Annotated in this window: 200 protein-coding genes and 4 tRNA genes (1 of these 204 cut by a window edge); 83 read left to right on the plus strand and 121 right to left on the minus strand. The window is 56.8% G+C overall.

Annotated features, from left to right (window positions below; translation table 11 throughout):
* Nucleotides 1-246: 246 nt before the first annotated feature.
* The 4 genes from purT to QPM17_RS03520 are packed head-to-tail and all read right to left on the minus strand — an operon-like array spanning nucleotide 247 to nucleotide 2,774.
* Nucleotides 247-1,452 (minus strand): formate-dependent phosphoribosylglycinamide formyltransferase, encoded by a 1,206-nt coding sequence (purT, locus tag QPM17_RS03505; RefSeq protein WP_285388820.1) that lies wholly within the window; start codon nucleotides 1,450-1,452, stop codon nucleotides 247-249.
* 17 nt (nucleotides 1,453-1,469) lie between these two features.
* On the minus strand, nucleotides 1,470-1,655 hold the full coding sequence (locus QPM17_RS03510) for a DUF1289 domain-containing protein (protein WP_285388823.1): 186 nt from the start codon (nucleotides 1,653-1,655) through the stop codon (nucleotides 1,470-1,472).
* Nucleotides 1,652-2,185: a gamma carbonic anhydrase family protein gene (locus tag QPM17_RS03515; RefSeq protein WP_285388824.1), complete on the minus strand. Its 534-nt coding sequence runs from the start codon at nucleotides 2,183-2,185 to the stop codon at nucleotides 1,652-1,654. The genes QPM17_RS03510 and QPM17_RS03515 overlap by 4 nt, the downstream gene beginning before the upstream one ends.
* Nucleotide 2,186: 1 nt before the next feature.
* The gene (locus QPM17_RS03520; protein WP_285388825.1) at nucleotides 2,187-2,774 is read right to left on the minus strand and encodes an NUDIX hydrolase; all 588 of its coding nucleotides are present in this window, start codon (nucleotides 2,772-2,774) and stop codon (nucleotides 2,187-2,189) included.
* 99 nt (nucleotides 2,775-2,873) lie between these two features.
* Between QPM17_RS03520 and QPM17_RS03525 the strand changes: the two genes are divergently transcribed.
* Entirely contained in the window at nucleotides 2,874-3,425 is a 552-nt protein-coding gene (locus QPM17_RS03525; RefSeq protein ID WP_285388826.1) for an NUDIX hydrolase, read from the plus strand.
* 7 nt (nucleotides 3,426-3,432) lie between these two features.
* On the opposite strand, the gene QPM17_RS03530 is transcribed toward QPM17_RS03525, so the two are convergent.
* Nucleotides 3,433-3,744: a YqfO family protein gene (locus QPM17_RS03530; RefSeq protein ID WP_285388827.1), complete on the minus strand. Its 312-nt coding sequence runs from the start codon at nucleotides 3,742-3,744 to the stop codon at nucleotides 3,433-3,435.
* A 466-nt stretch (nucleotides 3,745-4,210) separates the two neighbouring features.
* On the minus strand, nucleotides 4,211-8,116 hold the full coding sequence (gene purL / locus QPM17_RS03535) for a phosphoribosylformylglycinamidine synthase (protein WP_285388828.1): 3,906 nt from the start codon (nucleotides 8,114-8,116) through the stop codon (nucleotides 4,211-4,213).
* A 249-nt stretch (nucleotides 8,117-8,365) separates the two neighbouring features.
* On the opposite strand from purL, the gene mltF reads away from it, so the two are divergent.
* On the plus strand, nucleotides 8,366-9,883 hold the full coding sequence (gene mltF / locus QPM17_RS03540; protein WP_422732720.1) for a membrane-bound lytic murein transglycosylase MltF: 1,518 nt from the start codon (nucleotides 8,366-8,368) through the stop codon (nucleotides 9,881-9,883).
* On the opposite strand, the gene QPM17_RS03545 is transcribed toward mltF, so the two are convergent.
* Entirely contained in the window at nucleotides 9,878-10,345 is a 468-nt protein-coding gene (locus QPM17_RS03545; protein ID WP_285388831.1) for a regulatory protein RecX, read from the minus strand. The genes mltF and QPM17_RS03545 overlap by 6 nt on opposite strands.
* 196 nt (nucleotides 10,346-10,541) lie before the next feature.
* Here QPM17_RS03545 and QPM17_RS03550 point away from each other — a divergent pair, with 196 nt between their 5' ends.
* Nucleotides 10,542-13,022, plus strand: a complete 2,481-nt coding sequence (locus tag QPM17_RS03550; protein WP_285388833.1) for a DUF349 domain-containing protein — start codon at nucleotides 10,542-10,544, stop codon at nucleotides 13,020-13,022.
* Nucleotides 13,023-13,029: 7 nt separating this feature from the next.
* On the opposite strand, the gene QPM17_RS03555 is transcribed toward QPM17_RS03550, so the two are convergent.
* Complete coding sequence (locus QPM17_RS03555) at nucleotides 13,030-13,293, minus strand: late competence development ComFB family protein (protein ID WP_285388835.1); 264 nt, start codon at nucleotides 13,291-13,293, stop codon at nucleotides 13,030-13,032.
* A gap of 190 nt (nucleotides 13,294-13,483) precedes the next feature.
* On the opposite strand from QPM17_RS03555, the gene QPM17_RS03560 reads away from it, so the two are divergent.
* The 4 genes from QPM17_RS03560 (at nucleotide 13,484) to QPM17_RS03575 (ending at nucleotide 20,069) form a co-directional block, all read left to right on the plus strand.
* Nucleotides 13,484-14,692 carry an acetyl-CoA C-acetyltransferase gene (locus tag QPM17_RS03560; RefSeq protein ID WP_285389747.1) on the plus strand — a complete coding sequence of 403 codons (1,209 nt, stop codon included), beginning with the start codon at nucleotides 13,484-13,486 and terminating at the stop codon, nucleotides 14,690-14,692.
* Between the two features lie 32 nt (nucleotides 14,693-14,724).
* Nucleotides 14,725-16,875: a 3-hydroxyacyl-CoA dehydrogenase NAD-binding domain-containing protein gene (locus QPM17_RS03565; protein ID WP_285388838.1), complete on the plus strand. Its 2,151-nt coding sequence runs from the start codon at nucleotides 14,725-14,727 to the stop codon at nucleotides 16,873-16,875.
* A gap of 259 nt (nucleotides 16,876-17,134) precedes the next feature.
* Nucleotides 17,135-19,309 carry a carboxy terminal-processing peptidase gene (locus QPM17_RS03570; RefSeq protein ID WP_285389749.1) on the plus strand — a complete coding sequence of 725 codons (2,175 nt, stop codon included), beginning with the start codon at nucleotides 17,135-17,137 and terminating at the stop codon, nucleotides 19,307-19,309.
* 34 nt (nucleotides 19,310-19,343) lie between these two features.
* A complete protein-coding gene (locus QPM17_RS03575) occupies nucleotides 19,344-20,069 on the plus strand; it encodes a helix-turn-helix domain-containing protein (RefSeq protein WP_285388840.1) in 726 nt (241 codons plus the stop codon).
* Here the strand turns inward: QPM17_RS03575 and mtnA are convergent.
* On the minus strand, nucleotides 20,058-21,122 hold the full coding sequence (gene mtnA, locus QPM17_RS03580; RefSeq protein WP_285388843.1) for an S-methyl-5-thioribose-1-phosphate isomerase: 1,065 nt from the start codon (nucleotides 21,120-21,122) through the stop codon (nucleotides 20,058-20,060). The two genes, QPM17_RS03575 and mtnA, sit on opposite strands and share 12 nt — an antisense overlap.
* Nucleotides 21,123-21,281: 159 nt before the next feature.
* Between mtnA and QPM17_RS03585 the strand changes: the two genes are divergently transcribed.
* The 8 genes from QPM17_RS03585 (at nucleotide 21,282) to rdgC (ending at nucleotide 27,067) form a co-directional block, all read left to right on the plus strand.
* Nucleotides 21,282-22,622, plus strand: coding sequence for a TRZ/ATZ family hydrolase (locus QPM17_RS03585; RefSeq protein ID WP_285388844.1), 1,341 nt, complete (start codon nucleotides 21,282-21,284; stop codon nucleotides 22,620-22,622).
* A gap of 34 nt (nucleotides 22,623-22,656) precedes the next feature.
* Nucleotides 22,657-23,385, plus strand: a complete 729-nt coding sequence (ubiG, locus tag QPM17_RS03590; RefSeq protein ID WP_285388846.1) for a bifunctional 2-polyprenyl-6-hydroxyphenol methylase/3-demethylubiquinol 3-O-methyltransferase UbiG — start codon at nucleotides 22,657-22,659, stop codon at nucleotides 23,383-23,385.
* Nucleotides 23,382-24,050: a phosphoglycolate phosphatase gene (gene gph / locus QPM17_RS03595; protein WP_285388848.1), complete on the plus strand. Its 669-nt coding sequence runs from the start codon at nucleotides 23,382-23,384 to the stop codon at nucleotides 24,048-24,050. The genes ubiG and gph overlap by 4 nt, the downstream gene beginning before the upstream one ends.
* Before the next feature lie 21 nt (nucleotides 24,051-24,071).
* Complete coding sequence (locus tag QPM17_RS03600) at nucleotides 24,072-24,821, plus strand: YciK family oxidoreductase (protein ID WP_285388850.1); 750 nt, start codon at nucleotides 24,072-24,074, stop codon at nucleotides 24,819-24,821.
* Nucleotides 24,821-25,054: a glutaredoxin family protein gene (locus tag QPM17_RS03605; protein ID WP_285389750.1), complete on the plus strand. Its 234-nt coding sequence runs from the start codon at nucleotides 24,821-24,823 to the stop codon at nucleotides 25,052-25,054. Before QPM17_RS03600 ends, QPM17_RS03605 begins: the two co-directional genes overlap by 1 nt.
* A gap of 12 nt (nucleotides 25,055-25,066) precedes the next feature.
* Nucleotides 25,067-25,837: a peroxide stress protein YaaA gene (gene yaaA, locus QPM17_RS03610; RefSeq protein WP_285388853.1), complete on the plus strand. Its 771-nt coding sequence runs from the start codon at nucleotides 25,067-25,069 to the stop codon at nucleotides 25,835-25,837.
* Nucleotides 25,838-25,863: 26 nt separating this feature from the next.
* Nucleotides 25,864-26,064, plus strand: coding sequence for a DUF2788 domain-containing protein (locus QPM17_RS03615; RefSeq protein ID WP_150993899.1), 201 nt, complete (start codon nucleotides 25,864-25,866; stop codon nucleotides 26,062-26,064).
* Between the two features lie 73 nt (nucleotides 26,065-26,137).
* Complete coding sequence (gene rdgC / locus QPM17_RS03620; RefSeq protein ID WP_285388855.1) at nucleotides 26,138-27,067, plus strand: recombination-associated protein RdgC; 930 nt, start codon at nucleotides 26,138-26,140, stop codon at nucleotides 27,065-27,067.
* Nucleotides 27,068-27,077: 10 nt separating this feature from the next.
* Here the strand turns inward: rdgC and QPM17_RS03625 are convergent, their stop codons facing one another.
* A complete protein-coding gene (locus QPM17_RS03625; RefSeq protein ID WP_285388858.1) occupies nucleotides 27,078-29,822 on the minus strand; it encodes a bifunctional acetate--CoA ligase family protein/GNAT family N-acetyltransferase in 2,745 nt (914 codons plus the stop codon).
* A gap of 172 nt (nucleotides 29,823-29,994) precedes the next feature.
* Between QPM17_RS03625 and QPM17_RS03630 the strand changes: the two genes are divergently transcribed.
* Nucleotides 29,995-30,921, plus strand: coding sequence for a histone deacetylase family protein (locus QPM17_RS03630; protein ID WP_285388860.1), 927 nt, complete (start codon nucleotides 29,995-29,997; stop codon nucleotides 30,919-30,921).
* Nucleotides 30,922-30,935: 14 nt separating this feature from the next.
* On the opposite strand, the gene QPM17_RS03635 is transcribed toward QPM17_RS03630, so the two are convergent.
* Nucleotides 30,936-31,856, minus strand: a complete 921-nt coding sequence (locus tag QPM17_RS03635; RefSeq protein ID WP_285388863.1) for a flagellar protein MotY — start codon at nucleotides 31,854-31,856, stop codon at nucleotides 30,936-30,938.
* Between the two features lie 162 nt (nucleotides 31,857-32,018).
* On the opposite strand from QPM17_RS03635, the gene pyrC reads away from it, so the two are divergent.
* Both pyrC and rnt read left to right on the plus strand, forming a co-directional pair.
* The gene (pyrC, locus tag QPM17_RS03640) at nucleotides 32,019-33,056 is read left to right on the plus strand and encodes a dihydroorotase (RefSeq protein WP_285388865.1); all 1,038 of its coding nucleotides are present in this window, start codon (nucleotides 32,019-32,021) and stop codon (nucleotides 33,054-33,056) included.
* Between the two features lie 57 nt (nucleotides 33,057-33,113).
* Complete coding sequence (rnt, locus tag QPM17_RS03645; RefSeq protein WP_285388867.1) at nucleotides 33,114-33,770, plus strand: ribonuclease T; 657 nt, start codon at nucleotides 33,114-33,116, stop codon at nucleotides 33,768-33,770.
* Between the two features lie 55 nt (nucleotides 33,771-33,825).
* On the opposite strand, the gene QPM17_RS03650 is transcribed toward rnt, so the two are convergent.
* Entirely contained in the window at nucleotides 33,826-35,811 is a 1,986-nt protein-coding gene (locus QPM17_RS03650; protein WP_285388869.1) for an SDR family oxidoreductase, read from the minus strand.
* 379 nt (nucleotides 35,812-36,190) lie between these two features.
* Here QPM17_RS03650 and QPM17_RS03655 point away from each other — a divergent pair, with 379 nt between their 5' ends.
* Nucleotides 36,191-36,490: a hypothetical protein gene (locus tag QPM17_RS03655; RefSeq protein ID WP_285388872.1), complete on the plus strand. Its 300-nt coding sequence runs from the start codon at nucleotides 36,191-36,193 to the stop codon at nucleotides 36,488-36,490.
* Between the two features lie 26 nt (nucleotides 36,491-36,516).
* Entirely contained in the window at nucleotides 36,517-39,369 is a 2,853-nt protein-coding gene (locus QPM17_RS03660; protein ID WP_285388875.1) for an insulinase family protein, read from the plus strand.
* A gap of 7 nt (nucleotides 39,370-39,376) precedes the next feature.
* Here the strand turns inward: QPM17_RS03660 and QPM17_RS03665 are convergent, their stop codons facing one another.
* Both QPM17_RS03665 and QPM17_RS03670 read right to left on the minus strand, forming a co-directional pair.
* Nucleotides 39,377-40,015, minus strand: coding sequence for a TIGR04282 family arsenosugar biosynthesis glycosyltransferase (locus QPM17_RS03665; protein ID WP_285388877.1), 639 nt, complete (start codon nucleotides 40,013-40,015; stop codon nucleotides 39,377-39,379).
* Nucleotides 40,002-40,709 carry a TIGR04283 family arsenosugar biosynthesis glycosyltransferase gene (locus QPM17_RS03670; RefSeq protein WP_285388878.1) on the minus strand — a complete coding sequence of 236 codons (708 nt, stop codon included), beginning with the start codon at nucleotides 40,707-40,709 and terminating at the stop codon, nucleotides 40,002-40,004. The genes QPM17_RS03665 and QPM17_RS03670 overlap by 14 nt, the downstream gene beginning before the upstream one ends.
* A gap of 85 nt (nucleotides 40,710-40,794) precedes the next feature.
* On the opposite strand from QPM17_RS03670, the gene QPM17_RS03675 reads away from it, so the two are divergent.
* The 9 genes from QPM17_RS03675 to QPM17_RS03715 all read left to right on the plus strand — a co-directional run bounded on the left by QPM17_RS03675 (nucleotide 40,795) and on the right by QPM17_RS03715 (nucleotide 45,347).
* Nucleotides 40,795-40,871 (plus strand) — tRNA-Arg (locus tag QPM17_RS03675).
* A 335-nt stretch (nucleotides 40,872-41,206) separates the two neighbouring features.
* Nucleotides 41,207-41,611: a hypothetical protein gene (locus tag QPM17_RS03680; protein ID WP_285388880.1), complete on the plus strand. Its 405-nt coding sequence runs from the start codon at nucleotides 41,207-41,209 to the stop codon at nucleotides 41,609-41,611.
* Nucleotides 41,612-41,841: 230 nt separating this feature from the next.
* Nucleotides 41,842-42,018, plus strand: a complete 177-nt coding sequence (locus QPM17_RS03685; RefSeq protein ID WP_285388882.1) for a hypothetical protein — start codon at nucleotides 41,842-41,844, stop codon at nucleotides 42,016-42,018.
* A gap of 70 nt (nucleotides 42,019-42,088) precedes the next feature.
* Entirely contained in the window at nucleotides 42,089-42,418 is a 330-nt protein-coding gene (locus tag QPM17_RS03690) for a hypothetical protein (protein WP_285388883.1), read from the plus strand.
* Nucleotides 42,411-42,956 carry a hypothetical protein gene (locus tag QPM17_RS03695; RefSeq protein ID WP_285388884.1) on the plus strand — a complete coding sequence of 182 codons (546 nt, stop codon included), beginning with the start codon at nucleotides 42,411-42,413 and terminating at the stop codon, nucleotides 42,954-42,956. The genes QPM17_RS03690 and QPM17_RS03695 overlap by 8 nt, the downstream gene beginning before the upstream one ends.
* On the plus strand, nucleotides 42,949-43,158 hold the full coding sequence (locus QPM17_RS03700) for a hypothetical protein (protein ID WP_285388886.1): 210 nt from the start codon (nucleotides 42,949-42,951) through the stop codon (nucleotides 43,156-43,158). The genes QPM17_RS03695 and QPM17_RS03700 overlap by 8 nt, the downstream gene beginning before the upstream one ends.
* Nucleotides 43,159-43,321: 163 nt before the next feature.
* On the plus strand, nucleotides 43,322-43,834 hold the full coding sequence (locus QPM17_RS03705) for a hypothetical protein (protein WP_285388888.1): 513 nt from the start codon (nucleotides 43,322-43,324) through the stop codon (nucleotides 43,832-43,834).
* Nucleotides 43,835-43,942: 108 nt separating this feature from the next.
* Nucleotides 43,943-44,398, plus strand: a complete 456-nt coding sequence (locus QPM17_RS03710) for a DUF4124 domain-containing protein (protein ID WP_285388890.1) — start codon at nucleotides 43,943-43,945, stop codon at nucleotides 44,396-44,398.
* A 16-nt stretch (nucleotides 44,399-44,414) separates the two neighbouring features.
* Entirely contained in the window at nucleotides 44,415-45,347 is a 933-nt protein-coding gene (locus tag QPM17_RS03715) for a hypothetical protein (RefSeq protein WP_285388891.1), read from the plus strand.
* Nucleotides 45,348-45,412: 65 nt separating this feature from the next.
* Here the strand turns inward: QPM17_RS03715 and QPM17_RS03720 are convergent, their stop codons facing one another.
* The 13 genes from QPM17_RS03720 to QPM17_RS03780 form a co-directional block, all read right to left on the minus strand.
* Nucleotides 45,413-45,673 carry a hypothetical protein gene (locus QPM17_RS03720; protein ID WP_285388892.1) on the minus strand — a complete coding sequence of 87 codons (261 nt, stop codon included), beginning with the start codon at nucleotides 45,671-45,673 and terminating at the stop codon, nucleotides 45,413-45,415.
* A 234-nt stretch (nucleotides 45,674-45,907) separates the two neighbouring features.
* The gene (locus QPM17_RS03725; RefSeq protein WP_285388893.1) at nucleotides 45,908-48,637 is read right to left on the minus strand and encodes a phage tail tape measure protein; all 2,730 of its coding nucleotides are present in this window, start codon (nucleotides 48,635-48,637) and stop codon (nucleotides 45,908-45,910) included.
* Between the two features lie 81 nt (nucleotides 48,638-48,718).
* Nucleotides 48,719-48,907 carry a hypothetical protein gene (locus tag QPM17_RS03730; protein WP_285388894.1) on the minus strand — a complete coding sequence of 63 codons (189 nt, stop codon included), beginning with the start codon at nucleotides 48,905-48,907 and terminating at the stop codon, nucleotides 48,719-48,721.
* Nucleotides 48,908-48,911: 4 nt separating this feature from the next.
* Nucleotides 48,912-49,241, minus strand: coding sequence for a hypothetical protein (locus tag QPM17_RS03735; protein ID WP_285388895.1), 330 nt, complete (start codon nucleotides 49,239-49,241; stop codon nucleotides 48,912-48,914).
* A gap of 33 nt (nucleotides 49,242-49,274) precedes the next feature.
* Nucleotides 49,275-49,559 (minus strand): hypothetical protein, encoded by a 285-nt coding sequence (locus QPM17_RS03740; protein WP_285388896.1) that lies wholly within the window; start codon nucleotides 49,557-49,559, stop codon nucleotides 49,275-49,277.
* 381 nt (nucleotides 49,560-49,940) lie between these two features.
* Nucleotides 49,941-50,168 (minus strand): hypothetical protein, encoded by a 228-nt coding sequence (locus QPM17_RS03745; protein ID WP_285388898.1) that lies wholly within the window; start codon nucleotides 50,166-50,168, stop codon nucleotides 49,941-49,943.
* 131 nt (nucleotides 50,169-50,299) lie between these two features.
* Entirely contained in the window at nucleotides 50,300-51,298 is a 999-nt protein-coding gene (locus QPM17_RS03750) for a coiled-coil domain-containing protein (protein WP_285388899.1), read from the minus strand.
* A 427-nt stretch (nucleotides 51,299-51,725) separates the two neighbouring features.
* The gene (locus QPM17_RS03755; protein WP_285388900.1) at nucleotides 51,726-54,131 is read right to left on the minus strand and encodes a phage/plasmid primase, P4 family; all 2,406 of its coding nucleotides are present in this window, start codon (nucleotides 54,129-54,131) and stop codon (nucleotides 51,726-51,728) included.
* A complete protein-coding gene (locus QPM17_RS03760; RefSeq protein WP_285388901.1) occupies nucleotides 54,124-54,471 on the minus strand; it encodes a helix-turn-helix domain-containing protein in 348 nt (115 codons plus the stop codon). Before QPM17_RS03760 ends, QPM17_RS03755 begins: the two co-directional genes overlap by 8 nt.
* A 238-nt stretch (nucleotides 54,472-54,709) precedes the next feature.
* Complete coding sequence (locus tag QPM17_RS03765; RefSeq protein ID WP_285388902.1) at nucleotides 54,710-54,916, minus strand: helix-turn-helix domain-containing protein; 207 nt, start codon at nucleotides 54,914-54,916, stop codon at nucleotides 54,710-54,712.
* Nucleotides 54,917-54,984: 68 nt separating this feature from the next.
* Nucleotides 54,985-55,722: a hypothetical protein gene (locus tag QPM17_RS03770; RefSeq protein WP_285388904.1), complete on the minus strand. Its 738-nt coding sequence runs from the start codon at nucleotides 55,720-55,722 to the stop codon at nucleotides 54,985-54,987.
* On the minus strand, nucleotides 55,719-55,844 hold the full coding sequence (locus QPM17_RS03775) for a hypothetical protein (protein ID WP_285388906.1): 126 nt from the start codon (nucleotides 55,842-55,844) through the stop codon (nucleotides 55,719-55,721). Before QPM17_RS03775 ends, QPM17_RS03770 begins: the two co-directional genes overlap by 4 nt.
* Nucleotides 55,841-57,115 carry a site-specific integrase gene (locus QPM17_RS03780; protein WP_285388908.1) on the minus strand — a complete coding sequence of 425 codons (1,275 nt, stop codon included), beginning with the start codon at nucleotides 57,113-57,115 and terminating at the stop codon, nucleotides 55,841-55,843. The genes QPM17_RS03775 and QPM17_RS03780 overlap by 4 nt, the downstream gene beginning before the upstream one ends.
* A gap of 335 nt (nucleotides 57,116-57,450) precedes the next feature.
* Here QPM17_RS03780 and QPM17_RS03785 point away from each other — a divergent pair, with 335 nt between their 5' ends.
* The 4 genes from QPM17_RS03785 to ligD all read left to right on the plus strand — a co-directional run bounded on the left by QPM17_RS03785 (nucleotide 57,451) and on the right by ligD (nucleotide 60,772).
* The gene (locus tag QPM17_RS03785; protein ID WP_285388911.1) at nucleotides 57,451-58,347 is read left to right on the plus strand and encodes a cation efflux transmembrane domain-containing protein; all 897 of its coding nucleotides are present in this window, start codon (nucleotides 57,451-57,453) and stop codon (nucleotides 58,345-58,347) included.
* An 85-nt stretch (nucleotides 58,348-58,432) separates the two neighbouring features.
* On the plus strand, nucleotides 58,433-59,311 hold the full coding sequence (locus QPM17_RS03790; RefSeq protein WP_285388913.1) for a patatin-like phospholipase family protein: 879 nt from the start codon (nucleotides 58,433-58,435) through the stop codon (nucleotides 59,309-59,311).
* Between the two features lie 31 nt (nucleotides 59,312-59,342).
* A complete protein-coding gene (locus QPM17_RS03795; RefSeq protein WP_285388914.1) occupies nucleotides 59,343-59,855 on the plus strand; it encodes a DNA polymerase ligase N-terminal domain-containing protein in 513 nt (170 codons plus the stop codon).
* Nucleotides 59,852-60,772, plus strand: coding sequence for a non-homologous end-joining DNA ligase (ligD, locus tag QPM17_RS03800; protein ID WP_285388916.1), 921 nt, complete (start codon nucleotides 59,852-59,854; stop codon nucleotides 60,770-60,772). The genes QPM17_RS03795 and ligD overlap by 4 nt, the downstream gene beginning before the upstream one ends.
* Before the next feature lie 57 nt (nucleotides 60,773-60,829).
* On the opposite strand, the gene QPM17_RS03805 is transcribed toward ligD, so the two are convergent.
* Complete coding sequence (locus tag QPM17_RS03805; RefSeq protein WP_285388917.1) at nucleotides 60,830-61,252, minus strand: CBS domain-containing protein; 423 nt, start codon at nucleotides 61,250-61,252, stop codon at nucleotides 60,830-60,832.
* A gap of 247 nt (nucleotides 61,253-61,499) precedes the next feature.
* Between QPM17_RS03805 and QPM17_RS03810 the strand changes: the two genes are divergently transcribed.
* The gene (locus QPM17_RS03810; protein WP_285388918.1) at nucleotides 61,500-62,078 is read left to right on the plus strand and encodes a Tll0287-like domain-containing protein; all 579 of its coding nucleotides are present in this window, start codon (nucleotides 61,500-61,502) and stop codon (nucleotides 62,076-62,078) included.
* A gap of 5 nt (nucleotides 62,079-62,083) precedes the next feature.
* Here QPM17_RS03810 and QPM17_RS03815 read toward each other — a convergent pair whose 3' ends face one another.
* Nucleotides 62,084-63,700, minus strand: a complete 1,617-nt coding sequence (locus tag QPM17_RS03815; protein ID WP_285388919.1) for a methyl-accepting chemotaxis protein — start codon at nucleotides 63,698-63,700, stop codon at nucleotides 62,084-62,086.
* Nucleotides 63,701-63,860: 160 nt separating this feature from the next.
* On the opposite strand from QPM17_RS03815, the gene QPM17_RS03820 reads away from it, so the two are divergent.
* Nucleotides 63,861-64,514 (plus strand): hypothetical protein, encoded by a 654-nt coding sequence (locus QPM17_RS03820; RefSeq protein WP_285388921.1) that lies wholly within the window; start codon nucleotides 63,861-63,863, stop codon nucleotides 64,512-64,514.
* 5 nt (nucleotides 64,515-64,519) lie between these two features.
* Here the strand turns inward: QPM17_RS03820 and QPM17_RS03825 are convergent, their stop codons facing one another.
* Nucleotides 64,520-65,143: an L-threonylcarbamoyladenylate synthase gene (locus tag QPM17_RS03825; RefSeq protein WP_285388923.1), complete on the minus strand. Its 624-nt coding sequence runs from the start codon at nucleotides 65,141-65,143 to the stop codon at nucleotides 64,520-64,522.
* Entirely contained in the window at nucleotides 65,140-65,484 is a 345-nt protein-coding gene (locus tag QPM17_RS03830; RefSeq protein WP_285388925.1) for a BolA family protein, read from the minus strand. Before QPM17_RS03830 ends, QPM17_RS03825 begins: the two co-directional genes overlap by 4 nt.
* A 123-nt stretch (nucleotides 65,485-65,607) precedes the next feature.
* On the opposite strand from QPM17_RS03830, the gene QPM17_RS03835 reads away from it, so the two are divergent.
* The 4 genes from QPM17_RS03835 (at nucleotide 65,608) to QPM17_RS03850 (ending at nucleotide 72,868) form a co-directional block, all read left to right on the plus strand.
* Nucleotides 65,608-67,773, plus strand: a complete 2,166-nt coding sequence (locus tag QPM17_RS03835; RefSeq protein WP_285388927.1) for a DNA topoisomerase III — start codon at nucleotides 65,608-65,610, stop codon at nucleotides 67,771-67,773.
* A gap of 117 nt (nucleotides 67,774-67,890) precedes the next feature.
* On the plus strand, nucleotides 67,891-68,616 hold the full coding sequence (locus QPM17_RS03840; RefSeq protein ID WP_285388928.1) for a response regulator transcription factor: 726 nt from the start codon (nucleotides 67,891-67,893) through the stop codon (nucleotides 68,614-68,616).
* Nucleotide 68,617: 1 nt separating this feature from the next.
* Nucleotides 68,618-70,255: a FecR domain-containing protein gene (locus QPM17_RS03845; RefSeq protein ID WP_285388929.1), complete on the plus strand. Its 1,638-nt coding sequence runs from the start codon at nucleotides 68,618-68,620 to the stop codon at nucleotides 70,253-70,255.
* A gap of 45 nt (nucleotides 70,256-70,300) precedes the next feature.
* Nucleotides 70,301-72,868, plus strand: coding sequence for a CHASE2 domain-containing protein (locus QPM17_RS03850; protein ID WP_285388930.1), 2,568 nt, complete (start codon nucleotides 70,301-70,303; stop codon nucleotides 72,866-72,868).
* Nucleotides 72,869-72,896: 28 nt separating this feature from the next.
* Here the strand turns inward: QPM17_RS03850 and QPM17_RS03855 are convergent, their stop codons facing one another.
* Nucleotides 72,897-73,277 (minus strand): fibronectin type III domain-containing protein, encoded by a 381-nt coding sequence (locus tag QPM17_RS03855; protein WP_285388931.1) that lies wholly within the window; start codon nucleotides 73,275-73,277, stop codon nucleotides 72,897-72,899.
* A 276-nt stretch (nucleotides 73,278-73,553) separates the two neighbouring features.
* Nucleotides 73,554-74,192 (minus strand): Crp/Fnr family transcriptional regulator, encoded by a 639-nt coding sequence (locus tag QPM17_RS03860; RefSeq protein ID WP_285388933.1) that lies wholly within the window; start codon nucleotides 74,190-74,192, stop codon nucleotides 73,554-73,556.
* A gap of 116 nt (nucleotides 74,193-74,308) precedes the next feature.
* Here QPM17_RS03860 and QPM17_RS03865 point away from each other — a divergent pair, with 116 nt between their 5' ends.
* Entirely contained in the window at nucleotides 74,309-74,497 is a 189-nt protein-coding gene (locus QPM17_RS03865; protein ID WP_285388935.1) for a YgaP family membrane protein, read from the plus strand.
* 67 nt (nucleotides 74,498-74,564) lie between these two features.
* Entirely contained in the window at nucleotides 74,565-75,494 is a 930-nt protein-coding gene (locus QPM17_RS03870) for a TerB family tellurite resistance protein (RefSeq protein ID WP_285388937.1), read from the plus strand.
* A gap of 238 nt (nucleotides 75,495-75,732) precedes the next feature.
* On the opposite strand, the gene QPM17_RS03875 is transcribed toward QPM17_RS03870, so the two are convergent.
* The 5 genes from QPM17_RS03875 to QPM17_RS03895 form a co-directional block, all read right to left on the minus strand.
* Nucleotides 75,733-78,414, minus strand: coding sequence for an AAA family ATPase (locus QPM17_RS03875; protein ID WP_285388938.1), 2,682 nt, complete (start codon nucleotides 78,412-78,414; stop codon nucleotides 75,733-75,735).
* Nucleotides 78,411-79,532: a metallophosphoesterase family protein gene (locus QPM17_RS03880; RefSeq protein ID WP_285388939.1), complete on the minus strand. Its 1,122-nt coding sequence runs from the start codon at nucleotides 79,530-79,532 to the stop codon at nucleotides 78,411-78,413. The genes QPM17_RS03875 and QPM17_RS03880 overlap by 4 nt, the downstream gene beginning before the upstream one ends.
* A gap of 117 nt (nucleotides 79,533-79,649) precedes the next feature.
* Nucleotides 79,650-81,563: a PHA/PHB synthase family protein gene (locus QPM17_RS03885; protein WP_285388940.1), complete on the minus strand. Its 1,914-nt coding sequence runs from the start codon at nucleotides 81,561-81,563 to the stop codon at nucleotides 79,650-79,652.
* A gap of 101 nt (nucleotides 81,564-81,664) precedes the next feature.
* Nucleotides 81,665-82,882: a polyhydroxyalkanoate depolymerase gene (locus QPM17_RS03890; RefSeq protein ID WP_285388941.1), complete on the minus strand. Its 1,218-nt coding sequence runs from the start codon at nucleotides 82,880-82,882 to the stop codon at nucleotides 81,665-81,667.
* 24 nt (nucleotides 82,883-82,906) lie between these two features.
* Nucleotides 82,907-83,701 carry a CLCA_X family protein gene (locus QPM17_RS03895; RefSeq protein WP_285388942.1) on the minus strand — a complete coding sequence of 265 codons (795 nt, stop codon included), beginning with the start codon at nucleotides 83,699-83,701 and terminating at the stop codon, nucleotides 82,907-82,909.
* 192 nt (nucleotides 83,702-83,893) lie between these two features.
* On the opposite strand from QPM17_RS03895, the gene QPM17_RS03900 reads away from it, so the two are divergent.
* From QPM17_RS03900 to QPM17_RS03910, 3 genes are read left to right on the plus strand one after another with little or no spacing between them, the layout of a single operon-like run.
* Complete coding sequence (locus tag QPM17_RS03900) at nucleotides 83,894-84,541, plus strand: phosphoribosyltransferase (RefSeq protein WP_285388943.1); 648 nt, start codon at nucleotides 83,894-83,896, stop codon at nucleotides 84,539-84,541.
* A 9-nt stretch (nucleotides 84,542-84,550) separates the two neighbouring features.
* Nucleotides 84,551-85,213, plus strand: a complete 663-nt coding sequence (locus QPM17_RS03905) for a dienelactone hydrolase family protein (RefSeq protein ID WP_285388944.1) — start codon at nucleotides 84,551-84,553, stop codon at nucleotides 85,211-85,213.
* Complete coding sequence (locus QPM17_RS03910) at nucleotides 85,210-86,193, plus strand: ribose-phosphate diphosphokinase (RefSeq protein WP_285388946.1); 984 nt, start codon at nucleotides 85,210-85,212, stop codon at nucleotides 86,191-86,193. The genes QPM17_RS03905 and QPM17_RS03910 overlap by 4 nt, the downstream gene beginning before the upstream one ends.
* Nucleotides 86,194-86,219: 26 nt before the next feature.
* On the opposite strand, the gene QPM17_RS03915 is transcribed toward QPM17_RS03910, so the two are convergent.
* Nucleotides 86,220-87,239, minus strand: coding sequence for a hypothetical protein (locus QPM17_RS03915; RefSeq protein ID WP_285388948.1), 1,020 nt, complete (start codon nucleotides 87,237-87,239; stop codon nucleotides 86,220-86,222).
* A 306-nt stretch (nucleotides 87,240-87,545) separates the two neighbouring features.
* The gene (locus QPM17_RS03920; protein ID WP_285388950.1) at nucleotides 87,546-90,059 is read right to left on the minus strand and encodes a CoA transferase; all 2,514 of its coding nucleotides are present in this window, start codon (nucleotides 90,057-90,059) and stop codon (nucleotides 87,546-87,548) included.
* A 376-nt stretch (nucleotides 90,060-90,435) separates the two neighbouring features.
* Here QPM17_RS03920 and QPM17_RS03925 point away from each other — a divergent pair, with 376 nt between their 5' ends.
* The 5 genes from QPM17_RS03925 to QPM17_RS03945 all read left to right on the plus strand — a co-directional run bounded on the left by QPM17_RS03925 (nucleotide 90,436) and on the right by QPM17_RS03945 (nucleotide 96,432).
* Nucleotides 90,436-90,888 (plus strand): universal stress protein, encoded by a 453-nt coding sequence (locus QPM17_RS03925; protein ID WP_285388952.1) that lies wholly within the window; start codon nucleotides 90,436-90,438, stop codon nucleotides 90,886-90,888.
* 1 nt (nucleotide 90,889) lies between these two features.
* Nucleotides 90,890-92,539 (plus strand): BCCT family transporter, encoded by a 1,650-nt coding sequence (locus QPM17_RS03930; protein ID WP_285388954.1) that lies wholly within the window; start codon nucleotides 90,890-90,892, stop codon nucleotides 92,537-92,539.
* A gap of 146 nt (nucleotides 92,540-92,685) precedes the next feature.
* Nucleotides 92,686-93,843: an iron-containing alcohol dehydrogenase gene (locus QPM17_RS03935; RefSeq protein WP_285388956.1), complete on the plus strand. Its 1,158-nt coding sequence runs from the start codon at nucleotides 92,686-92,688 to the stop codon at nucleotides 93,841-93,843.
* A 60-nt stretch (nucleotides 93,844-93,903) separates the two neighbouring features.
* Nucleotides 93,904-95,400 carry a CoA-acylating methylmalonate-semialdehyde dehydrogenase gene (locus QPM17_RS03940; RefSeq protein WP_285388957.1) on the plus strand — a complete coding sequence of 499 codons (1,497 nt, stop codon included), beginning with the start codon at nucleotides 93,904-93,906 and terminating at the stop codon, nucleotides 95,398-95,400.
* Between the two features lie 141 nt (nucleotides 95,401-95,541).
* Entirely contained in the window at nucleotides 95,542-96,432 is an 891-nt protein-coding gene (locus QPM17_RS03945; RefSeq protein WP_285388959.1) for a LysR substrate-binding domain-containing protein, read from the plus strand.
* Nucleotides 96,433-96,640: 208 nt separating this feature from the next.
* Here the strand turns inward: QPM17_RS03945 and QPM17_RS03950 are convergent.
* The 16 genes from QPM17_RS03950 to rpsB form a co-directional block, all read right to left on the minus strand.
* Nucleotides 96,641-96,717: transfer RNA gene (locus QPM17_RS03950), tRNA-Met, on the minus strand.
* A gap of 71 nt (nucleotides 96,718-96,788) precedes the next feature.
* The gene (rnhB, locus tag QPM17_RS03955) at nucleotides 96,789-97,466 is read right to left on the minus strand and encodes a ribonuclease HII (protein WP_285388960.1); all 678 of its coding nucleotides are present in this window, start codon (nucleotides 97,464-97,466) and stop codon (nucleotides 96,789-96,791) included.
* Nucleotides 97,463-98,647: a lipid-A-disaccharide synthase gene (lpxB, locus tag QPM17_RS03960; protein WP_285388961.1), complete on the minus strand. Its 1,185-nt coding sequence runs from the start codon at nucleotides 98,645-98,647 to the stop codon at nucleotides 97,463-97,465. The genes rnhB and lpxB overlap by 4 nt, the downstream gene beginning before the upstream one ends.
* A 19-nt stretch (nucleotides 98,648-98,666) precedes the next feature.
* Nucleotides 98,667-99,458, minus strand: coding sequence for an acyl-ACP--UDP-N-acetylglucosamine O-acyltransferase (gene lpxA, locus QPM17_RS03965; RefSeq protein ID WP_285388963.1), 792 nt, complete (start codon nucleotides 99,456-99,458; stop codon nucleotides 98,667-98,669).
* Nucleotides 99,458-99,895 carry a 3-hydroxyacyl-ACP dehydratase FabZ gene (gene fabZ, locus QPM17_RS03970; RefSeq protein ID WP_285389751.1) on the minus strand — a complete coding sequence of 146 codons (438 nt, stop codon included), beginning with the start codon at nucleotides 99,893-99,895 and terminating at the stop codon, nucleotides 99,458-99,460. Before fabZ ends, lpxA begins: the two co-directional genes overlap by 1 nt.
* Nucleotides 99,896-99,909: 14 nt before the next feature.
* Complete coding sequence (gene lpxD, locus QPM17_RS03975; protein ID WP_285388964.1) at nucleotides 99,910-100,935, minus strand: UDP-3-O-(3-hydroxymyristoyl)glucosamine N-acyltransferase; 1,026 nt, start codon at nucleotides 100,933-100,935, stop codon at nucleotides 99,910-99,912.
* A gap of 51 nt (nucleotides 100,936-100,986) precedes the next feature.
* Entirely contained in the window at nucleotides 100,987-101,484 is a 498-nt protein-coding gene (locus QPM17_RS03980; RefSeq protein WP_285388967.1) for an OmpH/Skp family outer membrane protein, read from the minus strand.
* 50 nt (nucleotides 101,485-101,534) lie between these two features.
* Nucleotides 101,535-103,853: an outer membrane protein assembly factor BamA gene (gene bamA / locus QPM17_RS03985; protein ID WP_285388969.1), complete on the minus strand. Its 2,319-nt coding sequence runs from the start codon at nucleotides 103,851-103,853 to the stop codon at nucleotides 101,535-101,537.
* A gap of 43 nt (nucleotides 103,854-103,896) precedes the next feature.
* Entirely contained in the window at nucleotides 103,897-105,246 is a 1,350-nt protein-coding gene (gene rseP, locus QPM17_RS03990; protein ID WP_285388970.1) for an RIP metalloprotease RseP, read from the minus strand.
* Between the two features lie 48 nt (nucleotides 105,247-105,294).
* Nucleotides 105,295-106,488 (minus strand): 1-deoxy-D-xylulose-5-phosphate reductoisomerase, encoded by a 1,194-nt coding sequence (gene ispC, locus QPM17_RS03995; RefSeq protein WP_285388972.1) that lies wholly within the window; start codon nucleotides 106,486-106,488, stop codon nucleotides 105,295-105,297.
* Nucleotides 106,482-107,321, minus strand: a complete 840-nt coding sequence (locus QPM17_RS04000) for a phosphatidate cytidylyltransferase (protein ID WP_285389753.1) — start codon at nucleotides 107,319-107,321, stop codon at nucleotides 106,482-106,484. Before QPM17_RS04000 ends, ispC begins: the two co-directional genes overlap by 7 nt.
* 22 nt (nucleotides 107,322-107,343) lie before the next feature.
* Nucleotides 107,344-108,114, minus strand: coding sequence for a polyprenyl diphosphate synthase (uppS, locus tag QPM17_RS04005; protein ID WP_285388973.1), 771 nt, complete (start codon nucleotides 108,112-108,114; stop codon nucleotides 107,344-107,346).
* Between the two features lie 75 nt (nucleotides 108,115-108,189).
* Complete coding sequence (gene frr, locus QPM17_RS04010; RefSeq protein WP_285389754.1) at nucleotides 108,190-108,747, minus strand: ribosome recycling factor; 558 nt, start codon at nucleotides 108,745-108,747, stop codon at nucleotides 108,190-108,192.
* 42 nt (nucleotides 108,748-108,789) lie between these two features.
* The gene (gene pyrH / locus QPM17_RS04015) at nucleotides 108,790-109,518 is read right to left on the minus strand and encodes a UMP kinase (RefSeq protein WP_285388974.1); all 729 of its coding nucleotides are present in this window, start codon (nucleotides 109,516-109,518) and stop codon (nucleotides 108,790-108,792) included.
* 185 nt (nucleotides 109,519-109,703) lie between these two features.
* A complete protein-coding gene (gene tsf, locus QPM17_RS04020; RefSeq protein ID WP_285388975.1) occupies nucleotides 109,704-110,573 on the minus strand; it encodes a translation elongation factor Ts in 870 nt (289 codons plus the stop codon).
* A 95-nt stretch (nucleotides 110,574-110,668) separates the two neighbouring features.
* A complete protein-coding gene (gene rpsB / locus QPM17_RS04025; protein ID WP_285388976.1) occupies nucleotides 110,669-111,421 on the minus strand; it encodes a 30S ribosomal protein S2 in 753 nt (250 codons plus the stop codon).
* A 285-nt stretch (nucleotides 111,422-111,706) separates the two neighbouring features.
* On the opposite strand from rpsB, the gene map reads away from it, so the two are divergent.
* The 6 genes from map to dapE are packed head-to-tail and all read left to right on the plus strand — an operon-like array spanning nucleotide 111,707 to nucleotide 118,832.
* Complete coding sequence (gene map, locus QPM17_RS04030) at nucleotides 111,707-112,477, plus strand: type I methionyl aminopeptidase (protein ID WP_285388977.1); 771 nt, start codon at nucleotides 111,707-111,709, stop codon at nucleotides 112,475-112,477.
* Nucleotides 112,478-115,123: a [protein-PII] uridylyltransferase gene (locus tag QPM17_RS04035; protein WP_285388978.1), complete on the plus strand. Its 2,646-nt coding sequence runs from the start codon at nucleotides 112,478-112,480 to the stop codon at nucleotides 115,121-115,123.
* Complete coding sequence (gene dapC, locus QPM17_RS04040; RefSeq protein WP_285388979.1) at nucleotides 115,120-116,322, plus strand: succinyldiaminopimelate transaminase; 1,203 nt, start codon at nucleotides 115,120-115,122, stop codon at nucleotides 116,320-116,322. Before QPM17_RS04035 ends, dapC begins: the two co-directional genes overlap by 4 nt.
* The gene (locus tag QPM17_RS04045) at nucleotides 116,319-116,663 is read left to right on the plus strand and encodes an ArsC family reductase (protein ID WP_285388980.1); all 345 of its coding nucleotides are present in this window, start codon (nucleotides 116,319-116,321) and stop codon (nucleotides 116,661-116,663) included. The genes dapC and QPM17_RS04045 overlap by 4 nt, the downstream gene beginning before the upstream one ends.
* A 17-nt stretch (nucleotides 116,664-116,680) precedes the next feature.
* On the plus strand, nucleotides 116,681-117,709 hold the full coding sequence (gene dapD, locus QPM17_RS04050; RefSeq protein WP_285388982.1) for a 2,3,4,5-tetrahydropyridine-2,6-dicarboxylate N-succinyltransferase: 1,029 nt from the start codon (nucleotides 116,681-116,683) through the stop codon (nucleotides 117,707-117,709).
* The gene (gene dapE / locus QPM17_RS04055; protein WP_285388984.1) at nucleotides 117,696-118,832 is read left to right on the plus strand and encodes a succinyl-diaminopimelate desuccinylase; all 1,137 of its coding nucleotides are present in this window, start codon (nucleotides 117,696-117,698) and stop codon (nucleotides 118,830-118,832) included. The genes dapD and dapE overlap by 14 nt, the downstream gene beginning before the upstream one ends.
* Before the next feature lie 15 nt (nucleotides 118,833-118,847).
* On the opposite strand, the gene QPM17_RS04060 is transcribed toward dapE, so the two are convergent.
* Nucleotides 118,848-119,066, minus strand: coding sequence for a SlyX family protein (locus tag QPM17_RS04060; protein WP_285388987.1), 219 nt, complete (start codon nucleotides 119,064-119,066; stop codon nucleotides 118,848-118,850).
* 185 nt (nucleotides 119,067-119,251) lie between these two features.
* On the opposite strand from QPM17_RS04060, the gene QPM17_RS04065 reads away from it, so the two are divergent.
* Complete coding sequence (locus QPM17_RS04065) at nucleotides 119,252-119,833, plus strand: cold-shock protein (protein WP_285388988.1); 582 nt, start codon at nucleotides 119,252-119,254, stop codon at nucleotides 119,831-119,833.
* Nucleotides 119,834-119,891: 58 nt separating this feature from the next.
* Here the strand turns inward: QPM17_RS04065 and QPM17_RS04070 are convergent, their stop codons facing one another.
* From QPM17_RS04070 to QPM17_RS04085, 4 genes are all read right to left on the minus strand, one after another.
* Nucleotides 119,892-120,269, minus strand: a complete 378-nt coding sequence (locus QPM17_RS04070) for a hypothetical protein (protein ID WP_285388990.1) — start codon at nucleotides 120,267-120,269, stop codon at nucleotides 119,892-119,894.
* A complete protein-coding gene (locus QPM17_RS04075; RefSeq protein WP_285388991.1) occupies nucleotides 120,241-121,650 on the minus strand; it encodes a Clp protease N-terminal domain-containing protein in 1,410 nt (469 codons plus the stop codon). The genes QPM17_RS04070 and QPM17_RS04075 overlap by 29 nt, the downstream gene beginning before the upstream one ends.
* A gap of 57 nt (nucleotides 121,651-121,707) precedes the next feature.
* Nucleotides 121,708-123,114 (minus strand): mannose-1-phosphate guanylyltransferase/mannose-6-phosphate isomerase, encoded by a 1,407-nt coding sequence (locus tag QPM17_RS04080; protein WP_285388993.1) that lies wholly within the window; start codon nucleotides 123,112-123,114, stop codon nucleotides 121,708-121,710.
* Nucleotides 123,115-123,222: 108 nt separating this feature from the next.
* On the minus strand, nucleotides 123,223-123,663 hold the full coding sequence (locus QPM17_RS04085; RefSeq protein ID WP_285388995.1) for a VOC family protein: 441 nt from the start codon (nucleotides 123,661-123,663) through the stop codon (nucleotides 123,223-123,225).
* A gap of 31 nt (nucleotides 123,664-123,694) precedes the next feature.
* Here QPM17_RS04085 and QPM17_RS04090 point away from each other — a divergent pair, with 31 nt between their 5' ends.
* A complete protein-coding gene (locus QPM17_RS04090; protein WP_285388997.1) occupies nucleotides 123,695-124,618 on the plus strand; it encodes a DUF1853 family protein in 924 nt (307 codons plus the stop codon).
* Between the two features lie 11 nt (nucleotides 124,619-124,629).
* On the opposite strand, the gene QPM17_RS04095 is transcribed toward QPM17_RS04090, so the two are convergent.
* A complete protein-coding gene (locus tag QPM17_RS04095) occupies nucleotides 124,630-125,691 on the minus strand; it encodes a GGDEF domain-containing protein (RefSeq protein ID WP_285388998.1) in 1,062 nt (353 codons plus the stop codon).
* A 165-nt stretch (nucleotides 125,692-125,856) separates the two neighbouring features.
* Between QPM17_RS04095 and QPM17_RS04100 the strand changes: the two genes are divergently transcribed.
* Complete coding sequence (locus QPM17_RS04100; protein WP_285389002.1) at nucleotides 125,857-127,734, plus strand: MFS transporter; 1,878 nt, start codon at nucleotides 125,857-125,859, stop codon at nucleotides 127,732-127,734.
* A gap of 176 nt (nucleotides 127,735-127,910) precedes the next feature.
* Complete coding sequence (locus QPM17_RS04105) at nucleotides 127,911-128,720, plus strand: substrate-binding periplasmic protein (RefSeq protein WP_285389003.1); 810 nt, start codon at nucleotides 127,911-127,913, stop codon at nucleotides 128,718-128,720.
* Between the two features lie 6 nt (nucleotides 128,721-128,726).
* Here QPM17_RS04105 and QPM17_RS04110 read toward each other — a convergent pair whose 3' ends face one another.
* The 8 genes from QPM17_RS04110 to QPM17_RS04145 form a co-directional block, all read right to left on the minus strand.
* Nucleotides 128,727-129,305, minus strand: coding sequence for a DUF3304 domain-containing protein (locus QPM17_RS04110; protein ID WP_285389004.1), 579 nt, complete (start codon nucleotides 129,303-129,305; stop codon nucleotides 128,727-128,729).
* Between the two features lie 139 nt (nucleotides 129,306-129,444).
* Nucleotides 129,445-130,473, minus strand: coding sequence for a DUF6708 domain-containing protein (locus QPM17_RS04115; RefSeq protein WP_285389005.1), 1,029 nt, complete (start codon nucleotides 130,471-130,473; stop codon nucleotides 129,445-129,447).
* A complete protein-coding gene (locus QPM17_RS04120) occupies nucleotides 130,470-130,598 on the minus strand; it encodes a hypothetical protein (protein WP_285389006.1) in 129 nt (42 codons plus the stop codon). Before QPM17_RS04120 ends, QPM17_RS04115 begins: the two co-directional genes overlap by 4 nt.
* A gap of 59 nt (nucleotides 130,599-130,657) precedes the next feature.
* Nucleotides 130,658-131,785 (minus strand): hypothetical protein, encoded by a 1,128-nt coding sequence (locus QPM17_RS04125; RefSeq protein ID WP_285389007.1) that lies wholly within the window; start codon nucleotides 131,783-131,785, stop codon nucleotides 130,658-130,660.
* A gap of 87 nt (nucleotides 131,786-131,872) precedes the next feature.
* The gene (locus tag QPM17_RS04130) at nucleotides 131,873-133,006 is read right to left on the minus strand and encodes a SoxR reducing system RseC family protein (protein WP_285389009.1); all 1,134 of its coding nucleotides are present in this window, start codon (nucleotides 133,004-133,006) and stop codon (nucleotides 131,873-131,875) included.
* The gene (locus tag QPM17_RS04135) at nucleotides 133,003-136,398 is read right to left on the minus strand and encodes a toxin VasX (protein ID WP_285389010.1); all 3,396 of its coding nucleotides are present in this window, start codon (nucleotides 136,396-136,398) and stop codon (nucleotides 133,003-133,005) included. The genes QPM17_RS04130 and QPM17_RS04135 overlap by 4 nt, the downstream gene beginning before the upstream one ends.
* Nucleotides 136,395-137,228 (minus strand): DUF4123 domain-containing protein, encoded by an 834-nt coding sequence (locus QPM17_RS04140; protein ID WP_285389011.1) that lies wholly within the window; start codon nucleotides 137,226-137,228, stop codon nucleotides 136,395-136,397. Before QPM17_RS04140 ends, QPM17_RS04135 begins: the two co-directional genes overlap by 4 nt.
* Nucleotides 137,225-139,300, minus strand: coding sequence for a type VI secretion system Vgr family protein (locus QPM17_RS04145; protein ID WP_285389013.1), 2,076 nt, complete (start codon nucleotides 139,298-139,300; stop codon nucleotides 137,225-137,227). The genes QPM17_RS04140 and QPM17_RS04145 overlap by 4 nt, the downstream gene beginning before the upstream one ends.
* A 234-nt stretch (nucleotides 139,301-139,534) precedes the next feature.
* Here QPM17_RS04145 and QPM17_RS04150 point away from each other — a divergent pair, with 234 nt between their 5' ends.
* On the plus strand, nucleotides 139,535-140,560 hold the full coding sequence (locus tag QPM17_RS04150) for an NADP-dependent oxidoreductase (protein ID WP_285389014.1): 1,026 nt from the start codon (nucleotides 139,535-139,537) through the stop codon (nucleotides 140,558-140,560).
* 26 nt (nucleotides 140,561-140,586) lie between these two features.
* Here QPM17_RS04150 and QPM17_RS04155 read toward each other — a convergent pair whose 3' ends face one another.
* From QPM17_RS04155 to QPM17_RS04180, 6 genes are read right to left on the minus strand one after another with little or no spacing between them, the layout of a single operon-like run.
* On the minus strand, nucleotides 140,587-141,552 hold the full coding sequence (locus tag QPM17_RS04155) for an NAD(P)H-quinone oxidoreductase (protein WP_422732729.1): 966 nt from the start codon (nucleotides 141,550-141,552) through the stop codon (nucleotides 140,587-140,589).
* A 32-nt stretch (nucleotides 141,553-141,584) separates the two neighbouring features.
* Nucleotides 141,585-142,706 (minus strand): tRNA-queuosine alpha-mannosyltransferase domain-containing protein, encoded by a 1,122-nt coding sequence (locus QPM17_RS04160; RefSeq protein WP_285389017.1) that lies wholly within the window; start codon nucleotides 142,704-142,706, stop codon nucleotides 141,585-141,587.
* A 15-nt stretch (nucleotides 142,707-142,721) separates the two neighbouring features.
* Nucleotides 142,722-144,419, minus strand: a complete 1,698-nt coding sequence (locus tag QPM17_RS04165) for a sugar phosphorylase (protein WP_285389755.1) — start codon at nucleotides 144,417-144,419, stop codon at nucleotides 142,722-142,724.
* 29 nt (nucleotides 144,420-144,448) lie between these two features.
* Nucleotides 144,449-145,672: a glycosyltransferase family protein gene (locus QPM17_RS04170; protein WP_285389018.1), complete on the minus strand. Its 1,224-nt coding sequence runs from the start codon at nucleotides 145,670-145,672 to the stop codon at nucleotides 144,449-144,451.
* 31 nt (nucleotides 145,673-145,703) lie between these two features.
* Entirely contained in the window at nucleotides 145,704-146,519 is an 816-nt protein-coding gene (locus tag QPM17_RS04175; protein ID WP_285389020.1) for an HAD-IIB family hydrolase, read from the minus strand.
* Between the two features lie 11 nt (nucleotides 146,520-146,530).
* Complete coding sequence (locus QPM17_RS04180; RefSeq protein WP_285389023.1) at nucleotides 146,531-147,478, minus strand: hypothetical protein; 948 nt, start codon at nucleotides 147,476-147,478, stop codon at nucleotides 146,531-146,533.
* A 298-nt stretch (nucleotides 147,479-147,776) separates the two neighbouring features.
* Between QPM17_RS04180 and QPM17_RS04185 the strand changes: the two genes are divergently transcribed.
* The 3 genes from QPM17_RS04185 to QPM17_RS04195 all read left to right on the plus strand — a co-directional run bounded on the left by QPM17_RS04185 (nucleotide 147,777) and on the right by QPM17_RS04195 (nucleotide 151,830).
* On the plus strand, nucleotides 147,777-149,231 hold the full coding sequence (locus QPM17_RS04185) for a protein adenylyltransferase SelO (RefSeq protein WP_285389026.1): 1,455 nt from the start codon (nucleotides 147,777-147,779) through the stop codon (nucleotides 149,229-149,231).
* A 303-nt stretch (nucleotides 149,232-149,534) separates the two neighbouring features.
* Nucleotides 149,535-150,491 (plus strand): reverse transcriptase domain-containing protein, encoded by a 957-nt coding sequence (locus QPM17_RS04190; protein WP_285389029.1) that lies wholly within the window; start codon nucleotides 149,535-149,537, stop codon nucleotides 150,489-150,491.
* A 1-nt stretch (nucleotide 150,492) separates the two neighbouring features.
* Nucleotides 150,493-151,830, plus strand: coding sequence for an OLD family protein (locus QPM17_RS04195; RefSeq protein WP_285389031.1), 1,338 nt, complete (start codon nucleotides 150,493-150,495; stop codon nucleotides 151,828-151,830).
* Nucleotides 151,831-151,882: 52 nt separating this feature from the next.
* Here QPM17_RS04195 and QPM17_RS04200 read toward each other — a convergent pair whose 3' ends face one another.
* Nucleotides 151,883-153,397 (minus strand): fumarate hydratase, encoded by a 1,515-nt coding sequence (locus tag QPM17_RS04200; RefSeq protein WP_285389033.1) that lies wholly within the window; start codon nucleotides 153,395-153,397, stop codon nucleotides 151,883-151,885.
* Nucleotides 153,398-153,592: 195 nt separating this feature from the next.
* Between QPM17_RS04200 and QPM17_RS04205 the strand changes: the two genes are divergently transcribed.
* Both QPM17_RS04205 and QPM17_RS04210 read left to right on the plus strand, forming a co-directional pair.
* Nucleotides 153,593-154,366, plus strand: a complete 774-nt coding sequence (locus QPM17_RS04205) for an enoyl-CoA hydratase (RefSeq protein ID WP_199480302.1) — start codon at nucleotides 153,593-153,595, stop codon at nucleotides 154,364-154,366.
* A 295-nt stretch (nucleotides 154,367-154,661) separates the two neighbouring features.
* Nucleotides 154,662-157,406: a hypothetical protein gene (locus QPM17_RS04210; RefSeq protein WP_285389036.1), complete on the plus strand. Its 2,745-nt coding sequence runs from the start codon at nucleotides 154,662-154,664 to the stop codon at nucleotides 157,404-157,406.
* 359 nt (nucleotides 157,407-157,765) lie between these two features.
* On the opposite strand, the gene QPM17_RS04215 is transcribed toward QPM17_RS04210, so the two are convergent.
* Complete coding sequence (locus QPM17_RS04215) at nucleotides 157,766-160,411, minus strand: penicillin acylase family protein (RefSeq protein ID WP_285389038.1); 2,646 nt, start codon at nucleotides 160,409-160,411, stop codon at nucleotides 157,766-157,768.
* A gap of 143 nt (nucleotides 160,412-160,554) precedes the next feature.
* Nucleotides 160,555-161,673, minus strand: coding sequence for a CaiB/BaiF CoA transferase family protein (locus QPM17_RS04220; protein ID WP_285389039.1), 1,119 nt, complete (start codon nucleotides 161,671-161,673; stop codon nucleotides 160,555-160,557).
* Nucleotides 161,674-161,748: 75 nt separating this feature from the next.
* Here QPM17_RS04220 and QPM17_RS04225 point away from each other — a divergent pair, with 75 nt between their 5' ends.
* Complete coding sequence (locus QPM17_RS04225) at nucleotides 161,749-162,768, plus strand: AraC family transcriptional regulator (protein ID WP_285389041.1); 1,020 nt, start codon at nucleotides 161,749-161,751, stop codon at nucleotides 162,766-162,768.
* Here QPM17_RS04225 and QPM17_RS04230 read toward each other — a convergent pair.
* Nucleotides 162,753-163,619, minus strand: a complete 867-nt coding sequence (locus QPM17_RS04230) for a hypothetical protein (protein WP_285389043.1) — start codon at nucleotides 163,617-163,619, stop codon at nucleotides 162,753-162,755. The genes QPM17_RS04225 and QPM17_RS04230 overlap by 16 nt on opposite strands.
* Nucleotides 163,620-163,624: 5 nt before the next feature.
* The gene (locus QPM17_RS04235; RefSeq protein ID WP_422732730.1) at nucleotides 163,625-164,995 is read right to left on the minus strand and encodes a DNA recombination protein RmuC; all 1,371 of its coding nucleotides are present in this window, start codon (nucleotides 164,993-164,995) and stop codon (nucleotides 163,625-163,627) included.
* Nucleotides 164,996-165,307: 312 nt separating this feature from the next.
* Between QPM17_RS04235 and QPM17_RS04240 the strand changes: the two genes are divergently transcribed.
* The 4 genes from QPM17_RS04240 (at nucleotide 165,308) to QPM17_RS04255 (ending at nucleotide 169,111) form a co-directional block, all read left to right on the plus strand.
* Nucleotides 165,308-165,685, plus strand: coding sequence for a hypothetical protein (locus QPM17_RS04240; RefSeq protein WP_285389047.1), 378 nt, complete (start codon nucleotides 165,308-165,310; stop codon nucleotides 165,683-165,685).
* A 173-nt stretch (nucleotides 165,686-165,858) separates the two neighbouring features.
* Nucleotides 165,859-166,647, plus strand: a complete 789-nt coding sequence (locus QPM17_RS04245) for an ATP-dependent zinc protease family protein (RefSeq protein ID WP_285389049.1) — start codon at nucleotides 165,859-165,861, stop codon at nucleotides 166,645-166,647.
* On the plus strand, nucleotides 166,644-168,161 hold the full coding sequence (locus tag QPM17_RS04250) for an inactive transglutaminase family protein (RefSeq protein WP_285389051.1): 1,518 nt from the start codon (nucleotides 166,644-166,646) through the stop codon (nucleotides 168,159-168,161). Before QPM17_RS04245 ends, QPM17_RS04250 begins: the two co-directional genes overlap by 4 nt.
* Nucleotides 168,161-169,111, plus strand: a complete 951-nt coding sequence (locus tag QPM17_RS04255) for an alpha-L-glutamate ligase-like protein (RefSeq protein ID WP_285389053.1) — start codon at nucleotides 168,161-168,163, stop codon at nucleotides 169,109-169,111. Before QPM17_RS04250 ends, QPM17_RS04255 begins: the two co-directional genes overlap by 1 nt.
* Nucleotides 169,112-169,174: 63 nt before the next feature.
* Here QPM17_RS04255 and QPM17_RS04260 read toward each other — a convergent pair whose 3' ends face one another.
* Nucleotides 169,175-170,764 (minus strand): BCCT family transporter, encoded by a 1,590-nt coding sequence (locus QPM17_RS04260; protein ID WP_285389056.1) that lies wholly within the window; start codon nucleotides 170,762-170,764, stop codon nucleotides 169,175-169,177.
* Between the two features lie 290 nt (nucleotides 170,765-171,054).
* On the opposite strand from QPM17_RS04260, the gene QPM17_RS04265 reads away from it, so the two are divergent.
* Nucleotides 171,055-171,131, plus strand: a tRNA-Pro gene (locus QPM17_RS04265).
* 72 nt (nucleotides 171,132-171,203) lie between these two features.
* On the opposite strand, the gene QPM17_RS04270 is transcribed toward QPM17_RS04265, so the two are convergent.
* From QPM17_RS04270 to QPM17_RS04375, 22 genes are all read right to left on the minus strand, one after another.
* Complete coding sequence (locus QPM17_RS04270; protein ID WP_285389057.1) at nucleotides 171,204-171,575, minus strand: VOC family protein; 372 nt, start codon at nucleotides 171,573-171,575, stop codon at nucleotides 171,204-171,206.
* A 158-nt stretch (nucleotides 171,576-171,733) separates the two neighbouring features.
* On the minus strand, nucleotides 171,734-172,099 hold the full coding sequence (locus tag QPM17_RS04275; RefSeq protein WP_285389059.1) for a MerR family transcriptional regulator: 366 nt from the start codon (nucleotides 172,097-172,099) through the stop codon (nucleotides 171,734-171,736).
* Nucleotides 172,080-172,382, minus strand: a complete 303-nt coding sequence (gene ihfA, locus QPM17_RS04280; protein ID WP_007151838.1) for an integration host factor subunit alpha — start codon at nucleotides 172,380-172,382, stop codon at nucleotides 172,080-172,082. The genes QPM17_RS04275 and ihfA overlap by 20 nt, the downstream gene beginning before the upstream one ends.
* A 3-nt stretch (nucleotides 172,383-172,385) precedes the next feature.
* A complete protein-coding gene (pheT, locus tag QPM17_RS04285) occupies nucleotides 172,386-174,758 on the minus strand; it encodes a phenylalanine--tRNA ligase subunit beta (protein ID WP_285389062.1) in 2,373 nt (790 codons plus the stop codon).
* Between the two features lie 59 nt (nucleotides 174,759-174,817).
* Complete coding sequence (gene pheS / locus QPM17_RS04290; protein ID WP_285389063.1) at nucleotides 174,818-175,816, minus strand: phenylalanine--tRNA ligase subunit alpha; 999 nt, start codon at nucleotides 175,814-175,816, stop codon at nucleotides 174,818-174,820.
* A 138-nt stretch (nucleotides 175,817-175,954) separates the two neighbouring features.
* A complete protein-coding gene (rplT, locus tag QPM17_RS04295; RefSeq protein WP_027831417.1) occupies nucleotides 175,955-176,308 on the minus strand; it encodes a 50S ribosomal protein L20 in 354 nt (117 codons plus the stop codon).
* Nucleotides 176,309-176,358: 50 nt separating this feature from the next.
* Nucleotides 176,359-176,550 (minus strand): 50S ribosomal protein L35, encoded by a 192-nt coding sequence (gene rpmI, locus QPM17_RS04300; protein WP_007151842.1) that lies wholly within the window; start codon nucleotides 176,548-176,550, stop codon nucleotides 176,359-176,361.
* Nucleotides 176,551-176,644: 94 nt separating this feature from the next.
* Complete coding sequence (gene infC / locus QPM17_RS04305) at nucleotides 176,645-177,190, minus strand: translation initiation factor IF-3 (protein ID WP_285389756.1); 546 nt, start codon at nucleotides 177,188-177,190, stop codon at nucleotides 176,645-176,647.
* Nucleotides 177,187-179,112: a threonine--tRNA ligase gene (thrS, locus tag QPM17_RS04310; protein ID WP_285389068.1), complete on the minus strand. Its 1,926-nt coding sequence runs from the start codon at nucleotides 179,110-179,112 to the stop codon at nucleotides 177,187-177,189. Before thrS ends, infC begins: the two co-directional genes overlap by 4 nt.
* A 141-nt stretch (nucleotides 179,113-179,253) precedes the next feature.
* On the minus strand, nucleotides 179,254-181,854 hold the full coding sequence (locus QPM17_RS04315) for a TRAP transporter permease (protein ID WP_285389070.1): 2,601 nt from the start codon (nucleotides 181,852-181,854) through the stop codon (nucleotides 179,254-179,256).
* Nucleotides 181,855-181,941: 87 nt separating this feature from the next.
* Entirely contained in the window at nucleotides 181,942-182,925 is a 984-nt protein-coding gene (locus QPM17_RS04320; protein WP_285389072.1) for a TAXI family TRAP transporter solute-binding subunit, read from the minus strand.
* Between the two features lie 186 nt (nucleotides 182,926-183,111).
* Nucleotides 183,112-185,496, minus strand: a complete 2,385-nt coding sequence (locus QPM17_RS04325) for an efflux RND transporter permease subunit (protein ID WP_285389075.1) — start codon at nucleotides 185,494-185,496, stop codon at nucleotides 183,112-183,114.
* A gap of 46 nt (nucleotides 185,497-185,542) precedes the next feature.
* On the minus strand, nucleotides 185,543-186,691 hold the full coding sequence (locus QPM17_RS04330; RefSeq protein WP_285389076.1) for a YCF48-related protein: 1,149 nt from the start codon (nucleotides 186,689-186,691) through the stop codon (nucleotides 185,543-185,545).
* Between the two features lie 154 nt (nucleotides 186,692-186,845).
* Nucleotides 186,846-188,234, minus strand: a complete 1,389-nt coding sequence (locus QPM17_RS04335) for a DUF1329 domain-containing protein (RefSeq protein WP_285389077.1) — start codon at nucleotides 188,232-188,234, stop codon at nucleotides 186,846-186,848.
* 177 nt (nucleotides 188,235-188,411) lie between these two features.
* Nucleotides 188,412-191,060 (minus strand): aminopeptidase N, encoded by a 2,649-nt coding sequence (pepN, locus tag QPM17_RS04340; protein ID WP_285389078.1) that lies wholly within the window; start codon nucleotides 191,058-191,060, stop codon nucleotides 188,412-188,414.
* Between the two features lie 30 nt (nucleotides 191,061-191,090).
* Complete coding sequence (locus tag QPM17_RS04345) at nucleotides 191,091-191,894, minus strand: DUF2797 domain-containing protein (protein ID WP_422732731.1); 804 nt, start codon at nucleotides 191,892-191,894, stop codon at nucleotides 191,091-191,093.
* A 35-nt stretch (nucleotides 191,895-191,929) separates the two neighbouring features.
* Nucleotides 191,930-192,229 (minus strand): YeaC family protein, encoded by a 300-nt coding sequence (locus QPM17_RS04350; RefSeq protein WP_285389080.1) that lies wholly within the window; start codon nucleotides 192,227-192,229, stop codon nucleotides 191,930-191,932.
* A gap of 126 nt (nucleotides 192,230-192,355) precedes the next feature.
* A complete protein-coding gene (locus QPM17_RS04355) occupies nucleotides 192,356-193,231 on the minus strand; it encodes a rhomboid family intramembrane serine protease (protein ID WP_285389081.1) in 876 nt (291 codons plus the stop codon).
* 3 nt (nucleotides 193,232-193,234) lie between these two features.
* Nucleotides 193,235-194,248, minus strand: a complete 1,014-nt coding sequence (locus QPM17_RS04360; RefSeq protein WP_285389084.1) for a metallophosphoesterase — start codon at nucleotides 194,246-194,248, stop codon at nucleotides 193,235-193,237.
* Nucleotides 194,249-194,252: 4 nt separating this feature from the next.
* On the minus strand, nucleotides 194,253-195,137 hold the full coding sequence (locus QPM17_RS04365) for an NAD(+) kinase (protein WP_285389086.1): 885 nt from the start codon (nucleotides 195,135-195,137) through the stop codon (nucleotides 194,253-194,255).
* Between the two features lie 131 nt (nucleotides 195,138-195,268).
* Nucleotides 195,269-196,519 carry a DNA repair protein gene (locus QPM17_RS04370; RefSeq protein WP_285389089.1) on the minus strand — a complete coding sequence of 417 codons (1,251 nt, stop codon included), beginning with the start codon at nucleotides 196,517-196,519 and terminating at the stop codon, nucleotides 195,269-195,271.
* Between the two features lie 224 nt (nucleotides 196,520-196,743).
* On the minus strand, nucleotides 196,744-198,810 hold the full coding sequence (locus tag QPM17_RS04375) for an NADPH-dependent 2,4-dienoyl-CoA reductase (protein ID WP_285389090.1): 2,067 nt from the start codon (nucleotides 198,808-198,810) through the stop codon (nucleotides 196,744-196,746).
* Between the two features lie 132 nt (nucleotides 198,811-198,942).
* On the opposite strand from QPM17_RS04375, the gene QPM17_RS04380 reads away from it, so the two are divergent.
* Nucleotides 198,943-200,016, plus strand: a complete 1,074-nt coding sequence (locus QPM17_RS04380) for an AraC family transcriptional regulator (RefSeq protein WP_285389093.1) — start codon at nucleotides 198,943-198,945, stop codon at nucleotides 200,014-200,016.
* A gap of 189 nt (nucleotides 200,017-200,205) precedes the next feature.
* On the opposite strand, the gene QPM17_RS04385 is transcribed toward QPM17_RS04380, so the two are convergent.
* Both QPM17_RS04385 and QPM17_RS04390 read right to left on the minus strand, forming a co-directional pair.
* Nucleotides 200,206-200,282, minus strand: a tRNA-Asp gene (locus QPM17_RS04385).
* A gap of 126 nt (nucleotides 200,283-200,408) precedes the next feature.
* Nucleotides 200,409-201,440, minus strand: a complete 1,032-nt coding sequence (locus QPM17_RS04390; protein WP_285389094.1) for an AraC family transcriptional regulator — start codon at nucleotides 201,438-201,440, stop codon at nucleotides 200,409-200,411.
* Between the two features lie 169 nt (nucleotides 201,441-201,609).
* On the opposite strand from QPM17_RS04390, the gene QPM17_RS04395 reads away from it, so the two are divergent.
* Nucleotides 201,610-202,485 (plus strand): MaoC family dehydratase, encoded by an 876-nt coding sequence (locus QPM17_RS04395; RefSeq protein ID WP_285389097.1) that lies wholly within the window; start codon nucleotides 201,610-201,612, stop codon nucleotides 202,483-202,485.
* Nucleotides 202,486-202,493: 8 nt separating this feature from the next.
* Here QPM17_RS04395 and QPM17_RS04400 read toward each other — a convergent pair whose 3' ends face one another.
* Genes QPM17_RS04400 through QPM17_RS04410 form a run of 3 tightly spaced genes read right to left on the minus strand, consistent with a single transcriptional unit; the run spans nucleotide 202,494 to nucleotide 207,198 of the window.
* Complete coding sequence (locus QPM17_RS04400; RefSeq protein ID WP_285389100.1) at nucleotides 202,494-204,080, minus strand: ATP-binding response regulator; 1,587 nt, start codon at nucleotides 204,078-204,080, stop codon at nucleotides 202,494-202,496.
* Nucleotides 204,081-204,125: 45 nt separating this feature from the next.
* Nucleotides 204,126-204,752: a response regulator FixJ gene (fixJ, locus tag QPM17_RS04405; protein WP_285389102.1), complete on the minus strand. Its 627-nt coding sequence runs from the start codon at nucleotides 204,750-204,752 to the stop codon at nucleotides 204,126-204,128.
* Between the two features lie 37 nt (nucleotides 204,753-204,789).
* Nucleotides 204,790-207,198, minus strand: coding sequence for a Lon protease family protein (locus QPM17_RS04410; protein WP_285389104.1), 2,409 nt, complete (start codon nucleotides 207,196-207,198; stop codon nucleotides 204,790-204,792).
* A 627-nt stretch (nucleotides 207,199-207,825) separates the two neighbouring features.
* Between QPM17_RS04410 and QPM17_RS04415 the strand changes: the two genes are divergently transcribed.
* Nucleotides 207,826-208,203, plus strand: coding sequence for a PilZ domain-containing protein (locus tag QPM17_RS04415; protein ID WP_285389105.1), 378 nt, complete (start codon nucleotides 207,826-207,828; stop codon nucleotides 208,201-208,203).
* Between the two features lie 24 nt (nucleotides 208,204-208,227).
* On the opposite strand, the gene QPM17_RS04420 is transcribed toward QPM17_RS04415, so the two are convergent.
* The 3 genes from QPM17_RS04420 to QPM17_RS04430 form a co-directional block, all read right to left on the minus strand.
* Complete coding sequence (locus QPM17_RS04420; protein WP_285389107.1) at nucleotides 208,228-208,698, minus strand: flavodoxin family protein; 471 nt, start codon at nucleotides 208,696-208,698, stop codon at nucleotides 208,228-208,230.
* Between the two features lie 35 nt (nucleotides 208,699-208,733).
* Nucleotides 208,734-209,789, minus strand: coding sequence for a recombinase RecA (gene recA / locus QPM17_RS04425; RefSeq protein WP_285389109.1), 1,056 nt, complete (start codon nucleotides 209,787-209,789; stop codon nucleotides 208,734-208,736).
* A 145-nt stretch (nucleotides 209,790-209,934) separates the two neighbouring features.
* On the minus strand, nucleotides 209,935-210,435 hold the full coding sequence (locus QPM17_RS04430) for a CinA family protein (RefSeq protein WP_285389111.1): 501 nt from the start codon (nucleotides 210,433-210,435) through the stop codon (nucleotides 209,935-209,937).
* Nucleotides 210,436-210,517: 82 nt separating this feature from the next.
* On the opposite strand from QPM17_RS04430, the gene mutS reads away from it, so the two are divergent.
* Both mutS and fdxA read left to right on the plus strand, forming a co-directional pair.
* Nucleotides 210,518-213,127 carry a DNA mismatch repair protein MutS gene (gene mutS, locus QPM17_RS04435; protein ID WP_285389114.1) on the plus strand — a complete coding sequence of 870 codons (2,610 nt, stop codon included), beginning with the start codon at nucleotides 210,518-210,520 and terminating at the stop codon, nucleotides 213,125-213,127.
* Between the two features lie 137 nt (nucleotides 213,128-213,264).
* Entirely contained in the window at nucleotides 213,265-213,588 is a 324-nt protein-coding gene (gene fdxA, locus QPM17_RS04440) for a ferredoxin FdxA (RefSeq protein WP_137437739.1), read from the plus strand.
* Between the two features lie 9 nt (nucleotides 213,589-213,597).
* Here fdxA and QPM17_RS04445 read toward each other — a convergent pair whose 3' ends face one another.
* From QPM17_RS04445 to QPM17_RS04470, 6 genes are all read right to left on the minus strand, one after another.
* Nucleotides 213,598-214,251 carry a LysE family translocator gene (locus QPM17_RS04445; RefSeq protein ID WP_285389115.1) on the minus strand — a complete coding sequence of 218 codons (654 nt, stop codon included), beginning with the start codon at nucleotides 214,249-214,251 and terminating at the stop codon, nucleotides 213,598-213,600.
* Nucleotides 214,252-214,282: 31 nt separating this feature from the next.
* Nucleotides 214,283-215,317, minus strand: coding sequence for a hypothetical protein (locus tag QPM17_RS04450; protein WP_285389116.1), 1,035 nt, complete (start codon nucleotides 215,315-215,317; stop codon nucleotides 214,283-214,285).
* A gap of 155 nt (nucleotides 215,318-215,472) precedes the next feature.
* Complete coding sequence (locus QPM17_RS04455; RefSeq protein ID WP_285389117.1) at nucleotides 215,473-216,423, minus strand: DegV family protein; 951 nt, start codon at nucleotides 216,421-216,423, stop codon at nucleotides 215,473-215,475.
* A 110-nt stretch (nucleotides 216,424-216,533) separates the two neighbouring features.
* Complete coding sequence (locus QPM17_RS04460) at nucleotides 216,534-217,367, minus strand: metal-dependent hydrolase (RefSeq protein WP_285389118.1); 834 nt, start codon at nucleotides 217,365-217,367, stop codon at nucleotides 216,534-216,536.
* Nucleotides 217,368-217,573: 206 nt separating this feature from the next.
* On the minus strand, nucleotides 217,574-218,950 hold the full coding sequence (locus QPM17_RS04465) for a solute carrier family 23 protein (protein ID WP_285389122.1): 1,377 nt from the start codon (nucleotides 218,948-218,950) through the stop codon (nucleotides 217,574-217,576).
* A 51-nt stretch (nucleotides 218,951-219,001) separates the two neighbouring features.
* Nucleotides 219,002-220,630, minus strand: a complete 1,629-nt coding sequence (locus tag QPM17_RS04470; protein WP_285389123.1) for an acyl-CoA synthetase — start codon at nucleotides 220,628-220,630, stop codon at nucleotides 219,002-219,004.
* 154 nt (nucleotides 220,631-220,784) lie between these two features.
* Between QPM17_RS04470 and QPM17_RS04475 the strand changes: the two genes are divergently transcribed.
* Complete coding sequence (locus QPM17_RS04475) at nucleotides 220,785-222,281, plus strand: PAS domain-containing sensor histidine kinase (protein WP_285389125.1); 1,497 nt, start codon at nucleotides 220,785-220,787, stop codon at nucleotides 222,279-222,281.
* Nucleotides 222,278-222,922: a response regulator transcription factor gene (locus QPM17_RS04480; protein ID WP_285389126.1), complete on the plus strand. Its 645-nt coding sequence runs from the start codon at nucleotides 222,278-222,280 to the stop codon at nucleotides 222,920-222,922. Before QPM17_RS04475 ends, QPM17_RS04480 begins: the two co-directional genes overlap by 4 nt.
* Before the next feature lie 7 nt (nucleotides 222,923-222,929).
* Here the strand turns inward: QPM17_RS04480 and QPM17_RS04485 are convergent, their stop codons facing one another.
* The gene (locus tag QPM17_RS04485) at nucleotides 222,930-224,342 is read right to left on the minus strand and encodes an aminotransferase-like domain-containing protein (RefSeq protein WP_285389128.1); all 1,413 of its coding nucleotides are present in this window, start codon (nucleotides 224,340-224,342) and stop codon (nucleotides 222,930-222,932) included.
* Between the two features lie 177 nt (nucleotides 224,343-224,519).
* On the opposite strand from QPM17_RS04485, the gene QPM17_RS04490 reads away from it, so the two are divergent.
* The 5 genes from QPM17_RS04490 to QPM17_RS04510 all read left to right on the plus strand — a co-directional run bounded on the left by QPM17_RS04490 (nucleotide 224,520) and on the right by QPM17_RS04510 (nucleotide 228,507).
* Nucleotides 224,520-224,816, plus strand: coding sequence for a hypothetical protein (locus QPM17_RS04490; protein WP_285389129.1), 297 nt, complete (start codon nucleotides 224,520-224,522; stop codon nucleotides 224,814-224,816).
* Nucleotides 224,813-225,622 carry a PhzF family phenazine biosynthesis protein gene (locus tag QPM17_RS04495; protein WP_285389130.1) on the plus strand — a complete coding sequence of 270 codons (810 nt, stop codon included), beginning with the start codon at nucleotides 224,813-224,815 and terminating at the stop codon, nucleotides 225,620-225,622. Before QPM17_RS04490 ends, QPM17_RS04495 begins: the two co-directional genes overlap by 4 nt.
* A 198-nt stretch (nucleotides 225,623-225,820) precedes the next feature.
* Nucleotides 225,821-227,005, plus strand: coding sequence for a BaiN/RdsA family NAD(P)/FAD-dependent oxidoreductase (locus QPM17_RS04500; RefSeq protein WP_285389131.1), 1,185 nt, complete (start codon nucleotides 225,821-225,823; stop codon nucleotides 227,003-227,005).
* A gap of 56 nt (nucleotides 227,006-227,061) precedes the next feature.
* Nucleotides 227,062-227,796, plus strand: coding sequence for a HupE/UreJ family protein (locus tag QPM17_RS04505; protein WP_285389132.1), 735 nt, complete (start codon nucleotides 227,062-227,064; stop codon nucleotides 227,794-227,796).
* 15 nt (nucleotides 227,797-227,811) lie between these two features.
* On the plus strand, nucleotides 227,812-228,507 hold the full coding sequence (locus tag QPM17_RS04510) for a hypothetical protein (protein ID WP_285389133.1): 696 nt from the start codon (nucleotides 227,812-227,814) through the stop codon (nucleotides 228,505-228,507).
* A gap of 92 nt (nucleotides 228,508-228,599) precedes the next feature.
* Here the strand turns inward: QPM17_RS04510 and QPM17_RS04515 are convergent, their stop codons facing one another.
* Both QPM17_RS04515 and QPM17_RS04520 read right to left on the minus strand, forming a co-directional pair.
* Complete coding sequence (locus QPM17_RS04515) at nucleotides 228,600-230,171, minus strand: phospholipase D family protein (RefSeq protein ID WP_285389134.1); 1,572 nt, start codon at nucleotides 230,169-230,171, stop codon at nucleotides 228,600-228,602.
* A protein-coding gene (locus QPM17_RS04520; protein WP_285389135.1) for a universal stress protein crosses the window boundary here: on the minus strand, nucleotides 230,171-230,686 show its 3' portion. Its footprint extends 411 nt past the window's final position; only the last 516 of its 927 coding nucleotides appear in the window; the start codon falls outside the window, past its right edge; its stop codon occupies nucleotides 230,171-230,173. The genes QPM17_RS04515 and QPM17_RS04520 overlap by 1 nt, the downstream gene beginning before the upstream one ends.

A 230,686-nucleotide genomic window follows, 5' to 3' on the forward strand; every position in this document is an offset into this window, starting at 1 on the left:
TCAACTTTTTAAAGAGCGTTCGGGGCTTGCCCGATCAAGGTGGCGTATTCTACATCGAATCACCGCCTTGTCAACCGCTTTCTGAAGAATTTAAAAACTCGAAATCTTCAATTAATTCAAACGGTTGTCTTTCAATTTCTGACCCGCCTCAGTGGCGTGTCCCTCGAAAGAGATGCGTATTCTACAGAGCTCACTTGAGGTGTCAACGGTTCGTTATAACTTTTTCAACAAACCGGCGACTTAACGTCAGAATTCGGTTTTCACCGCAGCCGCTGCCCGGCTGGCTTTTTCTCTTGCCTCACTAATGGAGCCGCCTGTTGCCAATGCAACACCCATTCTGCGACGCCCCTTCAGCTCGGGCTTTCCGAAGAGCCTTAAATAAGTATCCGGCTCCGCCAATGCATTTTCAAGGCCCGTATAGACAACCGAATCCGAATTTCCCTCAGGAAGGATCACCGCAGATGCCGACGGCCCCTGCTGACGTATGGCCGGTATCGGCAACCCCAATATTGCACGGGCATGCAGGGCGAATTCAGACAGATCCTGCGATACCAATGTCACCAAGCCGGTATCGTGGGGGCGCGGTGACACTTCGGAGAACCAGACCTGGTCATCCCGCACAAAAAGTTCGACACCATAGACACCATAACCACCCAGATCCGTAACAACAGCCTCGGCTATCTGCCGGGATCGGCTCAATGCCTTTTCACTCATTGGTTGCGGCTGCCAGGACTCACGATAGTCCCCATCTTCCTGGCGATGCCCAATGGGGTCGCAGAATGTAATGCCGCCCCGGTGCTTTACCGTCAACAGGGTTATTTCATAGTCGAAGTCCACAAACCCCTCGACGATAACACGACCTTTTCCGGCACGGCCTCCCGTCTGGGCGTAATCCCAGGCCGCCTTAACATCTCCAGGCGTCTTTACTGTGCTCTGCCCCTTCCCGGACGAACTCATGACCGGCTTGACCACCAGGGGAAGGCCGATTTCTTCCACTGCGGCAATATAGTCGTCCCTGGATTCGGCGAAGCGGTAAGGCGAGGTGGGAAGTCCAAGCTCCTCCGCCGCCAGACGACGGATGCCCTCACGATTCATGGTCAGGTTCACAGCCCTGGCTGTTGGAATCACCCGATAGCCTTCACTTTCCAGTTTCACCAGTTCCGGGGTAGCGATGGCCTCGATTTCCGGCACGATGAGGTTGGGCCGCTCCTCCTCAATGACGCGACGAAGTGCTGCCCCATCCAGCATATCCACAACGTGGCTACGGTGGGCCACCTGCATGGCTGGCGCGTTGGCGTAACGGTCGACAGCGATAACCTCGACGCCGAACCGCTGAAGCTCGATAACCACTTCCTTGCCCAATTCGCCGGAACCACAGAAAAGCACCCGATAGGCGTTATCCTTGAGCGGGGTTCCTATGTTTACGGATTCAGCTGCAACCGTGTCGGGCATGCTTTCTGGTCCTTTCTTTAATGGATCATTACTTTTTCTTCGCGAAGGGCAACCTTTTCCAGCACCTCCCGACGCTCTTCGTCACTCAGCCGCGGCCACTGCATGATCTCGTCACTGGTTCGCTGGCAACCGACACACACATCGTTTTCATCCAGCGCACAGATACTGACGCACGGCGACGACACCCTGTCCCTGCGACTCACCGTTCTGGCTCGCAGGGCTTCAGAAGCTCAAGATAATTGCCGGCATTCTTTACATAATGCGCGGCGCTCATCTCCAGCATCTTCTTCTGGCCGTCAGTCAGTTCCCGCTTTATCTTGCCCGGAGAACCCACCACCATAGAACCGTCCGGCACTTCCATGCCTTCCGGTATCAGGGTATTGGCGCCAATCAGGCAGTGCTTGCCGATTTTGGCGCCGTTCAGTACAACCGCATTGATGCCAATCAGTGAAAAGTCGCCGATTTCACAGCCATGCAACATCACCTTGTGCCCGACCGTCACCCCTTTGCCAAGGGTAAGCGGGATTCCAGGATCGGTATGCAGAACCGAGCCGTCCTGAACATTGGTTTCCGGGCCGATGGTGATCAGTTCGTTATCACCACGAATAACCACGTTAAACCACACACTGGCCTTATCCATCAGCTTGACGCTGCCAACGATGGTTGAATTGTCAGCGACGAACTGGCCGTCTCCTTCCAGTTCGGGTTTTCGGTCACCAAGCTCATAGAACATGTCAGCCTCCTTGAGGGGGTTCGAGAAGATCAATACCGGCATCGTATACGGCATTCAGAAAATCGACCAGCACAACGGCCGACAGCCCCCAGATCTGATAGCGCTCCCAACGGTAGCAGGGCACGTAAAACGTATTATTGAGAAAATTCAACGGGTCGGTCCGGTGGCGCTTGTCCTCCAGAAAAAACTCAACAGGGACCTTGAATATACTTTCAATTTCCGCGGGATTTGCGGTCAACGGGTGATCGCCGGGTATGACACCAACGTATGGAGTAACCAGTATTTGGTGAAGCGACATCACCTGGCTGAGCGGTGCAATCAACTGAACCTGCTCCGGAGGCAGCCCGATTTCCTCGTGGGTTTCCCTGAGTGCCGTCGCGGCGATTGATTCGTCTTCAGGGTCACGCCGTCCTCCCGGGAAAGATACCTGACCCCGGTGAGTACTCAGGTTTTCAGACCTCAGGGTAAATACGATTTCGGGATTATCATGATCATCGGTCACAGGAACCAGCACACCCGCTTCGGGGTAATCCAGTGTCAATAAGCGGGGAACATAACCTGAAAGGCGTTTGGTAAGAAGATCGCGCAAAACACGGCTCCGTTTTTACATCTGGCTATTGAATGAAACGCCGGCAGCACGGATAGTTACACTTGCTACCAAAAACTTGTCCAGTATACGGTGAAATGAATGAAATACTGCAGCACATGCGGCCATCCTGTCGAACAGCGCGTCCCTGAAGGCGACAATCGTCACCGTTATGTGTGCATAAGCTGCGAGACCATACATTACCAGAACCCCCGCATTGTCGCGGGAACGGTTCCGGTCTGGCAGGGGAAAATTCTGCTGTGCCGCAGAGCCATCGAACCCCGTTACGGTTACTGGACCCTGCCTGCAGGGTTCATGGAAAACTCGGAAACCACCCTTGAAGCGGCCACCCGGGAAACCTGGGAAGAAGCGCTGGCCGAAGTCACCGTCGACAACCTCTACACCATCATTCATGTGCCGCATATTGATCAGGTCCACATGTTCTACCGGGCAACCCTTACCAGCGAAAATTTCGGTGCTGGCGAGGAGTCCCTGGAAACCAGGCTGTTCGCCCTGGAGGATATCCCCTGGGATGAGATTTCTTTTCCAACGGTTCGTCGCACCCTGGAGCTCTACGTGGAAGACGTTCAGAAGGAACACTTCCCGGTGCATGTAGACGATATCCGCTATAGCATGAAGCCTCAGGGACGGTAGTCGGTCGCTAGAGCTCCTCCATGCGAAACACTTCGTAGGCTGGCTCCTCGTAGGGATGTGACCTCTTCAACGCCTGCACGGCAGACCTGATAAGCTCATCCCTGCAAACCAGCTCCACGCGAAACTCCTCTACGTGCTCCACCTCTCCGGTCTGCCCCAGGAATGGCTTGCTGCCATCGAGAGGACGGAACTGCCCCTGCCCCTTACACTGCCATGCGCAACAGTCGTAGTCTCCAATACGGCCCGCGCCAGACTCGAACAGAGCGTCTTTGGTAACTTCGAGGTGGCTCTCCGGAACGAAATAACACATCTTGTACATGACCCATTCCCTCCAATAAATTGCCGTTACTCGGGCTCATTAATGTAAGTTTCGGCACCGCAGTTGCGGATATTTTTTGTACAGATTAAGCAGTTAGCTACTTACCCACAGAATCTGTGGATAACTCTGGGGAAAGTTTTTGGGAACATGCCTCCATCCCCCGTAATTACTGCACTTTCGTTAAATTGGCGACAAATTCACCTACTTAATTAAATTCTTATTTTTCAGTATGTTATGAACATTGCACAAAAAATGAACCTGAACCCAGCGCTTTGTTCACTGAACGCACAACAACGCGATCAGAATGTGCATAAACTATTTTAGTCAAGGGGATTTTCGCACTTATAAACAAAAATTTCCCTTGAAAACCGCCAAAATTTCACGACCCCGAAAACGAAAAAACCGGCTCGGGACCCGTCACCTTTTTTGGTGCGTCCAGAGCCGGCTGATCATTCCTCGGAAAGGCCTAGCCGAACCAGCGCCTTGCATTACGGAACATGCGTATCCAAGGTGCATCCTCCCCCCACTCCCGGGGGTGCCAGGAGTGCTGTGAGGTGCGGAAAACCCGCTCGGGGTGGGGCATCATGATGGTGACACGGCCATCCCTGGTGGTAACACCCGTGATACCCGCTTCAGAACCATTGGGGTTGTAGGGATAGCGGGTGGTGACATCGCCACGGTTATCCACATAGCGCAGAGCAACCAGCTCATTGTCGCTGAGTTGGTCCGCAGACGTGCCGGAGGCAAACTCAACCCGCCCCTCACCGTGCGCAACTGCGATCGGCATCCTGGACCCCGCCATACCATCCATGAACTTGGAAGGAGAGGCGGTTACCTCTGCCATCACCAGCCTCGCTTCAAACTGTTCCGACTGATTGCGAACGAAGCGGGGCCAGCCCTCACTACCGGGAATCAATTCATGCAGGTTCGATAGCATCTGACAACCATTACAAACACCCAGAGCCAGAGTGTCAGGTCGGTTGAAGAACGCGGCAAACTGGTCGCGAACCCGGTCACTGAACAGAATTGACTTGGCCCATCCCTCACCGGCGCCCAGCACATCACCATATGAGAAACCGCCACAGGCCACCAGGCTGTTGAAGCCTTCCAGGGAAACACGGCCTGACAACAGGTCACTCATGTGAACATCCACGGACTCGAAACCGGCACGGTCAAACGCTGCGGCCATTTCAACCTGACCATTGACGCCCTGCTCCCGCAAAACAGCAATCCTTGGCCGCGCGCCCTTGTTGATATAAGGGGCAGTGATATCGTCATTGACATCAAATGTCAGTTTCGCGTGAAGGCCCGGGTCGTCAGCATCAAGGAGGTTGTCGAATTCCTCCTGTGCGCAATCGGCATTGTCACGAAGGGACTGTACCCGGTAGCTGGTTTCCGCCCACAGGCGCTGCAGATCGGTGCGTGGCCGGACAATTACTTCCTCACCCTCGAAGGTGTAGCGAATACAGTCGTCCTGGTTAAGAGTGCCGACAACGGAGGTATGGTCACCAAGACCAGCCGCCGAGAACTGCTGGAGGACAAAGCCTGTGTCCTCACGACGAACCTGGATGACTGCGCCGAGTTCCTCATTGAAAAGCTCCCGGGGAAACTGGGAGGAATCCTCTGCCAGGCCATCCAGCTTGATATCAATGCCACTACGCGCAGCAAAGCTCATCTCCGCCAGGGTCACGAACAGACCGCCATCCGACCGGTCGTGGTATGCCAGCAGCTTGCCATCCGCATTCAGCCCCTGAATCACAGCGAAGAATGCTTTGATATCCTCCGGGTCATCCAGATCTGGAGCAACCGCGCCCATCTGCCGGTAAACCTGCGCCAGCGCAGACCCACCCAGACGGTTCTGCCCTGCCGCCAGATCAATCAGGATCAGGTCTGTCTCACCGGCGTCGACTGCCAGTTGCGGCGTCAGTGTTCTGTCGACATCCGTCACCGGCGCGAAGCCACTGATGATCAACGACAGGGGTGAAGTCACACTCTTCTGCTCCCCTCCATCTTCTTCCCAGACGGTTTTCATGGACATGGAGTCTTTGCCCACCGGAATGGTAATGCCCAGTGCGGGGCACAGTTCCATGCCCACAGCGCGAACCGTTTCGTAGAGGTTCTCATCCTCTCCGGGGTGACCCGCTGCTGCCATCCAGTTAGCGGACAGACGGATGTCGGACAGCCTTGCGATGGGCGCCGCAGCCAGGTTGGTAATGACTTCGCCAACCGCCATGCGACCGGACGCCGGCGCATCAATGACCGCAACAGGAGTTCGCTCTCCCATGGCCATGGCTTCGCCGGTTTTCACATCAAAAGACGTTGAGGTAACCGCCACGTCGCTGACCGGCACCTGCCAGGGACCGGCCATCTGATCCCGGGCCACGAGACCGGTGATGGTCCTGTCGCCAATGGTGATCAGAAAGCTCTTGGAGCCCACTGACGGAAGCCTCAGGACGCGGTTGACGGCATCCTGCAGGTCGATTTTGCTGGAATCAAAAATGGGCTTGGTGAAGGAGGCGCGGGAAACACTCCGGTGCATCCTGGGGGGCTTGCCAAAAAGCACGTCCATCGGAAGATCCACCGGACGGTCATCAAAGTAGGAGTCGCCCAGTTCAAGATGGTGCTCCTCGGTAGCCTCACCGATCACCGCATAGGGACAACGCTCGCGGCGGCAGAGCGCATCGAACCTGTCCAGGTTCTCGGGAGCAACGGCCATCACATAGCGCTCCTGGGATTCGTTGCACCAGATTTCCAGAGGCGACATGCCCGGCTCATCACTGGGGATGTCCCGCAGCTCAAAACGGCCACCACGGCCGCCGTCTTTCACCAGCTCCGGCATGGCATTGGAAAGCCCGCCGGCGCCCACGTCGTGGATGAAGCAGATGGGATTGTCGTCACCCATCTGCCAGCAACGGTCAATCACTTCCTGACAGCGGCGCTCCATTTCCGGGTTGTCACGCTGAACCGAAGCAAAGTCCAGGTTTTCATTACTGGACCCGGAATCCATGGAAGACGCAGCACCACCACCGAGACCAATCAGCATGGAAGGTCCGCCGAGGACAATCAGCTTGGCGCCCACCGGGATGTTACCTTTCTCTACATGGCTGGCGCGGATATTACCCAGACCACCGGCAATCATGATGGGCTTGTGGTAGCCACGGACCTCTTCGCCATCGGCGCCCGGCACCAGCTCTTCAAACGTCCGGAAATAGCCGGTCAGGTTCGGTCGCCCGAATTCGTTATTGAAAGCCGCGCCGCCAATGGGGCCTTCAATCATGATATCCAGTGGTGAGGCAATCCTGTCTGGCTTGCCATATCCCAGCTCCCAGGGCTGCGGATCATCCGGAATGTTCAGGTTGGAAACCGTAAACCCGGTCAGTCCCGCCTTGGGCTTGGAACCTCGGCCGGTGGCCCCTTCGTCCCGGATTTCGCCACCAGAACCGGTCGCGGCACCGGCTGCCGGAGCGATTGCCGTGGGATGGTTATGGGTTTCCACCTTCATCAGAATGTGAATATCTTCTTCGTGATAGCGATACACACCGGATTCCGGTTCCGGAAAGAATCGGCCACCACGGCTGCCGGCAATCACCGACGCGTTGTCCTTGTAGGCGGAGAGGACCCCTTCGCTGTTCATTTCAAAGGTGTTACGGATCATGGCAAACAAGGACTTTTCCTGGCCCTCACCGTCAATATCCCAGGACGCATTGAAAATCTTGTGACGGCAATGCTCCGAGTTGGCCTGGGCGAACATCATCAGCTCAACATCGGTGGGGTCCCGTTCGAGATCGGAGAACGACTTCACCAGGTAATCAATTTCGTCCTCGGCCAGCGCCAGCCCCAGGGAGCGGTTGGCCTCAACCAGTGCTTCGCGCCCGCCTGAAAGCACCGGGACACGATTGAGTGTTCGCGGCTCATCAGTGTGGAACAGCAGCTCCGCACCGCCCATCTCGTGGAAGACTTTCTGGGTCATGCGGTCATGGAGCAGTGCCGCAATCTTCTCTCGCTGCGCCAGCCCCAGCTTGCGGCCTGCCTTTATATAGTAGGCCGTACCGCGCTCGATCCGCCGGATCTGCCGCAATCCACAATTGCGGGCAATGTCCGTGGCCTTGCTGGACCAGGGTGACAGGGTGCCAGGACGAGGAACGACCAGAAAAAGCACACCCTCCGGTTCTTCAGCGGGCACACTGGGCCCATAAGTCAACAGCCGGTCGAGAACCACCTCATCCGATTCCGAAAGCGGGGATTCAAGATCCGTGAAGTGCATGAACTCGGCATACACATGCTCCACCTCCGGAACGATGTCCTGGATGCGGGTGTGCAGCTTGCGGGAGCGGAAGGGCGAGAGCGCAGGAGCGCCGCGAAGTTCAAGCATGATCAAAACCTGTACGCGCGAAACTGGGAGCCGGGGCACGCATCCTGTGTCGCCTGAGGGTCAGGTAACAGGGAAATGCCGGCAGTCTGAAAGGCCGCAATGATACTCGAAACGACGTTCGGGATACAGCGTCAAAAGACCATAACCGACCCCGTCCATTTAACATTGTTTTGCACATTAAATGATCACTTCCATTGACCGGCCAACTCCGACCGGGGATTATTGGGGCTGAGACAGGGAGTTCAGGATTTGCCACAAATTGATCGTCAACCATCGCGTCTAGCTCTTGCGGGGTACACCTGCCTGCTGGCTATTGCCCTGACAAACGCCGGGTGTACCAGGCCAAGCACGCTCCAGGAGATCCGCTCCGAGGGCGTGCTCCATGTCATCACGCGTAACGCCCCTTCTGTTTACTACGAGGGCCGCGATGGCCCCACCGGTTATGATTACGAGCTCGCCCGCCTGTTTGCCGAGGACCTGGGTGTCAAGCTCAAGGTGCGGATTGCAGACGACAATACAGAAGTGCTTTCCGTGGTCGATCAGGACTACGCCCACATAGGGCTTGCCGGACTCTCCGCCCGCCCGGACTTTCCCGGACGGTATCACACGGTCTCCAATGGCATTGAGGCGGAATCGGTGGTGGTATATAACCGGGACACGGAGCGGCCCGAATCCGTAGATGATCTACAGGGCCACACCCTTCATCTTGTTGCCGACAGTAATCACCAGCACCAACTGGAGCAGCTTCAGTCGGAAAACGAAGGCCTGCAATGGAAGGTTCATTCAGGGCTGGATGCCGCCGGCATTCTGGCACGGGTAGAATCCGGCGAGTATCCGTTGGCCATCGTTTCGTCCAACGAACTGGAGCTGAACCATGTGTTTTTCCCGATGGTAAAAAAAGCTTTCAGTATCGGCAATCCGGAAGACCTTTTGTGGCTTTTCCCGGGGGAACAGGACCAGACACTGGCCAGGGCTGCTGAGGATTTTATCGCAGAGTTGAGAGAAAGCGGTGCCCTGGCGCAGATTTCGGAACGCTTCTACGGCCATCTGGACCGCCTGAATTACGTTGGCGCGCGCACGTTTGTGCATCATGTGGAGAACCGCCTTCCGAAATACGAAGACCTGTTCAAGGACTATGCCGCCAGCTACGATCTGGACTGGCGTCTGCTGGCAGCCATCGGCTATCAGGAATCCCACTGGCGCCCCAACGCAGTGTCTCCCACCGGTGTTCGCGGCCTGATGATGTTGACGCGCACAACCGCCAAGCATATCGGCATCAAGAACCGGCTTGACGTGAAGCAGAGTATCCAGGGCGGAGCCAAGTATTTCACCATGGTCCACCGCAAGGTCCCGGAACGCATCCCTGAACCTGACCGCACCTGGTTTGCCCTGGCCTCATACAACGTGGGCTGGGGCCACGTGGAGGATGCCCGCCGGCTGACCGAAGGTGCAGGTAAGGATCCCGACCGCTGGATGGACGTTAAAGAATTTCTGCCACTGTTAACCCAGAAAGAATGGTACTCAAAAACCCGGTTTGGATACGCCCGTGGGCACGAACCGGTTATCTATGTACAGAACATCCGCCGCTATTACGATGTGCTGGCCTGGATGACGGATTCAACGGAAACGGCAGAAGCTCCGCAGAAACCTTGGTTCAAAGACCTTGAGGGCATGGAAAAGATCATCAGGCCCATCGTTACAGCGCCGGAGCGGGAAGCGCGTGCCAGCTTGCCCAGTGAGCTCGGCATGGTTCCTCCAACGCTATAGCCGTCGCTCCAGAGCCGATTCAACCTGGTCAGACGCAAACCCCCTTCGTGCCAGAAACCGTCCCTGGCGCGCCTTTTCATCCCAATCCTCACTGATATCACCAAGGCCAAATCGCTTTTCCCGCAATAGGGCCGCCCGCTCCGTCCACTCCGAATCGGTGATATCGCGGAGGCATTGAGGCGTCGAGTGGATTCCCCGCTGCTGGAGCTCTGCCAGAATCCTGAGCGGCCCATAACCAAGATCCATGCGCTGACGGGCATAAACGTCGGCAAAACGCTCATCGTTCAACCAACCCTCAGCTTCGTAATCGTCCAGAACCCGTTCAATTACGTCCGATTCAATCTTTCTCTGCCTCAGTTTCAGGGACAACTCCAGGCGACTGTGCTCCCTGCGGGCCAGCAGCCGTAACGCAGCAGAGCGGGCCCTGTAATCCTGATCGTCCTGATTTGATGCTTTTCCCATTCTGACTCTTCCCGCAAATGCCGACAAAACGCTAGACTAGTGCCCCGATTGGCTACCCCACTCGATACAGCTGCCGGATAGAACCGGAAGAATCAGCTGACGCACCCGGCATCCGGAACCCCGGATAAGGCCGATGGTCGGTGCAGGCTTACTTTGCCGGCACCGGGAACTGGTTTCAATATCAAAGGATAACCCCATGGCTGCTTTCATCCAGAAACTGTTCAGAACTCGCAAAGCAACGACACCCTCTCCTGCTGCAGTTCAACAGGGACCAACGCCTGAAGATCAGGAAAAGTTGAACAGACAGGATGACAGGCGCGAGCAGCAAGTCAGCATTCTTGAATCCAACCCCTCCGGCGAGCAGCTTGAAGACCTTGCAACCGCTGGCATGACCGCCAACATCCGCATCAAGGCTGCCGAAACACTGGCGGATAAGGCGGCGCTGCAGCGAGTCCAGAAACTCGCGAAGGGCAAGGACAAGGGGGTGTACCAGACTGTTCGCCAGAAGCTCCAGCAGATTCGAGACGAAGAGGAGCAGCAGCAGAAACTGGCGGAAACCATACAGACACTGGTTGGCAATGCCACCGATCAGGCTCGAAGCGAGGATACGAAACTGTTCGAGGCCCGGCTGGAGGCCCTGTTGCAGAAATGGAGCGAGGTTGAGGCGCAAGCCTCCCAGGAACAGACCACCGAATTCCTGCAGGCCGTCCATCAGTGCCGCGAACGCCTCCACGAGATGCAGGCCGAGCAGGAACGGCTCAGACAACAGCAGGAACAATTGAACCAGCGAGCGGAAACCCTGTCGCTGCTGGAAAGCACCCTTGATGAACTGAAACAGCAGGATCCGGATCTGGAACCCTCATTGGCTTCCCTGGACGCACTGCAAAAAACCCAGGAAAACCGCTGGTTGGAAGCCACCCGCGACACTCAGGTGGCCCGGCAGGAACAGAAGGCCTACGAGAACCTGATGCAGTCGCTGCGGGCCTACATATCCGCCGTAAAGCGCCTCGGCCAGCACCGGGAAGAGATCACAGCCTTACAGAACCCGGTCGAAAATGAATCCGACGACCAGGCATCCGCCAGCAAAGCCAAGGAGTTGGTAGAAGCGGTCGACTGGCCGAAAGACTTCCGCCGCCCGTCCATGCTGGACGCCCTGTATCGCTTGGCCGGCAAGCCCCGCCCTGCAAAAGTCGAAAAAGCGGACACGGCCGAACAGAAGCAGCTGGCTGACACGCTGCAGCAGACCCTGAGCAAGCTGGAAGCTGCCCTGGAAGCCAAGCAGCTGAAAGAGTCGCGCCAGCTTTTCAAGGCCGCCCAGCAGCAGCTCAAGGGACTGGACCATCGCCACAGCAAACCACTGCAGCCCCGAATTCACCTGCTCGGCGGCCAGCTCCGCGAACTGACGGACTGGCAGGGGTTTGCCACTCGCCCGAAACAGATTTCCCTGTGTGAACAGATGGAATACCTGGCAGACCAGCCCATAGAGCCGGAAGCCAAAGCTGAACGGATCAAAGAACTGCAGAACGAATGGCGCGAGCTTGGAGGCTCCTCGGACCGCGACTTGTGGTCACGGTTCAAGCAGGCCTCGGACCTGGCCTATGAGCCCTGCAAGGCTTACTTCTCTGCAAAGTCCGGCCTGAAGAAGGCCAACCTGGAGACCCGGAAAACGATCTGCGAACAACTGAGCACCTTCCTTGAGAATGCCGACTGGCAAACCATCGACTGGAAAGCAGCAGAACGCATCCACCAGACCGCCAGAGAAGAATGGAAAGAAGCCTGGCCAGTGGAGTTCCGCGACAACCGGCCGGTACAAAAGCAGTTCGACGATCTGCTCAAGCAGCTTGAGGCTCCCCTGAACGAAGAACGCAAAAAGAATGAAGCGCTCAAACAGGGAATCGTTGAGCGTGCGGAAGCGCTGATCGATTATGAGCCCCTTGGTGAGGCCATGAATCAGGCCAAAGCGCTGCAAAACGAGTGGACCAGCATCGGCATCACCCGCCATCGCGAAGACAGGAAACTCTGGCAGGCATTTCGCAAGGCCTGCGACCAGATTTTTGCACGCCGGGACGCCCATAAAAATGAGCAGGAACAACTCACCCGGGAGGCCGATGAAAAAGCCGGGCCGGTGCTTACTGCCAGCCAATCTGTTGCCATAGATACCGGCGTGGAGCATCTGGAAACTGCCCTGAGAGAACTGAATGCGCTCAAGAGCGAACCTCTCTCAGCCGGGGTACGGGAGCAGGTCAGCAACGAACGCAACCGGCTTTCCGGGCTTATTTCCAACCGCAAGCTGCAGGAGCAGATTGAAACCTGGAAGCGGTGGATCGCAGCCAGGGGTACAAGCGCCCTGGACAGCAACGCATTGCCCGGCCACTGGGCCGAACTGGCCAGGAATGTGGGGCAACCGGATCCTACGGAGCTGGTTATCCGGGCAGAGATACTGGCGGAGGTTCCTTCCCCCGACGAAGACAAGGGACGTCGTATGGAGATTCAGGTACAACGCCTGGCAGAGGGAATGGGCAACGCTGCCGGCGCTAACGACAAGTCACAGCAACTTGAAATGCTGGTTGCAAACTGGTGCGTGGCACAACCGGTGGATGTGGTGAGCGAGCCTCTGGCCCACCGGCTGGGCCAGGCACTCGAGGCTGTGCTGGGTGGAGGGAATCAGCCCCGCTGATGGCCATTTAATCTCGCTGATGGCTCTTCACAAACTCCCTGGCCGTTTTAACAGCGGTCAGGGAGTTTTTTTTCATGGTCTCGAGTTCTCCGTCGGCGAGGTAGAACATCATATCGACGCTGTGCCGGTAATACTTGGCGGGTAGCCGGTTCAGCGCCACGCACATCACATCCTCCAGATAGTCCTGGCTATCACTGGCTTCCCTCGTTTCCTCAATGGCTTCCGCTACCAAGGGCTCATAAAAGTTGTCGATAGCATCTCTCAGGGACATCGGCTTACTCCTGCTAATAATTTGGATACCTGTCTACACCATAGAAGCCGCGACAGGAATTGTCATGACCGGCATGAGCAGTTTCGCCAATGGGATTGGCAGCGCACGTCATTACGCACCAGGGGCGCAAACCGCTATGGTTAGCCACTGGAACACAATTCCCGAGTCAAAGACCAACAGAGGACAGGAAATGACCACCGAAGCCTATATCTTCGATGCCGTACGCACGCCACGGGGTCGCGGCAAGAAAGACGGTTCCCTGCACAGTGTCAAACCCATCACGCTGCTGACCACCGTACTCAAGGCTCTGCAGGAGAGAAACACCCTGGATACCGCCCAGGTTGACGACATCGTTATGGGCTGTGTTACTGCGGTTGGCGACCAGGGAGCCGATATTGCCAAAACGGCCGCCCTGGCCGCGGACTGGGATGAGGTGGTGGCGGGAGTCACCCTCAACCGTTTCTGCGCATCCGGCCTCGAAGCCGTCAACCTGGCGGCCATGAAAGTCCGCTCCGGCTGGGAAGACCTGGTGGTCGCTGGTGGCGTTGAGGCCATGTCCCGCGTACCCATGGGCTCCGATGGTGGTGCCTGGGCCACCGACCCCGCCACCAACCTGCATACCGGCTTCATGCCCCAGGGTATCGGGGCCGACCTGATCGCCACCCTGGAGGGCTTCAGCCGGGAAGACGTGGACGGATTTGCCGTCAGATCCCAGCAGAAGGCGGCCAACGCCTGGGAAAAGGGCTATTTTGCCAGATCCATCGTTCCCATCACCGACCAGAACGGTGTGTTGATCCTGGACCGTGATGAACATGTACGCGGCAACACCACGGTTGAATCGCTGTCTGGCCTCAAACCCTCTTTTCAGATGATGGGCGAAATGGGCTTTGACGGTGTCGCCCGGGAAAAATACCACTACGTGGAGAAGATCAATCACGTACACCACGCCGGCAACTCCTCCGGCATCGTGGACGGCGCAACCGCAATGCTGATTGGCAGCGAAGCGAAGGGCAAGGCCATGGGGCTGACGCCCCGGGCCCGCATCCTCGCAACAGCGGTCACCAGCACCGATCCCACCATCATGTTGACCGGCCCTGCCCCCGCCGCTCGCAAGGCTCTGGAGAAGGCCGGCATGACGGCGGACCAGATAGACCTGTTTGAGGTTAACGAAGCTTTTGCATCCGTGGTGATGCGGTTCCAGAGGGAGCTGTCGGTTCCCGACGAGAAGGTAAACGTCAACGGCGGCGCCATTGCCATGGGCCACCCCCTGGGCGCCACCGGCGCCATGATTCTGGGCACCCTGCTCGACGAACTGGAGCGGAGAGAGCTGCGCTACGGCCTGGCCACCCTGTGTGTGGGTGGCGGCATGGGTATTGCCACCATTATCGAGCGCGTCTGAGCCGACCAATGATTCTGAGAGGAGAACCGAATATGAGCGCCATTCACTACGACCTGGGGTCAGACCAGATCCTGACCCTGACTATCGACATGCCCGGCCAGTCCGCCAATACCATGAACGCTGATTTCCGCGCAGCGATGACTGAGACCGTGGGCAAAGTCAGAAATGACATCGACAACATCCGCGGCATCATCGTTACCTCCGCCAAGAAAACCTTCTTCGCCGGCGGCGATCTGAAAGAGCTTTTCGGAGTGACCCGCGAAGATGCCGGTGCCTTTGAAGACATGGTCAACGGCATGAAGGCCGAAATGCGGGCCCTGGAAACCACCGGAAAGCCCACCGTGGCGGCCATCAACGGCTCGGCACTGGGCGGCGGCCTGGAGATCTGTCTGGCCTGCCATCACCGGGTGGTGATGGACGACGACCGGATCCAGCTCGGACTGCCTGAAGTTACCCTCGGCCTTCTGCCCGGTGGCGGCGGCACCCAGCGCCTGCCCCGGATGATTGGCCTCGAGGCCGCCTTCCCCTACCTGATGGAAGGCAAGAAAGTAAATCCGAAAGCCGCGCTCAAAGCCGGCATTGTGGATGAACTGGCGTCGTCCCCGGACGAGTTGATGGCAAAGGCCCGGGCCTTTATTGATGCCAATCCGAAAAGCCAGCAGCCCTGGGACCGGAAAGGCTTCAAATTCCCTGGTGGCGCGCCCCATCATCCGGCGATGGCGCAAAAGCTCGCCATTGCCCCGGCGATGCTCAAGCAGAAAACCAAGGGCTGTTATCCCGCACCGGAACGCATCCTGTCGGCTGCGGTGGAAGGCGCCCAGGTGGATTTCGACAACGGCAGCCTGATTGAAACCCGCTATTTCACGGAACTGACCACCGGCCAGGTCGCCAAGAACATGACCGGCACCTTCTGGTTCCAGCTCAACGCCGTGAACGCCGGCGAAAGTCGCCCCGCAGGCGTGGAGAAGGAAACCTTCCGCAAGGTGGGGGTTCTTGGCGCCGGCATGATGGGCGCAGGCATCGCCTTTTCCACCGCTACCCGTGGCATCGACGTGGTGCTCAAGGACGTGTCCTCGGAAAATGCCGAGAAAGGCAAAGCCTACTCGGAAAAACTGCTGGCAAAGAAAGTCAGCCGCGGCCGCATGACCGAAGAGCAGAAAACCGAGGTGCTGAACCGCATCAAGGCCACAGGCTCCGCCGACGATCTCGAAGGCTGTGACCTGGTCATCGAAGCCGTCTTCGAAGACAGCGAACTGAAAGCGAAAGTGACCCGGGAAGCGGAAGCCAGGCTGGTGAAAAACGGCATCTTTGCCTCCAACACCTCCACCATTCCCATTACACAACTGGCGGAGGCCTCAAGCGCACCGGACAACTTCATTGGCCTGCATTTCTTCTCGCCGGTGGACAAGATGCAACTGGTGGAAATCATCGTGGGCGCAAAAACGTCCGATGAGACCCTTGCCCGTGCCTTTGACTATGTTCAGCAGATTGGAAAGATTCCCATTGTGGTGAACGACAGTCGTGGGTTCTTCACTTCCCGCGTGTTCGGCACCTTTGTGAACGAAGGCATCGCCATGCTGGGCGAAGGCATTCATCCTTCCAGCATCGAAAATGCCGGTGTTCTGGCCGGTATGCCGGTGGGCCCCCTGGCGATCTCGGATGAAGTCAGCATGACATTGATGCAGCACATCCGTGACCAGAGCAAAAAAGACACCGAAGCCGCGGGCAAAACCTGGAACGCTCATCCTGCCGAGGCGGTTATCGATCAGATGGTTGATAGCCACAATCGCAAAGGCAAAGCCGCCGGCGCCGGATTTTACGAGTACCCGGAATCGGGCAGGAAATACCTGTGGCCGGAACTGGAGAAGCTGTTCGTGGACCAGGAAAAAGCCCGGAGCACTGAGCTTCAGGAGCTGAAAGACCGCATCCTGTTCATCCAGGCCATCGAAACGGTCCGATGCCTGGAAGAAGGCGTGCTACGCACGGTTGAGGATGCCAATATCGGCAGTATTTTCGGTATCGGCTATGCGCCCTGGACGGGCGGCGCCATCCAGTTCATCAACCAGTACGGTGTGAGAGCCTTCGCAGAACGGGCAAAAAGCCTTGCCGAGCGATTTGGTGAGCGGTTCAATCCGCCGGCCATGCTACTGGACAAAGCGGAAGCCAATACACCCTTCAGCTAACCCACTCCATCCTTGCCGGAGACGCGTGTTCTCCGGCAAGGATGACTGCCCCGCCTGAGCGTATCTCTGCTTACGAACCTGACTACTTCATGGACAGATTGTCACGAACCGATACTTTAACGCTATGGCAACCAGACCTGCGCTTGCCTACAATAAAATCATGAGCCAACTCGGCGATATCCGAAAAGTGTATGACCTTTCACCAGCGGTTGCTTCAGCTGAGCCCCGTATCGCCATTCACCGTCAGGTAACCAAGCTTATGAGCATCGCGGAACGATTTATGAACCGTTACAGCAACCCGTGGAAGGGGGGCAAGGCCGGCAGACAGGCAGCCATCCTGACACTGATGCTGGCTCTCGCCCTGCCAGCATCGGCGAAAGTGGAGACAGACAAGGTCTACGATCCGGTCTCCCCGACGGTGGAACAGGCCCGGGCAAACATCCTGATCGCGCGCCAGCTGCAGTTTACCCACTTCCGGGATATGAGCATCAACGACTCCCTGTCCGGAGACGTCTTCGATGCTTACCTGGAATACCTTGATGGCCAGCGTATCTACCTGACCAAAAAAGACATCGAGAATTTCAGTGCCGTTCGCATGGGCCTGGGTTCGGCACTGAAAACCGGGCAGCTGCAACCCGGCTTCGACATCTACAACCTGGTGCAACAGCGGATCATCCAGCGCCTTGAGTTTGCACTGAGCCTGATTGACAAGGGCGTCGGGAACCTCAATTTTGAAGCCGAGGAGAGCATTCTGCTTGATCGCTCCGAGGCGGACTGGGAAGCAGACACCGACGCACTGGACGCACTGTGGGTGAAGCGGCTCAAAAACGCGGTTCTGGCACAGCGCCTCAACGGCACCGATGATGAAGCGATCGAGGAAGCCCTGCGCCGTCGATACGAAGGCCAGCTCAAACGGGTCTACCAGGCCCGCAGCGAAGACGCTTTCCAGGCTTACATGAATGCGTTTGCCGGCATGTGGGACCCACACACATCCTATTTCTCACCGCGAACGTCCGAGAATTTCAACATCAACATGAGCCTTTCCCTGGAAGGCATTGGCGCCGTGTTGCAGTCAGACAATGAATACACAAAGGTCGTGCGCCTGGTGCCCGGCGGTCCAGCCGCCAAACAGGGGCAACTGGAACCAGCGGACCGCATTGTCTCGGTCAAACAGGAAGATGAAGAGAAAGCCGTAAATGTCATCGGCTGGCGTCTTGACGAGGTCGTGGACCTGATCCGTGGCCCCCGTGAATCCACGGTAACCCTGGAAGTCATTCCCGCCGATGCACCGGATGAAACCGTCACCGAAACCATTGCCATCAAACGGGACAATGTGAAGCTGGAAGAGCAGAGCGCCAGCAAGGAAGTGATCAAATTTGACAGGAATAATGAGACATTCCAGATCGGTGTGATCCACATTCCCACCTTCTATGCAGATTTCAAGGCGATGCAGGAAGGGGACCCGAACTACAAGAGCACCACGCGTGACGTCCGCAAGCTGATCGACGAACTCAAGGCGGAAGGCGTTGACGGTGTGGTCATGGACCTTCGCAACAATGGTGGTGGCGCGCTTCACGAAGCCAACGATCTGGTAGGCCTGTTCATCGAGAAGGGCCCGACCGTCCAGATCCGCAACTCCAACAACGATGTGCAGGTGCTTAACGACGAAGACCCCTCAGTTGCCTACGACGGCCCACTGGTGGTTCTGGTCAATCGCATGAGCGCGTCTGCTTCAGAGATCTTCGCTGGCGCCATACAGGACTATGGCAGGGGGCTGGTGGTCGGTTCGCAGACCTTCGGCAAGGGTACCGTGCAGGCTGTGCGCCCGCTGAACCATGGCCAGTTGAAGATCACCCAGAGCAAGTTTTACCGGGTTTCCGGCGGGTCCACGCAGCACAAAGGCGTGATTCCCGACATCGAGATTCCGTCCCGGGTTGATAAGACCCGTATTGGCGAAGACGCACTGGATCACGCCCTCCCCTGGGACCAGATCGAAGCCGTGCCCCATACCCGCTACTTTGACTTCAGCGGCGTCATTGATGAACTGCGCACACGCCACGACAACCGGTTTAAAGACCACCCGGAGTTCCAGTTGCTGAAGAAAGAAATTGAATTCCTCAAACAGCAGCGTGAGCAGACGACTGTCAGTCTCAACCTTGAAGACCGCAAGGAATATCAGTCACAGATTGAGAGCACGCGCCTGAGCATTGCCAATGCCCGCCGGGAAATTCACGGCGGCGAGCCATTTGACACCCTGGATGAACTGGACGAATGGCAGGACCAGCAGGCCGCTGACCTGGACAGCACGGACGAGGAACTGGACTTCATTGTCCATGAGGGCGGTAACATAATGGCGGACATGCTGGAGCTGGATCAACGCATGGCATCCATAATGAATCTCAAACAGATAACCGCTCAGGCCCAGGCGCGCTGAGCGGATCAAATCCATTGATGAACGGGCGTTAGCCATGGCTGACAAGGAAGAAGACCGGAACCGGGCACGCCTGCTTGAAGGCATGTTGATGGATGCCATGCATGCCATGAGATCCATGGAAGAGGTCGAGCAGGTTCAGGGCCCCGAGGAAGGCCGCGGTGAAGCCCGGGAATCCGAGTCCCTCATTAACCGTATTGCGGGGTTTACCGGGTCAGCCCTGCGCTTTGCCGCCAGATCCACAGATACCTCCCTGAAAGTCGGCCGTGCGCTGATGAACTCCCAGGACCAGTTGCGCACCATGCTGGTAGCTGGCAATTCCCTCCGGGATATCCGTGAAGTGGCCGGTCTGACCCTGTCGGAAATGAGCGAAGCCCTGAACCTGAAAGACAAATCGGTCCTGGAAGCCATTGAAAATGGCACCAGCACCCTGTCCTTTGAACTGATCCTGCGCCTGGCCGCCCTGATCGCCCGCAACGACCCTATCCCGTTCATCCTTCGCACCACCCGTAATTACAACCCGGAAGTCTGGCGAGTGCTCAACGACTGGGGTGTCGGCCGGCTGCCGCTTCAGTTCGAGAGGGAACGCCAGTTTATCAATATCTTCCGCAGCCACGATGACGCCCGCACACTCTCCGACGAGGGCTTCCAGAAGGTTCTGGAATTCACTCGCCAGAGTTTTGAAATGTCACTGCACTTTATAGAAGAACAGGAAAAGGAAGTGGCGCAGCTGCGGGCAAAAAAGGACGACTCAGTCGAATAGCGACCTCATCCCGGTGAGGTTGGGTGTGCTGACGATCCCCTTCTCGGTCACGATCACATCGATCAGACTTGCCGGCGTAACATCGAACACCGGGTTGAACACCCTTACCCCCTCCGGGGCAATCGGCATACCCCTGACCTGCCTCAGCTCTGAACCTTCCCGTTCTTCAATCGGGATATCCCTACCGGACTCCAGCGACATATCCACTGTGCTGGAAGGCGCAACAACCATGAACCCAACCTTGTGGTGGCGCGCCAGTACGGCAAGGCTGTAAGTGCCAATCTTGTTGGCCACATCACCATTGGCAGTAATCCGGTCAGCACCGACAACCACCCACCTCACTTTACCCGCAGCCATGATGGCAGCCGCGGCGCCGTCTGCGTTCAGGGTAACAGGGATCCCGTCCCGGGCCAGCTCCCAGGCGGTCAGTCTGCTGCCCTGCAGCCAGGGACGGGTCTCGTCTGCAAACACGTTCCTGAGCAGCTTTTCCTCATGGAGCCGGCGGATCACGCCCAGTGCAGTACCATAACCACCGGTGGCCAGGGCGCCGGTATTGCAATGGGTAAGCACCGAGAAGGGTTTTTTCGCAGCCATGAATTCCAGGGCATTATCGGCCATGGCCAGGTTGGCTGCCAGATCCTCCTCATGAATGCGAACAGCCGTTTTTGCAAGCCGTTCGACAGCTTCGTCCAGGGAATGACACCCGGCGAATTCCCGCTCCATCTCCTGAAGTGCCCAGAACAGATTCACGGCTGTTGGCCTTGAGGCAGCCAGCTCGCGAATGGCCTGTTTGATCTCGGCTTTCCAGTCTCCGCCGCCGGCATGGCGAGCAGCCAGCGCCACCCCATAAGCCGCGCTGATACCAATGGCAGGAGCACCGCGCACCACCATATCCCGAATACACTGGGCAACACCGGCGGCCCCTTCCAGCGTAATCCAGTGCTCCTGATCTGGCAGCAGGCGCTGATCCAGCAGCTCAAGACTGCCCCCGTGCCAGCGGATGGCCACGGTTCCAACGGCACGCTCACTGGATGAATCAGATTTCTTGCTCATTCAGTCACTCCTGGCAGATTACAAAAATGCAGTATACCCGTGATAACGTTCCAAACTAGCCCCCCAGGGTAGTTCTTGGCCCGGGTGGTCGCTATACTTTCGTGCTACATTCTTCGGCTGCACGGATGGTTTCCGCGCGGCCCGGCCAAGGCAGGGTAAATGACGGCAGACACCATTACCGCAGCAGATATTCGCATCAACGCGCGCTGGGTCATTCCCATGGAGCCCACCGACGCGGTACTGGACCACCAGGCGGTACTTGTACAGGGCGACCGGATTGCTGCCGTTGTCTCCCAGGAGGAGGCCGACACCCGTTTCCGGGCCAAGGAAACCATTGATCTTCCCAGCCACGTGGTGCTTCCCGGCCTTATCAACATGCACGGCCATGCAGCCATGTCGCTGTTCCGTGGCATGGCGGACGATCTGCCACTGATGACCTGGCTGAACGACCATATCTGGCCAGCGGAAGGGGCCTTCGTCAGCGAGACCTTCATTGCCGATGGTACCCAGCTTGCCATGGCGGAAATGCTGCGCACCGGCACCACTACCTTTTCCGACATGTATTTTTTCCCGGAAATTGTTGCCCAACTGGCCCGCGACGCTGGCATGAGAGCCCAGGTGTGCTTCCCGTTGCTGGACTTCCCCACCCCCTGGGGCAGCGGGCCGGACGAATATCTGTCCAAGGGCGAAACCTTTATCCGCCAATGGCAGGACGACCCATTCATTACGCCGGCGATCGGCCCGCACGCACCCTACACGGTTTCAGACGAACCACTGCTCAAAGCGGTTGCACTTTCCCGGAGCACAGGAGCTCCCATCCAGATCCACCTGCACGAAACTGCGTTCGAGGTGGCCGACGCTATCGCGCAAACCGGAAAGCGGCCAACCGCACGAATGGCAGACCTGGGTGTACTGGGCCCCCTGACCCAGTGTGTGCACATGACACAGATTGACGACTCGGACATTCAGCTACTCAGGGAGACCGGGGCCCAGGTGGTTCATTGCCCGGAATCCAACCTCAAGCTTGCAAGCGGCCTTAGTCCGATACAGAAGTTCCGTGATGCGGGCATTAACGTGACCATTGGCACCGATGGCGCGGCCAGCAATAATGACCTGGATCTGTTCGGCGAACTCAGCACTGCCGCGATGCTGGCCAAGCTGGTGGCCAATGATGCGTCTGCTCTCTCCGCCCATGAAGCACTGGCAATGGCCACCATCAAGGGCGCAAAGGCCCTGGGGCGGGCCCATGAACTGGGATCGCTGGAGGCCGGCAAACTGGCAGATATCATTGCCGTGGATCTGGGCGACCCGTTTCTACAGCCAGTATATGACCCGGCCTCGCACCTTGTTTACAGCAACCACGGCCGTCAGGTAAGCCATAGCTGGATCAACGGCGTACCTCAGGTACAGGAAGGCAGACTGACCCGTATTGACGTACCAGACCTGATGCTACGCGTCCGGGGCTGGGCGGATCGTATTCGCGAGCAGCAGTCCAGCTGACGCCCGACATTTCAGTTACCAGGCAGAGCCATCTATGAGCAATCAGAACGTAGACCAGAATGAAATCGCCAAATTCGAGGCACTGGCCAGTCGCTGGTGGGATCCCACCAGTGAATTCCGCCCACTGCACGACATCAACCCGCTACGCCTGAACTATATTGACGAACGCGCTCCCCTGGCCGGGAAACGGGTTCTGGATGTCGGCTGTGGCGGCGGCCTGCTATCGGAGGGCATGGCCCAGCGCGGCGCCCATGTAACCGGAATAGACATGGGCGAAGCGCCGCTGGCGGTGGCAAGGCTCCATGGCATGGAAAGTGGCATCAAGGTGGACTACCGCCAGACAACCATTGAGGAACTGGCAAACGACCCCGAGCACGCGGGCCAGTATGATATCGTCACCTGCCTGGAAATGCTGGAGCATGTGCCGGATCCGGCCTCGGTTGTCAAAGCCTGTGCCGCCATGCTGAAGCCCGGCGGGCATCTTTTTGTGTCGACCATCAACCGCAACCCGAAGTCGTTCCTGTTCGCCATTGTGGGCGCCGAATATGTGCTCAGGCTATTGCCCAAGGGCACCCATGAATGGCGCAAGTTCATCCGGCCGTCGGAGATGTCCGACCACCTGCGCCACGCCGGGCTGGAGATCCGGGAACTGACCGGCATGACCTACAACCCGGTTACCAAGGTTTATCGCCTGGGGCGGGACGTGGACGTCAATTACATGATGCATGCCGTGGATAGCCGCGAGGAAACCGATCCGTCGTGACAGCTTCACCCTCAGCCCCCTCAACCGTCCTGTTTGACCTGGACGGTACACTGATCGATACCGCGCCGGACTTTATTCGTTGCCTCAACGAACTCCGGCAGGCCCATGGGCTTCCGCCGCTGCCGGCACCGCATATACGCCGCTCGGTATCCAACGGCGCCCGGGCCATGATCCGCGTAGGCTTTGGCCTGGAGCCGGATCATCCGGACTACCTGGAAAAACACACCGCGTTTCTCGACCTGTATGAAGCCGGTGTAGCGGTTGAAACCACCCTTTTCGAAGGCGTGGACGACATCCTGAAAGATCTGGAAGCCCGCGGCGTTCCCTGGGGCATCGTCACCAACAAGCCGGTTCGCTTCGCTGCGCCGCTGATCGAAGCCCTGGGCCTGGCCGAGCGCTGCTCTATTCTGATCTGCCCGGATCATGTCACCCACCGCAAGCCCCATGCAGAGGCATTGCTCCTGGCATGCCGGGAAGTGGGAGCCGATCCGGCCGCAGGCGTCTACGTTGGCGATCATGAGCGGGATATCGAGGCGGGGCGCAACGCGGGCATGAAAACCATTGCCGTGCGTTACGGTTATATCGAACAGCCAGAGGCCGTTGACCTGTGGCAAGCTGATATCGTGGCTGACACCGTCAGTGACCTGGCAAAACTGTTACAATAGAGTTCCAGACGGAGACACAGAATGCAGGACTATCAAGCACCGGCCGACTTGCTGAAAGATCGCATCATCATGGTAACCGGTGCCGGCAGCGGCATCGGACGGGCAGCGGCAAAAGCCTACGCCGCCCATGGCGCCACCGTGATCCTTGTTGGCCGTACCGTTGCCAAACTTGAATCCGTTTATGACGAGATTGAGGCCGCCGGCCACCCGAAACCGGCCATCGTGCCGCTGAACTTCGAGGGGGCCGCGGTCAAGGAGTACGAAGAGCTGGCGATGACGATTGAAGACAACTTTGATCATCTCGATGGCCTTCTGCACAACGCCGCCATTCTCGGCACCCGAAGCCCCATTGAACTTTACGATCCCGAGGTATGGAACAAGGTGATGCACGTGAATGCCACCGCTCCGTTCCTTCTGAGCCGCGCCATGATCCCGCTGCTGCGCAAGTCGGATGATGCCTCGGTGATTTTCACCTCTTCCGGCGTCGGCCGCAGAGCGAAGCCGTACTGGGGCGCCTACGCGGTTTCCAAGTTCGCCATCGAAGGGCTGAGCCAGATGCTGGCGGAAGAACTGGATGATGACCGCCACAATGTGCGAGTGAACAGCCTCAACCCGGGCGCGACCCGCACCAATATGAGAGCCACGGCGTATCCCGCCGAGAACCCGCAGCAGAATCCCGCACCGGAAGAACTGATGCCGGTTTACCTGTACCTGATGGGACCGGAAAGCAGGGATGTGAATGGCCAACAGATAGACGCTCAGCCCAAGTGATGGAACTGACTTTCTACACCACATCCCAATGCCACCTGTGCGAACTGGCGGAGGCGCTACTGGTGAACACACCCATGCCCTCCCCGATCCCCGTAGACGCTGTGGACATTGCCCAGTCCGAACTGCTGGTAGAGCGCTACGGCACACGCATTCCGGTCCTGCACCGTAACGATACCGGTGAGGAACTGGACTGGCCGTTTACCAGGGACCAGTTACTGAACTTTCTCCGATGAGGATTGCCCGACATGTTGATGGTTATTTCCCCCGCAAAGACGCTGGACTACGAGAGCCCTCTGGCCACGACCAAAGCCACCCAGCCGGACTTTCTGGACGACGCCTGCGAGCTGGTTGACCAGCTCAAGGAACTGGAGCCCCATGACATCAGCAACCTGATGGGAGTCAGCGACAAGCTGGGCCAGCTCAACGCGGAACGGTTCCGTAACTGGCACACGCCATTCACGCTTGAGAACGCACGGCAGGCGGTGCTGGCATTCAAGGGTGACGTCTATACCGGCCTGGACGCAGAAAGCTTCAGCGACAAGGAATTTGAGATCGCCCAGAAGCGACTGCGCATTCTCTCCGGCCTTTACGGCGTGCTCAAACCCCTGGACCTGATGCAGCCCTACCGTCTTGAAATGGGCACGAAGTTCGAAAATAACCGTGGCAAGGACCTTTACGCATTCTGGGGCAGCAAGATCACCGACGAACTGAACCGGTTGCTGAAAACAGACGACGGCGTTCTGGTGAACCTGGCCTCCAATGAATACTTCAAGAGTGTGCGCAAGAAGGAACTGGACGGGCGGCTGATCACCCCCCAGTTCAAAGACTGGAAAAACGGCCAGTACAAGATGATCAGCTTCTACGCCAAGAAGGCCCGGGGGCTGATGTGCCGCTACGCCATCCAGAACAACATCACCCAGGCGGATGACCTCAAAGGCTTTAATCTTGAGGGTTATCGCTTCAGCGAGGAACAATCCAGCGCAGACAACTGGGTATTCCTGCGGGACGAGCAGTAAGCCTTACACCTGATCCGGAGTTATTAATGAACGAAGCTGTATTTGCAGAACTTTCCATGCTGGTCCTGCTGACTGGCCTGATCGTCTGGATGGGCTTTATTGTCTGGGACCTGGCCAAGAAGTCCCAGGCAGGCCGGTTCGGCACCATTGCCCTGTTCACCATCCTCGGTGCCGGCGTGGTGGGATTTATCGTAAAAACCGTTCTTGTCGAAATCATGCAGATTTAAGGTATCATCCCTACCCTTTTTCAGACTCGACATCACCCTCGACTTCACCCTAAAAGCAACAAGGACCCGGACCATGTGGTTTCGTAACGCCCGCGTATTCCGTTTTACCAAGCCATTTGAAATAACCGCCGAAGCCCTGGAAGAAAAGCTTCAGGCTGATGCCTTCAAGCCCTGCGGTCCCCAGGAAACCTCAAGACAGGGCTGGGTTCCGCCCATGGGCAAACACAGCGACCTGCTGGTTCACAGTGCCGGTGGTTACCATCTGATCGCCCTGCGCAAAGAAGAAAAGCTGCTGCCAGCCTCCGTTATCAAGGAACTGGTGGACGAAAAGGCGGAAATGATCGAGGCCGAGCAGCACCGCAAGGTGCGGCGCAAGGAAAAGGACGAGCTGAAAGAAGAAGTGATGCTGGAGATGCTGCCCCGGGCCTTTTCCAAGAACCGCCGCTGCTACGCCTACCTGGCTCCCGCCGACGGCGTTCTGGTGGTCGATGCTGGCTCCGCCAAGCAGGCGGAAGACCTGGCTTCAACCCTGCGCAAGAGTCTGGGTTCGCTACCGGTTCGCCCACCCGCCGTGGAGCAGGCGCCGACGTTCACCTTCACCGGCTGGCTGAATGAATCCATCGACCTGCCCGCGAGCATCGAGCTTGGCACCGAGTGCGAGCTGAAAGATACCTCGGAAGACGGTGGCGTTGTGCGCTGCAAAGGCCTGGATCTTCAGGGAGACGAAATCCGCAGTCACCTGGATGCCGGCATGCAGGTCACCAAGCTGTCCGTGACCTGGGATGACAACCTTTCGTTTGTGCTGGATGAGGAACTGGGGATTCGTCGCCTGAAATTCGGCGATACCCTGCAGGAAAAGCTGGATGACGTAGATGCAGACGATGCCGCCGCCCGCTTCGACGCCGCTTTTTCACTGATGACTCTGGAGCTTGCCAGGCTGATACCCGGCCTGCTGGAAGCCCTGGGCGGAGAGGACCGTTCCGCCATTGTTGAAGAAGGCTGATAACCGGTAATCAGTGGGAGGTCTGCTCCAGACGCTCCCGCTGCCAGTCTTTCTCCGGCTCGTTGAGCACCAGGGTCAGGTCCATGACTTCCTCTTCCGGGTTGTAACGGATCTCAAAGCCCAGGTGTTCTGCCAGCCGCAACATCGGGCGATTATCCGCCAGCACATTACCGACCATTTCCATCGTGCCCTTGGCACGACAGTAATCGATCATTTTCTGCATCAGGGCCACGCCCAGGCCTTCGCCCTTCATCTTGTCGTGCACCATCACCGCAAACTCGGCCCGCAGATTGTCAGCGTCTGTCCAGGTGCGCACAGTGCCCAGGGTTTCTTCGCCTTCACCGTCTTCCTTTGGCGCATTGGCAATGAACACCATTTCCCGGTCATAGTCGATCTGGACCATCTGGGCCACGTCTTCCCGTGAGAAATGCTTACGGTACTGGAAGAAGCGATACCGGATGGATTCAGGAGACTGCAGCTCATGGAAGGCCCGGTGGGCGGGCTCGTCTTCCGCCAGTACCGGTCGGATAATCACACGGCGACCGGACTTGGGCAGCAGTATCCATTCTTCCAGTTCCCTGGGATACGGCTGAATAATCGGGCGCCCCGGCTTGTCCGCCAGGTCAATGGCCACGTTGACAGCAACAGCGCCCTGCTCATTGAACAGCAAGGGGGAAATTTCCAGCCCACGGATCTGCGGATTATCAATGACAATCTGGGACAGGGTCACCAGGGTTTCCGATACCGCGCGAATGTCCTCTTCCGGTTTCAGACTGTGCTCTTTCAACAGCTTGTACATGTAGGTTCGCCGCAACAGTTCCCGCGCCAGCACCATATTCAGTGGCGGCAGGGCGATCTGGCGGTCCGTCATCACATTGATCTGGGCACCGGCAGCACCGCACACCACCAGCGGGCCGAACAATTTGTCCCGGGTGATGCCAACGCTGAACTCGATACCGCCAACATGCTGGTAGGAGCGCTGAACCGCAAACCCGAGGAAACCGCTGTCGGGGTAGTGCTTCTGGTATTCCTCCATCAGGAAGCGACAGGAGTCCATGATGGCACCCTCGCTGTTGAGCTTCTGGACGGTACCCTTGTAACGGCGCTGCCCGGGGCTGAGTGCAATCAAAGGGTGACAGGACTGTTCATGAATCAGAGTGATATCCACCGGCCGACGCTCCACGGCAAAGGCCTCCAGAACCTCCTCCATGTCGTCGCAGTAGATGGTGTCCACCGCGTTGATGCCATAGTCGCGAATCACATCCCGGGCTTCCCGGTTGGAAAGATGGCTGCGCCCCGCGCGTATAGCGTTGACCACGACCCGACGGGTCTGAGTGTGGTCAGCAAGGTGGTCGGTAAAAGACTCCGGCGTTTCCGTCAGCAGCCGCTGCACACGCTGGTGACGCACATGCTGCATGAACGCTACCACCGCCTTCTCCGGGTTGAAAAACGACGGCAGTCCGGCCCGGTAGAACTCGTCACGGGCATCCAGCACCGTGCTCTGCCCCAGCCAGCAGGTAAACACATTCAACCGCGTGCCCTTGGTCGCCTGCACCACCGCATCGGCAATCTGCAGGCTATCCTGGGTCAGGCTTGGTGCGTACATAATAAGAACGTTGGCCACTTCCGGGTCTTTGGCCAGGACCTTGACCGCCTGGGCATACAGCTCCGGCGAGGCGTTATAACCAAGATCGATCGGGTTTTTGCGGGTCCAGTAAGGGGGCAGCAACTCCGCCAGCGAATCAATGGACTTGCCTGACAATTCCGCCAGTTCGCCACCCAGATAGGCCAGCCGGTCCACCGCCAGCACCCCGGGGCCGACACCGTTAGCCATGATCGCCAGGGTTTCACGCCGCAACGGACGCATTCGGGTGAGGGTTTCCAGGGCATCGAACATCTGCCCCAAGCCGTCCACCCGCAACACACCGGCACGCTGTAACATGGCATCATAGATGGGATCACTGCGGGTGATCCCGGCGGGTAATTCGTGGTGGAACCACTCCGATTCCGGCACCCGGCCGCTTTTCACCGCAATCACCGGCTTGGTGCGCGAAGCCACTCGGACGGCGGACATAAAACGGCGCGGATTGGGAATATTCTCGATGTGCAGCAGTATGGCGCGGGTCTGGCTGTCCTGGGCCAGGTAGTCGATCAGGTCATCGTGGTCGATATCCATGCCATCGCCCAGGGTCAGGAAGTAGGAGAAGCCCACTCCCCGGGCAAAGGCCCAGTCAATCACCGAACTGGCGATGGTGCCCGACTGGCCCACGAACGCCACCTTGCCGGGTATCGCGCCCATGTGGGCATAGGTTGCGTTCAGGCTGCGAGCAGGCACCATCAGGCCGATGGTATTCGGCCCAAGCACCCGGATGCCGGTTTCCCGGGCCGCATCGCGAACCGAATACATCAGTGGCTGACCGGTTTTACTGTGGCTGCGGGACATGCCTCCGGTCATTACGATCGCCGTGCGGACACCTTCCTCCCCCAGCCGCCGGATCATTTTCGGTACCGTATCCGGGGGCGTGCAAACGATGGCCAGGTCCGGGCTGAACCCCATGCGGGATACTTTCTTGACGCAGGGAACGCCGTGCACGTTCTCGTAATCGTTCTGATTGACCACCAGCAACTGGCCGGGGTAGCCACCACCCATCAGATTACGCAACACCATGCCACCGAGGTTATCCGCCCTTTCCGAGGCACCGATAACCACTATAGAGGACGGGTTGAAAAGGCTTTCCAGATAACGGGTGCTCAAACGTTGCTCCTTGCTTCGGATCGACCAGGCGGATGTACACTCTATCTTAGGCGCTTGTTTCCCTATGTAAAACGGCTATCAACACCATAAGACCAAAGAAACACGGCAAGGGTGTACTATCCCTGATAATATTGAACAAAATACAAGCACAACGAAAGCGTTCGGGGCCAGCATGACAACGGGTATTTTCTCTCACGACGACTGTATGAAACACACCATGGGGGCAGAGCATCCTGAATCCCCCGAACGGCTTGCTGCGATTATCAGTTACCTGTCGGATACCGGCCTGGCACAGGAGCTGGACTGGGTGAGGCCGGATGAAGCAACACGGGATCAGCTACTGACCGTTCATCCTGAACGTTATCTGCATCAGCTGGACCTGATGCAGCCCACCCGCGGGCGAGTGTATGTCGACCCGGACACGGCCATCATGCCAGACACGCTAAGGGCCGCCCGCCTGGCAGCCGGCGCCAGCATTGAAGCGGTAGACATGGTTCTCAGCAGCCAGTTGACCAACGCCTTCGTGTGCGCCCGGCCACCGGGGCATCACGCCGAGCGCAGCAAATCCATGGGGTTCTGCTTCTATAACAACATTGCCCTGGCAGCCATGCGGGCATTGACGTTCCACCACCTCGAACGGATCGCCATCATTGATTTCGATGTACACCAGGGCAACGGCACGGTGGATATCGTGGGGGGCGACGAGCGTATTCTGATGTGCTCCAGCTTCCAGCATCCGTTCTATCCTCACTCCCATGTGCATCGCCAGGCCGAAAACATCATCAACACGCCTATCCAGGCCGGCGCATCCGCCGACGAGTATCGCAAAACCGTGGAGGCAGCCTGGCTCAAACGGCTGCAGGATTTCCGCCCACAACTGGTGCTGGTTTCCGCTGGTTTTGACGGCCACCGGCTGGACCCGATGGCGGAGCTGAACCTGGAAGTGGAAGACTACCGCTGGCTGACGGAAATGATCACCAGCATTGCCGCTGACTCCGCCAATGACCGGATCATCTCAACCCTGGAAGGGGGCTACCATCTGCGAGCCCTGGCGGAGAGCGTAAACGCACACCTGGACGTACTCAACGCGGTCCGTTGAGCAACGGCTGGCTGTTAGCTGTTCGGGGACGCCGCGTCGTAACCATTGGCCTGCTGCAAATCCGGCCGCTCGCCTTCCCGCTGAAGACGAATGGTGGTTCGCCGGTTGTCTGCGGGGCGGTTTGATGCCGGAAACTGGTCCGCGTGAGCCCTGACAGTGATCAGATCGGAATCGATGCCCTCGTCGATCAGATAATCCGCCACCACTCTGGCACGTTCCTCGGAAAGCGCGCGATTATCAATGCGACTGCCACTGCTGTCGGTATGGCCGTCCACGAAGATCCTTTCCACGGTCGAGTCTGCCTGTACGTACGCCACGATGTTGTCCAGAAGCCGCCTGTCGGCACCTGACAGGCTGGTACTGCCAGCGCTGAAGGGCACACGGGAACGCTTGATCTGGTCATAGTTCACCGGCAGCAGGCCGGATGTGCAGGAGCGGTAGCCGGAGAACTGACCGGAAAAATTGATGTTGGAGACTTTCACACGAACGGGACTGCCGTCGTACCAGGACTGACGGGTAAGCGTCGGGTCCATACCCTCCAGCAGGCCCTGAACCAGAATCATGGCCTGGCGTGAATCCAGAGAAACCGTGCGACGGCCATCCTCCACATTAACCCGACCGAGGGTTCGGGGCGCCGTGCCGGGCCGCCAGGAAGGCGCTTCCACGACCAGCATTCCCCGGCCGGGACGCATTAACGGCGTCTCCGATTCCAGAAAGAAGGAGAGAGACTCTCCGGCCCGATGACGGAACACCGCACGGCCATACCCGGGCACCTGATGCACCAGGGTGCACTCAAATACGGATTCCGACAGATACCACTGGCTGTTCTCGATACCGGCACCATAGGTGGCAGCCTGGGCCACGTTGCCAGCGGCTAGCAAAGCCAATGCACCGGAAACAACTGCACCACGTAGGAAGACTGGAATTCGTGCCATACCATCAGTCCGTCAAAGAAAATTCACAGATTTGTTAACGGCCGGGGGGAAGCATTCTTTAGGACTGAGGCCGGAAACAATCAGCGACGGCTTCTGATATAATTCCGCCAGAATTTTTCAGGGGCAACCGCACCCAGAGCCCCGGCAAGTCGGAAACCGCCAATGACCAATCAGATCACCATTACCCGCCCCGATGACTGGCACCTTCATGTCCGGGACGGTGACATCCTCAAAGACGTGGTGCCTGCCACGGCTCGCTGTTTTGGCCGGGCCATCATCATGCCCAATCTGGTGCCGCCAGTAACCGATGCAGAACAGGCCATGGCCTACCGCGACAGAATTCTGGATGCCGCCAAAGGCTACGGGTTCAATCCATTAATGACACTGTACCTGACGGAGACCACAACACCGGAACAGATCCGTGAGGCGCAGGCCGGAGGCGTGGTGGCGGCAAAGCTCTATCCGGCCGGGGCCACCACCAATTCCGCCTCCGGTGTGACCGATATCCGCAATATTTACCCGGTTCTGGAAGCCATGAGCGACTGCGGCATGCTGTTGTTGGTCCATGGCGAAGTCACCGACACCGAAATCGATATCTTTGACCGGGAGAAGGTTTTCCTGGAGCGGGTACTGGCGCCGACACTGGACGCCTTCCCGGGCCTGCGGGTTGTTCTTGAGCACATCACAACCGCGGACTCGGCGGAGTTTGTCCGCAACCATAATGGCGACAACCTCGGTGCAACCATCACCCCCCAGCACCTGATGTACAACCGCAACCACATGCTGGTTGGCGGCATTCGCCCTCACCTGTACTGCCTGCCGATTCTCAAACGCAATCGGCATCAACAGGCCCTTCGGGACGCCGTCGTCAGCGGCGACCGGCGCTTCTTCCTCGGCACCGATTCGGCTCCACACTCAAAAGACCGGAAGGAAACCGCTTGTGGCTGCGCTGGTTGTTACTCTGCCTACAGCGCCATCTCACTGTACGCAGAGATCTTCGAGGATCTGGGCATTCTGGACAAACTGGAAGCGTTCGCCAGTTTTAACGGAGCTGACTTTTACGGGCTGCCACGAAACACAGACACCATCACCCTGGTGCGGGAAAGCTGGGAAATGCCCTCCGAACTGCCCCTGGCGGATGGCACCATTGTTCCCCTGAGGGCCGGTGAGAGCCTGAGATGGCGCCTTGCCAACGTTTGATTACCAACATTATCCAATCCGGGCCTGTGACCCTGACCAAAAACTCCGGGAGTTTAAGTGACTGACGAAAACAAAGAACCGCATCCCATGTCCCGCCGTTTCCGCGGATTCCTGCCCGTTGTGGTGGATGTGGAAACTGGTGGATTCAATCCCGAACGGGATGCGCTGCTGGAAATTGCCGCAGTCATACTGACCATGGACGAAGACGGCTGGCTAAAGCGTGCGGAAACACACGTGGAGCAGATCGAGCCCTTTGAAGGCGCCAACCTTGAGCAGTCTGCCCTGGACTTTACCGGCATCGACCCCTGGAATCCCGAACGAGAGGCGGTCCCCGAACGGGAGGGTCTGAGCGAGATATTCAGCCCGATTCGCAAGGCGGTAAAAGCCCACGACTGCAAGCGGGCTGTTCTGGTGGGCCATAACGCCACCTTTGACCACAATTTTGTGTTCGCCGCTGCGATGCGCGCGGATATCCGCCGCAACCCGTTCCACCCCTTCTCCACCTTTGATACCGCAACCCTGGCAGGGCTTGCCTACGGCCATACCGTGCTGGCCCAGGCGTGCAAACTGGCGGGTATCCCGTTCAACAACAAGGAAGCGCATTCGGCCGCGTACGATGCGGAGAAAACCGCCGACCTGTTCTGCGGCATCGTTAACCGTTGGCGGGAGATTGGTGGCTTTCCGCCACCGCCGGTCCCGGATATCACCGAGTAACAGCCACAAAAAACCCCGCTCCTGGAAGCGGGGTTTTTCGTTGTTACGGCGACTATTACCAGTAAATACCCCGCATGATCGCGGCGAATGCCACCTGTTCGGAGGAGACCTTCGGCCTCTCGCCCGAGCGGCTGCCAGCCGCCGCCGGAGAATCCGGGAACATGCGGTAACCGGTGTTCATCACGATTTCGCCCATCTTCGGCGCCAGCGCCTGCAGCACCTGAGCGAAGATACCCAGCCGCGTGGCGATACGCTTGGGCCGGTAGACGATAGCGTCAACGACCATATCAGCGGCTTCGTCCGGCGTCAGCGTGGGCACGGAGTCGTAGATCTTGGTGGGCGCGATCATCGGCGTCTTTACCAGCGGCATGTTGATGGTGGTAAAGGTCACATTACGGTCCGACCACTCCGCAGCGGCACAACGGCTGAAAGCATCCAGCGCGGACTTGGAAGCCACATAGGCCGAGAACCTTGGCGCATTGGTCAGGACGCCAATGGAGGAGATGTTCACCACGTGACCACGGTTACGCTCCAGCATGGCCGGTGCGAAGCCCATGATCAGACGGACCGAGCCGAAATAGTTCAGCTGCATGGTGCGCTCGAAGTCGTGGAAACGGTCAAAGGACAATGCCAGTGAGCGGCGAATGGAGCGGCCGGCGTTGTTGACCAGAACATCCACATGGCCGTGGTTATCCAGCACGGTTTTCACGAAACGGTCGCAGTCTTCCATCTCGGCAAAGTCACACTGGTAGGCGTGGACATTACCGCCACGGGCTTCGAGCTGTGCTGCCACTTCCATCAGGCGCTCTTTCTTGCGCGCACCGATAACCAGAATGGCACCGGCGTCCGCCAGCTTCTCCGCAGTCGCCAGACCAATGCCGGAGGTGCCGCCGGTGATCACACAGACCTTGCCTTCAACGGTGCCACGCAGGGTGCGGTCCTTGAACAGGTCGGGGTCCAGGTTACGCTCCCAGTAATCCCAGATCACCGCGGCGTAGCTGTCAAGGCGCGGCACTTCGATGCCGGTGCCCTTGAGAACCCGCTCCGTTTCCCGGGCATCAAACCGTGTGGGGTAGTTGATGAACGACAATACCGAAGGAGGAATCCCCATATCATCCAGCACGGCCGTTGTCAGGCGTTTGACCGGGGGCAGGTTCTTGAGGCTCTGGCGGATAAACGGAGGAATAAATCCGAAAACCCGGGAATCCAGGCGCATGGCCATGCGGGGCGCGTGACCGGCCTCGGAGAAAATGTTGAGGATCTCGCCCACCTTATAGGGATCGGAGTCCACCAGATGGAAGCAGTTGCCGTCCTCGCCTTCCAGATGCGCGATGTGATCCATGGCATTGACGACAAAATCCACCGGAACGATATTCAGGCGTCCGCCTTCAATACCAATGGTTGGCACCCACTGGGGGAGCGCGCGGCGGATTTTCTGAATCATCTTGAAGAAGTAGTAAGGCCCGTCGACCTTGTCCATCTCACCGGTTTTCGAGTGGCCAATGACCATACCCGGGCGGTAGATGCGGAACGGAACCTTGCAGCTCTCCCGGACAACCTTTTCTGACTCGTGCTTGGTCATCAGGTAGGGGTGGTCCAGCTTTTCCGCTTCCTCGAACATATCTTCGCGGAACGTGCCCTTGAACATACCGGCCGCGGCGATGGAGGACACATGATGGAAGCAACCGGCTTCCATGGCAGCTGCAGCGTCCACTGCGCTGTGGGTCCCCTGAATATTGGTAGCCTGCTGGGACTCTTCATCCGCACCCATGTCATAAACCGCGGCAAGGTGGAAGAAATGATCAATGTTACCCTTGAGCGATTTCATGGTCTTGGCGTCAATGCCCAGGTTCGGGCTGGTAAGGTCGCCGATGACTGCTTTCACCCGGGACTCGTCGGCACCCCAGCGTTCACGAAGCTGGTCCAGCTTGTCCTGTGATTGCTCGCGTACCAGTACGTGTACCGTGCCGCCACGAGCCAGCAGCTTTTCAACGAGAAAACGGCCGATAAACCCGGTGCCACCCGTCAGAAAATAATTCATTGATAGTCCACCCTGCTTGTTGCTCAATTGTTGTCTTTTCCCTTGTTGCCGACACAGGCATTAGACCAAAGTCTTATACCTCTATCGGAACGCCGGCATTGTACTTAAATGCAACTCTCATGTATCGAACTTTTTTAGAGCAATTACTCTGTAACCCTTTGTTTTATTTAGAGCCATTACTCTAGTCCCGGCATGAAAGGCACGCCTCAACCTGTTCGTTTGCCAGACATACTGAAATTGAGACTAGCACATGGTGTGCAGCCTGCCCGCAAATCCATACCATTACAGACAGGAAATGAAACCTGTCAGCAGCGGTGACATAATCGGAACCATTCATGACAGCTTCTGTCTCAATACCCCGTTTTCCGGAACTCCGAATATGCAAAAAGACGATCCCAACGCCGAACGTTACATCGCCATCGCCCGCGCCTGTCTCAAGGCTATCAACGACACGGCGGCGGATGCCGGCACCAGAGAAGAGAAAATCCAGGCCGTTTACCAGGCGATTGATCACGCCTTCCAGGCCGAATTCGCGGACTATCGTCAGTCTGTGGCGGTGATGGGCACGGTTCTCGAGCGTATCGCCTCTGGCCAGCTCGACGCAGACGCGGCCGCCAGCCTGGCAAAGAAGACGCTGGACCAGCAACCGGAAAGTACCCGTAACGAACTGATTCACTGAACCACCCATTGGTAGAGAGAGGCACTATGCGTCCAGGCATTCATGGTTTTGCCAGAGGTTTGCTGGGGCTGAAGGAAGGGCTTGCCCTGGTACTCCTTCTGGCCTTCGGTTCGGTTGCACTGGCGAGCCAGTCGCCCGTGAAAAGCCCGAACGACGACAACGAGTACCGTTACATCCAGTTGGATAACGAGCTGAGGGTACTGCTGATTTCGGCGCACGAATCCGACAAGGCGGCGGCCTCCATGAACGTGGCCGTTGGCAGCGGGGATGACCCCGCCGATCGGGAAGGCCTCTCCCACTTCCTGGAGCACATGCTGTTCCTGGGCACCGAAAAGTACCCCGACCCGGGCGAGTACCAGCAATTCATAAAAAGCCATGGTGGCAGCCACAACGCGTTCACGGCCTTCCAGGACACCAATTATTTCTTCGACGTCCAGGCTGATCACCTTGAGGATGCCCTCGACCGATTCGCCGAGCAGTTCTCAGCGCCGCTGTTCACCCCCGAACTGGTGGACCGTGAGCGTCGCGCCGTGCATTCCGAGTTCAGCTCCAAACAGAAAGACGATGGCCGTCGCTTCTACTCCGTCAAAAAGGCCGTCAGCAACCCCGACCATGCCTTCCACCAGTTTGCCGTGGGTAATCTGACGACCCTGGAGAACACCGAAGAGCGACCACTGCGCCCGGACCTGATCGAGTTCTGGAAAACCCACTATTCATCCAACCTGATGACACTGGCGGTCTACGGCCCGCAATCGCTGGATGAACTGGAAACCATGGTGCGTGGTCGTTTTGACCGCATTGAGAACCGTAACCTGTCGGCAAAGGTGCACGACGAGCCACTATTCAGCCCGGGTACCCTGCCCGCCCGTCTCAAGGTCGATGCGCTGAAGGACATCCGCAACCTGACACTGAGCTTCCCCATTCCGTCGCAACAGGATCATTACCAAGACAAACCAGCCAATTACGTTGCCAGCCTGCTTGGCCACGAGGGCCCGGGTAGTCTCTTTGACGTGCTGAAAAAGGCCGGCCTGGTGGAAAGCCTTTCCGCAGGCAGTGGCATGGATACCGGCCAGGAAGCCACCCTGGAACTGAACATGTCGCTGACTCCGGAAGGCCTTGGGGAACAGGAAACCATCCTGGAGCTGACCTTCGCCTACATCGACAAGGTGCGCCAGGAAGGCATTGCCCGGCACCGTTATGAAGAAATGAAACAGCTATCGCAGATCGATTTCCGGTTCCGGGAGAAAAGCCGGCCGGTGCAGGAGGTAATGCACCTGTCGCGGCAGATGCGGCACGTGGCGCCGGAAGATGTCCTCCGGGCCCCCTGGATGATGGAAAATTACGCACCGGACAAATACCGGGACATTCTGGACCGGCTTACGCGGGAAAACGTCCTGGTGTCCGTGCTGGAGCCTGAGCCAGAGCTGGAAGACCCCAACCTTACCCAGTGGTACGATGCTGCCTGGAAAATGCAGCCCCTGGACACCGCCAGCATCCAGGCGCCGGATGATCACCCCATGGTTACCAGACTGTCCCTGCCACTGGAAAACCCCTTTATTCCCGAAGAACTGGGGATGATTTCCGGCCCGACCATGGAACAGCCGGTCTCCATGGGCACGGTCAGCGGCATGGATGTGTGGTATGCCAGGGACGTACGGTTCGATACGCCCAAGGCCAACGTCTACCTGAGCCTCCGCACACCGGCCACCCGCGCCTCCGCCCGCAGCAATGTGCTGTCCACGTTGCTGGTGGATGCCATCAACACCAACGTCAACGCCTGGGCCTATCCTGCCCAGCTGGCCGGGCTGGATTACAGCATCTATTCACACCTTCGTGGCATTACCGTCCGGGTGGGCGGCTACAGCGACAAACTACACACCCTCATGGCCCGCATCCTGACCCAGGTTTCAGACCCGGGGCTGACCGAACAGCGTTTCCGTATCGCCCGCCAGAACCTGATCGACCGGCTCCAGAACAAGGCCAAGGAACGCCCGGTGCAGCAGACCTCTGAATTCATCCAGAGCCTGTTGATTGAAGGCGCCTGGAGTACGGAAGAAAAGCTCAGGGCAGCCAGGGAAGTCACCCTGGACGAGCTCGAGTCCTTTGCTGAAGCGTTTCTCTCAGAAGTGGACCCGGTCTTGCTGGTTCACGGCAACATGACCCAGGCTTCGGCCCTGAACCTCAACAATCGCATTCACGCCATGGTGCTGGATGATAGCCGGCTGACAACGGTGGAGCGCAGCCGCGTGCGGTCACTCCCGGAGGAAGAAACCGTATTGCCGCTGGAAGTGGACCACCCGGACACCGGTTACACCCTCTACGTACAGGGCGATAACACCGGGTTCCAGGAGCGGGCTGCCTTCCGGCTGCTGGGCCAGATTATCAGCAGCCCGTTCTACGAGGAGCTGCGCACCACCCGCCAGCTCGGCTACATCGTCTACGCTACGCCATTCGAGATGCTCGAAACCCCGGCACTGGGCTTTGTGGTGCAGTCCCCCGGCGCCAATGGCGAGGAAATCAACCAGGCCGTAAGGGAGTTTTCCCTCGAATTCAGGGAAACCCTGGCCAACCTCTCGGATGAGGAACTTGAGCGTGAGAAGCAGGCGGTTATCAGCAAGCTGATGGAGCAGGATCGGCGCCTGGGTGAGATTTCGGAACGTTACTGGCGGGAAATAGACCGGGGCGCGACCGACTTCAACTCCCGCGAGAAACTGGCGGATGCGGTCAACAGTGTAAGCAGGGATACGTTGATTGAAACCCTGGAAGAACAGGTGATTGATCGTGAACAGGCACTGCGGGTGTTCACCACTGCCGAGGCAGAGAACAACGCCCGGATCATTGAACAGTTACTGCAGCGCAGTAGCGTTCCAGAGGCCTGACCGAGGCTCAACCTGAAGGCTGGCCGATAAACCGGCGCCAGTCTTCAGGCTCGTCCACATCCCACTTTTGCGGAAGCAGCGCGAACGTCAGACCGGCTTTCGAAAGCCGGTCACAGGTTTGCGCCAGCGCGTTTTGCGTACCCCAAGCAACATCCGCCAGCATCCCCGGCGCCAGCTTGCGGGCTCCGATCAGCACATAACCGCCATCATCCGACGGCCCCAACACCACATCCACCCCGTCCAGCGTGGCAACGGCCAGGCGCACATACTCTGCATCGACCGACGGGCAATCGCTGCCTACCACCATTGCCTTGCCAACCCGTTGCAGGCCAGATTCCAGCGCCAGCGTCATACGCTCTCCGAGCACATCCCCCTGCTGCCAGGACTGGCCGACACCACAGGCCTCAAGCTGTTCAATGATCGGAAAGGCGGCTTCGGGTACCCTATCCACCTGCCTGTCCCACAGAAACCGAACGTCATAACCACTTGCCACCAGGTTCTCAAGCACAGCAAGGCTGAGGGTCACATGGGCGTTCATCGCCCCCTCCGCACCAAGCTCCGGCATCAGGCGGGTCTTGACCCGGCCTGCTTCCGGCCACTTGGCAAACTGCATGACCAGAACCGAATCCGGATCAACTCTCTGCATGTCGTACATCCGCCCGATAGGCTGCCGCCAGCGACTCCGGGGACTCACCCCGCCAATACCGCCAACGCAGCCTCCACATCAGAAAAATGGTGCGCCAGGCACCCCCCTGCTCCCACCGCCGGCTGTCCGTCGTGACCGGGCTGCCAATACAGTAAGGCCTTGAAAGACCGCGAAGCCGCTTGCTGAGCTCCACGTCTTCCATCAGCGGAATCGGGGCAAACCCCTGCAATGCCCGGAACACCGACGTACGAACAAACACCGCCTGGTCACCCGTGGCGATACCCGTCAGCCTGCTGCGCCGGTTCATGAACCATTCAATCACCCGAAAGATGGCCCGCTGCCCACTGAGGCGAACATCAAAACGCCCCCATTGCTCCGGGCTGTTGAAAAAGCGCTCGAGATGGTCAACGGCATCACCCGGTAACAGCGTGTCGGCGTGCAGGAACAACAGCACATTGCCGCGCGCCGCATCGGCCCCCGCATTCATCTGCAGGGCACGGCCTTTGCCACCGACAAGCACCTGATCACACCAGGGCGCTGCCAGATCCGCAGTGCCATCATCGCTGTCCGCATCCACCACAATCACCTCATGCCCCGCTGCGCGAACCGGCTGCAAGGGCTGCAGAAATGACTGGATGGTCGCCGCCTCGCACCACACCGGCACAACAACACTCAGCGAAAGCGATTCAGACAAAACACCCCCCGAAAAAAGACGAATCCCCAACACACCTTGAGCCACAGGCCTCAGGCCGCTATCATACCGCCCTTCTTGCAGAAATGCCCCCGTAGCTCATCTGGATAGAGCGTCCCCCTCCTAAGGGGAAGGTAGCAGGTTCGAGTCCTGCCGGGGGTACCAGTTTCTACTTCAAGAACAAGCAGTTAAGGCCATAGCCAGAATCGATATCAAGCGCACTTAAAGCCGTAAGTGCAATGTAAGTGCGACCAGGCTATCACTTCAACCGCTCGCAAGGATTGCCCAGCGGTCGCGCCACCTGCCCAATGGTGGGACAGTCAGGAGAGACTGACCTCTACCCAGTCCGCCTCTCCTCTTGACACTGCTTTCGCTTTCCTCAACGACCAAGACGCGCTGCTCATGCATCGCCAAACATACTGAGTAGCCAATTAGTCGGATAATTTCTATGCTGGAAGTCGAGGTAAATACTACCTCGCTTTCTGATAGAGGGAATTATCGTGAATCCAAATAAATTGATCCTTGGCGCTCTCCTCACCTTTTTTGCGACATCCGCGCATGCCTATACCCCCCAAGACTACCTTTTTACGATAAAAAAAAGGGACGACGGCAACCCCTTAGCAAAACTCATGATAACCGGCTACCAAGCAGGCATTGCCCAAACTATCCAGGCGATTGTCAGGCTCAACGGTAACAAGATCCAGTTAGGGGAAAACGAACCAATGTGTCTGCCGAGTGCCAGAGCTGTGAACGAGGATTCAATAGAGCAAGCGATTGCACTTATGATTGGCACGCCCTCAAGCCCGCAAAACTTGAACGCCTTTGACAACGCCCCGGTTGCTCTCCTAGCCGTTTATGGGCTATCGAGGGTCTTCCCATGCCCAGATAAGAAAAACCTGAATTAGCGATTAGCTCGATCGCTAAGCATAAACCTGCCCAACAGTGAGACTGCCAGGAGAGATTTAGCCCTCTCTGCTCCACTCTATTTCTGTTATCCAATAGCCCCCGCTCCATTTATTGCGTTCGGCTCCATCGTGCCTGAAATATAGCCAGCCCCCAAAGATTCAAATAAATTCTTGCGCTGCCCTAAAACTCATACTATCGTAATACGGCGTAATACGAAAAAGGGGATGTGATGAGCAAGTACCCAGCACACATAAACGTCAAGTTATCCGCAGATATCCTGGAGGAGGTGGAGCAGTACAGAGCAGAACTCGAGCGTTACATGAAACAACCCGTCAACCGTTCCGTAGCTGTCAGAATGCTGATTGTTTCGGGATTGGAAAACGAGAAGAAAAAGCCGAAAGGCTGAAGAGACGCCCCGGATCTGCGGCAACAGACCCAGGGCAACACATCGGCAACCACTGAAGGAGAACGCCGACATGCAAAACCAGAATAACACAGTCAACGATTACGAATTCGACGCCAACGAAGATCACGCTGTATCTCAAAAACCAAATGGAGGTGCGGCGATGACCGAAAACAGTTTCAACGTGATTTATGGCGCAAGAACAAAACTCTTCGATGCTGATGCACTGCTGATGTTTCTGGACAAAGAGGAAAACCTTCACAGTATTCTGAATCAGGACTCACCGGAGGTAGTCCTCAAGTCCATGATTCACCACGCGGCTAATCTCGTTTCAGAGGCTACCGGTGACACCACGGCTGTTATTGAGGAAGTTCAGAAAGCAGAGAGGGCCCGCCATGAATAAGTTTTCAAACAAACTGACCGATACCCGTGCCCGGCTACTGGATGCTGAAGCAACGCTTCAATTCCTGAACGACCGTGAGAACCTGAACAATGTGCTAGACCAGGGTTGTCCGGATGTAGTTCTGGGCGCACTCATAAGCCAAGTTGACAACTTGGTGAGCCAAGCCTGCGAAGACTGCGAGCTGATGGAAAAGATTCGCAACGATGATTTTCTGGCTGAACTGCGACAGTCTGCGAATGAGGCGCGGGATTACATTGAAAACGGTCCCAAGGGCGGCTCTCCAGTGATAGCGGCTGGCGCTCCAGAGCCCACGCGCCATAGCGAGCATATGGACACGCTCGACGAGATACACGAACAAAGCCTGGCCATGCTCAACATGCTGATGCTGAATCACCGCCATGCCAGCCAGGGTGAAGAATCGTTGGCTGATTCGGTTCTTGAAAGCTACACCTGGCAACTGGTGAACAACATGGAGCGGGCAGTTAAGGCTGCAGCGGCTCTGAGCGAAGGCCTGAAAGAGGGAGTTAGCCATGAATGAGCAAGACATCAATCCATTAGATGCACTCTCAACGCTGCACAGCCAGACAAACGCCATGCTTCTGATGATGCTGGTCTATCTTGAGCAGGCGCGTGAGGGTGGCGAACAAATCAACTCTATCGCCCTGGAGAACTATGTGGGGCAGATGAAAGCAAACATGGAGCAAGCGGAAAAGGAAACCTGGAGGCTGATCGAACGGTAACCTGAGTATGAGCCCCGGCATCTTGTCGTCTGATGCCGGGGCTTCCTGTCTGACAATCACGCTGTTTATTATCGAACCATTTCAGGAAACTCGCCCATCCAGATACCCCCGAAAAATTCATGTGCTACTCTTAAGCCTAATGAGATCGACAGAGGTGCGGGACTTGGATTATTACCAGGTTGAATACACGAAATATGAACTCGCCAAACTAAGCTTTCTTGAATGCCTTGACTACCTTCGCCTCTATGAAAAGGGTGTGGACTTTTTCGCTGACTCTCCACTGGCGTTTGAAAGAGCTTTGTCAAAGGCATTCACGATCACCTACGCACGCCCCTTTACCCACAACGACCCCGTTGGTGGCATGGGCGTTGGCAGTATTTCAACGGGTTGGATTAAGAAGCTTCCATCTAAGCAGCGAGAGCTTCATGAAGAATTGGTGGGTGATGGGCGAAACGCAATGGTCGCGCATCTGGATATCGGCAAGTTACTCCCTTTGATTTTTGTGAAACCAGGGAATCGGAATGATCACATCATCGACTGGCGAATCTGTTCGTTAAATGAAAATTCCATTGATGATCTAAGGGCTTTGGCAACTGCTGCCCATAAATACTGTTTTGAGCATCAAGGAAAGATTGAGCCGAAAATTAAAGACTCGATTATCAGTTACCGGCAGTAACTTCCTCTGCTACCCGAATCACCTTCCCTTACACTTCACTGGTTCAGCTTTCCCCATTACACCCGTGTGCTACGCTGAAACAAATTGTTACAGGGAAGTGCAATCGTCATGCGTTCACTGATACCCCTTTTCCTGATCCTCGCTTTCCCCGTTTCTGCCCAGGTCTACAAGTGGACCGATGAGAACGGCGTTACCCATTTTGGAAACCAGCCGCCCCCAGGGCAGAGCGAAGAGGTGAAGATTCGAGATAGCCAGCCAGGCTCCATGTCTGCGGATAGTGCCGCTGAATCAGATATCATCCGTCAAAGTCGGGAGCTGGAGCGCAGAAAGGCTGAGGAATCGGTCAGGCGAGCAGAACGGCGCTACAGGGAAAGAGTTGCAGAGATCGGGGATGGCCTCGAAGAGCGTCCTGATTACATTTGTCAGGGGGCTGAAAACCGGCTGAAGAGTGCCCGGGATCGATGGGACGGCAAGAAACGACAAGGCTACAGCATCGACGATGAGCAGTATTATGAGCAATTGATAAAGGACCGGCAGAGGCACCGAGACAATGTGTGCCGATGAGAGTGTAATGCGGGCTATGAATGATGTGATGACACGAAGCGAATATTGGCGGCTCTCCTACAGAAGGGATCGTTATCTGGAGTTTCTCTCTCAAGATGAGCTCGAAAAACGTGCCTGTGACATTATGGGCAACATGACGTTCCTTTCTGGCAAAGGCCAGATCGGTCTTAGGGCCTTTTCTGAGGGAGGGGCGTATTGGATGCCTCTGTGGGCTCACGTGTTGGAGGAATTTGCTCTTCGATATGGTCCGTACCCAAATGGCTTCACGAACGGGTTTGTCAAAGGAACGGCCTTGGTTAAGCCCTCTCACCCCGATGAACCGCTTGCGAAAAAGGCTATCGACAGTATCGGTGGAATCCGCCCAGGGCGACTCTACAAGTTTGGCAAGAAAGAACACTTGGAGCCAATGCTGAAGCGTGGTCGCATTCGTATTGCCCCTGCGAGCTATTACAGTGACCCGTCGCTGAACCCCGCCATAAAAGATGAAGAGCTGAGCTTTTCAATAAAAATCAGACCTAGAGATGTTAAAGCAGAGGATATGAATGGCGAAGAGATTCCGACCTTTGGAAATGTAGAGGTCAGCTTTGAAAGTAAAACTAACTATTACGTGAGCTGCTTTGCTGCAAATTACACTTATAGGGAATTTGATGATTTTGAAGCAGATAGTTGTATTGTAATCAATGAGCCCCGGGAGTTTACGAAGCGGCTCCTCTCCAGGGTAAGACGGATTAAGCCGGACTTTCGAGGCTTTGCATCTCACGTAGATTACATTGATCCGCTGAACCATTTTTCAGGGGAAATTAATGTTTTCCTTGCTAAGCATTTCCGATATGCCTATCAGAACGAATACCGTTTTCTCTGGGTGCCAGATAAACCTTTGATGGAGCTGGACCCCTTCTTCGTTGAGATAGGCGATATGAGCCAGTACGCTGAGATTCTGAGCATTTAGCGGGGCACGCGAACTCAAGCAGCAGGAGCAGAGTTTCAGCCCACAGACGTACCCCGCCGAGGTGGCTATTGCTTCGTCTGCGTCCCGGCGCTGCTCGTTTTCTCAATGCGTTTTTTGTTCCGTTGAGCATTGCCCTGAGACGCCCTAATCAGAAATTCGTATTCTTCCTTGGTGATCTCGCCTTGAAACTCCAACAGTAGAAGCATGCCCTTGGCCATGACTGCGGTGTTTTCCAGCTTGAAGACGGTATCGGTAATCTCCATGGCCTGGAAGCAGTGGCCTAAGGGGTGCTTCTGAAATCGTTCTGCAAACTCTTCACTGGTCATATCGTGCCTCTCAGGCTTTGGGGGGAATAGGTGGCAGTTTTTTAAGGATGGTCTGCCAACATCTACCCACCAGAGGAATAAGCGGTAGCTGAATTTTTTGTCGGGTGTTTCAGCCTTCACCAGCCCCCGCGCCGGACGGACTGCAGCCCTTTGCTGCCAGGGGCACATTGTCGAGGCCATGTGCCAGAGCGTATACCTCTGCCTGTCAGGAAGACAAAACAGCAGAGGGTATTCTTACAGGCCCACCAGGAACTCCAGCCCTTCTTCACTTGCGCGAATCTGGGCGCGTTGCAAGACTTCATTAAATATCAGTTCGAGAGCCGGGGTCAGGTTATCGGCCTCAACCTTGATCAAAGCGTCACCTTTGGACAGCCTGTCGGTTTTTTTCTTGATCAGCTCAATCTGAGCGTTGGTGTATCTTTCCTGCAGCTTGAATGATGCGTCCCGGCGCTCATTCTCTTTGCGGATCTGGCTGGCTACCTCGAATTGATCCAGGCGGCTGCCTTCGCCAAGCTGTCCGAAAAGGTCGCTGATTACATCACCGGTACTGGTGACCGAATCGCTGATACCGTCAATGATCGCAATGGCCTTGTTTGCTTCGGCTTCGATCTCGGCAGTATTGATCTTAACGTTGGCGCTGATCTGGGCAATCCGCTCATTGCTGGCGAATTCTTCAAGCTTGAGTTCGTACTCGTCCGTTTTCTCTATGAGATCCTTGGTTTTCTGTGCCGCGTCTTCCATTGATTTGCTGGATTTCACGATCGTGCCAGACCAGCCGTTTACTTTGCCGGTCGCGTCATCGTAGCTCAGCTCGAGATCCTTGTTGTTCTTTGCCAGGTCCCGGGTTGTTTCCCCAACATCAGCAAGTGCGCCTCCACTTTCTGAAACCCGGTTGGTGAGGTCTTCAAGGGCGTTGGTGGTTTCGCGCTGGCTGTCGGCTACGTCCTCGCCTGCATTGGCATTCTTCACCAGTTCAGCGGCACGGCGGTTGAGGGCGTCGATATCGAGCTCTGCGGATTGCTTGGTATTGTCGAGGGAGTCGGCCAAACGGTCGTTGATCTCCCGTAGAGCGGCTGTTTCCTTGGCCGTTTTCGCAGCCTCTCCGGTCAGCTCTCCGAACTGGTCGGCAACGGACTGAATGTCATCCTCGTTCAGCCATTCGTAAATCTTGACGCCAAGGGAGCCACCAAGGGCCTGCTCCAGCTGTTCGTTCAGCCAGGTGCCCAGAGCGTAGCCCCCGGAAAAGCCGATGAGGGCGGTACCGATGATGCCGCCTTTGCCCACATTGCTGACGCTCTTTTTCAGCGTTTCGAGTTGGCCGGTGACAGCCTTGAAACCCTGAGCCCCTGCCAGTGCAGTCAGGCCGGTACCGATAGCCTCCAGGCCACCACCAAGGCTTGCGATGGCCGGCAGAATGGTGTCGATGGTTTTCGCATACCCGAGCAATTCACCAATGTTCTTTTTGGTGGCGCCGTCCAGGTCTTCAAACTTTTCAATCCCGGTGCCGATAGCCTGGAACAGGGGTTCGAGGCCTTGGGCAATGCCGGATGAAATCTGAACCAGGGCGGTAAAGGCATCCACGACACGCTGAAGGGCGCTCTCTAATCCCTCTACTGTAGATAGGTCAATATCCCCGAACAGTCCGGTAAAGAGATCACCGAGCTCGTCGCCAAGGTCGCCGAATGCGTCCAGCAACTGCGTGAGGTCAAGGCCTGAGAGCGCCTCCGGGAAATTCTTTGCAATGGTCTGTAGCTTCTGGTCAATGTCCTGCGCGAGCCCCTCAAGGGCGTTCAGAATTGGCGAGAAAGCGCCGTCATCGAGTTTGATCTCTGTGCCCAGCGAATTGAATATACTGGTCAGGGATTTGACGATGCTTCGGGTTTCGTCGGTGAGGCGTCCACCTACACCAATGAGGGCAGATTCAATGTTGTTGACCAGGGTCTGACCCAGAAGCCCCAGGGTATCTATCAGCTCTTGAGAGGCAGTTTTTGCGGCTCCGGTGTTCTGGGTAAACTTCAACAGATTTTCCGCGAACTTTTCAGCCGCATTACCGCCCAGAGCAAGTACCGGGGCCAGAGCTTCCACACCACCGAATAGAGTCTTGAGCGCCTCGGTATTGCCACCAGTTGCCTCGGTTGCGTCCTTGACGACACCTTCAAAGCCCTTGGCTTTAAGTGCAGCCCCGTTGAACTCAATGCCCAGCTCCGCTGCAAGGTCGGCAGCTTGCTTTGATGGGCCAATGATGGCGCTAATCGCTGCTCGGAGTCCGGTTATTGCTTCGGGGGTGCTGGTGCCAGTCTCTGCGGTGATGGTCGCAATGGCTGCGGCCATCTCCTCAAATGAGAGGCCGGCAGCTGCGGCAATGGGAGAAAGCCGGCCCATTGAGGCAGCCAGCTCCGGAATGGTTGTTTGGCCAAGCTGAACGGCGGTAAAGAAGTTGTCGGCATAATCGCCAGCTTCATCCGCTGATGCACCGAAAGCATTCATGGTGCTGACCAGGGCTCTGGTGGTATCGCCAAGATCGGCACGCCCGGCAATGGAAAGAGTCTCAGCTTCAGCCAGAATTTCGAGCGAATTCTTATAATCAACGCCCGCAGAAATCGCGCTGTATGTGGCGTTGGTGATTTCGTCCAGTGATGCTGTAGAAGTCTCGGAGTAGGACAGGATCTGATCTTGGAAGTCCCGAAGGTTATCCGCCGGTTGTCCGATGAGCGTTGCGATTTCACCGAAAGCGGTGTCGAAGTCGTCTGATATTTTGACCGCGTAACCGGTAACACCGATGGCAGCGGCTGCCAAGGCTGCATCCAGTTTCACGATACTGTCAGTGATGTTTGCCAAGGGGCCGGTCAGGTCGCCTACCCGGTTGGTCAGGCCGTCCAGGTTCTTGCCAACGGAATTGACGGCGCTGCCAGTGCGGTCTACGCCACCAAAGATGATTTCAACGGTTTTGGAGGTGTCAGCCATTGAGTGTTTCCTCTGAAAGGGTGCGAGGTGAGAGCAGCTTGCTCAATTGCCCGCATGGGGTTTTGGTGGCGAGGGCTTGAATCACTGGCAGCCCCTTGTCATTTCAAATTTCTGAGGGCGCGGGCTCTGGCTGGTCAGATGGTCCAGCTCGATCAGCTTTGCAGCTGCGTTTACGTCGCCACTGTTCGCCGCATCTCTCAGGACCTTGTAGTAGTCGAGAATTGCGGATTTGCTTGGTCGGATATTCCGTCCGCCTTTGGGCCTGGCCATGTGATTACCTCCCAATTCCGTTCAGCTGGCTGTAAACCTTGCTCGCGCTCGGGTGAATGAGTCGGCCCCGCTTCAGCCTGCCGCCTTTTACTTCTGGCTTTGTTGGATTTTGCGGTTTCCCTGAAGCATCGTTCTGGCGGATCGAACGGGCCTCGATGCTGGCGATCACGCTCTCTTTCCAGGCTGATGCTTCTGCCAGGGTTGGGAGCTTTGGCTTCGGCAGCTGATTTTTGGCATCGACCATGGACTCGCGCTCTTCCTGATCCGCACCGAACCACCAGCGCCTGAGCTCTTTCGTTCTCCGGGTGAAAATGTCTTCTTGCTGAGTAGACATCCAAAAACCTCTCACTACTGTTTATATACACAGTTATTGAACCATAAATAAGCATATAATGCTATTAATCGGTGTTTTTGTAGCAGTACCTGCTTCAGAATGAATGTTAAGAGCAATTCCAGATTTTCGGGGGAAAGAAAGTGAGTTGCTGGCCTGGCCTGCCATGTTGCCTGCTGTTCGATTGAAGCTGCCCGCAAGGTCATCGAGCTTTTCGTTGCCGCAAATCAACCCGAGCGTTTTATAACCAGAATGATCAGATGTAACTGATTGATTTTTCAGGCCTGATAAAACCCATCTGGTGAGGCGCCATGTACGCACGAAAATTTCTCGAATACCGCGTGGTTGCTCCGGCCCCGCGGGCTGGCCAGATCTCCAGGGGCCCCCCTGATTTCTGCGCATATACACGCGCCACCATATTGCTCTCATCTCGCTGTGCCTCGTCATGATCAAAATGTGTTTACCTCTGTCCGTGAACTCTGAGACTGACTCGAGTGAAAAGCCGTGTGGACGTTCTGAGGGCGCTTCACGCTCATGTTCTGTTGTTCTGCCTGCCCCTCAGTCAGGAAGCGGGCGTCTTGTCCTTGCTTCTCTATCTGGCCAGGGGGTAGTGTCTGAGATTCGTAACGTCCATGTTGCATAGAGTCGCTGGCCCCTGTCTTGGAGAAGTAGACCAGCAACCTGCCGAGCAAATAGCCACGGTCACTGCAGGCTTCTTGCGGAACGCCCACCTGCAGCCTGGCAATCAACATCATCGAAAAGGCTGGCGGCCTCGCTTTCGGTCAGTTGGCCCTGGTATTTCAGCAATTGAATCATCGCTCTGGCCATCAGGAAGAAATCTCTGTTGTCAGCTTTGGTTTTAGAGCCTTTCATCAGGCCATAAGCGTTACTCAGCGGGTGGCCCGGGTGAGTTTCGGTAAACTGGTTCATGTTCATAGTTCTGTCGCTCTCGGTCGTTTGGTGGTGCAGTCAAGATTGGTGATCTGGACACCAAGGCAAGGGACTTATTTTCCGCCTGCCTTGATGGGTAATCCGGTCCTCGTGATTTTCGAGAAATCCGTTTATGCCGCCTGATCCTGAATGCCTTTCACGATCTGTTCGATTCGCTCCCTTACGACGTCTTCATCAGTTTCGATTCTGATCCTCTCGAACTCGTGAATCCCTTCAGCATTGATCGTCAGCTGGACGCGGTAGCTGGCCAGGCTTTCGCCGTCACCTTCTTGAGCGGCAAGGTTCGAGGCAGTGGTGATCTCGGCAATTGCCCGCTCCATCCGTCCGGCGGCTTCCCTGAGCTGATCCAGACCGTCCTGGTAGATGCCCCGGGCATACAGGCTGACCATTACTCGGTAACCGCGTTCTGCCTCTGCGTGCTGATCTCTCAGGCTGTCCAGGTGCCTCTGGTACCCGCGTTGGGTGGATTCCGAGAGACTGGCGGTTTCCTCCAGATCCTCAAGCCGTTTCTTCAGCTTGTTCAGATCCGTGGTCACCTTCTTCAGGTCGGCCGGTGTGGCCTTTCCCATATCCGCATCAGCGGCCATCATGTCGCGGTCAGCTGAGAGCAGATCAATCTTTTCCTTCAGTTCGGAGATCTGGTCTTCCATGGGGCTTTTCGCGGCCCGCTCAGCCGCTTCTTCAAGCTGGCGGATCTGGCCTTCAAGGCCGTCCAGTTCTCGTTTTGCAATGACCAAATCCTGAAGCTCTGCCTTCGGTGGATTGGTGAGCAGCTTGTTGAGCTCTACAGTCATGGCATCCATTTCTTTCTGCAGAGGTGCCACAATCTCTTCAGCCGCTTCCTGCTCTTTACCAATTTCCCGAAGTGCTGCTTCTTTCTCCAGCCTTTCCTGTTTGGTCATCCGGCCATAGCGGGTTTCAAAGCGTGCTCGAGGAGCATCTTCTTTATCGAGCTCGTTCTGGATGCTGGCCATCCGATTCTCGATCAAAGTTAATTTGCCCCTCTCATGGCTGAGTGCTGGGCCCTGCTCTTCAATCAGTCGCTGCAGTTCTTTGATCCGGGCCTGCATGGTTGAGGCTGATTTCAGGTTCATGGTTTTGCTGTTCATCTGGGATTCTCCTGGCGCTGGGTGTGGCGCTCTCGATTCATGGTTTCAGGTTTTTTCGCCCATGCCGGTAAGGGCGTTGGGCGGTGTTCTCCATTTCGACTGCTTCTTTCAGGGCTTCGTCACCTCCGTAGGGTTGTGGGTTGCTTGGGTAATTGGATGGTCATAGCCTCCGGTTGGGGCTAATCCGGTGGTAAAGGGACGGCAGGGACGGAAGGGACGCTTTTTCCCATCGCGTCTACTATGAGAATTTTCCTTTTTTATCCATGAGCAACGTCCCTGAATAACTAACTGACAGTGTTTTTCGTTACACAAGGTATGAATAAATCCGTCCCTTGCGTCCCTTTTACTCTGAACCCCTTGTGTCCCAATGGCTGAGGCAGGGACGGTTAAACGCTGGTCTGTCCCTACTGCGTCCCTGATCTGTCCCTCACTCATAACAGTCACCTCGACGATTGCATTTCAGCCCGACAATGAAGCGCCGGCCATTGGACTTTTTCCGCTCAAATCCCAGTATCACCACACGGTCGATAAAGGATTTCTGCGTTAACCGGTTGTGAATGCCGTTGTCAGCGGCCCAATCCCGATAGGCATTGAACAGACGTTGCGGCTCTATTCGCTCAAGGTGGCTGGCTTCACAGTCCTGTTCGATAAACTGGGCCACCTGATCCGCTTCCAGGCGCCACTGGTCGCGGGCCTGCCTGCAGCTCTCCGGCATGGTGAATCCTTCTTGCAATGCATCTGCGTAGGCATCCAGGGCAAGCGTCAGGATTCCGGGGAGCTCTTCCATCAACCTGTTTTTCAGGTTTGGGTCGCAGTTGCCCATTTCGGGGGTGAACTTGTTGTTAAACTCGATCACCAAGGCACGGCGAAACAGTGCGCCGGAAAAGTCCCGCGTGTGGGGCATGTGGTTGGTACCGAACCAGCACGTTGAGAAAGGCCGCATATCAAACGGGTCTTTGTTCTTGTGCTCTACGGTTGTTGGCTCGCCGGAAGTGATCCCTTTCAGCGCGTCGTCATCAATGACAGCGCCCTGTTTAATCTCGGTAACAATGTTGGCCAGCTTGTTGTGAAGGTGTGCCCGCTGAAACTTGTTATCGAATTGCGAGGGCTGTACCGCTGCCACGTTCTCACGCCCTGCCAGTGCTTCCAGCACGGATAGCAGAACGCTCTTACCGTTGGCACCACTACCCACCAGAATGATGAATCTCTCATGGTTGCAGTGAGCCATGAGCGTATAGCCCATCATCTCCAGCAGAGCCGTTGCCTTGTCTCCTGCGTCGGGATCACCCTTGAACACACTGGCCAGGAACTTAACGAACTGCGGCGCCTGGGCTTTGGGGTCAAACTCAACCGGCACTTGTGTTGTGCGGTAGTGCTCACGGTTATGTGGTAGCAGCTCCCATTGCCCGGAATCGGACAACATCAGTTCACCGTTCGGCGTGTTTACGCATTCAACGGGGCCCATATCAAAGGCATGATTGGACCTGTAGATTTCAGTCCTGAACAGATCCGCAACGCTATCCACGTTGTTTTTCCGCACGGCCTCAACCTTGTCCACGATGTAGGCCTGCACCCACTGTTTGACGCTGCGTTCGTCCTGCTTGCTCCACACTCCAGAAGGCTGCCACCTGTAGACGAATGACTGAGTCGCCAACACGTTCTCGTTGCCGATTTCAGCCACCAAGCCGCACGCCAGTCCAAGATCATCCGGGTCGCGGGCGTCATCGGTTTGTCGCTCCGCCTCCTGAATGGACCTAAAGGGCAGCTTGGTTGTATTGCGTATAGCCTCGTGAACTTTCCGCTTCTGAATGACCGGCAAGGCCGCACACTCAAGAATCAGCGCCTCGATTTCTTCGGGGTCAGTGTCTGGGGTGAATCCCTGAGCCGCTGAGATCAGCTCGTTGTATGTTCGGCGCTTGTTTCCTTGCTGATCGTATTTAAGTGCAATGGCTTTGAGATCCGCCCCCGCATCTGCAGCCATTTTTGCGACCGTTGCGAAAGTAATGCCGCTGCCCTGGCTGAAGCTTCGCCACTTGTATTCGATCTGCTCAAAACCGGGATAGCTGTCACCTGCGCTACTCCACTGGTCGGCAAGCATCAACCCCTGCTCTGATCCCTGGAACTCTTCGTTCAGCGCCATCAATACGCTGAGCCAATCATCGTAATTTACGTTTGGGCTGATATAGCCAAGGATCTCGGCAGCTTGTGTTGATCCCGTTTCGCGCTCCATCTCAGTTCGACGTTTGGGCTCAATCGCCCTGGGCGGCTCCTTGCCGTTATGCCTGGCCACTGCATCAATGAATGCCTGATCGACTTCCGCCAGTTCCAACACATGGCCTGCTTCCAGCAATTCCACTTCCTTGTGGGAACTTGGCGGCAACACGATGATCGAGCGACCCTCTGTGGCGGTTCTGCCAGTGCGAATGTCGATTTTGTGCGGCTCGTCTTTGGTGCTGAAACTCTGCATTACTGCATAAGTGCCGGGAGCCTTTCTGAAATAGTGGTGCTCACCCTTTCGCGTTTTGACGATCAGGTTCGGCTCGAGGTCGAATGCTTTCTCAAGGTTCAACATGGCGGCGCGGGCTTCGGGAGTGTCACCGTCCAGGATGAACAGATCCGCACCGACAATAGCGCCGAGTTGGTGGTCGGGATTCTTCGCCCAATGCTCTGTGATGGACTTATGATTGAGACCATCGAGCCAGTGTTGCCAGTAAACCGCTGTTTTCTTTGTCTCGGGATTTAGCGGTACCACGCCAAACCCAAAATCAAACCACCAGGTTGCGGCTTCTGCGCATGTTTCCGGTAATTCCTGTGCTTCCAGCAGCTCATTCACCGCAACCCCCTGGCATCAGCACATATTCACCCACACGATGCAGACGGCCTTGAGAATCGGCGTCCTCTCTCCGGTTGGTGACGATGTCGTAACCGCGTTTACGCAATTCCATGACGCGGGCGGCGGGGTGCATGACATTAAGGAGGTGCCGGGCTTCCAGCGTTGTCAGTGATCGATGGTTTTGCAGGTAGTCCAGAATCCGGGCGCGTTGTGCCTCTGTCGAAAGGTCGCCAACATCGGGAAAAGTGTTATACTGTAACGGCTTGTCGAAAGCGCTCTGAGTAGTCCCCTCGCCGTTGATCTGCACAATCACGGCGGGGGCTTTAAGTTCATCGCTCATGCTTGAACCCTCCCCGCTTTAAATCTGCAAAGATCAGCCAAGGTCACAGCCTTACAGCCAGATACCTCCTGCACCGGTAAACGTCCATCCGATACAGCCGCTGCAATCTCATGGGCGGGTAGTCCAACGACTTTAGGGGCTCGGCTCAGGGTTATGTACATCAGCCCATTGCCGTGATTGGTGAAAGTGCCGGGAGTGCGATTCTTGCGAATCTTGGCGGTGGTGTAGTTGGGTAGGCTCATACTTTGCCCTCCAGTGCGGCGGCAAAGTCCGCTTCCTGTTGGGCAGTAATGATTCTGCGGCGCCCGATCTTTACACTTTTCAGCTTGCCGGAATTGATGAGGTTATAGGTGGTGTTATTGCCCCATCCCCAACGCTGGGAAAACTCGGCAATACTGAAGGCTCGTTTATCGGTGGTTTGGGGCTTGTCTAGCAGTGCGGTCATGGTCTGACTCCCGTAGGCGTTTATCTGCGTTTACGGGAGTCATGTTGTCGATCTTAAGAAGTTGGCACCTATCGGGCACTGCCAACTTTCTTTGGCGGCTTGGCGGGGCTTATTTTCTTTCTTATCCAATCTTCTGTTTGACTGAGTTCGAGCTCAACTTTTAGCTTCTTTGCAATATCTCCGGGGCTCTGGTAGCTATTTTTTGCCCAATACTCTTTGGCTGCCAGAATCCACTTCTCGTGCTCTCGCTTGGAGATTTCTGTCTTTTGGTGGTTGGCAGAGCCCTCCGGGGTCCCCTTGCTGTGCTCAAGCAGCGCCGTCTTCGACTTATGCCGATCTGCTACATCAGGCTCCCATTTCTCTACAGTTACCCTTGCCGCTGTCGTGCCCAGATCTAGACTGGCGTTTATGATGACAAGCGCCGATGCAGCTGGGACATCCAGGCCTTTCAGGGTGTTGCTGAGCCGCTTGATTCGATATAACACCTCAACTGCGTCTTTTTCGTCGGGGGCTAGAGTCTCCACGCAGCCCCCCGGCGGCATATGTTCGGGCAGCTCCAAACAGATCCGGTGCAACTCATGGACAGCATGATCCGGCAGAGATAAATCAATCCAGTCCGGTGCTTCCAGGTCAATCGCTGTCATCGTTCCTGGATGCCTGCTCAGCTCGGACAGGGCTTTTTCAATCCAGCCTTTAACATTCAAGACCAACTCTTGTCCGATAACCTCGGGCGAATTAAGCCGCTTGAATTCATCGGCGTTTATGGCGTTAGTTCCCCGGTGAAAGAACGAGAATTCCTTGCTCATATTGCCTCCCTTTTTGCTGCTAGACGGGGGCTATTAATCTGTGCGGCCTCTGCTTCAGCAGCTCCGGTTGTCGTAGTTGAAAAAAACTCTAACCCTTCAGATGCTTTTTTGTAATTTTTCACTTCGCACCTCCGAAAGCGCGATCAAGCGCTGCCGATTTATGGTCAGGTGATAGGTGGGCATATACCAGCGTCATCTTAATGTCAGAATGGGTCATCAGCTCCCGAACGGTATTCAGATCCACTCCAGCCATGACCAGCCGAGATGCAAAGGTGTGGCGCAAGTCGTGAAAACGGAAGTCCTTTATCTTGGCCGCTTCGATGATGCTGTTAAACGCGCCTTTCACGTCCGTCAGTTGCCCGCCGGTCTGCGGTGATACAAACACATAGGGCGAGTCTCCACGCTGTTGGTGAAGTTGCTTCAGAACCGTATAGGCGCGGTTTGATAGTGGTAGCTCGGCAGTTTCGGCGGGCTTGCCTGCTTTGCGCCTGGCGTGTGACGTTTTCCCGATAACCTTGCGGATCATCCGCAGATTTAGGTCTACATGCTCCCATTTGAGACTGAACAGATCCCCCCGCCGGAGCCCGGTCAACATGCCAATCAGAATTAGCGGCTTTAGGTGGTCGGCATACTCGTTTTTCTTGATTAGCGGCAAAGGCTCCTGCCCTCTCTCCATTTGCCATTTACGGTAACGCTTGCGGGCCTCTCTCTTTTCCTGCTCCCGGATATCCAGCGCGGCGATCAACCGCTGCTCTTCATCGTCGGTAAGGTACCGGATTTTGGTTTCCGTTTGCTTGTCAGTGAGTGCGCCTCGTAACCGATACTTGGTCAACTGGTGGTCTGGTATCACCTTTGTTGCTACGGCGTGATTAAGCAGGGCTTTCAAGTTGGTCAGCTCTCGCCGGCGCGTTGCCAGAGTCACGTGATTACGTTGCCGGTTCCACTTCGCCAGATCCAGCTCGTTGATCTCCGTCATAGGCTTGTCGAGAACATGGCCAAAAGCATTTTTGATGCTCGATATGAAATAGTTGGAGTTAGAGATATTCGCTTCTGCATGGGCTTTGAAATCGCCTTCAAGGTAGCCGGCCAACGTGGTTTGTTCGAGCTGGCGCTTTTTCTGGCGCTCGGCTTTGAAGTCATGGCCTTGAGCAAACAAGCCAGTTAGGCGCTTGGCTTCCTCTCGGGCAAAGGTCAGCGTTACTTGAGATGCGTCTCCGATACGCTCCCGCTTGCCGCGCGCCATCTCCACATAAAACGTTTTTGATCCGCTTTTCTGGACTCGAACCAACAGCCCTTTCACGGATTGCCGGCCCCCTTTGTCCCGTACCTCGTAAGGGCCAGTTGGCCTAGGCTCCAGGTTCGGGATCGTCTTTTCTGTAAGTGTTGCGGCCATCGCTGACTGACTCCCGTAAGTGCAATGTAAGTGCAGAGAATCATATCATAGGCAAACGTCAGCAATCACCAATAAACTTTAATAACTGTTTTATAAGCAGTTTTTTATGTATGCTACTGAAAACAAAAGGGGTGAATTCGCCCTCCTAAGGGGAAGGTAGCAGGTTCGAGTCCTGCCGGGGGTACCACTCAACCTCCCCGCAAGCCCCAAAGAATTCAGCAGTCCATTCCACCCCTCGCGCTTCCCTGTCAGAATTGAAATTGTGCCTTATTGACCTTATAGCGACTACAGGGTTTTTAATAGCGCCACCCAATTGTGGGAATCGGAGTGTGTGAATGAGCGGTGCATGTAACGGTCAATGCAGCCCTGAAGAATCTGGCACGGATACGACTGCCCATCCACATGGTTCCGTCTCTTCCGGCGATTGGCTCAGTGTTTACAGTGTGCCCAAAATGGACTGCCCCTCGGAAGAGCGGATGATCCGCATGGCGCTTGGCGGGTTCGACACCATAAAGGCACTCTCTTTCGATCTGTCTGGTCGCACACTGGAGGTTCTCCATAACGGAGAGGCCGGGCCCATCACCAACAAACTGGCATCGCTTGGTCTGGGTGCTTCCCTCAGCGAGACCCGGGAAGCAGATCCTGAAGCCCGCAAGGCCGCTGAATCCAGCGCAACCGGACAGGCTGAAGAATCCGGTACCTTGTGGATACTGCTGGCGATCAACGGCCTGATGTTCCTGATTGAGATGACAATGGGCCTGATTGCCCAGTCCGCCGGGTTGATTGCAGACTCGCTGGACATGTTTGCCGATGCAGCGGTTTACGGCCTCGCCCTTTATGCCGTTGGCCATGGCGTAAAAATGCAGGTGCGGGCGGCCCACGTCGCCGGTGTTCTGCAGCTTATTCTCGCACTCGGGGTGCTGGTTGAAGTGGGCAGGCGTTTTCTCTTCGGCAGTGAGCCACAGTCACTGATGATGATGGCCATTGCGCTGCTGGCCCTGATTGCCAATACCGCCTGCCTGCTGCTGATCTACAGGCACCGGGAAGGTGGCGCTCACATGAAAGCCAGCTGGATATTTTCAGCCAATGATGTGGTTATCAATCTGGGTGTGATTCTGGCGGGGGCACTTGTTGCGTGGACTGGCTCCAACTATCCGGACCTGGTTATCGGCGCCATCGTGGGTGGCATTGTGCTTAATGGCGCCAGGCGAATCCTCGCCCTCAAGGGATAAACCGGTGCCCGGCGGTGAACGGGCACGGAAATCACCCACAGACACCAGCCTTTGAATTGGCTTTCTCTGTTACGATACTAGGGCTATGAGCACTCGTGAACCTGCTTCAGAAAAGATTGAAGACTCTCCCCCGATCTCCCGCGCCCTTGTCGTGGAAGGTGGCGCCATGCGCGGCATATTTGCGGCGGGCGTTCTCGATTCATTCCTTGAACACAACTATCAGCCGTTCTGGCGAGCCTATGGCGTTTCGGCGGGTGCCACAAATCTGATTGGTTATCTGGCGGGGGATCACGGGCGCAACCGGAAAATCATTATCGGCCATGCTCTCCAACCAGAATTCATTGACTGGAAGCGGTTTGCCACTGGCGGACATCTGTGCGATGTAAGCTGGCTCTGGCACCAGTCTTTCAACGACGTACCGCTGAGCCTGGACAGATATCTGACCGGGACAACCGAGTTGTGGGTGACGACAACCTCTGCCCGAACCGGCGAGGCGTGCTACTTCCGTATTGATGAACGCAACATACACGATGTGTTCACCGCTTCATGCGCCATACCCATCGCCTACCGGGATTACCCCATGGTAAACGGTGAACCCATGACCGATGGCGGTGTGGCCGATGCCATTCCGGTGATCAGAGCCTACGAGGACGGCGCCCGTGACATTACCGTGGTTCTGTCACGCCCTACCGGGTACCGCAAGAAACCACCAAAGTTCGCGTTTGTGCCAAAACGCCTTTTCCGTGACTACCCGGCGCTGGCTGAGGCGTCGCTTCGCCGTGCCGAGCGGTACAATGCCACCCTTTCATTTATCGAAAATCCGCCCGGGGATTGCACTGTTCGTGTGATTGTTCCACCAGCGGAATTTGCAGTCGGCCGATTAACACGGAAACTGGAGCTTCTGGAGCAGGGCTATCAGGAAGGACATCAAGCGGGCCTGAGCTATCTTGAGGAGATGAGCTGAGGCCACCGGAGTCCAGAAAAGGGAGGCAGCCATGAGCAAACAGGGCCACGGTAGCAAACGTTGCTTTGTCATCCAGAAGCATGACGCCAGCCATCTGCACTACGATTTCCGCCTGGAGGTAGACGGTGTCCTGAAGTCCTGGGCCGTCCCCAAAGGCCCGTCCACCGATCCCTCGGACAAACGGCTTGCTGTGGAAGTGGAGGACCATCGCCTGGACTACGCTGATTTTGAAGGCGTGATCCCGGAAGGCGAATACGGTGCCGGCACCGTCATGGTATGGGACACGGGCCACTACGAGAATCTCCGGGAGGACGACATGGCCGCGTGTCACCGAGACGGCATGATTGAAGTTTGGCTGGAAGGCGAGAAGCTCCATGGGGGTTATGCCCTGAAACGTTTCCGGGGTGGGAAGAAGCCCCAGTGGTTGCTGATCAAGATGAAGGACGATGCGGCGGACGCAAGGCGCAACCCGGTATCGACGGAACCTGATTCGGTAAAAACCGGCCGAAACCTGAAAACTATCAGGGAGGAAGACAGCGAATGACTGAGCAGAGCTATGGTAGCTACAAGGTTGAGCTCTCCCACACCGACAAGGTCTTCTTTCCCGATGCCTGCATTACCAAGGGCGAACTCCTGGAATACTACGAGCGTATCGCCGGTATCATGCTGCCCCATATCCGGCAACGCCCGCTTACACTGAACCGATTCCCGGATGGCATCGGCAAGGACGGCTTTTTCCAGCAGTCACGGGGAGACTACTTCCCGGACTGGCTTGACGCTGTGGACGTGGATCATGGAGGCAGCACCGGCCAGGTAACGCACATGCTGGCTAACCACCAGGCTGGCCTGGTCTATCTGGTGAACCAGGGCACTGTCACTTTTCACAGCTGGCTAAGCAGGACAGACCACCTGAAAGCACCGGACCAGGTAATCTTTGACCTGGATCCGCCCGGCGACGATTTTGAGCCAGTGCGCCAGGCCGCCTACCTGGTGGCCAATGGTATGCGTCAGTGCGGCCTGACACCCTATGTGAAAACAACCGGGTCCCGGGGACTGCATATCGTGGCTCCGTTAAAACCGGAGGCAGACTTCGAACGGGTACGCTCCCTGGCCCGGAAGCTGGCACAGGCACTGGCCAACGCCTACCCGGAACAACTGACCACCGAACAGCGCAAACAGAAACGCCGGGGCAGGCTCTACCTGGACATCATGCGAAATGCCTTCGGGCAAACCGCTGTGGCCCCCTACTCCGTGCGCGCGAAGCCCCATGCGCCCATAGCCACGCCCCTGGAGTGGGATGAACTGGCAGACCATAAGCTGGGGCCACAGCGCTTCACCCTGGCCAATATTTTCAGGAGGATGGGGCAGCGTGACGACCCCTGGCAAGACATGCACAGCAAGGCTGCCAGCATCAGCACGTTCGAGGAAGGGGTTTCGGAATTAGAGGAAGGAGATCTTTAGGATTCCCATAGCCAGAACCGGATGCTCTGGCCATGGAATCCATTCCCGCGCTATGGGTTAGTGATAATGACGCGCAGCGTTGACAACTTTCTTGGCCAGGGCATCCTCATTACAGTGATCTGCAATATCACCCAGAGTGACAATACCAACCAGATCCTTGTTTTCCGCATCGTTCAGAACCAGCAAACGTTGTACTTCCTCGTTTGCCATATTCTGCAGGACATCGTCGATGCTCTCGTTTTCAAAGGTATACAGGGCTTTTCCAGTCGCGATTGAGCTGGCCTTGTCGTCCAGGCTCTTGCCCTCGGCCACTGCCCGAACCGTAATGTCACGGTCGGTAATAACGCCAGTCACTTGGCTGCCGTCACCCAGCGGCTCAAAACCGGTACCGTTCTCACGCATTGCATTTGCAACTTCCCGAATGGTGAGATCGGCATCCAGATACTGCGGATGCTTTGTCATGACTTCTTTCACTTGCATGATCAAGCCTCCTTTTCCTGATTCCTGAAATAAAGCAAGAGAGTTACTCTGATCAGCACGTCCCTTGTTCATTAAACCTTGTGATCTTAACGAAAACATTCAACCCCTGATAACGACCGGAGAGGCGCTGATCAGCTCTCCGCTATCGCAGCGTCATATCGTCGCACTCCTGTCCTGGCTCAATCTTCCCCTTTTCATAATGCTATATACTTATTCCAAACCAGCAAGACCACCAGGGAGGTATACAATGGCCAGATCCATAGTCGCAACCGCGGTTCTGTTTTCGATTCTTTCCACCCCCGCCATGTCTCAGCCAGCTGCACAGCCCACAGATGAGATGGTTGCCCAGGCACGCTCGATGGTGAAAACCTTCGGTGGTTCCCTGAGAGAGGCGCTTCAGGCAGCTATCAAGGAAGGTGGCCTGACCAACGGTATCGGCGTCTGTAACACCATTGCCCCTGAAATTGCCGCCGACAACAGCAACGAGGAGTGGACCATCAGCCGTACCAGCCTGAAAGTCCGGAATCCGGATAACGCCCCAACGCAGTGGCAGGAAATGCAACTTCACGCAATGGAAAAGCAGCCGGTCAAGAACGGAAAGCCGGTCGAAGTCTGGCAGGTTTCCGAAGCCTCCGGTCAGCCTGCGTTTCAATACATGAGCGCAATCCCGACACAGAAGCTTTGCCTCGGCTGCCACGGCAAGTCGATTGACCCGGATGTGAAGGCCAGGCTGTCGGAGCTATACCCTGAAGACCAGGCTACCGGCTTCTCCGAGGGTGACCTGCGCGGTGCCTTTGTAGTGACCTGGCAGAATCCGGCGCCGTGATTGAATCACCCCTGGTTGAGCCGGAACTGCTCAATGGCTTTGCGCAGAGTTTCCGCCATGCCCAGCAGATCCGCGGCGATACGTGCGGTTTCCTGGGCGTCCCCGGAGGTCTGCTCCGCTGAGCGGCTGATTTCAATCACGTTGAGATTGATGGATTCGGAGACCTCGCTCTGCTCATTGGCGGCGCTTTCCATTTCCTGGTTGAGATCGGTAATCTCACGCACAGCGGCGGCAATGGTCTGCAGTTCTGATTCCACATTGAGAATGGCCTGCACCTGCTGCTCGGCCATCTCCGATGCGTGGCGCATGGTGGCCACGCAGTCCACCACTTCGCCCTTGAGGCCATTGATGGTGGTACGGATTTCCTCGGTTGAATCCTGGGTGCGTGAGGCAAGTGCCCGCACTTCATCTGCCACCACCGAGAACCCCCGGCCCTGTTCACCGGCTCTTGCGGCTTCAATGGCAGCATTCAGCGCCAGCAGATTGGTCTGGTCGGCGATGTTGGAGATCACTTCCAGCATGTCCGACATCTGGCTTGTGCGCTCGTCGAGCTGTTCAATACGCCGGGCACCACTCTGCACCTCGGTGTTCAGGGCCTCAATACCCTCCACCGCATTGCGGGCAAGAGTTTCACCCTTATTGGCGGACTCCGCCGTGTCGGCGGATTTGCCGGTGGTATGGATCGCATTTTCCCGGACCTGAACAGCAGAAGCGGCCATTTCCATGGTGGCACTGGCCACCTGGTCGGTATTGTCCCGCTGCGCCAGCACCTCACGTTCGGTGGTTTCCGCCTTCCCGGCAATGCTGCGCGCGGCCTGTTCAACCTGCCCGGCATTGTCCATTACCGTGTTCATGCTCCCCCGAATCTTTGCCATCATGCGGTTAAAAGCCCGGGCGACAGAACCGATTTCGTCATCGCGGGATACATCCAGCTCGATGGTCAGGTCAGAATTGGCAGCAATCGTTTCCATGCTGTCGTGGAGCCTTCGCAAGCGCGCAATCACCAGTTTCCCCAGTACCCCGGCCGTCATGAAAAAGGCTAGAGTAAAAATGACGAACTGGATCCCACCGCTGGTAAGAAGCTGCTCCTGCAGGCGGGCATCGCCCTCAGCAAGGGAATAATCAACGCGGATGGCGCCCAGAACATCTCCTTCCCTGGCCTGGTGACACCCCAGGCAGTTCACCCCCTGGTAATCCTCCATGGCGCGAACCGGTTCGATCAGCGTGTAGACTCGCCCGCTCTCTCCGTCAGACATCTGTTCAATCCGCTCACCCCGGAGCGCTCTGGTCTCTGTCTCGCTGCGGGCCTGTTCGTCGCTATCGCCTGCACCGAACATTTCCTTGAGTTGTTCGCTGCGGATAACCCGCACATCCAGAACATCCTCCGGCGCAGTGGCCTTTTCCCTGAGCATCTGCCGATTGTTGATGGTGCCAGTAACCATCATGGTATTGAGGGCGTCGAAGTAGGACTTGGACAGACCCTCAACGTACCGACCGGTGTACTCCTCCAGATGTTGGCGCTGCGAGTAGTTGCCATACAGCAGGGTGAGAACAAGGATGAGGGAAAATGCCCCGGCAAGGGCAAACAATAGAACGAAACGGATAGACTGGTTTTTTCTCATAACAGCTCAGCTACGGAAAGTGCAGGGATCGGCGGTCACACTAATGCAACCGGGAAAAAAATTTCATGATCCAGATCAGCTGACGGGCAATGGCCCGTTTTGTGCTTATGCACAGACAATCGTCAAATTTTTTTCAGTGACCATGGGAGGGTAAAGAGCCATGTCGCTGCTTACATCGCTGATCAAAGCCAGCACCCAATTCCAGCAGGCCATGGAAAAGCGCGCGCCGTCAGCCCAGGATAATGCCGCCGCAAAGCCTGCCGCGCCTGAAACGCCGGCGTCAGCAACCGATGACCGTTTCACGCTGTCGGAACGGGCAAATGTCGAGACAGGTCGACCAAAGTCGGCCAGGCTTTCGATGGCCGAATACAGGCAAACCGTTGGGCAGGACCTTGCCTACATGCGGGAAACGCTACGGCACAAACTTGCCGAGTACAGACTGAACCCGGCTACCAGCGTGGAAGTGTCAAAAGATGAAGGGGGAAAGATCAGTCTGGGTGGGGGAATGCCGGAGCAGACCCGCAGCCGCATTGAACAGGACCTGAATAACAGCAAGCCGTTCCGCGAGGCATTCAGCCGCCTCAGCGCCAGCGAGCCAACCCTGCACTTTGTGGACAACGCCCTCAAGCTGAACAAGGCCTATGGTGTGGCCAACCCGCTGCTGGATACGCTGGTCAGCGACAATCAGCAGTTCAACGGCCTGCAGGACCTGGCACACCGGTATGACAGCATGCGCCAGACCATCAACACGGACCACTCAGCCGGGTATACAGACCGCAAGAACTTCGCCCTGAGCCTGAACACCCGGGCCTGAGCCGGTTAAACCCGGAAAGGCTCGGGGTCACCCTTGCCAACGCGGGTCACTTCCGGTGCCGGGCCGGTCATGTTCACCACGGTGGTTGCTTCAAGGCCGCAGAAACCGCCGTCGATGATCAGATCCAGTTCGTGCTCCAGCCTCTCCCGAATCTCTTCCGGATCGGTCATCGGGTCCTCTTCGCCCGGCAGTATCAGTGTGCTACTCATGATGGGCTCACCAAGCGCCTCCAGCAGCGCCTGGACGATGGCGTTGTCTGGCACCCGCATGCCAATGGTTTTGCGCTTGGGGTGTAACAGGCGCCGCGGCACCTCACTGGTGGCGTCCAGAATGAAGGTGTAAGGCCCCGGGGTAAACGTCTTGAGCAAGCGGAAGTGGGTATTATCGACTTTCGCAAACACGCCGATATCCGAAAGATCCCGGCACACCAGGGTAAAGTTGTGTTTATCGTCGAGCTTGCGGATACGCTTGATGCGATCCGCCGCCTGCTTGTCACCCAGGTGACAACCGATGGCGTAGGCGGAATCCGTGGGGTACACAATCACTCCACCCCGCCGCAGAATATCGACAGCCTGGTTGATAAGGCGCTTCTGCGGCGTTACCGGGTGAATCTGGAAAAACTGACTCATTGTTTACCTCCTGAAGCAAACGCCGGATCTTTTTTCGACCCACCCATGCAATTGGGGGACTCAGGCGCTGCCTGGCCAGACGCCTCCCACTCCTGTGGCGAGTACACATGAAGCGCCAGGGCATGAACCCCGCCGGCCATTTCTTCAGCCAGCACACGGTAGATGGACTGGTGCCGCTTCACTTTACCCTGCCCCTCGAACTCCGGGGCCACCAGAGTCACCTTAAAGTGGGTTTCCGAATTCGGTGGCACGCTATGTTTGTGGCTCTCGTTTTCAACCATGAGGTGGTGGCTGTCGAACGCGTTTGCGAGCTTTTGCTCAATGGCTTGTTGTAAAGACATAAACAGGCCTGCTCCTGATTGAATGTGTTACGGAACAGTCTACTACACGTAGCGCTGTGTTACCTTGACAGGATCGGGGCAAAGCGCCATCTTCCGTCCCCACCCGAAAATTGCTTCCGACTTATGCGCCTTTATATTGCCGAAAAACCAAGCCTGGGCCGGGCTATCGCCGCCGCTCTTCCCGCTCCCCATCAAAAGGGCAACGGCTGGATCCGTTGTGGCGAAGGAAGCAGTGCCTGCACCGTCAGCTGGTGCATCGGCCACCTGCTGGAACCGGCAGAACCCGCCCAGTACGACCCACGCTGGAAGAAGTGGCGCCAGGAAGACCTGCCCCTGTTTCCTGACAAATGGGAGGTTATGCCCAAAGACAGCGTGCGCCAACAGCTGAAGGTGCTGGAGTCGCTGATCCGCAAGGCAGACATCATTATTCACGCCGGCGACCCGGACCGGGAAGGACAGCTACTGGTGGATGAGGTGATTCGCTACGCCGGCGCCACCTGCCCGGTGCAAAGGATCCTGATCAACGACCTGACCCCCGCCGCCGTGGCAAAAGCCATCGACGCACCGAAAGACAACCGGGAATTCCGTCGCCTGTCCCAATCCGCACTGGCCCGCCAGCGGGCGGACTGGCTGTATGGCATCAACCTCACCCGCTTCTACACGCTTTCATATCAACAGCAGGGTGAACAGGGCGTGTACTCAGTGGGACGGGTACAAACGCCAGTGCTGGGGCTGGTGGTGACGCGTGACAACACCATCGAAAATTTCCAGCCCAAACCCTTCTTCCGGATTCAGGCAAACTGCCATGCCGTGGAAGAAGACGCCGACCAGCAGGGGTTCGTAGCAAAGTGGCAGCCCTCGGAGGATTACCGGCAATATCTGGATGAAGAGGAGCGTCTGCTGGATGGCGAGGTGGCCAGACAGATTGCTGACGCCGTGGAAGGCCGGCCGGGGAAGGTGACGGAATCCCGCTTCCGCGACCGCAACGAAACACCGCCACTTCCGCTTTCCCTCTCTGCCCTGCAGATCGAAGCGGGCCGGCTGTTCCGCATGGGCGCGAAAGACGTACTGGATACTGCCCAGAGTCTGTACGAACGCCATCAGCTGATCACCTATCCCCGCTCGGATTGCCGCTACCTGCCAGAGGGGCATTTTGACCAGCGCCAGAAAGTGCTGCAGGCCATTGGCAAAGTGGCAGGCAAGCTGGCATCCGCCTGTGATGCAGCAGACCTGAACCGGCGCACCGAGGCATGGAACGACAAAAAGGTGGATGCCCACCACGCCATCATCCCCACGGCCAGGCAAGCGCCTTCCGGGCGACTGAGCGAAGCGGAACAGAACATCTACGAGCTGATCAGCCGTTTCTACCTGATGCAGTTCAGCGCTGACGCTATCCACCGGGAAGGCAAACTGGCGATCAGGATTGGCGATCATGCCTTCAGGGCCACTGAAACCGCGATTCTGCAGCCGGGCTGGAAAGACCTGGAAATACGCCAGCGGGAGGCCCGCCAGGAGGCCGCCAAACCGCCTCTGCCACGCCTGGAAAAAGGCGACCCGGTATTGTGTGATTCGGTGGAGATCGCCGAGCGGAAAACCCAGCCGCCACAGCATTTCACCGATGCCACGCTGCTGTCGGCGATGACCAATATTGCCCGCTTTGTCAGCGACCCGGAGCTACGCAAAACCCTGCGGGAAACCGATGGCCTGGGTACCGAGGCCACCCGCGCGGCCATCATCGACACCCTGTTCCGGCGCGACTACCTGTACCGGGACAAGCGCCACATCCGCTCCACGCCCAAGGGCAAGGCACTGATCGAATCACTGCCGGAATCCATCAGCAAGCCGGACATGACGGCAATCTGGGAAGCCACCCTGGAGAGCATCCGCCGGGGCGAGGGCAACCCCAAGCAATTTATGGAAGACCTCAGGGAACAGATCCGGGGCTTTATCAACAGCCCGGCCCCGGAGGCCGACAGCTCCGCGCCAGCAGAAGGCCTGCCCCACTGCCCCAAGTGCCGGGCCCCCATGCGACGGCGTGATGGTAAGTTCGGGGCCTTCCATGCCTGCACCCGTTTTCCGGACTGCAAGGGCACACGGCCCATTGAGGATCAGTCCCCTGAAGATGGCACCAGCAACAAACCGGTGCCCTGCCCCCACTGTTTTTCCCCACTGGTGCGCCGAAAAGGAAAAAACGGCTGGTTCTGGGGCTGCAGTAATTTCCCTGGCTGCCGACAAACAGTAGACGACGACAACGGAACACCTGCGCTCCGTTTACGCAATACTACATAACGACACTGAAGCGAAATTGCGAATTTGTAATAATGTGAAGTGATGTTCAATAGTTTTTCTCCAGCGCACACCGGGCCTGGGGTTCACAGTACTTCTTTTAATGTCGGGAGACGTTTGATGCGTATCGCTTTGCTTGAGGACGAACACGAACAGGCACAGCACATCCAGTCGATTCTGTCTGAGCGCGGGCATTACTGTGACAGTTTCCCCTCCGGCCAATCGTTTCTGAGCGCCGTACTCCACCGCAGCTATGATCTGCTGGTGATGGACTGGCAGATTCCCGATATGACCGGCATAGAAGTACTGGAACACGTACGGGCCCAGCTTAACTGGCAGATTCCCGTTGTCTTCCTGACCCAGCGCGACAGTGAAACCGATATCGTAAGGGCGCTGGACGCCGGTGCTGATGATTACCTCTCCAAACCCGCCCGGGAAGCGGAACTGGTGGCGCGGATCAACGCTCTTGCCCGCCGCACCAACCCTGACAGCGAGAAGGAAGTGCTGGTCTACGGCCCGTTTGAAATCAACACCCAGCTACGGACCATAGCGCTTCACGGAGAGGTACTGACCCTCACCGACAAGGACTTCGACCTGACCCTGTTTCTGTTCCAGAACCAGGGCCGGTTGCTGACCCGGGAAATGCTTCTGGAGCGTGTCTGGGGTCTGGCCCGTGATATCAACACCCGTACCGTGGACACTCATATGAGCCGGCTGCGCCGCAGACTCGGCCTCAACCCCGAGAATGGCTTCAGGATAAAGACCATCTACCAGCGGGGTTACCGCCTGGAAGCCATGAAGGCTTCCGGCCCGGATGCACACGCAGCCGCGACGGAACATGCCTGAAATGATTCAACGTTCTACCCGGACTCTGGTTCACCTTGTTGCGCTGCTGGCCAGCTGTTGGATCGCGCTGCCTGCACAGGCCGAGCTATCCATTACCCGTGGTTCCCAGGCGGGCTCTGGCCTGACCGAGTCAACTCCGGTTCCCGAATGGGTGTATACCGTCCGGCCGGGCGAAAGTTTTGATGAACTGGCCAGCACGCTGCTTGCAAGAAACATATCGGCAAGCCGCCTGCTCCAGCATAACGGCATCGACAATCCGGCCACGATAGGCAGTGGCGACAGCCTGCGTATCCCGCTTGCCTGGCTCCAGCGTCAGCCGGATCCGGCCCGGGCCCGCTCGGTTGTAGGCCAGGTGCAGTTGATCTCCGGCAACGACGGTCGCAAGCGCCCGCTGACCGACGACATGCTGGTCCGTGTCGGGGACGAGATACTCTCCCACTCGGGTACCGCCACTGTCGAGCTGGCGGACGGCTCGATCGTCAGAATTGCCCCGAATTCACGCCTGGCCTTCAACCGCCTGACCCAGTACGGCAAGTCCGGCATGGTGGACACCAGGCTGCGCCTGAATCGCGGAGAGATCGAAACCCAGGTAAAACCGATCATTGAAGGTGGTTCACGATTCGAGATCGAAACACCGTCTGCCGTGGCAGCTGTCAGGGGCACCATGTTTACCCTGCGAACCGCACCCGGCAGAACCGATGTCCGTGTTACCGAAGGGGCGGTGTCTTTTGGTCCTCCCGGGAAAACCCGCCGCATCCCGGCCGGCTACAGCGCCACCGTTTCCACGGTTGGCGTTGGCGGCATGAACATTCGCCAGCTGCCTCCGGCACCAACCATCAATCCATTTCCGCCCCAGCTGAAACAGCTTCCGGCCGAACTGAGCTGGCAATCCAATGGCGCCAGTACCCACCGCGTGGATATATTCGATGCGGAAACCGGCCGCTGGATGGACAGCAGCCGGGTGAATGGGGACAGTTTCAACGTGGATCTGCTGGACAACGGCCGCTACGACATTCACCTGGCCGCGCTGGATAGCCGTGGCATTGCTGGTATGCCAGGCATCATTGACGTGGAGGTTGACCTCCAGGCCCGAACAGCCACCCTGGAGCAACCGGAGGCCGGTGCCGCCGTTAACGATGACATGCCGGAGTTCCGCTGGCAGTTCCGGGGCGAGAACGAAGTGGGCCGGGTAGAAATTGCGGAAGACCAGGACTTCGGCAACCTGGTTGCCACCAGTGAATGGGCGCCGGATCAGAGTGCACTGCCATCACGACCGCTGTCGCCGGGGCAATATTACTGGCGCGTGGTGACCGAAGCCGGAGGCAATTCCGTGGCCACCAGTGAGACACGCCCGTTCATCGTTAACGGCACACTTCCGCCGGCGCGCATCATCAGCGTGAACTATGTGGACAGCCAGGTGCGGGTGTTCTGGCAGAAGGTGGACACCGCTGCCGAATACCGCCTCCAGCTCTCCGAAGAGCCCCGCTTCAACAACATTATCAAAGAGGCGACTCTATCGGATACCACGGCGGCCTTGCGCCTGATTCCCGGAAGGCGGTATTTTGTGCGCCTGAAAGCCCTTTCTGATGGCCCTCTTGAAAGCCGTTGGGGACCAGGGAGGGAATTGTTCCTGGAGTAGTCCAGTGGACACCCTATTGCACCCCGATATCAAACAGCAGGCCTCATGACGCGGAACTGGCTTCCAATTAAAACAACCCCGTGGACACTGGGCCTGCCACTATTGACCATACTGCTTCTACTGCAGGCTACTGCCGTTCCCGAGAGGGTGGACTTCTGGCTTTACGACACCCTGATTACTGCCAGCCCGGCAGAAGCCTCTGACGACGTTGTACTCGTCGCCATCGACGAACTCAGCGTGGACCGGCTCGGCCGCTGGCCCTGGCCGCGCGCCACACACGCCCGACTGATTGAAAAGCTGCACGACGCAGGCGCAAAAACCATCGTCTTCGATATTCTTTTCCCGGAACCATCGCCGGACGATCCCGAACTGGCAATGGCGATGCGCGAGCACGGCAACGTCATCCTACCGCTCCATCTGTCGCCACCATCCCGCAATTACCTGATCAGCGAACAGCTGCCGGTTCCGGAACTGGCAGCCGCTGCATCGGCACTGGGCCACGCCCATGTAGAGCTGGACCAAGACGGATTGGCGCGGGGGGTTTACCTGCTGAACGGGCTTGGAGACCAGCTATGGCCCAGCCTGGCCCTGGCGGCCTCCGGCAAGACGCTGCCATCGATAGACCAGGGCGAGGTGCCACCCTATACCAATGCAAGGCACCACTACAGGGCCATCCCACTGGCCGGTGGTGCCGGCACGCTGCCAACCTGGTCCTACACCGGGGTACTGGAACGCCCCCCGGCACCGGAAATCTTCCGGGACAAGACAGTCTTTATCGGCGCCACGGCGCCCGGATTCGGTGACATCCTGCCCACGCCTTTTTCCGGGCTTCATCAACCCATGTCCGGCGTGGAATTCCACGCCAACAACTACTCCGCACTGGTGCAGGGCGAGCTGATCTCGAAGATCTCAACCACCACGGCCATTGGCCTGGCCATTGCTGTGATTATTTTTCTGGCCATTGCCCTGCCCCGCATGAGGCCGACCAGGAGCATTATCCTGTGCCTGGGCTGCGTGGGGGTCCTGGCACTGGCACACGGGTTGCTGCTGTTGTACGCGCGGCTGTGGCTGCCGGTATCCCATGCCGTCATCATCCCGCTGCTGGCCTTACCGGTGTCCAGCGCCCTGCGGCTGGCCATGACCAATCGCTTCCTTAACCGGCAACTGGACGAGCTGGCGCGAGGGCCCACTATGACCCTGCAGGAGCCCTCACGCAGGCATCCGCCGCAACTGCTCAGTCACTTCCAGGCCCTGTTCCAGCCCGAGGGCTGGCTGCTGGCCGAGGGTGATGAAATTATCAGCGCCTCCGGGCTGACGGAGTCCGATATTCCACCGCTGGAGAAGCCTGGTGAATGGGTTCACATCGGCGGCCAGAGCTGGATCAGCCTGACCCGCGGCGGACTTACCTACAAACTGGGTCTTGAACTGCCCAACGACCTGAGCCGTGTTGCAACCCAGCGATATCTGCGCCGCCTGCCTCTTGCCGCCATCAACAGACCGACCGACGAGCCCCGTCCGAGGGAGAACATTTCAGCCCGCATTGAACGCGTGCGGCTGGCCACCGAGCGTATGAGCCAGATGCAGAAATTCATACGCCGAAGCTTTGAGCGCATGCCCGATGGCATTATTGTTACTGACGAACTGGGGGTCATCCGCTTTGCCAACGGCCATATCGAGGAATGGTTCCGCGAACCCATGCCCAGCCTCAATGGCATGCCCCTGGCCCGACTTCTGGAAGGTCACGACCCGCGAGAGACCCCTCCCTGGCATGAAACCGTGTCAGAGACCCTGACCCTGACCCAGAGCCGCACCGTGGACCTGCGCATTCACAACAAGGACTTCCTCATCCACTTTGCACCGTTTTCCCTGCCGGACAGCGACCAGAGTGGCATCATTGCCAACATCTCCGACATTTCCGAATTGCGCGAACAACAGCGCCAGCACCGGGAAGCCATCGACTTTATCTCCCATGACGTGCGCTCGCCTCTGGTGTCACAGCTGGCATTGATTGAACAACTGAAAAGAAACGGCGGCCAGGTGGAGCCGGAGCAGCTTGAGCAACTGGGCAAGCTGGCCAGGCGCAGCTATCACCTGGCGGAAGAGTTCGTGCAACTGGCCAGGGCCGAGCAGTTGACGGAAACACGCTTCTACGAATGCGAGTTCCTGGCCATTGTGGAAAATGCCAGAGACAGCGTCAGCGAGCAGGCTGCAGAGAAAGGCATCCACCTGGTGCTGCAGGGAACCGAGGATCTGTGGTTAAGAGGTAACGCGGAGTTGCTGGAACGGGCGGTCATCAACCTGCTGACCAACGCGGTGCAGTACAGCCCACCGGAGTCCACCATTCATATTCAGGTATTCCAGGCCGGCCATCAGGCATGTCTGACCGTAAGTGATGAAGGTGAAGGCATTGCGCCAGAAGAACTCCCCCATCTGTTTGACCGCTACCGGCGCCAGAAAAGCAGCGAGCTTTCGGGCAACCATGGCACGGGTCTCGGGCTCTCATTTGTCAACGTTGTGGTTGAGAAGCACCGCGGTGAGATCCACGTTCATTCCCGTTTGGGGGAAGGTTCGGCCTTTACCCTGAAATTACCGGTAACGCTCCATCTGGGGTAACAGCAAGGCCGATAGACACCATGATCCATCAGATTGTTTTACTCACCTGTTCTGAAGGCGCACTTACCAGGCCATCAACATCTTCCACCTGAATAGTGAAATACCAGGTACCGTAATCCAGATTGCCAATGGTGTACTCCATAATATTGGCGTCATCAATCCGGACAGCTTCAGTAAGCTCCTCAGGGTTCTGGCCGTAGCTGATGACATAACCGGACAGCTCGCCCATCTTTATGCCCTCGCCATTCGCGCGGGTTGCTGGCGCATTCCAGCTAAGCGACGCAGAATGCTCGCCATACTGGCCGCCCTGAGCAGAACTATCGGATGATCCCCCTCCACAGCCTGTAAGCACGACTCCCATTGCAAACGCGGCTATCCATGCCTTTGACATTTTAATGACGCGTTTCATAGGCTTTAAACACCAATATCCCGTCGAATTTGTGAAATTGTATAAAACGCCGGCGAGTATCGATGTGAAGGGTGTCATCGTGCCAGTTAAAAATTTGTCAATTTTTCGACAGGCAACGGTAATGTAGTCGTGGAAACTACTGATAACTGGGCAATTTTTTGCCCGCCAGAAATAAACGGGAGGGAATTTTCGAGACCAAAGTATGAATCTTTCAGAAAAACGGGTGGGAGAGGGTTTGCATTGATTGCGGAGATATGGTTTCCGGGTGAGAGTGGTCTACCTGGCGCGATGCTGGCGGTCCAGCAGGCCTGTCACCTCAATTCTGCCACGGGACAGGCGCACCATATTGCGCCTTTCCAGCTCTTTCAGCAGGCGGCTGACCACCTCCCTGGCAGTACCGAGCTCGACCGCCAGTTCCTGATGGGTAATGACCACCGCCCCCCTTGCCGCACGCCCCAGCAGCCACTCTTCCAGCCGCTGATCCATGCGACGGAAGGCAACCTCTTCCACCAGTAACATCAGGTCATCCAGCCGGCGGCCATAGGACTCCATGATCCCCAGCCGGAAACCCGCAGACTGGTCCATCAGGCGATCAAACACCCCTCGGGGAATCATCACAGCCTCGGCGCCTTCCTCCACCACCGCCTCAGCACGGTAAGCGCGCCCGGTCATCAGGCAACCGATAGACAGCGTACAGATGTCGTCCGCCTCCATCCGGTACAGAACAATGCTGTGGCCGGACACGCCAGTCATCTGCACTTTTATTCTGCCACCCAGCACCAGCGGAAGCCCCTGGCAGTTCTGCCCCGCGCTGAACAGAACCTGCCCGGCCGGAAACTGCATCACCCGGACTTTTTCCAGGGTTTCCTTGCGAAGGGTATCGTTCAGAATATCGAGAATGCTATGACGGGCCATGAAACGGATCCTGTCTGGCGGCAAATAGGGGTTGAATGTGACTTTATCACTGAAGTCACTGGTAACGCTGCTCTACCATCGGGTCATTACCTGACATCACCAAGGGAGAATGAGAGATGACCAGAAACATGGGAACAGCCGACCGCACTATACGAGCCATTGTTGGTGTTGTACTACTGGCACTGGTATTCGTGGGGCCGCAAACAGCCTGGGGCTGGATTGGCATCATCCCGCTGGCAACAGCGCTGATGGGTAACTGCCCGGCTTACTCGCTGATTGGCATCAAGACCTGCAAGAACCAGTAGACATCCGAACGCAAAAAGGCAGATCATAATCCCCGGATCTGCCTTTTTGTGTTAAGGAACAGGAAGCATGGCTCAATTCGAATCCAGCGACGGCATGCAGGATGTCCAGACCGTTGTTCGTGACCCCTTGCGGTTCAAGCTGAAACTCGACATTGGTGATCAGGCCTATTCCTCCCTGCGCCTGAAAAAATACCTCCTGGATAGCGTTGATGCAGCCAACGGAGCGACCACCGGTTTCCTGTTTGCAAAATCGTCCCTGGTCGCATCTACGTTTTTCGCCCCTTCAGGATTCCTTGGAGCACTGGGCATTGGAACAGCAGTCACCCCGGTGGGCTGGGCGATAGGTGCTGGCGTAGCCGGCGCGGGCCTGAGCCTGATCATCGGCAAGCGATTTGTAAGAGGCTCCTCTGATCGGGTTAAACAGATCCCCGACTTTATCAATACCCCGATGGATGTTCTGGCTACCGGCCTCTTCGACATGATTGCGACTCTCGGAATAAAGCTTGCCAGGATTGACGGAGAGTTCGTCCAGGAAGAGCGTGACTTCATCACACGCTATTTTGTCGAAGAATGGGGGTATGACCCACTCTTCGTTCAACAGGGCCTGAGACTGATAGAGGAACATTCAGACCAATACTCGGTAGAAGAAATCACCGAACAACTGGCCCGCTTTAAAAAGACCAACCCGGACTGCAACTATCGCTCTATGTCGAAAGAGATCATCACCTTCCTGCGCGGCATAGCAGAAGCAGACGGCAACCTGGATAAGCGCGAGAAAGTGGCCATCGAGAGGGTGGAAGCCATATTTGAAGAGATCAATTCGATCACCGCAAACCTGTCAGAGACAGCCAGGGCCAGCGTGGAGCAGGTTTCCCGCTTTGGTAAATCCACGGTGAACGGACTTGGTTCAGGGCTTGTTGGTACAAAGCAAAGACTGCAACGATTAAAGACCAAATCACGTGAGAAGCTATCCCGACTGCGATCGAAAGACCAGTGAACCGAGACATTACTCCGCCATCGCATTATTCACTAACACGACAATCCTCTTGACAATTGTTCATAGGGATTTTGCTGGCCGGGTCTGACTTTGTAGTGCCAAAACCCCTATCCCGTCTGCCCTGCCGCCGTTCCACAATTCATACCGATATTGTAGCCATCCGGCTGGTAACGACTCTCAAGCCAGTGCTTACCTTGGTCTGACGATTCATTAACAGCGCAAGATGGGCAGTAATGTTTCATTGCGAGCTTCCAGTTAAAGATTCCGACGAGGTCAATCGCAAACCCTGCTCTTTCATCGCCAGAATATCCCTAGGCACCACTCCCAGGTCACTCCATTTTTCCGGATGGCAGGTAAACAGCAGTATCTGGTGGCGGTTGGCTGCGTCGAACAGGATGCGCTTCATGTCGTCCAGGCGGTCTGTGTCGCTGTGTACCAGCGTGTCGTCCAGTATCACCAGGGTGGGCCTTCCAGCTTCGCGCAGCAGGTCTGCGTAGGCCAGGCGGCTGATCAGCCCCATCTGTTCGCGGGCACCGAAGCTTAGTTCGTTGATCTGCCCAAGTTCGGTTCCCCGTGTGAATGTGCCGGGCCTGAGGTGTTCATCCACTTCCAGGGTGGCCTGGGGGAACAGCAGGGAGAGGTAGTGGTCCAGGTGCTTTTGCAAGGGGGCCTGCAGTCGGCGGGTCAGTGCCTGCCGTTTTTCGGTCAGCAGGGTGAGCAGCAAGTCCAGCGCCTGAGCGCGGCGGCGCAGTTCCTGGTAGCGTCGGTTGCACTGTTCAAGCTCGGCCACTTTGTCGTTGCGCTGTTCTTCCAGGCCTTCGGCGCCCCAGGCTTCCAGCCTGACCTGTATATCCCTGAGCTCCCGTTGCCGCTCTTCCTGGGTCTGGCGCAGGTTGTTGATGCTACGCTGGTAACGTTCGATGTCCTGTTTCAGGATCTCCGGGCGAGCCTGTGCTATTTCCTGTTCACGGGCTTGCAGTGTGGCTTCCAGGCGGCCCTGTTTCTCTTCGATGTCAGCCAGCTCTTTTGAGAGTGTCTGGAATTGTTTCTGGCGCTCCGGGTTTTGCACTTCGTCCAGTAGCTGTTGCCACTCGGCTTTGGCATTGTCTCTGGTCTGGCGGCGAGTCAGAAGCTCGGTCTGGTGCTTCCGCTCCTGGGCCTCGGCTTCGGCCAGACGGGTCTCGGCCTGGGCGCGCCCGGCTTCCGCTGAAGCAACGTCGGTTACCCGGGACTGGGCTGGCTCCGGCGCCGGGCTGTTGTGCAATTCGGTCTTTGCTTTCTGCAGCTGGGAGAGAGTTTCTTTCTGGTCCGCCAGCAGCTGATCATTGCCCACCGGCGCAACGGATTTCAGCAGTTCCCGGGTGTGTTGCAGCGTCCTTTCTGCAGCCTCATACGCCACCAAGCGATGCTCCGCCTGCTGGACGGAGTCCACCCCCAGGGTTTTCATCTGTTCGGTCAGGCCCTGCTCAAGGGTGGAAAGCCTGCGGCGGGTACTCGCCAGGTCTTCGCCGCCGGGGGTAATTCCTAGTGTGCCGACACCCGGTATCTCCAGGCTGGAATCCTCCAGCAGCTGCCGATCGCCCCGCCCTTCCAGAGGCTCGTCATTCAGTACCAGCCTGGCATCCGGCTCAAGCTCCCAGGTCAGGCGGGTGGCAATGGTTTGCGAGCGGATGTTCTCTTCTTTCAGTTGGTGCTCTGTGTCTTTCAGGGCTTTCACGGCCCGGGCATCAATCTGGTTCTGCCGCGCCTGTTCTCTCGCTTTTTCCAGTTCCTGCTCGTACTGCCGGGCTTTCTCCAGGTTCTGGGTCAGCGTCCGGTTCTGCTGGTCCAACCGCTGGATGTCCTGCTCCAGTCGGGAGCGGGTTTCCTGCAGGCGGGCCTGTTCGACCTGTTTTGCGGCTGCTTCATAAGCGGATTTTGCTTGCTGAACGCTGCTGGCAATTGACGGGCTGCGGGCCTCGGCCTGATCCAGTTCCCGTTGGGCTCTTTCCAGCTCTGCTTTACGCACATCCAGTTTTCTGTTCAGGCTTTCCAGTTGTTCCTGGTTCTGCCGTAACAGTTGCTGCCTGCTCTGCAGGTGATTGAGGATCTCTTTTTCCTGGGCCTGCTGCTGCTCCAGTTTTTCGACCTGTCGGTACCGTTCCTTGGCCTGTTCAAGCTGCCGCTCGGCCTCTTCCCAGGGGCGTTCCTGCTGGGTGCGCTCGTATTCCCGGGTCAGTTTGCCAAGGCGGTCTACCTGCTCCTGGTATTTCTGGATGCGGGCCTGGAGTTCATCGATTTCCTGCTGGTGTTCTTCCCGTTCCTGCTCCAGTTTCTGGTAATCGCCACGGGGCTTTCCCTTGGGGGTGAACAATTCACTCCAGCGGGTTTTGACCTGTTCGATCAATTCGTCGCCGCCAGTGCTGGCCACTTCGCCAACCAGGGAATTGAGCGCGGACTTCAGGTGGTCTCCGGCATGCTCCACCGCCTGCTCGATGTTCTGGCCGGTGCCCTGTTCAACCCAGAGCAGACCGGGCACACCCCAGTGCTCAGGCTTGCTGACACCCTTGGCGGAGAACTGGAAACCAAGCAGTTCCGCGAGTTTTTCTTCAGCCTCGTCTTCACTGTAGCTGGTTGAATCAATCCTGAGATCGCAGCGTTTGCGCTGAAGGAAGCTCTTTACCAGGTGCCAGGACTTCTGTTGGGCCTCAAAGTCCAGGGTGATGGTCGGGGCTGCGGCAGAGTCGCCCCAGGGCCGCAGGTCATCGACGGAGCTGGTGCGGTAGCGCTCGAAAAAGGCGGCGCGAATGGCCCGCACCAGGGTGCTCTTGCCGGACTCGTTGGGGCCGTGGATCAAGTTGAGGCCCGGTTGCAGGTCGTCCATCACAAATGGCTGCCGGAACTGGCGAAGCTGCTCCACCTGAAGTCTGCGGAGTTTCATTCGCTGGCCTCCTGTTTCCGGTCTTTCAGCAGCCCTGCCAGGATAGCCAGTGCATCCCGTGCGGCCTGGGCATCGTCGTCCTGCTGCCTGGTCCTGAGATGTTCGATCACTTCTCCTACGTAGCCGTCCGCTTTCAGGGCGGCGATGTCATCGTCGGTGGGTTCCAGCTGCAATCCGCTGCGATCGCACTGGATGCTGCGGAACCTGGCCTCAGCCACGGACAGCGCATTGATCAGCTTCTCTTCACCAGCCAGGGTGACCGCACCCTCCAGGCGAAGGTCAACCACCGAGGGCTCCGGCAATGCCTTTAGCCTGTCCAGCAGCCGGTCCAGGTCGGATTCAACGGTCAGGGTTTCCCGCCACTGGTGCCACTGGTAGCGGGCGGTTTCTACCGGGGTTACACCGGGTGTTTCTCTCGGCCCGGGCACGTTAACGATCAGGGCGTAGCCGGCCTCGTTGTTGCGGAACCGTTCCGGCTCCGGTGTGCCGCTGTACCAGGTGCGTTCGTCAATCTGCCTGGTACCGTGCCAGTCCCCCAGTGCGAGATAGTCCAGCCGCGCTGTTTGCGCACGGTTGGGTAGTATGGGGTTGGTGGAGTCAATCTCGTCCGGCAGCAAGCCCTGCACGCTGCCGTGGGCAAGGCCAATTCGGGCAAGGCCGTCAGGCGTTTCCCAGGTGTCGAAGGCTTCGGTGAGGTCGCTGTAGGTGTTGCGCTGCGTCAGAGGGGCGCAGAGGATTGCCAGGCCCTGGTGCTCAAGGTTGATTACGCCGGGCTCCAGCGCGAGATGGACGTTGTCTGGTACCGCAGCGAGCCGCCTGGCCCTGGTCCAGACGCTTTCCGCGAGCGCCGCATCGTGGTTTCCGGGCAGCATGACCCAGGGGCCAGTGAATTCTCTGGTGGCGTTGAATACGCGGCGAATGGTCCGGTCGGCGACGGTCTGGGCGTCAAAGACATCCCCAGCCACCAGCACAGCGTCGCATTGGTGCTCCTTGGCCAGTCGTGCGAGTTTTTCTATAGCCTCGAACCGGGCCTCAACCAGAGCTGCGCCGTCTTCTGTTTCGAAGCGGCTGAACGCCCGCCCCATCTGCCAGTCTGCCGTATGTAAAAACGTGGGCATTTCACCTTCCCCGGATCAGTACGAAACGGCGGCCTCTTTCAGCCGCCGTGAACTTTGTAACATGTATCGTACCGACAGTCTGCGACAAATAATGTCGCAAAAACAGTGAGCTCGGGATCAGACCGCTTTTACTGGCTTGCGATTTCTCTGGCGTTGGGTTGTTTTTGCCGCTGCAGGCTTGGAGGTTTTCCGTCTGGCGGCTCTGGGTTTGCGTTGTGGAGGAGCCGGCGGCGCGGGCTCATTGCGCACGTATGAGCCAGGGGCAGGCTCTATGACTGGCAATTCCCCCTCTCCCGGCTTTCTCGCAGGTACCTCACCACCACCGAACTGTTCGGCCCACCTGACCCAGTCCGGCCACCAGGAGCCTTCGAATTCTTCGGCTCCGGCGAGCCATTCATCCGGCGTCAGGTCGCTGTTTTCATTAATCCGATACCCATATTTATGCTTGTAGGGCGGGTTGATGATACCGGCAATGTGGCCGGAACCACCCAATACGAAGCGAACCGGCCCGCCCAGGTAGCGTGATCCCTTGTAGCAGGACACCCAGGGGGCAATGTGATCTTCAATGGCCGAGGCGAAATAGGCGGGCACTTTGACCTGACCCAGGTCGATCGGCGTTCCGGCGAGGGTGATTCCGCCGGGTTCGCACAGGCGATTCTCAAGATACATATTGCGCAGGTAAAAGCTGTGCATGGCCCCCGGTAGCCGGGTGGAGTCGGAGTTCCAGTACAACAGGTCGAAGGGCGGCGTATCGCGGCCCAGCAGGTAATTGTTGATAAAAAAGGACCAGATCAGGCTGTTGGCGCGCAGCATGTTGAAGGCTGTTGCCATGGAGGTGCCATCGAGATAGCCCTGCTTTTTCATGGCCTTTTCCATCTTGCTGATCATGTCTTCGTCGATGAAGACCGCAATATCGCCAACGTCTGAGAAATCCAGCATGCTGTTCAGGAAGGTGGCGCTTTTCACCCGGTCATCACCGCGGGCGGCCAGCCAGGCGAGCGCACTACCGAGTAATGTCCCGCCAATGCAGTAACCGACGGCGTTGACCTCGCTCTCGCCAGTGGCCTTCTCGATGGCGTCCAGGGCCGCCACCGGGCCCTCTAGCATGTAGTCCTCGAAGCCCTTGTTGGCATGTTCCTTTCCAGGGTTAACCCAGGAAATGACAAAAACCGTATGTCCCTTCTCGACCCAGTAGCGGATGAACGACTTTTTCGCGCCCAGGTCCAGGATGTAATACTTGTTGATCCAGGGTGGCACCACGAGAAGTGGCCGGCGATGCACGGTTTCCGTTGTTGGCCGGTACTGGATCAGTTGCATCAGATCATTCTGGTAGATGACATCGCCCGGCGTATCCGCCAGGTTCTCGCCAACCTCAAAGGCCTGCGGGTCCGTCATTCTGAAGGACAGCTGGCCTTCGGCTTCGTCAAGATCCCGTAGAAAGTTGGCGAGGCCACGCACGAGGTTGCGCCCACGGCTGTCTACGGTTTCCCGCAGCACTTCGGGGTTGGTCACCACAAAGTTGCTGGGCGACAGTGCAGCGGTGACCTGGCTGGTGAAAAAGCGGACTTTGTGGCGGTCGTGATCATCAAGCCCCCGGACATCCTCTATGGTGTCCCTGATCCACCGATCCGACATCAGGTAGGCCTGTTGGATAAAGTTGAAGTAGGTGCGATCGGTCCAGGCAATGTCCTTGAAGCGACCATCGCCTCGTTCAGGCGCCACCACTCGCATCGGTTCCCGGCTGATCAGGCTCATTGCCGCACCTCCACTCAGGATGGCGGTGTTCTGCACCAGGCGCATCTGGGAGGTAATAACCGCATCCGGTTGAGTGGCAAATTTCATGGTGAAGCGGACGAAGGGTTTCGCCATGCTCTTGAGGCTGACCGGATTGGGCCGTCCGCCTTTCAGGCGCCTTAGAACCGAGCGTGTGAGCAGGTGGGCGCCGTGCGTCCCCGCACTGACCAGGGCTTTGGGAACCGTTTGTGGTTGTTCATCAACGCCGGAAGGTGACTTGGCAGGCTTGGTAGACATGGACACATTCCCTCGGTTCACCGCTACTCGATTGTTGAAAGCACCGACTTCAAGTTAGCAGAGGGACACGAGCGCAACAAGAAACCCGAGCAAAGATCTGCTCAGGCGCTGCGAATGAATTTCTGCAGTTTCGGGGCTATCTCCTCGCGCCAGCGGCGGCCGTTGAAGGTGCCATAGTGGCCAACTCCGGGCTGCAAGTGGTGCATCCTGCGGTCTTCGGGAATGTTGGTGCAGAGTTTGTGCGCTGCACGGGTCTGGCCCGGGCTGGAGATATCGTCTTTTTCGCCCTCTATCGTCATCAACGCGGTTTTCTCGATAGCGCCTGGGTCCACCAGCCTGCCTCGGTGCCTGAAACAGCCCCGTGCCAGATGGAACTCCTTGAAGACCCGTTCAATGGTCTCGAGGTAGTAGGCGTCAGGCAGGTCCATGACCGCCAGGTACTCGTCATAAAACTCCCTGTGACGGGTGACTTCTTCCGAGTCATCATCCCGAAGCGACCTGAACAGTCCCCGATATGCATCAAGGTGGCGGTCGAAGTTCATATTGATAAACCCCGTCAGCTGCAGAAAGCCGGGATAAACCTTGCGCATGGCACCCGGATAAGGCGCCGGAACAGTATGAATCAGGTTGCGCTTGAACCAGGAGAGTTTGTGTTTACTGGCCAGTTCACAGGGCTCTGTCGGGTCAACCCGTCCATCTATCGGGCCGCTCATCAGCGCCAGGGAACGCGGAGCCGACGGATGATTATCCTGGGCCATCAGGGCGGTAGCCGCGAGCACCGGAACCACCGGCTGGCAGACCGCCAGAACGTGTGTGTCCGGACCGATATGGCTAATAAAATCAATCACGTAATCAATATAGTCGTCGAGACCGAAGTTGCCCTCGGCAATCGGCACCATGCTGGCATCACGCCAGTCCGTGATGTAAACATCATGGCCGGGCAACATGGTTTCAACAGTACCCTTGAGTAGCGACGCATAATGGCCGGACAACGGCGCTACAATCAGCAGTTTAGGGTCATCCGGGCGATCGACGTTGCGCTGGAAATGCTTGAGCTGGCAGAACGGCTTACGCTTGACAATGGTCTCATTGACCAGAACCGTTTCGCCGTCGCAAACCGTCGTCTCCAGATTGAAGGCGGGCTTGGGATAACGCCTGGTAAGGTCCTCAAACACGTTGAGCGCCGAGGCAATACTGCGGGTACCCGGAACTCTTGACCAGGGATTCAACTGATGGCGGAGCAATTTACTCTGGCTGCCGGCCAGCATGCGGGCCGGGGTCAGCGCAAGGCGAGTCATTTCGTGGGCGAGATACATCATGATCAGAGTTATCCTGAAATAAGATTATCCTACGCCTGTTTTACGACCAACGCGATAATTCGACTCACTCTCTGCCACTCGGGACTGTTCCCTATACAGTGCGGCCCCCAGTGCCTCGAAGTAAGCCCGGAAAGTGTCATTAATTCGCTGTCGCTGGATCTCCGCAGGGTAAAGACCGGCTCTGGCTTCATCCGAATACACCGTCCCCCTCACCAGGAAGCTGTTCCGGGGCTCACTGTCTTCGACAAACGCTTCAAAGGCCCTGGCGCAGAGCTCTTCCGGCCGGGCGTAATAGAGGACCTTCAGCCGCTCATCGGCCTTTCGCGAAGCCAGAAACAGAGGGCTGGGCGAGGTACCATCTTCGCTCAACAGGATGGCCTGAAAGCAGGTGCCCAGTCGCTCATTCAGGGGGTGCTTTTTCTGATCAGCACTGTTCAGCCAGCCACTGGAGGCGAAACCATGCTTCTGTAGTTTGCGGAATGCCCTGTTTCCCATGTAATGGTCAAACGCGTGAAACCATTCATGGGCAAGGCTGCCGGCACCGGCGTTCTTGGCCAGAGCCAGTTGCCGGGTCGCCGGAATGTAGTGTGCCGCCACGCCCGGCTGCCCGCCAATGCCATACTGCAGCCCCAGCGTTCCCCGCAGGGAGACCAGGTTCTCCGGCCCCTGCAGAATGGTCATGAGGTCACACAGAGCCTGATAGAAACGAGCCGCTGCTCTGTCCCGCTCCTGTGGAGTAACCCAACGGCCAACCTCGATACCACGGAAATCAAACCGTCGTCTTACGGTGACAAAGGACACCGGATCTTGCCCTGTCACACTCTTTCTCCCTGCCTGAACGATTGACGCATTGGGACCACCCTTACCGATAACTGTTTATGCATACAGTATTCTGGAATGCAATACGTATCAGGTCAACCCGCTTCTGTGCGGGTTTCACCTTTGGCCGAACCTTTACTAGAGTTAGGGCTAGGATGTTATGAATTCAGCCACAACCAATGGACTTGCACGATGAAACTGCCCATACAGGACCGCGAAACCGCGGGCCGTGAACTGGCCCGTGCACTTGAAGACTATCGTGATCGCGAACACATTGTAGTGCTGGCATTGCCCCGTGGCGGTATCCCCGTGGCCGCTGAAATTGCCCAGCACCTGGGCGCGGAGCTGGATCTGATGATTGTCAGGAAACTGGGCATGCCCGGCCACGAGGAACTCGCCATGGGCGCCATCGCAAGTGGCGGCGCCCGCGTTCTCAACCGACAGGTGCTCGGCTATGGGGGTGTCAGTGATGAGGCGATCGAGAAGGTGGCCAAGCGTGAACAGCAGGAGCTGGAGAGACGTGAGCAGGCCTATCGGGGGGATCGTCCCTGGCCGGACATGAGCGACGCCACGGTTATTCTTGTGGACGACGGCCTTGCCACGGGCGCCACCATGGGCGCTGCCCTGGAGGCGCTAAAAGTCCACCGGCCCCGTGAAGTTGTGGTGGCCGTTCCGGTGGCTCCGGCCGACACCATCAAAAAGCTCCGCAGCAGCGCCGATGACATTGTTTGCCTGGAAACACCCGATCATTTCAGTTCCATCGGACAGTGGTACCGCGATTTCCACCAGGTATCGGATGACGAGGTACGGCAACTGCTTGGCCATTTCTGGAAAGAGTGAGGCAAGGCTATGGTCTCCAACTCCCGTTCTGTTGTCCTGGAACTTTCCGATGCATCCCTGAAAGGGATTCTCAACATCCCCGAAGGCGCGTCCGGAATTGTCGCTTTCGCTCATGGCAGCGGCAGCAGCCGCCTCAGCCGACGCAATCAGGCGGTGGCAGAATTCCTCAACAGCGCTGGTCTGGGCACTTTGCTGTTTGATCTTCTCACTGCCGACGAGGATGAAGTGGATGCCCGAACCCGGGAATATCGCTTTGACATTCCACTGATCAGCAAGCGTATGAGCGAGGCCGTGGGCTGGCTCGCGGAGCAGTCGACGACAGCCACGCTGCCGCTGGGCCTGTTCGGCGCCAGCACTGGTGCGGCGGCCGCGCTGGTCGCGGCGGCGGAAAACCCGGATCACGTCAGGGCGGTGGTATCCCGGGGCGGGCGCCCCGACCTCGCCGGCAACGCCCTGCCCCGGGTTCGGGCACCAACCCTTTTGATCGTCGGCGGGCTGGACACCACCGTCATTGAAATCAACCGTGAGGCGGCTGCGAAGCTGGACTGCCATCACGAGCTGAAAATCGTGCCGGGAGCAAGCCACCTGTTCGAGGAGCCCGGCAAGCTCGAGATCGTTCAGGAATCCGCCGCGGACTGGTTTACAGATTATCTGGCTGGAGGTCAGCCATGAAGCCCGATGACCAAATAGCGCTCTTTTGTCTGGACAGCGGCCGTGATTTCGCCTCACAGGTGGCGGCCCACCTTGGCGTACCGCTGGGGGAACACGAGGAGCGGGATTTCGAAGGCGGGGAGCACAAAATCCGCCCGCTGGAGACGGTTCGCAACCGGGATGTGTTCGTGGTTCAGTCCCTGTACGGCAGCGATGGCATGAGCATCAACGACAAGCTTGTGCGCCTGCTGTTTTTACTGGCCGGCCTCCGGGACAATGGCGCGGCCCGCATCACCGCTGTTGTGCCCTACCTTTGTTACTCCCGCAAGGACCGGAGAACCAAGACCCATGATCCCGTTACCACCCGATACATCGCTCAGCTCTTCGAGGCTGTAAACATCGATGCGATGGTGACAGTGGACGTTCACAACCGAGCCGCGTTCGAGAACGCCTTTCGTTGTCCCACAGTCCATCTGAGTGCCAGGGAAGCGTTCATTGACTTCCTCCTGCCCCAGCTCCGGGATAGGGAAATCACCGTCGCTTCCCCGGACGTGGGCGGTATCAAACGTGCGGAACTCTTCCGCGAGTCACTGGAGAACCGGCTGGAGCGACCCGTCGGTAACGCTTTCATGGAGAAACATCGCAGCCGCGGCGAAGTGAGAGGCTCTGCCGTGGTTGGCAATGTACGCAACCGCACGGTGCTGATTCTGGATGACCTGGTCGCCGGAGGCGGCACAATGCAACGGGCCGCGGAGGCTTTCAGGGAACAGGGCGCAGAAGAGGCAATGGCCATCGCCACTCATGGTGTTTTTTCCCCGGATGCTGGCGACAAACTGGCTTCTCCGGCACTTTCCAGGGTGGTTCTCAGCAATACGGTGCCTCCGGAACTTCCGTCATCATTGCTGGAGACCAGGGTGGCGCTGGTTGATATCACGGCCACTATCGCGGATGCGATTACTGCTTTGCACAAGGGAAGCGATGTAACAGATCTGGAGAACTGAATCCGGACGTCTTCGGCGCCAACGCGTCAGGCAACAAAGCTTTTGCCATGGTTAAATGCGATGGTCAGGTAGTCCAGTGCCTTTTGTCGCCAGGGACCGCGTCTTTCCTGATAGTCATCGTCCAGGTGCCAGATGGCGAGTTTGGCCCGCTCTGAGGCTCTGTAAGCTTTGTAGAATGCGATCAGAGAGGCTTCCGGTTTATCTTCGGTAATCTCCCCGTAGACCTCGAACAGGATCCTGCCCACCTTCTCGTCCCCAAGCTTTTCGCACTCCATTGCCAGAAACGACAATTCATCCGCCGGATCCCGGATTCGCAGGTCGCGACTGAACTCCAGACAGTCGATTACCACGGGAGGCTCTGTCAGGCAGACATGCTCCGGACGCAAATCACCGTGGGCTTCTACAAGCCGGCCGGCTGTTGCGCGATCAGCAAGACGCATTGCATTCTTTTCGAGCAGGATCATTTGCTGATCACAGACTGGTTTGACCCGGCTTCCGGGAAGGGAATAGTCAAGCAACTGGACGTAGTTGTCTCTTATACCGTCGCGCAACCGCTGCAGGTACTGCTCCCCCGACAGCTGTATGCTTTCAGCACTGAGATAAAAGCGGGCAAGCAGGTCGGCAGCCGCCGTGATGCGCCCGTATTCCAGGGCGCCGGATTCAATCTGTGCTTCCAGCATCGAAGTCTCTGGCAGGCGACGCATAACCACCAGCCAGTCGACGGGAACCCCTCCCTTTCCCAAGACCAGCCTACCGTCTGGCTCCACGCTCAACTGCTCCACACCGATATAGGTATCGCCACCCAGCCGGATGTTGAGACGAACCTCCTCGACGCAGTTCTTATAGCGGTTATCAACGGTCGTGAAATCGAACAGCCGGCGAGCCAACGGTTTTTTGAGCTTGTAAACCCGCTGGCCAACGAGAAAGACCCAGGACATGTGGGTTTCAAGCACTTCCACACGGTCAGCCTCAACCGGATAGGAAGCGGCATCTGACAGGAACGCTACTTTTTCATCGATCTGGGGTAAACGCGAAGTATCAGCCAAGGTTATCGGGCCATGCCAGGTTTCCTGAATTCTTCTTCCATGATCAAGATAGCAGAAGACGCCTCACTCTACCCACGCCCGGTTGACGAAGTGCGGCACAGGCCGGGCCTGGGGTTGCACGCCATGGGAATTTTCTGCGTCCCCAAACGCAAAAAAGGCAGACCAGTATGTGACTGATCTGCCTTTCTCTTAATATGGCAGCGGGGGTGGAACTCGAGATCTGTCCCGTTTTATTGCTCACGCCAGGTCGACTCCGGTGTTTCCGAAGTCGCCCATAAGATCATCTTCCGAGCAATAATTCTTGCCTCAGCTTGGAAGGTACTCCTTACCCCAGCCAGTGCCAGCGATCTGTCGCTCAACCATACCGTCTATTTCATTGTCATTGTAGCCGACCGTCGCTAATACCTCCCGCGTTGAATGGCCAAACCGCTCGGCAGGCCGGAAGGCCCGGATCATTGCTTCGGAGGGTCGGATCGAATAATGATCTACTTGTGTAATGCAGTGACCACTCGGATGATCCCGAAATATCGAGAATGCATAGCTGCCGAGAGTTGTGCCCGGCGTACCATCCGCCTCGCGGCTGTATTGTGCTCGCAGGCTCTCGATTGACATGGGAACCGCAGCCGCAATATCGGCAGCCTGAAGCTGATCTGCCCAGTAGCTGGCCGGTGCCTTGCCAAACGCAGTCGTCAGAAATGCTGGAATGTCCACTGCCTTTGAAATTCCACAGAGCCCTTCAACCTGCTCCAGTTTCAACAACTCGTCCCGGCTCGAATCCAGGAAGATCCAGCCCTCACGAGTAGGGTAGAAGTGCGACAGCTCATGGTTGCCCAACACCTCGCGTCCGGAGGGTTCATTAAACGGTGCCCGCCCCTCGTAGTCGAACGCAAAGGGGGCTTGTGCGAAGTTGGTAACAGCGGACAGGGAAGTCCGTGCCCGGGATACCGCTCCGGTTTTGTGCTTGCGATACAGCGCCACCGACATGGCCAGGCCGGCTGCAAATCCGCAGTTCACGTCGAGCGTGCCAAGGTGTGCATGCTCCTCCGGCGTTGCTGGTCCGCCAAACCGGCTCATGATGCCACTGTTGGCCTGGACGATGTCATCGTATCCTATGTAATCGGTTTTGGGACCACTAAGCGGTCCTCCCAGGCAGTCCAGGCGGCAGAACAGAACGCCGGGATTGACGCCTTGAAGGGTCTCGTGATCCAGGCCCAGTGTTTTGATCTGACGTTCTGGAGCATTGATCACAACGATATCCACGGTTCGGACCAAACGATTGAAAGCCTCCCGGCCTTCTTCGCTCATGATGTCAATCAACGCACTTTGTTTGTTGACACCGGTCTGGAAAGTGAAAAGGGTTCCGATAAGCGGATCATAAAGCGGCGTAATGGGATCGACCTTGATCACTTCGGCACCGAAGCGGCTGAGGAATGCCGTTGAATGAGGGCCGGCAATGACGTTCGTCAGGTCCAGAATTCGTACCCCTTCCAGCCAACCTTTGTTGCTGACCGGCCCAATGTTTGTGCCTGTGGGACGGGTAACATTTTCTGCCGCCGCTACAGCTTTCAGCTCAGCAAGGGCCTCATCGTGGCTAACGTACCTTCGCGGACGCGGAGTCAGCATACTGGCGCCGATATCCTCCAGCCAGGCAATCGGCCCGGGCTGCTTCATTCGACCGAATTCCGGATCCTCCACCTCCACAATCAGGCCGGCGGTATTTGTGTGTTCACTGTTCACCCATTCCTGAGTGGTGCGATGGGGTGCACCGGGGATTTGTCCTTCACCGAACAGTCGGCCCCACTCCTCGGAGGTGCGGGTCAGGAAGGCTTTCTTCATCTTGGCGGAAATGATGTCGGCCCACTTCTTGGGCAGAGGATAGACTCCGATGGAGGTCTCACCATCCCATTCAGAGATGGGCATGTGGAGATCTTTGACATCAGGCAGGCCCTCGGCCACCAGCTCGTCGTATATCCCGAGCAGTTTCAGACAGCGCATGGCATGATTCCGGTGGGACGGACACACGCAGTAAAACATGCGGCCATCAGCGCATTCGTAGGTACGAAAGAACGGATCGAGATAATCCTGAAGGTCGTCGTAGCTCAGGTCCATCGGAATGTTATTGGCCTTGCGGTGCTCGATTTCATGCTCCCGCATCGTCTTATAACGCTCGGGAAGCCCCTCAACAACGTAGGAATTGTAAGACAGTCCCTCCATAAGTGCGGCTGCCACAGGAACCTCAATGCTGTCTCCGCGACCAGTCTTTTCACGCTCGAACAAAGCGAGTGCTATGGAACTTGCTGCCAGGGAAATGGCATAGGATGATCCCAAAGGTAGGGGCGAAAAGCTGGGGTTGATACCCATCAGAACCCGGTTGAACCCCATGTCGGTAAAGGCACCGCAGGAAGCTGCGACAATCGCCTCGGTGGCTTTCCATTCCCGGCGCAGTGAATCGTTGCTGGCAAAGCCCGGCACAGACAGCGTGATCAGATCAGGACGTTCCTCCCGTAGCTGCTGGAAATCGACGCCAAGCTTTTTCATGACACCCGGCCGGAAACTCTCAATAACGATGTCAGCCTCGGCAATCAGTGCCAGCGCCTTTGACAGGTCGTCCTGCTGTTTCAGGTCAATCCGGATACAGCTTTTGTTGCGGTTAAGAATGGCATTTGCGGGACTATCCCACTGCGGGCCTTCCGGGGGATCTATGTGAACGACGGTGGCGCCAAAATCGGCCAACACCATAGCGACGGCCGGACCTGCGATCTGCTGGCCAAAATCGACGACGCGAACACCTTCAAGGGGTAATTGGGTTTTGTTGTTCATTGCAGTCTTTCCCTCTGATTCTCGTTCCAACGTTTTGCTATCGAAGGCACCGCGTTGGGCTTGATCTTGTTGGTTTGGGTAAACGTCATCGAAACCACTGACCAGCCAGCGTTGCGACCGGTTGTTTCGATTGCCGAGATCATAGAGACAAAGACTGACTGCGAACCAGCAATAAAAAATGGGCCTCAGACCCCATTTTTTTTATGGCTGTTCACTCCCCGCCCACCCATAAAAAAACTGAGGTCTCAGGGGCGATTTTTATTGATTCAAAACCTCAGGTATTTCGGCTAACAATAGCGCCACTTCGAGTTGACGCCGCTCGCTGGCGCGACTTCCTGTTGCCTTACAGATAACAACAAAACATCGAGGACGAAGCATGACAAACATATACAAAACGATTCTCGTGCCACTGGACCCGGCACTTGAGAGTACCTGGCGCTCGGCTCTGCCGGCGGCGATAGACCTGGCCAGCCACCATCAGGCGACCCTTTGCCTGATGACCGTGGTGCCTGAGGCTGAGATCCCCGCAATTGCGGTGCATCTGCCCGATGGCCTTGACGAGAAGCTGCGGGATAAAGGTTTGGACGCTCTGGAGACGTTGCGGGCAAAGGAAGTGCCGGAGTCGATCCACTCCCGCTCGCTTGTCGGTCAGGGGCGAATAGACAAGCAGATCCTGCGCATGGCGGTGAAGATCAACGCTGATCTTATTGTCATGGCATCACACCGCCCGAAAGCAAGCGATTACCTCATCAGTGCAATCGCTGCCTACGTCACACGACATGCCCAAAGTTCCGTCATGGTCGTGCGTGAAGGAAACGAGGATCGTTAAGATGAACAATAACAAATTAATGCTGCGTGATTCCGGATTGCTGGTCCGGACCAACCCTGTAATGGCGCTCGGCTCCGGGCTGCTGATATTAGCTTTTGTACTGTTCACTGTCGTTGTTCCGGAATATGCGAACTCGGTGTACGGTAATATCAAGGCGTTCATAGCGACCGACCTGGCCTGGTATTACGTCGGGTTCATGAGCCTGGCCCTACTGCTCTCGGTCTGGTTAATTTTCAGCCGGTACGGCGATATCCGTCTGGGCGAGGATGATGACAGGCCTGAGTTCAGTAACTTCTCCTGGTTCTCGATGCTGTTCGGAGCCGGTATTGGCATTGGCATCCTATTCTGGAGCATTGCAGAACCGATTTACCATTTCCAAGGCACGCCGTTGATTGCGGCCGGCCAGGAACAAACCGCAGCAGCGGCACAAGTGGCCATGCGTGTTGCCATCTTCCATTGGGGGCTGCACGGTTGGGCACTGTTCTCTCTGGCGGGCCTGACATTAGCGTATTTTGCCTACCGTAAAGGGTTGCCCCTGTCGATTCGTTCGAGCCTGTATCCGATCTTTGGTGATCGGATTTATGGTCCGATTGGCCACGTCGCCGACCTGCTGGCCGTATTCGGTACCGTGTTCGGCATTGCGACCTCGCTTGGCCTGGGGGCTCAGCAGATCAATGCCGGGCTCAACTACTTGATTGGCATCGAGGTATCGGTTACTACCCAAATCCTTTTGATCGCGGTTATTTCAGTGATTTCAACCATTTCCGTTATGTCTGGCCTGCACAAAGGCATCCGATTGCTGAGCGAGATCAACATGAAGCTCACCATGGTAGTTCTCGGTCTGTTTGTAGTGGTTGGGCCAACCGCCTATATTCTTGGTGCCCTGGTTACCAACCTTGGCGATTACTTGGTGCACGCAGTTGAACTCGGCTTCTGGGTCAACCCGGATCCGAAGAGCGAGTGGCAGGGCTGGTGGACCATCTTCTATTGGGGCTGGTGGATTGCCTGGGCTCCCTTCTGCGGCATCTTCATTGCTCGCATCTCCAAAGGCCGTACCATCCGTGAGTTTGTCCTGGGCGTACTGGTCGCGCCGACTCTGCTAGCGGCCGTCTGGATCACCATCTTCGGCAATGCTGCTATGTATCTGGAACTGTTCGGCAGCGGCGGTGTGGTGGAAGCCGTCAACAAGGACACTACGATGGCACTGTTCGCCACCATTGAACTGATGACAGAGAGCCAGGCAATGGTGATCCTGATGTCGTGCATCTGCACTGTACTGTTGGTGACCTACTTCGTGACCTCATCAGATTCTGCAACGCTGGTGATCTGCACCCTGATCTCCATGGGAGAGACCAACCCACTGCCCCGCTACCGGGTGTTCTGGGGAGCGGCAATCGGTGCAGTAGCAGCTGTACTGCTTCTCGCCGGAGGCCTCAAGGCGCTTCAAACTGCCTCAGTTGTTGCGGCGCTGCCCTTCTCGTTCATCCTGATCATGGCAATCTATGGTCTGCTAACCTCCCTGAGGGCGGAGGTTCTGCCGCTGCAGTCCGCTTCTCCCCTCGCGCGACTCACTGGCAGGAGCCGCGATCCCGAGCCGGAACTTGAGCCTGAAGTGGTGCCGGCTGTGACACCCGCGCCCGGAAACATTTGATAAAAGAAGGCTCTGCTTTTCCCAAAGCAGAGCCTTCCCGAACCCTTGATTTTGAACCCGTGCAGCAGGGCCTGACGGTTCTTTGCGCCAAAAAATTAACCACCCGAATGTCTGCCCGAACAGAATTGGTGGCAAGAGGAAAAAGTATGTCAACACAAGTGATCCTTCCGCGTGTCATGCAGATCGGTGCCGGCGCCTCCGAACAGGTTCCGGCTGTGCTTGAAAGCCTGGGTTGCAGCCGCCCGCTGATCATCACGGACAAAATGATGGTGGAGTTGGGATATGCCGGCATCATCCAGTCCCGACTGGCGGAGCATAACCTGAGCGCTGAGGTCTTTGACGATACCGTGCCGGAGCCCACAGTCGCTTCTATACGAGCAGGTGTTGAGCGTGTCCGTAGCGGCAGTTACGACTGCATTATTGCATTGGGTGGCGGTAGCCCTATCGACAGCGCCAAGGCTATTGGCATTCTGGGCAAGTTCGGTGGCGAAATGCGAGATTACAAGTTCCCCAGGATCGTAAATCAGGCCGGATTGCCTATCATAGCGATTCCGACCACTGCAGGCACCGGATCGGAAGTTACTCGATTCACCATCATCACAGATGAGACCAACGACGAGAAGATGCTCTGTGTCGGCATCGGCTTTATGCCGATCGCAGCCCTGGTGGACTTCACTCTGACACTGTCGCTGCCATCGCGAATCACTGCTGATACCGGTATCGATGCGCTGACTCATGCCATAGAGGCCTATGTAAGCCGCAAGGCAAGCCCCTACAGCGACAGCCAGGCGCTGTCCGCCATGCGGCTGATCAGTCCGAATCTGCGCCGGGCCTATAAGAACGGCGCAGATCAGGAGGCCCGCGAAGCCATGATGCTGGGATCCACTTTGGCTGGTGTAGCGTTCTCGAACGCTTCCGTTGCCCTGGTTCATGGTATGAGCCGGCCCATCGGTGCCGCTTTTCACGTTCCCCACGGTCTTTCAAATGCCATGCTGCTTCCGGCCGTGACAGAGTTTTCGATTCCGGCAGCGGAAGAGCGTTACGCCGATTGTGCTCGTGCAATGGGTGTCGCTCAACAATCCGATAGTACAGAGCTTGCGAACCAAAAGTTGCTGGATGAACTGCATGCACTCAACGACGAACTGCAGGTACCCACCCCGGAGACGTTTGGTATTGACCGAAGCGAATTCTTTGACCTGATGCCAACAATGGCAGAGCAGGCGCTGCAATCTGGCTCACCGGGAAATAATCCAAAGGTGCCTACGGCTGAAGAGATCGTCCAGCTTTACGAGAGACTCTGGTAACCACCCCAACCTTTACGACCATAGCGCGCTCAAGGGCGCGAACGAACAGAGGACATTGCAATGAACACAGTCGGACACCTGATCAACGGTGAAATCAATAACGAGGGCGAGCGTCGCCAGCCCGTCTTCAACCCCTCCACTGGTGAGGTATCCCGCGAGGTGCTGCTGGCATCGCGCAACACCGTTGAACAAGCCATCACTGCCGCTCAGGCAGCATTCCCAGAGTGGCGCGCGACTCCGCCGATCAAGCGTGCTCGTATTATGTTCCGGTTCAAGGAACTTCTTGAGCGCAATGCTGACCGTATCTGCAAAATGATCGGCGAAGAGCACGGCAAGATCAGTCACGATGCCATGGGGGAGTTGCAGCGTGGCATCGAGAACGTCGAGTACGCCTGTGGCGCGCCTGAACTTCTGAAAGGCGAGCATAGCCGTAACGTTGGCCCGAATATCGACGCCTGGAGCGAATTCCAGCCCCTCGGCGTGGTGGCGGGCATTACACCGTTCAACTTCCCCGCCATGGTTCCGCTGTGGATGTATCCGATGGCATTGGTATGTGGTAACTGCTTTATTCTCAAGCCATCCGAGCGCGACCCCAGCTCCACGCTGTTTATTGCACAGCTGTTGCAGGAAGCGGGGCTTCCGAACGGCGTCATGAACGTGGTTAACGGTGACAAAGAAGCGGTCGACACGCTTCTGGAGGACAAACGCGTTCAGGCCGTCAGTTTTGTCGGCTCCACGCCGATTGCTGAGTACATCTACAGTAAAGCAAGTGCCCACGGTAAGCGTTGCCAGGCCCTCGGTGGCGCCAAGAACCATGCCATCGTGATGCCCGATGCCGATATGGACAATGCTGTGAATCAGTTGGTTGGTGCGGCCTATGGCTCATCCGGCGAACGCTGTATGGCGTTGTCGGTGGCGGTGGCCGTGGGTGATGATGCTGCCGATGCACTTGTGGCCAAAATGACAGAAGCCATGAAGTCGCTGAAGGTAGGCGCCTACTCAGAAGCCAGTAACGATTTCGGTCCGTTGATTACCCGCGAGCACCAGCAGAAGGTGGTCGGCTATATCAACAGTGCTGAAGAGCAGGGTGCCACCATTGTCGTTGATGGTCGTAACCCAAAAGTCGTTGGTTATGAAGAGGGGTTCTTCGTTGACGGCACTCTGATCGATAATGTGACGCCAGAGATGACCAGTTACCGCGAGGAGATTTTCGGGCCGGTCCTGCAAGTAATGCGGGTGCCGAGCATGGAAGCGGCCATGCAGTTGATCAACGACCATGAGTATGGCAATGGAACCTGCATCTTCACCCGCGATGGTGAAGCCGCCCGCTATTTCACAGATCACATCCAGGTCGGCATGGTGGGCATCAACGTACCGCTGCCGGTGCCTGTGGCCTATCATAGTTTTGGTGGCTGGAAACGGTCCCTGTTTGGTGATCTCAACGCCTATGGTCCCGATGGTGTGCGCTTCTACACCCGGCGGAAATCGGTCACCCAGCGCTGGCCGTCTGCAGGTGTACGCGAGGGTGTAGAATTCTCTATGCCAACCATGAAGTAAAATCCCTCTTTCCCTTCGTTACTGAGAGCGTTTGGCAGTGTCCTGACTTCCGGGACACTGCTTTTTTATGCCTCAGATATTTAATTAATACCGAATCTCATACACAATGGAAATACGCACGTTAAAAAGATCCAGCCTGCCATGAAAAAGAAGCTCCCCCCGCTCAATTGGCTAAGATCATTCGAAGCGACAGCGCGCCACTTGAATATTACTCAGGCTGCTACTGAATTGAATCAGACTCAGGCGGCCATCAGTCAGCAGATCAAGGGACTGGAGAGCCAGTTGGGTACGCCCTTGTTCAATCGGTTGCCCAGAGGGTTATCGATGACGGAAGCTGGAAAAGCATACCTCCCAGTCGTCCACGAGTGCATTCGTAGGCTCAGAACTGCCACGGATGAGATCTTTGGCCAAGACAAGACCCGTTTGTTGACTATCCGCTCCAACCTCGTCTTCTTTACATTCTGGCTTGCCCCCCGCTTTGCCAGGTTCCGGGAACGTTATCCGGAAGTCGGCCTCTGCTTCAGCAGCCATATCTGGGCCGACAATTTCAATCGCGAGTCAGATATGGAAATCTGCTACGGTCAGGGTGCATGGCCCGGGATGGAGGCGGATCGTCTGACCTGGGACGAGTTGATTCCGGTATGCAGCCCCGCCATGTCGAACGGCCTCAAGGTGCCCCGGACTCCTCAGGATCTTGCCGAGCACACCGTTCTCCACGTGATCGGGTACGAAGACGGCTGGGGGCACTGGCTGGATCAAGCGGGATACCCCAACCTCCGATTCAAGAGCCAGCTTCAGTTCGATACGCTTATTACAGCACTCCAGGTGGCTCACTATGGGGACGGTATAGCGTTGGGCAGGAGCAGCCTCGTATCAGAAATGATTTCGAAAGGCGAACTCATTGCGCCGTTTGACCTAGGGGTAAAAACGTCAGAGGCGTTTTATCTTGTGCGCCCTGCTAATCAATATATTCATCCATACGCTGAAATTTTCCGAGATTGGATAGTAGAGGAAGCGACTAAAGGGAATTAATCGCAGAGTTGCAACAAATCTTCCTGAAATTATTTGAAATATTAATGCCGAATCAGACTTACGCTCAAATTCGAAGCACGCCCGGATTTCTGATTTCACAAATTGGTAATTGTAGCGAACAGTGAGGACAAGGAGAAAACTTCAGGACGGAACACTGGAAATAAAAAAAGGCAGACCAGTAAATGACTGATCTGCCTTTCTCTTAATATGGTAGCGGGGGCAGGATTCGAACCTACGACCTTCGGGTTATGAGCCCGACGAGCTACCAGACTGCTCCACCCCGCATCAAACTGGTTGTTTTCTCGGGGCAACCCCCGATCAACGTGCGCGTATACTAAAGATTCGATGGCGCTCTGTCAATCGATATCTTCGAAGAGATCCGAAGGGTATGGGAGGTCATCGGTCTGACAAGTTTTGATCATGCCGACAGCCTCAATCGCTTCCTGAACAGGGCGGAACGAACGCCGATGCTCGGTGGTGGCGCCCAGACGGCCGAGCGCCTCCAGGTGAACCGGCGTCGGGTAGCCTTTATGACTGGCGAATCCATAGTCGGGATAGGTCTCATGAAGTGCCTCCATCTCCCGGTCGCGTGTTACCTTGGCAAGTATGGAGGCGGCACTGATGGCTTCTACCCGGCTATCCCCCTTGATAACCGGCTCCGAAGGCCAGCGCCAGTCCGGGCATCGATTGCCGTCCACCAGTATGTATTCCGGCTGGATATGAAGCCCGGCTACTGCTCTTTCCATCGCCACCATGGTGGCGCGAAATATGTTCAGACTGTCAATCTCGTGAGCCTCGCAACGGCCCAGGCTCCAGGCGGAAGCCCGCTCGATGATCTGTTCGTAAAGGGCTTCACGGCGTTTTTCGGTAAGCGCTTTTGAGTCTGCCAGGCCAGGTATCGGTTTCTCCGGGTCCAGTATCACCGCCGCTGTCACCACAGCTCCCACCAGTGGCCCACGGCCCACTTCGTCGACACCGGCCAGTAGCCGGCCCTGATAGCGGCATTCAAAGGGCGGTAGTGGGCTTTTACTCATGACCGTTTGCCTTCAATCAGCGCTGAAACGGCGGCTGCCGCCTGCTCATCAGCATTCTGCCGTAACTGTTCATGCAGATGCGAGAAAGCTTCCGTAAGGCGAGCACGCCCAGTGCTGTTTTCCAGCCGCTCCAGCACGGCCTCGCCCAAAGTCTCGGGTGTGGCATCATCCTGCAGCAGCTCCGGCACCAGGGGCTCCCTGGCAAGCAGGTTGGGCAGTGCTACATGGGGAACTTTTACCAGTCGTGACACCAGCGCGTAACTGAAGCCGCTCAGCCGGTAGCCCACTACCATGGGTTTTTTGAGCAGCATGGCTTCCAGGGTGGCGGTTCCGGATGCCAACAGAACCACATCGGACGATGCCATCACTTCCCTTGAACGACCACGCACGATGGTTACCTCAAGCTTCACATCCAGAGCGTCCAACAGGGCGCGAACCTGCCGTTCCCGTTCCCGGTTGACACAGGGAATTACCAGTTGCAGGTCGGGGCGCTGGCCCTGGAGCCACCGTGCGGCCTCGAGAAACAGGGTACCGAGACGTTCTACTTCCCCTCCCCGGCTGCCCGGCAGGATAGCCAGCACGGGGGCATCGTCGCGGAGACCCAAGGCTTTACGGGCGCCAGCGGTATCCGGTGTCATCGGAATTCGGTCTGCCAGGGGGTGGCCAACGAAGGCCACGGGGATGTTGTGCTCTTCGTAGAACCGCGCTTCGAAGGGAAACAGCGTCAGCATCAGATCGACGGATCTGGCGATCTTGAAAATACGTTTCTGGCGCCACGCCCAGACCGACGGGCTGACATAGTGTGCAGTCAGCATGCCGGCATCACGGCAACGCCTTTCAACACCCAGGGTGAAGTCCGGTGAATCGATGCCAATCACCACGTCCGGTGGTGTTGCCAGCAGGTACTCCATCAACCGGGCGCGAATGCTGAACAGCTCGCGGATGCGGCCAAGAACTTCCACCAGCCCCATGACGGAAAGCCGCTCCATGGGCACCAGCGAATGGAAACCTTCAGCCACCATTTCCTCGCCACCGATGCCCACGAAGCGGGCATGGGGATACCGGCGCCGGAGCGAGCGGATCAGACCCGCGCCGAGGATATCGCCGGAGGCTTCCCCGGCTATGATGGCAAAAGTTACTTTGCGGGTACTGACAACAGCATTGTCGGGATGGTCCGTCACCGGGATTAACACTCCCTGGTCAGCGGATTATGCCGCGGTCTGCACCACGAAGGGATTCAATCAGCGGCTGCACTTCGGGAATATCCGGATAGGCTTTTTCCAGCTCCACTACGGCCTGTTCAGTTGTCAGACCCTGGCGGTAGATCACCTTGTAGGCCCGGCGGAGAATCAACAGTACCTCCTTGCTGAATCCGCGGCGCCGCAGCCCTTCGACGTTCATACCGAATGGCTGTGCCGACTGGCCGCTGGCCATGACGTAGGCGGGAATATCCTTGAGCACGATGCTGCCACCGGCACTCATGCTGTGAGTGCCGATGTGACAGAACTGGTGAACCATGGTGCCGCCGCCAAGGATCGCATAGTCCCCCACTGACACATGACCGGCCAGCGTGGCGCAGTTTGCCAGGATGGTGTTATCGCCAATGATGCAATCGTGGGCCACATGGACATAGGCCATCAGCAGGTTGCCACTGCCAATACTGGTTTCACCCCGGTCCTGAACGGTACCCCGGTGGATGGTGCAGTTTTCGCGAATAGTGTTGTCGTTGCCGATCACAAGCTTGGTGGGCTCACCCGCATACTTCTTGTCCTGGCACTCTTCACCCACACTGGAGAACTGGAATATGCGGTTATTCCGGCCAATTGTGGTGGGGCCCTTGATTACCACATGGGACATGATTTCGGTGCCCTCACCGATCTCCACGTCCGGGCCAATATAGCTCCACGGGCCAACAGTCACGTTGTCGGCCAACCTGGCAGACGGATCCACGATCGCCTGAGGATGGACTCCCGACCATTCTTTTGTCGCCATCAGACTTCTCTCTCAGCGGTCAATATTTCTGCCACACAGACAACCTCATCATCGACCAGTGCGCGGCACTCGAATTTATAGATTCCACGTTTGCCCGAGATCATCCGGGACTCCAGGCTCAGCCTGTCTCCCGGCACAACCGGGCGCTTGAAGCGCGCCTTGCTGGAACCAGCCAGGTATTGTACCACGCCATCCGACGGCTTCCGGCCAACCGTCAGAAACCCGAGAATACCCGAGATCTGCGCCATGGCTTCGATAATGAGTACGCCCGGCATAATGGGATTGTTTGGAAAGTGGCCGTTAAAAAAAGGCTCATTCAGGGAAATGTTCTTGTATCCCTTGATAAACTGCCCTTTCTCCGCCTCGGTCACCCGATCAACCAGCAAAAACGGGTAGCGATGGGGCAGGTATTCCATGATCTCTTTGATGTTCATAATCATCAGTAACGGCCTCAGCCTTCTATTTTCTTTTCCAGTTCTTTTAGCCGACGCGCCATGGCGTCCAGCTGACGAAAACGCACGGCGTTCTTGCGCCACTGCCGGTTACTGTCGGCGCTGGTTCCGGACGAATATACACCAGCCTCCCGAATATCTCCGGTAACGAGGGTCATACCTGTCAGGTGAACCTTATCCGCGATATTCAGGTGCCCTGCCACGCCAGAAGCACCACCAAACACACAGTGGCTACCAATACGGGTGCTGCCGGCAATGCCAACCATTGCCGCCATGGCGCTGTGATCACCGATACTGACGTTATGTGCTATCTGTATGAGGTTGTCGAGCTTTACCCCGTTGCCAATCACCGTGTCGTCCAGCGCGCCACGATCAATGGTGGTGTTCGCGCCCACCTCAACATCATCTCCCAGGACCACCCGGCCAAGTTGTGCGATCCGGTGCCAGGCGCCTTTTTCATTGGCAAACCCGAAGCCATCCGAACCGATAACCGCACCACTGAGAATATGGCAGCGCTTACCCAATATGATGTCGTGCGCCAGGGTTACTCGCGGTCGCAGCACTGACTGCTCACCAATGTTGCAACGGGCTCCGATAATGCAGCCGGCACCGACCACTACGTTGTCACCGATCACTGCCCCTGCCTCCACAACAGCCTGGGGGCCGATACTGGCGCTCCGGGATACCTGCGCAGATGCATCCACAACCGCCGATGCATGAACGCCGGGTTGTGGCACGGGCGCGGGGTCAAACCAGTGGCTCAGGCGAGCATAACCAAGATAGGGATTGTCCAGTAACAGGACGTTGGTAGGGCACTGATCAGCGACAGACGGAGAAACGATAACAGCAGAGGCACGGGTATCCGACAGGTAGCGGGCATAGGACGGGTTGGCCAGAAATGCAACCTGGCCGGGAGCCGCCGCCTGAAGCGTGGCAAGCCCCTCGATTTCGGTCTCGGGGTTGCCCCGGAGTTCCGCCCCAAGCTCAGAGGCAATATCGCCCAGCCGGTATGAACGCTTTGTCATTGTCAGCTCCACAAGGTTTTTCCGGGCTGGCCATTTTCCGGCCCGCCGTTATCAGCGCTCCAGTTTCTCCAGTAGCTCATCCGTCAGGTTCATGTCGGGTTTGACATATACCACAGCCTCGCTGGGCAGAATCAGGTCGAGATCGTGCTCTTCGAGCAACTCCTGGACAGCCGCATCCACGCCCGGGCGGGCATCTTCCAGGAACTGCTGCTTGCGGTTGGCCACTGCGGAATCCAGGCGCTGCTTCAGGAAGTTGAATTCCTTGACCTTCTCCTGAAACTCGGCGGTAATCTTGTTGCGCTCGGAATCATTCATCATTGCGCCGTCTTTCTCCAGGCGGTTCTGCAGCTTGCGGGCAGCCTCCTGAGCTTCCCGGACTTTCGCCTCCTCACCGGCAAAATCCCTCTGCATCTTTTCACTGAATGCCTGAGCATCGCTGGAGGAGAACAGCGCCTGACGCAGATCAACCACCCCAATCCGGGTTTCAGCGGCAACTGCAGAGGTTGCCATCAATGCAGCCAACATTACTGCCATGGACAATCGGAACATGTCATTTCTCCTGTCTATCAATTTGTACGGCGTTTCTGTCCGCTCTCTGATCAGAATGTCTGACCCAGGGAGAACTGGAATACCTGGGTATCGTCACCATCCTGGTCATTCAGAGGCTTGGCAAGGCTGAATGCCAGCGGACCGACCGCTGTGATCCACTGAAATCCTACACCCACCGATAGCCGGACTTCATCCAGTGCCGGATCAAAGTTCCGATCGGCATCAAAGACCTGCCCTGCATCCAGGAAGAACGCCGTTCTCATCGAACGGGTGTCCCCGGCGAATGGCGTGGGAAAGATCAGTTCAAGGCTGCCCTCTGTGAGCAGGCTGCCGCCGAACGGGTCCGGATCGGAAAAGTCGTTAGCCGCGTTCGTGGCCTTTGGTCCCAGGGAGTTTGCCTCATAACCTCTTACGGAACCATAACCACCGGCGAAGAAGTGCTCGTAAAATGGCATCACAGTCCGCCCACTATACCCATCACCGTAGCCAATCTCCGAGCGCGCCCGGAATACCCAGGTCTGGTTTTCATTGAAGGGCTGATAGAACTCTGTTTTCTGGTTCACTTTATAGAAGGTCAGATCACTGCCGGGAACGGCAACGTCGGTAGACAGGGAAACACTGTAGCCATCGGTTGGCAGAACACCACGGTTCAGGGTACTACGGCGCCAGGAACCGAACAGGAAGTAGTTGTTGAAGTCGTTACCCTCTTCATCAATGAAGGTTCGTACTTCATCGGATGTAAAAGCCCCCTCCTGGATCTTGGAAAGCGTATAGCCAAGACCGAAATTGAGCCGGGTGATATTATCCGTGGGATACCCGAAGGTGACCCGTCCACCGTATTCGTCCAGCAGGTAGGATGAAATATCCTGCTCTTCAAAATCCGTTTCTCGGGCGAACACACTGAAGCCGCGGCTGACGCCATCGACAGTGTAATATGGGTCCTGGTAGGAGAAGTTGGCGCTCTTGATGGAGTCGCTGATGTTCACTCCAAAGGATACCCGTTTACCACTACCGAAGAAGTTGTTCTCGGACACATTGGCCCCGAGAATAACACCGGATGCCTGTGAGAAGCCTACCGACGCGGAAAGACTGCCGGTTGCCTGTTCTGTCACAGAATAGTTCACGTCCACGAGGTCGTCGGTTCCCGGAACCGGAACCGTCTCCACATCCACGGTTTCAAAGAAGCCAAGCCTCTCGAGACGGGTTTTCGAAAACTCGATTCTGTCTGTGGAGGCGACACCGCCCTCCATCTGGGTCATTTCCTGGCGCAAAACGTCGTCTCTGGAGGAGACGTTGCCGTCGAAATTAATACGCCTGACATACGCCCTTTTCCCGGGCTCCACAAAGAAGGTAACCGCAGCTGTATCGTTCTCGCCCGGCTCTGGCACGGCATTCACATTCGCAAAGGCGTAACCTTCACGGCCGAGACGTCTGGACAGAGCCTCCGAAATCGCCGTCATACGGGAACGGGAAAATACATCGCCTTTTTCAATGGGGATCAGTTCCTTCAGCTCTTCTTCGTCAACGATGAGCTCGCCCCGCAGGTTGACGTCAGAGACTGTGTACTGGGGCCCCTCATTCAAAGAGATGGCGATAAATACCTGTTTCTTGTCCGGTGAAATGGATACCTGGCTGGATTCAACATTGAAGTCGATATAGCCCCGGTCAAGATAGAAGGAACGAAGGGATTCCAGGTCGCCACTGAGTCGCTCACGGGCATATTTGTCAGAATTGGTGATGGAGTTCCACCAACTGGTGGTTTCCAGTTCAAACAGACCCAGCAGGGTTTCATCGTCGAAGGCTTCATTGCCGACAATGTTGAGGTGCTGGATGGCCGCCACCGAGCCTTCGTTGATATCGAGACTGATCGCAACCCGGTTTCTCGGAAGATCCTCAGCAGAGGCCTTTACTCGGGCATTGTAACGGCCCTGGCTGATGTAGGAGCGCAGGATTTCAAGCTCCAGGCGTTCTAGCGTGGCGCGGCGAAATACCTGGCCTTCCTGCAGCCCTGCGCTGGCCAGCGCATCCATCAGCATGTTGGTTTCGATATTCTTATTGCCTTCAATATCGATGGAAGTGATTGACGGCCTCTCCTTGACGGTCAGGATCAGCACGCCTCCATCCCGGCTGGCCTCAATATCGGTAAAAAGCCCTGTGCGGAACAGGTCCTTGATGGCAGACGATAACTCGAGTTCATCGATCGGTTCGCCGATGGACACAGGAAATGCAGAAAAAACCGTTCCCGCGGATACCCGCTGAAGGCCTTCTACCTCGATATCGGATACGGTGAACTCGTCAGCCAGAGCCGGTCTCATGGCGGAAATGGCTACTACCAAGCCTACAGCTAAACCCAGAAAAGAACGTCTCATTCAATAATTTCGCCTGTTGATGCGCGTAAAGAGTTCGCAATTCTCACAACCGCATCAGGTCGTTGTAAAGTGCAAACACCATTAATGTGAGGATCATTGCCATACCAATACGTAATCCCAAAGCCTGGGCCTGCTCCGAAAGCGGCTTTCTGCGAACGGCTTCGATGGTGTAGTAGACAATATGCCCACCATCCAGTACCGGTACTGGCAACAGATTCAGCACCCCAAGGCTGACACTGAGGTAAGCAAGAAAACGTACAAAATCTTCGAAGCCGGAACTTACACTGGCTTCGGCTATCCTTGCAATGGTAATCGGCCCGCTCAGGTTAGTGGGAGAGAGCAGTCCGGTCACCATTTTCTTTATCGCCACCAGTGTCAGCCTGGTGTCGCCCCAGGTTTCCGACATGGCATTGGGAATGGCTGCAAGGGGACCGTAACTGACGTCGCGCAGCACCTCATCAGGCCAGGTCACTTCACTGACGCCGGCTCCTACGAGCCCGGTGACGGTTCCGTCCTCCGCTTTATTTTCTGCAGGTGTCACCACGATCTGCTGCGTACGGCCATCACGCTCAACTGTCAGTTCCAGCGGTGTCTCGGGCGCCTCACGGATAAACTCCACCAACTCGAACCAGTCTGAAACTGGCTCGCCATCAACAGCGACTATCCGATCCCCGGTTTTGAGTCCGGCCGCCTCTGCGCGGCCTCCGGGCGCAATCTGCCCCAGTACCGGCGGGACATCCGGCCGCCAGGGTGTAACTCCGAACTCACCCAGAGGGTTGGGGTTTTCTTCATTCAGGCGCCAACCGTCCAGGGAACCTGTCAGGGTGCCACGGCTGCCATCCCGGGAAACATCAATGGTAATCTCACCGAACTCACCGGTGCGCTCAAGCAGGCGCATGTTAACATCACGCCAGGACGTTACCCGGCGATCATCGACCGCATGGATTTCCATGCCCGAGGCAAGGCCGATTCGATCAGCGACACTGCCCTCGTTGACCTCTCCAACGATGGGCGCAACGGTGGTGAAACCCACCACACTGAGCAACCAATACGCAAAAATGGCAAAAAGGAAGTTGGCCACAGGCCCTGCCGCAGCGATGGCAATGCGCTTTGAGGGAGATTTGGAATTGAAGGACAGGTGCTTCTCGTCATCCGGTACCGGCCCTTCCCGTTCATCCAGCATCTTTACATAGCCACCCAGGGGGATGGCTGCCACTGCGAACTCGGTGCCCTGGCGGTCATACCAGGAAAACAGCGGTTTGCCAAAACCCACTGAAAAACGCAGCACTTTCACACCACAACGCCGCGCCACCCAGAAGTGACCAAACTCGTGAAGCGTTACCAGAATGCCCAGCGTCAGTACCAGCGCCAGTATGGTTTCAACTATCTGCATAATGCTCTCTGTTGATGTTGATCAGCCCGCCGACCGAGCTCGCCTGTATCAGACAGCCAGCCCCGGAATCTGTTCCCGGGCCCGGAAACGCGCTTCCGCATCCTTAGTGAAAATGGTATCGAAACTGTCTGCCGGCACAACTTCGACCGCAGCCAGCGTCCGCTCAATGATAGAGGGAATATCCGCAAAACACAGTTTACCGGCCAGAAATGCCGCCACTGCTTCTTCGTTGGCTGCGTTCAGCACTGCCGGCGCGGTTCCTCCCTGTTGGAACGCCTCGGCGGCCAACCGAAGACAGGGAAAACGCTCCAGGTCTGGCCTCTCAAAATGAAACTGCCCGATACGGAAAAGATCCAGCGGCGCGACCCCGGCATCGATTCGCTCGGGCCAGGCCAGGCCATTGGCAATCGGGGTGCGCATGTCGGGGCTACCGAGTTGTGCGAGCACGGAGCCATCGGCGTATTCCACCATCGAGTGAATGATGCTCTCCGGGTGTACGTGCACTTCGATCATATCTGGCGTGGTATTGAACAGCCAGCAGGCTTCAATCAACTCCAGCCCCTTGTTCATCAGTGTTGCGGAGTCCACTGAGATTTTCTGGCCCATGGACCAGTTAGGGTGAGCGCAGGCCTCCGCTGGCAAAACGTGGCGAAGGGCCTCTGCCGTATAGGTCCTGAACGGGCCACCCGAAGCGGTCAGCAGGATACGGGTGACGCCCGCGCCAGCTGTATCCCGGATCCTGTCCGCCGGCATACACTGGAAAATGGCATTGTGCTCGCTGTCGATGGGCAACACTTCCGCACCGGAGGTACGCACAGCATCCATAAACAGCTTGCCGGACATCACCAGCGCTTCCTTGTTGGCCAGCAGCACCCGCTTGCCGGCGCGCACGGCCGCCAGCGTGGGCGGCAGGCCCGCAGCGCCTACAATGGCGGCCATAACGGTATCGGCCTCTGGATCTGCGGCCACCTGCGCAAGCGCCTCGGCACCACTGAGTACCGTTACCGATGGCAGGTCGGAAAGCGCTGCAGACAGCGCCTGGCCAGCGGCCTTGTCCGCCATTACTGCATAGCGGGGGCGGAATTTATGGCACAACTCAGACATGGTTTCGACACTGGTACTGGCGGTGAGCGCATGTACCGAAAAGCGATCCGGATGCCGGTGAATGACATCGAGTGTGTTCAGGCCAATGGAGCCCGTTGCACCCAATATGGTTACGCATCGCTTCACGGAGATCACCATTGCCCCGTGGTTAGCCAGCCAAGCAGGGTAATGACCAGCGCGAATACCGGAATCGCTGCCGTCAGGCTGTCAATTCTGTCCATTATGCCACCATGCCCCGGCAACAGTTGACTGCTGTCCTTGATGCCGCGAAAGCGTTTGAGCATGCTTTCGAGAAGGTCACCGAGCACGGAAACGGCGCCGGTCACCAGGCTGGCAAGGACCAGCAACAGTGACTGCGCCAGAGTAGCCGACGCCAGCAGGCTGATAATCACAGCGAATACGGCAACGGCCGCCAGGCCTCCCCAGACACCCGCCCAAGACTTTCCGGGGCTGACTCGTGGCGCGAGCTTGGCCTTGCCGAAAGCGCGACCGGCAAAGTAGGCGCCGATGTCAGCTACCCAAACGACACAGAAGACATAGAGAATCAGCAGAAGGTTATTGGCGCTGTCACCAAACTGAAAGCCACCGGTACGTAAGTGGTTGAGCCCTACCCAGGCAGGAACCAGCACCAGCAGCCCCATAACCGCCCGGGCCGGCACACTGCCCCAGCGCCCGGAACCGTCCGGATAGCTTCTAACCAGCAAGAAACATAAAACCCACCAGGCAAGCGCCAGCCACAGCACCACCAAAGCAGGCACGTTCAACAGGCCATAGAGCACCGCTGCAACCACCAGAGCGTAGCCAACGCGGGCTGCCGGTGATTCCATGCCGGACATGTTGGCCCATTCCCAGGCGCCAATGGTGATGATGGCACCGGTGAACAGGGCAAAGCCAAGAGGTGGCAGGAAGAAAATGCCGCCGATGGCAATTGGCGCCAGTATGAGCGCGGTGATAATACGGGTCTTGAGCACGGTATCGTTCGCTATCTTGTCGTTATTGTTCTGACGAAACACTGGCAATCTGGTCATCTGTCTGACCAAACCGGCGTTTTCGGCCCGCGTACGCCTGCAGCGCCTGGCTCATTTCCTGTTCACGGAAATCCGGCCAGTAGACAGGGGAGAAATACAGCTCGGTGTAGGCCAGGTGCCAGAGCATGAAATTACTGATGCGTTGCTCACCTGCTGTCCGGATCATCAGGTCCGGCATGGGCAGGTCGCCTATGGAAAGGTGTTGCTGTATCAGGTCGTCAGTAATGTCCGAAGGCGCCAACTCACCCTTGCGCACCTTCTCGGCAACCTTGCGGCTGGCCTGGGTAATATCCCAGTGGCCACCGTAGTTGGCAGCGATGACAAGGGTCATCCCGGTGTTGTCGCGGGTCAGCTCTTCGGCACGGTTCATGTGCTCCTGCAGATTCGCACTGAACGCCGTACGGTCACCAATAATGCGAAGACATATATCGTTGCGATGGAGCTTCTTCACTTCCCGCTCCAGGGCAAACAGGAACAGACGCATCAGGGCTGATACTTCCTCCTCTGGGCGGCGCCAGTTCTCACTTGAGAAAGCGAAAAGTGTCAACACTTCCACCCCTTCCCGGGCACAGGTTTCAACCACCGACCTGACGGCTTTAACACCCGCCTTATGGCCGGCAACGCCCGTCAGCCGACGGGCCTTGGCCCAGCGGTTGTTTCCGTCCATGATAATGGCCACATGCCGGGGTCGACGGCCAGCCGACACCGGAATCTCTGCGGATACACTTTCCGTCATGCAATCCCCTGTTCAGCCAACAGCCGGCACAGCGGCCGGCAGTGACTGATGACGTTACTGAAATTGACCGGCTGCTCAGACAGCCATCAGGTCCTCTTCCTTGGCCTTGAGGTACTTGTCGACCTCGGCGATATAACGGTCGGTCAATTTCTGGATTTCTTCCTCACCGAAGCGCTCTTCGTCTTCGTTGATTTCCTTTTCCTTCAGCAATTCTTTCAGCGTGCTGTTGGCATCCCGGCGCGCGTTACGGATGGAAACCTTGCCATGCTCTGCATCAGCCCGAGCCTGCTTGACCATTTCCTTACGGGTCTCTTCGGTCAGCATCGGCATGGGAATTCGAATAACGTCACCGTTATTGGAGGGGTTCAGGCCCAGATCCGACATCATGATGGCTTTTTCGATCTTCGGTAACAGAGGCTTTTCCCATGGCGAAACAGCCAGGGTGCGGTTGTCCTCAACGTTCACACTCGCAACCTGCTTCAGCGGCGTCTCCTGGCCGTAATAATCGACCGTTACGCTGTCCAGAATGGAGGGATGGGCGCGACCGGTACGGATTTTGTTAAAAGCCGAGTTCAGGGACTCAAGGCTTTTCTTCATCTTCTTTTCGGCATCAGCTTTAATATCGTCAATCACTGCAGCATCCTCGGATTCGTTGCTCAAAATGTCTCAATCAGATTACTCAATCAATGTGCCTTCTGACTCTCCTGTTACAATCCGGGTCAGAGCACCGGCCCGATTCATATCGAAGACCCGAAGGGGCATGCCATGGTCCCGGGCAAGGCAGATGGCGGTCAGATCCATCACGCCCAGTTTCTTGTCCAGCACTTCGTCATAAGTCAGGTGGTCGTATTTTTCCGCCGTCGGGTCCTTATAGGGATCCGCCGAATAGACACCATCGACCTTGGTGGCTTTCAGCACGGCATCGGCTTCAATCTCGATGCCTCGCAGGCAAGCCGCCGAATCGGTTGTAAAAAACGGGTTTCCCGTGCCTGCACAAAAAATCACCACGTCGCCATCTTTCAGATCACGCACGGCGCGGCGACGGTCATAATGCTCAACAATACCACTCATCGGTATCGCAGACATAACCCGGGTACGGATATTGGAGCGCTCAAGGGCATCCCTCATGGCCAGCCCGTTCATCACGGTTGCCAGCATCCCCATATGGTCGCCCGTCACCCTGTCCATGCCAGCAGCGTTCAGGGCAGCACCACGAAACAGGTTACCACCGCCAATCACCAGCCCCACCTGGACACCAATGCCGATCAGGGAGCCAATATCCAGCGCCATCCGGTCAAGCACTTTGGGGTCAATGCCGAAATCATGGTCTCCCATCAGGGCTTCGCCACTGAGCTTCAGAAGAACACGTTTGTATCTGGGCTGGGTATTGGACGACTTCGGCATGAGGATCCCCTTCTCTGTGTCTGGCTTGGTGTCTGGCAGGACAAGCTTGTCAGGCTTGTATCTGACATACTCCTCATAAAAAGGGGTATCTCAGATACAAGCCCGCCACGAGAGCCGGACTACTCCAGCTAACGTGGCAGACTCGAACGGTGCGCCAGCCTGTGCTTCGGCACCTGTCAGAAGGATCAGGACTTGCCGGTGCCAGCCGCGGCAGCGACCTCGGCAGCGAAGTCCACTTCTTCCTTCTCAATACCTTCGCCGACTTCCAGACGAATAAAGCTTGCCAGATCGGCGCCGTTGTCCTTGATCAGCTGACCAACGGTCTGGTCAGGATTCTTGACGAACGGTTGCTCAACCAGGCTGTTTTCCGCCAGGAACTTCTTGATACGGCCGCCCATCATCTTCTCGATGATTTCAGCAGGCTTGCCTTCCATATCCGGCTGGGCCTTGATGACCTCTTTCTCTTTCTCGAGCTCATCGGCAGGCATGTCTTCCGGCTTGCCAACACGCGGGTTAACAGCGGCAACGTGCATGGCAACGTCCCGTGCAACTTCAGGATCACCGGCGCTCAGGGCGACAACCGCAGCGATCTTGTTGTTGCTGTGCACGTAACCGCCCACAACCGGGCCTTCAACCTTGATGATGCGACGAACGGTGATGTTCTCACCGATCTTCTGAACCAGCGCTTCACGCTTGGCTTCCAGATCGCCTTCCATCAGCTTGGCAACATCGGTTTCGCCTTTTTCGAAGGCAACATTCAGAACGTCGTTGGCGAAGTTCATGAAGTTGTCATCACGGGCAACGAAATCGGTCTCGGAGTTCACTTCCAGGATATAGGCGACAGTGTTGTCGTCAGACACCCTGATCAGGGAAACACCTTCAGCGGCTGTGCGGCCTGCCTTTTTGGCGGCCTTCAGGCCTGAAGATTTGCGCAGTTCTTCAATAGCGGCATCGACGCTTCCGCCAGCCTCCACCAGAGCCTTCTTGCACTCCATCATGCCAAGGCCTGTGCGGTCACGGAGCTCTTTGACCATTGCAGCAGTAATTGCAGCCATGTTCATTCCTCTTAACTATTACAATCCAAATTCTGTACCGGTGTGCCCGGCGGTAACTCACGGGCACACCCTACAACCTGTTCGCGAAGAAAATATTACTCCGCAGCGGGAGCAGCACCTTCCGCACCTTCGCTGACTTCAACGAACTCGTCAGCGCCAGCAGCGCCGGCCTGAGATGCCTCAAGACAGGTGTCAGCAACGGCCTGCACGTAAATCTGGATCGCGCGGATGGCATCGTCGTTGCCAGGGATCACATAATCAACGCCGTCCGGGTCGCTGTTGGTGTCAACCACGCCGATAACAGGAATGCCCAGTTTGTTGGCTTCCTTGATGGCGATGCGCTCGTGGTCCACGTCGATCACGAACATGGCGTCCGGCAGGCCGCCCATGTCCTTGATACCACCGATGGAGCGCTCAAGGCGGTCCATTTCACGGGTGCGATCAAGGGCTTCTTTCTTGGTCAGCTTATCGAAGGTACCGTCCTGGCTCTGCGCTTCCAGGTCGCGGTAGCGACGGATCGACTGGCGGATGGTCTTGTAGTTGGTCAGCATGCCGCCGAGCCAGCGATGGTTCACGTATGGCTGGTTGGAACGGAGTGCTTCTTCCTTGATGATCTTGGCCGCTGCACGCTTGGTGCCAACGAACAGGATCTTGTTCTTGTTGCCTGCGAGGTTATGAACGAAGTTCAGCGCATCGTTCATGGCAGGAACAGTCTGCTCAAGGTTGATGATATGAATCTTGTTACGGGCGCCGAAGATGAACTTCGACATTTTCGGGTTCCAGTAACGGGTCTGGTGTCCGAAGTGAGCGCCTGCCTTCAGCAGGTCACGCATATTTACCTGAGCCATGATATTTACCTTTTTAGCTTCGGGTTAGTCCTCCACACGTCCGATTGACCCAACCTGAACCCGCTGCTTTTTATGTGAGCAACAGAAGCAGGCACCCTGGGACAACGTGCCGACGTGTGTGCGAATTTGCCGGATTTGTTTCCGGCGGGCGCGTTTATACCATAAACCGGCCGCCTGATTCCATTAATTTGTAGCTTCGGTAATGCACCGGCAACGCCCTCTTCCTTGTACCCGGCCACACTCCCCCTTAAAATGCTTGTTTGATTCAAATCAACGGGAAACCCAATGCAGGTATCGATCAAGACTCCGGAAGAAATCGAAAAGATGCGTGTCGCCGGCCGCCTGGCGGCTGAAGTTCTCGAGATGATCGGCGACTACGTTAAACCCGGTGTAACAACCGAAGAACTGGACAGGATCTGCCACGACTACATGGTGAACGAGCAGAAGACCATTCCGGCTCCTCTGAACTACAAGGGTTTCCCAAAGTCCGTATGCACCTCGGTGAACCATGTGGTCTGTCATGGCATCCCCAGTGAGAAAAAGGTGTTAAAGGAAGGCGACATCCTCAATATTGATGTCACCGTCATTAAAGATGGCTGGCATGGTGATACCAGCAAGATGTTCATTGTTGGCAAACCCAAGCCAGGAACCGAGCGCCTGATCCAGATCACCCAGGAGTGCCTATATAAAGGTATCGAACTGGTAAAACCGGGCACGCGCCTCGGCGACATCGGCCATGTTATCCAGCAGCATGCTGAAAAACACCGATATTCAGTGGTGCGCGATTATTGCGGCCACGGCATCGGCCAGGTGTTCCACGAAGACCCGCAGGTGATGCACTACGGCAAGCCTGGCACCGGTATGGAGTTGCAGGAAGGCATGACCTTTACCATCGAACCCATGATCAATCAGGGCAAGTACCAGACCAAGTTATTGCCGGACGGCTGGACCGTGGTCACCAAGGACCACAAACTCTCGGCGCAATGGGAGCATACTATCCTGGTGACTGCGGATGGCCATGAGGTGCTGACCAAGCGTACGGAAGAGTCATTCTAGGTGGACTTCAGCGAACTGGAAGCCAGGATCAGTAACGATGCTTCTCCCGTACGGGCAGCGCGGGAGCTGCTCAAAGAACGCTACAACGCTGATGCGGAAGCGTTTCGACAGGGGGCGGATGTTCGCGCCCTGGTTCACTCCCGCTCCGGGACTCTGGATACCGTTCTTGCCCTGATCTGGAACCGCTATGCCTTCGCCTCATCTCCCGACATCTCTCTGGTTGCCGTCGGCGGCTATGGCCGGGGCGAACTCCACCCCCATTCCGATATCGATCTGCTGATTCTCACCCGCAACGGTATTGAAGAAAGCTGGCAGGAAGACCTGGGTGCCTTCGTAACCCTGCTGTGGGATCTGAAACTGGACATCGGCCACAGTGTCCGCAGCATTCAGGAAAGCATGGATGCGGCCAGGGAAGACGTCACCATTCTGACCAACCTGCTGGAAACCCGTACCATTGCCGGCCCGGATGACCTGCGGGATGAGCTCAGCCACCAGGTGTATTCCGACGCCATCAGCTCCGACCGCGACTACTTCATCGCCAAGCGGGAAGAGCAGAAACGTCGTCACGCGAAGTATGGGGACACCGAGTACAACCTGGAGCCCAATGTAAAAGGCTCCCCGGGGGCATTGCGCGACATCCAGACCATCGGCTGGATTACCAAGCGGCACTTCGGGCTGCAGAACATTGCCGACCTGACCCGTTTCAGCATTCTGACTGAAGAAGAGCACCAGATCCTGCTGCAGGGGGAAACCTTTCTGTGGCGGCTGAGATACGGACTGCAACTCATCGCCGACCGCAACGAAAATCGCCTGCTGTTTGACCATCAGCGCGCCCTCGCCGAGATGCTGGGATATCAGGATGAGGGTAAGCGGCTCGGTGTCGAGCTGATGATGCAGTCCTATTACCGAACCGTTCTGGCCCTGGCCGAGCTGACCGATGTAATCCTGCAGTACTACGACGAGGCCATTCTGGGCGCAGGCAGCGACGACGATATCCTGCCGCTGAACAAGCGCTTCCAGATTCGCAATTATTATATTGAGGCGGTGAACAATCAGGTCTTCGCTTACGCGCCATACGCCATTATGGAAATTTTCGTGCTGATGGCGCAGCACCCTGAGATCAAGGGCATCCGGGCCACCACCATCCGTTCCCTGCGGGCCCACCGGCATCTGATTGACGACGCTTTCCGTTCAGACCTGGCGGTTACCTCACTGTTCATGGAATTGCTGCGGACTCCACACGCCCTCGATCAGACCCTGTCCGCGATGAAGAAATACAACGTGCTGGGCCGGTACCTGCCTGAGTTTGGCCAGATCATCGGCCAGATGCAGCACGACCTTTTCCATATCTACACGGTTGACGCCCACACCATGCGTGTCATCCGTAACATGGTGCGGCTGGACAGCGCCGAAGCCCGCAATGATTACCCCCTGGCCTCCCGGCTGATCCACCGGCTGCCAAAGCTGGAAACGCTGTACATTGCCGGCCTGTATCACGATGTAGCCAAGGGCCGCGGGGGTGACCACTCAGAGCTGGGCGCCATTGATGTAGAGGATTTCTGCAAACGTCACCACCTGAGCGAACGGGATACCCAGCTGGCCTCCTGGCTGGTGGAGAACCACCTGCTGATGTCGATGACGGCGCAACGCAAAGACATTTCTGACCCGGATATCATTCACGGCTTTGCACAGTCGGTGCCCAGCCAGATACACCTGGATTACCTTTATGTGCTGACTGTGTGCGACATCAGCGCCACCAACCCGAAGCTGTGGAATACCTGGCGCGCCTCGCTGCTGCGCCAGCTATACATTGAGACCAAGCGGGCGCTCCGACGTGGCTCGGAAACACCGGTAGACCGGCAGGAATGGGTGCGGGCCACCCAGTCCGAGGCGCGGGAGATTCTCCATGCCCAGAATATGACCGACGAGCAGATCGACAACATCTGGGATACCCTGGACGAGGACTACTTCCTGCAGGACTCCACGGTGGACATCGCCTGGCAGACCGCCGCCATCATCCGCCATGGCGATGACCCGGACCCACTGGTTCTGATCCGTGATACCCGGGGCGGGCCCACGGACGGCTACTCCCAGATCATTATCTACATGAGCGATCGCATCGATCTGTTCGCGGCCACCACAGCCGTGCTGGAACAGCTCAACCTCAACATCGTTGATGCCCGCATCAGCTCCAGTGAAGGCCCCTTCTCCATCAGTTCCTACATTGTGCTGGATGAGAAAGGCAAACCACTGGGCATCGACCCGGCCCGAAAGGACCGGGTACGCAGGCGCCTGATTGAGGAACTGGATGACCCTGAGGATTACCCGGACATTATCCACCGGCGCACCCCCAGACAGCTCAAGCATTTCGCCTTCCCTACCGAGGTGACCTTCTCCAACGACACTGTCAATCAGCGCACGGTTATGGAAGTGGTCACACCGGATCGCCCGGGTTTGTTGGCGCGGGTCGGGCAGGTGCTCCTGGAACACCGCGTGCGGTTGACCAACGCCAAGATAGCCACCCTCGGCGAACGGGTGGAAGACGTATTCTTTGTAACCGATGAGCATGGCGAGCAGATCCGTGATCCTGCTGTCTGCCAGGCTCTGCAGCAGGACCTTTGCCAAATGCTGGACGACACTCAATGAACCCGGACCTGGACAGACTCCACCCCTACCCGTTCGAAAAACTGACCAGACTCAAAGCCGGCATCAGCGTTCCGCGGGATCTGACACCGATCTCCCTGGGAATCGGTGAACCCAAGCACCCGTCTCCGGAATTCGTAAAGCAGGTAATTGCCAATAACCTGGACAAGCTGGCCAACTATCCCACCACCAAAGGCACTGATGAACTGCGGCAGGCCATCGCGCACTGGGCGACCCGGCGCTTTGATCTGGCGCCCGGCACACTGACGCCGGAGCAGCACATTGTTCCGGTGAACGGTACCCGGGAGGGCATCTTCTCGCTGGTTCAGTCGGTGGTGGATTCCAGCCGGCCTGCCACTGTGGTCAGCCCCAATCCGTTCTACCAGGTTTACGAAGGCGCCGCGTTTCTCGCCGGTGCAACACCCCATTATCTGGCCTGCGATGCCGGCAACAATTTCATACCGGACTTCGATCAGGTGCCGGATTCGGTATGGCGAGACTGCCAGGTTCTGTTCCTGTGCTCACCCGGCAACCCCAGCGGCTCGGTAATCCCCCGGGAAACCCTGACACGGGTCATCGAACTGGCAGACAGGCATGATTTCATCGTCGCTTCCGATGAATGCTATTCCGAACTGTATCCCGATGAAAACCGGCCACCGGAAGGGTTATTGCAGACCTGCGCCGCCATCGACCGCAACGATTTTGCCCGCTGCATCGTGTTCCACAGCCTGTCAAAACGTAGCAATCTGCCGGGCCTGCGATCGGGCTTTGTCGCCGGCGACGCGGATATCCTCAAGGGGTATCTCAAGTACCGCACCTATCACGGCTGCGCCATGCCCATCCACAACCAGCTGGCGAGCATTGTGGCATGGAATGATGAAGACCATGTGCGGGAGAATCGGGCTGCTTATCGGGCCAAATTCGAGGCTGTGGTGCCCATCCTTCGGGAGGTCATGAATGTGGACTTTCCCGATGCCGGCTTCTACCTCTGGCCGGAAACCCCGATGGACGACGAAACCTTCGCACGGGAGCTGTCGGCACAACAGAATGTGCATGTATTGCCCGGCCGCTACCTGTCCCGAACAGTCGATGGTCACAATCCGGGTGAGAATCGGGTGCGGATGGCCCTTGTAGCCCCGCTTGAGGAATGCGTGGAAGCCGCAGAACGTATAGTGACATTTGTGAAGGCGAACAAGGCATGAAACTCTACGGCATCAGGAACTGCGACACCGTCAAAAAAGCCCGGAAATGGCTGGACGACGCCGGAATCGACTACGAATTCCATGACTTCAAAAAAGACGGCCTGGACGCTGACCGCCTCAGCCGCTGGGAGCAGTCAGCCGGCTGGGAAGTACTGCTGAACCGTCGCGGCACCACCTGGCGCAAACTTCCGGACGATGTTCGTGATAATATTGGCGCCCAATCCGCCCATCGCCTGATGCTCGACAATCCGTCCATCATCAAGCGGCCCGTGGTAGAGCACGGCAACACGGTAAGCGTCGGCTTTAATGCCGCCGAATGGGCCGAAAGATTCAAACACTGAAAACCAGGAGCACATCAATGAGTTTTGCATTCGGAATTGGTATCGGCACCCAGAACAACCAGGGCGAGTGGCTGGAAGTGTTTTACCAGCAGCCGGTCATCACCCCCGATAACGGCCTCATCGAAGTGGCTCGTAATGTGCTGGAATACCAGGACGGCAACCAGGCGATATCGGCAACTCCTGATCAGCTAAAGGCGCTGTCTGACGGTTTGCGCCAGCTTGGCCAGATGGAGCAGTCCACACTGGCGGGCAAGGCTGCCGAAAGCCGCCGCCCGGTTGTGGTTACCCTGCTGGACACGGATGACACCGCCTCCAGCACTCCGGAGGTCTACCTCAAGCTGCATCTGATCTCCAGCCGCCAGGCCAGACCCCATGAGCTGAAACTGGATGGCATCTTCGGACTGCTGCCCAACCTGGCCTGGACCAGCGAAGGTGCCATCGACCTGAACGAATTGCCGGACCGCCAGCTCAAGGCCCGCCTTGAAGGCCGCACACTGGAAGTAAAATCCGTGGACAAGTTCCCGCAGATGACCGATTACGTGGTGCCCAAGGGCGTACGCATCGCCGACACCGCCCGCGTTCGTCTGGGCGCCTATGTGGGCGAAGGTACCACCGTGATGCATGAAGGCTTTATCAACTTCAATGCCGGCACGGAAGGCACCAGTATGATTGAAGGCCGCATTTCCGCCGGCGTGATGATCGGCAAGGGTTCAGACCTGGGCGGCGGCTGCTCCACCATGGGCACTCTCTCGGGCGGTGGCAACATCATCATCTCCGTGGGCGAAAACTGCCTGATCGGCGCCAACGCCGGTATTGGCATTCCCCTGGGAGACCGCTGCAAGGTGGAAGCCGGCCTGTACATAACGGCAGGTACCAAGGTAGCCCTGCTGGACGACAACAACGAACTGGTTGAAGTCATCAAGGCACGGGACCTGGCCAACAAGCCAGACCTGCTGTTCCGCCGTAACAGCCAGACCGGCGCGGTTGAATGCAAAACCAACAAGACCGCCATTGAGCTGAACGAAGAGCTGCATGCAAACAACTAATTCCCCCACTCTTGACCTTGCCATTGACCTGATCCGCCGGCCGTCCGTCACTCCGGACGACGCCGGCTGTCAGGAGTTGATGATGTCTCGACTCTCAGCCCTGGGCTTCAAGGGCGAGGCTCTGCGCTTTGGCGACACGGACAATCTCTGGGCCCGCAAAGGCTCGGACGGGCCGCTGCTGGCATTTGCCGGCCATACCGATGTTGTTCCCACCGGCCCGGAGAAAAACTGGCGCCATCCTCCGTTCGATGCCGTTATCGACGATGGCTACCTCCACGGCCGTGGCGCCGCTGACATGAAAGGCAGCCTGGCGGCGTTTGTTACCGCCTGCGAGCGCTTCGTGGCCAGGTACCCGGATCATCGGGGTTCCATCGCTCTGCTGATTACCAGCGACGAGGAGGGCCCTGCCCAGCACGGCACCGTGAAAGTGGTGGAAACCCTGGAGGCCAGGAATGAGAAAATCGACTGGTGCCTGATTGGCGAGCCGTCCAGTACCCATGAGGTTGGCGATGTCATCAAGAACGGCCGGCGCGGCTCACTCCACGGTTACCTGACGGTACACGGCACCCAGGGCCATGTTGCCTATCCCCATCTGGCAGAAAACCCGGTTCATACCGTTGCCCCCGCACTGGACGCCCTGGCAAAAGAATTCTGGGACAACGGCAATGATTTCTTCCCACCCACTACCTTCCAGATCACCAGAATCGAGGCTGGCACCGGCAGCAACATCATTCCGGGTGAGTGCCTGGTGCACTTCAACTTCCGCTACTGCACGGAAAACACGGCGGAAAGTCTGGAAGAGCGAGTGGTTGCCATTCTCGACCGTCACCAGCTGAAGTACGACCTGCAATGGCACCTGAGTGGCCGCCCTTTCCTCACGGACCGTGGTGCGCTGGTGTCGGCGGCGAAGAATGCCATCAGGAATACCACCGGCCGGGAAACCGAGCTGTCCACCTCCGGCGGCACTTCCGACGGGCGTTTTATCGCACCTACCGGCGCGCAAGTTCTGGAACTGGGCCCCATCAACGCCACCATCCACAAGGTGAATGAGTGCGTGAAGGCGTCAGACCTGGATACCCTGTCAGAGATTTACGAACAGGTTCTGGTCGAGCTACTGGCCTGATCAGTCACAGGCAGATCAGTAATGGGGAGGGGGCGCTTCGTCTTCTTCCTTTCTGATATTGGACGAAGATACTTCCTTGAGCTGAGTGTTCAGCTGCTTTTTCGCTTCCCAGAGTTCGCGGATATCCAGTTCCTGACGCGCGACCTGCTCGCTCAGGGTGTGGATGATGTCGTCCTGGAATGCCAGCCGGGTTTCCAACTCGTCCAGCCGTGCCTGTAGATCTTTCTCGCTCATGTGGTAATGCCGCTTGGTCAGCGCTCCCTGTTATCTGGTATCATGCCGCTTTTGCCCGCCAGGGGATTTTCTGGGCATGTAGATGCCTTTCGGAATCCTGGCGGTTTTCACCGACCGGAGACCCGATTTTACCCGATATCCGGTTCTTTATCGTTAGCGTTTGATGAATGGAGAAACTTCAGTCCATGCAAAACCCAGCAAAAGCGATCGTTCTTGCTCTCCTGGTCGCCATACCGTCACCTTTTATCCTTGGCTTTCTGTTGGTGACATTCACCCCGGAGCTCTTCCAGATTCTTTCACAGGCCGGCACAAGTGAGGATGCCACTAGCACCACCTTTGTATTGGGGAGTCCCCAGGGTATTGCAGCCTATGTGATTGCCGTCATTCTGTTCGGCCTGGCCGGCTTTTTGACCGTGGCTCTGGCAGCCAAGAAACCGTCAGAACTAAAGCAGCAGGCCCCTCGCGCCAGCACCGCACCGCGCCAGGCGCCGCAGGGCAAACAGTCCGAGCCGGATTATGACGACGATGATGATTACGACGACACCACCCCTGAAGGCGACGAAGAGGGCACGGTGAAGTGGTTCAACGTCAAGAAAGGCTTCGGCTTTATTGTTCGTGACAGTGGCGACGAGGTGTTCGTTCACTTCCGTGCGATTCGTGGCCGCGGCCGCCGCGTACTACGCCAGGGCCAGCAGGTCCGGTTCAGTGTCGTGGAAGCAGACAAAGGCCTGCAGGCAGACAACGTCTCTATCCTGAGCGACGACTGACCTCCGGGACCTTGCGACAAAAAAGGGGTAGCCAATGGCTACCCCTTTTTTCATTCTGTCAGTTCCAGACCGCCAGCTGTTCGCCACGCTGATCCAGCCGCCACCAGCGCTCGTCTTCAACCGGCTCGCCCTCTTTCCAGTCACCGGGGCTGCAGCGAATTTCAGTGTCCATTGCCCGCCAGGCACTGCGGGCACAGTCCAGGTCAGAGTCCCAGGGTAAATCCTCCCCTTCCAGAATGAGAGACGTAAACCGCTTGCCACCAGCCCCCGGATACAGACTGACCCGGACTCTGTGCCCTCGATACCAGGCCGTCCCTTTCACTGCCTGGTTGCCCAGCGCGTTGTCTGCCAGCTCAATCTCATCAAGATGATTGGCCAGCCAGTCCGATACTGCTGACGACTCAAGGTCACGAATGTAGATTTCGAGATCCTGCACCCTCTGTTTCTCCTGCCGGTTGGTCACAATGCACAACATAGTGAACCGGCCCGGGACGCGCTGCAACCCAGCGCTCCAGTTCATGACGAAGGTCGTCCACCTTCAGCCTGCGAAGGGTTCCCTCTGCCTTGCGTTCGTGCCAGGCCACTTCCGCCGCCGCCCGTTCAATGGCGACCTTTTCCAGGGACTGTTCCAGGCCTTCCAGTGGTTGATTCCTTGCCATTGCCACCAGGGCCTGGCGCCTGAGTGTATCGGTTGTTCCCGCCAGGGCCAGCCCTTCAATGGATCCGCGTTCTGCAAACAGATTCAGCCTTGCAGCCGCCCGCTCCACCCACTGGATCATACCACCCGGAGACCCGACGAGCCGGCTCCGACTCGATGCCGCATAACGGATAAGCGGTTGCGACAGCTCAACATTCCAGTGTCGCTCAATGGCCGGCTGGTGGGCAGTGAGTATGGCTGCTTTTTGCCCGGAGCTGGTCGCAGGCATGTCGAACACATCAAGATCCCTTCCCAGAAACCGCTCAAGCAGCCCTATGGACTCACCAGCATCCGGTGAATCAGGCCCCAGCATGATGATCGGGCCCGGGTACCCGGTCACCAGACCTCTGGCAATGCCATGCTCGGATGCCAGCATGGCAGCCAGATCCACCGGCGATATATTGTCCAGAACCAGTGCCGGACAGGCCCTGCGGTCACTGGCACTGACCGGCATCGCCGGGCCATCGCTGGCCATCACCTCCGCCTCGTTGCGAAGATCAAGTCTGACAAAGCCGGATTCCAGAAATGGCAGCAACGCCTGCAGCCAACTGGTTTTACCACTGCCCCTTGGCCCCCTGACCCACACCAGGGCCCCGGGAACCGATGCCAGGGTAATAGCCACATCTTCAGCCAGTGTCAGCCAATCAAGATCGGTAATCACCACGGGAGCATCTCCCGGAACGGCTGTATCGGCAACCTGGTGCAGGTTTTCATCCTCTGCCGGCCAGCGGCTCACCAGTTCCAGCACGGCGACATAGGCTTTTTCCTGCAGCCGTTCGGCGTTACGCGTCAGCACCGATAACAGTACCGGCCAGTCCAGCCAGGGTGCATTGCTCAGTTCGCGGGCGCAGGAAAACCAGTACATGAGTTGCGAGGACAGCAGCCCCTCACCACCAACTTCCGTAACGATGGGCTGTTCACACTGGATAGTCCGGGTAAGTTCATCAAGATCGACACCGCAACCGCGAAGAAAATCGCAGATGACAGGTTCTCCGTCCAGCAGCGCCAGCAGGAAATCTTCCACGGTGATGGCATAGCCGCCACGATGGGCAACGCTGTCACGCGCTCGTTGCAGTGCAGTTTGACAGAGGGGGCTCAGGCATCCTTGCCAGTCTTCCATTCACTTCTCCTTGTGATAATCAGAGGCATCGTCCTGATGCCGTGTTACTCAAACCGATCAGACCCGGTTGTAGGTGTCTTCGAAACGCACGATGTCGTCCTCACCAAGGTAGCTTCCGGTCTGCACTTCTATCAGCTCCAGAGGAATCACCCCCGGATTGGTCAGCCGATGGGTAACTCCCAGCGGAATATAGGTGGACTGGTCTTCGGTCAGCAGCAAAACGTCGTCCCCCCGGTTTACCGTCGCTGTTCCTTTGACTACCACCCAGTGCTCGGCACGGTGATGGTGTTTCTGCAGCGACAGGGAAGCGCCCGGCTTGACGGTAATACGCTTGACCTGAAAACGCTCGCCCATGGCAATGCCTTCGTAAGTTCCCCAGGGACGGTGCACCTTCTTGTGGAACCTGTGTTCGTGGCGGCCCTGAGCCTTAACCTGGGCAACCAGTTTCTTCACATCCTGAACCCGGTTACGGTCGGCCACCAATACCACATCATCGGTCTCAACGATGACGTGATCGGTTATACCCAGTGCAGCAATCAGTCGCCCCTCGGAGTGAATGTAGGAGCCGGAAACGTCTTCTGTGATGACATCTCCCCGACAGACATTGTTGTTCTCATCGTGGGGCTGAATGTCCCAGAGTGCAGACCAGGAGCCCACATCTGACCAGCCCGCGTCCAGCGGAACCACGACGGCGTCTCGGGTTTTCTCCATTACGGCGTAATCGATGGAGTCATCCGGGCAGGCCTTGAAGGCGTCGACTCCCACGCGGGTAAAATCCATGTCGGTGTTGCGCTCTTTCCACGCGGCCCGACAGGCTTTGATCATCTCCGGCTGCTGGCTTTCCAGCTCCTGCAGATAACGATCAGCCCGGAACAGGAACATGCCGCTGTTCCAGAAATAGTCGCCTTCTTCAAGATACCGGCGAGCCGTGTCTTCATCCGGTTTTTCCACAAAGGCAGCCACGTCGTTATAGCCTTCATGGGCCTGGCCGGCCTTGATGTAGCCATAACCGGTGTGCGGTGCATTAGGTACGATGCCAAAAGTGACCAGTTTCCCTTCCCGGGCCGCCTCGGCGCCCTGACTTACAGCCTGGCGGAACACGTCCGGGCTCTTCAGCACGTGGTCCGAGGGCATCACCAGCAGTAATTCTTCGGGGTTTTCCTCAGCTGCTGCCAGTGCTGCCAGGGCGATTGCCGGAGCGGTGTTGCGGCCGACCGGCTCCAGGATGATGCCAGCGCTGCGCTCCGGCGCCTGGGCCTGTAGATGAGCCGCCACCACAAACCGGTGCTCCTCATTGGTGATCGCCATCACCCTGGCCTTGTCGCCCAGGGCCAGGCCACGGTCGATGGTTTCCGCCAGCAGGGTATCGTCAGACACCACCGGCAAAAACTGCTTGGGATAGGCTTCACGGGATAGTGGCCATAAACGGGTGCCGGAACCACCAGAAAGAATCACTGCAAGCATGGGTCGTCCTTGTCTTGAATTTTCGCGAATTTTACCCCAAAGGCCGCCGGATTGTCCTGCCGACAGCCATTAAGCCGGTTTCACTTTGGGTGCACATCGGTCGCCTGTTCACCAGGTGCCGGTATTTTCCATACTTGCCCAGGGCTCCCTGGGTGGCAACGACTCGCCTTCCTGGAGCAGTTCAATGGAAATGCCATCCGGTGACCGGATAAACGCCATGTGGCCATCACGGGGTGGCCGGTTGATGGTAACGCCATTGGCCTGCAAGTGACTACACAGCGAATAGATATCGTCCACCCGGTAGGCCAGATGCCCGAAGTTGCGGCCACCGGTGTATTCCTCCGGATCCCAGTTGTAGGTCAGTTCAATCATCGGAGACCTGTCTTCTCTGGCTCGCGCTTCATCATCCGGGGCTGCGAGGAACACCAGGGTGAAACGGCCCTTGTCACTACTCTTGCGATTGATTTCAACCATGCCCAGCAAGTCACAGAAAAAGTGCAGGGTCTCATCCAGGTTGCTGACCCGGATCATTGTGTGAAGATACTGCATATTGTTCCTCCTGTTGGGTTATCCTGCCGCCATGAGTCAGCGTTCTGAAAGCACAGTCCATCTTCAATACCGCGTTCCAGCCGTGCGCCATCTGGCATGGATGTGTCATGCCCCCCAGCTTATCAGCTCTGCGATGGGATTTGCTCCGGAAAATCACCTGCCGCAAGACACGGAACAACGGTTGAAGGCCTGGGATAGCGCTCCCCACCGGGGTCCGGCGGTACTGACTGAAGAGCCTGCCCCGCGCCTGGGGCACTACTTCGAGCGTCTGTACGAATGCCTGATACAGGACCTGCTCGGCTGGGAGATTCTATTGAAGAACCAGCCCGTCAGAAACAACGGCATTACCCTCGGCGAGCTGGATTTCGTGGTCCGGAATCCCGCGGATAATGTTGTTGAACACCACGAAATTGCGGTGAAGTTCTACCTTGGCCATCTCGATGCAGGGCGGGACATCCCCTTGTGGTACGGACCCAATTCAAGGGATCGTCTGGATATCAAAACCCAGCGGCTGATAAGCCACCAGAGCCAGATGTCCGAAAGGCCAGAGGCACTCACCCTTCTGGAGTCACTGGGCATTGAGACACCCACCCGGCCAAGGATTTTCATGCCCGGCTATCTGTTCTATCCGTTGGGTGAAACCGTCTCACCGCCCACTGGCATACCACCGGACCACCTTCGGGGTGACTGGCTCTATGTTGACGAACTGGACCAGATGATGGACAACACCAGACGCTGGATTCCGCTGATCAAGCCTCACTGGCTGGGCCCCTGGTGCCAGGAAGAGGCACCGGACTACCAGGAGACCGAAGCGGCGCTGGAGGTTGTCCGTTCAGCCGGCATTCCCAGACTGTTTGCGGTGCTCGAGCGATCTCCGGCGGATGGCTACTGGTGGGAAACATCGCGCCTGTTCGTGGTGCCAGCGGCCTGGCCCGAACAGTCACGCAAGGGCTGAATCTGGCGCGCCTAAACGGTTTCAACCTCAACGCGGTTCCGGCCGCCTTCCTTGCTGCGATAGAGCGCACGATCTGCCCGGTTGATCGCGGAATTCAGGTCGTCCTCCCCGCGAAACTCGCTGACACCGGCACTGATGGTAATGTCGATCCGCTCTCCGCTCGGCGTCAGCCAGACATGGGACAGGAGGGCCTCCCGCACACGTTCCGCACTGGCCTGGGCACTGTGCAGCTGCGTATCGGGAAGTACGGCAAGGAATTCCTCCCCACCCCACCGGGCAATCAGGTCCTGGGCACGCAACTGGGCCTTGATAATACCGGCAACCTCTTCAAGCACCCTGTCACCGGCTTCATGGCCATATTGATCGTTAATGGTCTTGAAGTGATCAATGTCGAGCACGAGGAATGCCGTCGGGTGGCCACTTCGCCGAAAACGGGCCAGTTCTTTCTCTGCCAGATAGGTCATGTGGCGACGATTGAAAAGGCCCGTAAGCGAATCCGTTGTTGCCATTCGCCGCAGCTTCCGGTTTGCTGAGGTCACCATGGTGAGATAGAAGAAAGAGAGATAACTGAACATGGCGAATACCACGCTCAGGTTGAACAGATAGACACCAAGCAGGGCACCGGGCGCAATGGGCTGCAATGGCTCAATGAACCACATCAGAAGGTACAGGGCCACGTAATAACCCCATAAAGCGGCGAGCGCCACCACCGCCCCTTTCAGCCGCATACTGACGAACAGCGCCGGAATAAACATCAGCAGGTAATAGTGAAAGCCGCTCCCCCACCCAATGAGCACAACGCCAAGACCAGCATGAATAATCACTTCCGCCCAGATAAGAGTAATGGCCAGACGATTCTGTTGTTTGCCCAGAGCCCGGTAAGCCACCACGTACATGGTAACGCTGACCACGTTGATCCAGGCCAGGATCGGGGAATCAAGGAGATGGAAGAGAAAGAAAAACGCCACATCCACCGTGGCAGCAATCTGGCAACAGCGCCTGGCTACCTGCCAGAATTGCGGACGACGTTCCCTGATTGGCTCCCTGACTGACATGGATTTTGCCTGACTCATAAGAATGGATACTTCCCGGTTAATTGCCTTCAGATTACTCCGAAAATCACAAACCTGCCTCTCACAATCATAAGAAACCCGGATCCGGCGAATCCGGCACACTGCTTCAACAAACGGTTTGTGGCAGACTACCGGGCACCAACAAGACAGCAATGGACACCAGTCATGGATGATCACAGCCAGTTCCGGCTGCTTTCAGAACGGCGATTCCTGCCATTATTCCTGACGCAGTTCTCAGGAGCCTTTAACGACAACCTGTTCCGCAACATCCTTTTGTTGCTGATCACCTACGCCACCGGAGGGCTGCTGGGACTGCCCATCGACGTGGTGGTCAACATGGCGGCCTTCCTCTTCATCCTGCCCTTTTTCCTGTTTTCGGGTATCGCGGGGCAACTGGCAGACAAGTACGAAAAGTCCCGGGTGATTCGCTGGGTCAAGTTGGCGGAAATCGCCATCATGGCACTGGCTGGCGTTGGGCTCTGGTATGGGTGGTACGAATCGCTCCTGTTACTGTTATTCCTGATGGGCGTTCAATCCACCTTTTTCGGTCCGGTAAAGTACGCCATTCTGCCCCAGGTCCTCGAGGATGACGAACTGGTGGGCGGTAATGCGCTGGTGGAAATGGGTACATTCGTGGCGATTCTGGCAGGCACTATCGCTGCAGGCCTGTTGATGGGCAGCGACCAGCCGGAGAAACTCGCAGCCGTGGGGGTCCTCGCCCTAGCCGTGCTTGGCTATCTGGCTGCACGGAAAGTCCCGGTTACCGGTCAAACCCATTCCGAAATGACAGTAAGCCTTCGCCCCCTGCAGGAAACCTGGCACCTGATGCGCCTGGCTGCGGAAAACCATTCTGTCCTGCTGTGCATCATGGCCATCTCATGGTTCTGGTTTCTCGGTGCAGCTTACCTCACCCAGTTCCCCAGCTTTGCCCAGACTGATCTCATGGGCGACGAGACGGTCGTTACCCTGCTGCTGGCGACTTTTACGATTGGCATTGCATTGGGGTCCATGGCCTGTGAACGGCTGTCCGGGCATCGGATAGAACTGGGCATTGTGCCCATAGGCTCCCTGGGAATCAGCCTGTTCGGCCTTGACCTCTACTTCAACATGCCGGCCAACCCGGTACCCACCGACTGGTGGATGATTCTCAGCGACAGCCAGTACAGGCAGGTGGCCATTGATCTGCTGGGGATCGGTTTCTTTGGCGGGCTATTTATCGTACCGCTTTATGCCTTCGTACAAAAAGAAACTCCGGAGGCCTGGCGCGCGCGTGTTATCGCGGCACTGAACGTGTTCAACGCCCTGTTCATGGTGGTCAGTGCCATCATGGGGATCCTGATGCTGGGTGTTATCGGCCTCAGTATTCCCGAGTTCTTCCTGGTACTGTCCATCATGAACCTGGTGATCGCAGGTTTTGTATACCAGCAGGTGCCGGATTTCGCCCTTCGCTTTATCGTCTGGGTACTCTCACACACCATTTACCGGGTTCGACATGAAGGTCTGCACCGCATTCCCGAGGAAGGCCCGGTACTGCTGGTCTGCAACCACGTCACTTACATGGATGCGCTTGTTATCGCAGGCGCGGTAAGGCGGCCGGTCCGTTTCGTCATGGACTACCAGATTTTCAGAACACCGATTCTGGGCGCCATATTCAGACTGGCCAAAACCATTCCCATCGGCTCCCGTAACCGGGTGCCGGACATCTACAACGCCGCCTTCGAACGAATTGACGAAGAGCTGGATGCAGGCCACGTGGTTTGCATCTTTCCGGAGGGCGGCCTGACGACCGATGGTGAAGTGGCCACCTTCCGCAGCGGTGTCGACATCATCCTGGAGCGCCGGCCCGTACCTGTCGTTCCCATGGCGTTGCGAGGGCTCTGGGGAAGCTTCTTCAGCCACTGCGGCGGGCCTGCGTTAAGGCACTTTCCCAGGCGCTTCTGGTCGCGGATTGAACTGCTGGCTGGCGAGCCAGTGCCTGGACAAAAAGCCAGTGCTGAAGCGCTGGAACAGGAAGTGAAAAACCTGAGAGGGAACAGTCGGTAACCGAGCCCCCTGGGCTGCAGTTGTAAAGAACGTAGCTGATGCTACTCTTTGGATATAACGCTTGATGACCTCTGGCGCGGTGTGGACACTGCGCGCCGGGCAGTATTGCCCAGTCCGCACAACCATACCTGGATGGAACGATGTATCTGCAAGGACGACCCAACGGTAACCGGTTCGTGAACAGACTCCGCAACCTGCTTCTGGCTGTGACTCTACCCTTTGCCCTGCCCCCCGGTCTGCACGCCAATGAAACAGATTCAGGCGTCAGGCTCACCAATGGGTACTGGCCGCCCTACATGGAAAACAAACCTCCCCACTTCGGAGTCATTTCACACATTGTATCCCTGGCTTTCGCGAAGCACGACACACCGGTAACCTATGGCTTCTTCCCCTGGTCACGGGCCCGGTTACTCGCGGAAAAGGGCCTGTGGGACGGTTCCGTCGCCTGGACCTGCCGCCAGAGATTGCTCAAGTATTTTCACTTCAGCGATCCCATCGTCACCCACCACTACGTACTGTTCCACAGAACCAGCATGGACTTCGACTGGGCCAGGATAGAAGATCTTGAAAGCTACCGGGTAGGCCTGACGCAAGACTATAACTACGGTGAAGAATTCGAAGCAGCTGTTGCCGCCGGCACTATCAGCGCGGATCAAACCAGCTCGGACGCATCCAACTTCCGCAAACTGGCTGCAGGAAGAATCGACCTGTTCCCGATGGAGCCGGCGGTGGGCATGGACATGCTTAAAGCTCTGGAACTGGAGGACGCCATCACCTTCCACCCCAGGCCCCTGCAATCGGATTACCTTTACCTGATCCTGTCCCGGCGGGTGCCTGAGAGTAAACGGTATTTGAGGGAATTTAACGAGGGGCTGGGCAAACTGAAGGAATCCGGGCGGCTGGAAGAGTTGATTGCCGACTACTTACCCGCGTTGCCGGTTCGGTATCTGGTGGTTGAGGATGAGGATTCTCAGTGTGGGGAGTAGGGTAGCCTATAAAGCTCTATGGCCAATCTTGCCCCTGACTACTTGAAATTTGGACTGGGTCGTCTCGCTCCAAAACAGCCTAACTGCCTCATCAGGGTATATATGAACGTGGAGATAAAAATCACCATCAGTGCGTTCTGGGACAAGAACTTCCTCTTCCCTCTTCTCTCCTCTAATCCCAGATTCATATTGATCTTGCGTAACACTAAGCCCCCACGTAACGTCAACCCTGTCTTTCTCCACCGCAGCGCAACAAATAACACCGCTGCCGGTTGAATACCCATTGAAAGCTGCTGCATTCCCAACCCAGACATCGCCTACTATGGCCTCTGAGATAGGTCGTTCTGTATGGTTATGGACAACGAAAGCCGTTTCTTTCGCAATAAAGGTATAGTTCCAGACAATCGGGCTAAGGATTGCCGGAACAATTACCACCTGCAGCCAGACAGGCAGTGGATCCAAGATTTTATTCGCTAACCAGTGGCCAATCATCGATTTTCCTGCTATCTCGAACTGCCAAGCAATGATAGCTTTGTTCTGCGCTCTGAGCCCGGATCGGTCTTGATCTTTACCATCGTCTGACATTGACTGCAGGGTACGGGTTCTGACCTCCCAAGCTGCTCAAGCTCCTCTTGTGACAGCCGAATGGCGCCATTACAGGCTGTGCAGGTTGCGTTTACACTATTTGCCATCATTTCCTCCTTGAAATGGTTTTAGTACTTCATCAGATGTTCGATGCCAGCGGCAGACGGTCCTCCTCGGCATACACTTCCTCAAAGACTTCATAAGGCAACCGCCCCGGACAGGCCTGTTGCTTCTCACGAACCTTCTGGCTTAAGCGCTTGAAGGTTTCGCTAGGCTTGGACCACTCCGCTTCCGGCAGTGGTTCAGACCAGTGCAGCACCGATTCGGGTGTGGCCCGACGGTTGAGGCGCTGTACCTTGCGCACCTCCCACTCGGTGAGGTGATTCTGACCTGCACACCTTCCCAGGGGGGGCGCGCCGGGCTTTTGCAGATCCTGCGGCTCCTGGATTTCTTCCAGGGCGTTAACCTCATATTCCATATAGGCCCGCAGCGCCTCCCAGGTGCTGATGGCCAGGGGTTGGCCGCCACTCATCAGTTCCAGGCTGGTGCCCATCCCCGTGTTCGGGTCAACACCGCCGAACCCGAAGCCGTACTGGCGCTGAACCCCGTACTGGGTCGCCCCCTGGGCCTGGACCACCCAGGCCTGGATGTCTTCCCAGGGCACAAACACCGGGGTGTCGGAATCCGAGGGCACAAGGCACACTTCCCGTCGCTGTCGGTTGAAACGAGTGGGGACCACCCCCCTGAGCTTGAAGTACGCCTGAAATCGGGGAAATAGAGTGATGAGCAAGATAGCGAGCGTTATACCCAATCCATAGGGAATACTGAAAATAACGGCTTCCAAAGAAGTTGTAATTGCATCTGTCAGTCCCTCACCCCAAACCAATCCCCCTAGAAAGATCGTGATGGGAAAAACCACACAAGTAAGAACGAACATCCCCATCGGTATGCCAACGGTTACCTGCCAACTAAACACATTCGGCGTGAAAGCCCCCAACTCCAAGTATTCATCACGCACTTCCGTGACGATCTGACTGTGGTCAACGGCCGGTAACCCCGTCGGCAGCGGCAGGGGGGACAGGTACGTCACCGTTCCGCTGGGGAACCTGTCGCTTCGCCCGGCCCTGGGGGCATTCGCTATATCCGCCTTGGGCGTTTCCAACGTCATTCGAAGATATCCAGTTCCATAAAGGGATTGCGTACCTGGTACCAGAAGGTCCTGCCTTCCCTGTCCTGGGGAGGTTCCTGGACAGGCGTCACCGGCCAGTCACTGCCCGGCGTTACCTTGAGCATGTACACCTCCTGGGTGTAGCGGTCCTCTGAATGCAGGGTGTCGGACCAGCAGCGCCAGGTTACGCAGTCATCGAGGCCTCACCTGCAAGCTCCTCACCAACCTGGGCAAAGACCTCAGTAACCGGCTTTTGCGGATCCACTTTTTGCAGTTCCAGCACCCGCTTGCTTTGGCGCTTCAGTTCCTCGCTAGGTTTGGCCCATTGGTCTTCCGGAAGCGATTCAGACCACTCCGCCATGGCCTTGGGCAGCGTTTTCCTGCTCATGCGTTTGATCTTCCTGACCTCCCACTCCACCAACCGGTTCGGGAGGGTCCAGAAGGTCATCAGGTGGTACAGGTACCAGCCGGTCAGGTAGAGCACTCCCCGCTTGCCTTCCCGGTATTCCTCATGAAGGCGTTTGCGGGCATTGCGGAAAACATGGACACCCTCCCAGGGCGGATCATCCGGACCCTGAAGTTCCAATGGGTCCTGGATCTCTTTCAGGGTGTGCACTTCGTACTCCATATAGGCCCGGATGGCCTCCCAGGTGCTGATGGCCTGGGGCTGGCCGTAGGTTTCAAACTCCAGGGTGTATTTCTCGCCCGTGTCCGGGTGATAGAAGCCAATGCCAAAGCCGTATTGGCGTTGCACGCCATACTCGGTAACGCCCTGGGCTTCGGTCACCCAGGCGACCAGTTCTTCCCAGGGGACAAAGATCGGCGTCTTCTCTCCCTCCGGTACAAAACACACTTCGCGGCGTTGGCGGTTGAAGCGGGTGGGGATAATGGATTCCAGCTTCAGGTGATCTCGGTACGAGATACCGAGGCCCAACAGCAAGAAGAAACTACACCCCCAAACCGCAATCCAGAAGGCGTAATCAAAGGTTACTCGCCACCCCCAAAGAGCATCTTCCCAGCCATTACCAAAAGCAAACCCTCCAAGAAAAACAACGAAAGGAAAAAAGAAAGCACCAAGCAAAAAGCAAAAAAAAGGCCCGCCAAGCGCCATTTGCCAACCAAACACCGGCGGTGTCCCCGCTCCAAAATCCAGGTAGCCGTCATTCACTTCCCCCACCGCATGGCCATGATCCACCCGTGGCAGGCCGGTTGGCAGGGGTTTGGGGGATAAAAAGGTCAGCCGGCCACTCGGGAAGGGCTCGGAACGACCCGCGCGGGGCGGCTGTTCTGACTGGGCATTCTTGGGGGTCATTAAAGTCCATCCGTCACTATGAGTGGCTGGCGGGAGAACATCCCCCTTCGCCCCGGCTGGATGCGCCATGCGGCGGTCAACACCCAATCAAGCAGTCATTGAGGACTCGCCTGCAAGCTCATCACCAACCTGGACAAAGATCTCAGTGACAGGCCTTTGGGGCTCCGCTTTTTGCAGGTCCAACACCCGCTTGCTTTGGCGCTTCAGTTCCTCGCTCGGCTTGGCCCTCTCGCTCTCCGGTAACGGTTCAGACCAGCGCTGCATGGCCTCAGGCAGGGCCCTGCGGTTCATTTTCTGTATCTTTTTCACTTCCCACTCCACCAGCCGGTTCGGGATGGTCCAGAAAGTCATCAGGTGGTACAGGTACCAGCCGAGGGTATGGAACCAACCCACCTCACCAGCCCGGCGGCGCTGGTGCAGGCGCGCCCTGGCATTGCGGAACACGTGCACGCCCTCCCAGGGCGGGTCGTCAGAACCTTGCAGCTCCAGCGGGTCCTGGATTTCCTTCAGGGTATGCACCTCGTACTCCATATAGGCCCGGATGGCCTCCCAGTTACTGATGGCCTGGAGCAAACCGTAAGTCTGGAATTCCAGGGTGTACTTCTCGCCGGTTTGCGGGTGGAGAAAGCCCACTCCGAAGCCATACTGGCGCTGTACACCGTACTCGGTCACCCCCTGGGCCTCGGTCACCCAGGCCACCAGTTCCTCCCAGGGCACGAAGATGGGCTCCCGGTGACCCTTGGGCACGAAGCACACCTCCCGGCGCTGTCGGTTAAAGCGGGTGGGCATAACGGTTTTGTACTTGAGGTGCTGGTGGTACCAGATGCCCAGGCTGAGCAAGAAGAAGAATACTCCCGCCCCCAAACCAATCCAGAAGCCAATATTAATCACTCCCCAAAAGGCGTGAATGGCATCGGGGAAACCATTACCCAGCCAGTAAAACAATAAAAAGGCAATCAACGGAAAAACGAAGGCGATAGACAAGAAACCAAAAAATGGCATGCCCAAGGTTACCTGCCAGCCAAACACTGGTGGCAGCCCCATCCCGAAGTCCAGGTAACGATCATTTATAGTCCCCACCGCACGGCCGTGGTCTGTCGGCGGCAGGCCGGTGGGCAGGGGCAGAGGGGCCAGGAAGGTGAGCCGACCGCTGGGGAAGCTCTCAACCTTGCCGGCCCTGGGGGCGTTCGCTATATCCGCCTTGGGAGTTTCCAACGTCATTCGAAGATATCCAGTTCCATAAAGGGATTGCGTACCTGGTACCAGAAAGTCCGGCCTTCATTGTCCTGGGGAGGTTCCTGAACGGGCGTCACCGGCCAGTCACTGTCCGGCGTTACCTTGAGCATGTACACCTCCTGGGTGTAGCGGTCTTCCGAATGCAATGTGTCCAGCCGGACCATCAGCGCCAGGTCACGGGTTTCGGGATTCGGACCGCTCTTGCTGTGGTCCGGGGGCGAGAACGCTAGTTGCAGGTGCCCGCTCCCTTCCCAAGTCTCCAGGTTCGTCAGGATATCATGGGAACAGCGCACCCAGGTTTCCGGGGTATCACGGAACCAGCCCGAGCGTTCCGGCCGGATGCGCCAGGCGCTGAGCCACACCCGCCGGGGCGCCGGCTGGCCCAGGGGCTCTATCAGCCCCGCCGCCGTCAGACCGTGGCAGTTCAGCACCAGTTGGTCCTTACCGTCTTCCTCTTCCTCCGGGACCTTCTCCAGGGACAGGCTGTTACCAAGCTGGGCGAAAGCCTGCTCATACTCCTCCAGCGATCCATTGTGGACCTGACCGGGTTCCCGCGACCAGGGGGTGGTCTGCAGCCATTGATCCCGCTCACTCAAATTGTAGCGGTTGTACAACCAGGTGCCGCCCAGCTCGAACACGGTAAATACCAGCCCGGCAATGTTCAGGCGGGCGAACAGGCTAGACAGCCGGGTGCCGGCGGTGGCCCAGGCCCCAGCCTTGGCGACATCGTCACTGGCCTGTACCACCGCCCATCCCATGTGGACGGACCGGCCAAACCCGTAGGCATTGGTCATGGCCAGCCCGCCACTTCCCATCAGGCCGAGGGTCGCACCCAACTGCGCCTCTGCATTACCGGTCCGTAACGCTTCCAGCCAGTTGTTGGCATGCTTGTAGGTGCCGATGGCGGCGCTGACTGCACCGAACAGATAGGCAGGCCCACCCAGCCAAACATGCAGCTTACCCATGCGAATATGGACCGACTGCACGGTGCTGCGCTGCCAAGCGTTGGCCAGAGTCTGAGCCCTGGAAGACAGGGCGGTGTCTGACAGGCTCTGGGCAGCCAGGAAACCGGCGCCAGATGTAACAGACAGACTTTCGATAAGTTTGCCATAGCTCCTGGCGCTTGGTGATTGAGCTTTAACTTCGGAAACGGCGTTAACCAAATTTACCGCCTGCGCCACAAACACACCCAGCCCATCCCCCAGCAGGTTCACCCGCGGCGCGGAGGTCAGGCCCTGGCGGATGTGGCCCATCATTGTTCCCATCTGCTGCTGGCTCGCGGCGGGCATCAACAGGGCGACGCCCGCCCTGCCCGTGGTTGCGGGCTCTAGCCGGAGGCCGGTATCGGTTTCCTCCACCGGGCTGAGGGCGCCGGCCAGACGCCGGCCCAGGGCTCGCTGTTCCTCACGGGTGAACTTGAACTCGTTGACGATGCTTTGCGCCCGCTCGGACTTGTGGCCGTGGGTGGCCTTGGCCACGTCGTGGTCGTGGGTCAGGGTTTCCAGCCGTTCGTTCAGCGACAGCAGTTGTTCCAGGTTCTGGCGAAAGGTGGCCAGCTCCGGTTCCGAGGCAACGCGGAACTCTACCTCACCGGCCTGGATGGCCTTGAGCATCTTGCCCTTGAAGAAATACGGCAGGTCCCGGAACAGGTCGTCCAGGGACGGTATCCGGTTTGACTCAATGCCTTGGTAAAGCTGTTCCATGGCCCGGGCTATACCTTTTGACACCGCCGGTGCCAGGGTGTCGCCAATGGCGGCCGCCTTTGCCTGGATCTCCTGGGAGCGTAGCTCAAGGTCCGGCAGGTGTCCGGCCTCCACATCGGCCAGGCGCCGCGCCCATTCGGCGGCCTTGGTCACCAGGCTGTAGCCGGCCCCCGCGATACCAAAGTAGGTGGTCGAGGGCTCTGCGTCCGGCGCCTGGGCGGTCTTGGGCAAGGTGTGGAACAGGGGGTGACTGTACTGGGGGTTCTCCACCAGCCAGGCCAGCACCTTTTCCGCCGCCTCGTCGGTCCGGCAAAGGTCCTTCACGCAGGCATAGTTCAGGTCCAGGGCTGCCTCCAGTTGCTTCTCGTCCGCCACGTCGAAATACCAGGCGGCCTGGTGGAAGCGGGAATCACACAAGAGGGTGGCCCGGTCGTCGGTGATGTCCGCCAGCAACCCTTGCCACCGTGCCAGCTTGGCCCTCTGCGCCGCCATGAAGGCGTCCATACGGGGGCGGTCGATCAGCTCGTTGATGCCGCGCTGGCCCAGTTTGGCACCGTTAAGCTGGTAATAGTTCTGCAGGTTGAGCTGATTGATGGTGTCCCGGTGCTGATCGTAGTTCGCCTGCCCCAGGGCATCGATCATGGCCAATTGTGCCCGGACCAGGGGATTATCCCCGTGGTGCTCGCGCAGGTAGGTTTCGGGCCCCATCGGTTGCGGGCCACGGTAATCCCTGCGCACCTCGAGGTAGTCGTAGATGGCTCGGCGCTGCGCCTCGTCGGTGCTCTCGTACAACTCCTGGAAAGGTTCGCCTCCCGGTCTGTCGCCAGCTGTCTCCAGGGCCTGATCGTTGATCAGTGTCATGGACTCTATCCACGCCCCCAGCATATAGTCCCGCTCGGTGTGCCCCGGCTCGTCACCCCCTTGCGCCCAGTCGCCGATCCAATCCACCACATCATCCTGATGCTGGGCCAGGTCCAGCATCACGCCCACGTCGTCCTGCAGCACCAGGCACAGGCAATCGTCCGGGTCTTCCACGGCCTGCTGCTTGATCAACTTGCCGAATCGGGTCTTATGGTAGTAGGGCTGGTTCTCCCAATGGTAGGGCTCGCTTTCCTGGGGGTGACCGTCTTCGGGGGCATCCGGCGTATAGTCTTCGGTAAATTCAGCCACCCATTGTTTGGCCTGTTCGGGCGTTAACAGGTGCTTGCCACCGCTGACAGGGGAGGCACTGGCCAGGTTGATCTCCTGCATGAAGTGCGCCCGTTCCTCCTGGCTATCGAGTACCTGGGCTTTCTTGCGTTCAGTCAAGGGCACATCGGTGAAGCAAACGTACAGGGTGTGCTGCTTCGGGTACTCCAGCTTGCCGTCGTTGTGGCCCGTCAGTTCACCGTTTTCATGCAGGTACTCGTGGAGCTCCCCGGTATCCGCGTCCAGTACATAAAGGTAACCATGCCTCAGGAGGCGGTAGCCAAGGGGGCGGGAGGTCAGTGAGTAAGGGTACCCGGGGTCTGTATCGGCGGGCGCAACTTCCACCCGGCCATACCGGATGGGCAGCAGGTGCACGGTTTTCAGCAGTGGGCATGACGCGGGCTCATCAATGGGGGTGCCTGGCTGTTCCCAGCATAAAAGATCGTTGCTTGTCCGGTCGTCAGTGGGGCGTTGTATCCGTGTCATTGTTCATCCTTGATCCAATGGGGTGCCGTTTCCGTCACGGGATTGCTATCGGCTCGTTGTGGCAATGTTGCGAACAGGAATTGCATCACCTCCCGCAAGCTGTTGCACCCGCTGCCACGTGCCTCTTCCAGTGTTTTCCCGAGTGCCGGGTAAGCATCCCTCAATTCAGGGCCACCCAACTGGTTGCGCACCGACTGCTCCAGGCTGTTCCATATCTGCAGTGCGTCCTTGCGCCGATCGAAGGCTTCGAAAGCGCTGCTCAGGTCCGGCGCGGCCATCATTTTTCCGGGCTGGTCAACTGTGCTGCCTGACTGAACAGCCGGAGGCTCGATAAGGTGCCACTGTTCGCTGATACGATCCGGAACAATCAGCCGATCCACGGCCCTGGTGGGGAAACGGGGCAGGTTCCCCCCGATCACCGTCCTGGCCAGCGCCGGATGGGCAATGCGCACCAGCTCATCACAGCCCGGCGACATTTCTACCTGCAGGTGGGACCGCATCCAGCGGGTACAGGTAGCACGGTCTGTGGCTGAAACCAGCAAATACCCCTGCTCTTTCACGGCCCCCTGCTCCAGGAACCCTTCCAGCACCGGGTCTTCCGGCCCACTGAGCCATACAAGCCAAGGGGACAGGTCCGAAACCGCCTCCCAGCGGGTTGCAACGTACAGGCATTCCGCATTAAAAGGCTGGCCACCGCCCCACTGGTATATCTGTTCACCGAGTCCCGGGATAGCGACACCATCCATGACAAGCCCAACCGGGTGATGGTCAGGCCAGTGAACATGGGTAAACGGCGACCCCGATATAGGGCAGCAATAATCCTGATTCATGAGTTCTGCTCCTCACAAACCGGGCAGGTTGCGTTCCCCTTCCTGAGTGCCGCTAACTGGGACTCTACATTGAGTGCTAGAGCGTTTTCCCGCTGTCCAACCTCCGCCAGTGCCTGCTGCGCGGGCTCGTGGCGCTGGTCACCCTCAATCACCTGCGGCATTTCCGCCATCACCACACCCTGGCCCGAACCACTGCCCGGCGAACCGCCAGAATTGATCTTGATGCCGGGGCCTGCCAGCGTCACACCGCTCGGGTCCAGTTTCAGCAGGCTGCCGCCAGCTGAGATGGTGAGTTCCGCGCCGGCATCCAGCACCACCTTGGCGCCTGCCTTGTGGTGAACTTCGGTGCCGGCTTCGCTGAGGGTGCCCTGGGCGGATTTCTGGTGGAAGGTGCCGCCGATATTCTGGCTGCAGTCACCACCTATGGACTCCCGCTTTTCTCCATCTACGGTGCAGTGATCGTTACCCTTGATGTGACTGAAGCTGTTGTTCTCCACCGTTCGGTGGCTGTCATTTTTTATGACTTCGGTGCGGTTGTTCCCCGTCAGCAGGTCCAGGTCTTTCTGGGCATGGATATAGATCTGTTCCTGGTCGGCTTCATCTTCAAACCGCAGTTCGTTGCTGCCTTCGCCCTTATGGGTCTGGGTCTTGAGGGTGGTTCGGGTCTTGTGTTCCGGCAGTGCATAGGGCGGCGTGTTGGTGGCGTGATAGGTTCTTCCGGTAATGATCGGCTGATCCGGGTCGCCGTCCAGGAAGGAGACAATGACTTCGTTGCCGATTCTCGGTAATGCCATGAATCCATACTGGCCACCGGCCCAGCCCTGACTGACTCGCAGCCAGGCGCTGCTGTGCTCGTCATTCCTGGAGTAGCGATCCCACGGGAATCGGACATTCACTCTTCCATGTTCGTCACAGTGGATCTCTTCCCCTTCCGGGCCGGTGACGATGGCGATCTGGGGGCCGTCCATCAATGGGCGGTGTTCCACTTGTGGTCGCCAGGTGCGGTCTGCGGGAATGGCGTTGAAGGCGTTGTGGTAGGTGGTGGCGCCACTGCCTCCCTCTTCTTCCAGGGCCTGGGGCTGTTCGCCGGTGTGGGTGATGCTGGTGAACAGCCATTCCCGGTTCAGGGCCGGGTTGTCGTGCTCCGTGAGTTCGACCTTGGCGCCCACGGTGAAGTCGGGGCGGTTGCTCTGGCCGTTGGCCGTTGTGGCTTCGTTTCTCAGGGCGTCCAGGCGGCTTTCGGTAAAGGGCTGGCCACTGGCGTCGGCCTTGAAGCGGCCGGGGTAGTCGTAGTGTTGGTAGTCTTCCCGCTGGGCCTCCAGCTTGTCGGCTTGCCGTTCGTGCATTAATGCATAAGCGGGATTCTTGAAGGTGTAGTCCTTCATGGCTACCGAGGCCGCTCTGATCCGTTCCCGGTAGCTGAACTGGAAGATGGCGCTCTGGCGGGTGCTGCCGCCGGCCTTGCCGTTGTATTCGGCGGGTTCCAGTTTAGGAGCGTCGCCGTGGTGGTCGGCGATGATCAGGGCCGGCTGCTCTTCACCGTTCACGTCACCGTGATGATACCGGTAGTGCCAGCCCTCTTCGGCGGACAGCCGTTCGATAAAGGCCAGGTCGCTTTCCCGGTGCTGGACGCAGTATTCCCGTTCTTCGGGGGCGCGTTTCAGGTCGAAGACGGTGTCGATGATGCCCCGTTCTTCCAGCAGAGTGCGCACGATGGCGTCGGTGTTCCGGGTCTGGAAGATACGGCTGTTGTGCATCAAGTTCAGACGCCACAGCGGGGGCTGGACGATGACTTCGTAGCGGGTGCGGCGGTAGCCGGAATCGCCCCGGGCGAATTCGTTGGCCACGCCGCGGAAACGCCTTAGAGGCCTACCGTCCTGCCAGACCACCAGGTCCACCGGCTGTTCCAGCACGTCTTCAGCGGCAATATCCGGTGAGGTACTGGCCAGTTCCAGCTTGCAGTGGCAGAGCTTCGAGAGGGTTTCGGTCAGTTCAAAGCGGACGACCGTGAACAGGTCTCTGGGGAGTTGGCCAAGGGTGGCCGTGAACTGCAGTCCGGTTGCCTGGGGCATGTCTTCGTTCCCTGAAGATGTCTGGAATTTGGCTTGATCAACAAACAGCTCGTCCTGAGCTTTGACGGATTATAACGATCAGGCCGGAGAATGTAACCCCATTCCATGGGGTCAGACCCCAGTGCATTTTACAAGGTGAAATGTATTGGGGTCTGACCCCAACACTGGGAAGTTGACCTTATAAGGATTCTGCGGCACCCTAATCTGGTTTCATTACGCAACCGGAGATAACTTGTGAGCAACTATACCAATAGAGCGGTCATTCTTAACCAGCGTCCCCAGGGCGAAATCAAGGAAGGCGACCTGGTTCTGGAAGAACGCCCGGTCCGGGACCTGAAAGAAGGCGAGGTTCTTGCCAAAGTACTGTGGCTGTCTCTGGACCCTTACATGCGCCCACGCATGAACGACGCCAAGGGTTACATGGACCCCATCGGCCTTGGCGAGGTGATTGTTGGCGAGAGCGTTGCACGGATTGTTGAGTCCCGCTCGGACAACCTCAAGGTGGGCGACCTGGTCACCTGTTATTCCGGTTGGCAGGAGTACGCGGTATTCCCCGGCGATGCGGAGATGGTCTACAGGATTGACCAGAAAGACAACGTACCCCTCCAGGCTTACCTGGGTGTGGCCGGTATGCCCGGTCGCACCGGCTACTGCGGTCTGATGTACGTGGGCAAGCCGAAAGCCGGTGAAACCGTGGTGGTTTCAGCTGCGTCCGGCCCGGTAGGAACCGTGGTAGGCCAGACTGCGAAGAAAGAAGGCTGTCGTGCAGTCGGCGTGGCCGGTGGCCCGGAGAAATGCCGTTACGTGGTGGAAGAGCTGGGCTGTGATGCCTGCGTGGATTACAAGGCCGGTAACCTGGAAGAAGACCTGAAAGCCGCCTGCCCTGATGGCATCGACATCTACTTCGAAAACGTCGGCGGCGCAGTGACCCGCGCCGTGGCGCCTCTGCTGAATCCCGGCGCCCGGGTACCCATCTGTGGTTTTGTGTCAGCCTACAACGCGGAAGACATGAACTCGGTGGAAACACCCTTCCACGTACTGAAGGCACTGGACCCCGTTCCGGAACACCGCTTCTTCCTGGTAACGGAATGGCAGGACAAGCACCAGGAAATCACCAACATCCTGGCGGATCGTGTGGCTTCCGGTGACCTCAAATACCGCGAAACCATCGCCGAGGGCCTGGAAAACGCGCCGGAAGCCTTCAAAGGCATGCTGAAAGGAAAGAACTTCGGCAAACAGTTGGTGCACGTCGCCGACTGATCCCGACAACCTCCAGGGAAGGAGGTTTACCCGACCACCTGCAGCAACACCTTTCCGGTATTCCGATTCTCTGCCACATAGGCCATGGCTTCACCGGCCTTCTCAATCGGCCAGGAACTGTCGATCACCGGATCAATCTGCCGGGCACTGAGCAGTGGCCAGACGTGTTGGTACAAAGCACTCATCACATCGCCCTTGTCAGCGACCGGGCGCGAGCGCAGGGTTGAGCCAATCAGACGATGGCGCTTCATCAGCATCAGCCCCAGATCCACTTCCGCCATGCGGCCACCCATCAGGCCAATGAGTATGATCCGGCCGTCCACGTTCAGCACCTTCTGATCGTCGGCAATGTAGTTGCCGCCGACCGGATCAAGCACCATGTCGACACCACCCCAGGATTTTATGGCATCAACGAACGAGCCGTCCCTGCGATTCCAGACACCAGTGGCGCCCAGTCTCTTGCAGGTTTCCAGTTTCTCGTTATCCCCTGCGGTGGCAAACACGGGATTGCCCAGCGCGGTTGCCAACTGGATGACCGCCGTACCCAGGCCGCTGGCTGCCGCATGGACCAGAACCTTTTCCCCGGGTTTGAGCCCGGCTTCGTGGTAGAGGTTCAGCCAGGCGGTAGCAAACACTTCCGGGATTGCCGCGGCCTCTTTCAGGGTATAACCCTTGGGAATCGGCAATACCTGGACCGCGGGCACCACCACATGGGTGGCGTAACCGCCGCCGGTGAGCAGGGCACAAACCTGATCACCCGGCTTGAAGTGGTCCACACCCTCCCCCACTTCAGAGATGGTTCCGCTCACTTCCAGGCCCAGGATTTCCGAGGCACCGGGCGGCGGGGGATAGACTCCGGCTCGTTGCATCAGATCCGCACGGTTGATGGCGGTCCACGCAATATCAATAGCCACATGACTTTCAGGCACTTCGGAAGGAATGTCGTACGCCTCCCAGCTTAAGGTGTCGCCACTGACCTTGATGGCTCTCATCATCTGCGCTTACTCCATGTTTTGAGTCAGGCTCAGGATACCTCCAGCCGGCCCAGGGTTGCACTGATCACTTTGTAATATTTCTTTTGCAGTTCACTGAGTCGCCAGGCTTTCGGCACACAAGGCTCTTGAGGCTGCTGCAATAGCTGGCGCAGCAGGCCAGCCGCTGCAGCGGCTTCCGCCTCCGGGTCATCCGGATGGCTGGTGTATCGTTGCGCTCCCGGCACGTACTCGGGATAGGCCAGCCGGTCCGGAGCCAGCGCCATACAACCGGACGCCATGGCTTCCAGCACCGACAGCCCCTGAAAATCATGCAGGGCTGTGGAAATGGCCACATCTGCCTCCGCCAGCAAGCGATCATAATCGGACCTGCTCTTCAGATACCCCCAGTTCACAATGCGTTCCCTGTGCCGCTCATGTATCCGGTCAAACGCCTCGGGCTGGTTGCGGAACTGTTCACCCACCACACTTAGCCGGAAGTCCTGGCCTGCCGCTGTCAGTGTATCCAGCATCAGCAGTAAACGGTCTGGCGCCTTGTCGTATTCCCAACGGTGGTTCCAGAGCAGATGGGGGCAGCGTTCATTGTGTGTGCAATCCCTCTCAACAAATAGCCTGTCTTCAATGGGCACAGGAATAACATGGGATTTACCACGAATGCTGCTGATCAGGCCGTCAGGAAGCCCGTCCGGCATCTTTTCAAGAAAGCGATAGGCACCGTCGAGAAAGCTGTCGCGGTTCCAGGCACTGTTGAACAACACCTGGTCAGCGGCGACCGCGCTGTACAGGTTGACGATTTTGGGTTCAGCACTGGAATGCTGACGCCCGGAATCCGGATAGGCAAACTGGTTCTCGTGCATGTAGAGAATAGTTGGCGTGCGGGCAAGATGAGGATGAAACCCCTTCAACGAAGCCAGATCCACCATGGAAGTGACAATCAGCAGGTCATAACCGGCCTTCAGCGCCGGCTCCTGGAGCCAGGTCAGTGCATTGCCCCGAATCCGCCAGCGGAAAAACCGGGGTGGAAGCGCCAGTACCTCCCACTGGAAATCCGGCTGACTGGCAACCAGCTGTTCCCGCCAGCGTCTGTGACTGCCAGCGTCGTAGGCGGATAAAAGCAGGATGCGGGGCCGATGGTATGGAAGGTGCGATGACATCCGCGCATTCTGCCATCATTCCCGGTTGGACAGCCACACACTTTGATAGGGCCTGAGGGTCAGGCTTCCGGACAGGTCGTCTATCTTCAGGCCGGAAATCAGGTCCTGCCACTGGTCGGTGCCGATCAGGTTGATATCTCCCAGGAAGACCTGCTGGACCTCATCGCTGATGTTGTGGATGCAGAAGATGGACTGATCCCGGCGCATGCTCTGGCGCCAGAAACCGAACAGCTGCAGCCCAAGGTGCAGGGTGAACTGGGTGGCATTAGGATGGAAAGCCGGCTGCCGGCGGCGAATGGCAATCAGCCGTTTCAGTTCGGTGAACACCTTGTGATGATGGCTCAATGGGTCCGCCAGCTCTGCCTCCAGGCGGTCCAGGTTCCACTGACCGCGATTGATGGAGCGCAGGCGGCCGGTGTGTTCTACCCGCTCCCGATCGTTTTCCGTACCCAGCAGGCTGTGAATGTAGAAGGCAGGAATGCCCTCCAGCGCCAGCATGATGGTGTGGGCGCAGATAAACCGGTGCAGCTGCCAGTGATCCGCGCCCCGCCCTGCTGTTCCCTTTAACGCATCGAACAGGGCCACGTTCATTTCATAGGGCTGGTCCTTGCCATCCGGGGTCCGCCGGTAGGACACCTTGCCCCCGAAGGATTCCATGGTGTTGATCAGCCGCTGCTTTTCCTGCTCCGAGAGCAGCCCGTCAGTCGGGCGCAGGCCTACCCCATCATGGGAGGCAATAAAGTTGAGGTAGGTAGTGCCCATCTGGGCCGGAGGCATGCTCATCAGCCAGGTTTTCAGGTGCCGGCAGTTGCCTGTGACCAGGGTGTTGATCAGCAACGGCGGCAATGAAAAATTGTAGATCACATGGGCTTCGTTGGCGTTACCGAAATAGGTCAGGTTCTCCCGGTTGGGAACGTTGGTTTCCGTAATCACTACGCCATGAGGGGTGTGATGCTCGATCAGCAGCCGCAGTATCTTGATCAGTTCATGGGTTTGCTGCAGATGGATGGACGGCGTGCCTGCCTCCTTCCATAAAAAGGCCACCGCATCCAACCGGAAGATGGTCACGCCCCGCTCCAGGTAATAACGGATGATACCCACAAATTCGTTGAGCACCTGGGGATTGGCAAAATTCAGGTCCACCTGGTCTTCGCTGAAGGTACACCACACGTAACGCTCGCCATCGTCGGTCTGCACCGCGTTAAGCAAAGGGGATGTCCGGGGTCGAACCACAGCACTCAGATCATCCGTGGGCCGGGCCTCGAAAAAATAGTCCTTACCGGGATCAACCCGTTTCTTGAAGTTCTCGAACCAGCGGCTGCGGGCCGACATGTGGTTGATGACCAGGTCCGCCATCACCTTGTAATTGCCGGCGATGCGCTCGATATCCTCCCATTCGCCGTGGGACTCGTTCACTGACAGGTAGTCCATCACCGAGAAGCCGTCGTCCGAGCTGTAGGGGAAAAATGGCAGGATATGCACCGCCGATACTGTGTCCTTCAGGCAACCCTCAAGGAACTGGAACAGGGTCTGGAGCGGTTTTTCGTTGCTGCGCTGGACCGTGTCTGCGTAGGTAATCAGCATGACGTCGGATTCGTCCCAGTTGTTCTGGTGGGCCGGGGGTGCCGGCGTATCCGGCTTCAGGCCCATGGTCTTCAGCAACTGATCCGCCAGGAAGCCGGTGTCAACTGCGGGATAAACCACATCCAGCATGGTGGCCAGCTTGTGATGCAGGGTGTTACTCACTGGCGGTATTCCTCGTTATCCAGCTCCACCGCCTCCAACAGCTGTTCCTTGATGTCCGGAATGGCACTGGTAACGCGATTCCAGCTTGGAATAAACGGCGTGTCCATAGGGTTGTCCAGGAAATAGGCCCCTGCCCTCATCACGTTCTGGGCAAACAGTTCCACGGCTTTCTCTTCCTTGTGGCGGTCAAACGTCAGCCCGTTAATCACGGCGTCGCTCTGGTAGGTTTCGATAAAATCCAGGGCAATGCGGAAATATGCCGCCTTGATGGTACGGAATTTCTCGTTGGAAAAAATCTCTCCATTGGTTGCCAGCTTGCGAAACAGCGCCTTGCTGATGTCCGTGCTCATCTTGGACAGGCCACGGCTGGCGTCTTCCGGGGAAAGCTCCTGGTGTTTGTGGTCGTAGGTGTCGGCGATGTCCACCTGGCACAGGCGATTGGTGGCGTAGTTGCGTTTCATTTCCGAGAGCACGCCCACTTCCAGCCCCCAGTCGCTGGGGATGCGCAGGTCGTTGATCACGTCGGTACGGAAGGAGAACTCACCCGCCAATGGGTAGCGGTAGCTGTCCAGGTAGTCCAGGAAATCACTGGGGCCGCATACTTTCTTCAGCGCCCGGATCAGTGGCGTGACCAGCAGGCGGCTGACACGACCATTCATTTTGCTGTCCGCCACCCGTGCGTAATAGCCTTTGCAGAACATGTAGTTGAAGTTGGGGTTGGCCACCGGATAGATCAGCCGTGCGACCAGGTCCCGGGAGTAGGTGAGTATGTCGCAATCGTGCAGGGCCACGGATTTGCTCATTCCTGAGGCAAGCACATACCCGAAGCAGTACCAGACGTTTCGGCCCTTGCCCATTTCCGTAGGCGCCAGGTTCTGTTCCCGGAGCTTAACGTCCAGCGCCCGGAGCCTGGGGCCATCGTTCCAAAGTACACGGACATGCTGGGGCAACTCAGAGAAATACTCCAGAGCATGCCGGTATTCCTGCTCGTTGGCCCTGTCCAGCCCGATAACGATCTGCTCAAGGTAGGGCACCTTTGCCAGCTCCTTCACGATGTTCTTCAGTGCCGGACCTTCCAGTTCTGAATACAGCGACGGCAAAACCAGTGACATGGGCCGGGCCTTGCGAAAGCTCATCAGTTCCTGCTCAAGCTCTTCCACCGGCCGGCGGCACAGGTTGTGGAGGGTTGTGATGATGCCGTTCTGATAAAAGTCGCCCATGGCGGCTCTCCTGTTACTTGAAAACCCGGTTTCAGTAGCCGTACTCAATCAGCAGATTCAGCACGCATTCGTTCCAGCCGGCCGGGCCGGTCTTGATGGACCGTATGGCCCGGCTCTGGGACGGCAGGGAGACGCTGTCAGACTGCACACCCCGCACGATCACCGCGATATCCGCCTCTTCCAGCATCTGTTGATCGTTGGGGCTGTCGCCCAGCGCGATGGCGATTACCCTGTCGACGGGATATTGCTCCCTGTAGTGCTCTCGATATTTATTTAGCAAGAACCGGACCCCATCGGCTTTATCGAAGGTTCCCATGGCATGGAGAAAGCGCCCGCCCTGCACCAGGCGGCAACTGTGCTCGCTCAGTTTCTCGCGGAATCGGGCCAGTGAATCCTCGTCTCCCTCCCACAAAAGCGGCTCTGTGCCGGCGCGTTCTTTCGCAAGCTCTGCCTCCGATTCCGAGAGGTTGGAGTGCCCGGCCAGCTCTGCCGGGCTCATGTCTGAGAAACTGCGGAACCGGAAGCCCTCCGCGCGACATTCTTTGAGCAGCGCCAGCACGTCATCCCGTGGTGCCCCAAAAGTCTGCACCTGCTCCGGGCCCGGTCCAAAACAGTTCGCGGGAATGATCACGGCGGCGCCGTTTTCCACAATGAAGGGGGCGGTGTTGCCCAGTTGTTCCCGCAGAGCGCGTATCTCGCCGGCGGTCTTGCTGGAGTTGAGGACCACCGGAATGTCCGCTGCTGCCAACCGCGCAAGCGCGGGCTTTGCAGGGGACCAGTCATAGCTGTCGTGGTCCAGCAAGGTGCCGTCCAGGTCGGAAAACAGGATCAGACGGGGTTTGGGCATGGCGGCATCCTCTACTGGCGCTGACGGATCAGCGGTTCACCGAAACTGTGGTCTTCACCCACGTTGATCACGCAATCTGCGCGGGCCGGCATTTCTTCAAGGCTGGCACGGGTGATTCGCTCGTAATGCATGATGAAGCGGACGACTTCTTCGTCACTCATGATGCGCGACGGGCGGGCAGTCTCATTGTTTTCACCGCCCTGTTTTGGTGCATACCTGTTTCGCTCCCGGAGCTTGTGCTCCTGAAGGGTGCGCCACTGGAGAACACATTCCATGGAAGGTGCCTTCAGCATGATCAGGCTATCAACCTGGCTGAAAAACCGGCTGTACTCTCCCTTCAGGCAACGGTTGACGTACTGCCGCCAGGTGCCTTCCGGGTCCTCGGCCCGCTCCAGTTCGTTGACCGGTTCCATCAACTCCGCCTCGCTGGCTGCGGGCACAGCGCCCATGCACCAACCCTCGATCAGGATCACCTCTGCCCTGCCACGGAATACCGGCCACTGATCCCGGGGGCAGCGATCGTCGCGGGATTTGTCGAAGGCAGGTATGAGGGTTTCCGTATCCGGGCCGGCGGCTTTCAACTGGTCGATGACCTGTTGGCCAAGGGCGATGTCGTGGGTACCGGGTACGCCGCGAGTAATGAACAGCGGGTGGACGCTCTGTGCCAGTTGTTCACGTTCGGCACGGGTGAGGTAGAGGTCGTCCAGGGAGAAGCTGGCTGTAGGAATGCGATAGTGGATGGTCAGCAGTTCCCTGAGGAATTCCGTCAGGGTGGATTTTCCGGTGCCCTGGGCGCCGTGGATGCCGATGATGATGGGTTCTTCACGGGCTTTTCTGAGGCTGTGGATATGTTGGGCCAGGGGGAGGATGGTTTTTTTGACGGTGTCGGCGTAGGAATCGGGGAGGGATTCCTGGTTGATCAGTTTCTGGATGGTGGTGGTCAGATCGGGTGCGGACACTTTGCTGGTTCCTGTTGGTTTGTTTTGGGTTTTGCAGGTTTTGTACCAATTGGAGTATAGGTGGTGGTAGCGAGTGTGTTTGTCGCGGGCTTTAGTTATCTGGGACACTACTGGGTATAGCCCTCCGAATCGGGTGGCGGCGGCAATGGGAGATACCCTTTGCAGACACGCCGTGAACCCGTCCCTGGGGGCTCGGCATTGCCATCCCTGGCAATGCACGGTCTGCAAAGGGTATCTCCCATTACCGCTCTCTGGCTTCGGAGTCAGATTTTCGTAGATTAAAGGGCTCGGAAAACCTATGAGCAGCAACGGTTTTAAAGTCGAACATCGCTACCTTGAGCTACCGGACAGTTTCTACACCCGGGTGCAGCCAACGCCGCTAAAAGACGCGCGGATGGTGTGTTTTAACCATGATCTGGCGCGGGAGATGGGGTTCCATTCGGAGAACCCGGAGGAGTGGACCGGTGTGGGTGCCGGGGCGGAACTGCTGGAAGGGATGGATCCGGTGGCGATGAAGTACACGGGGCATCAGTTCGGGACGTATAACCCGGAACTGGGGGATGGCCGTGGATTGTTGTTGTGGGAGACGGTTGGTCCTGACGGGCGGCGTTGGGACTGGCATTTGAAGGGGTCGGGGATGACGCCCTATTCCCGGTTTGGCGATGGCAAGGCGGTGCTGCGGTCGACTATCCGGGAGTATCTGTGCAGTGAGGCGATGGCGGCACTGGGGATCCGGACCACGCGGGCGTTGTTTATGGTGAGTGCCAAGGACCCGGTGCGGCGGGAGTCGATTGAAACGGCGGCGGCGTTGTTGCGGGTTGCGGAGACTCATATTCGCTTCGGGCATTTTGAGTTTGCGGCTCATCATGAGGGCGAGGAGGCCCTGCGAACCCTGATAGAGCATGTGATTGCCCTGCACTTCCCTCACCTGATCGACCTGCCGGAGGACGAGCGGTACCAGCGGTGGTTTGTGGAGGTGGTTGAACGCACTGCGCGGATGATTGCCGACTGGCAGGCCGCAGGGTTCTGCCATGGGGTGATGAACAGCGACAATATGTCGATTATCGGCGATACCTTTGATTATGGCCCCTATGCATTTCTCGATGACTTTGATGCGGGTTATATCAGCAACCATACCGACCAGGGGGGCCGTTACGCCTATAATCGTCAGCCCAACATAGGGTTTGTGAACTGCCAGTACCTGGCCAATGCATTGCTTCCGGTTATGAATGAAGACGATGTGCGTCGTGGGCTGCGTCGTTATGAGGTGGCTTACAACGAGCGCTTCCTGCAGAACATGCGGGACAAGCTGGGGCTGGCGCTGGAGGACGAGTCCGACCTGGGCCTGATCATGGATACCTTCAGTATGCTGCACGAGCACCATGTGGACTACACCCTGTTCTTCCGGGGTCTTTCCAATCTCACGTCAAAAGGTTCTTCGCCGATCCGCGACCTGTTTGTGGACCGCAGTGTGGCGGATGAATGGCTCGAGCGTTACGAACAGCGCCTGCAGTCGGAAACCCGTGCCCATGACGAGCGGGAATACCAGATGCGCAAGGTGAATCCCAAGTACATCCTGAGGAACTACCTGGCGCAGCAGGTGATCCTGGAAGCACAGAATGGCGATTATAAGCCGATGAAGGAATTGCTGGAGGTGCTGAAAAAGCCGTTCGATGAACAGCCGGAGTTCGAGGAATACGCGGCGGCACCTCCGGATTGGGGAAAGCACCTGAGTATCAGTTGTTCGTCATGATTTGCAACCTACGCCAACAAAGCCCATCTGCCACTTGATTTCATAAAGGAATTTGGGTATTTTCTAATCATACTAGCGACTAGGAGTATCTCCAGTCATTAAGCTAGTCACTACGCCGCTTTGAGCAATGTTACACTGGGCGCCGCTCTGATTCTTTGTCACACATTGAGTCATCGGCGTCGGCTGTAATTTCGAACCATGGAATGACGCCCACACCTGATTACGCTTTCTATCCTCTAGGTCTTCTTTCCAATAGACGCAAAGTTAAGCACCCAGTTCCTCGGCCTAATTAGACCACAATCTATGACAACTCCCGATAAGAGACCATTAAAGGAAGCATTCACATCGACCTTTCACGATAGATATAGGTTCAATGACCTCCTTTCTGCGTCAACAACCGGTGAATGTAGCTTCATTGAGCTAAAAAATAAAAAAATAGCCAGCCCAAGCAAGAAACTTAAGGATTTCCATAAATTCGTCAATAAGACGATACTAGAGTTCCTTGAAATCAATGAAGAAGTTGTATTTTCTTATCGAAAAGGAAAAAACATACTTAGTGCTATAGAAAAACATTCACAAAGCACAAATTTTTTTCAGACCGACATTTCCAACTTCTTCGAAAGCATAAGCTTATCCGATGTAAAAACAACTATAGAAGATAACACCCCAAATCTGCCTATCTCAGACATTGAAAATTATATTAACCACATTGCAGATCTAATTACAATTGACGAAAAATTACCGGTCGGATTTTCAACATCTCCAGTTATAAGCAACGCAGTTCTATTTAACTTTGACAACGAACTTAATCAATACTGCAAAACCTCCAACATTCATTACTCACGATATTCAGATGACATCATATTATCTTCAAATACAAAAATCACGTTAATGGAAGCGTCAGAGAAAATTCAAAACTTACTATCAAAATATTTCTCTGGCCGGATCAATATCAACAAATCAAAAACTAAATTCAACCACAAGGGGAACAGAGTCAAGATACTTGGCATACTAATATTGCCAAATGGTCGTATAACCATTGACAACTCGATAAAAGAAGATGTAGAAATAAAACTACACTTTTTCTTGAATAATAGGAAAGCTCTAGAGAGCTACTCAGGCCCCGACTTTGAACACACAATCTCCAAACTATCTGGAACCCTCAACTTTATAAGCACCATTGATAGTCACTACTTGGACAAGCTTAGAAAAAAATATGGTAATACAACGATAGATATGTTCTTACATAAGTCGGTCTAAAATGAATATATCCATAGAGATAAAAAATGTTCAGCATATTAGAGCCCTAAACTTCACGGCAGATCTTTCCAAAAATAGGCTGATCTGCTTGGTTGGTAAAAATAGCACTGGAAAGACCACTCTAGTTAGAGCCTTCAAAAACTTATACTCTGCGGATACGTTTAAGAAAACAGCTTCTCCATATATATTTTCACAGCAAAGCGAAATTACGTACAAAGTTGGAAATGATAGTTACGAGTTTAAATTCAACCCAAAAATAAAACTCTTGGATACCAAGGACCTGATACCAAAAGAAATAAAAAACAGCATTTACGTTGAACTACCTCTTCCTCATGGAGAAAGATTCAATCATTTCCAGAAGCTCGCTAATATAGATGATGAGCTTCGCTCAAAGATTGCTACCAGGACTTTCAAAACGCCGCACACAATAATAAAATTTTTAGGAAATATTTATCAATCCGATCGATTTAAAAACCTAAAGTGCGCGCAAATAAAGGGGGATAACTATTACTTTATCCTCCTAGAGGATGACTATTACATAAGAGAAGATTACTTGAGCTCCGGAGAATATTTCGTAATCAATCTATTTAAGGCGATAGAAAAGAATAAAAAATGCATTGTTATAGATGAAATTGATTTATCGCTAGATGCTTCAGCACAGGTAAATTTAATCAATGAACTAAGAGAGTTCTGCCAAAGTCAGCGAGTCAACATAATTTTCACAACACACTCGCTTGCATTGATGAAAACTCTAAGAGCTGAAGAACTCCATTTTGTATCGGAAGCTAATGGAAATATTACATCCTCTCCGAAATCTTATAATTATATAAAAAGCCTTTTATTCGGATTTAGAGGCTGGGATCGCTATATTCTTACAGAGGATGATGTACTTAAAAATTATATTGAGTATATTACAAGCCTGATTAGACCATCTCCATTTTTCAAGTATAAAATAATATATATTGGCGGATCAGCTAACGTTACCGACCTAATGAAGAGAAATAAAAAAGATAATTTCCTGTCATCTCCGGAGAACGTTATATCGATCCTCGACGGCGACCAAAAACATAGAAGGCATGTTCGAAGTGAAAGGCAGGCCTTTTGCATCCCGTTCGAAAGCATTGAAAAGGATCTATTCGAGCATTACGAGTCAAATTGTCCCGATATCCCCAGAATCGATTTGGGTGATGTTGCTGATAGCAAAAAGGCAAAAAAACTATATAAACGGCTAATTCTAAAAAAATTAATGACAGAAGTAGAAATTTTCGAGTTTCTGAACAAAAGCCGTGAACGCGAAGTCGGAGAGTTAAAGCGTATGCTCACAAGCTTTCTACGCTGAGCAGGACCATGACGATCAAACTCCTGCTCAGCGCGCTGACTAAAATGTAAAATCACACCGCCTTGGCGGCGATGATCTTGTCGTGCCACTCGGCGGGGCCGGTCTGGTGGACGGAGGAGCCCTTGGAGTCCACCGCCACGGTCACCGGCATGTCCTCCACCTCAAACTCGTAGATGGCTTCCATACCCAGTTCTTCGAAGGCCACCACTTCCGCGTGCTTGATGGCCTTGGAGACCAGGTAGGCAGAGCCACCCACGGCCATCAGGTAAACCGCACCAAACTCACGAATGGCATCAATGGCCACCTGGCCACGTTCCGCCTTGCCGATCATGCCGGTGAGGCCGGTTTTCTCCAGCATGGTGCGGGTGAACTTGTCCATGCGGGTGGCGGTGGTGGGGCCCGCGGGACCAACCACTTCCTCGCGCACCGGGTCGACCGGGCCGACGTAATAGATGAAGCGGCCTTTCAGGTCCACCGGCAGTTCCTCACCGCGCTCGATCATGTCCACCATCTTCTTGTGGGCAGCATCGCGGCCAGTCAGCATCTTGCCGGAGAGCAACACGGTTTCGCCCGGCTTCCAGTCTTTCACGTCTTCCGGTGTGACCGTATCCAGGTTCACGCGGCGAACGCTGTCACCCACTTCCCAGGTGATTTCCGGCCAGTCGTCCAGGCTCGGCGGAGTTTGCAATGAAGGGCCGGAGCCGTCCAGAACGAAGTGTGCGTGACGGGTGGCCGCGCAGTTGGGAATGATCGCCACCGGCTTGTTGGCAGCATGGGTCGGGTAGTCTTTGACCTTCACATCCAGAACCGTGGTCAAGCCACCGAGACCCTGGGCACCAATACCCAGCTCATTCACCTTGTCGAACAGTTCCAGACGCAGCTCCTCGGAACGGTTGGAGGCACCACGGGCCTGCAGGTCATGGATATCAATCGGGTCCAGCAGCGACTCCTTGGCCAGCTCCATTGCTTTTTCAGCAGTGCCGCCTACGCCAATACCCAACATGCCCGGCGGACACCAGCCAGCGCCCATCTGCGGCACCATTTTCAGCACCCAGTCCACCACGGAATCCGATGGGTTCAGCATGGCGAATTTTGACTTGGCCTCGGAACCGCCGCCTTTCGCAGCCACATGCACATCCACGGTATTACCCGGCACAATCTTGTAGTGGATGATGGCAGGTGTGTTGTCCTTGGTATTGGTGCGCTTGCCGTCCGGATCGGCCAGGATAGAGGCACGCAGCACGTTGTCCGGGTGCATGTAAGCCCGGCGAACGCCCTCATTGATAATATCGTCCAGCGCCATGTCGGCATCCCATTGCACATCCATACCGACCGTCACAAACACCGTAACGATGCCAGTGTCCTGGCACAGTGGCCGCTTGCCCTGAGCGCACATGCGGGAGTTAATCAGAATCTGCGCCATGGCATCCTTGGCCGCCTGGGACTCTTCCTTCTTATAGGCCTCGTGTACAGCCTGAATAAAGTCTTTCGGATGGTAATAGGAGATGAACTGCAGCGCGTCCGCTACGCTCTCGATCAGGTCGTCCTGGCGGATTACGGTGGTCATAGGCGTCTCATCAGGTCTGGTTTGTCTAGTAGGGGTTTTAAACGTGTCTAATAAAGGAAGCGCGAAGTTTACCAGAAAATCCAAAACCGAGGGACCAAACCCGGCGCGAAGGTTTTTAACGACAAACTTGCCTAAACGGCCACGAAAAAATGTAACATTGCTGGTATCTTCGATATAAAAACAGCAGGAGACATCGTGACCGACCTCGTCCTAACTGAAAAAAAGAACCATATCCTAACCGTCAGGATTAACCGCCTGGATCGCAAAAACGCCCTCACCCATGATATGTACACCGCCCTCGGTGATGCGATTGAACAGGCCCGCGACGACAGCGACATTCGCTGTATTCTGTACACCGGGAGCGATGAGTGCTTCACAGCCGGGAACGACTTGAGCGATTTTGCCGCGGGCCTGCCCGGCGAGTTTGAAGACACCCCTGTAGGCCGGTTCCTGTTCCTGATGGCCACCACCAACAAACCGATCGTAGCCTCAGTGAATGGCCCCGCCGTGGGCATCGGCACCACCATGCTGCTGCATTGCGATTTGGTGTTTGCCGGCAACAACACCCGCTTCCAGATGCCTTTTGCCAACCTAGGCCTGTGCCCGGAAGGCGGCTCCAGCCTATTGCTGCCATCCTGGCTCGGCCGGGTACGCGCTGCGGAGTTGTTGATGCTGGGCGGCGCATTCACAGCCGAAGATGCTCAGCGCCTGGGGCTGATCAACCAGGTGTGCGAACCGTCACAAACTGAAACGAAGGCTCTGGAAGCCTGCGCACGGCTTGCAGCCCAGCCCCCGGCGGCCGTCCGTGCCACCCGTGAATTGCTGAACCGGGCCAGCGGCGATACGCTGAAAACCGCCATGCTGGCCGAAGGCAAACTCTTCGCAGAACGCCTGAAGTCACCGGAAAATGCCGAAGCCATCAAGGCCTTCACTGAAAAGCGGAAACCGGATTTCTCAAGCTTCAGCTAGGCTGGCTACCCCTGCCCCGAAAGACTCGACAAAAGTCTCGGGGCCAACTATTTTTCAATGAAGCCGAACTCCGACCGTGCGGGTAGGCTCCCAATGATCAGAATCACACTTTAGAGCGATCAACTGTTGCTTTACTGCCGCTATAGTCAGAGTTACAGAAATCAGGCACAGAGCGCTGGCCAGAATTTCAGACAACAGCTAAGCAAACCAGGCCACTGACAACGGGTTTACCGGGCCAGACCGGCCCCGTCAGCTGCCGAACATAACGACACAACAACAGGAAAAGGTTCCACCCATGTTCAAGAAAACTCTAATAAGTCTTGCCGTGGCTTCTTCCCTTGGACTGACAGGCTGCTTTGACAGCGCCGGTTCCGGGTCCAGTAATGCGGATCCTGATTACAAGATCAACAACCCGGACTTCACAGGGCGTACTTGGCCGATCTTCGATCCACTAGCCGGCAACCTACCTATTCCAAGTGACCTTAACTTTGACTCTGCCCAAGGTGACGGTACCTTTGGCGTTCCTGATAGTCAGCCACCGGTTACAACGGCTCTGAATGAGCTGAGCGGTGCTTCAACGGTTGCGCCAGCGGTGATTGCCTTTAACGGCCGAATCGATGCCGACACCGTCGTCACCGGTGAAACGGTCTTCCTGATCGAGCTTACCTATGCCAGTGGCGACCCTGTGCAAGGTCTGGGTAACCAGGAACCCCCTGCCCCAAGCGCTGCCCTCAGCCTGCCAACGCCAGCCTATCGAGCCGACGTAGTGACACTTGATGGCAACTCTGCGATTCGCATCCTGCCATTGGAGCCTTTGAACCCACGCAAACGTTACGTGGCCGTCGTAACCACAGGCATTGAAGACGTGAATGGCGACGCTATCGTTCCATCTCCTTTCTACGGAAGCCTGTCGGACGAGGAGCAGCCTATCGGCGACTCGGCTCTGGCACCGGTTAAAGCGCTTATCAACGGGCTTTGGGAGCCAATCGCTGCAGCCGCTGGAATTGCAGAGGAAAACATCGCTCTGAGTTACAGCTTTACCACATCCAATGATGAGAAAGTGCTGCAATACATTGCCGAACCAGCAGCCTGGTTTTCCGATCAGCTCAAAACTTTCGTAAAAGTGGCTGCTGCTACGAGCGCGCAAGAGGGTGGAGCTTCAAGTTATGCGGAAGTCGCCCCCGTAGTACAGGGTGCAATGGGTGCGTTCCCGGATGTTCCTGTCAGCGAAACTGAGACCTTCCGGGATGTTTTATCCGACGTGTTTGCTGGACCTTGCAATGGAGTGGCGAGCGGACCGGCAGCTTTTGACTGCACCGGCGTAGCCATTACATCTCAGCTAGTGGGCCTGAATGCTGACATATTTCCAACCCCAATACCTGGGGTAAACCGTAACGGTGGAGACATCTCTATTGATCCGAGTTCGGTCTCCCCTGTCGGGCTTGTCTCCGCTGTTGCAGGTGCAATTCCCGGCTCTGACGCCGTTCTTGCCGCTCAGGGCACCGTTAATCTGCCATATTTCCTGGCAGACAGCGCCCCCGGCGTTGTAACAGACTCCTGGAAGGCAGACTCTGCTCTGGCTGGTGGCATTAACGACCTGTTCTCCGGCGTGAGTGATGAGCCTCTGTTTGCACAAGGCAATCCAGACGTATCAACCGCAGTAAACTATATCTTCCCGTTCCCGGAAAGAACGGTTACTGGTGGCGTGGACGTTCCTGTTCTGGCTCTCTATCCCTCTGATGGCAACATAAACGGGGCCGTACTTTACCAACACGGTATTACGACCGACCGAAGCGCTGCGCTGACCTTTGGCACCGCACTGGCCGCAAATGGTTATGCTGTTATAGCGATTGATCAGCCACTCCATGGCGTAGCTGCATTCACCGACGAAGAACAGACAGGGTTGGCAATCACCCTTCTTCAAGCCGGCGGCGCCTCCGAAGCAGAGGCCGAAGCATTAGCTCCTCTGGCCGTGTCGGGCAACGTCTCGGCACTCGCAGACGCGCTCGCCGGAGGAACAGCGACGCCTGAGTCCACAGCAACAGCTCAATCGCTGGTAAACACTGTCGCAAATGCGGGAAGCACCATTCCAGGCCTGGCACCGCAGATTGGCAATGAACGCCACTTCGGGCTCTACGCGCCACAGCCGAGCGTTCCGACACCAATCGACTATGACGCTGGCATGGGTGACTCTGGCAGTCTGTTCATTAACCTGACCAGCTTCCTCACTAGCCGGGATAACAGCCGACAAAGCGTAATGGATCAGATGAACCTTCGTGCCAGTCTGGCAGATCCGAACCCCGGTACAGCACTGGAACTTCCTGGCACCGATAACACTCTCGTTATCTCTGCTGCGACTCCCGTGTACTTTGCTGGTCACTCTCTCGGCACAATTACCGGAACGCCTTTCGTTGCCAGCGTGAACGAGAACCAGATATCGGACATCATGTTCACCTCGCCGGACGGTAGTTCATCTATCCCATCAGCGCTGAACGACGTCCAGTCCGCAAGCTTGCTGACTCCCGGCGGTGGCGTTGTGCGTCTGCTGGAAAACTCGCCCTCATTTGCACCAAGTATACTCGCTGGCCTCCAGCAGGCTGCTGGTCTAGAACAGGGCGATTCTGGCCTGGAAGCCTACCTCAATGTGTTCCAGGCTGCCTACGACACAGTTGATCCCGTCAATTTTGTCGACAATCTTGCAGACAAAGGAACGCCGACACTGCTTTCGCAGGTCGTTGGAGATACGGTTATTCCAAACGGCGCGGACGAAATGCTTTGGGGAGTTCCACCTCTCGAAGGCAATCTGCCGCTCCAGGTTTCACCGACTCAAACCATTAACGTGACCGTTGACAGCTTCAACGCACCTCTAGCAGGTGGCTTCCCGCTGTCCGCACCGTTTGACGCGAACTGCTTCGTGGAATACGACGCCGATGGCGCCAACCACGGCACCCCCACTTCTGCAGACCCCGCAAGTGTGTTTGCACAGATGGTTGGTGGCACTGTCGCCCTCTACATGGGTGGAGCATGCCCTCCAAACTAACAAATACACAACTTTGATATGACAGAACACCCTCAAGCAAGTGCTTGAGGGGCAGATTGTAAGCACAAACCCTCGCCACCTTGGCGGGGGTTTGTGCTTTAAGGTAAGCGCCTCCCCAAAAGCATGATCGTCACCTATTCATTAATGCCCCAAAGAACTCACCCAAATGACACTCTATAGCTCCGCCTTACAGGGACATTAGAGCACGGTTAGAAGGCATTTCTGTTCTTGGACAGGAACAAGTGAGTACTTCAAAGGTGGGAGAGGAAACATAGCTAGGGGCAGGCCGACTCACTGCTTTGATGTAATAACGCGGACATACAGCGTGTCCGCGTTATTACCGTTACTCTACCTCAGTATCAATTAGAAATCGTTATCTCACCATTCGTCAGGAGATTGGCTTCGATGTCCGCCTCATCAAACCAGAACTGGCGATAGTCCTCTTCAGAATACCGCAGGCTTTGGTCATTGAAGTGGGTCGAATCTGAATCAGACGACTGTGAGTAGCTTGTCAGCCCATAGGCCACTGGCCCCTGTTCTGTAAACTCAAGACCGAAGTGCCAACTGGTGCCTCTGGCCATCTGCCATCCCTCACCAGACTGGTCAGAGAGCCCTGCGGTATTGGAAATAACGCTAGGAGCAATCCGTGGAAAGACGGTGTCTTCAGCTACCGGGCTCGTCACCACCCCAATCGCGTTAAACGCACCGTCAATGGAGCCATCCCCACCATGCCACGGAAACGGGTTACCAAGAGTTGTTGGTGCGCCGCCTGGTGGAACACCACCTGTGGGCTGGTAGTACTGAACGTCTCCCAGAGGTGAGTCGTAGGCAATATTGACAGAATCAAGCGCTTCCAGACCATCCGCCAGCGCAATCAACATCGTATCGTCAGCGGTTCCAGCATTCGCTGCCGAGGGAGTCGACGGTGTCGCGACAGGATCGGCTGCGTCGAACGGCACAGTCAGATCCGTCCCGAAGTCATCCCGGTAATTGGCGATAAACACTCTGAAGACATGAGCACCGATACTGTCGGTGTTGTAAACACCGTCCCAGCTCTGCAGCACGTCACATGCCGTATCGACGGTGCGTGCACCTCCGGCGGACAGGTTAACGGGGGTCGCTCCGATCGTTGTGCATCGAGACCTGAGCTCTGTCAGGAACATATCCGTGTACCAGGTACGGTTGTTGTAGATCACTTCGATGAGATCAATAGCCCCGAACTTTCCATCCTGCCCCGCCGGTGCTCGATCCGCAAAACCGGCATCCATAGGATTCTTCAGCATTGAGATCCCGATGCGAGTCCGCGGGTTAAGCGGCGTTTCCTCAGAACCAAAGAGCGGCGAGAAGCCCGTCAGGAACTGATCCGGGTTGGTCGACCAATAGCTGTCATTGGAATTCTGCACCCAGTCCGCACGGAGCATCTGAGGGCGCTGTTCAAATGGCACCAGACCATTACACTCCCCCTCAACCCAGTCGTCCCGGGACTTACTTCCATCCAGGAGAGTCAGGCCACTGTTAAACAACTGGTTGTAGCCAGCACTAACCGAGCGCTTGAAGTCCACCACCGCCAGAGCCGCGCTGGAAAGATTCGGCACAGAGCTGCTGTCGATGTAGTAGGCATTGCCCTGATCGTCAGCGTAGGTTGTGTTGGTCCAGAACGTTGTTCCGCAGTTTTCGAACACCTCCTGAAATTCATTAAGGTTTGACGCCTGACTCATCTGAAGCCAGGTGTCCAACAGCCTCTCGGTACGGGCATTAGCATCGCGGTAGGTGTAAGCAGTTCCATCGGCGCCCCATGCAGGAAGTCCACCACTTGTTACCGCGTCGGCCGCCAACATCGGGCCGTACTCCGAGAAGTAGAATGTTTTCTCCAGCACAGTCGGCGAGGGAGAACCATTGTTCACTTCAATCTGATAAGTCTCAGATGTGATGGGCTTCTCTACTCCGTCCTTTATATAAGTAAAGTTGTCTCCATCTTTCAAAGTGAGCTCATATAGCGTAAAGCGACGACTGGTGGTCACTGTGTGTGACCATGCCAGGTGTTCGTTGAAGTTGATCAAAGGGATGGCTGTGCCAAGCAGACCTGCTCCGTTGGTGTTCAGGTAACCCGGCACCGTCATCTGAACCTGATAGAGCCTGCGATGGCCTGTGTAGGGAAAGTGGGGGTTTGCCAGCAAGGCCCCTTTGCCCTGCTCTGACATTTCGCCACCGATGCCCCAAGCGTTACTGCCCAAGCCAATATCCTGAAAGTCACTTTGGCTCGAGGCGCCGACACGAGCGTTGGCCACCATGCGCTGAAGCTCTTGCCCCTGTTCTTCGATCGATAGGCCTGTCGTATTTGTAACTGGGGTTGGCAGAGGCGACTCACCCTGTGGCACGGCGACAAAAACCGCTCCCGTTGCAAACAAGGCCCCACTGGCATACTGACCTACGATTCTGTAATGAGCGAACAAATCCACCGGCGTGATTTCTTTTACCCACGGCTGGTTGCGGCATTCTGCCGGAAGATCACCGGATGGTGTTTCGCTCACATACTTGTTGTAACCTGCGGCAAAGCCCTCAATCATGGCGCGGGTTTCAGCGCTCAGGTTGGGATACTCCTCCTCTGCGCCACTGAGGATCTGTTGCGCCTTGTAGCTGAAATCGTTGATGACGTTAATATCGCCCGGCCCGGGGCCGAAGTACTTGGCCCGCTCACTTCTGGCCTTGACGATGGCTTCGGCAAGTAGACAAACATTGTCCTGTGTTTGGGCATAGCCCGCACCAAAAGCTGCCGAGGCCAGATTATCCGCTTTTACATGGGGGACCCCGTTGGTCGTTCTCCTTATGGTTGCCTCAAATTTGCCGTCCGCCGGGAAAAGCTGTTCGTTCACTGTGCTGCCGGAACCCGAAGAGCTGCTACCGTCGAAACATCCTGTAATCAGAAAGCCGCTGGCCAGCGCCACTCCAGCAGCTTTCAATGCGCCTTTACCAGCGCTCCTGAAAGGTTTGCGAAGCAATTTCATAGTTGTTTGTCCATTGTGGTTGTTATGAGTGAGCCAAAGATGACTCACTCTCACAAATTAGCAGACAAACACATCAACCGCTAAACACTGACGCCACGTTCAGTCTTTATTTTCTGTAGCCCCCGGGACAGCCTACGGGCACATCAAACAGCATCATTATCCGCACCCAACGTTCGCCCTACATAGCGTGTCTCACAGGGGGTTGCGCTGAACTTGATCGGATGCCCGATCTGCCTCTGCACCCCACCACCCGCTTTGGCCACCTCGATAACCATGTTGCGTGCTTTCATCTGAGGATGCTCAGCAGCCTCGGTAATCGTCAGAACCGGCTCAACACAGGCATCAAGGCCTGCAAACACCTCTTCCCACTCCTTCAGGGTTTTCTGGGCGAAAGCGGCCTTCAGGGCCTCACGGATGGTTTGCTGGTGGTCCGGGTTCTGGCTGAGCGCGAAGCTTTTCATTTCCGGGATATCCAGGGCATCGCACAGCCGGGCCGAGAACTGTGGCTCCAGGCTGCCAACGGATATCCAGCGGCCATCGCTGGTCTGGTAATAGTCGTAGAAGGTACCGCCGTTGAGCAGTGTGCTCTCGGGTTTCTGTTCCTGGCCACCTGCCAGTGCGGCTGCTCCGGCCATACCATTCATGGCAAAAGCGGCGTCGGTCATGCTGACGTCGATGTACTGCCCTTCTCCGGTCTGCTGCCGGTGTATGACTGCTGCCAGGATGCCCATGACCGCATGGTGGGAGCCGCCAGCCACGTCAGCTACCTGAATGCCCAGCGGAGGTGGCCCGGATTCCTTGCGGCCGCTGTGACTGGAAACGCCAGCCAATGAAAGGTAGTTGATGTCGTGGCCGGCGCGGTCCTTGTAGGGGCCGGTCTGGCCGTAGCCGGTAATGGCGCAGTATATGAGGTTGGGGTTGATGGCTTTCAGGGTGTCATAACCGATGCCCAGCCTGTCCATAACGCCCGGACGAAACTGTTCAATCACAACATCATAGTCCTTCACCAGCTGCTTGATTTTATCTGCACTGCCCTCTTTCTTGAGATCCAGACCAAGAGAGCGCTTGCCGCGGTTCAGGAAGGTGTGGGCGGTGCTTACGCCGTCTTCCAGAGGAGGCATGACCCGGGTCAGGTCGAGGCGGTCCGGGGCTTCGACCCGCAATACATCAGCCCCCATATCCGCCAGCAGCATGGTGGCGTAGGGGCCAGGGAGTAACGTGCTGAAATCCAGAACCTTGAGTTGGCTTAGCGGGCCGGGCATGCAAATCTCCTTATGGTTGCATTGTAAGCGAGGGGTTTTATGATGGGCCTCATTCAAACAAGGATAAAGGATGACATGTCGGAACTCACGGTTTCCAGACACTTTGTAGAGGCCGCACTGATCGGCGCCCAAAAGGCCGGTTTTGATACCCGGACCATCCTCAGGGATGCCGGCATATCACCGGATCTGCTGAAAATCGAGATGGCCCGGGTAAGCAGCACCCAGTATAGCCGCCTGATGCAGGCCACCTGGAACGTGATGGAAGATGAGTTCATGGGCCTGGGGCCGCGGCGCTGCCGTACCGGCACCTTTGCCACGATGTGCGCCCTGGTCATCGATTGCCCCAACCTGGAGGCGGTTTACCGCCAGGCCTACGACTTCTGCCGGCTCTTTGAACCCATGGTGTCCATGAAGCTGGAGGTGGATGACAAGGCTGCGCGGCTGGTAACGGTGATTGAAGGTGATATCGACGACCCGATGTACTTTTTCCGGGAAAGCATTCTTGTCATCTGGCACCGGCTTGGCAGCTGGCTGATCGGGCAGCCAGTGGAACTGCTCAAGGCTGAATTCAATTATCCGCGCCCTCCCCATGGCGACGAGTACCGGCATATTTTCCATTGCCCATTGTCGTTTGAAGCCCGTGAAACGGCGCTGACCTTCGACAAGCGCTTCCTTCAGGCACCGGTAATCCGCGACAAACCGGAAATGCGACAGTTCCTGAAAACCTCTCCGGCCGACCTGTTGTCGCGCCCGGATGAAAGCAACACCTTCACTGGCCGCATCCGTGCGCTGATTGGCCGGGACTTCACCCGATCCCTGCCCGATTTCGAATGGATTGCCACCGAACTCCATACCAGCCCCCAGACTCTGCGGCGGCGATTGAAGCAGGAAAACACGTCTTTTCAGGAGATCAAGGATCTGCTGAGGCGGGATATGGCCATCTACTATCTGTCACGACCAGACCTGCCCATCAACGACATCGCGTTTCGGGTGGGGTTCACTGAGCCGTCCACCTTCCACCGAGCCTTCAAGAAATGGACCGGGGTCACCCCCGGCGCTTACCGCGAGGGTGAACGGGGTCAGCTGCCGGACTGACCGGCACCCTGCATCGTCTTTATCAGCCGGCCGAGGGTGCGGGCGATTTCTTCCGTTTTTTCGCTGTCGAGACTCAGCTTCATCAACCGCGAGCCATCCCGCGGGTCGTATATCCAGCAACTGCTGCTGGAACCGTCACAATTCCACTCGACCTGGGGATTAACGCCGAACACCCCCATTGATTCTGTTGTCTTCACTACACGTTCATTGTCTTCGCGACGGGATTCCTGAATGCTGATCACGTCGTTGCGTTTGTCAAGCTTATAGGCAATGTCGGCAGGCTCATCGAGCCTCACGATTCTTTGGTCACTTCGCCATCCTGCCCCCTCGAGAAGCGTATTGGCGTGCATAATCAGGGCTTGTGCATCGGAATCCACCAGATACAACTGCTTCAACTTATCCAGCGACTGGTTACCGGCAGGCTCGATAATTGCGACCTGCTCACTCTTGTCCTGACTGCTATTACTGGCGCGGGCCCCTTCTTTCTTGCGCGCTTTTTCAACGCTGGTGATCAGTTTGAGCGCGTCGTTATAGTGCTCCCCTTCCGCGCCCGCCTGGCTAACGTACTTTTCCAGTGCCGCCTGGGCCTCATTGAGATGACCGGACTCCCGCATCACCCGTCCGCGAAAATAGAAATAATCCGCAGGTTTATTCCCCTCCAGTTGCTGAAGCCGGTTCAGGTATTCACCGGCCTCGCCCCAGTTTTCCGCGGTAACGGCCTCTTCGGTGGCCAGCATCAATCGGCGGATTTCATGCTCGGGTTCCAGGGCATTGACCTGGCCGGTCATCAGTAGCGATGCCAACACGAAGCCGTAAACTGAACTGCGCCCGACTCGGGTTCTCTTCACCATTTCATCTACTCCTGCTGGTTTTCCCGGGCGGTGTCCATTTCGGCATCCACTTCCGCCTGATCCATAATGGCTTTCGGGAGTTCTTTTTTAACACGAACACCCAGCTCCACAAAGCGATTGGCCTGGGAGATCAGATTTCCCCGGCCACGGGTGAGGGTGTTCATTGCCGAATCATAGGTGCCCTGGGCGGTGTGCAGCTGAGTCCCCAGCTTTTCCATGGCCTCCACGAATACCCTTAGCTTGTCATAGACAGCGCTTGCCCTGTCCGCAATCCGGCGCGCATTCTGGCTCTGGCGTTCATATCGCCAGATATTTTCGATGGTGCGCAACGTGGCCAGTAATGTAGTTGGTGTAACCACAATAATCTTTCGCTCAAATGCTTCTGCGAATAGGTTCTCGTCCTGCTGAAAAGCGGCAACAAATGCCGGCTCGATGGGCATGAACAGAAACACGAAATCCGGTGAATGCAAGCCATGGAGCTGGCTGTAGTCCTTCTCGCTCAGTGTGCGTATGTGGTTGCGCACGGCCTCCACGTGCTGCCTGAGGGCCTCCTCCCTGGCCGTTTCATCCTCCTCTGTTGCCCACTGCTGATAGGCCACCAGGGAGACTTTCGAGTCCACCACAAGGTTGCGTTTGTCGGGTAGGTGCACGATCACGTCCGGGCGTAACAGCTGGTTGTCATCGCCCCGGTAGCTGCCCTGGGTTTCGTACTCTACACCCTTACGCAGACCGGAACGCTCCAGCACACGCTCGAGGATCAGTTCCCCCCAGTTGCCCTGGATTTTCTTGTCGCCTTTCAGGGCTTTGGTCAGGTTGGAGGCCTCTTCGGTAATCTGGCGATTCAGCTCCTGCAGGGATTTGATCTCGCTTCGCAGCGCCTGGCGATCACGGGTTTCACTGGTGTAGACATCCTCCACCCGCTTGCGGAAATCCTGCAACTGATCGCGGAAGGGGTTCAGAAGCGTGTCGATACTGGTACGGGTCTGCTGGCTGAAGCGCTCGCTTTTCTGTTCGAAAATACGGTTGGCCAGATTCTCGAATTCCTGCTTCAGCGCATCGCGGTTACGCTCCAGCAGTTCCAGTTTTTCCGTGGTTGCCCGCCGCTCCTTGTCCAGGGTGACTTCCTGTTCTCTGAGGGCAACCCGGGCGTCACCAATCTCTCGGGAAAGCTCGTCGGCACGCCGCTGCTGGGCCTGCCTCTCTGCCTCAAGCTGCTCGATTCGCGCCAGCCGGGAACGGCTTTCAGACTCCAGCCCGGCCACCTGGTTCTCCAGCGTTGCAGCGCGCTGACGCCAATACTCGGTGGCGCGGTTACCCTTCACCACCAGGAAAGCCAGAAGACACAGAACCAGAGCCAAAATAATTGCCAGCAGCATGATTTCAGGCTGGTTTTCCATAACATTAGCAATGGCCTCAGGCACCCTGATCTCCTCGACTGGTTACTTGAAAATGATAACGCGGCCACAGTTTACCGTATCAGCGGAACCTTTTATCGCATCGCCCCGTCAGATACTTGTTGTTACACGTTCAAAAAACGACTGTTTGGCAAAAATTTCAGCCCGAGGCATCCGACTCTGGACTCGGTACGTAATATCATCTAAAACGGTAAAAGGCGTTGGTTGACGCCGACAAAGACCGTACGGCTGGTTACCGAGGTCCCTGAGCAGTATAAAGGACGGAAATCTGACATGCTTAAAGAGCTCTGGAGAAAACTGGGATCGGAACTGTCCCCTTCCGCGTGGCCGGAAGCGCAGGACAGCCAGCAAAGCCGCCGCGGAACGAAGGACGGTCGTGGTCAATTCCGCATACTGCCTCACATGACCCACACCGGAGAGTTCCATCTGGAGCGCCTGACCGGCATCCTGAAGGGGCGCTATGGCAAGACGTTCAGCAACAATGGTGACGAGTCCATCCGGGACCTGATCCACTTTGCGTCCCGTATCCAGGACCAGGATGTTCAGCGCGAGCTACTGCTTTTCTATCTCAATTGTTCCCCGATTGTTCAGGAATATCTCCGCTCCGAGGAGGTGCTTGCCGAGAACCACTTCCTGTCCAGGACATTCTAGAACAGATAATCCCGCTGTTACTGATCTGTAAACCCTCCTGACACCTATGTTGTTGTATACTTTCGCTATGTGAAAGATACAGCTTGCCCTTGGGGCAGAGACTTTAATTGCGGTACGGTAATCCGGAATTTGAGAATTCACCGCCGCGAGTTCAGGGGTTTTGGATGTTTTTTATGCGCTCAGATTGGGGAAGGCTGACGGCGGCCACGATTTTTCTGTTTGTATTGTCCGGCTGCACGGCGGATCGATACTTCATGGTGGCAAAGGAAGACCTTGAGACCCTCAACCAATCGGTCGAGGAACAGACCGAGCAGGTTTCCAGTCTTGAGAGCCGCACAGAAGAAAACTACCAGAATCTTACCCGCCTTAACGAAGACTCGACCAAGAGCATTCTGCAAGCGATAACAGAACAGGTTAAGAAGCCCACCTGCCCTCCGGCACCCAAAGAACCGGTCTGCACCATGAACCAGGCTGGCGATAATGATGGCAGAGCCGACCGGCTCGAGGGCAAGGTTATTGTTGGCAAAGTTGAAAAATTCTATCTGGTCGGCCCTGGGTTTGTTTATGACGCTCGCATTGACAGCGGGGCTGAAACTTCATCACTTGATGCCAGAAACATTACCCGCTTCGAGCGGGATGGCAGTAACTGGGTTCGGTTCGATGTTCCGGTGCCGGGGTCCGATGATCTTGAAACCATCGAGCAGGAAGTTTCCCGCCGGGTCAAAATCATCCAGTCGACCACGGACGAATCCGAACGGCGTGTGGTGGTCGAGTTGCAGTTCATGATCGGTGATCACCGGCAACAGGCGGAATTTACCCTGACGAACCGCGAACACCTGTCCCATAGTGTGCTGGTCGGGCGCAATATATTGAGAGACGTTATGTTGATTGACGTTGGCAAGGAATTCGCCACCGAACTGCCGGAATCCCTGCCCGCAAAAGACAACGGGGATGAGTCTTGACCTCACGCTCACGCATACCCTTTTTCTTTGCCATTCTCCTGTTGATTGCAGCCGGCATCTCTATTGCTGTCTGGCGACATGTGGAACTGGGGATTCCCTGGTTTACCGGCGAACAGCAACCCGTGTGGATGGTGGAGGCACGAATCGATTTTACCGGTACAGGGGAGCCCGTTCTGGCCAGCATGAACATCCCCGATCAGCCTCCAGGGTTCCGGATACTCTCTGAACAGGCGGCCTCACCAGGCTATGGCTTTTCCATTGTGGAGGATTCCGGGGTGCGCCGGGCCGAATGGTCAAAGCGCGACGTCAGTGGCCCCCAGACCCTTTATTTCAAGGTCCAGCTAATTCCTGATGAGGGGGGGCAGCGCGGGAATCCCCGGCGACGCCCGAAGCCGGAGCCGACATTCTGGGAAGAGCCCCAGGCTACCGCAGTGGAGGAATTGCTTCAGCAGGCGTCTTCCAGGTCCAGCACCCCCGAGAGCATGACCAGAGAGCTGATCAAGCTGCTTCAGCCAGACGCCAGTGGGCAAAATACAACCCTGCTGGTTTCCAACGACAACTACATCGACCTGCTTAACCGGATGCTCAACCATGCTGGCATCCCGGCACGCACGGCCGATGGGCTGGCTCTGGAAGACGCAAGACGCCGGCAACAGCTACGCCCGTTCCTACAGATATACGACGGCAACAAGTGGTTGACCTTCAATCCCCGCACCGCGGAGCAAGGGCTACCGGAAGACGTGCTGCTTTGGCGCCAGGCTGCCACTTCCCTGCTTGATCTGGTGGGCGGTGACGACTCGGAAGTAAGTTTTTCCATGCTTAGGCAAACCGTACCGGCATTGCAGTTGGCCCAGGCTCAGTCCACCGAGAATGGCCTGGGCTTCCTGAGCCTTTATCAGCTTCCCATTGAAGAACAGGGCATGTTCAGGATGCTACTGCTGCTGCCACTGGGCGCCCTGATTGTTGCTTTCATGCGGATCGTTGTAGGCATCAGGACCTCTGGCACGTTTATGCCAATACTGATTGCCGTCGCCTTCGTGCAGACCACGCTGATTCCGGGGCTGATCGCGTTTGTATCGGTGGTGGCCATCGGTTTGCTGATGCGAGGCTATCTCTCCAGCCTGAACCTGCTGCTGGTATCCCGAATATCAGCGCTCATTATTCTGGTGATCTTTATCACTGCCGGGCTCAGTATTGCCGGCTACCATATGGGCTTCAATACCGGCATGACCGTGACTTTCTTTCCCATGGTAATTATTGCCTGGACCATTGAGCGCATGTCCATACTGTGGGAGGAAGAAGGGGCACGTGAGGTCTTTGTCCAGGGCGCCGGCAGCCTGTTTGTCGCTGTGTGTGCGTTTCTCATGATGAGCGCTCCGCTGGCAAGTCACCTGACCTTCAACTTTCCTGAGTTGCACCTTGCTGTACTGGGGCTGATCCTGCTGATGGGCCAGTATACCGGCTACAAGCTGTCAGAACTCCGTCGATTCCACCCCATGAAGGCTTACGACTGATGGGCTGGATTTCGCCTTTCAAGCTTAACCGTCTGGGAATGCTGAACATGAACCGGCGCAATGTAGACTACATTGCGCGGTACAACAGCCGCGAATCCTACCCCCTGGTGGATAACAAGCTTAGAACCAAGCTGGTAGTTGCCGAATACGATGTTCGCACACCCAGGTTGCTGCAGGTCGTTCGCCAGCAGCATGAGATCCCCCATTTCCGACAGATGGCAGACGACCTCAACGGCTTCGCCATCAAGCCGGCCAAAGGTTCGGGCGGCAAGGGCATTACCGTGATAACGGGTCGGGACGGCGATGAATACATCAAGGCCTCTGGCGCCCGCGTGTCTGCCCCCTACCTTGAGCGACACCTTTCCAACATCCTCGCCGGCCTCTACTCTCTCGCAGGGACGCCGGATGTTGCCATTGTCGAGAATCTGGTTGAGTCCATCCCGGCCCTGGCACGCTACTCCTTCCAGGGCGTTCCGGATATCCGCATAGTGGTTTTCCAGGGTTACCCGGTGATGGCGATGCTGAGGCTGGCTACAACTGCCTCAGACGGCAAGGCCAACCTTCACCAGGGGGCTGTGGGCGTGGGACTGAACATCGCTAACGGTCACAGCCTGAATGCCGTGCAGTTCAACCGCCCTATCACATTGCATCCGGATACCGGCCTGGCACTGGAAAACATTGCCATTGAGGACTGGCAGGAAATGCTGGTGATGGCCTCCAGGTGCTACGAGGCCACCGGGCTGGGGTACATGGGTGTTGATCTGGTTGTGGATGTCAATGAAGGCCCGCTGCTACTGGAACTGAATGCCCGCCCTGGTCTGGCTATCCAGATGGCCAACGGCCGCGGCCTGTTACCACGGCTCAGACAGATTGAATCCCTTCGCAAGCCGCATTTTACACCGGAAGATCGCGCGGCCTTTGCCATGGAAACCTTCAACTCCAGAATCTGAGCAGCGAATTGCAGGCAAAAAAAACCGGGGCCGAGGCCCCGGTTTTTTATGCTTTCAGCCTTTTCAGAGCTTGCCTTCCGCAATCAGCAGCTTGCGCTCATGGGTAAGGCCTTTCAAAAGTCCCCAGGTCATCACCAACAACACCGCTGTAAAGGGCAGCCCCGCTGTGATAGCAACCGCCTGGATCGCACCCAGGGCATCGTCACCACCACCGAAGATCAACGCTGCGGCAATAGCACCTTCCATAACCACCCAGAACACACGCTGTGCGGTAGGCGCATCAGTCTTGCCACCGGCAGTGATGCTGTCAACAACCAGCGAACCTGAATCAGAGGACGTCACAAAGAACACCAGCACCAGAACAATACCAACGAACGAGCTGATCGCGACGAACGGCAGGTTGGCAAACATCTGGAACATGGCAAGGGAAACATCTGTCAGACCGTCTTCAGCAAGAACACCAATCCCTTCCTGGATCTGTTCCAGGGCAGATCCGCCGAACGCGCTCATCCAGACCACGGTGATTACTGTTGGCACAATCAGGACTGCGGTTACGAATTCGCGAACTGTACGGCCCCTTGAGACACGGGCTATGAACATGCCCACGAACGGTGACCAGGAGATCCACCATGCCCAGTAGAACACAGTCCAGCCATGGAACCAGGCCTCGTCTTCACGTCCGAAGGGGTTGCTGAGCTGCAATGCGTTACCAACGTAGCTGGAGGATGTAACCCAGAGCGTCTCGAAGATGGTCATGGTCGGGCCGGCAAAAATGATGAAGAACAGCAGGATTGCCGCCAGCGACATGTTGAAATTACTCAGGACCTTCACACCGCCGTCCAGACCACGCAGAACGGATATCAGGGCTACTGCCGTCACACCGGTAATGATCGCCATCTGAACATTGATGCCGGACGAGATCCCGAACAGGTAATCCAGGCCCGATGCGGCCTGCTGGGCACCAAAACCAAGAGAGGTGGCAAGACCGAATATTGTCGCCACCACCGCAAGGATGTCGATGATATGGCCGGGCCAGCCCCAAACACGATCCTTAAGCAGGGGGAAGAACGCCGAACGGATGGTCAGCGGCATATTCTTGTTGTACGCGAAAAATGCCAGTGACAGCGCAACAATCGCGTAAATTGCCCAAGGATGCAGACCCCAGTGGTACATGGTGGCGCCCATGGCCATTTTCGCCGCTTCGGGTGAGTTGGCCTCAACGCCCAGAGGCGTTTCATACCAGCCTGTGTAGTAGGCTACCGGCTCTGCAACAGCCCAGAACATGAGGCCAATCCCCATACCGGCTGCAAACAGCATCGCAAACCAGGACATCGTCGAGAAATCAGGTTTGGCGTCCATACCGCCGATACGGATTTTGCCAACAGGCATAAAAATCAGGGCGAGAGAAACCACCACAAAAATATTGGCACTGAGCAGAAAGAACCAGTCAAATTGAGCGATTGTCCACCATTTTGCGCCATCAAGAAGCTCTTTTGCTTCCGACGGGAAGATCAGCGTACCTATAACGAACGCTACCACCAATACCGCCGTGATCGGGAACACCGGTGCATGCAGGTCGAGGCCAAACTTTTGAATATTATCCTGGCCTGCGACGTAATCCGTTGAGTATTCGTCTTTTACAACGTCGCCCACGTTTTGAGCCTCCTGTTTCGAGTTAATCTTTTCAATAATCGGATGCAAACGTTACAAGCTCGCCATCCTATTGCTTTGAGTTCAAAACATCAAAATTGGTTTACGCCTTGAAGGCAAGCTTAGACCATTATTCAGCTCTGCGTGAAATCCACTGAACCGATCCGGGACCAAGCAGCAGAAATACACCGGGAATTGCCGAAAGGATGTTTATTTTTTGCGGAGGCTGGTGTAGACTTCGCTCCCGCTAAGCCACTGAGATTTATCTCAAGTTTCACTGGCCAATAGCATTTCGGGGCGTAGCGCAGCTTGGTAGCGCACTTGCATGGGGTGCAAGGGGTCGTAGGTTCAAATCCTACCGTCCCGACCAATTTTCCTACAACAAAGCCCGGGCCGAAAGGCCCGGGCTTTGTTGTTTCTGAAACCCTGGGTTTGCGTAGTCTCAACCGAAGTGAAAAAAGGCCAGCTTGTTGCCATCCGGATCGCGAACGTAGGCTCCGTAAAACTGGTTCGGAATGCGCTGGCCGGGCTCTCCATCACAGGTAGCTCCCAGTTCGATCGCACGTTTATAGTGAGCGTCGACAGCCTCTTTTGAACCCGGGGGGATGGCAAGCATATTACCATTGCCACAACTTGCCTCCTGCCCGTCCACCGGCGTGCAGACCGCCAACATCGGCGTCTTCATATCCTTCCCGATAAAAGCGATCCGGCCAAGATCCAGCAGTTCTTTCGCGCCAAGGTCTCCCAGCAGATCCACGTAAAACTTCTTGGCTTTCGCCATGTCTTTAACACCAATGGTGACGTATCCGATCATTCCTCATCTCTCCTGTTTGGTATTGGTTGCAGATAGCTATACGAGCCATCGGATAATTTTGGCCAACGACTCATGGGCCTTGTTGGCTAGAGAGCCTGCCGAAAACAAAAAAACCGAAGGCGAACCTTCGGTTTCTTGAACCCGGATTTACAACGCGCTCATTTAACCGGCGCGTTGAGCACTTCCAGAACGTCTTCAAGTTCAGTGATCATCTGTCGTATCAGCTGCTTGTACTGGGACGTATCGTCTTTCGCCTCATGGCTGCTGAGCTTTTGCTTCGCCCCGCCAATGGTATAGCCCTGATCGTAAAGCAGGCTTCGAATCTGGCGAATGGTAATGACGTCAGCGCGCTGATAATAGCGGCGATTACCACGGCGCTTGACAGGCGAGAGCTGTGGAAACTCCTGCTCCCAATACCTCAGAACGTGCGCTTTTACCGCGCAGAGTTCGGCAACTTCACCAATGGTAAAATAACGTTTACCCGGTATCGTGGGTAGTTCGTTATTATGACTGGGTTCCAGCATACGCTTCTACTTTCTGTTTTAGTTTCTGTCCCGGGCGAAACGTCACAACACGCCGTGCGCTGATCGGAATTTCTTCGCCAGTTTTCGGGTTCCGTCCCGGCCGCTGTTTCTTGTCACGAAGGTCGAAGTTGCCGAATCCAGACAGCTTCACCTGTTCGTTATGGCTCAGAGCGCCTCTGATCTCGTCGAAAAAAGCTTCCACCATCTCCTTGGCTTCGCGTTTGTTGAGACCCAATTCCTCGTACAAGCGCTCCGCCATTTCCGCTTTCGTCAAAGCCGCCATCTGTTAACTCCTCAGTGTTGCCCCCAACTCTTCCCGCAGTGCCTCAATAACACCGTTGAAGAGCGAATGCACCTCTTCTTCATTTAGTGTGCGCTCGGGATGCTGCCAGAACAGGCTGAGGGCAAGGCTGCGATTACCTTCACCCAGGCTTTCGCCTTCATAGACATCAAACGCACGCAAAGCCGTGAGGTGCTCGCCGGCGTGCTTTCTGGCCACACGCTCGACGTCTGCAAACCCCACATCGCTTCCAATAATGATAGCCAAATCCCGCCGAACTTCAGGGAATTTTGAAACATCTTTGAAATTAGGCACATATCCAGAAACGATCGAATTCAAGAATAGCTCAAACATCAGAATCGTGCCATTAAGTTCCAGTTTTTTCTGAACTTGTGGGTGCAATGTGCCCAACCAGCCTACATGTTCGCCGTCGCGAAGCAGTTCAGCCGTCTGGCCCGGATGCAGGGCCGGGTGCTGGCTGGGGATAAACTGAACCTCAATACCAAGCAGCTGGAATAAACTTTCCAATTCCCCTTTTACATCAAAGAAATCCGCAGTTCTGCGACCGTTTGCCCAGTTTTCAGGCAGCTGGTTACCGGTAACCACGCCCGCGAGCATGGGCTGCTGATCGATGTGGTCATTATCGTTTACAAATCTGAGCCCGGTCTCGAACAGCCTGATCCGTGGTTGCTGTCGATTCTGGTTGTACGCCACTGTCTTGAGTAATCCGCTCCAGAGAGTGGTGCGCATAACCGACAGATCGGAAGAAATCGGATTCGCCAGGGCAATACCCTCCCGCTCCGGATCAACCAGGTTCTGGACCTTCGGGTCCACAAAGCTGTAGGTAATCGCTTCCTGATAACCACAGGATACAAAGTAGTCCTGGATGGCAGAAACCGGGCGAACCGCCTCTTCCTGCGGCCGTAGGCCGAGAGAGCCGATTGGTTCCGTTACAGGCAGATTGTTGTATCCGTAAATCCGACCGATCTCTTCAATCAGGTCTTCCTCGATACTGATATCCGGGCGGAAGCTGGGTACGTGCACCCGCCAGCCATTCTTCAGCAGCTTGTCGATATGCAGGCCGAGGCGTGTCAGGATTTCCTCAACCGTGGTTCGGTCAATATGCAGCCCCAGTACATCGGCGACTCGTTGCTCGCGAAGATCCACTGTGCGGTCTTCAGGCAGATCCTGCTTGCTGACCACCTCAACAATATCGCCGGGCTCGCCGCCGACAATGGACATCAGCAATGCTGTGGCGCGCTCCATGGCGTCACGGGCGAGTTCATAGTCCACACCACGCTCAAAGCGGTGAGAAGCGTCAGTATGAAGGCCATAATGACGAGCCTTGCCCGCCAGGGTGATCGGATCAAAATAAGCCGCCTCCAGGATCAGGTCCCGGGTTTTTTCGCTGACCCCGGAATGCTCACCTCCCATCACGCCGGCGATCGCAATTGGCTTGGCATGGTCGGCAATGATCAGGGTATCGCTGGTCAGTTCCACTTCCTGGCCGTCCAGTAATACGAGTTTTTCCTCCGGCTTCGCCATGCGGACAACAATGCCACCTTCGATTTCATCGCGATCAAACGCGTGCAGGGGCTGACCCAGTTCAAGCATGACGTAGTTGGTAACGTCCACAGCCGCATCGATGGAACGAATTCCCGAGCGGCGCAGCTTTTCCTGCATCCATAACGGTGATTCAACGGTCAGATCAACGTTGCGCAGAATCCGTCCCAGGTATCGGGGGCAACCTTCAGGCGCCTTGACCGCAATTTCCGGAACCTCGGAGTGCAATGCCTCCACGGGGCCGATCTCCGGGCCTTCGACCACCAGACTGTTCAACACACCCACTTCACGGGCAATGCCCTTGATCGAAAGGCAGTCACTGCGATTCGGTGTCAGGTCCACATCGATCGTGACATCATTGAGCTTGAGAAATTCATCCAGCTCCTGGCCCACCGGCGCATCCTCCGGCAGCTCCATCAACCCTTCGTGATTTTCAGACAGACCGAGCTCCGCCTCCGAGCAGAGCATCCCCTCGGATGGCTGGCCACGAAGTTTCGCCTTCTTGATCCTGAAATCTCCCGGCAACACAGCACCCACAACCGCAAAGGGCACCTTGAGGCCATCGCGAACATTGGGAGCACCACACACCACCTGGACCGTCTGGCTTCCATCGCTGACCTGACAGACCCGGAGTTTGTCCGCATCCGGATGGGGCGCCACGGAAACCACTTCACCCACCACAATGCCACTGAACTTGCCGGCTACCGGCTCAAACCCGTCAACTTCCAGTCCCGCCATGGTGATCTGGTCCATCAATGCCTGGGTATCGTTCGCCGGATTGACCCATTCCCGTAGCCACTGCTCACTGAATTTCATGGTATCTGCCTTGTCCTGGTGCGGTTTTGCCTGTTAATTCAATTACCCTGGTGATGCGCTCAACGGAACTGCCGCAGGAAGCGGAGGTCGTTCTCGAAGAACATGCGCAGGTCGTTCACGCCATAGCGAAGCATGGCCAGACGCTCAACGCCGAGACCAAACGCAAAGCCCCGGTACTCCTCGGCGTCGATACCGCAATGTTCGAATACTTTGGGATGGACCATGCCACAGCCCATCACTTCCAGCCACTTGATGCTGCCATCCTCTTCACGTCCCCATTCGATATCCACTTCCGCGGAAGGTTCTGTAAACGGGAAGTAGGATGGGCGGAAGCGGACTTCAAGATCCCGCTCGAAGAATACCCTCAGGAACTCCTCAACAGTGCTCTTCAGATCGGCGAAACTGACGTCCCTCTCCACCAGCAGCCCTTCCACCTGGTGGAACATGGGTGTGTGAGTCATGTCGGAGTCACAACGGTAGACCCGCCCCGGGCAGATCATGCGGAATGGCGGCTTGCCGTCCTCCATGGTGCGAATCTGCACCGGAGAGGTGTGAGTGCGCAGCAACGTGCCCGGATTGAAATAGAATGTGTCGTGCATGGCGCGGGCCGGATGGTGGCCGGGAATGTTCAGGGCTTCGAAGTTGTGATAGTCGTCTTCGATTTCCGGGCCCTGCTCCACGGTATAGCCTGCGCGGGAGAAGAACTGCTCAATACGCTGCAGGGTGCGGGTTACCGGGTGAAGCCCCCCCAGATCCTGGCCGCGACCTGGCAGGGTCACATCAATGGATTCGCTGGCCAGCTTCTGCTCAATGGCGGCGCGCTCGAGGTCCGCGCGGCGAGCGTTGATTGCCTGCTCCACCTGCCCCTTGGCTTCGTTGATTTTCTGGCCGGCGGCCGGGCGCTCTTCCGCAGACAGCTTGCCCAGTGTTTTCGCCTGCTGGGTGATCACACCCTTCTTACCAAGGTACTCAACACGAATCTGATCCAGCGCCTGCAGGCTTTCGGCACTTCCAACTGCCGCCAGGCCGTCCTGAACGAGTTGATCCAGGTTTTCCATTGACCCTGCTCCAATCCAGAAATGGAATCACTCTAAACGAAAATAGGGGAAGAGCGCGCCCTTCCCCTATCAGAAAGCGTCTTCATGAACCCATGGAGACGCCTGAATCGATCGATAACCGATGAAAGAGCTAAGCGATCACAGAGACGCTTTTGCCTTCTCAACAACAGCAGTAAACGCTTGCTGCTCGTTCATGGCCAGGTCAGCCAGAACTTTGCGATCGATTTCGACATTGGCCTTTTTCAGGCCTGCAATCAAACGGCTGTAGGACAGACCGTTGGCACGGGCGCCAGCATTGATACGGGCAATCCACAGTGCACGGAATGAACGCTTGCGGTTGCGACGGTCACGGTATGCATACTGACCGGCCTTGATCACCGCCTGCTTGGCTACACGATAGACGCGGCTGCGCGCTCCGTAGTAACCCTTGGCCTGATTCATGATCTTTTTGTGACGACGACGTGCTACCACGCCACGTTTTACACGAGCCATACTTTAATCCTTCTACCTTTAAACCTTTGCAGGAATGGTTAGCGGCTGAATCAGCACGCTGTCATACGCTTGATGGAAGCCACATCAGACTTGGCAATCAGCTTGGTACCACGGAGCTGACGCTTACGCTTGGGGCTCTTCTTGGTCAAGATATGACTGGTGAAGGACTGCTTGTGCTTGAAGCCAGTGGCGGTTTTCTTGAACCGCTTGGTGGCCCCGCTTTTGGTTTTCATCTTGGGCATTTTTTAAAACTCCGCATTCTGTTTTTAAATGACATCAATGTGTCCCTGAACGACGAATCCCCCGCGACCGCGGGGGATCATAACCGGATCAGGGTCACTTCTTTTTGCGGGGAGCCACAACCATGGTCATCTGGCGGCCTTCCATTTTCGGCCGCTGTTCTACCTGGGCAAGCTCTTCAATATCCGCTTCAATCCTGTTCATGAGCTTCATACCGATTTCCTGGTGTGCCATCTCACGCCCACGGAAGCGAATAGTAATTTTGCCGCGGTCCCCGTTTTCAAGGAAACGTACCAGGTTGCGTAGTTTGACCTGATAATCCCCTTCTTCAGTTCCTGGCCGGAACTTAAGCTCTTTGACCTGGGTCTGCTTCTGTTTTTTCTTCGCAGCAGCCTTGGCCTTCTTCTCATCGAAGATTTTCTTGCCGTAGTCCATTATCTTACAGACGATCGGATCGGAATCCGTAACCTGAACCAGGTCAAGAGACGCTTCTTCTGCCTGCTTGATTGCATCTTCAATCGGTACGACACCGACCTGATTGCCTTCGGCATCGATCAGACGGACTTCTGTTGCGTCAATATTCTCATTGATCGGCGCCTTTGGTGTGCGCCCACCCCGATTCGCTCGCTGTTTAATAATCAGATCTCCGTTTTGGTTCTGCCTTTGCGGTTGATTTCATCAGCCATTAGCTGCTCAAACGCTTCCAGCGGTAAAGTTCCCAAATCTTCACCTTTGCGGGTTCTCACCGCAACGGCGTTGTTCTCGACTTCTTTGTCGCCGACAACCACAAGGAAGGGGACTTTGTTAATAGTATGCTCGCGGATTTTAAAGCCGATCTTCTCGTTTCTCAAGTCGGCATTAACCCTATAGCCAAAGGAATCCCATTTTTTTGCAAGATTCTGGCAATAATCACGCTGATTGTCGGTAATATTCAGTATCGCAATCTGCGTTGGCGCCAGCCAGGTCGGGAAAGCACCTTCGTATTCCTCAATCAGAATACCAATAAAGCGCTCGAACGATCCCAGAACCGCCCGGTGAAGCATAACGGGCGTCCTGCGCTCGGAATTGTCTGCGACATATTGCGCTCCAAGGCGCCCCGGCATGGAAAAATCGACCTGAATAGTACCACACTGCCATACCCGGCCGATGCAGTCTTTCAGTGAAAACTCGATTTTCGGGCCGTAAAAGGCACCTTCGCCCGGCAACAACTCCCAATCAACGCCTTCACGGTTCAGCGCCTCTTCCAGGGCTGCTTCTGCCTTGTCCCAGACTTCGTCCGAACCAACCCGTTTTTCCGGGCGGGTAGACAACTTGTAGAGAATCTCGGTAAACCCGAAGTCCTCGTAGATCTCGTGGAGCATCTGGATAAAGTCGGACACTTCCTGCTGGATCGCATCTTCTTCGCAGAAAATATGGGCGTCGTCCTGGGTGAATCCACGCACACGCATCAGGCCGTGCAACGCACCAGACGCCTCGTTCCGGTGGCAGGAGCCGAATTCCGCCAGACGCAGGGGCAGATCCTTGTAGCTTTTCAGGCCCTGGTTGAACACCTGCACATGGCAGGGACAGTTCATGGGCTTGATGGCGTAGTCGTGCTTCTCGGACTCCGTGGTAAACATGTCATCCTTGAACTTGTCCCAGTGCCCGGACTTCTCCCACAGCGCCCTTGAAACCACCTGGGGCGTCTTGATCTCCTGATAGCCGTGCTCATGCTGCTTGCGGCGCATGTACTGCTCGATTTCCTGGTACAGGGACCAGCCATCCGGATGCCAGAACACCATGCCCGGTGCCTCTTCCTGCATGTGAAACAGGCCCAGCTTCTTGCCGATCTTGCGGTGATCGCGCTTTTCCGCCTCTTCCAGGCGATGGAGATAGGCCTTGAGGTCTTTCTTGTTGCCCCAGGCGGTACCGTATACCCGCTGCAACTGCTCGTTGCTGGTATCACCGCGCCAGTAGGCACCGGCGACCTTGGTCAGCTTGAAGGCCTTGAGCTTGCCGGTGCTGGGCACATGGGGCCCCCGGCACAGGTCGATAAAGTCGCCCTGGCGGTAAAACGACAGATCCTCGTCGCCGGGGATATCCTCGATGATGCGAACCTTGTATTCCTCGCCCATTTCATCAAACAGGCGCACAGCTTCATCACGGGACATGACTGAACGGTGGACAGGAATATCCTGTTTCGCCAGCTCTTCCATGCGCTTCTCGATCCGCGCCAGATCTTCATTGGTAAATGGACGATCGAACTTGAAATCGTAATAGAACCCGTTATCCACAACCGGGCCGATAGTGACCTGGGCTGAGGGAAACAGTTCCTTGACGGCCATCGCCAGCAGGTGGGCGGTGGAGTGGCGAATAATATCAACACCGTCTTCATCCCGCTCGGTAACGATGGCGAGATCAGCGTCTTCGTCGATGGTGAAACTGGTATCAACCAGCGTGCCATTAACCCGGCCGGCAATAGCGGCCTTGGCAAGACCGGCCCCGATGTCTGCGGCAACATCGTGAACGGTTACTGGTTCGGCAAAACTGCGGTGACTGCCATCCGGCAGGGTAACAACAGGCATAATTGGCTCCTTGAGTCTCAGAGGTGATCCGTACCAAAGACCACATGTTGACGGTTGGCCGCGACACAAACCGCGGACCGTTGCGCGCAGGAGTTTAACAGAAAAAAGCCCGGCAGGTTAATGCCGGGCTTTTTGGGATGGCTACAAGTTGTAAGCGCTTGCCTCCTCGGGTGTCCGTCGCCTTAACTGGCCGAAGGCTACAAGGCCGAGGAGGATGAGTGAGGGGATGAACATAAGCTCTTTGGGTGGACGCTCGTTTTCAACCTGAACGGAATCGATGGTCCAGCCAAAGCTGATTCCGGCGTCTTCCGCAGGGCTGCCGAAGCCCACAAAATCCACCACCATCTTGTCACCATCGCGGGAGAGTTCCAGCCCCGCCTCCATCAGTCTTTCATGAGGGGTATCGGCTGCCGGTAAAGGCAGGCTCAGATAGGTCGATACCTCATCACCATCCAAGGCCATGCCGGACGCCTGCAGAACGATGGACTCGCCAGCAGGAACATTCTCAACATGTTCAACCACTTCGGATCCCGGACGGTCCTCCGTTGCCGGATAGACCATATCCCACCAGTAGCCCGGGCGGAAAAGAGTGAACGTGATCAGCAACAGCAGCGCCGACTCCCATTTATAGCTCTTGGTAAACCAGTAGCCCTGGGTGGCTGCAGAGAACACGAGCATGGCCGTTACCGCACTGGCGATGGTAACCAGAAGGTCAAGCCACCCTGTCAGCCCGATAAGCAACAACTGGTTGTTGAAGATAAACATGAACGGAAGAATGGCGGTCCGGATATCATAGGTGAAGCCCTGGATACCCGTTCGTATCGGATCCGCACCGGATATGGCAGCCGCCGCGTAGGCGGCCAGCCCCACGGGCGGCGTATCATCCGCCAGTATGCCGAAGTAGAACACAAACAGGTGGACCGCGATGAGCGGCACCAACAGTCCATTCTGCGCGCCCAGGGTGACTATGACCGGCGCCATCAGAGTGGAAACCACGATGTAATTGGCGGTGGTGGGCAACCCCATGCCGAGAATCAGGCTGATAATGGCGGTAAAGATCAGCATCAGCAGCAGGTTGCCGCCTGAGATGAACTCCACAAACTGGGTCATCACCAGGCCAATGCCGGTCAGTGTCACCGTACCGACCACGATACCAGCTGTCGCTGTCGCCACGCCGATACCGACCATGTTCCGGGCACCTGTAACCAGCGAATGCGTCAGATCCAAGAAACCGGTTTTTGTTTCAGCCAGGAAATGACCGTTCTTGCGGAAAAAGGCCTTCAGAGGCTGCTGGGTAATGACGATGAAAATCATGAATACCGTGGCCCAGAAGGCAGACAGTTGGGGAGAGAAACGTTCAACTGTCAGACACCAGACCAGAACCACCACGGGCAACAGGAAGTAAAGGCCCGTCTTGACCGTCGGCCCGACCTCCGGCAGCGTATCCATTGCTGAATCAGGGTCATCCTGTTCGAGAACAGGAAAGCGCGTGGAATACCAGACCAGCCCTATATAGACAAAAAGCAGTAAGGGTCCCAACACCCACACAGCTGCCTCGCCAAGCACCACCTTCAGCCAGCCAATGCCGTAATAGACAATGAACGTAAGGGCACTCAGCCCAAGCAGGATCACAACCCAGTTGAGCATGCGCTGGGCCAGGGTCGGACGATCAAGCCGCTCAATCCCTTTCATCTTCAGCTTGCAGGCTTCCAGGTGAACGATATAGATCAGTGCCACGTAGGAAATCATCGCCGGCAGAATCGCGTGCTTGATAACCTCCAGATAGGAAATTCCCACATACTCGACCATCAGGAAGGCGGCCGCACCCATGATAGGAGGCGTCAGCTGTCCGTTGGTGGAAGCGGCCACCTCAACGGCGCCTGCTTTGGTAGCGGGAAAGCCTACCCTCTTCATCAGCGGGATGGTAAACGTACCGGTGGTGACCACGTTGGCAATGGACGAACCGGAAATCACGCCACTCAAACCGCTGGAAACGACAGCGGCCTTGGCGGGCCCGCCACGCATGTGACCGAGCATGGCATAGGCAACCTGAATAAAGTAGTTGCCTGCCCCGGCGCGCTCCAGCAGCGCACCAAAGAGAACGAACAGGAAAACAAAGCTGGTGGAGACACCCAGGGCAACACCGAATACACCCTCGGTGCCCAACCACATATGGGAGGAAAGCTTGCTCAGGCTTGCACCCTTGTGGGAAATGACATCGGGCATATACGGCCCGGCCAGTGCATAGATAAGGAAGACACCGGCCACAATAGTCAGCGGCAACCCCAGGGCCCGACGGGTAGCCTCCAGGAGCAACACAATGCCGCCCAGGGCGACGATCAGATCCTGGGTTATAGGCGCGCCTGGTCGTGTCGACAGCTCTTCGTAAAAGAAAAACAGATAAGAAGCTGCGAAGGCAGCTGCCAGTGCAAGAATCCAGTCATAGAAAGGCACATGATCCACATGCCGGCCGCGAATCATCGGGTAGGCAGAAAAAGCCAGGAAGGTGGCAAATGCCAAGTGAATAGACCGTGATTCCGTCGAGTTAAAAACGCCGAACTCGACGATATAAGGAAGCGGCGATGCTATCCATAGCTGGAAAAGTGACCAAAGCAGAGGAACAACAAAGAGTATCTTGGCAGCCATGCCGGTTGCAGCTCTTCCACCGGTTTCGGTCTGGAGAACCTCTGCAACTTTTGCGCTGTCGATCTTGTCCCCGGCTCTCGGTTCGCTATTGGCCATATCTGGATCCTGTAAGAATATAGCGGGTCGGAGATCAAAACACCGCAGGCTGGCCTGCCTGCGGTGTGGTTTTTACCGGTTACAGGATCAGTCGATCAGGCCGGCTTCTTTATAGTACTTCTTGGCGCCCGGGTGCAGGGGCGCACTCAGGGCATCGGACACCATTTCTTCCTTTTCCAGGTTGGCGAACGCAGGGTGCAGGCGCTTGAAGCTGTCAAAATTCTCAAAAACGGCTTTGACGACTTCATAAACAACATCCTCGGACACGTCCGTGGATGAAACAAACGTTGCGGCAACACCAAAGGTGGTTACGTCGTTATCAGTTCCCCTGTACATACCACCCGGGATAACGGCTTTACGATAGTAGGGATTATCGTCAATGAGCTTCTCTGTGGCTTTGTTATCCACACTAACGATAACACTGTCACAGGAGGTGGTTGCTTCCTTGATCGCACCGGAGGGGTGACCAACGGTATAGAAGAAAGCGTCAATGTTGCCGTCACACAGGGCCTGGGACTGCTCAGCCGCTTTCAGTTCCGCGGCCAGGGAAAACTTGTCCATGGTCCAGCCCATTTCGTCCATCAGCACCTCGGCGGTCGCGCGCTGACCGGAGCCGGGGTTACCGACCGACACCCGCTTGCCTTCAAGATCCTCAAACGTCTTGATGCCAGAGCCCTTGCTGGCAACAACCGTGAATGGCTCCGGATGCAGTGAGAATACGGCCCGAAGCTTTTCGTTCTTTCCGTCGTCCTCAAACTGACTGGTGCCGTTATAGGCATGGTATTGCCAGTCAGACTGGGCAACGGCAAGATCAAGTTCGCCCTGGCGAATCGCATTGAGGTTATAGACCGAACCACCGGTACTCTCAACAGAGCAGCGAATACCGTGTTCTTTACGATCCATATTGACCAGGCGGCAGATTGCCCCGCCCGCCGGATAGTAAACACCGGTTACACCACCCGTTCCGATAGTAACGAACTGCTGTTCCTGCGCGTTAACCGCTGTTGAGGTCGCTCCGAAGCTGACCGCAGCTGCAACCGCAAGTGCAGAGAATTTCTGTTTCAGTGCCATAACGTTTCCCTTTTGTGTTCGTTTTTGCTTTTTTTGGCCTGTGCCACAACACAGGCACTTTCCACGTTCGCCTTAAAACATAGACCACTTTGCGTCATAAATAAAGCGAGGATTGGCACGCTAAGCACTTGAGCGAACAACAAAAAAGCCCGCAGAGCGGGCTTTTTTGTTCAGGCTGGCGAGATATTATTTGCTCGCGCGCGCCTTGGCAACCATGCGATCCGGGCGCAGCAGGAAGCGCGCCAGGGCCGGCAGCAGCCAGATGGAGCCAACCATGTTCCAGATGAACATGAAGAACAACAGCAGCCCCATATCGGCCTGGAACTTGATGGGTGAGAAGATCCAGGTCACCACACCAATACCCAGAGTGGCACCCGTAAAGATAACGGCCTTACCGGTAGACCTCAGGGTTTCGAAATAGGCTTCCTGGAGTGTCTTGCCCTCCAGCAGGAACTTTTCGAGCTTGCTGTAGATATAAATGCCGTAGTCAACACCTATACCCACGCCCAGGGCAATAACAGGCAGGGTCGCCACTTTGATACCGATACCGGACACCGCCATGATAGCCTCAGCCAGAATGGAAGTGAGCCCCAGCGGAATCAGGATACACAGCACCGCCCGGATCGACCGGAAGGTCAGCAAGCACAGTGAGGCAACCACGCCATAGACGAAGATCAGCATCATGTTCTTGGCGCTGGAGATAACGTCGTTGGTCGCCGCTTCCACGCCTGCGTTACCAGCCGCCAGCAGGAATTTGAAATCTTCATTGTTATGGTTGCTGGCAAACTCCTCAACACGCTCAGTCACTGTCTCCAGCGTTTCCGCCTTGTGATCCTCAAGGAAAACAAGTACGGGCGTAAGGTCGCAGTTGGTGTTGATCAGGCCGGCAGGGGCTTCCCTGATGGAAGCATTGATGATGGTCTGGTTGCGGGATATTTCATACCACTTCCAGTTACCCTCGTTCAGCGCCTTTGTAACCAGTTTGGACACATTTGCCAGCGACGCGGACGACTGAACGCCCGGCGTGTTCTGCAGCTCCCACTGCAGCGTATCCATGGCGCGAAGAACATTGTACTGGGTACACTGCTCTTCTTTGGTTTTCACCATCACCACCAACACGTCAGCACTTGTCGAGTAGTTCTCGATAATGAAGGCATTATCCTTGTTGTAGCGCGAGTCAGCTCTCAGCTCCGGCGCGCCCTGATCAAGATCGCCAACCTTCAGATCCTGCTTGTAATACAGGCCAAGTCCCAGACCGATCACTGCAATCAGCAGTGAAATCGGAGCCACACCCGGGTGCGCAAAGTAAGACATGATGCGCCATTTGCGGTCCTGCTTCTCACCGTGATTCTGCACATGGCGAACGCCACCCTTGGAGATGCCAAGGTAGGACATGATCAGTACGTGCAACACCAGGTTGGTCAGGATAACAAACGCCACACCGATACCCGCTGCAACGGCGAGATCCCGGATTACATCGATTTCAATGAAAATCAGGGTCAGGAAACCGAAGGCATCGGAAATCAGGGCCAACATACCCGGGATATAAAGCGCCCGGAATGCCAGTCGCGCTGCGGTAATGGCATCAAATCCTTTTGCCGCTTCCACTGCCATGGCGTTGACGATCTGAACGCCATGACTGATACCAATGGCGAACACCAGGAACGGAACAAGCACGGAGTATGGGTCCAGACCGTAGCCCAGCAACCGCAATGTACCCAGTTGCAGGAACACAGCGATGATGGAAGTAAACACCGGCACCAGCGTCCCGGTAATGCAACGGGAGTAACCATACAGCAGCAGTGTGGTCAGAATGATTGTGATACCGGCAAACCAGGCAATGGAGCCGATACCCTCAATCAGGTCGCCCACTTTCTTGGCAAAGCCAACAATATGGATATCAATGTTCGGATTCTGGGCTTCGTACTTGTCCCGTATCTTCTCTTCCAGCTGACGCGAGAACTCACCGTAGTCCAGAGGCTCGCCAGTCTCCGGGTTGTTTTCGTACAGTGGCGCGTAAACAATCGTTGACTTGAAGTTGTCCGAAATCAGGCGCCCTACCTCGTTTGACCTGAGCACGTTCTGACGCAGTTGCTCAAGGCTCTCCCGGGAACCATCGTAGTTGTCCGGGATGACGGTACCGCCCTGAAAGCCCTGCTCGGTTACTTCCACCCAGCGAACATTGGAGGTCCAGAGCGATTTAAGCCCGGAGCGATCCACCCCATTGAGATAGAAAACCTCGTCAGTGATCTGCTTGAGGGTTTCCATGTATTCCGCGGTGAAGATATCGCCCTCTTCCACCTCTACGGCGATACGAACGAAGTTCCCCAGGTTTTCCAGGTCGTTCCGGTGCTCCAGCATATTGACGATGTAAGGATGCTCCAGCGGTATCATCCGCTCGAAACTGGCATCCGGCTGGATCTTGACGGCGTTATAGCCAAGGAACAGGGTCAAGAAGAAAAATGCAATCAGGATGATCGCCCGATTGTTGAAGATCAGCCGTTCCAGGAACGGTTCTGCCTTCGGCGTAGTCAGGTAATGCTCGCCCTTGTCATGCTTCGGGTTCGACATTCAAAAGCCCCTCTCGTTTTCAATCTGTTGGTGCCGCATCAGGGCGTTATTGAAGATCCTTGCCGCGTGCATCGGTGTGCTTGACGCCACCCTCACCCACGAGCAGAAGATTGGTTCCAGATACCGGGACAACGTCCATCACACCCTCCCGGTCGTCCCGGGAATAGGGCCGGAATGTTTCGCCGCCATTTGTGCTCATCAGAACCGTACCACCGTTACCAACAAGGGTAATTCTGCCATCGTCCGAGACCGCGCCATCATTGAGCGTTGCGCCAGCCTCATTCGGGACAACTTTCCAGCTCCGGCCCAGATCGGTGGAGAGAAACATATTGCCGCGCAGGCCGAACGCCAGAATCTCATTAATCTGGCCCGTGCCAATGGCACCAAACAGTGAACCTTCATAGGGACTTTCACGCTTTTCCCAGCTCTCGCCGCCATCAACGGAAACAAAGATCAGCCCTGCTTCACCCACGATGACCAGCGCTCCGCCGGTGATCCGGGTGATGCTATTGAGGTGAAAGCCGGTAGGGTTTTCGACCCGGGGAGACCAGTCACGCCAGCTTTCACCACCATCGGTGGTGCGCAGAAACATGCCGTAGGCACCCACTACAAAACCGTGGTTTTCATTTTCAAACCAGACATCGAGAAGCGGGTTAACCGGACCGATCTCGAGATCGGATTCCAGATTCTCCATCGAGAAATACAGGTCATCCAGAGCCCACTCAAGATCCGCCTTTTCCTCCTCCGGCGCTTCTTCGATTTCCTGCTCAAGCTCTTCTATCTGCTCCTGCCGGCTCTCAATGGCCAGCTCTGCAGCCTTGATACCGGTCAACTGGAGTTCCCAGCTCTCGCCTGCATCGTTTGAATGTAAAACGACGCCGCTATGACCCACTGCCCAGCCGTGGGTGTCTGTGCCAAAGTCAACGCCCGTCAGGGTCACACGGACCGGAACTTCGCCTTGCGTCCAGGTTTCACCCTGATCATCGGAAAAAATGATATGACCACGTTCACCAGCCGCCACGATACGCTCGCCTGCGCGGTCAGCGTCGGTGAGCAGATTCTCCGGTGCAAGCATTGTGGGCCGGGAAGGGGTTTCGATGATATCTGCAAGCGCAAACACCGAGGGCGCAGACATTGCCATGGATACTCCAAGACAGGCTGCTCCCAGAGTCTTGCACATCAACCTTGTAGCCATTCAGATTGCCTATATGTTGTATTGAACTGTGTCACTCTGATTTCGCCGGCAATACCGGCGGATACTATGAATATACCGGCGGCCTTCCGACCACCGGTATATTCGTCGCCATCCGTCTCTGGCGAAAATCGTTTCCAACCAAAAGGCGCCGACGTTAACGCACACTCCTGCGGCGCAGTGACGCCGGCGAGAAGTAACGACGGTTGGGCACGTCGTTGGTAAACTCGCGAGTTGAAGGCTCCTCCGTATCAAGACCCAGCACGTGGTAACGACGTGCCTGCAGGTCATGGTACGCGTCCAGCACTGTCCAGACGCCCGGCAGCTCATAATAGTTCTTTGCCAGGCCCATGGTTACCCGCCACAACTCGCCGCGGCCATCATACTGGTCCAACAGGAGTGTATTCCAGCTGTCGGCGTCCACGTAGAACCTGCGCTTGCCATAGATATGGCGCTCACCTTCCTTCAAGGTGGCCTCTACAACATGCACCCTATGGAGTTCCCAACGGGTCAGATCCGGGTTTAGATGCGAAATACCCAGAATTTCCGAGTATGGCGTGCCTTTTTCACCGATACGATAGTTGTTATAGGGAACGTAAATCTCTCGCATTCCCTCGTAGTTCCAGTTGTATCGGTCCAGCGCACCGTTGAAGATATCGGTGTCATCCGCTGTTCGCAGGTTGTCCGCCGCCGCAATCGGGGAATCATACCCCAGATTGGGAGCACGGCGAACCCGCCGCTGGCCGGCATTATAGCCCCAACCGTTACGGGGATTGATAATCTGGTTCAGGGTTTCATGAATGAGGATCGCACCACCGGCAAGACGGGGCGGCGACTGGGTGAACGACAGGTAGTAGAAGATGACGTTATCCAGATCTTCTTCGCTGCCTTCGGGGTTGTAGTAGTTGAAGAAGGCTTCCTGCTGTGACGTGACCAGGGAGTAATCCCCATCGGTCTGAACCGCCACTTCACTGGAGCGACGGGTAATGGAGACGCCACGCCAGCGGGTCAGATGGTTCCAGATAACCTGCCAGGCCTTTTCTTCATTGTTGCCATGCAGGATCGGGAACGGGTAACCAGCAAAAGCACCGTCAATGCCCTCGCCTTTGCCAACGATCTCAGCCTCAACGGCATTTTCTTTGGTATTTTCAGCAACCCAGTCGGGCACAGCGTGAGTGCGCCTGCTCTTATAGATCGGGATTCGGAACGTAGTCGGGTAGGTTTCCAGCATGGCACGGAGACCGTCAGTCAGGTGCTCGCTGTACTGGTCCATGTTGGATGCATTGATGGTAAACAGGACTTCATCGTCCGGAAACGGGTTGATGTGATGCTGGCCGCTGCCCTTGTAACCTTCAGGTGCTTCGGTCAGCCCCCCTGTCCAGGGAGGAATGGTACCGGCTTCATTGCCGGCCTTCACGGAACCGAATGGAGTCAGATCCTGCCCAAGGCGAGCGGCTTCACTGGCGGAAACGGCAGCGCCTACTGGCATTGCAAAGACAGAAAAAGCAAACAGACTGCCCAGAATTACGTTGTTTTTGTATTTCATTGTTTAACCTTAAACCTGTCTGAAAGCCCTGTGCGAGGCTTTTCTTATTGTGTTGTCATGGAATATCGGCTCCTGACAGATTAGCCGATTGACCGACATTGTCTATCGACCGAAAGTGCGATTTTGTATCCGCCTGTACCTGTTGCGGCAGGCGGATACAGCTCCAGCCCCTCCCGTCTACTGGCCGGCAAGGCTCTTGTGAACCACCTCATAGACATCCCGTGAGAGGCCTGATTTGTCCCTGATGGATTCCAGCGCCGTCTTCATCTGCTCACCATGCACCGGCGCAAACTTGCGCCAGCGTGTCAGCGGCGACACCAGCCTTGCGGCAATTTGCGGGTTGCTGTCATCGAGCCTGCGGACCTGCTCTGCCAGAAACCGATAGCCTGCGCCGTCTTCGGCATGAAATGCCGGCAGGTTCTGGCCAGCAAACACGCCAATCACAGAGCGGATCTTGTTGGGGTTTTTCCAGTCGAAGGCAGGGTGCTCCATCAGTTCCCGGATCTTGGGCAAGCCGCCCGTGCGGCTGCTACCGGACTGCACCGCAAACCACTGCTCCACCACCTGGGGGTCTGCCTTCCAGCGCTCATAGAAGGCGCCCAGTGCCTCATCACGCGCCTGCTCATAGCCGGAGTTCACCAGTGCCCTCAGCGCACCCATGCGGTCCGTCATGTTGTCTGCCCTTTCAAACTGGCTTACCGCCAGGGACCGGCCTTCCTCATCGTCGATATGAAGCAGCCAGGCAAGCGCAGTATTTCGCAGACTCCTGCGGGCAACGGATTCTGGCGTCACCTCATAGCGCCCCTCAACAGTGTTGCGCCGGTAACAGGCAAGCAGATCATCCCGCAGGGCGGCGGCAAGATGCTTGAGCACGCGTTCACGGGCCTGGTGAATGGCAGGCACATTGGGTTTCTCTGCCAATTCGATCAGGTAGGCTTCGGAAGGCAGCTGGAGCATCTTGGCAACCAGCGCCTGATCCAGAGAAACATCCGACAGCAACCCCCGGTAGGCGTCCGTCAGCCCCCCATCAATCGCTTCATTGCCGGTATCACCCACCAGCTCGCTGATCACATCAACCGCCAGTCTCTGCCCGGCGTCCCAACGATTGAAACCGTCGGGATCGTGACTCATCAGGAACATCAACTGTTCACGGGTCCATGGATAATAGACCCGGACTGGCGCCGAGAAATCTCTCAACAGCGACGGGACCGGCCGCTCCGCCAGGTCATGAAACTCAAACGTATGGCTGGCTTCGGTCAACTCCAGAATCCGGTCTGTCGGGGCATCCGTTTCACCGGCGCTCAGCTTCAGTGGCAGGGATTCACCACCTGCCCCCAGGAGTCCGACAGCAAACGGAATGTGCTGCGGTTTCTTGTTGGTCTGGCCCGGGGTGTCCGGAATGACCTGTTCAATGGTCAGACGATAGATCCCGGCGCCCTGGTCAAACTCATCCCGCACAGTCAGCTCTGGCGTACCTGCCTGCTCGTACCAGAGACGGAACTGGGACAGGTCGCGGCCACTGGCATCTTCCATGGCCCGGACAAAATCATCGGTGGTTACCGCCTGGCCGTCATGGCGCTCAAAGTACAGATCGCTGCCCTTGCGGAACATGTCCGCGCCGAGCAGCGTGTGGATCATCCGGACCACTTCGCACCCCTTTTCGTAGATCGTCAGGGTATAGAAGTTGGTGATCTCCATGTACGACTCAGGGCGCACCGGATGGGCCATGGGACCGGAATCTTCTGCGAACTGGGCAGTGCGCAGCATGGTGGCGTCCTCAATACGCTTGACCGTGGGCGAGCCCATATCAGCAGAAAACTGGGAATCACGGAAGACGGTAAAGCCTTCCTTCAGGCTGAGCTGGAACCAGTCGCGACAGGTAACACGGTTGCCGGACCAGTTGTGGAAATACTCATGGGCAACGATGGACTCGATGCGCTGGAACGCCTGATCCGTTGCCGTTTCCTGACTGGCCAGCACGCAGGAGGAGTTGAAAATATTCAGCCCTTTGTTCTCCATGGCACCCATGTTGAAGTCATCCACCGCCACGATCATGAAGATATCGAGATCGTATTCACGCCCGTAAACTTCTTCATCCCAGCGCATGGCGCGCTTCAGAGAATCCATGGCGTGGGCGCACTTTTCCACATTGCGGGGCTCCACGTACATGCGCAGGTCGATCTCGCGACCGGACATGGTTTCAAAGCTGTCGCGCTGCTCCACCAGATCCCCTGCCACCAGGGCAAACAGGTAGGAGGGTTTCGGGAATGGGTCTTCCCAGGTCACGAAGTGCCGGCCACCGTCCAGCTCCCCCTTTTCAACATCGTTGCCGTTGGACAGCAGGATGGGGAAGCTCGCCTTGTCCGCTTCAATGCGGGTGCGGAAACGAGCCATCACGTCGGGGCGATCAGGGAAGTAGGTAATGCAGCGGAAACCTTCAGCTTCACACTGGGTGCAGAACATGCCGGACGATTTATAGAGGCCCTCCAGGCGGGTGTTGTTCTGTGGTTCGATCCAGGTCACCACGCCCAGTTCGAATTGATCCGGCACGTCATGGACGACCAGCCTGTCTGTGCGGTCCTCGTAGGCATCTTTTGCCAACTCGCTTCCATCGAGACTCACTGATTCCAGTGTGGTCAGGCTATCACCATCAAGCTCAAGACTCGTGTCACTACCGTCACTGTCAGGATTGCGGCGCATGGACAGCAGGCTGTAGACCCGCGCCCCGTCCTCAAACAGCTCGAAACGCAGATCCACGTGGTCCACCAGAAAGGCGGGTACGCGATAATCTTTCAGGTAAATGGTTTGTGGCTGGCTGGTACGCATTCGTGATCTCCAGAAATAGTTGAGCCTGGTTCAGGTGTTTGGAAAGACCCGGAAGCGGACTTCGTAACCGGTGTACTTGCGGATGTTGATCACGCCCGTGTCCAGAATGAGATACTGACCCTTGATCCCCTGGAGCACGCCTTCTGCTGAAGGTGATTTGTCCAGATTATGGGTTTTTATCGTCCGGGGCCACACCTGCACCGGATAACTCAGTTCAAGGGCCTGCTCCTCGACAGCAGTAATGGCGCTCTCACCGTGGGCAGCCCGCAGCTCGGACAGGTCGTCGGCAATCAGATCAAGCATGCGACTGCGCTCCGCAACCAGATCCAGCTCAGGAATGTCCCCCTTCAGCATCGCCCGCCAATTGGTCCGGTCGGCAACGTGCTTTTTGCAGGCAACTTCCACGAAACCCGCGAGTTGACGGGTGGTGACCCTCACCATCGGAATGGCATCGACAGCGCCCTGGTCAATCCAGCGCGTGGGGACCTGAGAGCCACGGGTGATGCCGACTTTCAGGCCGGAAGAGTTTGCCAGATAGACCACGTGCTCGATCATACAATGGGATTCCCCCCACTCCGGCTCGCGGCAGGTACCTTCATGGTAATGGCACTTCTCCGGGCTCATGATGCAACTGTCGCAGGCAGCGAGTTTGCGAAAACAGGGGTAACAGTAACCCTGGCTGAAACTCTTGTTGGTCTTCCTGTCGCAATTGATGCAACGAATCACGCCATCAAAATCAAGCTGCAACGGGTAACCAATCATCTCGTTCAGGGGAACCCGTGTGTCCCCTACCCGGATCGTATAACTGACCGGACTGCCCGGTTCTGCCGGCATCTTGCGCAACCGGCCAGTTATATCAACCAGTGCGGTCAAGACTTCACCTCAAAGTACTGGTCAGAGTTCGCCTGTCCGTTTGCCGCGCTCCCCGACGTACGGGCCACGCTGGGATCACATGCAGTCCCGGCTTTTTTACCGCGGTCGAGATAGCCCACTCGTTCTTCCATGGGGATCTGGTGGTGGTCTTCGTAGTAAATGACCGCCTCCATGCAGATTGAACGCTGCTCATCGCTCAGTTTGCGGCCATCCGGCCATTTACCCAGTTCCAGGGCACGTTTGAGGTTCTGGTAAACCGCTGGATCCAGCCGCCTGATCAGCTCTTCGTAAGTCATTTCATTCTCCAGCAAAAAATTGAGCAAACCCGTTGACAACATTAAACGATAATGATTATCATTATCTCACCAAATGACGAAGGTCGTGTTCATTTGGTCTCTCTCATCAGGAGCTAAACGCTCTTTTCATGCCCCGCGGTTTCGCGGGGCTTTTTTTGGTACCGGCAAAACCGCTGCCAGGGCCAGCCCTGCCACAAAGCCGCCCAGATGAGCTTCGTTCGCCATTCGTCCCAGCCCCACCATTTCCGTGAAAGGTGTAAAACCGATCACCATCCAGGCCACCGCAAAGGTGATCAGTGCAGGGGGAAACTGGAACCGGGGCATCCGTCGCTGGCTGAGCCAGCAATAACCGAGAATCCCATATACAACACCGGACAATCCGCCAAACAGCGGCCCTGTCACGATGTACTGCAACCCGTTGGACAGCAGGCTGGTCACCACGAACAACACCATTAGTCGGGCACGACCATCGAACCACTCGATCTGACTGCCGAGGAACCAGAGCATCACCGAATTGAAAATGATATGGGTCCAGCTGAAATGGAGAAAGTCCGGGGTAAGCAGGCGCCAGACCTGCCCGCTTGCAAGAGTGGAAGACAGCGCCTGAACGCGCTCCGCCATGGTGCCGACATCGTAAAAACGGGGGTCAACAAACATCAGCAGCGCTGACAGCTGATTTTTCCCCATCGCGGTTACCCAGGCCATCAACACGGCAAGGACAATCACCCCGAGCACCAGTGGTGCATGACTCGGCGACGGCTGCCAGCGACCACCGACAAATACAGGTGACCGTGCTGTCGTATTGACCGCCTGCTGAATCTCCGGTTCCCTCAGAAAGCGCTCAAGGGCATCAAGAACCGGTTCGGTGTGTTCCGGATTTTCCAGCCAGAGAACCTGATATCCGTCCTCCTCTGTTATACGGTGCTCCACCCCCTGCTCTTTAAGCCAGCGGCTGAAGCCTGCCAGGTTGATCGTCGTGTCGATCTGTTTGATTCGATACACAGGCTACCTCGCCACACTGTCTTCGCTGGTGGGGTATTCTGCCTGCTCGGGCCGCTCCACATCCACCCAGACAAACTTGTCGCGGGACAGGGTGCGCTCGCCATCCAGGCGATAGGCTACCAGCTTGCCGTACTTGACCGCGCTGAAGTCAATGCAGGCAACATTGTGCTTGAGCGGCGCCGGCTCCCCCTCCATCCAGTAATGGCCAACAAACACCGGTGGCGCCGAGGCCGGATAGCTGATCAGTTGGCTGCGTTCCTCATCCGTCAGCTCGCGACGGGCGACATCTTCCGGCAACGGGTCTGGCTGAAACACAACATCCGCATAGGTTTTCGGATTATCTGCCCAGAACTTTGTCCGGAAAAACTCCCGGACATAACCATCCTTGCCAGTAATCTTCACTCCGGGCGGCAACCGCAGATCCGTACCTCGCAAGAGGGTATCCATTACCTGGCCGGCAAAAGACTCGATCGCCGCAGAGGCATGGAGAAAATCGTCATCAATACAGGCCCCACCCTGACTTTCCTTGAATTTATTGATCAGCTCACCGTCCCAGCAGGCATGAACCGCACGGAAGTCCGGCTCATCAATAAACAGCGGGATGGTGTAAAACCATTCCAGAAACTCGTTCCACTCATGGGGATAATGCTCGAACTGCTCAAGCGTTTCACGGATAAGCCTGTCGTGGCGGGCATTGTGCTCACGCAGAAATTTTTTGCCACTGCCTGGCCGTGCCCGGGTGCAGTAACCGAGGGCATTGTACTCATGGTTACCCATGACAATGCGGGCAGAGCCATGCTCAACCATGTCCCGCACCAGATGCAGGGCTTCCCGGATACGGGGCCCCCGGTCAATGATGTCGCCGATAAAAATGGCCTGCCGCCGCGGGTGCTCGTACACACCGTTTACCTTGCGGTAGCCCATCTGCTCCAGAAGCCGCACCAGAGTATGGGCGCACCCATGGATGTCGCCGATAATGTCGTAGCCGCGGCTCGCGGATCTTGCCTGTAATGCCATGTTGTTAACTCGCTGCAATCTCACTGGCCCAGCCCAGCTTGTCCCGGCATGTGGCGTAAAAATTGTGATCCGCGGGATGAATAAGACGAATCTTGAAGGGCTTCTTGGTGATCCGGATGATATCGCCGGGAGCGCAGGCAATGTTCATCTGCCCGTCGAAACTGATTTGCGGATAGGTTTCGTTGGTCTCGCCAATCACCAGTTTTATCTCGCTTTTGCCGTCCACAACAATGGGGCGACTGCTAAGGGTGTGTGGGAACATGGGCACCAATACCACGGCATCGAGTTTTGGATGCATGATCGGCCCGCCCGCCGACAATGAATAGGCGGTTGATCCCGTCGGTGTGGCTACAATAAGCCCGTCTGATCGCTGGCTATATACGAAATGTCCGTCAATATACAGATCGAAACCGATCATCCGGGTGGACTTGCCGGGGTGAAGCACAACATCGTTCAGCGCGGTTCCAAAGCCAAGAGGCTGGCCATTGCGTTCTACATGCCCGTCCAGCAGGAAGCGTGTCTCTTCAATGTATTCGCCCTGGAGAACCTTGCTCAGCCGCTCTTCCAGATCAGAGGGCGATATGTCCGTCAAAAAGCCCAGGCGGCCGCGATTCACGCCCAGCAGCGGAATTTTCGATTTTGCCAGCTCCCTGGCAGCCCCAAGCAGGCTTCCGTCACCACCAACCACAATCACCAGATCACAGATTTCACCCAGAAGCTTCTTGCTGGCAACCTGAAGGCCGTGGCCGGGCAGCATACTGGCGGTATCTTCTTCAATGATCACGTGATAGTGGTTATTCGTCAGGTACTGTTTGAGCTGACGCAGCGACTCGACCACCTTGACACTGCCCATGCGGCCAATCACGCCAATGTTTCTGAATTGATCCATGTAGCTTCCCGTGGATATCTGTGTGAGCCGGGATCGGTCTGACTGGTCTCCCGGAAACGTCTGGGAGACCATAGTAACGAAATACGGCCGGATTCTGAAAAAAGATCCCGTTCGGGGTGGGTAATAAAGCGTCAGCTTTCACTCTGCGGTTGATGCTTCTCGCAGCGGTCATCGATTCCCGGCCGAAAATCGGCTGGCTGGCTGACCCGCATGACCGGCTCCTCACAGGGAGTTCCGTCGTCATCCTGGTGCTGACAGACAGGTTTCTCGTAATGCTTCAGCCACTCCCTGTAGGCGGGCTCATTCAGGCCACAGCGCTCGGCAGCGTAGGCGATCGGGTTACGAAAATAGGTTTCGATATCATCATAAGGCAGGGTGATGTGACCCACTCCGGGGTGATACGCCACCAGAAAAACCGAGTGGCTTTGCAGATGGTCCATAACCGAATTCTCGGTGGGTGTCTGATGACGCAGGTCGTAATTTTCCTGCTCAAGAGCCACGATTTTCTCATCCCGAAGTTCCAGTTCACGCTGACGGCGGTCCAACTGCTCCCGCAGTAGCACAACCTCTGCATCGGCCGTGGCGCCTTCCCGCTCCTTATGCGCCTCCCCGCCAGCGATATGCTCCTGCATCGACAGATACTGTTCATTGCGCTCGGCCAGGCGTTTTTTCAGCTGCTCGTTACTGAGTTTCTGGCGCTCGAACTTTTGCTGAAGTTCCGCCATTTCGTTGCGCAACGCCTGCATCTCATGGCGGTTCTCCCGCTGAATGTCCGACAGGGCATCCCTGTGAACGCTTTGCAGGGTCTTGATACGAAGGCGCTGTTCACGAATGACCCGCGCCAGACGCACACGGTCGGCTGACACCTCGGGTTCTTCGGTGGAGCGTGATTCATCCCCCAGTACGGGTATGTTTTCCTCCGGGGCAGCCTCCACTTTCCTGAACTTCAGACTATTGCTTTCCACCGCACGGCGGATGGCCTGGAAATGATTGCTCCCCGGGGTCATATCCGGGTCCCAGAGTTCTTCGGGATTGGTAGACTTCGGGCACTGGCTGCGGCAGACGAGCCGGATCGGGCCGCCCCCCATATCAGGGCCCTTGGCGCCCTTCTGCGCCAGTTTCTCTATTGGAAGGTTCCAGTGGCTGTCTGCCCGGCCCTCCTCGTCAAAATAGATGCGGAAGAACACCAGGGAGCGCACCAGGAGGTCGGTGCCCAAAAGCACATACACCGCCTTGACGTCGGTGTCGGCCAGATCTGACAGCCCCACGTAACCATCCAGAAACGCACCGAACTCCGACGCGCGCATCTGTCGTGACACATTGCTGCCATCCATGAAAAACACCGCCGAGTAACCATCATTTACCTGGTCGGCAGACCCCATTGCATACTCCCTACTTTCGGAAAACCTGACCGCAACACGAGCAACGCCGCCCAGGCGTTCCCTTTTTAACCGTCAGACACCAGAAACCGGCCCTGCACACATTGCACATGGACCGGTTTCAAACTGACAGACTTCCGGATAATAGTCTAGCGGGTCAATGCCCGCCGGACAGGGAAAAACTGCAACGTTTTGTGATCATGGGGCATGCAGCACGGTTCTTGCCATCAGAGCTCCGCGGCCAGCCGGCTGCCCTGGTTAATGGCGCGCTTGGCATCCAGCTCAGCAGCCACATCAGCACCACCAATCAGATGCACCTGCATCCCTGCAGCCTCCAGACCATCCTGCAACTCGCGCAGCGGCTCCTGGCCAGCACAGATGACAATCGTGTCCACCGGCAACACCCGGTCTTCCCCCTGCTCCGCGCCTTTCGGAGTCACGGTGATATGGAGACCCTCGTCGTCGATCCTGCGGTAGCTGACGCCCGGCACCATCTGAACCTGACGGTTTTTCAGGGAAGTACGGTGAATCCAGCCTGTGGTCTTGCCCAGGTTCTTGCCTACTTTGGAAGTTTTCCGCTGCAGCAGGTATACCTCACGGGCCGGCTCTGGCACCTCTGGCTTCATACCCTGGATACCACCACGATGCTCGACACTCAGGTCCACACCCCACTCACGCATGAAGTGTTCCGGGTCCAGTGCCGCCGAGGTGCCCTTGTGAACGATGAATTCGGACACATCGAAACCGATTCCCCCGGCACCGATAACCGCCACCTTCTGCCCCACAGGCTTACGCCCCAGCAGGGCATCCAGGTAGCCAATCACCTTGGGATGGTCCACACCCTCGATCTCCGGCGTGCGAGGGCTGACACCGGTGGCCAGAACCACGTGATCGAAGCCGCCAGCTTTCAGTTCCTCCACATCCACCCGGGTATTCAGGCGAACATCCACCCCGTGCTTGTCCAGCATCACCCGGTAATAGCGCAGGGTTTCATAGAACTCTTCTTTGCCCGGAATCAGCTTGGCCACGTTGAACTGGCCGCCCACTTCGCTGCCGGCATCAAACAGGGTGACCTTGTGGCCTCTCTGCGCCGCCACGGTTGCAAATGCCAGGCCTGCAGGGCCGGCACCCACCACCGCAATGGCTTTTGGCTCTGCCGTTTTGACATAGGCCAGCTCGGTTTCATGGCAGGCACGCGGGTTCACCAGGCACGAGGTCAGCTTGCCACTGAACGTGTGGTCCAGGCAGGCCTGGTTACAGCCAATGCAGGTATTGATTTCATCGGCACGGTCTTCTGCTGCTTTGCGCACCAGATCCGAATCCGCCAGGAATGGTCTGGCCATGGAGACCATATCCGCGTCACCCTCCGCCAGGATCTTCTCGGCAACATCCGGCATATTGATGCGGTTGGTGGTTACCAGAGGAATGCTGACTTCGTCTTTCAGGCGGGCCGTAACCTTGGTGAAGGCCCCCCTCGGAACGGAGGTGGCAATCGTCGGCACACGGGCCTCGTGCCAGCCGATACCGGTGTTGATGATGGTGGCACCGGCCTTTTCAATCTGCTTTGCCAGCTGCACTACTTCTTCCCAGGTGCTGCCGTCTTCGATCAGGTCCAGCATCGACAGGCGGTAAATCAGGATAAAGTCGCTACCCACACGCTCCCGAACGCGGCGAACAATCTCGATGGGAAGGCGAATGCGGTTCTCGTAACTTCCGCCCCACTGATCGGTACGATGGTTGCTGTGGGCTACGATGAACTGGTTGATGAAATAGCCTTCCGAGCCCATGATCTCCACGCCGTCGTAGCCGGCTTCCTGTGCCAGCGCGGCACAGTTCACGTAGTCATCAATCTGCTTCTCGATCCCGGCTTCGTCCAGCTCTTTTGGCTTGAGAGGGTTGATGGGCGCCTGTATAGCCGATGGCGCGACCAGTTCCGGATGATAGGCATAACGGCCAGCGTGGAGGATCTGCATGCAGATCTTGCCATCGGCGTCATGCACCGCCCGGGTAATGACCCTGTGTCTGTCCGCCTCTTCCTGAGTATTCATCTTGGCCGCATGCTGGAAAACGGCTCCCTCCACATTCGGGGAAATACCCCCGGTCACAATCAGGCCGACACCGCCACGTGCACGTTCAGCATAGAAAGCTGCAAGCCGCTCGAAGCCATTCTTCGCCTCTTCCAGACCAGTATGCATGGACCCCATCAGAGTGCGGTTACGAAGGCGGGTAAACCCGAGATCCAGTGGTTCAAGCAGGCTGGGATAGCGCGTAACGCCCGGTGTTGATTCAGTCATGATCTCTCTCCTCTTATTGGGCCGGCGGTGCCATAACGTGGGCTCTAAGTTAGCCCTCAGGCTTGCACCAGACAATATCCTCAGGCAACAATCTGATATCCTGACGTTACTTGTCGGACAATGCTGAAAATCATGCGACCCAACACCAGACACAAGAACCCCCTCGGTGACATCAGCGTGCTGTACGTTAGTGTCATGGCGCGAGCTATTCGGGCCGAAGGGGAAGATCCCACGGAACTGCTGGGCCGTTTTGGTCTGGATGAACAGGCCCTCAGAGCGCCGGAGGCACGCATCAGCATCCCGCGTTTTATGCGAATGGGCCAGGCGGCCATTGCACTGACCGGCAATCCGGCATTCGGCCTGACCATGGGGAAGCTGTCACGGCCAGTGGACGCAGGCCTTGCCGGCCTTGCTGCTCAATGCGCGCCCACAGCGGGCGAGGCGATCCGCACTCTTGTGCACTACGCACTGCTGACCAGCCGCAATAGCCGTGGCGTGCCCTGGACGGCCCATCGTGGTCGGGAAGCGCACTTTTACTCCATCAGGCCCTACAACGTATTCAACTTTTTCGTGGTGGATTCCGTTCTCGCCGCATGGACCCAGTTCCTGCGGGTTATTACCGGCCGGAGCGAGGTACTCGAGGGGGTGGCCATTGAATACCCCTCCCAGGGCCAGGAGGAGCTGTTCGAACAGTGGTTTGGGTGCTCTGTGGTTTTTGGCGCCGACAGTAATCGCCTGCGACTGGCACCGGGAATTGCGGACACCGTATCGTTACAGGCCCAGCCGGCCATGTTCGAGAAGTTGGCACGGGAATGTCAGCAGGAACTTCTGCGGATTCGTGCCGGGTGGACTACAGGGGACAGGGTCAAGGACCTGCTTCCGCCCCTGTTCCAGGGGGACACCCCTACCCTCGCCATCATCGCAGAGAAGCTCGGCATGGCACCCTGGACCCTGCAACGGCAGCTGAAAGAGGAAAACACCGGGTTCCAGGAGCTGGTGGACGAAACCCGCAAGGAATTGGCGGTGGAGTATATCCGGGAAACACGCACATCCTTGTCCGAGATTGCCTGGCTTTTGGGCTTCGCCAATCCGTCAGCGTTTCACAAGGCCTGGCGGCGCTGGTTCCAGGCCAGTCCCGGGGAATACAGAAAACACCATGAGACAGAACAGGCCGCCAGGAACATCAATCAGGGCGCGCAAACGTGACTACAGCTCGGTGGCGTCGTCCATGGCAGCATCGTCATCATAATCCTCAAACTGGCAGTCCATCAGTTCTTCTTCGTAATCAGACATCATTCATCTCCCGTGTATGAATCAGGAAAACGATGACATGCAATTGTTACAGCGGTATGAACCAGGGATGACAACAGAAAAGCGCAATAGGGGAAGAAAAAATGGCGGAGCGGACGGGACTCGAACCCGCGACCCCCGGCGTGACAGGCCGGTATTCTAACCAGCTGAACTACCGCTCCGCGTTGGTCGCCACCTCGGGCGCAATCAAGGGTGTGACTGCTCGGTGACAACGAGGGCGCATTATAAAGAGCGCGCCCTGCATGTCAACGTTTTTCATGAAAAAAAGATCGACCAGGCCAGTGCCGTTACATGGCATCAACCATTGCATCCTTTCCCTGGGCGGTTTTGCGGTATTCAATGGGCGTCATTCCAGACCAGCGTTTGAACGCACGGTAAAACGTACTGGGTTCCGAGAAACCGGTCAGATACACGATTTCGTCAATGGACTCGTCCGTCGTTGCCAATAGCTGGCGGGCCAGACGATATCGAAAATCCGCCAGCACCTGATTGAAACTGGTTTCCGCCTCAGTAAGTCGCGTACGCAGGGTTCGCGGCTTGATACCCAGTCGCTCAGCTACCGCATCCAGAGTAACCTCTCCGCTGTCCAGCAACTCCGCCACGATGCGCTCCACCTGGCCAACAATGTCTTTCTTTTCCAGGCGGGCCACCTGCTCACTGGCAAACCGCTCGTGCAGATCCAGCAGTTCCGGCTCGGCGTGGGGCGATGCGTGGGATAGCAGGGAAGCAGGAAAATAAAGGCGGTTCTCTTTCGCGCCAAACACCACATCGCATCCCAGCACATCCCGCACATGGTCCTCACCGCGCTCCCGATCATGCTCAAACTCGATCCGGGAGGGGTAGAACCTGTCTTCAGTGATGGACTTGAAGAAGGTGATCAGTCCCTGCACGAAACACTCGTTGAAATGCCGCAGGCGGCTGACTTCTTCGGAGGCGGCGTCCAGCACCATGCAAGCCTCGTCGCCTTCGATCAGGAAATCGGTATTGGCGGCATCACTCAACAGCCGCTGGTAGTTCTGGGCGCGCCGGAGGCCCTCTCCGAACGTGGGGCTGCTAAGAAACAGGTATTCCAGGACCTGCCCCTTGTAGACGGGAAGCAGCTGGCCCAGATGAAGGCCGGCATCCGGATCGCCCGAGACATCCTCCACGACCTGCCAGAAGTACAGCTGGGCGCTGTGGGGCGTTCTCAGCTGTTCGGTGTAGACATAATCCTCATCCACGCCCAGCCGGGCAAAGATGGCGTCGGTGTCAATTCCCTTGCGCTTCATGGCCTGATAAATCAGGCGCAACATCACACCCGCATCGCGTAATTCCTGCATAATGTCCCGCTTTATAGTTGTTTGTTGATCACCTTGGCCGGCCGGACCACCTTGCCGGCAAGCCAGGTCAATGCCCATACTGGCCGGGTTTGCCAGACTCTGTGACCTAAGTCGTATATTAGAGCATATCAGGCCAGAGCCGCACAGGTGTACCAGGAGAGTTAAGAATATGACAGATACTGCAATTTATCGTAACCAGCCTCCGGGCTTATGGTCACTTTACAGCAAGGCCCTGCTGCCTAAAGATAAGCCTTCCGGCAGCGATATCCGCATCCCCGACCTGTCTGCCAGGCTGATTGGCGCCAGCACGGCCAATGCCAACCTCAAGCGCTACCAGAAAGTATGCGGGTTCAGCACACAAACAACGGTGCCCGTCACATGGCCCCATATACTGGCGTTTCCGCTACACCTGAAGCTGCTGACTGAAAAGGCTTTTCCTCTGCCACTTCTGGGCCTGGTGCACCTTCGTAACGAAATCACCCAGCACCGTCCCATCGGCACCGGAGAAAGCCTTGATATCACCGTGAGGCTGGACGGCCAGAACAATACATCGAAGGGACTGGAATTCGACCTGGTGACCGAAGCCTGGACATCAGGCCGCCTTGTCTGGGAAGAAACCAGCACCAACCTGTTCCGGCAGCCGGATAAAAGCGACAAAAAATCCGGCGGCAAGCCACCGGCACTGCCCCGCTACGCCGAAACAGCCGAGATCAGCGCTCCGGAATCAATCGGGCGACAGTACGCTGCCGTTTCCGGCGACAGGAATCCGATACACCTGCATGCATTGACCGCGAAAGCGTTCGGTTTCCCCCGCGCTATTGCCCACGGAATGTGGAGCAAGGCCCGGGTGCTGGCGCTGCTGGAGCAGCAAAGCAACTGGCGACAGGATGCGGTATCCATATCCTGCCACTTCAAAAAACCACTGTTTCTGCCGGGAACGGCACAACTGAACTGGCAGGAAGGACCGTCCAGCTGGGATTACCAGTTGCTGAACGCGTCAGGAGAGGCGCCGCACCTGAGCGGCGAAATTCACTGGGGAAGCTGAACCTTTTACTAGGCCGGTTCTCCGGAGCCGGCATCAGGCCCACAGGCGCTTCCGTCAGCGCCTGCTACCGGCAACGTGAAATAGAAGCAGGCACCACCGTGCTCCGGGCGTTCAAATCCGATATCCCCACCCTGGGCCTGGATGAGGGAGCGACACATGGGCAGGCCGATCCCCATACCCTCTTCCTTGGTGGTATAGAACGGCAGGAACAGTTTTTCTTCCGCGTCGTCCGGCAGGCCAATGCCGTGATCGGTCACCGCAATTCGAACGCAGCGGCTGCCGGACATGGTAACTGTGACTTCAACAGGCGCCTGCGATCCGGCACTGCGGGTCGATTCCAGGGCATTTCGAATCAGATTCAGCGCCACCTGCTGGACCTGAATGGGATCTGCCAGCACCTCGGGCACATCCTCAGCTACGGAGATTTCAACACCGCCCTCATTGTTTCGTATATCCACCTCTGCAAACTGGCGGGTATCTTCCAGCAACGCAGAAAGAGACAACACATCTTTTCCGGCTGCCGGTTTTTTCATGAACCGGCGAATCCTGCGAATCACTTCACTGGCGCGGTGTGACTGGGCTTCAATCTTCTCCAGTGTCTCTTCAAGCAGCTGGTGGTCTGGTTCTTCCTTTGCCAGTATGCGCTTGGCAACGCGGGCATAGTTGGTGATGGCTGTCAGCGGCTGATTGACTTCATGTGCCACACCCGCGGCCATCTCGCCCATGGTGGTCAGACGGGAGAAGTGGGCAATCTGATCCCGCTGCTCCTGAACCACTTGCCGGGCATTCTCCAGCGCCCGCTCACTCTCAAGCTCGGTGGTAATGTCGCGAAAAACAACCACGGCACCGTGCAGTTCATCGCCATCGAGCTTGGGGGTGGAACGGTACTCTACCGGGAATGCAGTGCCATCCGCTCGCAGCATTTCAATGTCCCGCTGATTTTCCGCAACACCCTGAGTGCAGGTTGCATAAACAGGAAGCAGCTCGCACCCCTGGCCAGCAGTGCGGAAATGCAGATCAAAGAAATTCCGGCCGATCAGTTCCTCGGTGGAACTGCGCATGATCAGCGCGGCAGCCGGATTGGCAAATACGATCACACCCGTGGCATCAAGTCCATAGATGCCCTCGCTGATGGAGTTCAGTATGCGGGCCTGGTCGTTTTCAAGCTGGCGGTTACGGGCCTGCAGCTCACGCTCCAGCCGAATTACCCGGGCATGGGTCTTTACCCTGGCAATCACTTCCTGGGCCTGGAAAGGCTTGGAGATATAGTCGGCGCCACCGAGGGCAAAACCACGAACTTTCGCCTGGAGGTCGTCGAGAGCCGACAGGAACACGACGGCACTGTCTGAGGTGGACGGATCCGCCTTGAGTCGTTCACATACCTGATAGCCATCCAGATCCGGCATCATGATATCCAACAGGATAACTTCAGGCTGGTGACGGTGGGCAAGATCCAGTGCTTTTTCACCATCGTTGGCAATCAACAGGCGATAACCCTTGTCCTTCAGGGTTTCATAGAGAACCTTCAGGTTCTGCGGGTTGTCGTCGACAAGCAAAACCGTTACGTCTGTTGTCTCCAGGACAGCATCTGTCATAAAAATACGGCCGGTTACGATGGTTGATGCATAATGCCGGCCAAATCAGCGTGCGTCGATAAGGTCCTTTACGGACAGAACCATGCGGACCAGGTGTGCCAGTGAATGGGTGCCCATTTTGTGCATGACACGCGACCGGTGAATTTCCACGGTACGCTGGCTGATTTCAAGCTCAATGGCAATGACCTTGTTTGCCTGTCCTGCAATCATCCGGTCCATAATCTCGTGTTCCCGGGGGGTCAGGCTCTTCACGCGGCGCAGGATTTCCTGCTTCTCACCGAGGGTTTTGCGCTGCTCCCTGTCCTGCTGCAACGCAGCTTCTATTTTCTGCAGCAGGGCCTCTTCCCGATAGGGCTTCTGGATAAAGTCCACGGCCCCCTCTTTCATGGCGTCGACTGCCATGGGAACATCGCCGTGTCCGGTCACAAAGATGATCGGGAGAATGGAATGCTTTTCGTTGAGCTTTTTCTGAAGCTCCATGCCGTCCATCCCGGGCATACGGATATCCAGCACGATGCAGCCTGCCATTTTTTCGGAATAGTCCTTCAGAAACGCGTTGGCATTTTCGTAGGTCTTGACCGGTTTGCCATCGGACTTCAGCAGCAGTTCCAGTGAGTCACGAACCGCCTCGTCATCCTCAACCACGTACACCGTTTGCTGGGTATCAGTCATGTGCCTTGTCTCTCCTTTCAATTACAGCCATTGGGGCTCAGTGAATCGACGGGTCTTTGTGATCGTCCCGGGCATGCTCCTGACGCTCATGCTCACGCATTTTCTCAAGACGTTGCTGGATAATGCCAAAAACGGTCTGTTTGGGATACCTGCCTTTTCTGTCTGCCTTGCCCGCAGGTTTGCCCAGCAGAAGGGTAATGGCTTCCTCTGCACGGGTCACCGCGTGAACGCAGAATTCGCCCTCGCGAACCGACTGCAGAACCTCCCGCTCCAGCATCAGATTCTGCACATTGTTTGCAGGGACGATCACGCCCTGGGATCCGGTCAGCCCCCCTGTCAGTTTGCAGGTGCTGTAAAAGCCCTCAACCTTCTCGTTAACGCCGCCGATCGGCTGGACCTCGCCAAACTGATTGACTGACCCGGTAATTGCCAGATCCTGTCGCACAGGCAGTCCCGAGAGCGCGGAGACCAGTGCGCACATCTCAGCCAGGGAGGCACTGTCGCCATCTACTTCGCCATAGTTCTGCTCAAACGTCAGGCTGGCCGACAGGTGCATGGGATCATTGACGGCAAAACGGGCGGAAAGCCAGGAACTGAGAATCATCACACCCTTGGAATGGATATTACCGCCCAGTTTGACGTCCCGCTCGATATCCATCACACCGCCATCACCATAATAGCAGGTGGCAGTGATCCGGTTCGACAAACCAAACTCAAACCCGCCAGTCGACAGTACAGACAATGCGTTTACCTGCCCCACACAGGTACCGGTGGTGGACACCAGCGTTGATCCGTCCCGAATGGAATCGTAGAACTGATCGCGAATCCGGCTGCTGCGATAACGGGCGCTTTCCAGCGCCTGGTCCACATGGGAATTCTGGATCAACCGGGCACCTGCCTGTCGGGCCCAGTAATCCGACTCGCGCAACAGGTTGGCGATGTCAGCCGCGTGGAGCGAAAGGCGATCCTGATGCTCGGCCATGCGCGCACTGTGTTCGATAATGCGGGCAACCGCCTTGTTGCTACAGTGGAGCAGTTTCTTTTCGTCCACCAGGCTGGCGATAAACTTTGCATACAGCAACTGGCTTTCATCAGTACGCATCATTTCATTCTCGAAATCCGCCGTCACCCGGAACAGCTCGGCGAACTCGGGATCATAGTCCTGCAGCAGCATCCAGGTTTCCCGGTCGCCGAACAGCACGATTTTCACGTCCAGTGGGATTGCCTCAGGCTCCAGCGAGATAGTGCCTGAGAGGGTCAGCTCACGTTCCAGAGAGTTGATCTGGATGGACTTGGACCGCAAGGCGCGCTTGATGCCGTCCCAGACGAACGGCTGCTCCAGGACCTTGATGGCATCCATCAACAGATAGCCACCATTGGCGCGATGAAGACTGCCAGGGCGAATAAGGGAAAAGTCGGTAAACACAGTACCCTTGAAGGTCACACTCTCCACGTAACCAAACAGATTGTGGTAGGTGGGATTATCCTCCACCACAACCGGCACCTCATCATTCTTCTGGTGGACCAGTACATTAACCAGATAGCGCCGAGGCATTTTCTTATCCAGAGAGGCATAGGCAATGGCCGCCTGCTCTTCATTGTCTTCAAGGAAAATTTCCAGACTCTCTGACAGATCCTTGCGGACGGCCTCGAAATAGGCCACCACATCCGGCTGGTCCCGGTATTTTTCCACCAGCTCGTCAATCTGGTGGCCCGAGATACTCTCCAGGGTCTCCTCGTTGAGTGCCTGCTGGCTCTCGGCGTATTCCTGCTCCCAGTCCGCCACCTTGCGCAGCGCGTGTCTCAGCTTCTTCTCAAGCTTGTTGATATCGCTTTCGAACTTCTCCCTCTCTTCCTCTGTCAGGGCCTGGAAGGATTCGGCGGTATGGGCCTCTTCTCCATTCATGGCCACCAGGCGATAGCCGCCGGGAGTGGTGATGTTGAGACTGACTTTTTTCCGCTTTGCCTGGGCGGCAACCTTTTCAAGCTCCTCTTCCTGCTTCTTGGCGTATTCATTCTTGAGCTGCTCGGCACGCTCCAGAAAGCTGTCGCTATCAAAAGTCTGGGGAATCATCTTCATCAGACGCCCCATCAGCTTTTCCATGTCCTGCTTCAGCTCGTTCCCTTTGCCCGCCGGCAGCCGCAGCATCCTGGGCACCCTTGGTTCCTCAAAATTGGCAACGTAGCACCAATCGTGGCTCTGATTATCGGTGTCCACGTGGTGCTCGAGATAGCGGAGCATCATGGTGCGTTTACCAAGACCGTTACGCCCGACCGCATACACGTTATAGCCACCATGAGGCATAGCCAGGGCAAAACGCACCGCTGCCTGTGCCCGATTCTGGCCTACAATTTCCGCCAGAGGTTTGAGTTGTCGGGTGGTCTTGAACGGCAAATCTTTTAAAACACAGGCTTTATAAAGCTGATTCGGAGACAGTGACTTCAAGGTTCGGTCCTGTAACGGTATGAAAGCATTTGGTTATGGCCGGTCATTGTAGAATCTGGGGCACGCCCTGTCGCGCTCCGACTAAAGATTTAGCCCAACTTGTCGATAAATTGATCAATCAGGCATAATTGCTGCGGGCTCATCCTTCGGGCAGGACACTCACTGAATGGATATTTACAGGAATCAGTCGCAACCACTAACGGTGCTGGAGTCATTGCGTAAACGCAGACCTTTCACCACACCACAACCGCAACAGGCGTCTCCATCCCCTGACAAACCGCAGGTGGACCGACGGGTGCAACCTGACAGGCGCCGTGTCCAGGTGGCTTTTTCGGGGCCAGACCGGCGCAAGAAGCGCTCCAGACGTAGCCCGCAGCTGTTGAATCCAAAAAACGGACAGGCTGCGCCAACAGAGGATCGCCGGGGGAGGCTCGTAAGCACCCGGGCCTGAAATCCAAGCCATGATCGAGAATCGATGACACCACTCGGAAGGGGCATATTTTTGATAACCCGATCACAGTTTCTGACTTGGTCATTTTTCAGTCATCACTGCGGGAACTAAACTCCATCGTCCCGGTGGAAGAACGGGCCGAAAACAAATAGAAAACAAGCAATGGATGCCAGCGTATGACGAGCGATTCCGCAGACCGCAGAATCAAGGACCGCTACCCTGCCATGTGCCTGAAGGTTCAGTTGAGGGAGCGTGGTTTCTTTGGTGGGGGCAAAAACTCAACCACCGTGACCTGCCTTGATATGAATCGCTACGGCATGGCTGTACTTTGCCCCAGGCCCGTAGAGCCCGGTGCCCGACTCTATATGGACTTTGACGGCAAGTATATTCGTGAGTCCCGTGTGGCAGCCCAGGTGGTCAGCTGCCAGCCTTTCCAGGCGGGCTTTCGGGTGAGCATCCAGTTCAGCTACTGCTTCGAGAAGAGGGGGTATTCACGAGCGGTGGATAACGCCCTTTCCCGCATTGAGGGCTTCTATAACCGATACGCCAGTTAGTTCGCCACCAGAGTGTGTCCTTGACTAGAACAACCCCGCATCCAGACCAGCCGCCATATAAAGCCCGAGTTCCCGACACTGGTCCTCGAACTCATCCCGATACTCGCCATGGCAAAGCAGAGGCTCCTGCACCAGACGCCAGCGCAGACCAGTGGTAATAGACTCTATGGCGCGATGAGTGCCGGTACCGTCAAGCCCGGCGCGAATATAGAAGGTGAAAGGCAGACCCTGGGTTTTTTCCAGGCAGGGGTAGTAGCTGCGGTCAAAGAAATCCTTGAGGGCGCCACTCATGTATCCCAGGTTTTCAGTAGTGCCGAGGATAATGGCGTCACACGCCAGTACGTCTTCAGGGCCGGCCTCCAGTGGCGGGAGGACGGACACCTCGACGCTCTCAATGTCTTTATTTTTTGCGCCCTGCTCTACCGCCTCCCGAAGTTTGAGGGTATTCGGAGAGGGGGCATGGGCAACGACCAGCAGTCTCTTTTTCTCATCCATACCATCTCCCAAAATAAGCAGGCAACCAGTCGTGTCTAGAGAAGCTCACCATTGGCGTCTGCTGTTGCCTCTTCAGTGGCAGCAACCGCTTCTTTTTTAACAGGCTTGGGCATCAACTTGTCGCGTACCGCTGTTTCAATTTCCCTGGCAATCTCCAGGTTCTCTTCCAGAAACTTGCAGGCATTGGCTTTGCCCTGGCCGATCTTGTCGCCCTTGTAGGCGTACCAGGCACCGGACTTGTCAACAAAACCTTCCTTCACACCCATGTCGAGCACTTCGGCCATGTGGTAGATGCCCTTGCCATACATGATCTGGAACTCGGCCTGTTTGAACGGTGGAGCCACCTTGTTCTTGACCACTTTCACGCGTGTTTCGTTACCGACAACCTCGTCACCGTCTTTTACCGATCCAATGCGGCGGATGTCGAGGCGCACGGAAGAGTAGAATTTCAGGGCATTGCCGCCGGTGGTGGTTTCTGGAGAGCCAAACATAACGCCGATTTTCATGCGGATCTGGTTGATGAAGATCAGCAGACAGTTGGCGTGCTTGATGTTACCGGTCAGTTTACGCAGGGCCTGAGACATCAGGCGGGCCTGGAGGCCCACGTGACTGTCACCCATTTCGCCCTCGATTTCGGCTTTCGGGGTCAGGGCTGCAACAGAGTCAACTATAATGATGTCTACGGCATTCGAGCGCACCAGCATATCGGCGATTTCCAGCGCCTGCTCACCGGTATCCGGCTGGGACACCAGCAAATCATCCACGTTCACGCCCAGCTTTTCTGCGTAGATGGGGTCCAGGGCATGCTCTGCGTCGATAAAGGCACAGGTTTTACCGTCCTTCTGGGCCTCGGCGATCACCTGAAGGGTCAGCGTGGTTTTACCAGAGCTTTCCGGGCCATAGATCTCACAAACCCGGCCGTAAGGCAGGCCACCTATGCCCAGGGCCACATCCAGACCGAGCGAGCCGGTAGAAACCGCAGGAATGGCTTCCCGGGGTTGGTCGCCCATTTTCATAACGGCGCCCTTACCGAACTGGCGTTCAATCTGGCTGAGTGCTGCGCTCAGTGCTTTGTTGCGTTTATCATCCATCGTTGCAAACCCTCTGTCGCCAATGCCGTTATCGGGACGGGAACCCGGCGGCCAAAATCAAGAACCCGGGAGCCCGAAAAACCGGACTCCTGTATATTTGAACAGTATTAAAACATAACACGGGGACGAGACCAACCCCTCTGTTTCAGGAGTTTTCCAGAAACGCTCTAACCCCCTGTAACGCATAAAGAACCGCCTGGCGACGGACCTGGTCACGGTCTCCCCTGAAGGTTTCAACCACCGCTTCGGTATCCGCAGGAGAACGCCCCCAGGCAAACCACACCGTGCCCACCGGCTTATCTTGCGTACCTCCGCCAGGGCCGGCAACGCCGCTGATCGCCACCGCAACGCTGGCACCGGTCGTTGACAGCGCGCCCGCGACCATCTCCCTCACCACCGGCTCACTGACAGCTCCATGTTCACTCAGCGATGATTCAGTAACCCCAAGCAATTCCTTCTTGGCATCATTGCTGTAGGTAACGAGTCCTGCCAATACATAGGCTGAGGAGCCCGCACGATCAGTGAGTACCTTGACTACCCAGCCACCGGTGCAGCTTTCTGCCGTAGCAATGGTAAGCTGTTTGTGCTCCAGCAACTCGGCCAGGTTTTCACCTGCTTCCGCCAATGCCTCATCAGTCAGTGGCATAATGATCTCCTTCGTTTCATCATGGCGGTTATTTTCTTACAATCCCTGCCTTCATATAAAGCCAATGGATCCGGAACCGTTCATGTCAGCAGCCCAGACCGATCTGTCCCAGCACACCCCGATGATGAGGCAATACCTCAAAATCAAGGGCGAACACCCCAACGAGCTGGTGTTCTACCGCATGGGCGACTTCTACGAGCTGTTCTACGAAGACGCCCGCAAGGCCGCCGAGCTTATGGACATCACCCTCACTGCCCGCGGGCAGTCCGGTGGCAGCCCCATCCCCATGGCCGGCATTCCCTACCATTCCGCTGAAGGCTACATTGCACGTCTGGTCCGTGCTGGTCAATCCATCGCCATCTGCGAGCAGATTGGCGATCCTGCCACCAGCAAGGGGCCGGTCGACCGTCAGGTCGTACGCATCGTTACGCCGGGCACGCTCAGCGATGACGCATTCCTCGAGGACCGCCGTGACAACCTGCTTGTCGCCATCTATAGCCATCGGGAACAGTTCGGTTTTGCCTCCCTGGATATTTCCAGCGGACGGTTTACAGTGTCCGAGCTGGATGACCTGGAGAGCCTGCAGGGAGAACTCCAGCGCCTGCGACCTGCGGAAATCCTCATCAGCGAAGACTTTCCCTACCAGGAGGTACTTGAAGGGTATACCGGCATCCGCCGGCAGGGCCCATGGCTGTTTGAATCCGACACTGCCCGCCGTGTGCTTACCCAGCAATTGCAGGTAAGGGACCTGACCGGGTTTGGCTGCGATGATCTCACCCTGGCCATCTGTGCCGCCGGATGCCTGCTTCAGTATGCCAGGGAAACCCAGCGCACCGCCCTGCCCCATATCCGCAAACTCAGCCAGGAACGCCGCGAAGAGGCAGTGATACTGGATGCCACCAGCCGCCGCAACCTGGAAATCGACACCAATCTGATGGGCGGCACACAGCACACTCTTGCCTGGGTAATGGACCGCACGGCTACAGCTATGGGCGGGCGCCAACTGAGGCGCTGGCTCAATCGGCCATTGCGCGATGTAACCATCGTGGAACAGCGCCAGCAGGCGGTGTCAGCCCTGCTGGACGGGTTTCATTACGAGCCGGTCCACGACCTGCTCAAAAGCATCGGCGATATCGAGCGGGTTCTGGCGCGGGTGGCGCTGCGTTCTGCCCGGCCCCGGGATCTGGCGCGCCTGCGTGATGCCTTCCAGGCACTGCCAGAGCTGCAGCAGGCCCTGAAGCCGGTGAACTCCCACTACATAGTCAAACTGGCTACAACGATCAGTGAATACCCTGAACTGGCGGATTTGCTGGAGCGGGCGATCATCGACAATCCACCAGTGGTGATCCGTGACGGCGGCGTTATCAGAGAGGGATTTGATGACCAGCTGGACGAGCTGCGCAACATCAGCGAGAACGCCGGCCAGTTCCTGCTGGATGTGGAAACACGGGAACGGGAACGCACCGGCATCAGCACACTGAAAGTGGGCTACAACCGCGTGCATGGCTACTACATTGAAATCACCCGCGCCCAGTCCGGCCATGCGCCGGTGGATTACATACGCCGTCAGACGCTCAAGAATGCCGAGCGCTTTATCACTCCGGAACTGAAAGAATTCGAGGACAAGGCCCTCAGCGCCAAGAGCCGATCACTCGCACGGGAAAAAGCTCTGTATGACGAGGTGCTGGAAACCGTTGCCGCCGAGCTCGCGCCCCTACAGGACGCCGCCCAGGCTCTGGCGGAACTGGATGTACTCAGTAACTTCGCCGAGCGGGCCACCAGCCTGCGTTTCAACGCACCGGAATTCAGCAACACTCCCGGCTTCGACATCGAAGAAGGCCGCCACCCGGTCGTTGAGCAACTGCTGAGTGATCCTTACGTACCCAACGACCTGCTGATGGACCAGCAGCGCCGCATGCTGGTAATCACCGGCCCCAACATGGGCGGTAAGTCCACCTACATGCGCCAGGCTGCACTGATTGCACTGCTGGCCTACACTGGTAGCTTTGTGCCTGCCAATCGCGTGGTCATCGGTCCGGTGGACCGCATTTTCACCCGCATGGGCTCTTCCGACGACATCGCCGGCGGACGCTCGACCTTCATGGTGGAGATGACCGAAACCGCCAATATCCTCCATAACGCCACCGAGCACAGCCTGGTGCTGATGGACGAGGTGGGGCGCGGCACGAGTACCTTTGACGGTCTCTCTCTGGCCTGGGCCACGGCGGAACACCTGGCTAAGCATATTTGTTGCTATACCCTGTTTGCCACCCACTACTTTGAGCTCACACAACTGGCTGACGAGCTTGAGCATGCGGTCAATGTTCACCTGACTGCCACAGAGCACGACGACACCATCGTATTCCTGCACAATGTTCACGATGGCCCCGCCAGCCAGAGTTACGGCCTGCAGGTGGCCAAACTGGCGGGTGTGCCCCAGGACGTTATCCGCAACGCGCGGGAGCAGCTCTCCCATCTTGAGGGCAGCGCTGCCCCGGCCAATCCTGTCGCCGAGCCTGAAAAGCCGGAACGCGCCGCCCGCATCAGCGAGCCGGTGATGCAGGGGGACATGTTCGCCAGCCTGGAACCCAGCAGGGTGGAAGAAACACTGGCGGAACTGGATGTTGACGGGCTGACACCCAGGGATGCGCTGAACCGTCTGTACGAATTGAAGGAACTACTGAAAAAATAAGCCGAAAACACAGCAGAATTGACCCATGTAATAACGATATAGCGCCTCGGCGCTTGCGGCCAGGCAGGCCGCTCAATACAATATCGCGCAATTATTATTACTCTGATGAGATTGACTACTGGACCAGGAAGCTGACTATGACGTTTGTCGTTACCGATAACTGCATCAAGTGCAAATACACGGACTGCGTGGAAGTATGCCCGGTTGACTGCTTCTACGAAGGCCCGAATTTTCTGGTGATTGATCCGGACGAGTGCATCGATTGCGCCCTTTGTGAGCCGGAGTGTCCTGCGGAGGCCATCTTCTCGGAAGATGAGTTACCGGCAGATCAGGTCCAGTTTGTTGAACTCAACGCAGACCTGGCGGGCAAGTGGCCGAACATCACCGAGAAAAAAGATCCGCTGCCGGACGCAGAAGAGTGGGACGGCAAACCGAACAAGCTGCAGTACCTGGAAAAGTAACAGCTGCGCTCACTGCGCAGCCAGCTTTGCCCCGATGGCAACAAAGAAGCCGCCGGTCAGGGCGTTGAGCGTACGCTTGACGCCCTGTCCCACCCCGAGCCGGCGGGACCTGACCACCACCACTGCCAACGCACATTGCCACACCATCGCCAACACAAAATGAACCGCCGCGAGAAACAGCGATTGCTGGAAAGCATTCCCGGCCGGATCGATAAACTGGGGCAACAGCGCCATATAGAATAAGGCGGTTTTCGGATTCAGTACGTTGGAAAACAGGCCTTCACCGAAAGCCACCCTGATTGATACCGGTCTCATCAGTGCCCGGCCTGCACCGCCAGCCTCTGGCTCTTCAGCTTTTGCCGGGTTTCGTTTCATGGCCTGACGCAACGAACTCAGCCCCAGCCAGATCAGGTAACAGGCTCCGGCCCACTTGAGCGCGGTAAAAGCCCAGGTGGTTTCCACCAGCAGCACGGAAATGCCCAGGGCAGACAGGGTGGCATGGATGAAAAGCCCGCTACAGATACCCGCGCTGGTCACGCAACCGTCCCGCAGGCCTCCCCGCCCGGCATTTCGCATCACCAGCAGCGTGTCCACCCCGGGCGTCACCGTCAGCAGCGATATGGCCACCAGATAGGCCCAGAACAGCTCGGTTGGTACCAGCATATCCAAACACCCCCACAAACAGCAGGAGTATTCAGCTTTCCTGCTGCAAAAGCTTTTTTGCCGCCGCCGACTTGTAGAAGGGTTCGAGACGACGACGGATCAGGGCCTCAAGATACCCCTCCTCCCTCAGTACGTCTATCACCGGAAGTGCGTAGGCATCCACTTCCGCCATCACCACCTCACGGTCGACGCCAACCGCACCCAGGAGTTCAATAATCGGTCTATCGCCATACATGGAGAATAAATGATCCACCACTGCCCTGGTACAGCCCTTGAAGTACTCGGTCTTGCGGAACTGCAGCCAGAACTCATACCCCAGAACCACGAACTCCTGAAGTTGCACGTCACCAAGCCCCTCGTGGAGCTCTTCGATAGTGCGGTCTTCCAGGGACACCCAGACGGCCATCACGCTGTCACGCAGTTCGTCGTCTGTCAGTGCCCGGTGCAGGAACTGCTCGCTGCGGGCGATCAACCCCGGCAGACTGTCCGACAGCCATGTCTTGAAGCGGCGCTCGAAGGTCTCATCCAGTCCGGGAACCGCCTTGTTGGCCATGCGCTTGCCAAACTTCATCATCGAGCCGACACCCGGAACACTCTTGGTGATCAGATTGTCCTCATACAGGTAATTCACCACGCCCTGATAAACAACGTTCGACACCAGTTCCTGATAGACCGGATGAGCCATGATCTCACTGATTACCCGCTCCCGCTGTTGGCGAAGCTCAAGGGCTTCCTCCAGGAACCCGGTGGCCTGTTCGCGGGTAATAATATCCCGCAGCCGTGAGCTACTCTGGACCTGTGCATTAAGCACTTCCGTAGCCATCTCAGCCGCCATTTCCGGTATACCGGCGTCCAGGTCCATGTCTATCACGATACGCTGAATCACCCCCATCACCTGTTCCACGGAGGTCAAACGATTCAGGGTGACCGTACTGGCATAATCAAACAGTTCATCCACCTCGGTTGCCAGAAACCGGCGTAGTTTTGCGCCTTTCAGGGACGAAAGTTCGTGTTTTACATGCTGCTCGAGCAGAGCATTGGCGAGATCCGTTTTGCCTTCGGTCATAGTCACGGTCCGGTGCTGTCTGTATGTGGGCGATAAGGGTCGGAAGGGGAAGAGGCTAACACGAAGCCACAACGGCTGCGTTTGCCGAAGATACATGCGAAAAGGTGCAGGTGGGTCAAGAGGCAGTGCTGCCTCCTGACCGCCTGGAGTGGACATTACTGGAAATCGCTGAACTCGTGAGGTTCTGCCGCCAGTGCCAGGCACAGGCTACCCGGGCCCACATAAATACTGCTGGTAATTCCCATCTGGGACAGCAACAGCTCCACGCCATTTTTCTCGCAGGCATCCCGCAGACGGTTCAGGCCAGGAAGATCCTCGATTTCGGTCCAGGTCAGCCCGCAGGAAAGGCTGACATAGGGTGTAAGCAACCCGGCCTCTACCCGGCCAGCTGCGTAGTTCATAACCTTTTCCACCGCCATGTCAAAGCTACGGGTTTTGGCGGCAGGCTGTCCCTCGGCACCCAAACCAAAAATCACCGGGGTGATATTCAGGGCCTTGCCCAGGAAGGCCACCAGCGCTGACACGCTCTTGTCGCCGCGCTTTCGGGCGCGCTCGCGTATGTAATGCAGGTCACGGGGAATAACGCAGGTATAGATCTTGTCGGTGAAGGCTTCCACTTCATTACGGAGGGCATTCTTTGACAGTCTCTGATCAATCAGTCGGAGGGTGTGGGCCGCCAGCAGGCCCTGACCTGCAAATATCTGTTTGCTGTCGATCACACGCATGGAGAATTTGCCTTCACGCCCGGCAGCCTCACGCACGTCCTGATAGTGCGACATGACGCTGTTCATGGCCTCTGTGGCGTTCTGGTAAATCAGGCTGCGGGAACGGGTGACGGTTTCGCAAATCGCCACATCAAACTGGGTAACAATCTTCTCCATGAACAGATCATGAATCTGCTGGGGAGAAAAGGCCTGGGTCTCGGCATGGTGGCCCTTTTGCAACAACCCGCTCTGATAGAACTCCTGGGTTCGTACCGGATCGTGCTCATCAATATAGGTCTGGCCGTCGATAACCGCTGTGACAGGTAGAATGAAGAGATCATGCTTGCGACTGAACTCGTAGGGCAGATCGCAAGCTGAGTCCACAATAAGACCAACGCGCATGGGGGCCTCCAGCTGCGGGAAGTTGTTCCTGCCGGACACTTCCCTTTTTATTGTCGTTGTTCCTGGCAGCGCCCAGTCTTACATAAAGCCGTGGCAATTTCAGCACTCCACTAGCGCGCAGATTGCTCCAGCTCAAGTTCGTTGAGATTTTTATCGATCAGATCACGATTATCCTGTTGCCAGGGGTGGAACCCTTCGCGGAAATAAGCCAGGAAATCCGGCAGACACTTGCGTAAAACACCCGGCTTACCCCACAAGAAATTCATCCCGCCGATCCAGGTGCCCGGACTCCATAGTTTACCGTCGGCTTTCAGCAGGCTGCAGGTGTTCAGAAAGGTGTACTTGAAGAAGTTCCAGGTTACGAACAGGAACACGATTCGCCGCAACCGCTCATTGCCCACGCAATGACGGTAAACATCGAAAGCCACGGACTTGTGTTCAGTCTCTTCAATGGCATGCCAGCGCCATAGCCGGGCCATGCCGGGTGTGGCCCCCTCCATCCATTCCGGGTGCTGGAGAATGGCATTGGCCAACACCGCAGTATAGTGCTCGGCACCGCAGGTTCCGGCCAGCTGGCGACTTGGTGGCAGGTTACCCACCCACTCCATGTGTTTGCGGAACCGCTCGTCGATGGCGTCGATGTCGTAGCCTCGCGCCTTCAGGGCTTCGTTGTAATGCTTGTGCTCCCTGCTGTGCAGGGCTTCCTGGCCGATAAATCCGCGAATTTCCTCTTTCAGCTTGGGGTCATCCACCTGGTCACGATAAAGGCGGACCGCATTGATGAACTGCTGCTCCCCATCCGGAAATTGCAGAGAAAGTGCGTTAAAGAAGGCCGTGCGAAAGGCATCGTTACCATGCCAGAGAGTCTTGAGGTCGTCGGCCAGATCAAAGCGCAAGTGCCGCGGGGTAACCGAAACACCCTTGGGGGTGGAACTGATGGTCATGACTGCCTCCGGTTTATTGTGATTATGGAGTGAAATTCAGTTTAAACCCGAATTCAGTTCCAAAGGAAGGCAGAAACAGAAAAAAGCCGACAGATTGTCATAAAATGACAGTTCGTCAATGGAATCAAAAAAGGAGGTATGGCAACGCCGATACCTCCAAGGACACACAGGGGTTGATGGCCTCCGGCAATAGCAGAGGCCTTCGTTCAGTGCTCTTGCGCCGCCTTGACGCCCGGTGCTTCCGGGTCGGCGGTAAATCCGATCAGTTTGGTGCGTTCAATCAGCAAATACAGTACCGCACCGGTGGCCAGGCCCCAGCCCGCACCATAGACCGCCAGTACCACACCCATGGTGCCGGCAATGCCACGCTCGGTATTGTTCTCCAGTTGCTCAAGCCCGACCATCAGGCAGATATAACCGGTCAGAAGCAGGGTAAGCGACAGTGCAATCGGCAGCACCGGCTGGAAGAAGCTCACCAGAGGCAGCATGAATACAGCAATAAACCCGGTAATCCAGAAAGTGCCACCACCACTGTAGATGGACTCCATGGCATTGCGGCCATACTTGTAGCGCTCGGCCATGGTAGCGGTTACTGCCGTCCAGATCGGGCCCGCCAGGCCGGGATAAGGGGCGAAGAAGGCATGGCCGCCGTTACGCAGAGCGGTTACCAGGTGTACACGGTCAATGCTGTTGTCGATGTCTTCGTCTTTGCGCAAGTGGTCCACGCGGCTCATCAGCGACTGGCCCACAACGATATCGCCGAAGGCAATCACGTAGGCAATCACCGCGGTCGGGATGGCATAAAGGAACACATTGGCATCGGGGAAACCAACCGAGAACGGCAGGTAGTTCCACAGTTCGTCAAACGCCGGCTTGGTAATACCCCATTCCACATTGGGGACGGCGTACTCGCCGGTCGCGAAGCCCACCGCAATGGCTACGACCATCCCCGGCACCATGCCGTAGTTGGCAATTTTCCGGGCGATACTGTTGCTGTCCACAAAACCTTTGAAGGAAACAGAGAACATCAGATAAAGACAGACCAGACCACCGATAATCAGGGAGATCGGCGTTTCTGCCAGCCGGCCGCCGGCTTCGATTTCACCCATCAGGGCCGCAATACCGGCACCGATGATAATGCCGCCTTTCATGGACCGTGGAATCAGTTCCACCAGCTTACTGCCCAGGCGGGTAATACCCAGTACCAGGAAGATAATGAACACCAGGAACTGCAGTGCGAAAAGCGCCTGGATGGCCTCAGGTCCAGGTTCGTAGTCGCCCAGGAACAGCAGCACAACCGGTATACCCGGGGTAATCCAGCCCGGCACCAGTGGCACACCAAGCAATGCTGGCAACATGAAGCCGATACCGCAGATCACCACATAGGCAAGAGCGACGTCGTAAGGCACGCCAAGGTATTTTTCCAGCAGGGGAATCATGGCCAGGCTGACCACGAACATGATCAGCCCCTGCACCATTTCCGCAAATTCCCAGCGGTAATGAACAAACGGCAGCCGGACCTTGAAGGGGCCCGCCGGCCAGTACGGCTGTTCTTCGCCGTCTTTACGATGATACATCTGCATAAAAGTTCTCCTGGCGCGGGAGACACCGCGCCTGATGTTGTTTTTGTGGTGTCAGTTGAGTTCTTTCGCCTGGTCGCGCAGAACGAATTTCTGGATCTTGCCGGTCGAGGTTTTCGGCAACTCCGTGAACACGATGGTTTTGGGCACCTTGAAGCGGGCGAGACGCTCGCGACAGAAGCCGATCAGATCCTCTTCACTCACATCGCCGGCTTCCGGCTTGAGGGTGATGAAGGCGCAGGGAGTCTCGCCCCATTTTTCGTCCGGGCGTGCCACCACGGCTGCTTCGAGCACGGCCGGGTGACGATAGAGGGTGTCCTCCACCTCGATGGTGGAAATGTTCTCGCCCCCGGAGATGATGATGTCCTTCAGGCGGTCCTTGATTTCCAGGTAGCCGTCTTCGTGCCATACCGCCAGATCGCCGGTGTGGAACCAGCCGCCACGGAACGCTTCTTCGGTGGCCTTGGGGTTCTTGAGATAGCCTTTCATCACGGTATTGCCGCGCAGGAAGATCTCACCAATGGTCTTGCCGTCTTTGGGAACCGGTTCCATGGTGTTGGGATCGCCCACCATGGTGCCCGCAAGCGTATGGTAGCGAACGCCCTGGCGTGCCTTGATGGTGGCCCGCTCGTCCAGAGTTTTCTCATCCCATTCGGACTTCCAGGCACACACGGTGACCGGGCCGTAAACTTCTGTCAGCCCGTATACATGAGTGACGGCAATGCCCATCTCCTCGATGGCGCCAATCACCTGGGCGGGCGGTGCCGCGCCGGCCGTCATGGATTTTACTTCGTGATCAATGCCGGCCTTGGCGGCTTCCGGCACGTTCAGCAGCGCATTGAGAACGATAGGAGCACCACACATGTGGGTAACCTGGTGATCCCGGATCAGCTGCAGGATTTTCTCCGGGTCCACCCGGCGCAGGCACACGTGAGTACCCGCCAGCGCGGTAACGGTCCAGGGGAAACACCAGCCGTTGCAATGGAACATTGGCAGGGTCCACAGGTAGACCGGATGCTGCCCCATGGACCATACCGCTTGGTTGCCCATGCTGTTCATGTAGGCACCGCGATGGTGATACACAACGCCTTTCGGGTTACCGGTGGTACCGGAGGTGTAGTTCAGGGAAATGGCATCCCATTCGTTCCCCGGCAGGCTCCACTGGAACTCCGGGTCACCCTCCTGCAGGAAGGCCTCGTAATCCAGCTCGCTCACCCGGGTGCCTTCACCGTACTCCGGGTCATCCACATCAATCACCAGCGGCTTTTCATCCAGGCGGCTGACGGCGTCGCGGACCACGTCGCCAAATTCCCTGTCCGCCACAATAACTTTGGCTTCCCCATGCTGCAGCATGAAGGCAATGGCCTCGGCGTCAAGGCGCACGTTCAGGGTGTTGAGAACCGCCCCGATCATGGGCACACCAAAGTGACACTCCACCATGGCCGGGATATTGGGCAGCATCGCAGCCACGGTGTCCCCGCGGCCAATGCCACGACCGGCCAGTGCCGAGGCCAAGCGGCGGCAGCGCTCGTAAGTCTGGCCCCAGTTATAACGAATGGCCCCGTGAATCACCGAGGTGTATTCCGGATACACGCTTGCCGTGCGCTCAATAAAATCGATGGGGGACAGAACAGAATAATTGGCGTCGACAGGCTCCAGGCCCTGATCAAAAATCGAGGTCATTGCTGTGGTCCTCTGGGTTCCATTGTTCTTATGGTGTATTCAGTAAGTACGCCGGAAAAGCTATACTCTTGGGCGCCGAAAATAGTATTCGATAGCAAATATACTAGAAATTACACCAACGTATTATAGTGTTTATACTATATCGAGCTCATTAATGACTAAAACTCCCCTGGTTGCCGCCTTCCAACTTCCCGCCTCCGATCCGGAAGCGGGGCTCGTACTTGGCCCGGACAGTACCGTGCTGGCCACCAACCCGGCAGCGCAAAACCTGTGCCGCGAAGCGGGGGCTGACGGAGTCGTCAACCTGTTACCCATCAACACTCCGGCACTGATCAACGCCTGTATCACCCAGGGTCGCGCCATTGACGGTGTGGAATGCCGCCTGCCCGGCATCAACCTGTCATGGACGTTCATTCCCGATCAGGCTTCCGGACAGGTTCTGGCCAGGGGGCGAGATGCCACCAACGAAATCCGCAAACTGGACGAAGCAACACGCTGCAGCCGGCTATACCGTCTGATCACTGAAAACACCACCGACCTGATTTCCCGCCATGCACCCAACGGCCGTTTTATCGACGCAACACCGGCCTCATGGCGTTTACTGGGTTACTGGCCGGAGGAGCTCAGAGGCAAGTCACTTGAGGAGGTATTTCAGAGCAGCACCGTCAATGGCGAGCTGGAAGAAGCACGCAACAGGCTGCGGGACGAAGGCTACGCCACCATGACCCTGGAAATCATTCACCGGGACGGCAGCAGGCGCTGGTTCGAGATTGCCAGCCGGGCCATTCGGGAAACCTATACCGGGGCGGTGATCGAGGTGGTGAGCGTATCCCGCGACATTACCGCAAGGGTGGAGTCCGAAGAGAACAACCGCCGACTGGCCGACGAACTGGCCCACACTGCTCGCCTGGCAACGCTTGGCGAACTGGCATCGAGCATTGCCCACGAGATGAATCAGCCCCTGGCTACCATCGTCAACTTCGCCAGTGCCAGCCAGCGTTATCTGAAACAGGCGGGAGAAAACCCCGAGTGCCTGGAGCGGGTGGACGATGGCCTCCAGCGTATCACCCACCATGCCAACCGCGCTTCGGAAGTGATCAAACGACTGCGCGCCTTCCTGCGCAAGGGTCAGAAACGTACCGCCCCCATCAGTATCAACGACGCAGTAACCAACGTGAAGCGCCTGTGCCAGTGGGATGCAGACAAGAACAGGGTTGTCATACAGGAACGCCTGACCAGCAGTAATCCGGTTATCACCGCCGACCCGGTGCTGCTTGAGCAGGTACTGATCAACCTGATCCGCAACGGTATCGACGCCAATCTTGAGACTCACCTGGACAGCAAATCCCCCTCAAAGATCACCGTGACAACCTGCGTGAATTCAGACCAGGAAATTCTGGTGGAGGTTGCCGATCAGGGTCCGGGGCTTGACGAAACGGGTTTGCGGCAGATGTTCACGCCTTTCTATACCAGCAAGCCCCAGGGGCTGGGCCTGGGGCTTTCCATGAGCCGGTCCATAGTCGAGGGCTTTGGCGGATTCCTGGATGCAAGACCGGCCAAGCACGGCGGCCTGGTGCTGGTCTGCCGCTTCCCTCCACTGAACAGCAATAAAAACCAGATTCGACCAGTCCAGGGAGACAGACCAGCATGAGTGATATACCCCATACCGTTTACGTGGTGGATGACGACGCCGGCATGCTTGAGTCCACCCAGTGGTTACTGGAATCGGTCGGTTTGCAGGTACAGCCCTACGCCGATGGTCGCCAGTTCCTGGAAGCGGTGGATCCGGCGCATACCGGTTGCGTGATTCTTGACATACGCATGCCCGGACTGGGCGGCCTGAACGTCCAGGAGGAACTGCAGAAGCGGGGCTCACAACTGCCCATCATTTTTGTCTCCGGCCATGCGGACGTGCCGATTGTGGTCCGCGCATTCAAATCCGGCGCCTTTGACTTCATCGAGAAACCGTTCAACGAACAACTACTCCTGGACAGCGTTCAACAGGCATTACAGGAGCATCAGCAGACCAGCACACAGCAACAAGGCGATCAGCATACCGACGCACTGATCGCTTCCCTCACCCGCCGGGAGCGTGATGTGTTCATGCCACTGGCCCGGGGCTACACCAGCAGGGAAATAGCAGAACAGCTGGATGTCGGGGTCAAGACCATCGACCTTTACCGCGCCCGCGTCATGAAACGGCTGGGGGTGGAGCGCGTGCCGGATGTGACCGGCATCGCTATTGCTGCTGGCCTGCTCGACCCGATGAATCTGCGCGGGGAATCTCACTGATCCGCCCTCAGGATTCGGCAGCGATCGTGGTCGCGATAGCACCAAGGCGAGCAACTGCCTGCTCAATCCGCTCACTCCAGGGATTGGCTCCGTTCAGACGCAGGCAGTTTTCGTATTTGTCGGTGGTGGAGAACATCAGTCCCGGAGCGACATTGATGTTTTCCTCCCGCGCCCGGCGATAAACTTCTGTACCGGAGGTACGGCCCGGCAGCTGAACCCAGAGCACGAAACCACCCTGAGGACGGCTGACCGCAGTACCTTCCGGGAACGACCGCCCAACGGCGCCCCGCATCCGCTCTGTCACCTCACGAAAACGCGGCCGCACCGAGCGCAGATAGCGGTCATAACCACCCTGCTCCAGGAAACGGGCCACGGCAAGCTGCGGTATGCTCGCCGTACCCAGATTGCTGAAATATTTCTGCTGCCGCGCTTCGGCCAGGTATTTACCGGGCATCATCCACCCCAGCCGCAGCCCCGGCGAGATGGTCTTGGAGAAGGAACTGCAATAGATAACATTGCCGGTACGGTCGAACACCTTGGCCGGCCTGGGGCGCTCCCCGCTATGGAACAGATCGCCATAGATGTCGTCCTCAATCAGGGGCACCCCGGCCCGCTCCATCATCCGCACCAGCTGCTGTTTGCGCTCGTCCGACATCCTCGCACCCATGGGATTGCTGTGATTGGGCACTACCACGCATGCCTTCACCGGCCACTGCTCCAGCGCCAGTTCCAGCCCCTCCAGGCTCAGACCCTCGGACGGATGCGTCGGCACTTCAATTACTCTGAGCCCGACCACCTCCAGGGCCTGCAGAATGCCGGGAAACGAAGGCGACTCAACCACCACGATGTCACCGGGCCGGGTCACCGCCTTCAGGGCGAGAATGATCGCCTCCTGGGCGCCGTTGGTGGCAATAATATCGTCCGGTGTCGCCATGACGCCAAGCGTAGCCATCCGCTGAGCCAGCTGGCGCCGGTACTCAATCTTGCCCGGGAAAGCGTAATCGAGGGTTTCAAGCCCGCGCCTCGCCGCCCATAACGTGGCCTGCTGAATCTGGCGAACCGGCAGAAAATCCGGATGCGGCACCGCAGCGGCCAACGGCACCATGCGCTTTTGCTCGTCGGCACACAGGTCCAGGGCCATGTCCCTGGCGCTAACCGGCATGGGTCTGGCCTTATGCTTCTGCATCACCGGTTCGGGCGTATCCCTCCGGGGCAAATGCACAAAATAGCCACTGCGCTCCCGTGCCTCCAGATAGCCACGGGCCTCCAGTGTCTGGTGGGCCTGAAGCACCGTCGAAACGCTCACGCCAAACTGGCGGCTGAGCGCCCGAACACCAGGCAGCCGCTCTCCTTCGCGATATACCCCATCACGAATCAATGCGTGCAACTGGTCTGCTACCTGATTATAGAGAATGCCCATTGCCCAATCCTGCCAGATCAATCGAGAGTAGAGGCAGTACAGATCAACCAGATTCTGACCAGCACAGATGCCGGATAGATGAACCTGTACCGGTTCAAAACCACAATATCTGAATCTGTTATGGTTGTCTGCACCGGCGGAGAATGGTGATCAGCGTCCAGAAGAAGGAGTTTCACCATGACCGCACTGAACAGATTACAACGGCACCCGCTGACAGAGATACCACCGGCGAGCCGCAAGGACTTGCTGGGCGTCGGCCAGAATCGCGGCCTGGCCCCGATGACTATCAACACCGCCCGGAAATGGCTGGCCAACCTCGGCTTTGAAGTCCGCCTGGTCAAACCGGAACACTGGATCATTACCCACGGGAAAGCTCTGCCGGAGTTCCACTTCTACAGCGCCGTGGAACTGAGCCAATTTGCCGCCCACCGGGCACACCGCTACGCTGACACGTTCACAAGGGAGGAATCATGAAAACATTACCGATCTACCAGGTCGATGCATTTACCAGCCAGGTTTTCGGCGGCAATCCCGCCGCCGTCATGCCGCTGGAGGAATGGCTGCCAGACGACACGCTGCGAGCGCTGGCCATGGAGAACAACCTGTCGGAAACCGCATTCCTCGTGCCGTTACCAACGGAAGCCGACGCAGACTTCCACATACGCTGGTTCACACCCACAGTGGAAGTGCCTCTCTGCGGCCACGCCACCCTCGCCAGCGCCTGGGTCGTCTTCAACAAACTGGGCTGGAAGCATGAGCAAATCCGGTTCCAGTCAAAAAGCGGCCCCCTGGGCGTACAACTGACCGACGATGGCTGGCTGGAGCTGGACTTCCCAAACCTCGCCTTTGAGCAACGCGCGACTCCGGTCCTGATCGAGGAGGCTCTGGAAGGCGCCCCTGACAACGCCTTCTTCGTGCCCAACGACACCAACTACCTGGTCGTCCTCAAAGACGAAGTGGCGGTAAAGTCCGCGCAACCCGACATCCGCAAACTCAAGCAACTTGGCAACCAGGGCGTGATCATCACGGCACCCGGAGAAAACTGCGATTTCGTCAGCCGCTACTTCGCCCCCGGCGCCGGCATCGACGAAGATCCGGTTACCGGCTCCATCCACAGCGTACTGGTGCCCTACTGGGCCGATAAACTCGGTAAAAACACACTGCTTGCCCAACAGGTCTCCGCCAGAGGCGGTGAACTGCGCTGCGAACTGAAAGGCAACCGCGTAGCCATAGCCGGCCAGGCCGCGTTCTATATGGAAGGTACCGTGCACCTGCACTGATAACAGCAGAAAATGTATACTGCGCCCAGTTAACACACAGCGGCGGGCAGCACAGATGTTTGGCAAGGCACGGGTTGAGGGCAGTCAGGGATCGTCAAAAACAGGGATGTTTTTGTCGAGCGTACATGGACGTATTCACCGCGTATCCCTGACCGCCCTCAACCCATACCGGAACTCCCAAAGCCTGAATTCCAGACCATGACCTCAGAAAAGCACGACGTAATCATCATAGGCGCAGGCGCCGCAGGCCTGATGTGCGCCGCAACAGCCGGCTACCGAGGCCGAAAAGTCCTGGTGATCGAGCACGCCAACAAACCCGGCAAGAAAATTCTCATGTCCGGCGGCGGTCGCTGCAACTTCACCAACCTTAACAGCACCCCGGCCAATTTCCTCTCGGACAATCCTTCCTTCTGCATCTCGGCGCTGAAGCGCTACACCCCGCAGAACTTTTTGGACCTGGTAGAACGCCACGGCATCGAACACGAAGAAAAAGCCGCCGGCCAGCTCTTCTGCAAAGACAGCAGCAAGGAAATCCTCAACATGCTGCTGACCGAATGCGAATGGGCGGGCGCGGAAGTGCGGCTGAAAACCAGCGTCAAGGCGCTCACTGAAACTGGCAACGGCTACCAACTGCAAACCACCGGCGGCACCCTTGACTGCGAATCCCTGGTGGTCGCCTGCGGCGGGCTGTCCATACCCACCATGGGCGCCACCGGTTTTGGTTACGACATCGCACGGCAATTCGGGCTCACCGTATTACCCACCCGCGCAGGACTGGTACCGTTCACCCTGCACCCGGAACTGAAAGAACAACTGGCCCCGCTGGCGGGAGTGAGCTGCCCGGTGGACGTCCATTGCCACAATGAGCACTTCCGCGAACCCATGCTGGTCACCCATCGCGGGTTAAGCGGCCCCGCCATGCTGCAGATCTCCAGCTTCTGGCAACCCGGTGACAGCCTGAGCATTAATATGCTCCCGGGGACCAACATTGACCAGGACCTGTACCAGATGAGAAAAAGCAGACCACAATCCACCGTTGCCCAATACCTGCAGCAACACCTGCCCAGGCGCTTCGCCCAGGCGCTGAACGACCTCCACGGCTGGAACGGCCCGCTACAGGGGTACAAGAACAGTGACATTGAACAGGTGGCACGAGCCCTCGGCCAATGGGCGATCAAGCCTGCCGGCACCGAAGGCTATCGAACGGCCGAGGTAACCCTCGGCGGCGTGGATACCCGTCAGCTGTCCTCAAAAACCATGGCGGTGCTGGACCGTCCAGACCTGTATTTTATTGGCGAAGTGGTGGACGTGACAGGTCACCTCGGTGGGCATAACTTCCAGTGGGCCTGGGCTTCCGGGGTGGCTGCGGGGAACAGCGCCTGAGGGGTTCATTGTTGCCGCGTACGCGGCTACGGGAAACATACACAATTGGAGTCTTTATGTTGTCAAGCCTGCTTGACGGTTGCCGGATTGCCAGAGTAGTGCGCGGTGGCAGTCGTCTTTTCCTGCTGTTCCTGACACTCGGCTTAGTGGGCTTGAGTACCGATGTACTGGCCCATGCCATCGCCCAGGGCGACAAGGGGTACATTCAGGAAATTACCGGTGTAAATCTCATTGCATTCACCTATCTCGGGGCCAAGCACATGGTCACCGGTTACGATCACCTGCTGTTCCTGCTGGGTGTGATTTTCTTCCTCTACCAGATGAAGCACATCGCGATCTACGTGAGCCTGTTTGCGCTGGGACATTCCACCACGATGCTGCTGGGGGTGTACTTCAACGTGGGCATCAATAGTTACATCATTGATGCGATTATCGGTCTGTCCATCGTGTACAAGGCACTGGACAATATTGGTGCTTATCAGCGCTGGTTTGGTTTCCAGCCCAACACCAGGGCCGCCACGCTGATCTTCGGCTTTTTCCACGGTTTTGGCCTGTCGACCAAGATCATTGAGTACGACATCTCGCCGGACGGACTGGTTCCGAACCTCCTCGCCTTCAACGTGGGCGTGGAAATCGGACAGCTCATTGCCCTGGCCATGATCCTGATTGCCATCAGCTTCTGGCGTAAAACCGACGGCTTTTTCCGCCACGCCTATACCGCCAACGTCGCCATGATGAGTGCAGGCTTCCTGCTCTTTGGTTATCAGCTAACCGGTTACTTTGTCGCCTGATTCTGGAGTTTCGCTATGTACAACACCGATATACCAAACCGTGAAGAATTACCGGGCACCGCCAAACTGATTCGATCAACCATTATTGCCGCCATTGTGGCAGTGGTTCTGCTGGTGACAGTGGTGATGCCTGCAGAATACTCCCTGGACCCAACCGGTGTCGGTCGCCTTCTGGGCCTCACTGAAATGGGCGAAATCAAGGAACAACTTGCCGAAGAAGCCGCTGCAGATGAAGCTGCCCAGCTGGTTGCCGTGCAACCCTCAGCCGAGCAGCAGGGATCGGACGTAGCGGAGAGCGTTGTTACCGAACCTGTCCGGGAAGAGGCGTCTGCTCCGGAGGTCGAGGTTGCGACTGTCGAGGAGCAACCGGCATCAGAGCCGACAACGGCGGAATCCCGGTGGCAGGATGAAGTACGCGTGGTTCTTACCCCCGGGGAAGGCACGGAGTTCAAGCTCACCATGGAAGAAGGTGCTGTCGCCCGGTTTTCCTGGGAGTCCGAGGGTGGCCCAATCAATTACGACACCCATGGCAATGGCAGCGGCCAATCCATCTCTTACGAAAAGGGACGCGGCGTTCCTGAAGACGAAGGCGAACTTGTCGCCGCGTTCACAGGCAACCATGGCTGGTTCTTCCGCAACCGCAATGACAATGACATCACCCTCGTACTCCGTACCGGCGGAGAGTATGGCCAACTGAAAAAGGTGTTGTGATTTTAAACGCTGAGTAGTGACCGAAACGTGCGGCTGCAAGCCGCACTTTGTTCACAGAGGAATAATTCGAGGTTAGCAGGCCAGGGGCAATACTAGAGATACTTCTCGATCGGCAACCAGGACAGGAATCGGGACTGGGTTCGCAGCCACCAACCCACGGCTGGTTCAGTGGTATGTGCTTCCCTTCCACTTCGCCACTGCAGCTCGCCACCATTATCCAGGGAGACTTCCCAGCTGTTATGGGGTTCCATCACCGTACGTATGTCCCTGGCCACCTGCTCGGCCAGCTCCTCACTGCGGATAATCAACACCGTTTCGCCATTGAGATAGATGGAACGAAGATTGACGTTGAAAGAGCCCACCACCAAGGTGCTGCGATCGAACACCACAGACTTGGAATGCAGGCTGGCCTCACCGGTTTCGCAGAAACCGTCTGTGTCCAGCCATTGCCGGCAAGCCTCGGCATCAGGTTTCAATTCGTAGATTCGTATCCCCTGCTCGAGCATATAGGTTCGCCAGCGGGCGTAGCCGGCATGGTTGGTGACAAGGTCATTGGTGGCCAGGGAATTGGTCAGCGCGGAAACCTCAAGCCCATCACGGTTCCCCATATCCAGTATCTGCAGCTGTTCCTCGGTAAGGATCAGGTAGGCGGATTCGATCAGGATTTCCTCAGAAGCGGCCTGCGCCAATCGTTGAAGCGCTTTCGCGCTCCGTTTGGGAGTTTCAACCGGCTCTTCCATGGTTTCAAACGGTGGATCAAACACCAGCTCGCCATGGGCAACCGTCAACTGGCTCAATAATTCTGTCAGCTCTGACCTTCCCTGGGAGCTGTCAGCGGGGGCGGATACCGGCAGACCAGACTGCGTTCCGGCCTGACGGCGAAGCTGGTGGAGCGCTGCAGTCACGTCCCCGCCAGCCGAAGTATCCGGATAAAGCACCGACACCGGATAGGCCCAGCGACTGTTCCAGTATGCCTCGAAGTTATCCGTCATTCCGTCCACAACCGGCCCCAACGAGAGCACGTCACGGTCCCGGAAGTAACGCGCCTCATCAAAACCGAAATACTCATCGCCAATGTTACGCCCGCCAACAATACCCGCGGCTCCGTCCACCACAAAGGTCTTGTTGTGCATGCGCCGGTTGATACGGTCGAAATCCATCAGGAACGATACCCACCGGCCCCATCCATCGCGGCTTCTTGCGGGATTGAAAATACGGACCTGGATGTTCGGGTGGGTGCCCAGCACAGCAAACAGCTTGCCGATATCCTCGGCGTTGAAATCATCCAGCAGCAGCCGCACCTGAATACCCCGGTCGGCAGCCAGCAGCAGCCTGCCGGCAAGATATTCCCCGGAAGCGTCACTGTTCCAGATGTAATACTGTGCGTCGATGCTATGCTCTGCGGCCTCGATCAGGGCCGCACGGGAGAGAAAAGCTTCACGCCCCGAGTCCAGCATGTAAAATCCGGATTGGCCGCCTGTGCCGGCCAGCCTCTGTCTGGACTGGCTGGAAAGAAAGCTGTCATCGTTATGCACGCCTTCCTCCACTCCAGCGTGTGTCACCGGTTGCATATCGCCCGCACAACCCGCCAGCAATACCATCATCACCAGAAGCCAAACACGTGTCGCCACCAGCGCGGCCCTGGAACTCTGGCGGGATGACATTAACGCAGTATCACCAGGGGTTTCTCGGCTGTCTTGAGCATCGTGGTTGTAGTGCTACCCACCAGGAACTGGCGGATCCGGGAATGGCCATAGGCCCCCATCACCAGGATGTCGATATCATGTTCCTCCTGGTAGGCATGGAGAGCTGGCTCTACATCGCCGGCGCGAATGGCAAGAGTCACTTCAGCACCAATGTTTCCCAGCATCTTTTCAGCCTTCCTGAGCTGTTCCCAGCGATCGTTGGTATCGGCCCCGATCATCACCAGGTGAATCGGCATGCCTTTCAGCACCGGGCTTCCGGCCAGCAATTCCACACCCTTGAAGGCAGTGGCACTACCATCAAACGCCAGCATGGCACTTTTCGGCTGCTGGTATTCGTCCGGTACCAGGAGTATCGGCCGGTGAACACTACGAATCACGGTTTCCAGCTGGCTGCCCACGTGTACGTCCCGGTCCGAGCTGCTCTCTCCGTGAAGCCCCATGACCAGCAGGCGGGTCTGGTCCTCCAGGGCGAG

The sequence above is a fragment of the Marinobacter azerbaijanicus genome, from assembly GCF_030250645.1.
GTDB classification, from domain to species: domain Bacteria; phylum Pseudomonadota; class Gammaproteobacteria; order Pseudomonadales; family Oleiphilaceae; genus Marinobacter; species Marinobacter azerbaijanicus.

What these genes read in the sequence shown, in the direction of transcription:
- QPM17_RS04235 (WP_422732730.1), bottom strand. Translation starts at nt 164,995, where the DNA reads ATGCTGCTGGCAATTATTTTGGCTCTGGTTCTGTGTCTTCTGGCTTTC.
- purL (WP_285388828.1), bottom strand. Translation starts at nt 8,116, where the DNA reads ATGCTTGAACTTCGCGGCGCTCCTGCGCTCTCGCCCTTCCGCTCCCGC.
- QPM17_RS03630 (WP_285388860.1), top strand. Translation starts at nt 29,995, where the DNA reads ATGACAACGGGTATTTTCTCTCACGACGACTGTATGAAACACACCATG.
- QPM17_RS04085 (WP_285388995.1), bottom strand. Translation starts at nt 123,663, where the DNA reads ATGCAGTATCTTCACACAATGATCCGGGTCAGCAACCTGGATGAGACC.
- QPM17_RS04330 (WP_285389076.1), bottom strand. Translation starts at nt 186,691, where the DNA reads ATGGCTACAAGGTTGATGTGCAAGACTCTGGGAGCAGCCTGTCTTGGA.
- QPM17_RS03545 (WP_285388831.1), bottom strand. Translation starts at nt 10,345, where the DNA reads ATGGGAAAAGCATCAAATCAGGACGATCAGGATTACAGGGCCCGCTCT.
- QPM17_RS04395 (WP_285389097.1), top strand. Translation starts at nt 201,610, where the DNA reads ATGACAGATACTGCAATTTATCGTAACCAGCCTCCGGGCTTATGGTCA.
- QPM17_RS04495 (WP_285389130.1), top strand. Translation starts at nt 224,813, where the DNA reads ATGAAAACATTACCGATCTACCAGGTCGATGCATTTACCAGCCAGGTT.
- rplT (WP_027831417.1), bottom strand. Translation starts at nt 176,308, where the DNA reads ATGGCTCGTGTAAAACGTGGCGTGGTAGCACGTCGTCGTCACAAAAAG.
- pepN (WP_285389078.1), bottom strand. Translation starts at nt 191,060, where the DNA reads ATGCGTACCAGCCAGCCACAAACCATTTACCTGAAAGATTATCGCGTA.
- QPM17_RS04240 (WP_285389047.1), top strand. Translation starts at nt 165,308, where the DNA reads ATGCTTAAAGAGCTCTGGAGAAAACTGGGATCGGAACTGTCCCCTTCC.
- QPM17_RS03565 (WP_285388838.1), top strand. Translation starts at nt 14,725, where the DNA reads ATGAGCGCCATTCACTACGACCTGGGGTCAGACCAGATCCTGACCCTG.
- QPM17_RS04360 (WP_285389084.1), bottom strand. Translation starts at nt 194,248, where the DNA reads ATGGCATTACAGGCAAGATCCGCGAGCCGCGGCTACGACATTATCGGC.
- QPM17_RS04225 (WP_285389041.1), top strand. Translation starts at nt 161,749, where the DNA reads ATGTCGGAACTCACGGTTTCCAGACACTTTGTAGAGGCCGCACTGATC.
- QPM17_RS04045 (WP_285388980.1), top strand. Translation starts at nt 116,319, where the DNA reads ATGAAACTCTACGGCATCAGGAACTGCGACACCGTCAAAAAAGCCCGG.
- QPM17_RS03875 (WP_285388938.1), bottom strand. Translation starts at nt 78,414, where the DNA reads ATGAAACTCCGCAGACTTCAGGTGGAGCAGCTTCGCCAGTTCCGGCAG.
- QPM17_RS03615 (WP_150993899.1), top strand. Translation starts at nt 25,864, where the DNA reads ATGAACGAAGCTGTATTTGCAGAACTTTCCATGCTGGTCCTGCTGACT.
- QPM17_RS04455 (WP_285389117.1), bottom strand. Translation starts at nt 216,423, where the DNA reads ATGCGCGTTGGTCTTATTGTGGACTCAGCTTGCGATCTGCCCTACGAG.
- QPM17_RS03930 (WP_285388954.1), top strand. Translation starts at nt 90,890, where the DNA reads ATGAACAATAACAAATTAATGCTGCGTGATTCCGGATTGCTGGTCCGG.
- dapE (WP_285388984.1), top strand. Translation starts at nt 117,696, where the DNA reads ATGCAAACAACTAATTCCCCCACTCTTGACCTTGCCATTGACCTGATC.
- QPM17_RS04115 (WP_285389005.1), bottom strand. Translation starts at nt 130,473, where the DNA reads ATGACGTTGGAAACGCCCAAGGCGGATATAGCGAATGCCCCCAGGGCC.
- QPM17_RS03650 (WP_285388869.1), bottom strand. Translation starts at nt 35,811, where the DNA reads ATGAATTATTTTCTGACGGGTGGCACCGGGTTTATCGGCCGTTTTCTC.
- QPM17_RS03735 (WP_285388895.1), bottom strand. Translation starts at nt 49,241, where the DNA reads ATGTCTACTCAGCAAGAAGACATTTTCACCCGGAGAACGAAAGAGCTC.
- QPM17_RS04230 (WP_285389043.1), bottom strand. Translation starts at nt 163,619, where the DNA reads ATGGTGAAGAGAACCCGAGTCGGGCGCAGTTCAGTTTACGGCTTCGTG.
- purT (WP_285388820.1), bottom strand. Translation starts at nt 1,452, where the DNA reads ATGCCCGACACGGTTGCAGCTGAATCCGTAAACATAGGAACCCCGCTC.
- QPM17_RS04120 (WP_285389006.1), bottom strand. Translation starts at nt 130,598, where the DNA reads ATGCTCAAGGTAACGCCGGGCAGTGACTGGCCGGTGACGCCTGTCCAG.
- QPM17_RS04140 (WP_285389011.1), bottom strand. Translation starts at nt 137,228, where the DNA reads ATGAATCAGGATTATTGCTGCCCTATATCGGGGTCGCCGTTTACCCAT.
- QPM17_RS03900 (WP_285388943.1), top strand. Translation starts at nt 83,894, where the DNA reads ATGAAACTGCCCATACAGGACCGCGAAACCGCGGGCCGTGAACTGGCC.
- QPM17_RS03780 (WP_285388908.1), bottom strand. Translation starts at nt 57,115, where the DNA reads ATGGCCGCAACACTTACAGAAAAGACGATCCCGAACCTGGAGCCTAGG.
- QPM17_RS03600 (WP_285388850.1), top strand. Translation starts at nt 24,072, where the DNA reads ATGCAGGACTATCAAGCACCGGCCGACTTGCTGAAAGATCGCATCATC.
- QPM17_RS03745 (WP_285388898.1), bottom strand. Translation starts at nt 50,168, where the DNA reads ATGAACCAGTTTACCGAAACTCACCCGGGCCACCCGCTGAGTAACGCT.
- QPM17_RS03550 (WP_285388833.1), top strand. Translation starts at nt 10,542, where the DNA reads ATGGCTGCTTTCATCCAGAAACTGTTCAGAACTCGCAAAGCAACGACA.
- pheS (WP_285389063.1), bottom strand. Translation starts at nt 175,816, where the DNA reads ATGGAAAACCTGGATCAACTCGTTCAGGACGGCCTGGCGGCAGTTGGA.
- QPM17_RS03720 (WP_285388892.1), bottom strand. Translation starts at nt 45,673, where the DNA reads ATGACCAGTGAAGAGTTTGCAGAACGATTTCAGAAGCACCCCTTAGGC.
- QPM17_RS03765 (WP_285388902.1), bottom strand. Translation starts at nt 54,916, where the DNA reads ATGACCGCACTGCTAGACAAGCCCCAAACCACCGATAAACGAGCCTTC.
- map (WP_285388977.1), top strand. Translation starts at nt 111,707, where the DNA reads ATGCAGGTATCGATCAAGACTCCGGAAGAAATCGAAAAGATGCGTGTC.
- QPM17_RS04170 (WP_285389018.1), bottom strand. Translation starts at nt 145,672, where the DNA reads ATGGGCGACTTTTATCAGAACGGCATCATCACAACCCTCCACAACCTG.
- QPM17_RS04335 (WP_285389077.1), bottom strand. Translation starts at nt 188,234, where the DNA reads ATGAAATACAAAAACAACGTAATTCTGGGCAGTCTGTTTGCTTTTTCT.
- QPM17_RS03860 (WP_285388933.1), bottom strand. Translation starts at nt 74,192, where the DNA reads ATGGCCCGTCATAGCATTCTCGATATTCTGAACGATACCCTTCGCAAG.
- QPM17_RS03835 (WP_285388927.1), top strand. Translation starts at nt 65,608, where the DNA reads ATGCGCCTTTATATTGCCGAAAAACCAAGCCTGGGCCGGGCTATCGCC.
- dapC (WP_285388979.1), top strand. Translation starts at nt 115,120, where the DNA reads ATGAACCCGGACCTGGACAGACTCCACCCCTACCCGTTCGAAAAACTG.
- QPM17_RS04320 (WP_285389072.1), bottom strand. Translation starts at nt 182,925, where the DNA reads ATGGCACTGAAACAGAAATTCTCTGCACTTGCGGTTGCAGCTGCGGTC.
- QPM17_RS04375 (WP_285389090.1), bottom strand. Translation starts at nt 198,810, where the DNA reads ATGACTGAATCAACACCGGGCGTTACGCGCTATCCCAGCCTGCTTGAA.
- QPM17_RS04095 (WP_285388998.1), bottom strand. Translation starts at nt 125,691, where the DNA reads ATGAGTCAGGCAAAATCCATGTCAGTCAGGGAGCCAATCAGGGAACGT.
- QPM17_RS03885 (WP_285388940.1), bottom strand. Translation starts at nt 81,563, where the DNA reads ATGTCTACCAAGCCTGCCAAGTCACCTTCCGGCGTTGATGAACAACCA.
- QPM17_RS04220 (WP_285389039.1), bottom strand. Translation starts at nt 161,673, where the DNA reads ATGCCCGGCCCGCTAAGCCAACTCAAGGTTCTGGATTTCAGCACGTTA.
- QPM17_RS04365 (WP_285389086.1), bottom strand. Translation starts at nt 195,137, where the DNA reads ATGGATCAATTCAGAAACATTGGCGTGATTGGCCGCATGGGCAGTGTC.
- QPM17_RS03980 (WP_285388967.1), bottom strand. Translation starts at nt 101,484, where the DNA reads ATGTTCCGATTGTCCATGGCAGTAATGTTGGCTGCATTGATGGCAACC.
- QPM17_RS03655 (WP_285388872.1), top strand. Translation starts at nt 36,191, where the DNA reads ATGCAAAAAGACGATCCCAACGCCGAACGTTACATCGCCATCGCCCGC.
- QPM17_RS04470 (WP_285389123.1), bottom strand. Translation starts at nt 220,630, where the DNA reads ATGACCTCGATTTTTGATCAGGGCCTGGAGCCTGTCGACGCCAATTAT.
- rnhB (WP_285388960.1), bottom strand. Translation starts at nt 97,466, where the DNA reads ATGAGTAAAAGCCCACTACCGCCCTTTGAATGCCGCTATCAGGGCCGG.
- QPM17_RS03730 (WP_285388894.1), bottom strand. Translation starts at nt 48,907, where the DNA reads ATGGCCAGGCCCAAAGGCGGACGGAATATCCGACCAAGCAAATCCGCA.
- QPM17_RS04460 (WP_285389118.1), bottom strand. Translation starts at nt 217,367, where the DNA reads ATGACCATCAGTTCCACCCCCAAGGGTGTTTCGGTTACCCCGCGGCAC.
- thrS (WP_285389068.1), bottom strand. Translation starts at nt 179,112, where the DNA reads ATGCCTGTTGTTACCCTGCCGGATGGCAGTCACCGCAGTTTTGCCGAA.
- QPM17_RS04090 (WP_285388997.1), top strand. Translation starts at nt 123,695, where the DNA reads ATGAGTCAGCGTTCTGAAAGCACAGTCCATCTTCAATACCGCGTTCCA.
- QPM17_RS03715 (WP_285388891.1), top strand. Translation starts at nt 44,415, where the DNA reads ATGAATGATGTGATGACACGAAGCGAATATTGGCGGCTCTCCTACAGA.
- QPM17_RS04210 (WP_285389036.1), top strand. Translation starts at nt 154,662, where the DNA reads ATGTTCAAGAAAACTCTAATAAGTCTTGCCGTGGCTTCTTCCCTTGGA.
- rseP (WP_285388970.1), bottom strand. Translation starts at nt 105,246, where the DNA reads ATGCAGATAGTTGAAACCATACTGGCGCTGGTACTGACGCTGGGCATT.
- QPM17_RS04380 (WP_285389093.1), top strand. Translation starts at nt 198,943, where the DNA reads ATGCGACCCAACACCAGACACAAGAACCCCCTCGGTGACATCAGCGTG.
- fixJ (WP_285389102.1), bottom strand. Translation starts at nt 204,752, where the DNA reads ATGACTGATACCCAGCAAACGGTGTACGTGGTTGAGGATGACGAGGCG.
- QPM17_RS04370 (WP_285389089.1), bottom strand. Translation starts at nt 196,519, where the DNA reads ATGGGGTCTGCCGACCAGGTAAATGATGGTTACTCGGCGGTGTTTTTC.
- QPM17_RS03750 (WP_285388899.1), bottom strand. Translation starts at nt 51,298, where the DNA reads ATGAACAGCAAAACCATGAACCTGAAATCAGCCTCAACCATGCAGGCC.
- QPM17_RS04400 (WP_285389100.1), bottom strand. Translation starts at nt 204,080, where the DNA reads ATGACAGATGCTGTCCTGGAGACAACAGACGTAACGGTTTTGCTTGTC.
- QPM17_RS04145 (WP_285389013.1), bottom strand. Translation starts at nt 139,300, where the DNA reads ATGCCCCAGGCAACCGGACTGCAGTTCACGGCCACCCTTGGCCAACTC.
- QPM17_RS04245 (WP_285389049.1), top strand. Translation starts at nt 165,859, where the DNA reads ATGCGCTCAGATTGGGGAAGGCTGACGGCGGCCACGATTTTTCTGTTT.
- QPM17_RS04060 (WP_285388987.1), bottom strand. Translation starts at nt 119,066, where the DNA reads ATGAGCGAGAAAGATCTACAGGCACGGCTGGACGAGTTGGAAACCCGG.
- QPM17_RS04480 (WP_285389126.1), top strand. Translation starts at nt 222,278, where the DNA reads ATGAGTGATATACCCCATACCGTTTACGTGGTGGATGACGACGCCGGC.
- QPM17_RS04130 (WP_285389009.1), bottom strand. Translation starts at nt 133,006, where the DNA reads ATGACGTTGGAAACTCCCAAGGCGGATATAGCGAACGCCCCCAGGGCC.
- QPM17_RS03690 (WP_285388883.1), top strand. Translation starts at nt 42,089, where the DNA reads ATGCAAAACCAGAATAACACAGTCAACGATTACGAATTCGACGCCAAC.
- QPM17_RS04345 (WP_422732731.1), bottom strand. Translation starts at nt 191,894, where the DNA reads ATGCCGGCAGAACCGGGCAGTCCGGTCAGTTATACGATCCGGGTAGGG.
- recA (WP_285389109.1), bottom strand. Translation starts at nt 209,789, where the DNA reads ATGGATGATAAACGCAACAAAGCACTGAGCGCAGCACTCAGCCAGATT.
- ubiG (WP_285388846.1), top strand. Translation starts at nt 22,657, where the DNA reads ATGAGCAATCAGAACGTAGACCAGAATGAAATCGCCAAATTCGAGGCA.
- QPM17_RS04415 (WP_285389105.1), top strand. Translation starts at nt 207,826, where the DNA reads ATGACGAGCGATTCCGCAGACCGCAGAATCAAGGACCGCTACCCTGCC.
- QPM17_RS03795 (WP_285388914.1), top strand. Translation starts at nt 59,343, where the DNA reads ATGAGCAAACAGGGCCACGGTAGCAAACGTTGCTTTGTCATCCAGAAG.
- QPM17_RS03865 (WP_285388935.1), top strand. Translation starts at nt 74,309, where the DNA reads ATGACCAGAAACATGGGAACAGCCGACCGCACTATACGAGCCATTGTT.
- QPM17_RS03820 (WP_285388921.1), top strand. Translation starts at nt 63,861, where the DNA reads ATGTCGCTGCTTACATCGCTGATCAAAGCCAGCACCCAATTCCAGCAG.
- QPM17_RS03770 (WP_285388904.1), bottom strand. Translation starts at nt 55,722, where the DNA reads ATGAGCAAGGAATTCTCGTTCTTTCACCGGGGAACTAACGCCATAAAC.
- QPM17_RS03560 (WP_285389747.1), top strand. Translation starts at nt 13,484, where the DNA reads ATGACCACCGAAGCCTATATCTTCGATGCCGTACGCACGCCACGGGGT.
- QPM17_RS03660 (WP_285388875.1), top strand. Translation starts at nt 36,517, where the DNA reads ATGCGTCCAGGCATTCATGGTTTTGCCAGAGGTTTGCTGGGGCTGAAG.
- pyrC (WP_285388865.1), top strand. Translation starts at nt 32,019, where the DNA reads ATGACCAATCAGATCACCATTACCCGCCCCGATGACTGGCACCTTCAT.
- QPM17_RS03890 (WP_285388941.1), bottom strand. Translation starts at nt 82,882, where the DNA reads ATGATGTATCTCGCCCACGAAATGACTCGCCTTGCGCTGACCCCGGCC.
- QPM17_RS04475 (WP_285389125.1), top strand. Translation starts at nt 220,785, where the DNA reads ATGACTAAAACTCCCCTGGTTGCCGCCTTCCAACTTCCCGCCTCCGAT.
- tsf (WP_285388975.1), bottom strand. Translation starts at nt 110,573, where the DNA reads ATGGCTGCAATTACTGCTGCAATGGTCAAAGAGCTCCGTGACCGCACA.
- QPM17_RS03685 (WP_285388882.1), top strand. Translation starts at nt 41,842, where the DNA reads ATGAGCAAGTACCCAGCACACATAAACGTCAAGTTATCCGCAGATATC.
- QPM17_RS03845 (WP_285388929.1), top strand. Translation starts at nt 68,618, where the DNA reads ATGATTCAACGTTCTACCCGGACTCTGGTTCACCTTGTTGCGCTGCTG.
- bamA (WP_285388969.1), bottom strand. Translation starts at nt 103,853, where the DNA reads ATGAGACGTTCTTTTCTGGGTTTAGCTGTAGGCTTGGTAGTAGCCATT.
- QPM17_RS03830 (WP_285388925.1), bottom strand. Translation starts at nt 65,484, where the DNA reads ATGTCTTTACAACAAGCCATTGAGCAAAAGCTCGCAAACGCGTTCGAC.
- QPM17_RS03760 (WP_285388901.1), bottom strand. Translation starts at nt 54,471, where the DNA reads ATGAGCGATGAACTTAAAGCCCCCGCCGTGATTGTGCAGATCAACGGC.
- QPM17_RS03530 (WP_285388827.1), bottom strand. Translation starts at nt 3,744, where the DNA reads ATGTACAAGATGTGTTATTTCGTTCCGGAGAGCCACCTCGAAGTTACC.
- QPM17_RS03910 (WP_285388946.1), top strand. Translation starts at nt 85,210, where the DNA reads ATGAAGCCCGATGACCAAATAGCGCTCTTTTGTCTGGACAGCGGCCGT.
- QPM17_RS03695 (WP_285388884.1), top strand. Translation starts at nt 42,411, where the DNA reads ATGAATAAGTTTTCAAACAAACTGACCGATACCCGTGCCCGGCTACTG.
- fdxA (WP_137437739.1), top strand. Translation starts at nt 213,265, where the DNA reads ATGACGTTTGTCGTTACCGATAACTGCATCAAGTGCAAATACACGGAC.
- rpsB (WP_285388976.1), bottom strand. Translation starts at nt 111,421, where the DNA reads ATGGCTCAGGTAAATATGCGTGACCTGCTGAAGGCAGGCGCTCACTTC.
- QPM17_RS04065 (WP_285388988.1), top strand. Translation starts at nt 119,252, where the DNA reads ATGCAAAACCCAGCAAAAGCGATCGTTCTTGCTCTCCTGGTCGCCATA.
- QPM17_RS03515 (WP_285388824.1), bottom strand. Translation starts at nt 2,185, where the DNA reads ATGTTCTATGAGCTTGGTGACCGAAAACCCGAACTGGAAGGAGACGGC.
- QPM17_RS03555 (WP_285388835.1), bottom strand. Translation starts at nt 13,293, where the DNA reads ATGTCCCTGAGAGATGCTATCGACAACTTTTATGAGCCCTTGGTAGCG.
- QPM17_RS04490 (WP_285389129.1), top strand. Translation starts at nt 224,520, where the DNA reads ATGACCGCACTGAACAGATTACAACGGCACCCGCTGACAGAGATACCA.
- QPM17_RS04270 (WP_285389057.1), bottom strand. Translation starts at nt 171,575, where the DNA reads ATGATCGGATACGTCACCATTGGTGTTAAAGACATGGCGAAAGCCAAG.
- QPM17_RS03925 (WP_285388952.1), top strand. Translation starts at nt 90,436, where the DNA reads ATGACAAACATATACAAAACGATTCTCGTGCCACTGGACCCGGCACTT.
- QPM17_RS04350 (WP_285389080.1), bottom strand. Translation starts at nt 192,229, where the DNA reads ATGACTTACGAAGAGCTGATCAGGCGGCTGGATCCAGCGGTTTACCAG.
- QPM17_RS04200 (WP_285389033.1), bottom strand. Translation starts at nt 153,397, where the DNA reads ATGACCACCGTAATCCGCCAGGACGACCTGATCGAGAGCGTAGCGGAC.
- QPM17_RS03805 (WP_285388917.1), bottom strand. Translation starts at nt 61,252, where the DNA reads ATGCAAGTGAAAGAAGTCATGACAAAGCATCCGCAGTATCTGGATGCC.
- QPM17_RS03815 (WP_285388919.1), bottom strand. Translation starts at nt 63,700, where the DNA reads ATGAGAAAAAACCAGTCTATCCGTTTCGTTCTATTGTTTGCCCTTGCC.
- QPM17_RS03825 (WP_285388923.1), bottom strand. Translation starts at nt 65,143, where the DNA reads ATGAGTCAGTTTTTCCAGATTCACCCGGTAACGCCGCAGAAGCGCCTT.
- pyrH (WP_285388974.1), bottom strand. Translation starts at nt 109,518, where the DNA reads ATGCCGAAGTCGTCCAATACCCAGCCCAGATACAAACGTGTTCTTCTG.
- QPM17_RS04160 (WP_285389017.1), bottom strand. Translation starts at nt 142,706, where the DNA reads ATGTCATCGCACCTTCCATACCATCGGCCCCGCATCCTGCTTTTATCC.
- lpxA (WP_285388963.1), bottom strand. Translation starts at nt 99,458, where the DNA reads ATGGCGACAAAAGAATGGTCGGGAGTCCATCCTCAGGCGATCGTGGAT.
- QPM17_RS03575 (WP_285388840.1), top strand. Translation starts at nt 19,344, where the DNA reads ATGGCTGACAAGGAAGAAGACCGGAACCGGGCACGCCTGCTTGAAGGC.
- QPM17_RS03585 (WP_285388844.1), top strand. Translation starts at nt 21,282, where the DNA reads ATGACGGCAGACACCATTACCGCAGCAGATATTCGCATCAACGCGCGC.
- QPM17_RS04500 (WP_285389131.1), top strand. Translation starts at nt 225,821, where the DNA reads ATGACCTCAGAAAAGCACGACGTAATCATCATAGGCGCAGGCGCCGCA.
- QPM17_RS03570 (WP_285389749.1), top strand. Translation starts at nt 17,135, where the DNA reads ATGAGCATCGCGGAACGATTTATGAACCGTTACAGCAACCCGTGGAAG.
- QPM17_RS03920 (WP_285388950.1), bottom strand. Translation starts at nt 90,059, where the DNA reads ATGAACAACAAAACCCAATTACCCCTTGAAGGTGTTCGCGTCGTCGAT.
- ispC (WP_285388972.1), bottom strand. Translation starts at nt 106,488, where the DNA reads ATGGTGATCTCCGTGAAGCGATGCGTAACCATATTGGGTGCAACGGGC.
- QPM17_RS03870 (WP_285388937.1), top strand. Translation starts at nt 74,565, where the DNA reads ATGGCTCAATTCGAATCCAGCGACGGCATGCAGGATGTCCAGACCGTT.
- QPM17_RS04430 (WP_285389111.1), bottom strand. Translation starts at nt 210,435, where the DNA reads ATGCCACTGACTGATGAGGCATTGGCGGAAGCAGGTGAAAACCTGGCC.
- QPM17_RS03635 (WP_285388863.1), bottom strand. Translation starts at nt 31,856, where the DNA reads ATGGCACGAATTCCAGTCTTCCTACGTGGTGCAGTTGTTTCCGGTGCA.
- QPM17_RS03855 (WP_285388931.1), bottom strand. Translation starts at nt 73,277, where the DNA reads ATGAAACGCGTCATTAAAATGTCAAAGGCATGGATAGCCGCGTTTGCA.
- QPM17_RS03725 (WP_285388893.1), bottom strand. Translation starts at nt 48,637, where the DNA reads ATGGCTGACACCTCCAAAACCGTTGAAATCATCTTTGGTGGCGTAGAC.
- QPM17_RS04155 (WP_422732729.1), bottom strand. Translation starts at nt 141,552, where the DNA reads ATGAGAGCCATCAAGGTCAGTGGCGACACCTTAAGCTGGGAGGCGTAC.
- lpxD (WP_285388964.1), bottom strand. Translation starts at nt 100,935, where the DNA reads ATGACAAAGCGTTCATACCGGCTGGGCGATATTGCCTCTGAGCTTGGG.
- dapD (WP_285388982.1), top strand. Translation starts at nt 116,681, where the DNA reads ATGAGTTTTGCATTCGGAATTGGTATCGGCACCCAGAACAACCAGGGC.
- QPM17_RS03710 (WP_285388890.1), top strand. Translation starts at nt 43,943, where the DNA reads ATGCGTTCACTGATACCCCTTTTCCTGATCCTCGCTTTCCCCGTTTCT.
- QPM17_RS03700 (WP_285388886.1), top strand. Translation starts at nt 42,949, where the DNA reads ATGAATGAGCAAGACATCAATCCATTAGATGCACTCTCAACGCTGCAC.
- QPM17_RS04185 (WP_285389026.1), top strand. Translation starts at nt 147,777, where the DNA reads ATGAGCAGCAACGGTTTTAAAGTCGAACATCGCTACCTTGAGCTACCG.
- QPM17_RS04450 (WP_285389116.1), bottom strand. Translation starts at nt 215,317, where the DNA reads ATGACCGAAGGCAAAACGGATCTCGCCAATGCTCTGCTCGAGCAGCAT.
- QPM17_RS04175 (WP_285389020.1), bottom strand. Translation starts at nt 146,519, where the DNA reads ATGCCCAAACCCCGTCTGATCCTGTTTTCCGACCTGGACGGCACCTTG.
- QPM17_RS04485 (WP_285389128.1), bottom strand. Translation starts at nt 224,342, where the DNA reads ATGGGCATTCTCTATAATCAGGTAGCAGACCAGTTGCACGCATTGATT.
- QPM17_RS03840 (WP_285388928.1), top strand. Translation starts at nt 67,891, where the DNA reads ATGCGTATCGCTTTGCTTGAGGACGAACACGAACAGGCACAGCACATC.
- QPM17_RS04510 (WP_285389133.1), top strand. Translation starts at nt 227,812, where the DNA reads ATGTACAACACCGATATACCAAACCGTGAAGAATTACCGGGCACCGCC.
- QPM17_RS03785 (WP_285388911.1), top strand. Translation starts at nt 57,451, where the DNA reads ATGAGCGGTGCATGTAACGGTCAATGCAGCCCTGAAGAATCTGGCACG.
- QPM17_RS04215 (WP_285389038.1), bottom strand. Translation starts at nt 160,411, where the DNA reads ATGAAATTGCTTCGCAAACCTTTCAGGAGCGCTGGTAAAGGCGCATTG.
- QPM17_RS04075 (WP_285388991.1), bottom strand. Translation starts at nt 121,650, where the DNA reads ATGGAAGACTGGCAAGGATGCCTGAGCCCCCTCTGTCAAACTGCACTG.
- QPM17_RS04420 (WP_285389107.1), bottom strand. Translation starts at nt 208,698, where the DNA reads ATGGATGAGAAAAAGAGACTGCTGGTCGTTGCCCATGCCCCCTCTCCG.
- rdgC (WP_285388855.1), top strand. Translation starts at nt 26,138, where the DNA reads ATGTGGTTTCGTAACGCCCGCGTATTCCGTTTTACCAAGCCATTTGAA.
- QPM17_RS03665 (WP_285388877.1), bottom strand. Translation starts at nt 40,015, where the DNA reads ATGCAGAGAGTTGATCCGGATTCGGTTCTGGTCATGCAGTTTGCCAAG.
- QPM17_RS03905 (WP_285388944.1), top strand. Translation starts at nt 84,551, where the DNA reads ATGGTCTCCAACTCCCGTTCTGTTGTCCTGGAACTTTCCGATGCATCC.
- pheT (WP_285389062.1), bottom strand. Translation starts at nt 174,758, where the DNA reads ATGAAATTCAGTGAGCAGTGGCTACGGGAATGGGTCAATCCGGCGAAC.
- QPM17_RS04465 (WP_285389122.1), bottom strand. Translation starts at nt 218,950, where the DNA reads ATGCAGATGTATCATCGTAAAGACGGCGAAGAACAGCCGTACTGGCCG.
- QPM17_RS04125 (WP_285389007.1), bottom strand. Translation starts at nt 131,785, where the DNA reads ATGACCCCCAAGAATGCCCAGTCAGAACAGCCGCCCCGCGCGGGTCGT.
- mtnA (WP_285388843.1), bottom strand. Translation starts at nt 21,122, where the DNA reads ATGAGCAAGAAATCTGATTCATCCAGTGAGCGTGCCGTTGGAACCGTG.
- QPM17_RS04100 (WP_285389002.1), top strand. Translation starts at nt 125,857, where the DNA reads ATGGATGATCACAGCCAGTTCCGGCTGCTTTCAGAACGGCGATTCCTG.
- QPM17_RS04445 (WP_285389115.1), bottom strand. Translation starts at nt 214,251, where the DNA reads ATGCTGGTACCAACCGAGCTGTTCTGGGCCTATCTGGTGGCCATATCG.
- QPM17_RS04190 (WP_285389029.1), top strand. Translation starts at nt 149,535, where the DNA reads ATGACAACTCCCGATAAGAGACCATTAAAGGAAGCATTCACATCGACC.
- QPM17_RS04515 (WP_285389134.1), bottom strand. Translation starts at nt 230,171, where the DNA reads ATGTCATCCCGCCAGAGTTCCAGGGCCGCGCTGGTGGCGACACGTGTT.
- QPM17_RS03850 (WP_285388930.1), top strand. Translation starts at nt 70,301, where the DNA reads ATGACGCGGAACTGGCTTCCAATTAAAACAACCCCGTGGACACTGGGC.
- QPM17_RS03945 (WP_285388959.1), top strand. Translation starts at nt 95,542, where the DNA reads ATGAAAAAGAAGCTCCCCCCGCTCAATTGGCTAAGATCATTCGAAGCG.
- ligD (WP_285388916.1), top strand. Translation starts at nt 59,852, where the DNA reads ATGACTGAGCAGAGCTATGGTAGCTACAAGGTTGAGCTCTCCCACACC.
- uppS (WP_285388973.1), bottom strand. Translation starts at nt 108,114, where the DNA reads ATGACGGAAAGTGTATCCGCAGAGATTCCGGTGTCGGCTGGCCGTCGA.
- QPM17_RS03935 (WP_285388956.1), top strand. Translation starts at nt 92,686, where the DNA reads ATGTCAACACAAGTGATCCTTCCGCGTGTCATGCAGATCGGTGCCGGC.
- QPM17_RS03940 (WP_285388957.1), top strand. Translation starts at nt 93,904, where the DNA reads ATGAACACAGTCGGACACCTGATCAACGGTGAAATCAATAACGAGGGC.
- QPM17_RS04315 (WP_285389070.1), bottom strand. Translation starts at nt 181,854, where the DNA reads ATGGCCAATAGCGAACCGAGAGCCGGGGACAAGATCGACAGCGCAAAA.
- QPM17_RS03810 (WP_285388918.1), top strand. Translation starts at nt 61,500, where the DNA reads ATGGCCAGATCCATAGTCGCAACCGCGGTTCTGTTTTCGATTCTTTCC.
- QPM17_RS03880 (WP_285388939.1), bottom strand. Translation starts at nt 79,532, where the DNA reads ATGCCCACGTTTTTACATACGGCAGACTGGCAGATGGGGCGGGCGTTC.
- QPM17_RS04135 (WP_285389010.1), bottom strand. Translation starts at nt 136,398, where the DNA reads ATGACACGGATACAACGCCCCACTGACGACCGGACAAGCAACGATCTT.
- QPM17_RS03605 (WP_285389750.1), top strand. Translation starts at nt 24,821, where the DNA reads ATGGAACTGACTTTCTACACCACATCCCAATGCCACCTGTGCGAACTG.
- QPM17_RS04165 (WP_285389755.1), bottom strand. Translation starts at nt 144,419, where the DNA reads ATGCTGGATGTGGTTTATCCCGCAGTTGACACCGGCTTCCTGGCGGAT.
- QPM17_RS04255 (WP_285389053.1), top strand. Translation starts at nt 168,161, where the DNA reads ATGGGCTGGATTTCGCCTTTCAAGCTTAACCGTCTGGGAATGCTGAAC.
- QPM17_RS03790 (WP_285388913.1), top strand. Translation starts at nt 58,433, where the DNA reads ATGAGCACTCGTGAACCTGCTTCAGAAAAGATTGAAGACTCTCCCCCG.
- QPM17_RS03525 (WP_285388826.1), top strand. Translation starts at nt 2,874, where the DNA reads ATGAAATACTGCAGCACATGCGGCCATCCTGTCGAACAGCGCGTCCCT.
- QPM17_RS04110 (WP_285389004.1), bottom strand. Translation starts at nt 129,305, where the DNA reads ATGTCAGACGATGGTAAAGATCAAGACCGATCCGGGCTCAGAGCGCAG.
- yaaA (WP_285388853.1), top strand. Translation starts at nt 25,067, where the DNA reads ATGTTGATGGTTATTTCCCCCGCAAAGACGCTGGACTACGAGAGCCCT.
- mutS (WP_285389114.1), top strand. Translation starts at nt 210,518, where the DNA reads ATGTCAGCAGCCCAGACCGATCTGTCCCAGCACACCCCGATGATGAGG.
- QPM17_RS04195 (WP_285389031.1), top strand. Translation starts at nt 150,493, where the DNA reads ATGAATATATCCATAGAGATAAAAAATGTTCAGCATATTAGAGCCCTA.
- QPM17_RS04505 (WP_285389132.1), top strand. Translation starts at nt 227,062, where the DNA reads ATGTTGTCAAGCCTGCTTGACGGTTGCCGGATTGCCAGAGTAGTGCGC.
- QPM17_RS04325 (WP_285389075.1), bottom strand. Translation starts at nt 185,496, where the DNA reads ATGTCGAACCCGAAGCATGACAAGGGCGAGCATTACCTGACTACGCCG.
- ihfA (WP_007151838.1), bottom strand. Translation starts at nt 172,382, where the DNA reads ATGGCGGCTTTGACGAAAGCGGAAATGGCGGAGCGCTTGTACGAGGAA.
- QPM17_RS04275 (WP_285389059.1), bottom strand. Translation starts at nt 172,099, where the DNA reads ATGCTGGAACCCAGTCATAATAACGAACTACCCACGATACCGGGTAAA.
- rpmI (WP_007151842.1), bottom strand. Translation starts at nt 176,550, where the DNA reads ATGCCCAAGATGAAAACCAAAAGCGGGGCCACCAAGCGGTTCAAGAAA.
- QPM17_RS04390 (WP_285389094.1), bottom strand. Translation starts at nt 201,440, where the DNA reads ATGCAGGAATTACGCGATGCGGGTGTGATGTTGCGCCTGATTTATCAG.
- QPM17_RS04080 (WP_285388993.1), bottom strand. Translation starts at nt 123,114, where the DNA reads ATGCTTGCAGTGATTCTTTCTGGTGGTTCCGGCACCCGTTTATGGCCA.